Raw genomic sequence first — 222760 nt, 5'->3', positions numbered from 1 at the left:
CGGGCAGTATTCCAGGTGAGGCGGGTAGTACCCGGGTACTACTGTGGCCCGCATGAGCTACGTGATCCGTTCCGTCCGCGCCGACGAGTGGCCCGCCGCGAAGGAGTTGCGGCTCGCGGCTCTTCAGGACCCGGTCGCGCCGCTCGCGTTCCTGGAGACCTATGCGGAGGCCGTCGCGCGGCCCGACTCCTACTGGCGGGAGCGGACGGCCGGCGGTGCCGAGGGGGCGGACGGGGCCCAGACGATCATCGCCGAGGCGCCGGACGGCCGGTGGGTCGCGACGGTGACGGTGCTGCTGGAGGAGCCCGGGACCACCGACTGGGCCGGGTTTGCGGTCGAGCGGAAGCAGGGGCATCTCGTCGGGGTGTTCGTGCGGCCCGAGGAGCGCGGCAGCGGGCTCACCGATGTGCTGTTCGACGCCGCCGTGGAGTGGGCATGGGCGCACGGGGCGGAGCGGGTGCGGCTCATCGTGCACGAGGACAACGGGCGGGCGCAGCGTTTCTACCGCAAGGTGGGGTTCGAGCCCACGGGGGTGCTGGTGCCGCTGGCGGCGGCCGACGGGGAGTCGGAGCTGGAGTTCGCGCTGGAACGCGACTGACGGGTGCGGTCCGTGAGGGATCATGAAGCATGCGTCCGGACGACTGGCACCTGACCGAAGACATCGACGAGTTCCTCGCCCGGGCCGGGGAGTTCCTGCGCTCGCGCCCCGTCCCGCACATCATGCAGCTGACCTGGACCGCGAGACTTCGCGCCCGTGGGGCGGCCGCGTACGACGCCGAGGGTGCCGTGTTCGGTCTGCTGGAGCGGGCGGGTGAGGTCCAGGCCGCCTTCCACCGTCTGTCGCCCCACCGCGGCCTGGGGCTGACCCCGCTCACCGCCGAGCAGGCCGACGCCCTCGCCGCCCGTCTGGTCGCGCTGGGGCATTCCGTGCCCTCCGTCAGCGCGGACGACGCGACCGCCGCCGTCTTCGCCGAGGCATGGCAGCGGCACACCGGGGCGACGTCGAACGTGCGGGTACGGCTGTGTCTGCACCGGCTCGGGACGCTCGTGCCGCCGGAGCCGTACCCGGCGGGGCGTGGCCGGGCCGTGGGTGAGCGGGATCAGGAGCAACTGATCAGCCTGTGCCGCGGGTTCGCCGCCGATGTGGGGGAGGCCGTCACCGTCGACGCCGGCTCCTGGGCCGGCACCCGCTTCTCCGACAAGCGCTACATGTTCTGGGAGACGCCGGACGGCACGCCCGTCTCCATGGCGGGCGCCAACCCGATGGTCGCCGGCCTGGTTCAGGTGGATCCCGTGTACACACCGGCCCACCTGCGCGGTCGTGGGTACGCGGGTGCCGTGACGGTCGAGGTGAGCCGGGCCGCGCTGGCCGCGGGTGCCACGGATGTGGTGCTGTTCACGGACGCGGCCAACCCGATCAGCAACGCCCTCTATTGGCGGCTCGGATATGTGCCGGTCGTCGACTGGGTGGTGTACGACTTCTGAGCGCTGCGCCCTGCACTCCGGCCGCTGAACTACGGCCCTTGGGGGGGCCGGCCTCCGGGCTCTACGCCGGGAGGTCCGCGTCCGGCCAGCGGGTGCGGGCCTGTTCCCGGGACCGGAGCAGGGCCAGGGTCGGTAGCCCCCGGTCCGCTCCGGTGGCCAGCAGCTCCGGGAGCAGGGGAAGCGGAGCCACGGCTGCGACGTCGTCCAGGACGAGCGTCAGTGGTGGGTCGAGGCGACCGGAGGATGACCGTTCGGCCATGCGCCGGCCACGCTCGACCACGCTTGAGGTGAGGGCCGTCAGCAGGGGCATCGCGCCCGGGTTGGTCCTGGGGTCCTCGATGGATTCACCCACCACATAAAGCGTGCCCCCTTCGTCGACGAAGGAATCCAAGGCGAGGGCATCATTTCGGTTGGGAGTGCATGCCTCGCGGATGTTGACCGTGAAGAGTGCGGAGAGCGCTCTGGTGGTCAACTCCTGGGCGATGTCCCGGCGTTCCGGGTGCGCGGTGAGAGCGGCCTCGAGTTCGCCCGCGGCGCCGGGGGCCGCCTTCGGGTGGGTGCGGAGGGTCCTGACGGCGTCCTGTACCTGGGTGCCCTGGCACCAGCGGTGGACGTGGCGGATGGTGCGGGTCTCTATGGCCGCCGCGTGGAGGTAGCTGCGCAGGAGCGTTTCGGCTACGTCGGCGACGGCCTGGTCGATCCTGGCGGTGGGGCGGACGGGGGCGAGGAGGGCCGCGGCTCTCGCTTTGGCCGTTTCCTTGGTCTCGCAGCCCGTGGTGGGGGACCAGTGGAGGCGGGCCGGGGTGTCGCAGAGGTGGGCGGGGTCGTAGACGTGGACGGGGCCGAGTTTGGCTCGGGCGTCCTTGGTGTCCTGCCAGAGAGCGGGGTTCGAGGTGACCACGAGGGCGGGGCCGTCCGCGTCTCTGATGGCCTGGGTGGCGCTGGTGTGGCGGGTTGCCGGCGGGGCGTAGAGGATCGGACCTTCGGCACGCGATGTCTCCCATGCGCCCACCCGTTCGCCCTTGGGCGGAGAAGCGGGCAGCGCGGCGGCGCCGGAGAGGGGGGCCGTGGCCGGCTGCGGCTCGGGTGTCGGTCTCGGGATCGGCACCTCGTGGGTCGGTACCTCGTGGGCCGGAGCCTCCTGGGCCGCCGGCACCTCGTGCACCGGCATCTCCTGGACCGGCATCTCCTGGACCGGTTCCGGGGCCCTGCGCCTTTCCCGGGCCGCCAGTTTCTCCGCTCTCGTCCTCGCGCGTACGGCTCTCCAGCGGGCCAGAGTCCCCATCACGAAGATCGTGAGGACGACCAGGATCAGGAGCTGGCCGATGAACAGGCCCCAGACCAGGCCGTAGCCGGAGAGTTGGTCGGCCGGGGTGTCGGGCCAGGCGCCGGGGATGTCCTGGGGGTGGCCGATGAGGTGGCGCATGGCCAGGGGGGTGCGGGAGAAGGTGACGCCCCGGGGCCAGTCGCCGTGGGCGAACAGGCCCGCGAGGCCCGTGGCCGTCCAGACCAGCAGGGTCATGCCGAGGAGGAAGGCGAGTATGCCGACCAGCAGGCCGTCCGGGACGCCTCCTTGGGCTCCCCGAGCGTCCTGCCGGCGGTCGTCCGGTCTCACCACTGCCCGCCTCCTACGCCACCGTCGACTCGGAGTCGCCCATGTGCTGTTCCACGAAGGCCGCCGCCCGCTCCTCCGCCTCCAGTTCGGCGGCGCGCAGGGCGTCGTCGGCCAGGTCGCGGTCCGCGGAGGACTCCGTCATCGCGCGGTCGGTGAAGACCAGGGGGCGTTCGGTCTCGGTGACCAGGTGTTTGACCACCTGGACATTGCCGTTGACGTCCCACACGGCGATACCGGGAGTGAGGGAGGGGATGATCTCCACGGCCCAGCGGGGCAGGCCGAGGACCCGGCCCGTGGCGCGTGCCTCGTCGGCCTTCTGTGCGTAGATCGTCCTCGTCGAGGCCATCTTCAGGATCGCGGCCGCTTCCTTGGCCGCCGCTCCGTCCACCACGTCGGACAGGTGGTGGACCACCGCCACGAAGGACAGACCGAGCCGGCGGCCGAACTTCAGCAGGCGCTGGAAGAGCTGGGCCACGAACGGGCTGTTGATGATGTGCCAGGCTTCCTCGACCAGGAAGATGCGCTTCTTGCGGTCGGGGCGGATCCAGGTGTGTTCCAGCCAAACACCGACGATCGCCATGAGGATGGGCATGGCGATGGAGTTGCGGTCGATGTGGGACAAATCGAAGACGATCAGCGGCGCGTCCAGATCGATGCCGACCGTGGTCGGGCCGTCGAACATGCCTCGCAGGTCACCGTCGACCAGGCGGTCCAGCACGAGGGCCACGTCCAGGCCCCATGCCCGTACGTCCTCTATGTCGACGTTCATCGCCTCGGCGGACTCGGGCTCGGGGTGCCGTAGCTGCTCCACGATGTCCGTGAGGATCGGCTGGCGTTCGACGATCGTCTCGTTGACGTAGGCGTGCGCGACCTTGAGGGCGAAGCCGGAGCGCTCGTCGAGGCCGTGGCCCATCGCGACCTCGATGATGGTGCGCAGCAGGGCGAGCTGGCCCGTGGTGGTGATCGCCGGGTCCAGGGGGTTGAGGCGGATGCCCTGGTCCAGGGCCGCCATCGGGTCGAGCCGGATGGGAGTTATCCCCAGCTCCTGCGCGATGAGGTTCCACTCGCCGGCGCCGTCCTCGCCCTGGGCGTCCAGGACGACGACCTGGCGGTCGCGGAAGCGCAACTGGCGCAGGACGTAGGTCTTCTCCAGCGCCGACTTGCCGTTGCCGGACTCGCCGAGGACCAGCCAGTGCGGGGCGGGGAGCTGCTGGCCGTAGAGCTGGAAGGGGTCGTAGATGTAGCCCTTGCCGGAGTACACCTCGCGGCCGATGATCACGCCCGAGTCGCCGAGGCCCGGCGCGGCGGTCGGGAGGTAGACCGCCTGCGCCTGGCCGGTGGAGGTGCGGACCGGCAGGCGGGTCGTCTCGACCTTTCCGAAGAGGAAGGACGTGAAGGCGTCGGTGAGGACGGACAGCGGATCCCGCATGCTTGGTCCCCTACTTTCGGATGCCGGTGGCGAACGGAAGCGTGTTCACGAAGGCGCGATGGTGCTCGCGGTCGCACCACTCCAGTTTCAGATACGACTTTCCGGCCGAGGCCCGGATGGTCCGCTTGTCGCGGGCCAGGGCCTCGGGGGAGCGGGAGGAGACGGTGATGTAGCCGACCAGGTTGACCCCGGCCGCGCCGCTCGCGAGATCCTCGCCGCGCTGGTCCAGGCGGGAGTGGGCGGCCACGTCACGGGGGTCGATCGTGCGGTTCATCTTGGCCGCGCGGGACGCCTCCGCCTCGTCGTTGGTCTTCTCGGTCAGCATGCGCTCGATGGCGATCTCGGTGGGTTCGAGGTCCATCGTGACGGCGACCGTGCGGATGACGTCCGGGGTGTGGACGAGCAGCGGCGCCAGGAAGTTCACGCCGACGGGGGTCATCGGCCACTCCTTGACCCAGGCGGTGGCGTGGCACCAGGGCGCGCGGGTGGAGGACTCCCTCGTCTTCGCCTGCAGGAACGTCGGTTCCATGGCGTCGAGTTCGGCCGGCCAGGCGTTGCGCTTGGTCATCGCCTGGATGTGGTCGATGGGGTGGTCCGGGTCGTACATGGAGTGGATCAGCGAGGCCAGCCGGCCCTGCCCGAGGGGCTGGCGCACCCGGATGTCGGCCTCCTGGAGGCGCGAGCAGATGTCGGTCAGCTCGCGGGCCATGACGACCGCGAGACCGGCGTCCTTGTCCAGCCTGCGGCCGGACCGGGGGCTGGCGGCGCGCGCCATCGCGTGGGCCTCGGAGGCCAGTTCACGGGTGTAGTGCATACAGGCGACGAGGTACGCCCGGTGCTGCTCGCTGCTGGTGGACACCATCGACTGGAGCTGGTCGTACGAGGTCTGCAGCCAGGGCAGTGCCTTGTCGTCCCCGCGCACGGCGACGTCCTTGGCGTGGGCGTCCGGGTCGGCGGGGAGGGTGCGGGCGAGCATCTGGAGGCGGGTGACGAAGCCGTCGCCGTTGGCCACGTGCTTGAGGAGCGTGCCGAAGCGGTCGACGAGGGCTTCCTGGTCCTCGGAGTCGCGCAGGCCGACGCCGGGGCCCTCGATCTCGATGGCGGCGGTGACGGTACGGCGGTCCGCGTGGAGCAGTACGGCGATCTCGTCGGGCCCGAACGGGGCGGCGAGCCAGTTGATCCGGCCGATGCCGGGGGGCGGGCCGACCTCGACCTCGCGGCCGTCGACGTGGGTGCCGGCCTCCATCACGGAGGAGCGGTAGGTGGTGCCCTGGCGCAGGGTGCGCTTGTAACTGCGGTTGATCTCGAACCACTTGTAGAAGGTGCGGCGCTTGTACGGCACGTAGACCGCGGCCAGCGCGAGCAGCGGGAAGCCCATCAGCAGGACGATGCGCAGGGAGAGCACCGGGACGAGGAGCCCGCACATCATGCCGAGGAACGCGCCCGCGATGATGAGCGTGATCTCGCCCGACTCGCGGTTGCGGCCGACGATCGCGTTCGGCCGGGCGCGGCCGATCAGATATGTACGGCGGGGCGTGACCGTATGCGACACGTGGGACTCGGTCGTCAACGCCCGTCACCTCCTGTGCTGTTGCTACTGCCATTGCGGGTGTTGCTGGCGTGCGGGGTGTTCACCGGGTTGCCCGCGCGGGGGGCGGGAGCGGCGGAGGGGACAGATCCGCCGCCTCCGTTCGGGGTGCGCGAGCTGTGGGCGGCGACTCCGCCGGACGCCGGGTTGCTCGGGCGGGCGCCCGAGCCTCCGGAGGCCTGACCGTTGTTGTCGGCCCGGGAGCTGTGGGTCTTGATGCCCTGGGCGACCAGGGTGGCCGGGGAGCTGATGACCGCGGCGGCCTTGCCCTCGGCGTTCTGCATGATGCGGTTGTTGCGGGAGCCGGCGATCTCGTCGCCGAAGCCGGGGACGAAGCGGTAGATCATCGCGCTGGCGAAGATGGCGAGCAGGATGATCGCGAGGCCGGAGACGACGGCGGAGAAGGCGTCGGGGCCGTCGTCGGAGGAGAGCGCGCCCGCGAGGCCGAGGACGATGACGATCACCGGTTTGACCAGGATGACCGCGATCATGATGCCGGCCCAGCGGCGGACGTGGCCCCAGAGGTTCTTGTCGACGAGGCCGGCGTAGACGACGGTGCCGAGGAGGGCGCCGACGTAGAGGAGGGCGGCGCGGATGACGAGCTCCAGCCAGAGGACTCCGGCGGCGAGGATGCTGACCAGGGAGACGACGATCAGCATGATGGGGCCGCCGCCGATGTCGTTGCCCTTCTCCAGGGCGCCGGAGAAGGTGCCGAAGAAGGTGTCGGTCTGGTCGCCGGTGGCTTTCGCGAGGACCTCTGAGACGCCGTCCGTGGCGGAGACGACGGTGTAGAGGATGAGGGGGGTGAAGGCGGACGCGAGGACGGTCAGCCAGAGGAACCCGATCGCTTCACTGATGGCGGTGGTGAGGGGGACGCCTCGGACCGCGCGCTTGGCGACTGCCAGCAGCCACAGGAGGAGGGTGAGGATGGTCGACGCGGCGAAGACGACGGCGTACTGCTGGAGGAACTTCTGGTTGGTGAAGTCGACGTTCGCAGTGTCCTTCACGGCCTCGCTGAGCTTGCCGATGGTCCAGGCGGCGGCTTTGGCGCAGCTGTTGGCGAGGGAGGACATGGGGTCGAGGGTGGAGGTGAGACCCGGGGTGGTGGTGCCTCCGGACCCGGAGCCGCTCTCGCAGTACTCCTTGGCGGGGCCGACGATGAGGTCGCAGTTGTCGTTGGACGCTGTCGGGGATGGCGTCGGAGACGGTGTGGGTGCGGCGGCGGCCCGGGTGGCCAGCAGCAGCACTGCGGACTGCACGGTGGTCAGGGCGGCGGCGACCTTGAGGACGCGGCGCGGGCTACCGGGCATACGTGAACCCTCCGTATTCCTCGACGGCTTTGGCCATGTCGTCGGCGCTGGACGCCTTGTCGTCGCCGGGAACCGGCGCGGGTCCGTCCTTCTGGGAGAAGCTGTCGACCTTCCAGTCGCCGGCGGTCCAGCGCAGCCGGAGGGTCATGGTGAACCAGTCGCTGGTCACCGGATCGGTCGAGTCGGCGCCGGCGGTGCCGTACAGGCCGGTGCACCAGACCTCGACGGCCGCCGTGGTCTCCGACGAGCTCGTGACCTTGGTTCCGATCGGGACGGTGCGTGACACGTAGGTGTGGCCCGCGGCCGCGTTGCCGTTCTGGTCGAGGCCGAGTTTGTTGAGGAACGCCGCGGAGTAGGCCTGGTTGAACTTGTCGGTCAGAGCGGCCTGCTTGTCGCTGACGAAGACCTGCTGGACGATCTCGGCTCGTCGGGTCGGCTTGAGGATGTCGGCGGAAACCAGCACCGTCGCGTAGTTGGCGGCAGCGCTCTGAGCACCCTGCGTGGTGTGGGCGAAACCTGACGGGATCCCGGCCGACTGTGTCGCTACGGGCTGGTCCCCGCTGGCCGCCGTGGAGGACGCTTTCGGCTGCCCCCCCGCCCCCTCCGCCGAAGACGAGGAATCGTCGCCCCCCCGGTTCGCGAAGGCGATTGCTGCGATCAGGAGGACGATGACGCCGACCACCGTGACCAGGCTTCTGGAGGAGGAGCGGGGGGAGCGGCGGGCGCCGCCGTAGACGTCGGCGGGGCGGTCGGGGTAGCGGGTGCGGGTCTGGCCCGCGCCGCCGTAGCCCTCCTGGTCGTCTCCGAGACTCATGCCGCTCACGCCCCCTCGACGTCGTACGAGAACCCGTAGGAGTACGACGGTAGCCGCGCTGGTTCCCGCGCGGGTGCGGTGTGGTGACTCGACATCAGGGAACGCAACCTCAGCCGGTGGGCACTGCGGACGGGTGGGGTAGAGGGGGTACCGGGGCGCGCCCGGCCGGAGCGGAGGTGCGTCGACCGGACGCGGTGGCTATACGGCCATGCCGTACACGATGGTGAAGAGCGTGCCCAGGGAGCCGATGATGAAGACTCCCGTCAGCCCCGCGATGATGAGGCCCTTGCCCTGTTCCGCGCTGAAGGTGTCGCGCAGTGCGGTGGCGCCGATGCGCTGTTTGGCGGCACCCCAGATGGCGATGCCGAGGCAGAGCAGGATGGCGACCGCCATGACGACCTGGATCATCGTCTTCGCCTCGGTCCCCAGTGCCCCGAAGGGGCCCCAGTCCGGAGCGATCCCGCCGATGATGGTGTTGATGTCTCCCTTGTCGGCCGCAAAGAGCATGTAAGTCACCGCCCCTGGTGGGTAGTTCCGTCTCCCCTGCATGGGCGCAGAGGTCAGGCCTCATTGTCGCCGACAATTCCGCCGTCGTATGTCGACTTGGCGGCATTGGTTGGCGGGTTTCGTACGAATGACTGTCTGGTCACTCTGTGTATCACGGCAGGTAACGCCGGGCAATGAGGCCTGAGCGGAACCTGGCGTGTGGTTCCGTCGTTGACCCCTCTTACGACCTGCGGCGCTTCTGGCACCGATGTTCTGCGGGTGAAGGCTAACCCGGAGGGCCACCGGTATGACGAACGGGCCGCGGTAGGGGAGTCCGCGGCCCGTTCGTTGACGGAGAGTCAGCCGGTGAAGGCGGTCACTCCCTCCGGGGTGCCCCAGCCGGTCGGTCCGTCGTAGCCCGACCGGGCGGTGCAGAAGTAGCTCGTCGAGCAGCTGCCGTTGTTGCCCGAGGTCACGTCGTTGAGGGATGACGTGTGCTCGTAGGGGTACTGCGCCGGGTAGTCGCTGCTGCCCGGGGTGCCGGCGAGGGCGTAGACGGACGCGATGATGGGGGCCGAGGCGCTGGTGCCGCCGAAGGTGTACCAGCCGGCGGTGACGCCGTAGGAGTCGTAGACGGAGACTCCGGTGGCCGGGTCGGCGACCGCGGAGACGTCGGCGATCATGCGCTTGGTGCAGCTCGCGTCGGTCTGCCAGCTCGGCTTGGCGTCGTACGAGGAGCAGCCCGACCCGGTGCCCTCCGTCGAGCTCGTCTTCCAGACCGTCTCCGTCCAGCCGCGGCTGTTGGAGGCGGCCGAGAGGGCGGTGCCGCCGACCGAGGTCACGTACTTGGAGGCGGCCGGGTACTCGGCGCCGTAGCCCTCGTCGCCGGCGGAGACGGTGATGGCGACGCCGGGGTGGTTGAAGTAGGACGAGTCGTAGGAGGTGTCCGAGGAGGACTCGGAGCCGCCGTAGGAGTTGGAGACGAACTTGGCGCCCAGCTTGACGGCCTCGTTCACCGCGGTGCCGAGGTTGGCCATGGAGGCGGACTTGGCCTCGACGAGGAGGATCTTGGCGTTGGGGGCGATGGCGGAGACCATGTCGAGGTCGAGGGACATCTCCTCGGACCAGCCGCTGTCGCTGGAGGGCAGCGAGGTGGTGGAGCCGGTCTGGGAGACCTTCTTGAAGCAGCCGTTGGCGGTGGTGCAGGCCGGCAGGCCGTAGTACGAGCGGTACTTGGCGAGGTCGGCCTCGGCGTTGGGGTCGTTGTAGGCGTCGACGATGGCGACGGTCTCGCCGGAGCCTTGGGAGGCGGCCGCGGCGGTCAGGCCGTACGCGGACTGGAGGTCGCTCGGGCCGTAGCCGGAGGGGGTGGCCGCGTCGGCGGCCTTCGGGGTGATGCCCCGGGCCTTCTGGAAGGCGGTGGTGCCGCCGGTGACGCGCAGGGAGTTGCAGGCGAGTTCGCCGGCCTTCTTGGGGGTGGCGCAGGGGGTCGCGGTCCAGGTGACCCTGGTGGAGCTCGTGGCGTCCGCGTGGGCGGCGGTGCCGAGGCCGGCGAGGACGAGGGCGGCGGTGGCGGCCACGGCGGAGCCGGCGCGGTGCCATCTCAGGCGGGTGTGGGGGAAGTTGGTACGCAAGGTGCAGCCTCCTGATGGTGGTGGAACAGGGGCGGTGCGGGTGCGTGCCGTCGGTGCGGTGTCCCCGGCGGCGGGCGGCGGCCTGCGAAGACGGTCCACCTTGTTCCGTACGCGACAACAGAGATTGGCTGGAATTCTGACCTCCGCCATACCGAAAGTTGTCCCGGGCTTACTCGTGCATGGCGGCTCGATGGACTGCGGGCGATGGTCACTTGACCCGGGCGGACACGGCGAACGGGCCGCGACCGGATGTCGCGGCCCGTTGCCGTTGTGCCGCCGAGGGGACCCCACGTCCCCCTCTCAAGGGCGGCGCCCCCGTTGACCCGACGGGGACACTCAAGGGCCGGATCAGCCGGTGAAGGCGCCCAGGCCTGCCGGGGTACCCAGGCCGGTCGGGCCGTCGTAGCCCGACTTGGCGGTGCAGTAGTAGCTGACGGAGCAGCTGCCGTTGTTGCCGGAGGTCACGTCGTTGAGGGCGGAGGTGTCGGCGTAGGGGTACGCGGCCGGGTAGTCGCTGCTGCCCGGGGTGCCCGCGAGGGCGTACACCGACGCGATGATCGGGGCGGAGGCGCTGGTGCCGCCGTAGGTGTTCCAGCCCGTGCCGTCGGAGCCGTAGGAGTCGTAGACGGAGACTCCGGTGGCCGGGTCGGCGACCGCGGAGACGTCGGCGATCATGCGCTTGGTGCAGCTCGCGTCGGTCTGCCAGGTCGGCTTGGCGTCGTAGGCGGAGCAGCCGGAGCCGGTGCCCTCGGTGGAGCTGGTCTTCCAGACGCTCTCGGTCCAGCCGCGGGTGGTGGAGGAGGCGGACAGCTTGGTGCCGCCGACCGCGGTGACGTACTTGGAGGCGGCCGGGTACTCGGCGCCGTAGCCCTCGTCGCCGGCGGAGACGGTGATGGCGACGCCGGGGTGGTTGAAGTACGAGGAGTCGTAGGAGGTGTCCGAGGACGACTCGGAGCCGCCGTAGGAGTTGGAGACGAACTTGGCGCCCAGTGAGACGGCCTCGTTCACCGCCTTGCCCAGGTTGGCCATGCTCGACGAACTCGCCTCGACCAGCAGGATCTTGGCGTTCGGGGCGATGGCGGAGACCATGTCGAGGTCGAGGGAGATCTCACCGGCCCAGCCGCTGTCGGCGGTGGGCAGCGAGGTCGTGGAGCCGGTCTGGGAGACCTTCTTGAAGCAGCCGTTGGCGACGGTGCACGCCGGCAGGCCGTAGTAGCTGCGGTAGGTGGCCAGGTCCGCCGCGGCGTTGGGGTCGTCGTAGGCGTCCACGATGGCGATGGTCTCGCCGGAGCCGTTGTTCGCGGAGGCGTCGGTCAGGCCGTAGGCGTCCTGGAGGTCGCTGGGGCCGTAACCGGTCGGGGTGGCGGCGGTGGCGTTCGGCTTGAGCGTCTTGGCGGTCACGCCCTTGAGCGCGGCCTGCTTCTCCATGTACGCGGTGGTGCCGGCGGTGACGCGCAGGGCGTTGCAGGCGGCGTAGCCCTTCTTGGGGGTGGCGTCACACGCGCTCTCGTACTGCACGTGCGCCTTGGCGACCGCGGTGGCGACGGCCTTGGCGCTCACGTGGTGGGGGGTGAGCGCGGTGGCGTGGGCGGCGGTGCCGAGGCCGGCGAACACGAGGGCGCCGGTGGCCACGGCGGTGGAGCCGATCCGACGCCATCTGCCGGATATGTGGGGGGAGTTGGAAGTACGCAACGTACAGCCTCCTGAGAGTGGTTGCAGAGGCCTGCAGTGGGGGACCACCGGTGAGGTTCCCGGTGGGGGCGGCGACCCGCGTAGACCATCGCCTTGTTGAGTACGTGACAACAAGACGGGTTCCGGAATCCTGACTCCCGCCTTACCGAAGGGCGTTGGGGGATTGCTGATCAATGGCGGGCGGATGGGCGGGGGATGGTCACGGCTTGACCATCTACACGCGTCGCACACAACTCGCTCAGAGCGGCCGGGCCGGTTCTCCGCCGTTCCTCCAGAAGGCGCGCAGGGCGGCGACGAGTGCCTCGGGGGGCCTCCTCCGCCATGTGGTGGCCGGAGTCGACGGGCCCGCCCTCCAGCCGGTCGCCCGCCCAGTCGCGCCACACGCCGAGGACGTCGTGACCGGCCGCGGCCGGCAGCGGGGCGACACGATGCCAGGTGGCGTGGGTACGGGATGTCCGTGCAGGAGCAGCACGGCGGGGCCGCTGCCGCCGTGCCGCACACGCAGCCGGACGCCGTCCTCGCCCTCGCACCGCGTCAGCTCGAAACCGTCGAACACGGCAGCCTCCCGGGCTCGGTCGTCGGGACTCGGCTGCCCGGGGCGGCGGGATCCAGGCGTACCCGGCCAGGTGTACCCGGCCGTCGCGTGCCCGCCCGCCGTGTGCGCGCCCGTTGACGGTTCTCTCACCTTCGTGCGGAATGCTGCCCTCCGTGAAGCGCACGCCACGTATCGCTCTCCACGCCGCCGCCGTCCTGCTCACCGTCACCTCGGCCTCCGAAGCGGCCGCCGACGACGGGGCGGGGCCCTTCGGGGTGACGGCGGTGGCCGTGGCGACCCGGCAGAACGCCCGCGTGGGCGCCCTGTTCGACGGCAAGCAGCACGTCTGCACCGCCTCCGTCGTCCGCAGCCCGCACCGGGACCTGATCGTCACCGCCGCGCACTGTCTCGACGACAGCGACGACCTCGTGTTCGTGCCCGGATACCGGGCCGGCGCGGCGCCGTACGGGAGATGGAAGGTGAGGAAGCGGTATCTGCCCGAGGGGTGGTCCACAGGGCAGAGCGAGGACAGTGACGTCGCCTTCGCCACGGTCGCGGGGGACGTCCAGGACGTCGTCGGCGCGAACCTGTTCGCCACCGGCACCGCCACCGGGGCCACTGCCGTCACCGTCACCGGGTACCCCTCCTCCCGTGACGTGCCGATCAGCTGCACCAACAAGCCGACCGCGCACAGCCGTACGCAGCAGCGGATCGAGTGCCCCGGCTTCACGGGGGGTACGAGCGGCAGCCCGTGGGTGAACGGCGACGGGCGGGTCGTGGGGGTGCTGGGCGGGCACGAGCAGGGCGGGGTGACGGCCGATGTGTCGTACAGCGTGGTCCTCGGGGCGGAGGCCGCTGCGCTCTACCGGGACACGGTCTGCTGATCTTTGTGCCGACCCCGCCGAGTACCCCGGTTTTCGACGGGGAAGCTCCTAGACTGACGCGGGCGGACTCCCGGCGGGCGAGGGGCGGTTGACGGTGCGTAAGGCGTGGCTCGTGGCGGGCGCCGTTCTCGGGACGGGGCTCACCTTCGTGATGCTGCTCGTCGTGGGGGTCTACGTCGTCGCCGGGAACCTCGCGAACGGCGTGGGCGGGGCGACGAAGGCCCTGGCCAAGGGGGCCGTGCCGGCCGCGTACCAGAACCTCGTGCAGAAGTGGGGCAATCTGTGCCCCGCCATCAATCCCGCCCTGCTCGCCGCCCAGCTCTACCAGGAGAGCGGATTCAACCCGAAGGCCCAGAGCGCCGCGGCGGCGCAGGGAATAGCGCAGTTCATTCCCGGGACCTGGGCCACGCACGGGATCGACGGGGACGGCGACGGCGACAAGGACGTATGGGATCCGAATGACGCGATTCCCTCGGCGGCTTCGTACGACTGCTCGCTCGCGTCCTATGTGAAGGACGTTCCGGGGAACATCACCGCGAACATGCTCGCGTCCTACAACGCGGGCGCCTACGCGGTCATCAAGTACGGGGGCGTGCCGCCGTACAAGGAAACCCAGAACTACGTGAAGACCATCACGACCCTGGAGGAGAGCTTCGCGGCCCCCACGACCCGAGTCGATCCCTCCAAGCAGGCCGCCGGCGCCATCTACTACGCGCAGAAGAAGCTCGGGACCCCTTATCTGTGGGGCGGGACCGGTACCGCCGAGCAGGGTGGGCGCTTCGACTGTTCGGGGCTGACGCAGGCCTCGTACAAGAGCGTGGGAATCACGCTGCCGCGTGTCGCCAACGATCAGTACAACGCGGGCCCGCATCCGGCCAGAAGTGAACTGTTGCCGGGGGACCTGGTGTTCTTCTCCAAGGACCTGACAAATTCGCGCGCCATCCACCATGTAGGGATTTATGTGGGCGGCGGATACATGATCGACGCACCGAGAACAGGTGCTGTGATCCGGTTCGACCCGATCGACACTTCTGAGTACTTCGGCGCCACCCGGGTCACCGAAGATGGCGCGAAAGCATTGCCCACCACGGTGTGACCGAGCGTGAAACCCACCCCCTGAGCTGCGGCGATGTGTCTCTCTTCGATAACGTCTGCGTGATCATTCAGTGGAGTGTGGAACGTATTAACGGGAGCCGTGCGTTCCTGAGGGCGTAGCCGAGCGCACATGGGTACGCCGGGAAAGACGACGAAGGGGCCGCAGCACGATGGCTGTTCTCGCCGAGTCCGGGTCGAACCCCGACGTCGACCTGCTCTACGACATCAACGGCCTGGCCAAGGACGCCCCGCACTGGTTCGACCGGGTCATGGAGTACGTCGGGGAGTACGGGATCCTGCTGGGCATGGTCCTGCTCATCCTCGGGTGCTGGTGGTCCGTGCGCCGGCGTGGGGGTGAGGACGCGGCCTCCTCCGTGGCCGCGCTGGTGTGGGCGCCGCTCGCCGCGGCGCTGGCCGTGCTGGTGAACGTGCCCATAAGGGGATTCGTCGAGCGGCCCAGGCCCTTCCGGACGCACGAGGGGCTCGAGGTCCTGGTCTCCGGCAAGACCGACTACTCGTTCGTGAGCGACCACGCCACGATCACCATGGCGATGGCGGTCGGACTGTTCGTGGCCAACCGGAAGTTCGGGCTCTTCGGTATCGCCCTCGCCCTGCTCGAAGGGTTCTGCCGGGTGTACATGGGCGTGCACTACCCGACGGACGTGATCGGCGGGTTCGCCCTCGGCACGGCGGTGGCCCTGTTGTTGTCGCCGCTCGCGATGGCTCTTCTCACGCCGGTGGCCAAGGCGGTCGAGGGGTCCTCGAAGGGGGCGTGGATCGTCCGCGCGCGAGGAGCGGGGCAGGGGGCCTCGGTGATTCCCGGGGCCCGGCAGGAGGCCCCTGCCTCCGAGCGGGACCTCGCCGCGTAGCTGCCGGACCTCCTGGGACCTACAGCGCCTGCGGGAAGCTGAAGAACCCCTGCGGGTCGTACTCCTTCTTCACCTTGGCGAGCTTGGTCGCCGCGTCGCCGTAGTACGCCGTGCGCCAGTCCCGCAGCGTCGGGTCCGTGTAGTTCTGGTAGGCCGCCCCCGAGGCGTACGGCCTCATCGCGTTGTGGGCTCCCGTCAGCCAGGACTGGGCCGTCGTGCCCGTCGTTCCCGCCCTCCAGGACGCGATGTACTGGGCGAGCATGCGGGAGTGGCGGTGCACGAAGGCCGTGGCGGTGGGGGAGACCCGGTTGACCGCGCCGCCGAGGGCCGTCAGCGCGATGCTGCCCGAACCGCCCCGGACCGAGGCGACCTGCCTCAGCAGGGTCTGGATGCCGGCCGCCGGGATCGAGCGGTCGAAGAAGTCCGAGTGGGCCGCGTAGGTCTCCCGGCCGAGGGCGCCCCGGGGCGAGCGGCCCGGGGTGGAGCCGGGCAGGTGGCACTTGGCGTCGGTGGAGAAGGACGAGCAGCCCGCGTACGCCTCCATCGCGCTCTCGTAGGAGTGCCGCCGGAGCGTCACGCTGCGGGCCGGTGAGCCCACCCGGTCGGCCAGGCGGTCGAGGGCGTTCTGGAGCTCGCCGTAGGTGCCCAGGGAGAACGCCGCGACCGCCACCGAGGGCGAGCCGCCGTTCTCCAGGTGGCAGGAGGACCAGATCTCGTCGGGCTGCACCGGGCCCCACTCCTGCCAGGCCCGCACCACGGCGGCCGCCTTCGACCACGGCCAGGTCGCGTACGCGGTCACGCCCTGCGGGGCCGGGTGGGTCTTGAAGTGCAGCTCGGTCACCACGCCGAAGTTGCCGTTGCCCGCCCCGCGCAGGGCCCAGAAGAGGTCCTTGTCGGTGGTGGCGTTCGCGGTGATCTGCTTGCCGTCGGCCGTGATCAGGGTGGCCTGGGTGAGGCTGTCGCAGGTGAGCCCGTAGGCCCGGGAGGCCACGCCGTGCCCGCCGCCCAGGGTCAGTCCGGAGACACCGACGGTCGGGCAGGAGCCCGCCGGGATCGTGACGCCCTTGGCGGTGAGGGCCCGGTAGACGTCGATCAGCTTGGCGCCGGCGCCGACCACGGCGGTGCCGCCCGAGGCGCGGATGCGGTTCAGCCTGGAGACATCGACGATCAGCCGGTTGTTTCCCGAGGACCAGCCGGCGTAGGAGTGGCCGCCGTTGCGGATCGCCACCCGGACGCCGTGGGCGCGGGCGTAGGCGAGCGTGGTGCGGATGTCGTCCGGGTTCGCCACGTACGCCACCGCCGCGGGCTTCAGCGAGTCGAAGCGGGTGTTGTAGAGCTGCCGGGCCGTCGCCCAGTTCGCCTCGCCGGGGCGGACCAGGGTGCCGTCCAGATCGCGGGCGAGGGCGTTCCAGTTCGCGGAGGTCGCGGGCGTACGGGAGGATGGAGACCTGCCGACGGTGCTCTGCGTGGCGTCGGCGCTGCTGCTGCTGCCGTCGCACGCGGTCGTGGCCACTGCCGTGATCGCGGCCGCGCCGGCCCCGATGAACGTACGCCGTTCCATGCGTCCTTGCCTTTCGTCGGCCTCGTCGGCTTCCGTGGAACGAGACGGGACTGTGGGGGGGAGGGTTCCCGGGTGGGTTCCGGAATCACACTGTGCCCTCGACGTAAGCGTTCCGTGACCTCACCGCACCTTCTGCAGGGGTTCACCCCCCGTTCACTTCCGGCCATAAACGCCTTCACCTGATCTGCCTAATTTCGGCCTTACGCGATGCGTGGTGCGTCTCGAATGCGCATCCGTGTCACCCAGACTTCGCGCACGCCGCCGGATTCAGGACGGCGGCTCCCGGAAGGAACTCAAGTGAAGCTTCAGCGCAAGAACCGGCGGGCCCTCGCCTTCGGTGCTCTCGCCGTCTCCGGCGCCCTGGCCCTCACGGCGTGCGGCTCCGACGACACGAGCGGCGGCAGCGGCAGCAGCGCGTCCGCCACCGCGGCCGCCGGCAACATCAAGTGCGACGATGCCAAGGGTCAGCTGCTCGCCGACGGCTCCTCCGCGCAGAAGAACGCGATCGACGCCTGGGTCAAGCAGTTCACGCAGGCCTGTGGCGTGCAGATCAACTACAAGGGCGGCGGCTCCGGCGCCGGTGTGACCGCGTTCAACAACGGCCAGGTCGCCTTCGCCGGTTCCGACTCCGCGCTGAAGCCCGAAGAGGTCACGGCCTCCAAGAAGGTCTGCTCCGGCGGCCAGGGCATCGACCTCCCGATGGTCGGCGGCCCGATCGCCCTCGGTATCAACATCTCCGGCGTCGACAAGCTCACGCTGGACGCGCCGACCATCGCCAAGATCTTCAACGCCAAGATCAGCAAGTGGAACGACCCGGCGATCACCAAGCTGAACCCGGGCGTGAAGCTGCCGGACCTCAAGATCCAGGCGTTCCACCGCTCGGACGACTCCGGTACCACGGACAACTTCACCAAGTACCTGATCGCCACCGCCAAGAGCGACTGGCCCTACGAGCACGGCAAGACCTGGGTGGCCAAGGGCGGCCAGTCCGCCGCGCAGTCCTCCGGTGTCGCCCAGCAGGTGAAGCAGACCAACGGCGCCATCGGCTACTTCGAGCTCTCGTACGCCAAGGACGGCATCACGCCGGTCAGCATCAACACCGGCGCCTCCGCCCCGGTCGAGCCGACCGTCGACAACGCCACCAAGGCCATCGCCGACGCCAAGGTCGTCGGCACCGGCTCGGACCTCGCGCTGGAGCTCAACTACGGGACCAAGGCCGAGGGTGCCTACCCGATGGTCCTGGTCACCTACGAGATCGTCTGCGACAAGGGCAACAAGGCCGACACCCTGGCCGCCACCAAGGCGTTCCTGCGCTACACCGCCTCCGAGGACGGCCAGAAGGTCCTCGCGGACAACGACTACGCGCCGATCCCCGAGGACATCATCGCCAAGGTTCGCACCACCATCGAGAGCCTGAGTTGACCTGAGTGTGCGGTCCGGCCCGGACCCCGAACCGAGGGGCCCGGTCCGGACCGCACCGTCCGGTGCACCGCCGCCAGGAGCCGCACCACAGATGCGGCTCAGCAGACCGGAGAACCCGATGGACACCACACAGATAACAGACGCACCACCCCCCGTACCCCAACCCCCCACGGTCGAGCAGAAGCGCGCGGCCCGTGGCGCCACCCGCCCCGGTGACCGGATCTTCCTCGGTCTCTCCCGCGGCTCCGGCATCCTGCTGCTGGTGATCATGGCCGCCATCGCCGGCTTCCTCACCTACCGCGCCTCGATCGCGATCAGCAAGGACGAGGCCAACTTCTTCACCGCGTTCGAGTGGAACACCCAGCTCATCCCGCCGAAGTTCGGTATCGCGGTGCTGGTCTTCGGCACGATCGTCTCCTCGATCATCGCCATGGCCATCGCTGTCCCGATCGCCGTCGCCATCGCGCTGTTCCTCACGCACTACGCCCCGCGCAAGCTGAGCGGCCCGATCGCCTACGTGATCGACCTGCTCGCCGCCGTGCCGTCCATCGTGTACGGCCTCTGGGGCGCCCTGATCCTCGTCCCGCACATGAACGGCCTCTACGGCTGGCTCAACGACTACCTCGGCTGGACCGGCATCTTCTCCTGGCAGGGCGGGGCACCCCGCTCGATGCTCACCGTCGGCATCCTGCTCGCCATCATGATCCTGCCGATCATCACCAACGTGAGCCGCGAGGTCTTCCGCCAGGTCCCGCAGATGCACGAGGAGGCGGCCCTGGCGCTCGGCGCCACCCGCTGGGAGGTCATCCGCATGGCGGTGATCCCCTTCGGCCGCTCCGGTGTGATCTCCGCGTCGATGCTCGGTCTCGGCCGCGCGCTCGGCGAGACGATGGCCGTGGCCACCGTGCTCTCGCCGTCCTTCGACATTCAGGCCAGCCTGCTCGACCCGGGCGGCGGCACCTTCGCCCAGAACATCGCCAGCAAGTTCGGTGAGGCCAGCGAGCTGGGCCGGGACGCGCTGATCGCCTCCGGTCTGGTCCTGTTCGTCATCACCCTGCTGGTCAACGGCGCGGCCCGCATGATCATCGCCCGCCGCAAGGAGTACTCGGGGGCCAACGCATGAGCACCGCAGCCACCGTCAGCACCCTGAAGGGTGCCCGCCTCCCGAAGTGGGCGCCGTACGCGATCGCCGCGGGCTCCGTCGCCCTCGGCGTCGGCATCAGCTTCGCCGCCGGCCTGAACAGCAGCATCCAGTGGGCGTTGATCGCCGGGCTGCTGTTCGTCCTCGGCACGTATGTCATCGCCGCCCGTGTGGAGGGCCGCCGTCAGGCCAAGGACCGGATCGCCACCTCGCTGGTCTGGGTCGCCTTCCTGCTGGCCGTCGTGCCGCTGGTCTCCCTGGTGTGGTCGACCGTCTCGCGCGGTGTGAAGGTCCTCGACTTCTACTTCCTGACCCACTCGATGGGCCTGGTCGCCGACGACGAGCCGGGCGGCGGCATCTACCACGCCATCCTCGGCAGCCTGGAGCAGGTCGCCCTCGCCACCCTGATCGCGGCGCCGATCGGTGTGCTCACCGCGATCTACCTGGTCGAGTACGGGCGCGGGAAGCTCGCCAAGGCCGTCACGTTCTTCGTCGACGTCATGACGGGCATCCCGTCGATCGTCGCGGGTCTGTTCATCCTCTCGATCATGCTGATGTTCGACATGGAGCCCTTCGGGTTCGCCGGGTCGCTCGCCCTGGCCATCCTGATGATGCCGGTCGTCGTCCGCTCCACGGAGGAGATGCTCAAGCTCGTCCCGAACGAGCTGCGCGAGGCGTCCCTGGCGCTGGGCATCCCGAAGTGGCGGACCATCCTGAAGGTGGTCATCCCGACCTCCATCGGCGGCATCACCACCGGCATCATGCTGGCGGTGGCCCGTATCGCGGGCGAGACCGCGCCGGTGCTGCTCCTGGTCTGGGGCAACTCGCTCATCAACGCCAACCCCTTCGAGGGTGCGCAGCAGTCGCTTCCGCTGTACATCTATCAGCAGTACGCGAACAGCGCGGGCGCCGGTGCGGCGTACGACCGTGCGTGGGCGGCGTCCCTGACGCTGATCGCCTTCGTGATGATCCTGAACCTGGTGGCTCGCGGCATCGCCCGCTGGAAGGCCCCGAAGACCGGTCGCTGACGCGGCCACACAGCGACCGAGATCTGGAAGTGAAGCAATCATGGCCAAGCGAATCGACGTAAGTGGGCTCACCGCCTACTACGGCTCCCACAAGGCGATCGAAGACATCTCGATGACGGTCGAGCCCCGCTCGGTGACGGCCTTCATCGGCCCTTCCGGCTGCGGCAAGTCGACGTTCCTGCGCACGCTCAACCGGATGCACGAGGTCACCTCGGGCGGCCGGGTCGAGGGCAAGGTGCTCCTCGACGACGAGGACCTGTACGGCCAGGGCATAGATCCCGTGTCCGTCCGCCGCGAGGTCGGCATGGTCTTCCAGCGCCCGAACCCGTTCCCGACGATGTCGATCTTCGACAATGTGGCGGCGGGCCTGCGCCTGAACGGCTCGTACAAGAAGTCGGAACTGTCGGACGTCGTCGAGAAGTCCCTCAAGGGCGCGAACCTCTGGAACGAGGTCAAGGACCGTCTGAACAAGCCGGGTTCGGGTCTCTCCGGTGGTCAGCAGCAGCGTCTGTGCATCGCCCGCGCGATCGCGGTGGAGCCCAAGGTCCTGCTGATGGACGAGCCCTGCTCGGCCCTCGACCCGATCTCCACGCTCGCCATCGAGGACCTGATCGGTGAGCTGAAGGAGCGCTTCACGATCGTCATCGTGACGCACAACATGCAGCAGGCGGCCCGGGTCTCCGACCGGACGGCCTTCTTCAACCTGGCCGCGGTCGGGCAGCCCGGCAAGCTGATCGAGATCGACGAGACGGAGCGGATCTTCTCCAACCCGTCGGTCCAGGCCACGGAGGACTACATCTCGGGCCGCTTCGGCTGAGCCGAGCCCCTCGAAGACCCCTCGCGGTGCTGCATGGCGGTGCCACCGCGAGGACACAGAGGGCCCGCCCCCGGATTCCGGGGGCGGGCCCGTTGTCGTACACCCCGCTCGGTTCCTACAGGAACGCCAGGTTCACGATGCCGTAGGCGCAGGCGGCCACGATCGCCGCCGCCGGCATGGTGATGAACCAGCCGAGGATGATGTTCTTGGCGACGCCCCAGCGGACCGCGTTGACGCGCTTGGTGGCGCCGACACCCATGATCGCCGAGGTGATGACGTGGGTCGTGGAGACCGGCGCCTTGAAGAGGTAGGCGGTGGTGAACATGATCGCCGCGCCGGTCGTCTCGGCGGCGAACCCCTGCGGCGGATCCAGCTCGATGATCTTCCGGCCCAGGGTGCGCATGATGCGCCAGCCGCCCGCGTACGTGCCCAGCGACAGCATCACCGCGCAGACGATCTTCACCCAGACCGGAATGGGGTCGCCGTAGGTCTCGTGGCCGGAGATCACCAGGGCCATCACCACGACACCCATGGTCTTCTGCGCGTCCTGGAGGCCGTGCCCGAGGGCCATGCCGGCCGCGGACACGGTCTGCGCGATCCGGAAACCCCGCTTGGCCTTGTGCGGGTTGGCCCGCCGGAAGATCCACATGATCGCGGTCATCACCAGGTAACCGGCGACCAGACCGACGACCGGCGAGATGAACATCGGGATGACGACCTTGTCGAGCACACCGTTCCAGAGCACCTCGGTGCCGCCCGCGAGCGCGGCGCCCACCATGCCGCCGAAGAGCGCGTGCGAGGACGAGGAGGGCAGTCCGAAGTACCAGGTGACGAGGTTCCACACGATCGCGCCGACCAGTGCCGCGAAGAGGATTCCCATCCCCTTGGAGCCCTCCGGCGTCTCGATCAGGCCCTCACTGACGGTCTTGGCGACCCCGGAGCCCAGAAAGGCTCCTGCCAGGTTCATGACCGCCGCCATGGCGAGCGCGGCCCGGGGGGTCAGTGCCCGTGTCGACACCGAGGTCGCGATCGCGTTCGCCGAGTCGTGGAAGCCGTTCGTGTACGTGAAGAAGAGCGCGACCAGGATGGTCACGACCAGAGCAAAGGTGTCCATGGAAGGGCTCAGGACTCCTTGACGGCGATGGTCTCCACCGTGTTCGCCACGTGCTCGAACGCATCCGCGGCCTCTTCGAGGACGTCCACGATCTGCTTGAGCTTGAGGACCTCGATGGCCTCGTACTTGCCGTTGAAGAGCATGGCGAGCAGCTTGCGGTGGATCTGGTCGGCCTGGTTCTCCAGCCGGTTGACCTCGATCCAGTACTCGGTGAGGTTGTCCATGGTCCGCAGGTTCGGCATGGCCTCGGCGGTGAGCTCGGCGGCCCGCGCGAGCACCTCGATCTGCTGCTCGACGCCCTTGGGGAGTTCCTCGACGTTGTAGAGGACGACCAGGTCGACGGCCTCCTCCATGAAGTCCATGATGTCGTCGAGGGAGGACGCCAGGTTGTAGATGTCCTCGCGGTCGAAGGGTGTGATGAACGACGAGTTCAACTGATGGAAGATCGCGTGGGTGGCGTCGTCACCGGCGTGTTCCGCGGCCCGCATACGCTCTGCGATCTCGGCCCGGCCGGCGGTGTCCGCCCCGAGCAGTTCCATCAGGAGCTTCGAGCCCGTGACGATGTTGTCCGCGGAGGCGGCGAACATGTCGTAGAAGCTCGTCTCCCTGGGGGTCAGACGAAAGCGCACAAGGGGTCCTCGGGGTGCATCGGTTTCGGTCAGGGTGATGCTAAGTGCATCATCCGGCCACGGCTAATGGGCCGTCCCCCAGTGTCGCCCATCAGGCACAGTGGTTGGCACGGGGGCCGTCCGCAGGCCCTATACCCGGGAAACTTCGGTACGATATACCCAGGAGGGGTATGTGATTCCCTCAGGGTGTGGCCGTGATGTGGAGGACGCGATGACGACGACCGAGGCCGGCGCCAAGGCGCCCTCCGAGACAGTGGCGGAAAACAGCCCCCACGAGACCCACGAGCCCGCCACCCACGGCTACCACAAGCAGAAGGACGAGCACCTCAAGCGCCTGCGCCGGATCGAGGGCCAGATCCGCGGCCTGCAGCGCATGGTCGACGAGGACGTCTACTGCATCGACATACTCACGCAGGTGTCCGCCTCCACCAAGGCCCTGCAGTCCTTCGCCCTGCAGCTCCTGGAGGAACACCTGCGGCACTGCGTCGCGGACGCGGCCGTCAAGGGCGGCACGGAGATCGACGCGAAGGTCGAGGAGGCCACGAAGGCGATCGGCCGCCTGCTGCGGACCTGATCCCTCTCCGCCCACGACGGGACGGGCGCCCCCGGCTCATTCGCCGGGGGCGCTCGCACGTTCTTCGGCCACTTTCAGCACCTCGTCGATGCTCTCCAGGCTGAGCCGGTCGTCCGCGGCCGACGCCGCGATGATCAACTCTCCGCACAGCTCGATCTCGGCGAGGGCCACGTGGTCCTGAACCGCCGTACCGCCGACCGGAGCCACGCGCATCACCTCTTCTCTGCCGTTACCGACTTCCTAGAGTAGGGAGCGCCCTACACACCGCGCATGGCACGGACGGGCTAGTTCTTGACGCCCGTCACGACTGCTCACCCCTCGGCGATCTTGCCGGCGTAGATGTCCCGGGCGGCCGGCAGACGTACGTCCGCCGGGACCCCGAAGTCGTACAGCAGGGTCGTGGAGGCGACCGCGACGGTGCCGGGCTGCCCGCCGTTGACGAAGCTGAAGCGGTGCCGGATCTTGCGGATGCGGCCCTGGTCGTCGAGGTAGACGTCGAAGGGCACCGCGGCCGTGGCGAAGCCTTTCGCCGCCGCCGCCAGGACACCCTTGTTGGCTTCGGCACTCCTCGCGGCGGCGGCGAGGTCCGCCGTGCCCCGGTAGTGCCGCACCTCGGTCCCCGCGAGCTCGGTCGCGCCCACATAGGTCGCCGTCCGGGTCCCGCGCAGCACCTCGGCGGCGGCGAGCGGATCGGTGGCCCCGCCGGTGACGAGGTTGCCGTCGGACAGGGCCGTGGTGTCGACGCGCACCCACTTGTCGGCGGGCACACCCGCACCCCGGTTCTTCATGAACAGGGCGCCGGGGGCGAGGAGTTCGGTGATCGGCCGGTGCTCGCTGGTGCCGGCCGGGTCCTGCGGCAGCAGCACCCGCAGTCGGCCGAGGCGCTCGCGGTAGTCGTACACGCCCTCGCCCCGGATGGTGACCCGGGTGCCGCCGGTGGCCATCTCCATCGACGTACGCGCCTTCGAACTGCCCGCGTCCACCAGGGTGTCGGCGGCCCGGCGCAGGGTGCCGACGGGGTCGGCCGAGCGTGCGTCGTCCAGGGCGGCGCCGGTGCCCGAACACCCGCCGGCGCAGGCCATGAGCACCGCCGCGACGACGACCGACCCGCCGGCCTGCTTCTGCTGCCGCTCCGCCATCGCCGCCTACCCCCAGCCGATACGTCCCGTCGGGGACCCGTGTCGTCTCGACTAACGACGGCTGGGCGGGAGCCGTCACGCGTACACCGGCGCCGCTGTGCCGGGCAGTCGATTGGCACGGCCCCCGGGGTGGGTAACGTTGTCGGTGTGGCGCAGCAGGACAGGATCCCCCCACCTCCTTCCGACTCCAGTACCCACCGGACGCAGATGGTCGAACAGGGCCGTTTCTGTCTGGCCCGGTGCACCTGCGGCTGGCGCGGGCCGGCACGCAGAGCCCGCAGCCAGGCGCGGGCGGACGCCGAGGGGCACGCCGTCCCGGGCTAGAGCGGCAGCAGCTCGTCGATCAGGGTGCGGTCGCGGTACTGCGTCAGGCGGCTGCGGGCCGCGGCGGGGGAGAGCCACAGGATGCGGTCCACCTCGTCGTTCGGGGTGAAGTGGCCCCCGGTGGCCTCGGCCGCCCAGTAACGGACCCGTTTGGGGCGGCCGTTGGCCATGTAGCGGACGGAGGGCAGCTCGGTCCCGGGATCGGCGGTGTAGCCCGTCTCCTCCTCGACCTCGCGCAGCGCGCCGGTGAGGGCGTCCTCCGCGCGCTTCAACTTGCCCTTGGGGTGCGACCAGTCGTCGTACTTCGGCCTGTGGACCAGGCAGATCTCAAGGTCGCCGTCGACCGGGGAGCGGCGCCACAGGACGCAGCCGGCCGCCTGGACGACGGGGTCGTTGCCGTCACCGGGATGGGTCATGTGCTCACCGCCTGTTTCTGCCAGCACTGCTGGAACGCGAAGCGAGCCGCCTCCACCTCGTGGCGCTGGTCGGCGTGCAGCACACCGAGGGCGTAGGCGGTGGCCGGGGCGATGCGGGGGGTGCGGGCCGCGGCGGCCGCCGCGGCCGCCGCTTCCGAGGCGTCCCGGTGCCGGTCCAGGGCCTGGCCCGCCGTCAGGAGCCGCAGGTCCACCGGGGGGTCGGAGCCGCAGAGGACCTCTCGCGCGTATCGGTGCAGGCGCAGCAGGAGGCGGACCTGGTGCCAGGGGGCGTCCTGGGGGTGGGGGGAGGGGTCGGGGGACAGACCGTGGACGAGGGCCTCGGCGTTGTAGGGGTGGCCCGCGGTGACCAGGGGAAGGGCGGTCGCGGCGTCCTCCAGGCGCTCCTGGGCGGCGGTGGCCAGGGGGTGGAGGTCGGTGGTGACGGCCGTCTTCGTCAGGGGGACCTCGCTGGCCAGTACGGCGATGCTGTCGGCGACGGCGTGGAAGCGGGAGGAGCCGAGGGCCTGGAGGGCGGTGCTGTGGGACCGGGTGCGGGCGAGGGTGAGCTGGCGGTCGAGGAGGGCGCCCGCCTTGGCCGCGCCCACGGTGAGGTTGCCGCGGTCGGGGGAGGCCGCCGGGTGGGTCGCGGAGCCCGCCCCCTGGACGGGGAACACCGCGCCCGACAGCCTCTGCAGCGCCAGCAACAGCCGTTCCAGGCGGGACTCGTACGCGTGCTCCATGCCCAACGTGCCGGAGAGCCAGGCCAGTTCCGGGCGGAGGGACTCCGACCAGTCGGCGTCCAGGAGCGGGCGGAACGTGTGGAGGCTGGCGCTGATGCGGCGGACCGAGCGGCGCAGGGCCCGGGCCGCGTCGACGGGATCCTCCGCGCCCGCCGCCGCACCGCCCGATTCGCGGTGCTGGCGCAGGGCGCGGAGGAACTCCGTGGCCTGGGAACGCAGGTAGCCCGCGAGGGCGTCCCCGGTGGGGGTCCCTGCCGCTCGGGCGGAGCCGAGAGCGGGGGACGGCCCGACGTGCCCGGACACGGATTCCGTCGGTTCAAGGTGTTGCTGTGCCACGCCGGCGCCTCCGGGCGTCTATGAGCATCTCCTGGACGTTGCGCAAGGGCTGGCCGTCCGCGTCCGTGGCGTGCCGGGTCCATTCGCCGTCCGGGCCGAGATGCCAGGACGCGGTGGTGTCGGACATGCCGGTCTCCAGCAACCGGTTGAGGGCGGCCCGGTGGGCCGGGTCGGTGACCCGGACCAGTGCCTCTATCCGGCGGTCGAGGTTGCGGTGCATCATGTCGGCGCTGCCGATCCACACCTCGGGCTCGCCGCCGTTGCCGAAGGCGAAGACCCGGGAGTGCTCGAGGAACCGGCCGAGGATCGAGCGGACCCGGATGTTCTCGGACATGCCCGCGACGCCCGGGCGGATCGCGCAGATGCCGCGCACCCAGACGTCGACCGGCACGCCCGCCTGGGACGCCCGGTAGAGCGAGTCGATGAGCGCCTCGTCCACCATCGAGTTGACCTTGATGCGGATGAAGGCCGGGCGCCCTGCGCGGTGGTGCTGGACTTCCTTGTTGACACGGGAGATCAGTCCGTCGCGAAGGGACTTGGGCGCCACCAGCAGACGGCGGTAGGTCTCGCGGCGGGAGTAGCCGGACAGCCGGTTGAAGAGGTCGGAGAGGTCCGCGCCCACCTGCGGGTCGGCGGTGAGCAGGCCCAGGTCCTCGTACAGCCGGGCCGTCTTCGGGTGGTAGTTGCCGGTGCCGACGTGGCTGTACCGCCGTAGCGTGTCGCCTTCCTGACGGACCACCAGGGACAGCTTGCAGTGGGTCTTCAGGCCGACGAGACCGTAGACCACATGGCAGCCCGCCTCCTCCAGCTTGCGCGCCCACTTGATGTTGGCGTGCTCGTCGAAGCGGGCCTTGATCTCGACCAGGACGAGGACCTGCTTGCCGGCCTCGGCGGCGTCGATGAGGGCGTCGACGATGGGGGAGTCGCCCGAAGTGCGGTACAGGGTCTGCTTGATGGCGAGGACGTCCGGGTCGTCGGCCGCCTGCTGGAGGAAGGCCTGGACGGACGTCGAGAAGCTGTCGTAGGGGTGGTGCAGCAGGACGTCACGGGTGCGCAGGGCGGCGAAGATGTCCGGCGCGGACGCCGACTCGACCTCGGCCAGGTCGCGGTGGACGCCGGCGACGAACTTGCGGTACTTCAGCTCGGGACGGTCCAGACCGGCGATGCGGAAGAGACCGGTGAGGTCGAGCGGGCCGGGCAGCGGGTAGACCTCCGCCTCGGAGATCTTCAGCTCGCGCACCAGCAGGTCGAGCACCTCGCGGTCGATGGACTCCTCGACCTCCAGACGCACCGGCGGCCCGAAGCGGCGCCGCATGAGCTCCTTCTCCAGGGCCTGGAGGAGGTTCTCGGCGTCGTCCTCCTCGACCTCCAGGTCCTCGTTGCGGGTGACCCGGAAGGTGTGGTGCTCCAGCACCTCCATGCCCGGGAACAGCTCCTCCAGGTGGGCGGCGATGACGTCCTCGATGGGGACGTAGCGGCCGGGGGAGGACTCCAGGAAGCGGGACAGCAGCGGCGGGACCTTGACCCGGGCGAAGTGGCGGTTGCCGTTGACCGGGTTGCGCACGATGACGGCCAGGTTCAGCGACAGGCCGGAGATGTACGGGAAGGGGTGCGCCGGGTCGACCGCGAGGGGGGTCAGGACCGGGAAGATCTGGTGCCGGAACAGGGTGAAGAGGCGGGCCTGCTCCTTCTCCTGGAGTTCGTTCCAGCGGACCAGGTGGATGCCCTCCTCCGCGAGTGCGGGGGCGACGTCCTCGTGGTAGCAGGCGGCGTGCCGGGCCATCAGCTCGCGGGAGCGGGCCCAGATCATCTCCAGGACCTCGCGCGGCTGAAGGCCGGAGGCGGAGCGGGTGGCGACGCCCGTGGCGATACGGCGTTTCAGTCCGGCCACCCGGACCATGAAGAACTCGTCCAGGTTGCTGGCGAAGATCGCGAGGAAGTTCGCACGCTCCAGCATGGGCGTGTTCGGGTCCTCGGCGAGTTCCAGGACGCGTTCGTTGAACGCGAGCCAGCTGCGCTCCCGGTCGAGGAAACGACCCTGGGGGAGCTGGGCGGCGCCGTCGACCGGGATCTCCTCGTACGCGTCGAGATCGGCGTCGAGGTCGGGTTCCAGATCGGAGACGGTGGCCGACACGGTGTGCGGGCGGTGCGCGGCTATGGAGCCCACGGAGGGCTGCACGTGCTGGACCTCTGCCTGGGTGTTCGACTGGCTCATGGACCCATTCTTCCGCGCCAGGAGCGAAACGGGCGCGTCGGATGCAGCGAGCGGGAGCACGACGGCGACCTTTGGGACGGCCGGGGCGTCCTCGTTCCCCGTGGACCCCTCGGGCGGCGGCGCGGGCTCTGGCACGGCGGGCTTCATTCGGTGAGCGTCGCAAGCCCGTCTGAACCAATGGTTACGGCGACATGGCGTTCGGGATATCGCGGAACGGCTCCCGGGCGTCCACCGCCGCGGTCCGGGGGCCGGTGCGCAGGCGACCCGGGCCGCACGCCCTCTCCTGCCGAGGGGCGTGCGGCCCGTCAGACGGTGCGGTGGCGCAGTACCCGGAAGGCCGCGGCGCAGGCGAGGGCGGCGGCCGTGAGGACGACGGCGGTCTCCGTGAGGTGCGCGGACCAGAAGCCGGAGGCGGGCAGTGAGTCGGGGCGGCGGGCTTCCAGGAACTGGTTCAGGACCGTCATCACGGCCACGGAGATCGCCAGGGCGGGCAGCGGGCGGCCCAGCAGCAGGCCGGTGAGGGCGCCGACCATGAGCGCGCACAGGCCGTAGGACACCACCAGGGGGCCGTGGTCGGCGAACACGTCGTTGAAGAGCAGGCTGTCGCCCCGCAGGTCCCGGTGCGCCGACCAGGCCCAGCGGTAGACCGCCACGAACACGGCGCCGCCGAGGACGAGCGCGGCCGCGGGCAGGGCGAGCTTGGCGGTGAGCCAGCGGGCCGGGGAGACCGACTGCGACCAGGCGAGCCGGGCCGTGCCGCTCTCCAGCTCGCGGCCGGTGAGCGCGCCGCCCGCCCAGGCGGCCACGGCCCAGAAGCTGTAGTACATGAACGTACTGATCCAGCCCATGGGCTCGGAATAGTCGCGCCAGGCCCCGATGCCGCACAGGCCCGGGCCGTCGTCGCGGCAGGCGGCCAGAGTCGCGTGGACCGAGTCGGCGGTGACCTCGGTCAGCCAGACCAGGCAGCCGACCGAGGCGAGGACGAAGACGCCCCACACGATCAGCGCCGTGCGGTGCAGCCGCAGCACGGTCCGGGTGAGCCCCCAGGGCAGCACGGCCGGCGCGCTCATCCGGCGGCCCGCCTGCGCAGGACCCCGAACGCGAGGGCGACGGCCAGGGCGGTGAGGGCGAGCAGGACACCGGTCTCCAGGAGCTGGCGGGGCCAGTAGTCGGAGGACGGCAGGTACTCGCGGGAGAAGCGGACGATGTCGTGCTGCGCGATGCAGGCCTTGTCGTCGTAGCAGCCCGGGTCCTGGATCCTGGCGCCGCCGGAGGTGATGGCCCAGCTGCGGGAGTGCAGCTCGGGCTGCTGGTAGCGGCCTTGGAAGGGCCAGTGGTTGCCGCGGAAGGCGTAGACCAGGAAGTACGCGAAGCCGCTGAAGGCGAGCGCGGGCAGGGTGCGGCGGACGGCGAGGCCGACGAGGACGCCGAGGGCGAGGCCGAGCAGCGGCGCGGCCACGGTGGCCGGGCCGAGGGAGAAGTAGAGGGAGCGCGGTCCGATGCCGGCGATCAGCAGATTGCTGTGGGCGGACCACAGCTGCCGGTACACCGCGGTGAGCAGGCAGGTGCCGAGGACGATGAAGGCCGCGGGCACGGCGAGCTTGGCGGCGAGCCAGCGGGCCGGGGAGACCGACTGGGTCCAGGCGAGCTGTGCGGTGCCGCTCTCCAGTTCGCGGGCGATCAGCGGGCCGCCGGCGAACAGGGCGATGGCGAAGGAGCCCAGGGTGAGCAGGGTGTCGGGGTAGTAGAACCAGCTGCTGTACTCGTCCGCCGAGCCCCTGGCCATGATGAGCCCGGAGTAGCCGTAGGTGTCGAGCGCGCGCTGTGCGACGTCGGCGCCGGGGCCGTGCAGCCAGAGCAGCAGACCCGTGGTGCCGGCCACGAAGGTGAGCCAGATCCACAGGGCGGTGCGGTGCAGGCGCAGGACGGTGGGGACCGGGCCGCGCGGGGTCCGTCGGACGGCCGCCCGCGGTGCCTTTTCGAGGGTCGTGGTGCTCATGCCGTCACCGCCTCGGGGGCCGCGGTGGTGCCCGGGGTGAGCAGGGCGGGGGCGTCGGGGGCGCGCAGGTGGGCCAGCAGCAGCTCTTCCAGCGAGGGCTCCTCGGTCGCCCAGCCCTCGCCGACGGGGCCGTCGCGGCGGATCAGGGCGGTCAGGCCGCGGCCCGCGGTGCGGGACTCGACCACCGTGTGCGGGGCCAGGTCGGCGGGGGTGCCGCGGCCGGTCACCAGGGTGTGCGCGGCGAGCAGGTCGTCGATGCCGCCGCCGAGCCGGACCCGGCCGCCGCCCAGGAGCAGCAGGTGGTCACAGGCGTCGGCGAGCTCGGCGACGATGTGCGAGGAGATCAGCACCGTGGTGCCGCGTTCGGCGGTGTCCGCCATCAGGGTGCCCATCAGCTCGTGCCGGGCGAGCGGGTCGAGGTCGGCCATCGGCTCGTCGAGGAGCATCAGATCGGGGCGCTTGCCGAGCGCCAGGGCGAGGGCGACGCGGGTGCGCTGGCCGCCGGAGAGGCCGCGGATGCGGGCCTTCGGGTCAAGGCCGCCCTGCTCCACGATCCGTGAGGCGCGGTCGGCGTCCCAGCGGGCCGGGTTGAGCTCGGCGCCCATGCGCAGGGTCTCGGTGATGGTCAGCTGGGGGTACAGCGGCTTGTTCTGGGCGAGGTAGGCGATCCGGTCGCGGGCCTCGCCCGGCCCCTGGCCGAGGACGGTGAGCGTGCCGGAGGTGGGTCGCAGCAGTCCCGCGGCTATCGCGAGGAGGGTGGACTTTCCGGCGCCGTTGGGGCCGACCAGCGCGCTGATGCGGCCCGCGGGCAGCCGGAAGGAGCAGCCGTCGAGGGCCGCGGCCCGCCTGCCGTACCGCTTGCCCAGGCCGGACGCCTCCAGGGCGACGGCCGGGGTGGTGCTGGTGGAACTCACTGGTCCCCCTTCGGGAAATGCTCGTCGAGTACGGCGGTGAAGAACGCGTCGACGTCCTCGCGCCCCAGGCCCGCGGACCGGGCGCGTGCGGCCCAGTCCTCGAGCTCGGCACGCAGGGGGGTGTCGGCGGCCTGGACGGCGGTGCCGAGCGTCCTGCGGACGAAGGTGCCGAGGCCGCGGCGGGCCTCGACCAGGCCCTCCCGCTCCAGTTCGCGGTACGCCTTGAGCACGGTGTTCGGATTGATGGCGGTGGCCTCCACGACCTCGCGGGCCGTGGGGAGCTTGTCGCCGGGTTCGATGAGGCCCAGCCGGAGGGCCTGCTTGGTCTGCTGGACGATCTGCATGTAGGTGGCGACGCCGGAGCGCCGGTCGATGCGGTACTCGACCACGCGGACAACCACCCTTTCACTAATTGAGTAGTGAAAGGGTGATGGAAGGGGGTCCGGAAAGTCAAGCGTGATTTCTTTGTCGCTGGATGAACCGGTCGGCCGGGCTCGTTCGATGAGGGAGCGTGAGGGAAACGAGAAGCGACGGAGATCTGCTGCGGGCCATCGCCGCGGACGGGGACCGGCGCGCCTTCGAGGAGCTGTACCGGCGGTACGCGCCCTGGCTGTCGGCCCGGCTGCGCGGCCGGTGCGCGGATCCGGGCCTGGTCGACGACGTCGTGCAGGAGACGTTCCTCGCGGTGTGGCGGGGCACCGCGCGCTATCGCGAGGAAGGTGACGTGGCCGGGTGGCTGTGGCGGATCGGTTCGCGGCGGCTGATCGACGCGCTGCGCGGTGACGGGGCGCGGGGGCGGCTCAGGCAGGCCCTGTCCCGGCTGCGGCACCGGGACGAGGCGTCCGCGGAGGAACGCGTGCTCGCGGGGGTGGAGCACGGGGACCTCGCGGGCGCCCTCGTCCGGCTGTCGCCGGAACTGCGGGCGGTCCTCCAGGCCACGGTCATCGACGGCCTGACCACCCGCGAGGCCGCCGTCCTGCTGGGCATCCCGCCCGGCACGGTCAAGACCCGCGCGATGCGCGCCCGCAAGCAGCTGAGGGAGGCCCTCGCATGAATCCGAACGAACGACAGGGTCAGACCGCGGCGCGAGCGTCGGCGGGAGAGGGAGGTCCAGCCCACCGGGACGGCCGGACGCGGGGCTGCCCACAGGGCGGCCGGACGTCGGACCGGCTGAAGAGCGGGGCGCTGGACGGATCGCAGGACGGATCGAGGGACGGGTCGCGTCGCCGGGGGCGGAGTCGCCCGCGGGGTGGATCGCTGGATCGGCTGCGGGGCTGGACGTCGTACGGATCGCCCGACCGGTTGCGAGACCGATCGCCGGGCGGATCGCAGGACCGGCCGCAGGGCGCTCCGCAAAGCGGGTGGCAGGACCGTCGCCAGGACCGTCCGCAAAGCCGGTCGCAGGGCGGATCGCAGGACCGACAGCAATGCCGGTCGCAGGACCGACAGCTGAGCCGGTCGCAGGGTCGACCCCTGAGCTGTCCGCAGAGTCGGGCGCAACGTGTGGTGTGGGTGCGAGTGGAGGAGGTGGCGGCATGACGTGGCATGTGGCCGAAGAGGATCTGCGGGCTTATGCCCGGGGCGAGTTGGCCGCCCCCCTGCTCTGGTCCGCCGACACCCATCTCGCCGCCTGCGCCGAGTGCCGGGGGCTGCTGGCCGGTGTCACCGACCCGGTGGCGCTGGACGCCGCCTGGGAGCGGTTGGACGCGGAGCTGGACGCGCCCCGGCCGGGGTGGTTCGAGTCGCTGCTGACCCGGGTCGGGATCGCCGACCACACCGCGCGGCTGCTCGCGGCCACGCCGGTGCTCAGGCGCTCCTGGCTGGCGTCCGTGGTGTTCCTGCTGCTGGCGACCGTCGGCGCGGTGCACACCACCGAGTCGCCGACCCTGTTCCTCGCCCTCGCCCCGCTGCTGCCCCTGGCCGGCGTGGCACTGTCCTACGGCCCGGCGCTGGACCCGACGTACGAGATGGCCGTCGTCGCGCCCACCCACGGCTTCCGGCTGCTGATGATCCGCACGATCGCCGTGCTGGTCGCGGGCCTCGGCCTCAACGGGCTCGCCACCCTCGCCCTGCCCGGCTACGGCCTGCGCGCCCTGGCCTGGCTGCTGCCCGCGCTCGCCCTCACCGGGACCGGCCTCGCCCTGACCCCGCGACTCGGACCGGTCCTCGGACCGTCCCTGGTCGGCGGCGCCTGGGTCGCCGTACTGCTGGCCGCGCAGACCGTGCAGCACACGGCCGCCGACCCGCTCGCGCCGTTCACCGCGGCCGGGCAGGGCATCGCCGGAGCCGTCGCCGCGCTCGCCACCGGGCTGCTCTTCCTCCTCCGTGACCGCTTCGACCTCTTCAACGGGAGCGCCGCATGACCGCCGCCGTCCTCGCCTCCGGGCTCCATCTCCGCTATGGCGGCACCCGCGCCCTCGACGACGTGTCGCTGCGGCTGACGCCGGGCGTGACCGGGCTGCTCGGGCCCAACGGGGCCGGAAAGACCACCCTGCTCAGGGTGCTCGCCACCGCCGTGCCCGCCGACCGGGGCACCTTCACCGTCCTCGGCCACGACCCGGGCACCTCGCGCGGCCGCCAGGAGGTCCGCCGCTCGCTCGGCTATCTGCCGCAGACCCCGGGCTTCCACCCGGACTTCAGCGCCTTCGAGTTCGTCGACTACGTGGCGATCCTCAAGGAGCTCACCGACCGCACCGCCCGGCACCGCGAGGTGCGGCGCGTGCTGGAGGAGGTCGACCTCGGGGACGTACGCGCCAGGCGCATCAAGAAGCTGTCCGGCGGGATGCGGCAGCGGGTCGCACTGGCCGCCGCCCTCGTCGGCGACCCCGGGTTCCTCGTCCTCGACGAGCCGACCGTCGGCCTCGACCCCGAACAGCGCATGCGCTTCCGGGAGTTGATCGCGCAGGCCGGAGAGGGCCGGACCGTGCTGCTGTCCACCCACCAGACCGAGGACGTGGCGATGCTCTGTCACCGCGTGCTCGTCATGGCCCGCGGCCGCATCCTCTTCGAGGGCACCCCCGCCGAGCTCATGGCCCGCGCGGCCGGCCGGGTCTGGAGCAGCACGGAACGCGCCCCCGGCGCCAAGGCGGGCTGGCGCACCGGCACCGGCTCCTTCCGCAACGTCGGCGACCCGCCCGCCGGTGCCGAACTCCTCGAACCCACCCTGGAGGACGGCTACCTGCTCACCCTGGACGGCGTGGACGCGAAGGCGGCAGCGGCATGAGCCTGACCACACAGACGGTGGCCGAGTCCGCCGCCGTGCACGAGGACGCACCACGGCGGTCGTGGGCCGCCGTGTTCGCCCTCGCCCGCTTCGAGGCACGCGACCTGCTGCGGTACATCCCGGTGCTGGTGACTCTCGTGCTGTACGTCGGCTACACCGCCTGGACGCTGTTCGACTCGAAGGAGGGCATGGACGCCTTCCCGGCCCTCCAGAACGCCGACCGCCACACCCAGAGCGGGCCCCTGCTGCTGGGGGTCGCCCTGTTCGTGTGCGTCAACCGCTGCACGCTGCGCTCCCGCAAGCGCGGTACCGACCGGCAGTTCGACGTGCTGGTCATGGAGCCGTGGCGGCGGACGGTCGCCCATGTGCTGTCGGTGGTGCCCTTCGCCGTCGTCACCACGCTGGTCGTGCTCGGCGAGTTCACCTGGCAGGCCCTCAGGCCCGGCGCGGTGGGCCACGGCTCACTCGCCGAACTGGCCGTCGGCCCCCTGTACGTGCTGCTGTGCGGTTCGCTCGGGGTGCTGCTCGCCCGGCTGGTCCCGTCCACGTTCGCGGCACCGTTCGGCGTGATCGCGCTCTTCGTCCTCAGCGTGTTCATCTCCGCGGGCACCGCCGACGCGCAGTGGTCGCGGTGGCTGTCGCCGGTCGTGGAGGAGACCAGCAACAACACGGTGCTCCCCTCGGACCTCATCGGCCGCCCGGCGGCCTGGCACGCGCTGTATCTGACGGGTCTGATCCTGCTCCTGGCGCTCGGCGCGGTGCTGGTGAGCGGTGGCCGCACGCTGTACCTGAGGGCCGGGACCGCGGGCGCGCTGGCGCTGACCCTGACCGGCGCGGTGGGCCAGTCCGGGGGTGTGTCACCGGAGTTGACGGCCGCGCGCGAGCGGGCCACGGTCTCCCCGCAGCAGGAACAGTCGTGCGTGCGGCGCGGGGGCTCGACGTACTGCGCCTTCCCCGAGTGGACCGGCCGGGCGGGCGAGTGGGCCGGCGTCGTGGACCGCGTCCGGGCCCTGGCCGGCGGTACGGCCGCCGGGCAGTCCCTGCTCGTACGGCAGCGGATCGATGCCCGTTACGGGCTGGACGGTGACGCGGCGATCGAACCGCTCACCGCGCCCAACCAGGTGACCGTCGGCTCCCGCTGGGGCGGCAACCGGGTCCCCGAGTTCGCGGTCGCCGTCGCCTATGTGCTGGTCGCCGGTGACGAGTCGAAGGGCAGCGAACTGTGCGACGGGCGGGTGGTCACCGCGATGTGGCTGGCCCTGGGCCGGGACCCCGACCCGATGGCCGACCTCGCCAACGTCCGCCTCGACGACAGCGTGACCGGGTCGGCGTACGTCCTCGCCCCGACCAGCGGGCTGTCGATGTCGGCCGGACAGACCGATGTCGTAAGGGAGTTGCTGCAACGGCCGCGCGCCGAGGTGACGGCGTCGGTCAAGCGGCACTGGACCGAGCTGACCGCGTCGGGGGTCTCGACGGCCCAGGTGGCGCGGGTGCTGGGGACCGAGGTGCCGAAGGGGGCGAAGGACTGTGCGGACGAGTGACGGGGACACCGGGGCGGGGCACGGCAGGCCGCGGGTGCCGGGCGTGAGCGGGGCGTTGGTGGTGGCCGTGGCACGGACCCTGCCCTGGCGGGCGGTCGGCGCCGGGGCGGCCGTGGGACTGCTGGTGGCGGGTCTGCCGCGGCTGCTGTCCGTGACGGTGGACGCGTGGCTCGGTCTCGCCCTGCTCCGGGGGGCCGCGCTCGTCTTCGCCCTGGGCCTGGCCTTCCTCCTGGACGACCCGGCCCGGCAGCTCACCACCCCCGTCCCCACCCGGCGCTGGGTCCGGACGGGACTGCGGGTCGCGCTGGTGGCGCCGGTCGCCGCGCTGTGGTGGACGGCCGCGCTGCACCTCCTGCCGGCCGGGGCCCGCCCCCCGGTGGGTGCGATCACCCTGGAGGCCGCGGCCACGGCCGCCCTCGGCCTGGCCGCCGCGACGCTCGCGGTGCGCTGCACCGACGAGCCGCAGCCCGGCCCGTCGGTGGCGGCGGCCCTGCTCACCGTCGCCCTCCTCGCCCCCCTCCTGCTCCCTGCCCGCTGGGACCTGTTCGTCCAGGTCGGAGACCCCGCCTGGGAGGCGGCCCACCAGCGCTGGACCGCGGTACTGGTCGGCGCGCTCCTGCTGGCGGCGGCCTGCGCGCTGGAACCGGTGCGGAGTCTCAGGCCACGACCGGCGCCCTGACGGGCGGCGCGGGCGGCGCGGGGGCTCGACGTACTGTGCCCTCCCCGAGTGGACCGGCGGCCCGGGCGGTACGGCGTCCCGGGCTACGGCCCGCCGTGGGGCCGTACGGTCTCGCCGTACCGGCCCACCGGGCAGGACCACGGGCCGCCCGCCGGGTCCGTCCAGAGCGCGACCCCGTCCACCACGTCCGCCCGGGCGGGGCGCCGGGTGCCGGGGACGAGGGGCAGGCCGACGGCGTACAACTCGACGAAGGCGTCCGGGATCCGGTCGGCGAGCGCGCACAGCACGTCGGCCTCGGACCGGTCCGGCTGGACCCCGAAGCCGACCCCCATGCCGTCGTCGTCCGTGAGGAGCACCTCGACCATGCCCTCGTCGAGGGGGGAGTACGACACCGTCGGCCTCGCGGAGGTTCCGGCCGACAGGTCGGCGAGGACCAGCGCGACGAGTGCGCTCAGGTTCACCGGTCTCACGTCTCCGTGCGGTACATCAGATCCGTCTCGTACGTCGTGAAGCCGAGCCGTTCGTAGACCGACACCGCCGCCTTGTTGTCGGCGTCGACGTAGAGCATGGCCGTCGGCAGACCCTGTGCGGCGAGGTGGCGCAGACCGATCGTCGTCAGGGCCTTGCCGAGGCCGCCGCCCTGGGTGCCGGGGCGGACGCCGAGGACGTAGACCTCGCCGAGCTGTTCCTCCGCGTGCACCTTGGTCCAGTGGAAGCCGACCAACTCGCCCTCCCGGAAGGCCAGGAAGAAGCCCGCCGGGTCGAACCAGGGCTGGGCCTTGCGGTCGTCCAGGTCGCGCTGGGTCAGCGAGCCCTGCTCGGGGTGGTGGGCGAAGGCGGCCGCGTTCACCGCGAGCCAGTCGGCGTCGTCCTCGCCGGGGACGAAGGTGCGGACCGTGATGTCCGCGGGGAGCACCGGGTCGGGCAGCTCAAGGCCGGACAGGGGGCGCCGCATCTGCCGTAGCTCACGGAAGAGGGTGAGGCCGAGGACCTGGGCGAGATGGCGGGCGGCGCTGTGGCCGCCGTGGGCCCACACCCGCAGCCGCTTGCCGGAGGCGGCCAGGAGCGCCGAACCCAGGGCCCGGCCGTGGCCGTGTCCGCGGTGGGCGGGGTGGACGACCAGCTCCGCCGCCGGTGCCTCCACCGGGTCGGTGTCCTCCAGCTGGGCGTAGCCCACCAGTTCGTCCGCCACGGAAAGGAGCAGGTGGGAGACGCCCTCGCGGGCACCGCCCCGCAGCTGCAACCGGCCCTGTTCGGACACTGCCTGCCGGCCGTCCTCGCGCGCGGCCTCGGTGAGGAGTCCGAGGACGGCCTCGGTCTGGTCCGGTGAGAGCGCCGAAAGGGTCTCGAGGGAGCGGGAGATGCCGGGGCGTGCGCTGTCGTCGCTGGTCATGGCTACGAGGGTAAGGGGAGGTCCCGGCAAAGCGGCGGCAAAGAAGCAACCAGGATGTAACCACGAAACCCCTGTCGCGCTACGCGCGTTGACCCTAGGCTGCGCCGGAACGGGGGCCACTCTCACATCCGGAACACAGGGGGGCGTATGCCAGCCATATCCCAGTCGGACCAGGCGTACCGGTCGGACGCCGGCCGTCGCAGACGTCGTACGTACCGTCTGGTCGCGGCCGCCGCCGGTCTCGCCACCGTCGGAGCCCTCGCCGCCGCACTGCCCGCCGGCGCGCACGACAACAAGCACGGCAAGCCGCTGCCGAGCCGCTACCAGGACGTCCAGCTGCTGTCCTTCAACGACCTGCACGGCAACCTGGAGCCGCCGTCCGGCTCCTCCGGCCGGGTCACCGAGCTCCAGGCCGACGGGACGACGAAGACCATCGACGCGGGGGGCGTCGAGTACCTCGCCACCCATCTGCGTGAGGCCCGCAAGGGCAACGCCTACTCCGTCACCGCCGCCGGTGGTGACATGGTCGGCGCCTCCCCGCTCATCTCGGGTCTCTTCCACGACGAGCCCACCATCGAGGCGCTCAACAAGCTCGACCTGGACGTCACGTCCGTCGGCAACCACGAGTTCGACGAGGGCGCGAAGGAACTGGCCCGGCTGCAGAACGGCGGCTGTCACCCCACCGCCGGCTGCTACACCGACCAGAAGTTCACGGGCGCCGACTTCCCCTACCTCGCCGCCAACGTCCTGGACGAGAAGACCGGCAGGCCGATCCTCAAGCCCTACTGGGTGTGGAAGAAGAAGGACGTCAAGGTCGGCTTCATCGGCGTCACCCTGGAGGACACCCCGGGTGTCGTCTCCGCCGAGGGCGTCAAGGGCCTGAAGTTCAAGGACGAGGTCGAGACGATCAACAAGTACGCCCGGGTGCTCCAGAAGCAGGGCGTGAAGTCGATCGTGGCCCTCATCCACGAGGGCGGCCAGCCCGCCTCCGGCTCCTACAACTACAACTGCGACTCCCCGGGCGCCGGTGACGGCATCTCCGGCCCGATCGTGGACATCGCGAAGAACATCTCCCCGTCGGTCGACGCACTGGTCACCGGCCACACGCACGCCGCGTACGTCTGCACGATCCCCGACCCCTCGGGCAAGCCCCGCATGGTCACCTCGGCCGCCTCCTTCGGCCGCCTCTACACGGACACGACGCTGACGTACGACCGCTTCACCGGCGACATCGCCCGCACGGCCGTGAAGTCGGCGAACCACGTGGTCACCCGGACCGTCCCCAAGGCGCCCGACATGACCGAGCTGATCAGCAAGTGGAACACCCTCGCGGCGCCCATCGGCAACCGTCCGGTCGGCTGGATCTCCGCCGACGTCCCGAGCACCGGCACCGAGTCGCCGATGGGCGACCTGATCGCCGACGCCCAACTCGCCTACGGCAAGGGGCTCGACCCCGACACCGACCTCGCGCTGATGAACCCGGGCGGAGTCCGGGCGGGCCTGACCTACGCGGCCAAGGGGACCGAGGGCGACGGCGTGGTCACCTACGCCGAGGGCTTCACCGTGCAGCCCTTCTCCAACACCGTGAACCTCCAGAACTTCACCGGGGCCCAGCTGCTCAAGGTGCTCCAGGAGCAGGTGAGCGGGTCGAACACGGCCTCGCCGAAGATCCTGCAGCCGTCGGCGAACCTCACCTACACGCTGGACCTGACGAAGACCGGCGCGGAGCGGATCGTCCTCGACTCCGTGAAGCTGAACGGCACGGCCGTCGACCCGGCGGCCACCTACCGCGTCGCGACCAACAGCTTCCTCGCGGGCGGCGGCGACGGCTTCACCACCCTGGGCCAGGGCACGAACGACCTCGTCGGCGGCGACGACCTCGCCGCGCTGGTGGCGTACCTGACGGCCAACTCGTCGGCGGCCGCCCCGATCGCGCCGCCGGTGGCGAACCGGATCACGATCGTTCAGTAGACCGTGAGCTGAGTCGCAGAGTCCCTGCACGGGTTGCGGGTGGGGGGCGTACGCATGATCGGATGGATCGATGCGTTCCCCCCATCCCATACCTGCGCATCCCCACCCGTACTCCTACGAAGAGCCTGAACAGCCGGCCCCGCCGAACCACCGCCGCAGTCGCCGGCGCCCTCGGCGGGGCCGTCTCGCGCTGAGGACGGTCGCCGCGCTGCTGACGCTCGCCGCCTTCCTCACCCTCGCCGACCGCTGGGCCGTCCTCTACGCCGAGCACAGGGCCGCGGACACCCTCAAGGACCGGCTTCGGCTGAGCGCGGCGCCCGAGGTGGAGATCGGCGGCTTCCCCTTCCTCCCCCAACTCGTGGGCAGGCACCTGGAGTCGGTGAAGGTGACCGTCCCGGACGTGGCCGCCGACCGGGTCACCCTGGCCGCGGTCTCGGCGACAGCTCATGACATACGGCTCGACGGTGACGGGCCGACCTCCGTGCGCGGGGCCCGCGTTCCCGAGCTGCACGGTGACGTCCTGCTCTCCTTCGCCGACATGAACCGTGAACTCGGCGCGTCCCAGGTGACGTTCAGGGGAGCCGGCCGTGACCGGGTCGCCGTGCGCGGCACCCTCCCGGTCGCCGGGCACGATCTGCGGCTGCGGGCCGACGTACGCGTGGCACGCGACGGCGAACGGGGTGTCGACACCCGGATCGGCGGGATGCGCCTGGACATCGGGGACCTGGCGACCTACCGGCCGGGCACGCGTGCCTCGGAGGGCCTGCATCTGACCCGGGAGTCCGCCGCCGCCCTCTCGCGCGAGACGCGCAAGGCCCGGGCCGTGCTGGCGGTGCCGTCCGTCGTGCGCGCGCTGGGCGTGCCCGACGCCACCGTGCGCGAGGCGCAGCGGTCCGACACCGCGCTGTCCCGGCTGACCGGCCGCCCGGAGTTCGTCCGGCAGGCCATGCGCCTGAACCTTCTCGACCTCGCCCTGGCCCACCCCGAACTCCTGGACCGTCTGGGCCTGGACCCGGCGCTGCTCGGCGCGCTCTCCCGCCTGACCCGCCCGGTCCTCGCCGACCGGCTCTCCCTCGGCTTCCAGTTGCCCGAGCCGCCCAGCGGCGAACTGCGCCTGCGGGACGTGCGCGTGGCGAAGGACGGCATCAGGGTGCGCGTCGAGGGCTCCGGACTGGCGGTCGGTCCGTAGATGTCCGCCCTTAAATTCTGTGTCAGCCTTTCGATTCTCAGGTTATGCACATCCAGTCTTATTGAGGTCTAAGGCGGAATGGCTTTTTTGACCGCAGGAGTGCCGTAGTGTTTTCCATGTCGAAAGCGAACGACACAAACGCAAAGGAGAGCACGATGAGCTTCCACAAGATCGCCCCCGTCAAGAAGGCCCCCAAGCCCGCCTTGGAGCCGCACAAGAAGCCCGCGAAGAAGGCTGCTCCGAAGCGTCGCCCGATCGCCCACAAGGGCTGATGTTCAATTCCCTTAAGTAAAGCCAGGTAATTCAAATGGTATTGCAGCAGATCGGTAGAGGAACTGTTGCAGAACCAGGACGGAGAAGGATGCAGACATGAGCTTCCACAAGATCGCCCCGGTGAAGAAGACCCGTAAGCCCGCTCCGGCGCCCAAGAAGGCCCCGCCGAAGAAGCACGCGCCGAAGCGCCGCCCGGTCGCCCACCAGGGCTGAGACGGCACGCCACGAGGCGGGGTCACCGGCCGGCGAGCACGTCTCGCGCCGGGGGCCCCGCCTCGGCCGTCCCCGCCGCCCGGGACCGCCGTACCCGAAGGAGTCGTCATGAGGGAAGTCCGCGAGGCCTTCCGCCGTTTCTGGCCGCTGACCCGCGGCGACCGCAGGTGGCTGGCGGCGATCGTCGCGTGCGTGGTGGTGTCCGCGCTGGCCGAGACCGCCGCGATCCTGCTGTTCGCGGAACTCACCGACACCGCCCTGAAGGCCGGTTCGCTCTCCGCCTTCTGGGGCCCGGCCGGCGCCTGGCTCGCCGTGGCCGCACTCGGCGCGCTCGTCGGCTACTTCGGCAACTCGCTCGCGACCTGGACCGCGGAGAGATTCGTCCTCAGACTGCGCGCGAAGGTCTTCCGGCACATCCAGGACCTGCCCCCGCACTTCTTCCAGCAGCACCGCCAGGGCGACCTGGTCGAACGCCTCACCGGTGACGTCGAGGCGATCGAGCAGATGGTCGTGTCCGGTGTCGTCGGCACGGTCGCCGCCGCGTTCTCGGCCGTCTTCTACTCGGCGGCCGCCCTGTACCTGCGCTGGGACCTGGCCCTGGCCACCTTCGTCCTCGCACCCCTGTTCCTGTTCGCCGCCCGACGCTTCTCCGGCCGCATCAAGGAGGCCTCCCGGGACGAGCGGGTCGCGGACGGCGCGATCACCTCCGTGGTGGAGGAGTCGCTGGGCAATGTCGTGCTGACCCAGGCGTACAACCGCCGTCGCGACGAGGAGAGGCGCCTGGACCGCGAGGCCCGCGCCTGGATGAGGGCCAGTGTCCGGGGCGCCCGGCTGAGTGAGATGTACGAGCAGTTCGTCGAGGTCGTCGAGACGCTCTGCGTCCTCGCCGTGATCGGTCTGGGCGTGTGGGAGATCTCGGCCGACCGCATGACCCTCGGTCAGCTCCTCGCCTTCGCCGCCTTCATCGGCTACCTGTACCCGCCGGTCCGCAACCTCGGCCGGCTCGGCCTGACCCTCACGGCGGCCACCGCGGGCGCCCAGCGCCTGAACGAGATCCTGGACGCGAAACCGTCGGTCGGCGACCCGGCCGAACCCGTCCCGGTCTGGCCGGTCCGCGGCTGGGTCGGCTTCCACGGCGTGCACTTCCGCTACCCGAACGCCCTCAGGGACTCCCTCACCGACGTCTCCTTCTCGGCCGCCCCCGGCGAACTGGTGATCATCACGGGCCCGAGCGGCGCCGGCAAGTCGACCCTGTCCAAGCTCCTCACGCGCTTCTACGACCCCGCCGCGGGCGTGATCACCCTGGACGGCGTCCCGCTCCCGCACATGGGCCTGGAGTTCCTGCGCGAGCAGATCGCCCTGCTGCCCCAGGAGACGCTGATCCTCAACGGCACGATCCGCGAGAACATCGGGACCGGCCGGCCGGGCGCGAGCGACGGGGAGATCGAGCAGGCGGCCCGCGCGGCCGCGGCCCACGACTTCATCGAGGCCCTCCCCGAGGGCTACGACACCGAGATCGCCCCCGGCGCGGCGGCCCTGTCGGGCGGCCAGCTCAAGCGGATCACCATCGCCCGCGCGATGCTGCGGGCCGCGCCCGTCCTCGTCCTCGACGAACCCACCGCAGGCCTCGACTCGGTCGCCGCGCGCCAGGTGGTGCAGCCCCTGCGCCGCCTGATGTCGGGCCGTACGACCATCATGATCACCCACGATCTGAGCCTGGCCCCGGACGCGGACCGGATCCTGGTCGTGGACGGCGGACGCCTGGTGGAGGCGGGTACACACGCCGAACTGGTGGCCCGCCGGGGCTCCTACGCCCGCCTGCTGGGCCCGCTCCCGGAGGACACGATGATCCTGCGGAAACTGCCGGACGACACGATGACCCTGCGCCGCTGAGCGGTGCCGTCGCCGGGGCTCTCCACCGAGAGCGCGCCGAGATACTCGACGAACTCCTGGGCGATCAGCCACCACTCCCACGCCGTCACCGGGCCGGCCTTGGACATGGAGTGGACCTGCGAACCGATCCTGTTCGCGAAGTCCTTCCGCACCGCCGAAACGGCCGCCTCGCCGACCCGATGCCTTTCGATACGCACCATTGCTCCGCTCCCCCGTCCGACTCTTGATCTACGGAACCAGCCGGGATCGAGGGTCTGACACAGGACCGGAGGGTCGAGGAAACGGCAGGTCAGGAGGTGCTCGGAGTCCAGTCGCCCAGCCAGTCGGCGACCTCCTGACCGGTGGCCTGCGCGTCGCTGAGCTGCGGTCGGTCGGCCGAGGCCGCGCCCGCGCCCGCGCCGCTGTTCTTGTACTCCGCGAACCGGTCGTCCTTCCAGGAGAAGCCGCTCATGTCGGTCCACGGCGCGGACTTGACGGCCGCGCTCAACGACGTGTTCCGGACGGTCGCCTGCGGGTCGAGACTCGCGTCACCGCCCGCGTGCCAGGGGCGCCCCAGGTAGAAGCTCGCGGACGAGACGTCCCCGTTCACCGTCGAGTTGGCGATGAGGATGCCCTTGCGGTTCGCGGCGGTGCTCGGCGCGGTGATGTAGCCGGCCGAGGAGCCGTCCCAGCGCTTCTTCAGCGTGATGACGGACTTGTCGATCACCGCGGTGGCCCGGCCGAAGATGAAGTCGACGTTGCCGATGACGTAGGAGTTCCTCGTATAGACCCGGCCCAGCCTGTCCTTGGACGCGGTGTCCACGAGCAGTGTGTCCTGGTCGCCGCTGACGATGATCGAGTCGAGGAACACCTTGTCGGCGGCGGTGCGCAGGGCGACGGCCTGCTGGGCGATGTTCTGGTGGGCCTTCTCGTCGAAGTCGTTGGAGATCGTCAGATTGCGGGCCTGGAAGTCGTCGGCCTCCACGGCGACGGTGGCGCTGCCGCCGGTGCCGTAGGTGCCCGAGCCGTCGGGCTTGGGCGTGCCGGACGCGTTGTTGTAGACGATCACCGTGTCGTTCCGGCTGGAGCCCGAACCCTGGATGGTCACGTGCGGCTTGTTGGACGGCACCTTGACGAGCTCGCGGTAGGTCCCCGGCTTCACCGAGATCACCACGCGGGAGGTGTTGCCCGCCGGTACGGCGTTCACCGCGGCCTGCACGGTCGAGTACTGCCCGCTGCCGTCCTTGGCGACGGTGAGCGTGGTGGCCGCCGCCTTGGTCGTGGCCGTCGTCGTACCGATCGAACTGCGCGGCCCCGCGCCGGACTTGAGCAGGGCGGGCACGTCGGTGGTCCTGTCGAGCGTGTAGGCGTAGTACGTCCTCGGGTCGAAGGCGGTGCCCCCGCTCTCGTTCCTGCCGCTCGTCCCGACGAAGGTGTTGCCCTTCTGGACGATGCTCGCGGTGCTGTCCTTGATGACCGGGTTCCTGAAGCCCTGGAACCAGGAGTTCTCCAGGACCATCCTGGTCGCGCCGCGCGCGTAGTTGCCGTAGGAGGAGTTGATGTCCGTCCCGGCCACGTCCTCCAGGAAGTTGTTGTAGAGGTGCGCGTGGGCGGCGTTGTCGGTTGAGGGGTTGCGCTGCTCGGTCTCGCGGATCCAGTTGTGGTGGACGGTGATGTCGGTGACGACGTTCTCCGTCCAGCCGATGCCGAACGCCTTGTTGTCCTGGCTGAGTTTGTTCCAGGAGACGGTCACGTAGGTGCTGTCCTTGCGGACGTCGATGAGCCCGTCGGCCATGTGCCGCAGGTCGTTGTGGTCGATCCACACATGGTGGGCGCCGTCCATCTGGACGGCGTCGAAGTCGTGGTCCTTGTCGTTCCACACGCCCTGGTAGGCGTCCCGGATGGTCAGGTTGCGGATGATGACGTTGTGCACTCCGGGGCCGAGGAAGAAGCCGCCTCCGACGATCTGCCCGGAAGTCCCGGACCCGACGATGGTCTTGTCCGACGCGACCTTGATCTCTTTCCCGACCGGGTTCATGGTGATGGTCGCCGCGACGACGATGACGTACGGCTCGCTCGCGGTCGCGTACCTCTCCAGGTCGGCGAGCGTCCTCACGGTGACGATCTGTCCGTCCCGGCCGCCGTAAGTCCCGTTCTGGCCCAGTGCGTCGACCGAGGCGAAGCCGTCCGCGGCGGCGGTCGCCCAGGCCGGCGCGGCGGTGGTCGCGGCGGAGGCCCTGGGCTGGGCCCCGGGGAGGAAGCCGTGGGCGAGCCCTCCGGCGGCCGTCAGGGCGAGCGGAACACCGAGGGCGAGGGCGGTGGTTCGGCGTCGACGATGCTGGGCCATGAGGTCATCCGTTCCGTGCGGGGGTAGGGACCGCAGTGCAGTCGCCGCCCCCGCACGGATGGTTGCCGCCCGAACTCGCCTACTTGGCGCAGGACTTCGGGTCGAGATTCTCCTGCCACTTGTCCTCACGGCCGTCCGGCTGGCCGTTGGGCAGGAGCTTGTCGGAGATGCCGTCGATGTAGTAGCCGTACGAGTAGATCGTCTTCCAGCTCGCGTCCCGGCCACGCCAGGTGTGCGCGGTGACCTCGCCGTCGCCCTTGTTCCACTGGTAGTCCTCGACGTAGAACACCGGGTTCACCCGGACCACCCGCTGGTACGGCGTCCAGGTGGTCGCCACCTGGGTGCACGGCGGTATCGACTTCTCGCTGCGCCGCTCGAAGGACGAGGTCTTCTCCCAGCCCCACTCGTAGCCGGCGCTGCCGCCCACGGTGCCGGAGAAGATGCTCTTGGCCAGCGAGAGGCTGATGTTGGCGCCGACGCTCTTCTTGGCGAAGGTCTTGGTGCTGTACCCGCTGACGAAGGTCACCTTGTCCTCGGTCGTGCCGTGGTTGCCGGTCCACTCGGAGGTGCGGACGGGCTCGCCCTTCACCGACCAGGTGGAGGCCTGTGCGTACCCGCACCAGCCGCGGAACAGCTCCCACGGCCCGGCGGGCACCCACAGCCCGACGACGTCCCGCAGGTACTCGTCCTGCGTCTTGAACTCGCCGGTGTCGACGTTGAGCGCGCCGTAGACACCGGTCAGGCTGCCCTCCTGGGCGCACAGCCGGTCCAGCATGACGTCGGTGTTCCCGGGGTCCACGCCCCGGACGTTCTGGGCCCCGCCGGGACCGGCGGCCTGCGCGGCCCCCGAGCCGGCCAGCACACCGGCCAGCGCGAGGGCGGTGGAGGCGGCAACGAGGGCTGTTTTTCTCAGAGTTGACGTACGGATGAGTCGCATGGGGGTTGGCTCACTCCCGAGTGCTGAGCACAGATGCGTGGGGCACCTGTCTGACAGCCCTGGAAGATTGCAGAGAACCCGCGAGTAGGGTCGAAATCGCGTGAGGGATGACAGGACATTGACAGAAAGCGGTGTCCTGTTGTCAGTCTTTGCCCGTTCTACGGCGTCGGTGTCTCCGGCGGCGGAGTCGGCGCCCCCGGCAGTCGTACCGTCGCGACGGTGCCGCCGCCCTCCGCGTGGCCGAGGGCGACCTCGCCGCCGGCCTGCTGGACCGTACGGGCCACGATGGACAGGCCGAGACCGGAGCCGGGCAGGGCGCGGGCGCCGGGGGAGCGCCAGAAGCGGTCGAAGACGTACGGGAGTTCCTCGGCGGGGATACCGGGGCCGTGGTCCCGGACGGTCAGCACACCGCCGCTGAGCCGCACCTCGACGGTGCCGCCTTCGGGGCTGAACTTCACTGCGTTGTCGAGGATGTTGACCACGGCGCGCTCCAGAGCGGCCGGTTCCCCGCGGGTGTACCAGGGCTCCAGCGAGGCGTCGATGGTCAGCTCCGGGCCCCGCAGCCGGGCCCGGCGCAGGGCCGACTGCACGGTGTCCTCCAGGGACACCACCTGCACCCGCTCCCCGCGCTGGCCCTCCGACCGCGACAGCTCCTGCAAGTCGCCGATGAGAGCGGCCAGTTCGGTCATCTGCGCCTTCACGGAGGCGAGCAGTGCCTTGCGGTCGGCCTCGGGGATGGGGCGGCCGGTCTCCTCGCTCCGGGTGAGGAGCTCGATGTTCGTGCGGAGGGAGGTGAGGGGGGTGCGCAGCTCGTGCCCCGCGTCCGCGATCAGCTGCTGCTGGAGCTCGCGGGAGTTGGCGAGGGAGGAGGTCATCGAGTTGAACGACCGGGACAGCCGGGCCACCTCGTCCTCGGCGTCCTCCTCGACGGGGATGCGGATGCCGAGGTCCTCGGTGCGCGCGACATGCTCGACGGCCTCGGTGAGCTTGTCGACGGGCCGCAGCCCCGCCCGGGCGACGGCGAGCCCGGCGGCCCCGGCACCGAGGACGCCTACGCCGGAGACCAGGAGCAGGATGAGGGCGAGATCGTTCAGTGTGGACTGGGTGCCCTTGAGGGAGACGGCGATGCTGAGGGCGGTGGCGGGGTACATCTGGGGCGGACTGTTCGGGCCCTGGACGAGCAGGGGCATGGTGAGCACGCGCACGGCCTGGCCGTCGCCGTCGGTGCCGTTGCGGATGATGCTCTCGCCGGTGAGGGAGGCGTTCTTGATGACCTCCTTGTCGGCGCCGGTGACCTTCACCGTTCCCGCCGAGGTCGCCGAGACACAGGCCTTGCCGTTCGACTTGACCAGCTGGATGTAGGCGTTCCTGGTCCCGAGGTCATTGGTGCCGGCCCGGTAGGTCCGGTCGGTCTGGGGGGCCTGAGGGCAGCTGCTGAGGAGTCCCACGACCTGGTCGTACCGCTGTGGCTGCTGCATCCCCTTGAGATCGGCGTCGACCTGGTCGTACAGCTTCCCCTGCACGATGAACCAGCACGTCACCGAGACTGCCGCCACCGCGAAGGCCACGGCCGCCGCGACCAGCATCGACAGCCGCGCCCGGATGGAGAGCGTGCGGAACCGCCGTACGACCCTGTTCACTCCGCCCCGCCCTGCCGGAGCACATACCCCACGCCCCGCACCGTGTGCACGAGCCGCGGCTCGCCGCCCGCCTCCGTCTTGCGGCGCAGGTACATGACGTAGACGTCCAGGGAGTTGGAGGAGGGCTCGAAGTCGAAGCCCCACACCGCCTTCAGGATCTGCTCGCGGGTGAGGACCTGGCGCGGGTGGGCCATGAACATCTCGAGGAGCGTGAACTCGGTACGGGTCAGCTCCACCGGCCGCCCCGCCCGGGTCACCTCCCGTGTCGCGAGATCCATCCGCAGGTCCGCGAAGGTGAGCGCCTCGTCGTCCACGGCGGCCGCCGCCCCGGCCGCCGCCGCGTACGAGCTGCGCCGCAGCAGCGCACGCACCCGGGCGAACAGCTCGTCCAGCTCGAACGGCTTGACCAGGTAGTCGTCGGCGCCCGCGTCGAGCCCGGTGACCCGGTCGCCGACCGTGTCGCGGGCGGTCAGCATGAGGATGGGCGTGGTGTCACCGGCGCCCCGGATCCGGCGGGCGGCCGTGAGTCCGTCCATGCGGGGCATCTGGATGTCGAGGACGACCAGGTCCGGCTGGTAGGCGGTCGCCTTGTCGAGTGCGTCGGCGCCGTCCACGGCGACCTCCGTGTCGTAGCCCTCGAAGGCGAGACTGCGCTGGAGTGCTTCGCGCACCGCCGGCTCGTCGTCGACGATCAGAATGCGCTGGGGGTCACGGTCGCCTTCGGCGGGGCTCATGGCTGCTGATTCCTCGGGTGCGATGGGAACGACACGGGACTGAGGGTAGTGAACGCTTTCAGCCTCGCACGGTTCCCTGCCGGCGCTGAAGGTCGTGCTCAGGGCGTCAGCCGCGTACGGTACGGCGGCGGCTGCGGGCGGCGCCGGCCCCGCGGCGGGCCACCGCCGTGGACGCCACCTCGGGCGCCCGGGGCACCGGGGCGTGCAGTGCGTACGCCACCTCAAGGGCCAGGGCGAACCCGGCCGGGTCGGTACCGGCCACCGTGTGCGAAACCTGCTCGATCATGGCGTACTCCTTACGACGGTCCGGGAGGTGTCAGTTGTCGGCGCCGCCGGCCCGCAGGGTGGCCAGGTCCGACTTGACGGTGTTGATCGGGATGGAGAAGCCGAGGCCCGCGCTGCCGGCCGTCGAGGAGTCCGAACTGGCCGAGTACATCGCCGAGTTGATGCCGATGATGTTGCCGTTCATGTCGATCAGCGCGCCGCCGGAGTTGCCCGGGTTCAAGGACGCGTCCGTCTGGATCGCCTTGTACGTCGTCGTGGACGAGCCGGTGTCGCCGTTGAACTGCTGGCCGCCGAACTCGAACGGCCACTGTCCGCCGCCACCCTGTCCCTGCCCTTGTCCCTGGCTCTCGTCCGTCGAGACGGTGACGTCACGGTTGAGGGCGGAGACGATGCCGCTGGTGACGGTGCCGGTCAGGCCCTCGGGGGAGCCGATCGCCACGACCTGGTCGCCGACCTGGACGCCGTCGGAGTTGCCGAGGGTGGCCACGCTGAGGCCGGAGGCGTTCTCCAGCTTGATCAGGGCGAGGTCCTTCTTGCTGTCGGTGCCGACGACCTTCGCGGTGTAGGTCTTGCCGTCGCTGGTGCTCACCTTGATGGAGTCGGCGCCGGAGATGACGTGGTTGTTGGTGATGATCTCGCCGTCACTGGTGATGATCACGCCGGAACCGGTGGACTCCCCGGCGTTGGAGGTGGCGTTGATCTCCACGATGCTCGGGCTCACCGCCTTGGCGACCCCGGCGACCGTGCCCTTGGCGGAGGACGGCACCACGTTGGTGCTGGTGCTGCTGGAGGCGACCGTGTCGTTGCCGGCCAGCTCCTGGATGCCGTAGGCGGTGCCGCCTCCTATCGCCGCGGCGACGATCGCGACGGCGGCGAGGAGGGCGAGGGGGCCGCGGGTGCGCCTCTTCGGAGCCGGCGCGGGCGCTCCGGGCTCCACGGGGGGCGCGGTGAGGAGAGCGGTTCCGCCGCCCCCGTCACCGCCGTACGAACCGGCGCCGCCGGAGGCGAAGGGGGTGGGCTGAGCCTGCTGCTGCCCCGGCCACCCGGCGTGGGGCTCGGCGGCCGGCTGCTGGACCGGTGTCACGGGCGGCTGGGCCGGCGGGGGCGGCCACTCGGGGTTCACGGGCGACGAAGCGTGCTGCTGCTGGGCGCCCTGGTGGGGGTTGTCGTACTGCTCGTACTCGCCGTCGCGGCGGAAGCTCTCGGTCATGACACTCAGCTTGTCCCGCGACCATGAGAGCTCCCTGAGTGCTTCCTGAGAAGCCCGGCAGAACCTCGTATGCCCGATATAAGGCCGTCGCTGGGTGTGGTCCCGGCGCTCTCAGGAGTTCTTCAGAGAACTCACTCGCACCCGCAGGACCGCCGTACGACCAGGCGGGACGGGAACACCTTCAGGCGCTCGCGGCGGGACCCGGCGACCCGGAGTCCGTCGTCCAGGACCAGGTCCACCGCGGCCCTGGCCATCGCCGACCGGTCCGAGGCGATGGTCGTCATCGGCGGATCCGCGAGCGCGGCTTCCTTGATGTCGTCGAACCCGATGACCGCCAGCTCGCCCGGCACGTCGATACGCAGCTCGCGCGCGGCCCGCAGCAGGCCGATCGCCTGGTCGTCGGTGGAGCAGAACACGGCCGGCGGGCGATCGGGTCCGGCGAGCAGCCCGAGCGCCACCTGATACGCGTCGTAGCGGTTGTACGGCGCCTCGAAGAGCCGTCCCTCGGTGGGCAGCCCGGCCTCCCGCATGGCCTGGCGCCAGCCCTCGACATGGTCGGAGACCGGGTCGCCGACGGAGGGGGTGTCGGCCGTGCCGCCCATACAGGCGACGTAGGGGTAGCCGTGCCCCAGCAGGTGTTCCACGGCGATCTTCGCGCCGGTGACGTCGTCGAGGACGACGGCGACGTCGTCGATGGCCTCCGGCCGCTCGTGCAGCAGCACGACCCGGGCGTCCCATGCGTCGATCTCGGCGGCGGCGTTGTCGTTCAGCGCGTGCGAGACCAGGATCAGCCCGGAGACCCGCATTCCGAGGAACGCCCGCAGATAGTGGACCTCGCGCTCGCCGATGTAGTCGGAGTTCCCGACGAGCACCATCTTCCCGCGCTCGGACGCGGCCTGTTCGACCGCGTGCGCCATCTCCGCGAAGAACGGCTGGCGCGCGTCCGGCACGATCAGGCCTATGAGATCCGTGCGCCGGGACGCCATCGCCTGGGCGACCCGGTCGGGCCGGTACCCCAGCTCCTTGATCGCGGCGAGGACACGCTCGCGCGTGGCCGGGGCAACCGGCCGGGGTCCGTTGTTGATGACATAGCTGACTACGGCGGTGGACGTTCCCGCCAGCCGCGCCACGTCATCCCTGGTTACCTTGGCCACGCGCGGAGTCTACGCGGATGGACCCGCCCTGGGCAGGGCGTGAAGCAGGTCCCGGTACCCCCGCCGAGGGGCTGGCGGGCGTGCGTCGGTGCCGGAGCTCTGCCCATGCGCGGGACCCGCTACGCCTCTACGTCCTCGAGAGCGGCGCTCTCGTCCGCATCCTCCGGCTTTGCCCGGTCCGCCGCGACCTTCGCCTCGTCGCCGACCCGGTCGCCCTTCTCGGGCGTAACGAATCGATAACCGACGTTCCGGACGGTCCCGATCAGCGACTCGTGCTCGGGTCCGAGCTTCGCGCGCAGCCGTCGTACGTGCACGTCCACGGTCCGGGTGCCGCCGAAGTAGTCGTAGCCCCAGACCTCCTGCAGCAGCTGCGCGCGCGTGAAGACGCGGCCCGGGTGCTGGGCGAGGTACTTGAGGAGCTCGAACTCCTTGAAGGTGAGGTCGAGGACCCGGCCCTTGAGCTTCGCGGAGTAGGTCGCCTCGTCGACCGACAGGTCGCCGTTGCGGATCTCCATGGGGGAGTCGTCGGCGACGATCTGCTGGCGGCCCATGGCGAGGCGCAGCCGCGCCTCCACCTCGGCGGGGCCCGCCGTGTCGAGCAGGACGTCGTCGATGCCCCAGTCGGCGGTGACGGCGGCAAGGCCGCCCTCGGTCACGACGAGGATGAGCGGACAGCCGGGCCCGGTCGAGCGCAGCAGCTGGCACAGGCTGCGGACCTGGGGCAGGTCACGGCGTCCGTCGATGAGGATGACGTCGGCACCGGGGGTGTCGACGAGGGCGGGGCCTTCCGCCGGTGCCACGCGCACGTTGTGCAGCAGCAGGCCAAGGGCCGGCAGCACCTCCGTCGACGGCTGGAGGGCGTTGGTCAGGAGCAGCAGAGAACTCATACGTCTGGTTCCTCCTCGGTCCCGCGAGGTCACGGCTTTCGTATACGGGGGTATCCGAAAGCACGAAAGGACCCGGGGGCTGCGTCGCCCGAGTCCTCTTCCCAGGAGAATAGCCCACATGGGCATTGATCCGGCAGGTCGTGTGGTGCGTTCCACCGTAAGTCCGCACTCTGAGACACACAGACATGCACCTATACGGACGTTTCTGCACACCGACGACGGTGTGACGATCGATTCCGTATACGATCCGCCCTCCTTCGTATACGACGCCTCCCGGCCATCCGCGCGTGACCTGGTGTTCGTGATCGCGCACGGTTTCACCGGCGATGTGGATCGCCCACATGTTCGCCGGGTGGTGAAGGCGTTCACGCAGTACGGCGGCGTGGTCACGTTCTCCTTCCGCGGGCACGGAGCCTCCGGCGGACGCTCCACGGTCGGCGACCGCGAGGTGCTCGATCTGGCCGCCGCGGTGGCGTGGGCGCGTGGACTCGGCCACGCGCGCGTGGTGACCGTCGGCTTCTCCATGGGCGGTTCGGTGGTGTTGCGGCACGCGGCGCTGTACCGCGCGGACGGGGGTCCGGACGGACAGGGGCGCGAAGGGCGCACAGGCGCGCACGCGGACGTGGTGGCCTCGGTCAGTGCACCGGCTCGCTGGTACTACCGGGGCACGGCCCCTATGCGAAGACTCCACTGGCTGGTAACCCGTCCCGCGGGCCGCGTGGTGGGCCGCTACGGATTCCGCACCCGCATCCACCACCGCGAGTGGGATCCCGTGCCCCTCTCCCCGGTCGAGGCGGTACCGGGGATCGCCCCCACCCCCCTGCTGATCGTGCACGGCGACCGCGACGGCTACTTCCCGCTCGACCACCCGCGGATGCTCGCGGAGGCTTCCGGCGGCCACGCCGAGCTGTGGATCGAGCCCATGGGTCACGCCGAGCACGCGGCCGGCGACGAGCTGCTGGCCCGTATCGGGGACTGGGCTGTCGCAGCGGGCGGCTAGCCTGGCCCCGTACACCACCGATCGATTGAGGAAGCGGATGCCAAAGGTCACGGTGCGCTACTGGGCCGCCGCGAAGGCCGCGGCCGGGATCGCCGAGGAGCCGTTCGACGCGGCCACGCTCGCCGAGGCGCTGGACGCGGCACGCGAGCGACACCCCGGCGAACTCGTGCGCGTCCTGCAGCGATGCTCGTTCCTCGTCGACGGTGACCCCGTGGGCACCCGCGGACATGAGACGGTACGGCTGGCCGACGGCGGCACGGTCGAGGTGCTCCCGCCGTTCGCAGGAGGGTGACGATGACGAACCAGCCGTACGAGGGCTACGAGGAGTACCCGCAGCAGGGCTGGCCCGCCCACGCCCAGCAGGGCCACGACGACCCGCAGGCCCCCCAGCACCACACCCAGCAGTGGCAGGGCCAGACCTGGGACACCCAGGTCCGGACCCCGGTGGTGGGCGCCGCGGAGACGGCGTACCTGCCCCAGCAGCAGCACGACGCGGGGGCGCAGGGGTACGGGTCGCAGGGCTACGGCGGTGAGCAGCAGGGCTTCGGCGGGGAGTCCCGGAACTTCGGCGGTGAGCAGCAGGGCTTCGGCGCGGAGCCCCAGAGCTACCGCGCGGGACAGCAGGCGCCCACCGCTGCCGGACAGGGGCCGGCCTCCTACGGCTCCGCGCCGACGCCTTCCGGCCCTGCGGCCTACGGTTCCACGCCGCCCGCCCCTGCTCCCGGTCCCTCGGCCTACGGTTCCGCGGCCGGGACGCCCGGGCCGGATGCGTACGGCTCCGCGTCGGCGGCCGGTCCGGCCGCTCACGGTCCCGTCGGTCACGGGTCCGCCCCGGTGGGCGGGGGCGCCGTCCAGGGGGCTCCCGGTGCCGCCGGTTCCTCCTCCGGCTACGGCCCCGCCACTCTCGCCGGGAACACCCGGGTCACCGACGCCCAGCGGGCCCGGCTCGAAGGCCGGTCCCCGATCATCGAGCCCGGCATCCAGCCCGCCGCGCTCACCGCGCTGCTCGGCCTGCTGCTCTCCGGCACGGCCGCGGTCGGGTCGTACGCCCTCCTCGTGCCCCTCGTCGTCCTCCAGGCCGTCACCGCGGCCGGCTGGTTCCGGCTGAACGGCATGTGGCCCGCCCGGCAGGGCATCGCGCTGGCGTTCCTCGGCGCGCTGGTGGCGGACGCGGCACTGCTGACCGCCGGCCGGGAGAACGCGCCCGCCGCGATCCTCGGCACCCTCGGCGTCTGGGTCCTGCTCAGCCTGGTGATGCAGCTCCGCTCGCACGCCGACCCCGACGAGCGGATGTACGGCCTGATGGCCACCGTCGCCTCGGCGGCCCTGGCGATCATGGCGACCGGCCACCTCGCGGCGGACCCCGACGCGGTGACGGTCGGCGCGGCCGCGGTGGCCGTGGCGGTCCTGGCCCGCGCGCTGCCCCTGCCGACCCCGGCCTCCGTGGTCGTCTCCCTGCTCGCCGCGGCCGGTGCGGGCATCGCCGTCGGCGGGATGACGGGCCTCGGCGCGAAGGGCGCCCTGCTCGGCGCGGGTGCCGCGGTGTGCGCGCTGATCGGCCACCGGGTCGCGAGCTACGACTACCCGTCCCGCTTCGTGCACTTCACGGCGGGCGTGGCCCTGCCGCTGGCCGCGGCCGCTCCGGCGGTGTACGTGCTGGGCCGGGCGATCAGCTAGGCGTCTCGACCCAGAGGCAGAAAGGGTGCCCGGACGGGTCGTAGAGCACCCGTACGTCGTCCTGCGGCTGGTACTCGGCGAGCCGCGCCCCTTCCGCCAGGGCCCGCGCGGTCTCGGTCTCCAGGCCGTCCGGGCCGCCGTCGACCTCGATGTCCAGGTGCAGCATCATCTGCTGGTCGCCGGGCTTGCGCGTGGGCCAGACCGGCGGGACGTACTCGGGTTCGGTCTCGAAGGCGAGGGACGTGCCCTCGGTGCCGGGCGGCGGGCCGATGAGCACCCAGTGCGGCTCCTCGGCGCGCACCACGTACCCGAGCAGGCGCTGGTAGAAGGCGGCGAGCTCATGGGCGTCGTGGGCGTCGAGGACGACGGTGGACAGCCTCGCGGAAGGGGACATGAGCGCCTTCCTACTGCCGCCGCTTCTTCCCGTCCAGCTCGTCCCACCATTCGTCGGACTTCGGGTCGCCGGAGGGGTCGTCCCACCAGCGGTCGTCGGGCCCGCGCCGGTTGGCGACCATCGCGGCGAGCGGGGGGATCACCATGGCGACCACGCACATCCCCACGGCCACCGGGATCGACCAGAGCCGCACCACTGCCCAGGCCAGGACGAACAGACCGATGCACGTGCCCATCATGGCGAAGTAGACACGCCGTCGTCGCGCCAACATGCCTCCAGCGTAGGCCCGCACAGGCCGAAGGGCCGCACCCCAGGGGGTACGGCCCTTCCGCTGCTCAACTGCCTCAGACCGCGATCGCGACCTCCGCCAGTCCGCCCTGCTGGGCGACGACCGTGCGGTCGGCGGTGGCGCCCGGAACCAGGGCGCGGACGGTCCAGGTGCCCTCGGCCGCGTAGAAGCGGAACTGGCCCGTCGCGGAGGTGGGGACCTCCGCCGTGAACTCGCCGGTCGAGTCCAGGAGGCGGACGTAGCCCACGACAGGCTCGCCGTCACGCGTCACCTGGCCCTGGATCGTGGTCTCACCGGGCTTGATCGTCGAGGCGTCGGGGCCGCCGGCCTTCGCTCCACACATGTCTTTCTCCAGATTCAGAAGGGTCTGACCGGAAGGAAGGCCGGTCGGGTCGAACGGGGTGTCTTACTTGTTGGCGCCGAGCTCGATCGGAACGCCGACCAGGGAGCCGTACTCGGTCCAGGAACCGTCGTAGTTCTTGACGTTCTCGACACCGAGCAGCTCGTGCAGCACGAACCAGGTCAGGGCCGAGCGCTCACCGATACGGCAGTACGCGATGGTGTCCTTGGCGAGGTCGACCTGCTCCTCGGCGTAGAGCTCCTTGAGCTCCTCGTCCGACTTGAAGGTGCCGTCGTCGTTGGCGTTCTTCGACCACGGGATGTTGCGCGCGGACGGGACGTGACCGGGACGCTGGGACTGCTCCTGCGGCAGGTGGGCCGGGGCGAGCAGCTTGCCGGAGAACTCGTCGGGGGAGCGCACGTCGACCAGGTTCTGCGAACCGATGGCCGCCACCACGTCGTCGCGGAAGGCGCGGATGGCCGTGTTCTGGGCCTTGGCCTTGTAGTCGGTCGTCGGGCGCTCGGGCACGTCCTCGACCAGCTCGCGGGCGTCCAGCTCCCACTTCTTGCGGCCGCCGTCGAGCAGCTTGACGTTCTCGTGGCCGTACAGCTTGAAGTACCAGTAGGCGTAGGACGCGAACCAGTTGTTGTTGCCGCCGTAGAGGATCACCAGGGTGTCGTTGGCGATGCCCTTCGCCGAGAGGAGCTTCTCGAAGCCCTCCTGGTCGACGAAGTCACGGCGGACCGGGTCCTGAAGGTCCTTGGTCCAGTCGATCCGAATGGCATTGCGGATGTGGTTCTTCTCGTAGGCGGACGTGTCCTCGTCCACCTCCACGATCGCGATGTTCGGGTTGTCGAGGTTGGCCTCGACCCAGTCGGCGTCGACCAGGACGTCGCTGCGGCTCATGCTCGTTCTCCTCCGGGGCAGTTGCGGCGGGGCGTGCGGAAGGGTGCGCGGGGCGCACGGGTGCCTGAGAGTCCAGGGCAGGGGGATGCGGAGGTCGGTGCCGTCCGCTCAGAAGGGGCGACAGAGCATGGCGGCGACGCGGCACAGGTCTACTGCCCGCCGCTTCGTGAGATCCGCCTGTCGCTTCATAGTGGTCGATCGTAGGGACGGACATACCGGCATGTCACCGGTGTGTCGCATGCTGAGATGCGATCGTCCGGGATGTGAGACCAGAAAGCCGCCCGGGCCGTGGTCCCACGGTTCCCGGGCGGCTGTAGCCGTCATCACATCTACGGTACGGACGTCGCCGTCTCGCCTGTCGGACGTAGGGCGCCCGGTCCGAGGCTCGTCCTACCCGGCGAGCTTGACGTCCGAACCCTTCACCGCGATCTCCACACCGTTCGCACCTGCTTCGACCCGGTCGAGCTTGATACCGCCCGGCAGACCCTCGATCTTCTGGTCGAAGTCGGCGATCGAACGGAAGTCGGAATCGGCGAGGGTGAGGCTGCCGAAGCTGGGGATCGAGTCGGCGTGCACCCGCACCGTGTCGCCGTCCACGACGCTGACCGTGCTGAGCACGGAGACGGGCTCCTTCAGGGCGCTGATCTCGATGTCGACCTTGATCTTGCCGTTCCCGCCGTCGGAGAGGCCCGTGACCCTGGCGGTGACGCCCAACGGGAGTTGGGCCTCCTGGGACTTGGCCGCCTTCAGCAGCTGGTCGTAGGCGATGGTCGCGCTCCCGGCGGCCGTGCTGGCGGTGGCGGAGCTGTAGTCGCCGGAGAAGGCGACGCCCTTCATGGCGGCGTTCAGGTCGTCGATGCGGATCGTGCCCCCGCTGGTCCCGGTGTCCGCGTCGTAGTCCTTCATCCCGACCTCGACGTCGTCGAGCTCACCGCCGGCCACCTGGGTCAGGAACGGGAACCCCTTGATGTCCACGCTCGGCGTCGTGGTCAGCCCCTCCTGCGTCTTCAGCCGGTCCGCGACCTCGCCCTCCGCGAAGTGGACCGCCAGACGGTCGGCGGCGACGAACAGCCCACCGAGAATCACGGTGATGATCAGAAGTATTCGCAGGGCGCGCATGCGGTGGATCCCCCAGAGCGGCGGTGGTGTCGACGGACGAGTGGCCGTCGAGCGTGAGACTAACCCCGCCGGGTAAGGCGCCCGTTGAATTGTCGACCACCTGTGACAGGCGCCGCGGGTCCACTCGGTCCGCTCAGTAGACGAGCGCCTGCGTCCCGTCGGCCAGCGCCTCCTGGACGAACACCTGCGCCCCCGCGATCCGTACGCCCTCGATGACGTCCTTCTCCGTGATGTCCCGGCGGGCCGCACACTGCGTGCACAGGGTGAGCCGCCCGCCCGCGAGGATCGAGTCCAGCAGGTCGGGCAGCGGCGCCGCGTGCGGCAGCTCGAACTCCGCGGCCCGTCCCGGCAGCGCGAACCACGCCGACTCCCCGGTCAGCCACAGCGACACGTCCACCCCACTGGCCACGGCCACCGCCGCCACGGTGAACGCCTGTGAGCACCGCTCGGGTGCGTCGGCCCCGGCGGTCACCTTGATCACGAGCTTCTTCGCCATGCGGGCAGCGTAGTGCGTACGGGGGCCCGGGGCGCGTGGCCGGATCGTGATGGCCGACTCTGCAACTCCGGGCGCCGACCAGGGGTCTCCTGGGGGACGCGCACGCGGAAGGCGTGCCTCGTGCTCTGTGGGAGACGCAGTGGAAGTACCCGACGAAGAGTCCGCCGACGCGCGGGCCGGGACGGTGGAGCCGGCTCCGCCCCGCCGGTTCCGTACGACCTCGCTGGTCGCCGTCGCGGCCGTGCTCGGTGTCCTCGCCGGGACGGGTGCCGGATACCTGGTCCAGTCCGGCCGGGAGCCGCGGATGCCCGCGCTCGGCGGGCCGGAGCTCCCCCGCGCCCACGGCCCGCAGCCGGAGCCGCTCTCCGCCGAGCGGGACCGCAAGGTCAGGAACGACGGTGACCTGCGCGAGCTGCTGCTGCGGAAGCCGGGCGGTGCGAGCACGCCGGACTGGGTGGAGCCCCAGGGCTGGATGGACCTCGCCACCTACGCCGAGATGCGCGAGGACCCCGAGAGCGCCTACGACAGGCTCGAGGAGCAGGAGTTTCTCCGGGCGGCGGTCACGGGCTGGAGCGCCGACGGCGACGACGTGGAGATCTGGCTGGCCCAGTTCGAGCAGCGGGAGGCCGCGACGGGACCCGCCGACGACAGCGGCAGCGCCCGCTACTGGGCCGAGACGGACCCGGACGTGCGGACCCGGCCGATCCCCGGCACCGGCGAGGGCAAGGCGTACGTCCACCCGAAGCCGGTCCGCGAAGCCGGCGGCGCCCCCTTCTACACCGCGGAGGCCCACGCGTCCCGCGGCGACCTCTCCCTGCACGTCTGGGTCTACGGCGACGACCCGATCCCCTGGAGAACGATCATGGATCTGGCCGAACGGCAGATGGAGCGGCTGTGAGCGCGACGAAGAGCGGTGGGACAGGGACACCGGAGCACGAGGACGCGGTGCCGGAGTCGCGGGGGGAGGCCGGGGTGCCGGCTTCGCAGGGCGAGGGCGCGGTGCCGGAGTCGCGGGGGGAGGACGCGGTGCCGGAGTCGCGGGGGGAGGCCGGGGTGCCGGCTTCGCAGGGCGAGGGCGCGGTGCCGGAGTCGCGGGAGGAGGTCGGCGTGCCGGAGTCACAGGGGGACGGGGACGCCGGGGCGCCGGCGTCACGTGGACGTCTTCCGCGGGCCGCCTCCGCCCTGCGCTGGATCGTCGCGGTCGCCGTCCTCGCCGTGGCTGGGACGGCGACCGCGTACGGGATCACCCGGCTGGACCGGGAGGACGTCCCCGGACTTCCGGCGGAGGCGGACGGGCTGTGGGAGTTCCCGCCCCTGACCGCTGCGCCGCTGCCCTCCGACAGCCCGGCCCCCTTCGCCGACGAGGACGACCCGGGCGTCCACCACGCGGATCCGCGGGCCCTGGTACTGCCCGCGCCCGAGGGAGCGGTGGAGGACCGGGCCCTGCGCGGCCGGGACGGCTGGTCGGCCACGGACGACTTCCTGTCCGAGTACGCCGAGCCGGACCGGGCCACCCTCGGGCAGCTGCTCGTCGACACCGGACTGCGCCACATCACCGCCCGCGGCTGGACCACGGGGGACGGCACCCGCACCCGGGTCTACCTGCTGCGCTTCGGCACGGCCGCGGTCGTGGACGACCTCTTCCACCAGCACATGGCGCCGCGCGACGCCCCCGGCCACCGAGTGCGCGGGGCGGAACGGTCCGTCCCGGACGAGGACCTCCCCGACGTCTCCGGCATCGCGGAGATCCGCCGCGCCGTGTACGACGAGCCGCGGCCGTACGGCACCGAGCACGTCCGGCAGGCCTACCTGTCCGCCGGTGACGTCCTCGCCGTGGTGCTCCAGTCCCGCGCGGGCACGGTGGCCACCGTGCCCTTCGCCCAGACAGTGGCCCTCCAGAGCCGCCTCCTGGCCTGATCCGGCGCGCGGGACGAGCTTCGGACCGTGTTCCTCGTCCCTGTGTCCGGATCGTGATCACCTGCCGCACAACTCGGGGTGCTGACCGGAAGTCACCTGTGAAGCGCGCATACGGAATGCGCGCTTCACGTCTTGTGGGAGACGCGTTGGAAGTACCCGAAGAGAGATCCGGTGGGCGCCGCCGGGGCCGTACGACATTGCTGATCGCCGCCGCGGCCGCACTCGGTGTCGTCGCCGGGACGTGCACGGGATACCTGATCCAGGCCGACCGCGCCCCGACGAAGCTGCCCCCGCTCTCGCAGCCTGAACTCGCCCAGGCCAAGGGCCCGGCCCCCGAACCCCTGTCCGCCTCCGAGGACCGCCGGGTGAAGACGGACGGTGACCTGCGCAAGCTGCTGCTGAAGAAGCCGGCCGGGGCGAAGGACGGTGACTGGACGGGCGACGACAACTGGATGACGGCGGCCGATCTCGCGCGGCTGGCCGACCACCCGGCCGAGGCGTTCAGCGACCTGGTCTCCGAGGAGTTCCGCCGCGCGGCCGACACGGGCTGGGAGCTCGGCAGCGGCTCCGGCGTCGAGATCCGCCTTGTCCAGTACCGGCAGGAGGAGACGCTCCAGGCCGCCGACATGGCCGACGGCAAGAACGGCTACGAGGACTCCGTGTCCGGCAGCAAGAGCTGGCCGGTGCCGGGGAGCGACAACGCCAGGGTGTACATCCACACCAAGCCGGACACCAAGCCGGGCTATCTGCCCCAGTACAACGCCGGGGCCGTCGCCTGGCGCGGGGACATTCTCATGCTGGTCTTCGTCTGGGACACCAAGCCCGTCCCGAAGGCGAAGATCATGGATCTGGCCGAGCGGCAGGTGAAGAAGCTGTGAGCGAGAGCGAGAGCGAGAGCCGGCAGGCGGGCAAGGCCGGTCCCGCCGAACTCACGGCCTCCACCGAGCCGGTCGCGTCCGTGAGGCGGCCCGCACGTCGGGGTCGTGTCGCCGCGGTGATCGGGTCCGTGGTGCTGGCCGGGGCGGTCGTCGCGGGGGTCGCCTGCACGGTGGTCACCGTCGAAGGCGCGGACGTCGACGCGGGCGCTCCGGTGTGGAAGTTCCCCAAGGAACGGGCCGGCAAGGAGAAGGCCGCCCCCGCGAAGGGGCTGTCGGCGATGCTCGTCCCGTACGGCGCCGACGGCTGGAGCCGGGGGCCCGACATCGGCGAGTACGGGGCCGACGCGCAGCTCAGCGGTGCCCAGGCCACCGCGCTGCGCAAGGAGTCGTTGAGCGGGCTGCCGCGGAGCCGGCGCAAGGCGCTGGAGAAGCAGATCGACGAGCAGCGCCTCACGGGTGTCGCAATGCGCAGCTACGTGAGCACCGACGAGCTCTCGTCCGTCTACACGGACCAGGCCTCCACGGTGACCATCGCGCTGGTGCAGCTGGACAACAAGGCGGCCGCGCGGTCGATCACCCGGTTCCAGAACGGGTTCTACGACGCGCTCGGCGACTTCCTGCGCGAGGGGCCCCGGATCGAGGGTCACAAGGACGCCCGTTGCTTCCTGGCCCCGGAGGACAAGGACGAGAAGCTCGACTCGATGTACTGCTCGGCCCGGCAGGGCAACGTCCTGGTCAGTCTCACCGCGGACAGCGCGAAGCCCATGCAGCAGCACGGTGTCGCCATGCTTCTGCGGGAACAGCTCGACCGCATCGCGGAACCGGGGGAGTCGGTATGACGGAACAGACGGAAGAGAAGCCGACCCGGCCCGTGGCTCCGGCCGCCGATCGTGACAAGTCCGAGCTGCCGGACCCGGGCGTGGAGACCGCTCGGGCCGAGGCGGCGGTACCGGTCCACGAGGCCGGGCAGGTCGGGACGCCGGATCAGACCGGGGCGACCGACCGGGCCGACGGGGTTCAGGACGCAGACCAGCCCGACCGGAGCGATCCGCAGGCCCGGGTGCAGCCGCCCCGGCCCGCCGAACCCCCGGCCACCACGACCACATCCCGGCCCGAGCCGGCGAGGACGCCTGAGTCCGCGGCGGCGCCAGCGCCGGTGGCCGAGCCCGCGCCGGCTCCGGTGTCAGGGCTCGTGGCGGAGCCCACGCGTGTGCCTGAGTCCGCGGCGGCGCCCGAGGGGGTGGCCGAGCCCGTGCCAGCCCCGGTGTCGGGGCTCGTGGCGGAGCCCACGCGTGAGGTCGCAGCGCAGCTCGCGGCCGTGCCCGAGCCCGGATCGGCACCCGTGTCCGAGCCCGGATCGGCACCCGTGCCCGCGTCAGGATCGGCACCCGTGTCCGAGCCCGGATCGGTATCCGCGTCCGATTCCGGCCCGGCGCCCGCGGCCGATCCCGCCCTCGCTCCGGACCCCGCCCCCAAGAACCGCCGTGTCCTGCGGGCAACGCTCCGCTGGACCGCTGCCGTCCTCGCCTTCGCCGCGTTCGGGGCCGGGACCGCGTACGGGATCGCCGGGATGGAGCGGACGGACGTGCCGGGGCTGGGGACGGTGTCGGACGGGCGGTGGGTCTATCCGACGTTGACGAAGGCGCCGTTGCCCTCCGGGAGCCCGGGGCCGCTCGACGCGGAGAACAAGGCAGGCAGCCACTACGCCGATCTGAGGGCGCTCGTGCTGCCCGCGCCCCAGGGGGCGACCGTCGACAAGGCGCTCAGCGGGACCGACGGTTGGCTGGCGACGAAGGACCTGCTCTCCGAGTACGCCGAGAAGGAGGACCGTGAGGAGCTCGGGAAGCAGTTGTCCGAGAGCGGCCTGCGGCACATCGCGGCCCGCGGCTGGAGCACCCCCGACGGCACGCACACCCGGATCTACCTGCTCCAGTTCGACACCGCGGCCGTCGCGGACGACCTCTTCGGCAGGGTCCTCGCCCCCTACGGCAGCCCTCACCACGCACTGCGCGACGCCCCCGACTCCGTCTCCGACGAGCACTTCCCGGACGCGGCCCGCATCCAGGACATCACCGCCTCCGTCTACGTCGAGTCGAAGCCGTACGGCGGGGAACAGACCCGCCACGCCTACATCAGCGCCGGAGACGTCCTCGCCCTCGTCGTCCAGTCCCGCAAGGGCGCCGCGAACCCCGTCCCGTTCCAGCAGACCGTGACCCTGCAGAGCCAGCTCCTGGGCTGAGCCCCGGTAAGGGAACCTCGCACCGGCCCCCGGGCCCCGGCCGCGTAAGCTGGGGCCCGGCCCGTGTACATGCACCGCACCACGCTCATCCGAGGAGCACCCCGTGGAGATCTTCTTCGAAGCCCTGCTGGTCCTGGTCTGCGTCGGCGTTCTCGCCTTCGCCGGACTGACCGTGAAGAAGCTGTACCAGGGCCAGCGCTGACCCCCTCTAGGAACCGCCACTCATGATCGAGATCCCGTCCGACCTCCACAAGGGCCTCGTCCCGCTCGCCTTCCTGCTCGGCAACTGGGCCGGCGCGGGCGTGCACGACTTCCCGGGCTCGGAGAAGTGCAACTTCGGCCAGGAGGTGACCTTCAGCCACGACGGCCGGGACTTCCTGGAGTACCACTCCCACACCTGGGTCCTGGACAACGACGGCAACAAGGTCCGCCCGCTGGAGACCGAGCACGGCTTCTGGCGCATCGACGCCGACCGCAAGGTCGAGGTGACGATGGTCCGCGACGACGGAGTCGTCGAGATCTGGTACGGCGAGATGGCCGACCAGAAGCCGCAGATCGACCTGGTGACCGACGCCGTCGCGCGTACGGCCGCCTCGGGCCCGTACAGCGGCGGCAAGCGGCTCTACGGCTACGTCAAGAGCGACCTCATGTGGGTCGGCGAGAAGCAGACCCCCGAGGTCGAGCTGCGCCCCTACATGTCGGCCCACCTGAAGAAGGTCGTCACCCCGGAAGACGTCGAACGCTGGGCCAAGGCCCTCCCGGACGACATGCCGGACGACGGCATCGCCTTCTTCAAGTAGGCCCCGCCCGATTCAGGCGGCCCCCGCGCCGGGAGGTCCTAGACTTCCAGTGTGGTGAGCACCGACTGGAAGAGCGACCTCAGGCAGCGCGGCTACCGGCTGACGCCGCAGCGCCAGCTTGTCCTCGAAGCCGTGGACACCCTGGAGCACGCGACCCCCGACGACATCCTCACGGAAGTGAAGAAGACGGCGTCGGGGGTCAACATTTCCACGGTGTACCGGACCCTGGAGCTCCTGGAGGAGCTCGGTCTGGTCAGCCACGCCCACCTCGGGCACGGGGCGCCGACGTACCACCTCGCCGACCGCCATCACCACATCCACCTGGTCTGCCGCGACTGCGAGAACGTCATCGAGGCCGACATCAAGGTGGCCGCCGAGTTCACGGCCAAGCTGCGCGACACCTTCGGCTTCGAGACCGACATGAAGCACTTCGCGATCTTCGGCCGCTGCAAGGACTGTTCTCTCAAGGCTTCAACTACCGAGTCGTAGGCTTAGGCATATGAAGAGCCCTCTGCTGTCCCTGCCCGGCGCCGTCCCCGCCGAGGGCGTGGACGAAGGCGTAGCCGCGCACTACGGCGATCTGTTCCGCGAACAGCGCGCCCTCGCCGACGGCATCGGCTTCGTCGACCTCTCGCACCGCGGGGTGATCTCCGTCACCGGCGACGACCGCCTCAGCTGGCTGCACCTGCTGCTCACCCAGCACGTCAGCGACCTGCCGGAGGGGCAGGCCACCGAGGCCCTCATCCTCTCCGCGCACGGCCACATCGAGCACGCCCTGTATCTCGTCGACGACGGCACGACCGTCTGGGCGCACGTCGAACCCGACACCCAGGGCGCGCTGATCGCCTACCTGGAGTCGATGAAGTTCTTCTACCGGGTCGATGTCGCCGACCGCACCGACGAGTTCGCGATCGTCCACCTCCCCGCCGGTTCCATCGCCGAGGTGCCGGAGGGGGTCGTCGTACGCGAGACGCCGTACGGCCGCGATCTGTTCCTGCCGCGCGCGGACCTGGAGTCGTACGCCGAGAAGTCCGGGCCCGCGGCCGGTCTGCTCGCCTACGAGGCGCTGCGCGTCGAGCACCACCGCCCCCGTCTCGGCTTCGAGACCGACCACCGCACCATCCCGCACGAGTTGGGCTGGATCGGTACGGCCGTGCACCTGCAGAAGGGCTGCTACCGGGGGCAGGAGACCGTCGCCCGGGTGCAGAACCTGGGCAAGCCCCCGCGGCGTCTGGTCTTCCTGCACCTGGACGGCAGCGAGGTGCACCTGCCGCCCGCCGGCACCGACATCCGGCTGGCGGACGAGGGGCCCGACGGCCGCAAGATCGGTTTCGTGACGACGTCCGTACGGCACCACGAACTCGGCCCGGTCGCCCTCGCCCTGATCAAGCGGAACGTACCCCTGGACGCGCGGCTCGTCGCCGACACTACGGCCGCGGCGCAGGAAGTCGTCGTGGAGCCGTAGGCCCTCGCCAAGTACAGCCCCTCGGCCGGTACAGCCCCTCGGCCGGTTCGGAGTCCTGGCCGGTGCGCGCCCTCAGCCGGTGGCGCAGTTCTCGCCACCTCGGTCGAGGGTCACCCACACCGACGTCTGGTGGGCCGTGTCGGTGCCCGGCGGCAGCCGGTCGCTGACCAGGCCCGCCACGCCCGCGCCCGCTTTCGCCGGGACCAGCCGGCCGCCGGTGTAGGTCGTGGCACCGAGCAGGTAGTCGGAGACGTCGTCCGGGACCAGCGCCGCGACGATCTCGAAGCTCGCCCCCCGCTGTGCCGGGAAGTCGCCGATCTGCGGACAGGCGTCCCAGCTCGACGGACCGGTCCGCCCGGTGCCCTGCTTGACGATGTGCGCCCGGCCCAGCAGGTACAGGGCGCTCTCGCCCTTCTTGTGGCTCGCCAGCCACAGGCTGTGGTGCGGCGGGATCACCGCGACGCCGTAGACCTTCTGGTGGTGCCGTACCGGGGCCGCCTGCTGCGGGTACTGGATGCGGACCATGGCCGTGCCGGTGGTCGTGGCCGGTGAGGGCGGCGCGGCCCCCTGCTGCTCCTCGCCGCCCCCGCCCAGCCCGGTGAGCGCCGAGACCACCGCGGCGATGCCGGTCAGCCCGCCCAGCGCGGTGATCAGGAACCCGGTCAGCAGGACGGCACGCGGGATGCTCTGCGGGCCCGACTGCGGCTCCCGGTCCTCGTCGGAGCGTCCGTCCCGCGCCCGGGGCTCCCCGCCCCTGATGTGTGTGCTCATGGCATGCCCTGACTTTCCCCCGTCGTGAGCGCCCCGCCCCCCGCGCGGGGCGCTCTCCACCTCCAGAGTGAGTCAGGCTGGAAACACAGGGCGCGATATGCCGTTGACAACCCATAATTTGGCAACGGGCAGCGACGGTACGGGCACAGGGAGCGAGTGTTCGGCGAACGAGCCGGCGACATGCCGGGCCCCGGGGGAGGCGCCATGACACCGGAAGAGGAATTCGCCGAGGCCCTGCGCCTGCGCAGAAAGGCGGCGGGGCTCTCGCTCGGCGGCCTGTCACGCCTCGTCAACTACAGCAAGAGCTATCTGAGCAGGGTGGAGAACGGCAGCCGGACGGCCGGCCCGGCCCTGGCCCGCGAGTGCGACACGGCCCTGCACGCGGAGGGGGAGCTGCTGGGCCTCCTGCCCGACCGGACGGCGGCACCCGAGGGGCCCCGGCGGTCCGGACGGTCCGGGCAGTCCGGACAACGGCGGAGCGGTCCCGTCCCCGGGGCACGGGCCCGGCGAGCCGCCCCCGACGGAACCGACGGGGGCGGGGTCGCGGGCGCTTCAGCAGCCTCGGTTGCCTCGGGCGGCACGGCCGTCTCGGCCGGCTCGGCTTCAGGCCCGGCTGCCGGCCCGGGTTCCGCAGGCGCTCTCACCGCCTTCAACACCTTCGGCGCCGAGTTCGACCAGCTGATCCGGCGCGGTGACGCCCGCCATCTCCTCGGCGACATGTACGAGGCGGGGCGTCTCTACCTCGCGGCCTACCGGGCCGCCGAGGGCGACGACCTGGCGCGGGCCTACGCGATCGTCCGCTGCGCCCGCCGCTGGTCCGACCCCGGCCAGGTCGACCGGGACCTCATCGCACGGATCGACGAATGCCTGAGGATGCTGGCCGGCCGCGAGGACCTCACGGCGGTGGAGCTGCGGCTGCGCCTGACCGCGCACCGCGCGAAGAAGCTCACCATGGGCGTCGGCGACGACACCGCCGTCCCCGGCGCCGAGCCCGGCACCAGCGTCGACCGCGCCCGGGGAGCGCTGCGCGAACTGCGGGGCCGCCTGCCGGGCATCACCGCGGAGACCCACTGCGAGGTGCTCACCGAATGCCGCTGGGCCCTCTACGACTTCGCCCCCGCCGGTGAACTCCTCGCGCTGTCCACCGAGTTGCGGGACGTCGCCACCCGCTCCCGCTCGATGTACTTCATCGGCGAGGCCCTCGTCGCCCTCGCCATCGACCAGTTACGCGTGGGCCGCGTGACCGCCGCGGACGCGACCGTACGACGCCACCGCGAGCACGCGGCCCACCGGCACAGCACCCTCGCCCGCTGGCAACAGGGCACGCTGGACGCCCTGATGAACCTGTGGCAGGGCGAGTTCGCCGCCGCCGAGGAGTGGATCCTCGGCGAGTCCAGGACGATCGCCGAGGCCATGGAGGAGAACCTGTCGGTACCCGCCGACACCCTGAGCCAGACCTGTCTGGGCCAGGCCTACTGGCTGCGCCACGAACAGGGCCGGATGGCCGACCTGTTCGGCTCCCCGCTCATGACCGGCGTCCGGCGCCGCGACTACTTCCCGGTGTGGCGGGCGGGCCTGGCACTCGCCCTGTGCGAGACCGGCCGCCACGAGCAGGCGGCCGACCAGGTGCTCGCCTTCGCCGCGGACACCGGCGGCTTCACCGGGTTCCCGCCGAACGGCTGGGCGCTGCCCACGGCCGCTGTACTCGCCCAGGCCTGCGCCGAGTTGGCCGCACGGGACGTACGCGTCGAGGAATGGCTGCCGTACGTCCCACCCCTGCGCGCCCTCCTCGACGCGCACCCCGGCGACCTGGTCCTCGCCGGCTGGCCGACCGTCCTGCTGGGCCCCGCGGCGCGCTTCAGCGGACTGCTGGCGCTGGTCGCGGGGGAGCCGGAGACCGCGCTCGGGCATCTGCGCCGGGCGGTGCGGCCGGCCCAGCACTCGCCGGCCCAGATGGCCCGGCTGCGCCTGGACGAGGCCCGCGCACGGTCGAGCTCGCGCAGTCCCGCGGTGCGGGCCAAAGCCGGTGACCTGGCCCGCACCGCGCTCACCACGGCCGAGGAACTCGGTATGGCCGCCGTGGCCCGGGACTGCCGGGAGTTCCTGCGCGTTTCGCCGGTCCGACCGTGAGGGATCACGGCAGGGCCGGGACGGGTCACATCTCCAGCAGGACCGTGAACGGGCCGTCGTTCGTCAGGGACACCCGCATCCGTGCGCCGAAGCGGCCGGTGGCCACCGTCGCGCCCAGGGCGCGGAGCTGAGCGACGACCTCGTCGACGAGGGGCTCGGCGATGTCGCCGGGGGCGGCGGCGTTCCAGGTGGGGCGGCGGCCCTTGCGGGCGTCGCCGTACAGGGTGAACTGGCTGATCACGAGCAGCGGGGCGTCGATGTCACTGCACGACTTCTCGTCGTGCAGCATCCGCACCGACCAGAGTTTGCGGGCGAGTTGGGCCGCCTTCTCCTTGGTGTCCTCGTGGGTGACCCCGACGAGGACGCACAGGCCCTCGCCGCTGATCTCCCCGACCGTCTCACCGTCGACGACGACGCTCGCGCCGTCCACCCTCTGCACCACTGCACGCATGCGCCCATCATGCCGGTCCGGTGAAAAGGGGCCGTGTTCGGGTTTGTTTTTGATCCTTAACCCCCCATCTGGGGCCGTTCGGGGGCACTCGGTCACATAGCGGCCACTTGGGGTGGCACGATGCTTCCACACGCGGTCGAGGGGACGGTAGAGGCGCATGAGCACACCGAGTACCGGGCGGCTGGACAGTCGGCGGCCGCCCGCACAGCGAACGGACAGCCCCCTGCTGCCCCCGGAGCCGCCCGAGCACGATCTCGGCGTCCTGAGCCTGCCCGAACTGCGCACCCTGCGCCGGGACGCCCAGCGCGACGAGGCGGATCTCAGCTATGTCCGACGGCTGTTGCAGGGCCGTATCGACATCCTCCGCGCGGAACTGGCCCGCCGGTCCCCGACGGGCTCGCTGCCGGACCGGCTCCCGGAGGCCTCGGTGGTCGAGCGGCTCCCGGAGATCCTCACCGACGCCCCGGCCCGCCACCGCTCCTCGGCCCGCCATGTCACGCTGGGCACCCCGCAGAGCGAGGAGTACCGGCTGCTGGCCGCCGAGATGCTCGCCGAGGTCGAACTCTCGGACCTCTCCGCGCGGACCGACCTGGAACTGAGCACCGCGATGGGCCGCCTCGTGCGGTACGAGCAGCAGGTGTCGGGCCGCCGCCAGCGCCTGCAGCGGACGGCGGACGAGTCCAGCGGGGAGATCGCACGGCGGTACCGGGAGGGGGAGGCACAGGTGGAGGACCTGCTGACCTAGGAACCGTACGGCCGGGCCGGGCGCCGAAATCGACGAGACACCCACTTTCCCGCCCGCCTACCGTGGCCCCATGAGCGCCCCAGCCGACATAGACGTCCGTCCGATCACCGAGGCCGAGTATCCCGAGTGGCTGCGGGCGGTGCATGCCGGGTTCCTGCGGGAGCCGGCCGTGAGCGAGGCGGAGCTGGATGCACGACGGAGTCAGTTCGAGCCGGGGCGCTTCGTCGGGGCCTTCGACGGGGACCGCTGCGTGGCGACCTTCCGGTCCTTCGCACAGGAGGTGACGGCGGTCGGCGGTCAGCCCGTGGCCGCCGACGGGATCACCGCCGTCACCGTGACCGCCACCCACCGCCGGCGCGGTCTGCTCACCCGGATGATGCGGCAGGACCTCGCGGAGGCGAAGGAGCGCGGCGACGTCGTGGCCACGCTGATCGCCGCCGAGTACCGGATCTACGGCCGCTACGGCTTCGGCCCCGCGACCACCGCCGCCGAGTGGACCGTCGACGTCCCGCGCACCGGCCTCGACCCCCGCGGCCCGGGCCTGTCCGACGGCGGCCGTATCGACCTGGTGGACCCCGAGGACGTACGCAAGCTCGGCCCCGAACTGCACGACCGGGTCCGCCGCGCCACGCCGGGCGCCGTGAGCCGCGGTGATTGGCTGTGGCAGCTCAAGACGGGCGCCGTACGCGTCGACCCGAAGTGGACCGAACCGTTCTTCGCGGTGTACCGGGCGGGCGACGGCACCGTCGAGGGCCTGCTGGCGTACGAGGTCGACGACAAGTGGGGCGACGCAAAGCAGCCGCTGAACACGGCGAGCGTACGGTCGATGTTCGCCTCCACCCCGTCCGCCGAGCGCGCCCTGTGGCACTACCTCTGCTCGATCGACTGGGTCAACCAGGTCAGGAGCGGCCCCCGCGCCCCCGACGACCTGCTCCCGCACCTCCTGCCGGACCCGCGCGCCGCCCGGATCACCACCCAGGCCGACTGGCTGTGGGTGCGGATCCTGGATGTCGTACGGGCCCTGGAGGCGCGGACGTACGACGGCGAGGGTGCCCTGGTGCTGGAGGTGGTGGACGCCGCAGGACTGGCCGGCGGCCGCTACCGGCTGGAGGCCTCACCCGAGGGCGCCTCCTGTACGACGACCTCCGCGAGCCCCGATCTCACGCTGGACGTGCGCGAGTTGGCGGCGCTGTGGCTCGGTGACGAGTCGGTGGAGCGGCTCGCGGCGCTGGGGCGGGTGCGGGAAGAACGAGCGGGCGCCGGCCGGGGGGCCGACGCCCTGCTGCGGACGTCCAGGCGACCTTGGTGCCCGGACATGTTCTGAACTCTCCCTTCCGGCGGCTGTGTTCCTGACCGTGCTGTGCTTTTGCTGTGTTCTCGCATCCGTAGCGAAGTGTTCAGTTGTGGCTGTGCGGGTGCTCCCCCATGGAGCTGTTCAGTTGTGACTGTGCTGGTCCTGACGGTGTTCAGTTGTGGCTGTGCAGACCGACCGGGCTCCCGGCTCCCCTCCAGGAGGGAGCCCGGTCAGCCGGATCCTGGGCCCGGCGGGCGGGCGTCATCCGGACTGGGCGAGCAGCATCACGAGGATGACCGCTCCGATGCCACCGATCGCGAGGTTCTTGGACTTCACGCCGACGGTCAGGGCGACGAACGCGACGATGCCCATCGCACCCCACTTCCACTGGACGAGTGCCTCGAAGCCGACGGCGAGGGCGGCGATGGCGACTGCGATGAACGGCATGACGGTCCCCCCTTCGGGACGGTGGCCCCTGTCGGCCGCTGAGTTGGCCAACCCTGTGAAGTTTTGACCATGTTTCTCAAGGTTGCCCAAGTTGGCGACCAACTTCACTGTACTTATCTCCGCTTGGAAGCGGCTCATAACCACCTTCCGGTGAACTGCCAAAAGATGGCGGGAAGTTGTAGTGTTTGGTTGTGGACCCGAAACACGCCTCCGTCAATGGACGGAAGAGGTCACAGCGGCCACAGAAGTCCCATCGTGAGGTGGCCGACGAGCTCCGCGCCCGGATCCGGTCCGGCACGCTGCGGGCAGGTCAGCGCATGCCGACCCAGGCGCGGCTGGCCGACGAGTTCGGCGTCGAGCGCGGAGTCGTACGGCAGGCGCTGCACCTGCTGCAGACGGAACACCTGCTCACCAACGTCTCCAAGGGAAGCCCGGCGACCGTCGCCCCCGACCTGGGGCTCAGCGGGGCGCACACCGGCCCCGCGGCCGCGCCGCAGCCCACGATGGTCGCCCTCGGCCCCCGGATCGCCGCCGCTCTCGCGGCACCGCACGTCGAGATAGACGCCCTGTGCCTGACGTCGGTGTCCCTCAACCTCGCCCTCGGGGAGGGGCTGCGCCAGATTCACGCCGGACGACTGAATCCGGCCAAGATCGACGTCCGTGTCCTGCTGCCGGGCCGGAACATCGACCTCGCCTTCCCGGTCCCGGTCGTGGACCGCGGTGACGACGACGCGGTCCACGAGCGCTGGCTGGCCCAGCGCAACGCGCAGGGGCAGGTCCTGCAGCACAACCTCCTGGCCCTGCGGGCCACGCACGGCATCGACGTCCGCGTCACCTTACGGGCCCTGCCCTTCACGCCCCCGGTGAAGCTGTACCTGCTCAACGGCGCGGAGGCGCTTTTCGCGTACTACACGCTGGCCCGCCGCAAGGAGGAGATCGACGACGAGCACCTGGAGCTGTACGACTCCGAGGGCACCCAGTCGATGCTGTTCGCCTTCGAGCAGGGTGCCGGCCTGCGGGACACGACGTTCGTGGAGCAGTCCCACCTGTGGTTCAACGCACTGTGGGAGACCATCAGTTCGGAGCTGGTGCTCACGAGCTGAGGTCTCCCACGGGGGTGGACCGGATGCTCCTGTCCCTCACAGGGCGGGTCCCGCGACCAGCAGAGCGAGGACGACCGCCCCCGTCGAACTGATGGCGGGGTTCTTGGCCTTGATGCCGATCGTCAGCAGCAGCATCCCGATGATGCCGCTGGCGCCGTACTTCCACTGCAGGGTCTGCTCGACGCCGACGACGAAGACGGCGGAGAGGAGGGCGAGGGCCGGCATGGTGGTTCCCCCTTCGAGCTTCTGGGCGGACGAGGCGGAGTGGAGGCAAAACTTCCACCAACTCAAAGAAGTTGGCAACCAACTCTACTTATGTTGTCCCCACTTGGTTGGGGTTGATAAACAACTTCAGAACAACTCCCCATAGATGGATTGGAGTTGTAACGTTTGGTCGTGACCCAGGAGAACGTGGCAGTGAACGGCAGCAGAAGGCTCTCGCCCCAGGAAATCGCCGACACCCTGCGGGAACGCATCCGCACGGGCGACCTCAAGGCCGGCGACCGCCTGCCCACCCAGGCCGAGCTCGCGGAGGAGTTCGGCGTGGAACGGGGCACGGTCCGCCAGGCGCTGCGCGCTCTGCAGGAGGACGGGTTGCTCAGCAATGTGAGCAAGGGGAGTCCGCCGCGGATCGCGGAGCGGGTGCCGGGGCTGTCGGGGGAGCCCCAGCCGACGATGGTCGGCCTGGCCCCCCGCCTCACGGAGGCCTTCTCCACCCCGCACGTCCGTATCGACGCGGCCTGTCTGACCGCGGAGACCCTGATGGTGGCCCTGAGCGAGCCGGTCCGCCACATCCACGAGGGCCGGATACGCCCCGAGTCCATCGACGTCCGCATCCTGCTCCCCTCCCGGGACATCAACCTGGCCTTCCCGGTCCCGGTGGAGACCCCCGACGACGACAACCCGGTCCACCAGCGCTGGCTGGAGATGCGCAACGCCCAGGGTCACGTCCTGCGCCACAACCTCCGCGCCCTGCGCTCCTCGCACGGCATCGACGTCAACGTCAGATTCCGGGCACTGCCGTTCACGCCGCCGGTGAAGCTGTACGTGCTCAACGACACGGAGGCTCTCATCGCGTACTACATGGTCACGCGGCGGGAGGAACTCTCCGACAGCGGAATGCTCGACATGTACGACGTCCTCGGCACCGAGTCGCTCCTCTTCTCCTTCGAGAAGGGCGCCGGAGAACGTGACGCCGCGTTCGTCGATCAATCGCAGAAGTGGTTCAACGCCCTCTGGGAAACCATCACGACGGACCTGACACTCTCCTAGTGACTCCTGAGACGACGCACACTGAACCGGTGACAGCAGAGACAGCACGACTCGCATCACTGGTCGCCTCCGCTCGCTACGTGCTCTGGGACATGGACGGACCGATCTGCCGGCTGTTCGCCGGATATCCGGCGCACGAGATAGCCGGTCAACTGGTCGCCATGATCGACGGGTTGGGCATGGGGGCCCTGCTGACCCAGCAGGAACGATCCGGCGACGATCCGCATGTGGCACTCCGTGGCGTCCATGAGCGGCATCGCGGAAGCGATCTGGTCCTCGCGCTGGAGGAGTGGCTGACCCGGCGTGAACTGGAGGCCGTTCCGAAGGCAATGCCCACCCCCCACGCCGACCCGCTGATCCGGACGTGGTCGGCGCGCGGTGCCAGGTTCGCGATCACCACCAACAACGCCGCCGTCGCGGCAATGGCCTACGTCGAGAGCCGTGGGCTGGCGGACTGCTTCCCCTTCGTCTACGGCCGCACGCCCAACCTCGACCTCATGAAGCCGCACCCGCACTGTCTGGAGCAGGCCATCAAGGCCATGGGAGCAGTCCCGTCGGCGACCTTGATGATCGGAGACGCGGCCACCGACCTGCAAGCGGCGCAACAGGCCGGGGTCGAGTTCCTGGGCTACGCGCGTAACGACGACAAGGCGCGGGTCCTGAGGGACGCGGGCGCCGAGGTCGTGGTGGGCTCGCTGGAGCAGGTGCTCGACGTCCTGCCGAGCTTTCCCTGAGGAAGCGACTGCACGGTGTCGTACCTGTAACCGGTCCACCTTGAGTCCCTCCCCCGTCCACTTCATCGAGGCTGATCAACTTGCGGTCCAATTGGACTGATCTCCTCGAAAGTGGTTGTGCCCTGACTGGTTGATCGACTAACCAACCGCTAAAAACTGGTCAGTTGACTGCCTTGAAATGACTGCTGGTGGACCGAAACCGGTTTGGGTGGCCGGTGGCGGAGGTACGGTCGCGATGTGAGCGAAGAACGCGGCAAGGGAACAGCCATCCTGGCCACGCTGCGGTCCCGGATCTCCGGCGGCGAGTACCGGCCGGGTCACAACCTGCCCGCTCAACGCGCCCTCGCCACGGAGTTCGGTGTCTCACGCGACACCATCCAGCGGGTTCTGGAGGAGCTGAAGACCGAAGGCTGGATCGAATCCCGTCAGGGGAGCGGTTCGAAGGTCAGGGCGACGCTACCCATCCATGTGACAACCCAGCCGAAGGTGCCCCCGGGTCGCATCGCACTGGGGCCCTTCGTCGCCCGCGCCTTCGAGCAGCCCGTCGTGGAACTGGACGTCTTCACGTTCACCTCCGAGAGCCTCGACACCCATATGCGGGTACAGGCCGAGGCGATTCGGAACGGACAGATCCGCGCCCCCGAGCGCATCGCCCTGCGGATACTGCTGCCCTCCGAGGAGGTCGAGTTGCCGTATCCGCGTGCCAGGGCGCCGCAGAACTCCCGTACCACCGAAGAACTGGACCGGGTCCTCCAGGCCCGGACTCGCGAGATCCTCAGACGTCACACCTCGTCGCTGCGCAATGCCCTGCGCAACCTCAAGACGGACGGCCTGGTGCCGGACGTGGAGGTGGCGGTCCGGGAAGTGCCGCTCGTGCCGACCCACAAGCTCTACCTGCGACGCGGGGTCGAAGGACTGATCGGCCCCTACAAGATCGTGGAGCGCACGATCCTGATGGACGATGACACCGAGATCGACGCCTGGGACGTGTTGGGGCTGGGCTCGACCTTGATACGACTCGTCCATGACGGAGGCGACCCCAACGCCATTGGCTCCGTATTCATGCAGAGTTGGCAGGATTGGTTCAACTCCTGTTGGCGCCGCTATGACACGAAGTGACCGTCATCCTCGTTCGTCCACAGTCCGCGAACGAAGTGAAGCCAAGGAGTGAAACTTGGCAGAGCTGGGTAGTTAGTTCCGAATAACCCGCGTGTCGCGACCGCTTGGGCGTTACAGTGTCGTCCCTCTCTTGCTGCGCATGAAAATCGGAGGCGCTGCATAGTTGCTCAGGAGTGCCCGTGGGTGGTCCGACTGGGCCCGTTGCCGCGTTCGCGGGGCGGGCGGCCCGCGAGGCGCTGGGTGAGCTGGTGTCCCACGCCAAGTCGGAGGGGCGACTCACACGCGGACATCACAACCTGAACTACATCGTTCCGACCCCGAACTGGCTAGACCCGCAGGCGGACCACAAGTTCGTCATGGTGCGTGAGCGTCAACGTGCCGCGTTGCCCGTCGTGATCCGCACCTGGCAGGACGAGGCGGAGATCCTCAGGGCGATCGGCAGTTCCCTGCCGCATGTCCCGCGATGCCTGCTGAAGTACGGCGACATCACGGTCATGAGCTACGTGGACGGTGTACCTCTATCGAGTGTCTGCCCCAATGGCAAGGCGGTGGATCAGCATCTGGTCCGGGCCCTCGCCGAACTGCTGGCGGACATGACCCAGGTGGGGCGCAAGGAGCTGCCGTCGCTGCCGCAGTTCTGGCCGCGGTCCAGCAGAGACAGCCGGGCCTTTCTGCGCACGCTGGCACTGGCCACGGAGACGCTGGTCCGTCAGCGCAACTGGCAGAAGTTCGGGGGCCTGTTCGCCACCCTCGGCATTCCCGAGGACGCCATGGTCCGCTTCGCGGAACGCGTACCCGCCATGATCAGCCGTCCGTTCGGCCTGCTCCACACGGACCTGCATCGCGACAACGTGATCGTTTCGTACGAGGCCGGCCCACCGTTGATCTGTGTGGACTGGGAACTTGCCACCTACGGTGACCCGTTGCACGATCTCGCCACCCATCTGGTGCGCATGGGCTACCCCGACAGCCAGTGGGACGAGGCGGTCGAGGCCTGGCGCTCGGCGATGATGTCGAGGCGCCCCAAGGCTGTCAACGGGCTGGAACGCGACTTGCGTCACTACGTCGCCTTCGAGCGCGCCCAGTCGGTCTACCCGGACGTCATGCGTGCCGCGACATCCCTGGGCGAATCCTTCGACCAGAAGGATCTGGAGGCCGCGACCGAAGCCGTGTACTGGGCGTTGCATGCGGCGGAGGAGCCGCTGCGGCTGAAGAACGTTCCGGACGAGAAGGCCATCGAGCGCATTCTCTTCCGTTGGAACGTGTCCCACGGCAAGCGTCACAGCCGCGATCGTGCGGTGTCGTCGATCTCCTGGGAGAGGGACGAGAGGGTCCCCGAACATCGGGAGTTCTCCGGGGCGGCCGTGCAGGAAGCGCTCTTCGAGGAGGGGGCGGCCTCGGCCGACCGGGTGTTCAAGGGGACGGCACATCTCAGTACCGCGGTGCGGGTGGCGGGCGTGCCGTACCCGGTGATGGTGCGGCGAAAGGTGGGTGCCGGCGATTTGCGTGAGCGCCGGTTCCTGAACGAGCACGCCGTCCTGCGGGCAATCGAGGACTCGCATGTGGCGGTACACGCACCGCGCGTGCTGGCGCTGGGAACAAGTGAACTCGGCGACGAGTTCACCATCCATTCCTTTGAAGGGGCGTCGGGAGAGATCAGGCCTCCCGACCACCCTGAGGGCGGCCTTCTGCCACACGAGGCGGATGATCTCGTGAACCAGCTCAATGCCCTCACACGGGTCGACTGCGCGAAACTGAGAACGGACTCGCGCGTCCCCTTCACTGGATTTCACGAGCAACTGTGCGAGGAACTGATCCGGATGGTGTCGGTTCTTCCGAAGGAAACTCTTCAACTGGCAGGGCAACTCGGCCTTCCCACCAGTATTTCCCGCCTCCGGCAGATTCTTGGCCGCCACCGGGTGGCCTCTCGACGTGCCGTACTCCTCCACGGCGACCTCAACCCGTGGAACATGATCCGACGCGAGGACGGCACGGGGCTGATTCTGATCGACTGGGAAATGGCCGTGGTGGGTGATCCCCTGTACGACCTGGTCCGTCACATCCATCTGACGCCGACGCTCCCCGAGATCCGAAACCGCCTGTTCGACCGCTGGTCGCAGCTGCTGCCGGAGGACTGCACCCGAGGTTGGCGTCGCGATTGGCGTGTATACCGCTGGATCGAGACCGTGCGCTCCGCCTACGTGGATCTGGACCGGCTGGTGACCAGGGACAGCCTCGAAGCGCCCAATGTCAGCCGGGCGGTGGACACGTACGCGATGACTCTGACGGCGGCGACCGCAACCCTGGGGCTGAGCGCCAAGACGACGGCCAACCCCTATCTCGCGCTGGCGCTACCGGATGCGCACCGGGAGAAGGCGTCGGCCGGAAACTGTTCAGCGACGTGAAAGATCGGACGACGGACAGGTCTGTTTTCCGCATCCACCAAGAACGACTCCGAACACGTTAGTTCAGGCCGTAGGCGCGTGGTTCGACTCGGTGTGGTGGCTCCTCGTGACGTAACGAAGCGGGCTCGCGGACGTTAAGAAACCCGGCGTATCCCGGAGGGCCCCTCGTATCTCGCTCCAAAGAGCGTATCGAGGCCGTGCGACGGGGCGCGCACCGCTATGGTGTGCATCAATTTTCTGGGCGCATCGCTTGCGATGTGGTGAAACTAGCGTTTACGGGAGCCTAGTTGGCCATCGGGCCTTGGTCTGACCGTGGTGACGAAGTCCGGGCAAAGGTCCTCAGGGCCTTCCGTCGGAACGGATATATCAGTGAGATCTCCGCAGGAGTGCCGGGAGCCTCTCACGGGCCGGGGGCCGACGTGCTGGCCAGGACATGCCCAGCCGGCAAACCCGTCGACCCCTTGGTCGTCGGCGCACTGGCCAAGTTGTCCACCCAACTGGCCCTCGTGCGCAAGCAGGCCCTGCCTGAACTGTCGGTCGAATGGCCCCGGAACGAGAAGGACAGCAGGGCCTACCTGGACATGCTCGTACGCGGGGCGAGGCAGCGGATGTTCGACCCCGACAGAACGGCGATGAGCGGGCTGTTCGCCGTGCTCGGTGTGCCCGGCGACACACTGACCCGGTTCACCGACCGACTTCCATCGATGGTCCGCCGTCCCTACGGACTCCTGCTCACGAACCTCACCCGGGACAATGTGATCGTCCTGGAGGGCCCCAGGCTCTCGTTGGCCCGTCTTGACTGGACCTCCGCGTCGTACGGTGACCCTCTGCACGGTCTTGCCAGCCACGTCGTGCGGATGCGTTATCCCGAGCACCAGGTGGACGACGTCGTCCACCAGTGGCAGTCCGAGACCGAGCGCACGAGGCCCCTGGCTGACAGAGGTCTCGACCGGGACCTTCGGTACTACGTCGAATTCGAGCGCATCGACGCCGCCTATGACGAAGTGACCCGGGTGGCGAAGTCGCTCGGTGACTCCTGCGACGAACAGCGGCTGATGGCGGCGGCCCGGGACATCAGGACCTCCCTGGAGAGCGCAGCCGCTCTGCTCGGTATGGCCGAAATCCCTTCCGAGCAAGAGACGGCTGACGCGGTGTTCCGATGGCAGGCGGCACGTGTCGCGAGGGAGGCCCAGCGGTTACCGGCCACGTTGTTCCAGTGGCGGCGCGACGAACGTGTTCCGGAGCGGACGGACTTCTCAACGGAGTTGGTGCGCCATGCGCTGGCTGCGGAGGGCCTCGCCCCGGCCGGCCGCGTCTTCCGCGGGACCGCCCATCTCAACACGGTGGTCCATCTGGAGCGTTGTTCACAGCCTGTGGTGATCCGTCGCCAGATCGCGGGAACTCCTCGCCGCGAGCAGGGGCCCTTCGCTGAACACGCTGTCCTCCAGGCGATCGAGCGGTCCGGTGCACTGGTCCGGGCGTCGCGCATCCTGGCGCTGGGGTACGACGATCGCGGGCGCCACTTCGCGATCCACACGTACGAGGGCTCCGAGGACCGAGCCCCGCAACATCCCGTGCTCGGGCTGCTGCCCGCCGAGGCGGATGAACTCGTCGACGAACTCGCCGCGCTTGCGCAGGTGGACCACTCGTCCCTGCCGTATGACCAGCCAAAGGAGAGTTTCTACCACTGGTTGGTCGGACGTCTCGTCGACTTCGTCGAGGAACTCCCCGCAGAGACCGCGGCGGCCGCCGCGCAACGGGGCCTGCCCGACGGTGATGTGCTCCGCCAGGTCCTCGGCCGCTACGAGGTGACCGAGCGCACTCCCGTTCTGCTGCACGGCGATCTCAATCCCTGGAACCTGGTGCGTGCCGGACGCCAGGGAGGACTGACGATCATCGACTGGGAGATGGGGATGATCGGCGATCCCCTGTACGACCTCGTACGTCATCTGCATCTGACGCCGACCCGCTCCGAGATGCGGACGCGCATGTTCGAGCGCTGGAGCAGGAAGCTCCCCTCCGGGTGTGTCACCGGATGGGAGCAGGACTGGCGTGTCTACCGCTGGATCGAGCAGATTCGCTCGGCTTACGTCGACCTGGACCGGATCACCACAGGGGTCGCGCTGGACGCTCCGAATGTGCGGCGAACTGTCGAGGGGTATGAGATGACGCTGTCCGTCGCCTTGGGCTTTCTGGGGCTGCGGAGGCGGGGGGCACCGAAACCGCCCGCCCTGCTCAAGGCGTCGTGATTCCGTACGCTCGGCCCCATGACCGAAACGCCCCACCCCGGCCTGCGTGAGCGCAAGAAGCGGCGGATGTACGAGACCCTCTCCGAGGTCGCCATCCGGCTGTTTCTCGAGAAGGGGTTCGACGCTGTCTCCGTGGCTGAGATCGCCGCCGCGGCCGAGGTCTCGAAGCCGACCCTGTTCCGGTACTTCCCGGCGAAGGAGGATCTCGTCCTGTACCGGATCGCCGATCATGAGGACGAGGCGGCGCGGGTGGTGGCCGGGTCCGACGAGCCTCCCCTCGTCGCCCTGCGGCGGCATTTCCTGGACGGGCTGGAGCGGGGCGATCCCGTCACCGGGCTCAGTGATCATCCCCAGGTTCTCGCCTTTCACAGGCTTCTCTACGGCACTCCCTCCCTCGTCGCCCGTGCTCACGGTCACATCGAGCGGCAGGAGGCCGCGCTCGCCGTGGCGCTCGGGGGTGATCTCGATGCGCGGCTGGCCGCCGGGCAGATCATCGCCGTGCGGCGGATTCTCGCGATGGAGAACTGGCGGCGGATCGCCAAGGGAGAGGCGGTGGAAGACGTGCGGCGGGATGCCGTCGTCGCGGCCGAGCGGGCGTTCGGCGTGCTGGCGGACGGGTTGCCCTGGCTCCGCTGAACGAGACATGAGCGACAGTAAAATATTTAACCCGGTTACGTTTTCTCGCGTACGCTCGTCCCCATGACGTCAGCCGACCCCGATCTCTCCGACGCTCCCTCCGCCCTTCCCGCCCTGAAAGAGTCCCTGCATCGCGAGCGCGCCCACCACGACCGCTGCCGGACCGCCCTCGCCGCCATGGTCGAGGGTGCTCAGGAGCAGGTCGTCGTCGGTGAGGACGTCTCCGCCTCCGGGGCGGACGCCGAAGTCCTCGGGTGCCAGCTGCGCAGTCAGGCCAAGGAGATGCGGGAGCTGCCCGAAGGGCCCCTGTTCTTCGGCAAGTTGGAGTTCGGCAAGGGGGAGCATGCCGGGCAGGCGTATCACCTCGGCCGGCTGCGGATCACCGAGCATCCCGCCGCCCCGCCCCTCGTCGTCGACTGGCGTGCGCCCGTCTCCCGAGCCTTCTACCAGGCGAGCGCCCGTGATCCGCAGGGCGTCGCCGTGCGGCGGCGGTTCGGGTGGGCTCCGGGGAGCCAGGGCGACTCCGCCGACCTCACCGCACTGGAGGACGAGTCCCTGGGCGACGGGGAGACTCCGCAGGTCAGCGATATCGTCACCCGGGAGATCGAACGGCCCCGCGTCGGACCCATGCGGGACATCGCCGCCACCATCCAGCCCGAGCAGGACGATCTCGTACGGGGCGACCTCGCCCTCTCCGTGTGCGTCCAGGGGGCTCCCGGGACGGGCAAGACCGCCGTGGGGCTGCACCGGGCCGCCTACCTGCTGTACACCTACCCGCAGCGGATGCGACGCGGGGGACTGCTGGTCCTCGGGCCCAACCGGACCTTTCTCTCCTACATCTCCCAGGTGCTGCCCGCGCTCGGCGAGAGCGGCGTGCGGCAGTCCACGCTCCAGGACGAGATCGCCCGCCATCCCGTCACCGGCACCGACTCCCGCGCCACCGCCGCCCTCAAGCACGATCCACGGATGGCGGAGGTGCTGCGCCGGGCGCTGTACGCGCGGGTGTCGACCGCACGGGTCGACTCCGTCGAGATCAAGGACGGTTCGTACCACTGGAGGGTCGGCGCCGGTGAACTCGCGCGGATCGTGACGGACGTACGGCAGGAGGAACCGCCGTACCTGACCGGGCGGGAGCGGGTGCGCAGCCGGGTGGTGCGCAGTGTGCAGATGCAGGCCGAACGGCGGGCCGGGCCGCAGAACGGCGCCTGGGTGCAACGGGTGTCGAGGGCAAGGGCGCTCAAGGAGTTCCTCGACGCCGTGTGGCCCAAGGTGCGGCCCGAGGAGGTCGTTGCCGAACTGCTCTCTGATCGCGCGGAGTTGGCATCCGCCGCCGACGGGATCCTCGAAGTCGAGGAGCAGGAGCGCCTGTTGTGGGCCAAGCCGCCGCGGTCGTGGAAGTCGGCACGCTGGTCGGCCGCCGATCTGGTGCTGCTCGACGAGGTCGCCGGGCTGATGGAGCACCCCGAGGGGTACGGCCATCTCGTCGTCGACGAGGCGCAGGACCTGTCCCCGATGGAGTGCCGGGCCATCGCACGCCGGGCGCGTTTCGGGTCGGTCACCGTGCTCGGCGACCTGGCGCAGGGGACCACACCCTGGGCGGCCCGCTCGTGGCACACCGTCCTGCGGCACCTCGGCAAGCCGGACGCGGCCGTGGTACCGCTGACCCTCGGGTTCCGGGTGCCGCAGGCCGTCGTAGCGCTCGCCAACCGGCTGCTCGACCGGCTGGACGTGCGGGTGCCGGAGGGGCGGTCCCTGCGCGGGGACGGAGAGTTGAGCATCAGGGCGGCGGACGCGGACGATCCGACGGGCGCGGTCGTGGATGCCGTACGGGAGTCGCTCGGCCATGAGGGGTCCGTGGGGGTCGTCGCGGCCGACGCCGACGTGGAACGCGTACGGCGGGCACTCGACGCGGCCGGGATCGCCAACGCCGGACCGGACGAGCTCGGTGCCCGGGTGAGCGTCGTACCGGCCAGTGCGGTCAAGGGACTTGAGTACGACCATGTCGTGGCCGTCGAGCCCGCCGCGATCGCGGAGGCGGAGGAACGGGGGCTGCACCGGCTGTACGTCGTGCTGACCCGGGCGGTGTCACGGCTGGTGGTGGTGCACGGGCGGCCGCTGCCGTTCTAGCGCGGGGCGGCCGCCCGCGGGTGGGTCAGGGGCGGCCGCCCCGCGGGTGGAAACGGGGCGGCCGCCCGCAGGTGGATCAGACGCGGTCGAGGAGCGGGAGCAACTGCTCCTCCTCGTACGTCAGATGGGCCTCCAGATCGGTCGTGAGGCGGGTGACCTCCGAGCGCACGGAGGCGGGGTCGCTGTCGGCGAGTGCCTTGCGCAACTCCTCGACCAGCGCCGCGATGTGCTCGTGCTCGGCGCGCAGACGCGCGAGGGCCGGCGCGGCCTCCGGGTGGCGCTCGGCCAGGAACGGGAACATCGCCTGGTCCTCGCCGGAGTGGTGGTTGTGCAGGCCCTGGCAGAGCGTCAGGCAGTTGACGCGGAGCTGGGCGCCCAAGGTCGAGCCGCCTGTCGCCATCTCCTCGCGGATCAGGGCGAGTTCGCGGCGGAAGACGTCATGGACGAGCCTGATGGCCTCGCCCGGGGAGGAGGCGTTGATGTTCGGCGGGCCGGGTCGGGCGATCTCGTGCAGGGCGACCACGGGGATGACGCGCTCCGTCTTCTCCTGGTACGCCGCCCAGCCGCGGTCCGACTCCACGGCCCGCGCGAACGCCCGGTCCCGTTCCTCGCCCACCAGGACGACCGCCCGCGCCTCGTAGGTGAACACTCCGCTCTCCACGGTCACTTGAGGGTGCGCGACGAGATTGCGGTACCAGTCGGGGTGGCGGGGCGAGCCGCCGGCCGAGGCGATCACGAGGATGCGGTCGCCGCCGTCGGGGAGGTAGCCGACGGGGGTGGTGTGCGGGGTGCCGGTGCGGGCGCCGGTGGTGGTGAGGAGGATCAGTCGTCCGCCCTCGAAGGGGCCGCCGACGCGGCCGTGGTTCGCGCGGAACTCGTCGATGATCCGTTGGTTGAAGTCCTGGAAGGGGTTGGGCACTCTCTCTTCTTTCTCTCACTGGTCTTCGCTGGTCTTGATGGAGACGAAGGCGGAGAGAAAGGGGCGGGCTCCTGGCCCGCCCGGGCCTCATTCAGAGGCCGGGCACCCAACTCGCTCACGGCACAAGGCCGACCCGGCAGTCATGCACGCACGGTAACGTCCCGGGCGTGATCGAGACCACCGAGTTTGCGGACATTCCCACGACCACCCTGGCCGATCTGCTCGGCCGTGACCAGGTCATGGACATCGGGATCCGGCCGCTGTGGGGGCCGGTGCCGAGGGTCGCGGGGCCGGCCTTCACCGTACGGTGCCCTCCCGGCGACAACCTCATGCTGCACGCGGCGATCCACCGGGCGCCGGCCGGCTCGGTGATCGTGGTCGAGTCCGGGGACCTCGACTACGCCCTGGCCGGCGGGAACGTGTGCGCGGTCGCGCAGCGGCGGGGAATCGCCGGGTTCGTCCTCGACGGGCTGATCCGCGACCTCGCCGAGGTGCGGGAGGCTGGGTTCCCGGTGTTCGCCCGGGGGGTCATCCCGATCCCGGGCGCGAAGCGGGCCGTGGCGCCGCTGGGCGGGCGGGTGCGGTGCGGTGGGGTGCCGGTCGAGGCCGGGGACGTGATGGTCGCCGACGAGGAGGGCGTCGTGTCCGTCCCCGCCGCCCGCCGGTCCGACATCCTCGCGGCCGCCCGCGCCAAGCTGGCGAAGGAGGCGGCGGAGTCCCTCGACGCGTGGGAGGCGGCACATCGGGCTCGCATCGACGAACTCCTCGCGGAGGGCGGCTTTGAGGGCTGAGGTGCTTCTCTTTCTGGATGTCGACGGGACGGTGGTGCCGTTCGGGGCGGCGGGGCCGTATCCGCTGTACGAGCCGGCCTTTCCGCTGCCCGGGACGGTCGCCGACCATCCGCTGCTGAGCCGGGTCGATCCCGTGCTCGGCGCGCGTCTGACGTCGCTGGGCTGTGCGCTGGTGTGGGCCACGACCTGGGGGGACGACGCCAACTCTGATCTGGCGCCGTGGCTCGGGCTGCCCCGCCTGCCGCTCGTGGACTGGCCGGACTCGGACGACGAGGAGGTGGAGGCGGGCCTGCACTGGAAGACCCGCCCCCTCGTCTCCTGGGCGGCCGGGCGGGCGTTCGTCTGGGTTGATGACGAGATCACCGACGTCGACCGGGCCTGGGTGGCGGACCGGCATCCCGGGCGGGCGCTTCTGCACCGAGTGCACCACCAAGTCGGCCTCACCGAAGGGGACTTCGCGGTGCTGGAGCGGTGGATCGCGGGGGAGGCGGCAGGTGATATCGAGTGGTCGCCCGAGACCCGCTCCCCCTACGGTCGCCCGCATGGCTGACGAAGGCTTCACGCATCCGCGGCTCGCCGCGATCTACGACGCGCTCGATCCCGATCGCGGGGACCTCGTCGCGTACCTCCGCATGGTGGAGGAGTTCGGGGCGCGGCGGGTGCTGGACGTCGGCTGTGGGACAGGGGTGTTCGCGCTGCTGCTGGCCGGTCGGGGCGTCGAGGTCGTCGGCGTCGATCCCGCCCTGGCGTCGCTCGACGTGGCCCGGGGGAAGCCGGGGAGCGAGCGGGTGCGCTGGATCCATGGGGACGCGTCCGGACTCCCGCCGCTGTGTGTCGACCTGGTGACCATGACGGCCAACGTCGCCCAGCAGATCGTAGGAGCGGACGCGTGGCGCACGACGCTGCGGGGCGCGTACGCGGCGCTGCGGCGAGGTGGGCGCCTGGTGTTCGAGACGCGGGACCCGGCGCGGCGGGCCTGGGAGGAGTGGAACCGGGAGTCGTCGTACGCCGTGACGGACGTGCCCGGTGCCGGGGTGGTGGAGAGCTGGGTCGACGTCACCGGTGTGGACGGGCAGTTGGTGACCTTCCGGTGGACGTATGTGTTCGCCTCGGACGGGCGGACGCTGACCTCGGACTCGACCCTGCGCTTTCGGGAGCGGGCGGAGATCGAGGCGGAGCTGGGCGCGCGGGGGTTCGTGGTGGAGGACGTACGGGGGGCGCCGGACCGGCCGGGCAGGGAGCTGGTTTTCGTGGCGCGGCGGCCGTAGCGGGTTAGCGGGCCAGTGGGCTACCTGGCCGAGTGGGCCGCGCAGCCCGTGCCGCTCCCGGTGGTCTCGCGGTCAGCGTTGAAGCCGCGTCGGCAGGGGGACCCAGCGGCGCGCGGTCTCGCCGTCGGCCACGTCGCGCCCGTCGCTGATCCGCAGACCGGCCGCGGCGCAGCAGTAGGCGAGGACGTCGGCGTCGTGGGGGAACGCGTGCTTGCGCTGCCAGAAACGGAACGTCCAGTAGGCGTCCGGGTCCGAGTCGTGCGGCCCGATGTGGATCTCGTCGCTCGCGACGATCTCGCCGTCGCGGGCCAGGGTGCCGAAGGTGCCGCCCTTGGCGTTGAAGTACACCCCGTAGGCGCTGGTGCCCGCCGATATCGCCCGCATCACGGCACCGTCGCTCGGCATGTATCCGCTCTGTGTGATCACACAGCCGCCGGGGGCACCCTCGACGCCTCTGACGCCGACGTAGCGCAGGGACTCGTCGTAGTCGAACGGGTCGAAGGGCGCGTCGTCGGGATCGGCGAGCGGGCACTGCTCGGGATCGGCACCGAGCCGTCGTATCAACTCGTCCTCGTCCAGATCCCGTACGAAGCACACGCCGAGCCCCTCGGTCCAGATCGGCTCCGTACCGAAGGCCGCGATGAGCGCGTCCGCGGCCTGCTGGGCGGCTACCTCCCCGGCCGGCAGCTCGACCGCTCCCGGCAGGTGCCGGACGAGCGGAGCGAGCGCGGTGGTCAGGAGCAGCCGACCCGGGGACCAGTGTTCGGCCTGCGGTGTCCACACGTCCGCGCCGGCCTCGATCAGTGCGCGCACTGTGGCCTCGTCCATGCTGTGGACCGCGTACCAGAGGGGGGTGTGGTCGTCGTCGTCGCGTACGTCGACGTCCGCGACATGGGGCAGGAGCGCGGCCACCGCGTCCGCCGCGCCCTGTTCCGCCGTGAGGTGCAGCGGGGTGGCGCCGTGCCATCCGGCGCGGGCGTCGGGCGGGGCGCCCGCCGCCAACCGGGCCCTGACCAGGGCCGCGTCGCCCCAGTCGCGGTAGCCCATGCGCTGCCAGTCGGCCTGCGGTACGTAGCGCTGCCGGGCCTCCTCCGCACGCCTCAACTCCTCGCGCTGCCACCGGTCGAGGGGAGGTGCCAGCAGCGCCGGGGGGCCGCTGATCTCCATCGTCGCGATGGCTCCCGACAGCCCCTCCTGCTCGGGCTCCTCGAGTCCGGGCCAGATCTCGACCGCCCGCTGCGAGGCGGCACGGAGCGCGTCCGCGTCCACCGCGGTGCGGGTCTCGGGCACCCTCTCGTCGGGCCACTCGACCACCAACTGCGCCTGCCCGGGCGGGGGGAGCTCCGGCAGATACAGGTCGACGTCCGTCTTGAACAGGGATCTGCGGCTGTGGTGCAGGCCCGGATCCAGGGGGATCAGGCCGATCGCCTGCTCGGTCGCCGCCTCCCGTGCCTCACCCTGCGGCCCGGTGAAGGGGATCCTCAGCGTCACGGTGCCGTCCAGCGAGGTGACCCGGCGGCCGTCGGAGAACAGCAGCCCCACCCGCAGTCCGGACTGCCGTCGCTGGTCCCCGCCCTGTGTGCGGGTCCTGCGGTACACCGACAGATGCAGGGTGACCGAGCGCGGCCACACGGACCACCCCGTCACCAGGATCCGCGTCCCGGTCCCCGCACCGGCCACTTCCAGCTGCGGCAACAGCGCGGGCGCGAACCGGTCGACGGGCGGTGCGTACCGTCCCTCGTCGTCCCCAGGCGGTCGTAACCGCACCAACACGGCCTGCTCGACGGCCGGTTCCTCAGCAAGCACCAGATCGTCAAAGAACCCCATGCGCCGAGCGTCGCACACGCCACTGACAATGCCCCGGTGGTGCTGCGGGCGCCCGGACGGAGCTCAGGACGGAGCCAGTACGCAGAACTCGTGGCCCTCCGGGTCGGACAGGCACGTCCACGGGACGTCGCCCTGGCCGAGGTCGAGGTCGGTGGCGCCCAGGGCACGCAGCCGGGCCACCTCCACGGCCTTGTCGTCACCGGCGCACGGCAGCAGGTCGAGATGGACGCGGTCCGGCACGGTCTTCACGTCGGGCGTGCGGAGGAACTCGAGATACGGGCCGACACCCGCGCCGGAGCGCAACCTGGCCTGCTCGTCGGTCACTTCGTGCAGGGTCCAGTCCAACGCCTCTCCCCAGAACCGGGCCATGGCCCGCGGATCCACGCTGTCGACCACGACGGCGGCGATCGGCCCGGTGTCCCGGTAGACGTCCCTGGGCTCCAGCACGCAGAACTCGTTGCCCTCTGGGTCGGCGAGCACGGTCCACGGCACCTCGCCCTGGCCCACGTCGACGGGCATCGCGCCGAGCGCCGTCAGCCGCGCCACCAACTCCGCCTGATGGGCCGCGGAGGTGGTGGCGAGATCGAGGTGCACGCGGTTCTTCGTCGCCCTCTTGCCCTCCGGGACGGGAACGACGTCGAGACCGAGAAAGACCGGGTCCGGCCACACAAGTCCGCCCGCGGGGCCGACGTAGGTGGTCACGCCGGGGCTGTAGGCACTCCACCCGAGCGCCTCCGCCCAGAACCGTCCGACCGCCGCTCCGTCGAGAGCCTTGATGTTCACGTGCACAGGTCGCAGCGCCATGCCGGCGATCCTATGCACCGTCCCGCGCGGGTTCGGACGGTCGCCCCAGGGGCGTCGGCCCGGGCCGCCCGATCTTGCCGGAGGGGCGGCCATAGACTCCCGCGCCATGGAAGAGATCTTCGAACTCGGTGACATCAGCTGCCCGTCCGGGATCCTGGTCGTCATCGACGGCGGTCATCTGGGCCTGTGGAGCGGCGAGCGGTCGCCGGCGGAGATCGACCCCGCTCTTCTCGGCATCGACGACGCGGCTGTGGCTGACGACGTCCTCGGCGCGGTCGACTTCGCGGTGGTCGGCCCGGACGCGGCCGCGGCGACGGTCGGCTTCGGTCGCCGGCCGGGCGTGTTTCTCCATGACATCCCGGCCTCCCGGGCGACGGAGCTCGGGGCCCGGTTCGAAGCGCACTGTCTGGCCGCCGGGTTGGACGCACACCTGGAAGCGTTGCCGGGGCGCGAACCGCACGCCCACCGTGTTCGCCGCACCGCTGCTGGAGGCGGCGGTGGCTTCCTGATGTTCGGGGTGCCCGTCGTCGCGGTCGGCGGCGTGCCTCGCGACCGGTATCTGCCGGTGTCGGCTTCGCGGGTCGACTTCGGTGACGGGACGGGGCCGCGCTGGTCGGAGATGTCGGTCCGGATGAGCAACGCCCCGGTCGAGTCGTCCGTACCGCTCGGTGACGTCGGAGTCGACTGGGCCCGGCTCCTCTTCGGTGATGCCGACGCCCTGAACGCCTGGCAGCACGAGGAGCCCGTGGACGGCCTGGCCGACGTCGCGTTCTGGGGTGCCGCCGCGGACACCGCCGCCACGGTGTTCGGGGCTTCCGAACTGGGCGAACCCGGTGAGGAGGGCGTCCGTGGGTGGAGCGGGCTCGCCGTACCGGAGGCGATGGAGAAGGCCCGCACTCTGCTGAGGTGGAAGGAGGAGAGCGGTAGCCGCATGGCTGTGGACTTCCGGCCGCACTCCCACCACTGGCAGGTGATGCGCCAGGTCCGCGCCTCGGACGTGGAAGCCGGCACCGTGGACGTCGGTGGTGCCCGGCTTCTCTGCGCGATGACGAGCTGGGGCGACGGCTGCTTCCCGGTGTTCGCCGACCTCGATCCGTCAGGTGCGCTCGTCGCCGTGCGGGTGCGGTTCTCCGAGCTGCCCCGGTAGCCGCACGAGGAAGGCAGTGGTCCCACCGCTGGCGGGCTCGGGCGGCCGCTCTGAGCTGCCGGGGCGGGATGCGTGCGCCGTGCCCGGGTGTGCCACTCCCCGCGCCCGCCTTCGGCAAGGGACGGGCGTCACGCCGGCGGCCGGACGCCCGCTCCCCGCACCCGCCTTCGGCAAGGGCGTCACGCCGGCGGCCGGACGAGTTTTGCGGATACGGCGTCGAGGACCCAGTCCAGCCCGGTCGCGAAGGATGTCTCGGCGTCCACGTCCGTGCCGTCGTGCACGGCCTTGGCCAGCGCCGGGAAACGGCCCGTGGCCAGCATCCTCGTCACATGCGGACCGTGGGCGCGCTGCCAGTCGCGCTTGGACAGTCCCGTGGCGCGCTCGGCCCGCAGGTTCGCGATCTCGCGCCTGATCGCGCCGGTGAAGTAGGCGCTGACGGTCTCCACGGCCCGCATGACGGTGTCGATGTCGGCGTGGCCGTCGAGGGCGGTCAGCGTGGCCTCGGTGACGGCGAGGCCGTTCGGGCCCAGGCTCGGGCGGCCGCCGAGCAGGTCGGCCAGCCACTCGTGACGCAGGGCGGCCTGTCTGGTGCGGTGGGCGAGGACGCGCAGGGCCTCCCGCCAGTCGCCCGGCTGCTCCTCGGGCAGGATCTCGGCCTGGACCTCGTCCACCATGAGGTCGAACAGCTCCTCCTTGGTGGAGATGTATCCGTACAGCCGCATCGGGCCGGCGTTCAGCCTCGCGGCGACCTTGCGCAACGACACCGCATCCAGGCCGCCCTCGTCGGCCAGCGCGACGGCGGCGGCGACGATGCGTTCCCGGTCGAGCGGCACGGGGCGAGTCGGCGGCTCCGGCCGGTCCCACACAGTCATGGACACATCGTACTGTTGCGATACGCCGTATTGCAGCAATACAGTGTATCGACATGAGACAACGCATCGCAGTGGTCGGGGGCGGCCCTGCCGGCCTCACGTTCGCCCGTGTCCTGCACCGTCATGGCTGCCCCGTCACCGTGCTCGAACGCGATCCCGCGCCCGACGCGCGCCCCCCGGGCGGCACGCTGGACCTCCACGAAGGGCTGGGCCAGCTCGCGCTGGAGAAGGCGGGGCTGTCGGCGGAGTTCCGGAAGCTGTCGCGTCCCGAGGGGCAGGCCATGCGCATCCTGGACCCGGACGGGACGGTCCTGCGGGACTGGCCGGCCCGACCGGACGAGCGGGCCAATCCCGAGATCGACCGCGGGCACCTGCGTGACCTGCTGCTCGGCCCCCTCGACGTCCAATGGGGACGGGACGTGACGCGGGTGGTGCCGGGGGAGGGCCGGGGCGGTGGCGCACTGATCCGGTTCGCGGACGGGCGACAGGAGACCTTCGACCTCGTGGTCGGCGCGGACGGCGCCTGGTCCCGGACCCGCCCGGCGGTCTCCCCCGTGACGCCGCACTACACCGGCGTCACCGCTGTCGAGACCTCCCTCGACGACGTCGACAACCGCCACCCCGACCTCGCCCGCGTGATCGGCGACGGCTCCGTGGCGGCGTACGGCGTGAACCGGTCTCTCGTCGCCCAGCGCAACAGCGGCGGCCACGTCAAGGTGTACGCCCGGTTCCGCGCACCGCTGGACTGGCACACGGACCTGGAGCCGGGCGACGCCGAGGCCGTCCGGTCGAGTCTGCTGGCCCTGTTCGACGGCTGGGCCGCTCCCGTTCTCGACCTTCTGCGCCATGGCACGGCGTTCGTCCACCGTCCCCTCCACGTGCTGCCGGTGTCCCACACCTGGGCCCACGTGCCCGGGGTGACGCTGATGGGCGACGCCGCCCACCTGATGCCTCCCCTGGGGGCGGGCGCGAACCTCGCGATGCTGGAAGGCGCCGAACTCGCCGAGTCCCTCGCCGCCTGCCCCGAAGATCCGGACGGGACCGTCCGCGCCTTCGAGGAACGGATGTGGGCACGGGCCTCGAAGTGGGCGCAGATCACGACGGCCGGGCTGGAACGCCTGGTGAGCCCGGACCCCACCGAGGCCCTCGCCGTCTTCGACCAGGTCCACTGACCGCGAGGCGCGAGAGAACCGGCGTCGTCAACCAGCACCATCCGGTCCGGCCTTCCGCACGGGCCGCTGCGCCCTGTCCCGCCCACGGGGAGCCGGGTCAGCCTCGGCGAGCCAGGATCTGGATTCCCTTCGACGCGTGTCCGTTCATGGTCGCGACGGTGATGCGGCGGGTGTCGGCGATCTCGAAGTCGGCGAGCAGCGAGGTGAACCAGTCGCTCGGGTGGTGGCGGCAGACTGCCCCGTCGCCGGTCTCGAAGACTCCGTAGGTTCCGTAGGGTTCCGCGAACCTCGCATAGCGGTCACGGTTGCGTTCGTCGTCCTGCAGCAGCAGATCGCTGAGGTAGAGCAGCCCGCCCGGTTCGAGGACGCGGCGCAGCTCGCCGACCAGCCGTCGCTGGGCGTCGTCGCCGGGTATGCAGGTCAGCACCGCGAAGAGGACCACCACGTCGAGGCTTGCGTCCGGATGGGCCGATGCCGGCGGTGCGTCCAGCACGGCGAAGGGCATCGTCGGACGCAGGGCGCGTGCCCGGGAGATCATCCCCGGCGAGGCGTCGACGCCGGTGAGGTTCGTGAAGCCCTGCTGTTCGAGGGCGTGCAGGACCCGGCCGTAACCGCAGCCGTAGTCCAGGATCGCGGCACGCTCGTCGACGTCGTCCAGCCACGGCATGTGCAGCGGATGCGTGAACGTCTTGGTCGTCGCCGCGGCGTCCCAGTAAGGGGTCTGGCTGTCGAGGTCGGGCATCGCGGGCACCTCCGTCGTGCTCCGGAACGGCGATCGCGCTGCCATGATCCCGGATTCTGCGACCTGCCCCGACGTGTCCCGCCGTCTCCGGCCGCCCTGCCGCGCAAGAGTGGAGACCTCCCGGCACAGGGCCCGCCCGCCTCCGTCCGAGTGGCGTGGCACACTATTGCAAGCATCCGCTTGCAATAGTTAGCACGGGTGGTGCACAGTGGAGGCATGGCATCGCTCAACGTCGGCAATCTCGGTGAGTATCTGCGTGAACAGCGGCGCACCGCGCAGCTGTCGCTCAGGCAGCTCGCCGATGCCGCCGGGGTGTCCAATCCGTATCTGAGCCAGATCGAGCGCGGGCTGCGCAAGCCGAGCGCGGAGGTGCTGCAGCAGGTCGCCAAGGCCCTGCGGATCTCCGCCGAGACGCTGTACGTGCGAGCCGGCATCCTCGACGCCGAGCGCGACCGGGACGACGTGGAGACACGTGCGGTCATCCTCGCCGATCCGACGCTCAACGAGCGGCAGAAGCAGGTGCTGCTCCAGATCTACGAGTCCTTCCGCAAGGAGAACGGCTTCGAGATCGCCCCTGCGGACGCGGCTCCCGCGCCGGGCGACGGAGCGGTGGAACCCCAGGGCGAGGTCCAGGACGGCGTCGGCGACGTGGCCGCGCCCGACGACGACACCGCCGCACAGACGGTCGTACGCGACACCCGCAAGCCGCGCAGGACCCGTAAGAAGACCGACGGCAGCGACGCCGACCCGCAGCAGACGGCCAGTTGAGCCCGGCACCACCCGACCTGGCTCGACCCGCGCCGACAGGCACCGCGGGACCCAAAACCCTCATCAGAATGCGACCCGGGAGGACCATCACCATGGCCATCACCGACGACATCCGCAAGGCCGTTACGGACCCGACCCCGCTCTACTTCCTCGCCGGCGCCGGTGACCTGGCCCTCCAGGAGGCCAAGAAGGTGCCCGGTCTGGTGGAGCAGCTGCGCGCCGAGGCCCCGGCCCGTATCGAGGCCGTGCGCGGCACCGACCCCAAGGCGGTCCAGGAGAAGGCCCAGGCCCGTGCCAAGGAGGCCGGCGCCAAGGTCAAGGAGACGCAGGAGACCCTGCAGACCAAGGTCGGCGAGTTCATCAGCACCCTCGACGGCGACCTGAAGAAGCTCGGCAGCACGATCGACGCGGACCTGAAGAAGCTCGGCGAGTCCGCCCAGGACATCGCCCTGCGCGGTGTCGGCGTCGCCGCCGAGTACGCCGTGAAGGCCCGTGAGACCTACGAGAAGGTCGCCGAGCACGGCGAGCAGGCCGTCAAGACCTGGCGTGGCGAGGCCGCCGAGGAGATCGAGGAACTGGCCATCGCCGTCGAGCCGAACGCCGAGCCGGGCGAGATCAAGGTCGCCACCCCGGACACGGCCGCGAAGCCGGCCCCCGCGGCTGCTGCCCCGGCCCCGGCCGCGGCCAAGAAGCCGGCCCCCGCCGCCAAGAAGAGCACGCCGCGCAAGACCACGACGGCGAAGAAGACCCCGCCCGCCAAGTAAGGCACCGCGGGACACCTCGGAAGTCAGGGCCGGGCACTTACCGAGTGCCCGGCCCGTTCTGCGGGTAGCGGACTCACGGGAGCGGGTACGGTGACCGCGTAATCGCGAAATGACGAGCCGAGTCAGGTGGTGGACGTTGTGCTGATGCAGGGGTTCGCAGGCTTCATGTGGCTGCTGAGCATGGCCCTGATCGTTTTCAGCGGCTTTGCGCTGTTCGACGCCGCCATCCGCCGCGAGGACGCCTACCGCGCGGCCGACAAGAAGACCAAGCCCTTCTGGCTGATCATCCTCGGGCTCGCCTTCGTGGTGAACCTGATCTTCAACATCCTGTCGTTCCTGCCGATCATCGGTCTCATCGCGACGATCGTCTACATGGTCGACGTCCGCCCGGCGATCCGCGCGCTCCCGGGCGGCGGCCGCAGCGGGCGGGGCAGGGGTTCGAGCAGCGACGGCCCTTACGGCCCGTACAACGGCGGCCGCTAGAGACGCGCCCCGTCAGGGGCGCGGGCTGCGGACCAGTAGTGAACGCGAGCCCCGGCTCGCGCCGGTCACCCGTCCCGGTCGAGCAGCAGTACCGCCACGTCGTCCGCCAGCTCGCCGCCGTTCAGCGATCGGACCTCGTTGACCGCGGCCCGCAGCAACGCCTCTCCTCGCAGGCCCTCGGACAGCTGGCGACGGATCATGGACACCATCCCGTCCTGCCCCAGCCGTTCCCCGCCCTGCCCGACACGACCTTCGATCAGCCCGTCGGTGTAGAGCATCAGACTCCACTCGGCCCCCAGATCCACCTGCATCCGCGGCCACCGGGCCCCCGGCAGCAGGCCCAGCGCGGGCCCGTTGTTCTCGTACGGCAGCAGGCGGGCGGGCCGCCCCGGGCGGGCCACCAGCGGTGACGGATGCCCGGCGAGGCACAGCCCCGCGCGCCGCCCGTCCGGAGCTATGTCGACCGTGCACAGCGTCGCGAAGATCTCGTCGTCGGAGCGCTCGTGCTCCAGCACCTCCTGCAGCGTGCCGAGCAGCTGGTCCCCGCACAGCCCCGCCAGGGTGAGCGCACGCCACGCGATCCGCAGCTCCACGCCGAGCGCCGCCTCGTCGGGGCCGTGCCCGCAGACGTCGCCGATCATCGCGTGCACGGTCCCGTCGGGAGTCCGTACGACGTCGTAGAAGTCCCCGCCGAGCAGTGCCCGGGAGCGGCCGGGCCGGTACCGCGCGGCGAACCGCAGCGACGAACCCTCCAGCAGCGGCGTGGGCAGCAGCCCGCGCTCCAGGCGCCGGTTCTCCTGCGCGCGCACCCGTCCCTCGGCCAGCCTGCGCTCCGCCGTGTCGGAACGTTTCCGCTCGACCGCGTAGCGGATCGCCCGGCTCAACAGCCGTCCGTCCAGTTCGTCCCGGAAGAGGTAGTCCTGGGCGCCTACCCGCACCGCTTCCGCGCCGCGCTCGGCGTCACCGGACGCGGTGAGCGCGAGGACGGCGTGCCGGGGTGCGAGCTCCAGGACATGGCGCAGTACGGCGAGCTCGTCGTCGTCATCCAGCCGGCCGGGCGCGGGCAGCGCGAGGTCGAGCAGGATGCAGTGCACGTCGTCCGTGAGCAGCCGCTCCGCCTCGGTGAGGTTGCGGGCGGTGCGGACGCGGATCGGCTTGCCGGTCGAGTCCCGGAGTTCGGGGACGACCGTGGACCCGCCGGGATCGTCCTCGATCACCAGCAGGCTCAGTTGGGTGGCGGCGTTGTTGTCGACCGTGGCTTCCTTGCGCGGGGCTTCTTCCTTGGAGGGGTCGTCCTTGGGTACGGCCGGCGCCTGACCACTCTCCACGGCCGGGATCGCTCGCTGCCGCGGTATGGGTACGGGCATGGTCTCGGATTCCTTCCCTCCCCCCGAGGGCATGGTGGAGCGAGGGACCTCGATCCACCGACGGGGACCATAGCGGGTGCCGGGCCGGGAAAGGAATGGCGTGAGACACGCTGCTTGGCCGGTGGCCACTGTCATATGCCGCGTTATCCACCGCAGTTGGACAAGCGGCGGGTGTCGCAGGGATGACGAACGTCACGTTCACGTCAGGTTTGCGGGACGTTGATGCGTGCCCCGCATCACATGACCTGGATCTCACTCACGGGTCCACCGGCGAGGGCTTATCCAGCCGCCCCGCGAGGCTCATCCGGTCGACCGGCGGCGCTCATACGGTCACCGGCAACGCTCATCCGGTCGCCCCGCGATGCTCACGCGTCCGGCCGCACCACTCCGAGTATCGGCATCGACCCTGCCCCGGCGATCGTCACCGTCCGTCCGGGCCGCGGCGCGTGCACGATCGCGCCGTCGCCCAGGTACATCGCCACATGGCTGGCGTCGTCGAAGTAGATGATCAGGTCGCCGGGCCGCATGTCCTTGACGTCGATGTGCTTGAGCTGCCGCCACTGCTCCTGCGAGGTGCGCGGAATGGGCTTGCCGGCGCTCGCCCAGGCCTGTGAGGTCAGTCCGGAGCAGTCGTACGAGTCCGGGCCCTCGGCGCCCCATTCGTACGGCTTGTTGATCTGGTCGGTCGCGTAGGCGACGGCGGTCTTGCCGGCCGCGCTCGCCTTGCCGTTGATCTCCTCGAGGATGCCGGAGTCCAGCCAGGCGGTCTGTGCCTGGTGGGCGGCCTGTTCCTCCAGCTCGGCGAGGCGCTTCTTCTCCTTCTCCTCCAGCTGGGACTCGAGCTTCTCGGCCGCCGCGATCTGCTGCTCGACCTTCTTCTTGGCCGCCGCCCTCGCCTTGCGGTTCGCCTCCAGCTTGGTCCACTGCGCGGAGGCGTCGTCGGCGTACTGCTTCAAGTCCTGCTGGGTCCGGGTCAGTTCGGCGATCAGCGCCTTCGTGGCGCGCTGGCCCTGCAGTACGCGGCCGGTGGCGTCCAGGAACTCCTGCGGATCGTCGCTCAGCATCAGCTGGGCCTCGTCGGGCAGGCCGTTGGCGCGGTACTGGGCGGCCGCCGCGGCGCCCGCACGGGCCTTCAGCTTCGCCAGCTTCTCCTGGCCCTTGACGATCTTCCGGGCCAGGGCGACGATCTGCGCCGACTGCTGCTCGGACTTCTCCTCGGCGGCGTTGTAGGCGTCGGTGGCGACGGCGGCGTCGTGGTAAAGCGCGTCCAGCTGTTTGCGTACGGCCTCGATGTCCTTGTTGGTCACGGCGGTCGGCGAGGCCGTGGGGGAGGGGGTCGGACTCGGGGCGGCGAAGGCGGTGCCCGGTGCCGCCAGTACGGCCACCGCGCCGATCACGGTCACGGCCGTAGCGATCAGACCGCGCTTGCCCGTCCCCATACACGTGCCCCCAAAGCTGATTTACCGTCAGTAACTTACGGTGCTCGGGGGATCGTGCCACGTCATGGCCGAAAGTGACAGAGGCAGGCCTTCCCGGCGAACCCCTTCACCAACCGGCGCTTCCCGGTGCCTCCCCCGCTCCCCGCCCCCCGAAGACGATCTCCCCGCCTTTGTGACGAACGACTCACACAGATCGTTCCCAGCAGGTCACGCCCCGCGACGGGTTCACCCACGAGGGGGACCGGAGCCGCATGCCGACCACGCCAACGGCCTGCACGGACTCACGCGGGGCCACGTCCCAGGCGGCACCCCGGAGTTCACGCGAGGTGTATACCGAAGTTCCCGCAGGCCGCGTCCTGTGACCCGTACGGGAGTCGGTCCGGCCGCACCCGGCGATCCGTACCGGAGTCGGTGGCGGTCCCGCCGGAGTCATGCAGACTGCATCCTGTGACCCGTACGGGAGTCGGTCCGGCCGCACCCGGCGATCCGTACCGGAGTCGGTGGCGGTCCCGCCGGAGTCACGCAGGCTGCACCCCGCACCCCGCGACCCGCACCGGAGTCACCTCGCTCGCACCCCCGCCCCCCGCCGGCGTCACGGCGCCCGCACCCCCGCCCCGCCGTACCGGAGTTCACCCCACCCCGACCCCGCGCGGCGCCAACGCCCCCCACGTCACCGTCACTTCCCCCTGTCGCCACCGGGAGGGCCCGTCCGTCACCGGCCAGTCGGTCGTCAGGGCCCGTACCGTGCGGATCCACCGCTGGCGGGCGCCGTACGACGCGTAGGGCGCGGCGGCCGCCCACGCGCGGTCGAAGTCGCGCAGGAAGGAGTGCACCGGCTCGCCCGGGACGTTGCGGTGGATCAACGCCTTGGGCAGCCGCTCGGCGAGGTCGGAGGGGCGCTCCAGGGAACCCAGCCGGGTCGCGAAGGTGACCGTCCGCGGGCCCTCGGGGCCGAGCGCGACCCACACGTGCCGACGCCCGATCTCGTCGCAGGTCCCCTCGACGAGCAGCCCACCACGGGACCCGTCCGAGGCCGGCGCGAGCCGCGCGCACAGTCGCTCCCACACGGCGGCCACCTCGGCCTCGTCGTACTGGCGCAGCACGTTGGCCGCCCTGATGAGCAGCGGGCGCTCGCGGACCGGGATCTCGAACCCGCCGTGCCGGAAGACGAGCCCGTCCCGCTCGTACGGCTTCGCCGCCGCGACCCGCGCCGGTTCGATCTCGACGCCGACCACGCGCGTGCGTGGAGCCGCCTCACGGAGCCGGGCGAGCAGTTCGACGGCGGTCCAGGGCGCCGCGCCGTATCCGAGGTCGACGGCGACCGGATCGGCGGCGCCGCGCAGTTCGGTGCCGTGCGTGGCCGCGATCCAGCGGTCCATGCGGCGCAGCCGGTTGGGGTTGGTCGTCCCGCGCGTGACCGTGCCCACAGGGCGGGAGGCGGCGCGGGATGTCATGCCTACGAGGGTATGCGGAGGTCGTGGGACGGACGTGCGAGCCGTCCCCGCAGCGCACCCGGGGCACTCAGGACACACCCTGGGCGCTCAAGGTGCCCAAGACACCGCAACGCACCCAAGGCACTCGACGCACCCCACCCTCGAACGGTTGAGCGACCCCCGGTAATACCTCGGCAAAAACCGCCCCGCCCGGAATGGGAATGCAACCCTCCGGTGTTGCCTCCCTCGGAGGGTCCCCACGGCCCCCGTCCGGCATGCCCGCAGCAAGGAGGAACGCAACGTGAGCCAGTACGTCAGCAGGCTCCAGCGTCGCTCCCAGGCCGCACCCCATCGGTTGCGCCTGCACCGCCGCCCCCGCCGCGTCGCCATGCTCTCGGTGCACACCTCCCCGCTCCACCAGCCCGGCACCGGCGACGCGGGCGGCATGAACGTATACATCGTGGAGCTCGCCCAGCGCCTCGCCGCGATCAACATCGAGGTCGAGATCTTCACGCGCGCGACGACGGGCGGTCTGCCGCCGGTCGTCGAGATGGCCCCCGGCGTCCTGGTCCGCCACATCGACGCGGGCCCTTACGAGGGCCTCAACAAGGAGGACCTGCCCGCCCAGCTGTGCGCCTTCACGCACGGTGTGATGCAGGCCTGGGCCGGCCACCGCCCCGGCTACTACGACCTGGTCCACTCGCACTACTGGCTCTCCGGCCATGTCGGCTGGCTCGCCGCCCAGCGCTGGGGCACCCCCCTCGTGCACGCCATGCACACCATGGCCAAGGTCAAGAACGCCAACCTCGCCGACGGCGACACCCCCGAGCCCGCCGCCCGCGTGATCGGCGAGACCCAGATCGTCGCCGCCGCCGACCGCCTCATCGCGAACACCGCCGAGGAGCGCGAGGAGCTCGTACGGCACTACGCCGCCGACCCCGCCAAGGTCGCCGTGGTTCACCCCGGCGTGAACCTCGACCGCTTCCGCCCGGCGGACGGCCGGGCGGCGGCCCGGGACCGTCTCGGTCTGCCCCAGGACGCCCTGATCCCCCTCTTCGCGGGTCGCATCCAGCCCCTGAAGGCCCCGGACGTCCTCCTGCGCGCCGTGGCGGTCCTGCTCGACCAGCGCCCCGACCTGCGCTCCCGCATCCTCGTCCCGGTCGTCGGCGGCCTCAGCGGCAGCGGCCTCGCCAAGCCGGAGGGCCTGCAGAAGCTGGCCTCCCGCCTGGGCATCGCGGATGTCGTACGGTTCCACCCGCCCGTCGGCCAGGAGCAGCTCGCCGACTGGTTCCGGGCCGCGTCAGTGCTGGTCATGCCCTCCTACAGCGAGTCCTTCGGCCTGGTCGCCATAGAGGCCCAGGCGGCAGGCACCCCGGTGCTCGCGGCGGCGGTCGGCGGGCTGCCGGTGGCCGTGGCCGACGAACGGACCGGTTTCCTCGTACGGGGACACGATCCGGCCGCCTACGCGCGCGTGCTGCGCGACTTCGCCGACAACCCCGACCTCTCGCCCCGCATGGGCGCGGCGGCCGCCCGGCACGCCCAGTCCTTCGGCTGGGACACCGCGGCCGCGGCGACGGCGGACGTGTACGTGGCCGCGGCACAGTCGTACCGGCGTCACGTACGCTCGCTCCATGGCTGAGGCAGAGAAGGCGGCGCAGGTCATCGAGGGCGTGCTGAAGGACGCCGAGGTCGAGTGGGAGAGCCCCGCGCCCGGCAACTACGTCGTGCAACTCCCCGGCACCCGCAAGCTGAAGACGACCGTCTCGCTCCTGGTCGGCCGCCACTCCCTCTCCCTGAACGCCTTCGTCATCCGTCACCCCGACGAGAACGAACCCGGCGTCCACCGCTGGCTCCTGGAGCGCAACCTCAAGCTGTACGGCGTGAGTTACGCCGTCGACCGGCTCGGCGACGTCTACGTCACCGGCAAGCTCCCCCTCGCCGCGATCACCGCCGACGAGGTCGACCGCCTCCTGGGCCAGGTCCTGGAGGCGGCCGACGGCAGCTTCAACACCCTGCTGGAGCTGGGGTTCGCCACCGCGATCCGCAAGGAGTACGAGTGGCGCACGGCCCGCGGCGAGTCGACGCGCAACCTGGACGCGTTCGCGCATCTGACCCAGCGCTCGCAGGACTGACTCCGGGCTTCGGAGGCGCCCTAGTGGGGCGGAAGCGAGCTGGACGGCTGGGGCTCGCTGGTCGGCTCGTGGCTCGGGCCGGGGTTCTCGGGACCGGCCGGCTTGTCCAACTGGTCGGCGAAGGCCCGCAGCGCGTCGGCGAGTTCCTTCTTGGTGGGCAGCTCGTCGACCTTCCTGTCGAGCTCGGCGATACGCCGGTTGAGCTCCTCCAGCTCGCTCGGGGTGGAGGGCTGCCCGGAGGGTTCCTCGGTGGGTTCCTCCGTGGGTTCGTCGGGGGACGTGGGGGAGGGGCTGGGGTCCACCCCGCCGACGGTGCCGCCTCCGGAATCCCCGCCGGTGCCTCCGCTGCCGCCGACCGTGCCGCCGTCGGTCCCGCTCTCGTCCGACGGGACGGTGCTCGACGCACTCGGCTCGGCACCGGGCCCGTCGTCCGAACTCGCGGCGATGGCACCGCCCACGCTCACCGCGACCAGGACCGCCGCCCCCGCGACGGCGACGGAGAGACGTCCGAACGGTAAGGACTTCTGCCGACCGTCCTGGTTCTGTCCGTCACCCGTGCTCTGCCTGTCACCCGTGCTCTGCCGGTCACCCGTGCTCTGTCTGTCTCCCGTGCTCTGTCTGTCATCCATCCCGCGACGCTAACCGCCGACGATCACCGGACGGACGCCTTCCGTCGATCTGCTCGTGCTGGCCCGGTACCGCCCCGGCGTCACCCCCACCAACCGCTTGAAATGCCGGGTGAGATGGGCCTGGTCGTGAAACCCGGTGAGCGCGGCGACCTCGGCGGGACCGCGCCCCGCGAGCAGCAGCCGCCGGGCCCGGTCGACGCGGCGCGAGGTCAGGTACTGGTGCGGCGCGATGCCGTAGGCGCCGCTGAACGCCCGTACGAGATGCGCCGGATGGGCCTGGACGGCCTCCGCGGCCGCCTCCAGCGACAGCCCTTCCACGACCCGCTCGTCGAGGAGTTCGCGCAGCCGGCGGGCGAGGGCGGGGTCGCGGCGCGCGGGCCCGTCGTGCAGCGGCGGCCGCAGGAGCGTCCGGAGCCGGTCGCCGATGAGCGTCAGCCTGCTCTCCGCCTCGAACTCCTCGCCGGGCCTGGTCAGCGCCGTGTGCAGCTGCCCGACCCGCCGCCGCAGCAGGGGGTCGCGCAGATCGGGACCGTCCACGGCGGGCCCGATGAGCTCGTCGCCGAGGTGGGTGTGGTCGAGGTAGAGGACCCGCTTGCGGAAGCCGCCGGGCGTGGCGGGCGAGCCGTTGTGCGGGACGTGCGGCGGCAGCAGCGACACGGTGTCGTCCGGCGTGCCGTGCTCATGCCGGTCGAGGTCGTACCGTACGGCCCCGTCGTCCACGATGAGCAGCGTCCACGCCTCGTGCACATGCATCGGATACGCGTACTCGGTGAAATGGGCGTGGAAGACCTCGGTGACGCCCGGGACGGCGGGGCGCCACGCGGTGACTTCCTGCGCGGGCATGGTGGGGGCCGCCATGCAAAGAACGTACAAGACGAGGTCGTACGAGTCCCGCCAGTCTCGTGGCATGAGTACTGAACCCATCCGCTTCGACACCAAGATCGCCGTCCTGCTGCGCGAGGACCTGGAGACCTGGCAGCGCCTGAACGTCACCGCGTTCCTCGTCAGCGGCCTCGGCAGCCAGGCCCCCGAGGTGGTCGGCGAGCCGTACGAGGACGCCGACGGCGTGCCCTACCTGCCGATGTTCCGCCAGCCGGTGCTGGTCTTCGAGGGCACCAAGGAGCTGCTGAAGACGGCCCACGCGCGCGTGCTGTCCCGTTCGCTCCCGCGCGCCCTCTTCACGAGCGACCTCTTCGCGACCGGCAACGACCGGGACAACCGCGCGGCCGTACGCGCGGTGGCGACAGCGGAGCTCGACCTGGTGGGGCTCGCGGTGTACGGGCCGCGCAACGCCGTGGACAAGGTGCTCAAGGGTGCGCGGATGCATCCGTGACGTGGTCGGACGAGGGCGGTGGCCAGGACGGGGGTGGTGGTCAGGCGGGGGCGGCGGTCAGGCGGGGGCGGCGGTCAGCCGGGGGTGATGGTCAGACCGGGGTGGCCTTGCCGGCCTCCGTGGCGGCGGACTTCGCCGGTACGGCGACCTCGGCGGCCGTCTCCCCGGACAGGTGCCGCATCAGAGCCGCGTACCCCACCGCCGCCACCGTCCCGACGACCGCGCACAGCCCCCACAGCCACTCCGCCCCGAACCGGTCGATGACGAAACCGGACATCAGGGGTGCCACGAGGGCGGCGACGGACCAGGACAGCGTGTACATGCCCTGGTAGCGGCCGCGACCGTGGGTGGGGGAGAGGCGGACGACGAGACCGGTCTGGGTGGGGGCGTTGATCATCTCGCCCAGGGTCCACACGCACACGGTGAGGGCGAAGAGGCCGACGGACCCGGCGAAGGCGGTGAGTCCGAAGCCGTATCCCGCGAGCAGGGACGAGACGACGAGCAGCCGCTGCGGGTCCCGGTCCTGGATGAACCGGGTCACCGGGATCTGCAGCGCGACGATCAGGACGCCGTTGAGGGCGATGGCCAGTCCGTAGTCGGCGGGTGTGAACCCGGCCTCGCCCATCGCGACCGGCAGCCCGATCGAACCCTGCTGGAAGATCACGGCGACCAGGAAGGACAGCCCGACCACGCTCATGAACCGCCCGTCGCGCAGGACGGTGCCGAGGCGGACGTCGTCGGTCTGCTTCTCCGTGTGCGGGGTCCCGGGCCGGGACTCGGGCAGCTTGAGGAAGACGACGACGGCGCAGACGGCGGTCATCCCGGCCTCGATCAGGAAGCCCGCGAGGTAGCTGTACTCGGCGATGAACCCGGCGGCCATGGAGGAGACGGCGAATCCGAGGTTGATGGCCCAGTAGTTGAGCGAGAAGGCCCGGACCCGGTCCTCGGGGCGCACGATGTCGGCCATCATCGCCTGCACGGCCGGCCGGGACGCGTTCGAGGTCATGCCGACGAGGAAGGCCACGGCGGCGATGGCGACGGGGTGGTGCATGAAGCCGAGCAGCGCGACGGAGGCGGCGGTCGACGCCTGGGCCACGAGCAGGGTGGGCCGCCGCCCGAGCCGGTCGGTCATGACCCCGGCGCCGATCGACGAGACGACCCCGCCCAGGCCGTGCAGGGAGGCGACGAGACCGGCGTAGGAGGCGGAGTAGCCGCGGTCGAGCGTGAGGTAGAGGGCCATGAAGGTGGCGACGAAGGCGCCCAGGCGGTTGACGAGGGTGCTGGTCCACAGCCACCAGAACTCGCGGGGGAGCCCGGAGACGGTCTCACGGGTGGCGCGTCTCAGGGCGGCGAGTGGCATGACGGTTCCCCCACGGTGGCTCTTCGTACGTAAGTGGCTCAGACGGCAGGCACAACTTACGAAGGCGGGGCTGGGGCGGGCCACTCAATTAACAGATCCCGTCAACCGTCCGTCTGTCGAGCGGGCATTACCCGGACCGAAGGTGTGGATTACGCTCATACGCATGGCCGACGCACCGTACAAGCTGATCCTCCTCCGCCACGGCGAGAGCGAATGGAACGCGAAGAACCTGTTCACCGGCTGGGTGGACGTCAACCTCAACGAGAAGGGCGAGAAGGAGGCAGTCCGCGGCGGCGAACTCCTGAAGGACGCCGACCTCCTCCCCGACGTGGTCCACACGTCCCTCCAGAAGCGCGCGATCCGCACGGCCCAGCTGGCCCTCGAATCCGCCGACCGCCACTGGATCCCGGTCCACCGCTCCTGGCGCCTGAACGAGCGCCACTACGGCGCCCTCCAGGGCAAGGACAAGGCCCAGACCCTCGCGGAGTTCGGCGAGGAGCAGTTCATGCTGTGGCGCCGCTCGTACGACACCCCGCCCCCGCCCCTCGAGGACGGCACGGAGTTCTCCCAGTCCGCCGACCCGCGCTACGCCTCCATCCCCCCGGAGCTGCGCCCCCGCACGGAGTGCCTGAAGGACGTCGTCGTCCGCATGCTCCCGTACTGGTACGACGGCATCGTCCCGGACCTCCTGGCAGGCCGCACGGTCCTGGTCGCGGCCCACGGCAACTCGCTCCGCGCCCTCGTCAAGCACCTGGACGGCATCTCCGACGCCGACATCGCGGGCCTCAACATCCCGACGGGCATCCCCCTCTACTACGAACTCGACGCGTCCTTCACCCCGGTGACCCCGGGCGGCAAGTACCTCGACCCGGAGGCGGCCGCGGCGGCGATCGAGGCGGTCAAGAACCAGGGCAAGAAGAAGTAAGCGCCCACGAACAAGCCCCCTGCCTGCGGTTTCTCCGCCGGGAGGGGGCTTTTCGCCGTCTCCGGGCCAGTCTCCGGGCCGTCAGGGGGAGGGGGCCGTGCGCTCTCCGGGCTCCGGTTCCTGTCTCCACTCCGCTCGGGCGCGGGCGCTCAAAAGCACGGCGACAGCGGACTGGGCCCTGTACGCAGACAGACCCCCAAGGAGGGTGACGGGCGCTTGGCGTGCAAGGACCCGGCTGTGCCACAAGCTCTGCCCGGTCACCTTGCGCACAGCGACGGCTTCTCGAGTGCGCTCCTGGCTGGACGGCATCAGGTGCGCGTACACGCGGACGGCCAGACCCGGGTCCGAGTGGCCGGCTTGCCGCCCTTCGGCGGTGCGAAGACGGCGGGCCCGGCGCTGGTGATTACTCGACGCTGTATCGGGCGGGTGCCGTCCGGTCGGAGTCGGCAGCGCGGAGGACTTCGCGAAGCAGCAGGTCGAGGTCGCTCTCACTGGTGCGGTAGTTGCACAGGCAGGCACGCAGGACCGTGCGGTCGTGGACGCTGACGGTGGCGAGGTAGGCACGTCCGCCGGTCTGTACGTGGTGAGCGACACGAGTGTGGAGGGTGTCGAGGTCCGATGCGCCGGTGTCGGTGAGGCGGAAGCAGGCGACCGGCCAGGGGCCGCCGGCCACCAGTTCCAGGCGGGGGCTGGCGGTGATCTTCTCGCGGAGCCGGTCGGCGAGCGTCAGGTAGTGCTGGAGCAGGGCGGTGACACCGTCGCGGCCGAGGTGGTGCAGCGTCGCCCACAGGGCGAGAGCCCGGGTGCCGGGGCGGGTGAGTTCGATGGTGGCGTGGGAGAGCCAGGGAAGTGTGTCGGGTTCGCCGGGGGTGAGATAGGAGGCACGGTGGGCGAACGCGGTGTGCAGGTGCTCGGAGTCTCTGATGAGGAGTGCGCCGCAGCCGACCGGCACGCTGAGGGTCTTGTGCGGGTCCACGGTCATCGAGTCGACGTCGGCGACGCCCTGGTAGAGGGGTGCCAGAGCAGGCACCATCGCGCCGAGCCCGCCCCAGGCCCCGTCGGCGTGGTGCCACATCCCGATGCTTCGGCACAAGGCAGTGACCGGTTCGAGTGGGTCGATCGCGCCGGTGGCGGTGGTGCCCAGCGTGGTGACGGTGCAGAACGGCAGCAGCCCGGCGGCCTGGTCCACGGCCACGGCGGCGCGCAGCGCGGCGGGGTCGAGGCGGTGCTCGGCGTCGCTGGGAATGGGACGTAGCCGGTGGGCGGGGATGCCGATGCAGGCTGCGGCCTTGACCACGGACATGTGGGCCTGGTCGTTGTAGTAGAGGGTCAGGCGCGCATGATCACGGTCGTAGGCGGGGCCGTCCGCGGACCCGCGGCGGGTGAGGAACCAGGTACGGGCGGTGGCCAGGGCGAGCAGGTTGGCCATGGAGCCGCCGCTGGTCAGCACCCCACCGGTGGTGGCGGGGAGTCCGGCCAGGTCCGCGAGGATGCGTAGGGTGCCGCGTTCCAGGTCCATGAGGGCGTTGTCGCCCATGCCGCAGGTCGCGTTGACGGCGGCAGCGAGGAGTTCGGCGATCAGGCCGGCGGGTGCGGGCGGGGAGTTGATCCAGGCGAAGAAGGCCGGGTGTCCGTTCCCGGTGGGGAACGGCGCGATCTCCTCGCACACGAAGTCCAGGATCCGGCTCAGCTCGCCACCGGTACGGCCGAGCGAGGCGTCACGCAGCCCGGCGCGCTGACGCGGGGGCATGGGACGGCTCACCGGGGCATCAGGAAGGTGGCTCAGGTACTGACAGACCCACTCCGCTGCCGCGATGAGTTCGTCCCGCAGCATTTTGGGATGCACGGCCGGTGGCACTGGCACCTCGTCCCATGCCGGCGTCTCGTCGTCAAAGCTGGCCAGGATGTGGTCGTGCGAGGGGCGGGCCATGGCGGCGCGTCGAGCCTTTCGTCGTCATAAGGCCCAGGTCAGCGCTGGGCCGTGATCGTAACGAGCGGCACAGCCCGTCGTCACGCTCATCCGTGGAACTCGCCCCGGGGGCCGACTCGTGCGGGCCGCTGTCGGTTGCCCCCGCCCCCGGCCCGCGCCTACGACCGGCTTCTCTGGGCGGCCTCCCAGGACTGCTGTTGCCAGAACAGGGTGAGGAAGAGGGCCAGGAGGAGGTCGGGGGACAGTTGGGCCGTCTCGCCGGGGAGGTGGGCGCGGATGGGGCGGCTGCCGAGGCGGTCGTAGGAGATCTCGAGCGGGCCGAGGGTGCGGACGCGGCTGCCGCCCCTGTCGTGGCTCAGCTCATAGGGGCCGAGGCGCAGCATGCGGCTGCCGAATCTGCTGTGTTCGCAGTTCCACTGGCCGACACTGAGCGGCAGGGCCGTCCATCTGCGGTAGGTGATCTGAATGCCGGCCACGGACCGCAGCATCGTGCTGAACCGCTGGTACTCCAGCGGCCAGGCACCCAGGGCGCGCGGCGTGCTGTCCAGCCATTCCCGTGGGCCGTACGACACTTGCACCCCGCCGATGCTGCGCAGCAGCCCTCTTCTGTACGTCAGCTCGATGTCCATGCCGTACCTCGAGTCGGCGTGACGGGGACGGCGGCGTCCCCGTCCGTCGAGCCTGTCTGTCGAGCGGTGCCCTCGGGTTCGGCCCGTCCCTGTCGGCAGACCGGAAGCCGCGCCCCGACCACTGTGCCGACAGCCCCGCCGAACAGGCCGTAAGCCGTGGCAGCCGCCCTCAGACCGACAACGGCACCGGATGGATCTCGTCCGCCTTGTGCCCCGTCCGTTCGTGGATCCGCTGGACCGCCTCCGGTGACGGCGCCTCCGAGAGGCAGTACACGACGCCGGACTCGGGGTCCGCCCAGGCGCGCTCGAAGTGCACGCCCTCCTCCCCTTCTATCGCCAGGTCGGCCTGGTGGGCCTCCATCAGCTGGTCGGCCGTGATGCCCTGCATCCCGTGGTGTACGTCCATGAAGCGAGCCATGGCTCCGCCTTCCTGCCGTCCCCGAGTGGAACAGTTCCCCTGCGCCCCCGCCCTCTCATGCTCCCCCTCCCCACCCGTCCGGTCGACCCGAACACTCCCGCCCCCCACCGGGCACCGGCACACCACCACCGACCCCCGACACGACGAAGGGCCCCGGTATCACCCGGGGCCCCTCACCGTCGTACAAGAAGTCTCAGCCGCACTGGCACGGATTGCCCGACTGGCACCCGCACCCGCACCCCGACCCGCAGCCGCAGGCGCCGATGACCGTCAGGGTCCTGATCGCGGTGGGCTGCTCGGTCGGGCGTTCCTGCGTGGGGTCGGGCTGGGGAGTGCTGGGGGATTCGGCCATGGGTCCCTCCTCGAGGCGAGAGCCAGAACATGCCGACCGCCGGACCGACCGTCGGATCGGGCACCGACCGCCGCGCCGGGCCCTGCACCCATTGCATGCCCGCCCCCCTGGGCGCATCAACGGCGCACAGAGGCTCGCACACGCCCCGGACAGCCCCGAACAGCCCCGAAGGCGCCGGTTCAGGCCCCTTCGACGCCCGTCACCGGCTGGATCTCCTGCTGGAGCTCGTCCGCGTGCTCACCCGTCACCAGGTACACCACGCGCTTGGCCACCGACACCGCGTGGTCGGCGAACCGCTCGTAGTAGCGGCCGAGGAGGGTGACGTCCACCGCCGTCTCGATGCCGTGCTTCCACTTGTCGTCCAGCAGGTGCTGGAAGAGCGTGCGGTGCAGCAGGTCCATCTCGTCGTCGTCCTGCTCCAGCTGGAGCGCCAGGTCGACGTCCTTGGTGATGATGACCTCCGCCGCCTTGGCCATCAGGCGCTGGGCGAGCTGGCCCATCTCCAGGATGGTCGCGTGCAGGTCGTGCGGGATGGCCTTCTCGGGGAAGCGCAGGCGGGCCAGCTTGGCCACGTGCTGGGCCAGGTCGCCGGAACGCTCCAGGTCGGCCGACATGCGCAGGGAGGTCACGACGATCCGCAGGTCCGTCGCCACCGGCTGCTGGCGGGCGAGCAGTGCTATCGCCCGGGCCTCCAGGTCGTGCTGGAGGTCGTCCACCTTCTGGTCGGCCTCGATGACGCTCTCGGCCAGCTTCAGGTCGGAGTCGAGGATGGCCGTGGTGGCGCGTCCGATCGCCGAGCCGACCAGGCGGGCCATCTCCACCAGACCGTCCCCGATCGAATCAAGTTCCTCGTGGTACGCGTCCCGCATCTTCGGTTCCCTCTCGTACGTCATTCCTGTGGGTTCCAGGGGCCAAAACCGGCCGCGAAACCGGTGCTGCGTACCCCACGCTCCCACGTTCGACCCTGTACGCGTCCGTTTCCGCCCTCCCAAATGAACCAATACTGGCTCCAAGGTGAACTCTGGGCGACGAGTGTTCGAGCTCGCACTCGGACGGCTGTGGCCAGGACGGATCCCATGCCTAACCTGGAGGCATGGACGTGAACGCGGCGGTCGCCGCAGCGGCAGCGATCGCCGGTGTGCTCACCGGCGTCATCGCCGTGCTGGCGTTCCGCTGGAGCGAGCGGGAGCAGAAGCGCCCCACCCGCACCTCCCTGCACACCGATCCGGTGCTTCCGCCGGGCGTGGACACCGTCCTCTCCGTGCTCCGCTCCTCGGCCGTCGTCCTCGACGAGGCCGACGCGGTCGTCAAGGCCAGCTCCGCCGCGTACGCCCTCGGGCTGGTCCGCGGCGGCAAGCTCTCCGTGGAGCCCATGCTCCAGATGGCCCGGGACACCAGGAGGGACGGGGAGATACGCCAGGTCGAGCTGGACCTGCCCCGGCGGGGGACCGGCCGCGGGGAGGCCCTCGCGGTCTCCGCCCGGGTCGCGCCCCTCGGCTCCCGGCTGGTGCTGCTCCTCGTGGAGGACCTCACCGAGGCCCGGCGGATAGAAGCGGTGCGACGGGACTTCGTCGCGAACGTCAGCCATGAGCTCAAGACACCGGTCGGCGCGCTCTCCCTCCTCTCCGAGGCCGTCATGGACGCGTCCGAGGACCCGGAGGCCGTGGAGCGGTTCGCCGGCCGTATGCAGATCGAGGCGACCCGGCTGACCAGCCTGGTCCAGGAGCTCATCGACCTCTCCCGGGTGCAGAACGACGACCCGCTGGAGGACGCCGAGCCGGTCCGCGTGGACGAACTGGTCGCCGAGGCCATCGACCGCTGCCGCCACCAGGCCGGCACCAAGCAGATCACCATGGCCGCCGCCGGCGCGGCCGAGCTGCGGGTCTGGGGCAACCGCGGCCAGCTCGCCGCCGCTCTCGGCAACCTCGTCGAGAACGCCGTCAACTACTCACCCGCCCGCACCCGTGTCGGCATAGCCGCCCGCCGGGTGTCCGTGCCGGGCGGCGACCTGATCGAGGTCGCCGTCACCGACCAGGGCATCGGTATCTCCGACAAGGACAAGGAGCGCATCTTCGAGCGCTTCTACCGCGTCGACCCGGCCCGTTCCCGCCAGACCGGCGGCACGGGCCTCGGTCTCGCGATCGTCAAGCACGTGGCCGCCTCGCACGGCGGGGAGGTCACGGTGTGGAGCTCGGAGGGACAGGGCTCCACGTTCACCCTCAGGCTGCCGGAGGCGGGCGCGGCCCGCGACCGCGCGCTCCAGCACCCCGACCTCGACGACGAGGACGGGCCCACTCCCGAGTCGGCTTCTTACGACCCGCTTCCCGCCCCGGAGGTCCTTCCGTGACCCGAGTGCTCGTCGTCGAGGACGAGGAGTCCTTCTCCGACGCCCTGTCGTACATGCTTCGCAAGGAGGGCTTCGAGGTCGCGATCGCGACCACCGGCCCCGACGGACTCGACGAGTTCGAGCGCAACGGCGCCGATCTCGTCCTCCTCGACCTGATGCTGCCGGGCCTGCCCGGCACGGAGGTCTGCCGCCAGCTGCGCGGCCGCTCCAACGTCCCCGTCATCATGGTGACCGCCAAGGACAGCGAGATCGACAAGGTCGTCGGCCTGGAAATAGGAGCCGACGACTATGTCACCAAGCCGTTCTCCTCGCGCGAGCTCGTGGCCCGCATCCGCGCCGTCCTGCGCCGCCGCGGCGAGCCCGAGGAGGTCACCCCGGCCGCGCTGGAGGCCGGTCCGGTCCGCATGGACGTGGACCGCCACGTGGTCACGGTCTCCGGCTCCAAGGTCGACCTGCCCCTCAAGGAGTTCGACCTGCTGGAGATGCTGCTGCGCAACGCGGGCCGCGTCCTGACCCGCATGCAGCTCATCGACCGTGTCTGGGGTGCCGACTACGTCGGCGACACCAAGACCCTCGACGTCCACGTCAAGCGCCTGCGCGCCAAGATCGAGCCGGACCCGGGCGCCCCCCGGTACCTGGTGACGGTGCGCGGTCTCGGCTACAAGTTCGAGCCGTAAAGAGAACTGCTGCACGCCGAAGGGCGGGACCTCCTCGGAGGTCCCGCCCTTCGTGTCGTACGACGGCTACGACCGTCTCGTACGGCTGCTCAGCGGGTCGCGGCCGACTCCGTGGCCGTGGCGCTCGCCGAAGCGGCGTCGGTCGGCGTGGCGGAGCCGCTCGGCGTGGCCGAACCGGTCGGGGTCGCGGAGCCGGTCGGCTTCGCCGAGGTCTGGGGCGCCGACGGGATCGCGCTCGGCCCCCACTTGCTGAAGTAGCTGTCGGCCGGGACCACGAAGGCGCGCAGGCTCACCTCACCGGTCGTGCTGAAGGTGAAGGTGACCTTCTGGGCGTTGCCGTTCTTGACGCTCTCGCCGATCTCGCTCACCGCGGCGGAGGCGTTGCCCCGGCCGCCGAGGATGACGGAACCGTGGGCCGGGACCGTCACATTGCCCTTGCCCTTCGCGGGCTTGATCTCGGCGCTGCCGCCGCCCTCGACGCTCACGGAGTCCAGGGTCTGGGCCTTGTCCCCGGCGTTGAAGAGGGTCGCGGAGATCACGGCCGGGCCCTTGGTCTCCCCGGAGGCCTCGGCGGTCGGCTGGGTGATCACCAGGACGTTCTGGAGCTTGATGTCGCCGACGCTCGTCTCGGCGTTGTCGGGCTTGACCTCCAGGGTCTGGGCGTTGTTGCCGGCCGCGCACGCGGAGAGCGAGGCGATCGAGAACGCGAGGGCGGAGGCGGCGAGGGCGCCGCGTCGAAGGCTGCTGCTCACGGCGGCGGCAACTCCTTGACTTGAGCGGGGCGGCCCGTAAAGCCGCGCTAAGTGTCTGTCAGCGGCCTTAGGTTACCGAGCCGTTCCCGCCGGTCCGCACCCGACCCTCCCCAAGAGGCGTGTCATCCCGGTTCACAAGTGACCCGTGGGTCACTTGTACCCCGCACTCCGGCGCTCGTCCGGCATTCACATAAGAGTGTTCGCGCCCGGTGGCAAAACTTCCGTGAAGGAATGCGTGATCGCCTCCGGAATTGATCACCACCTGATCCACCGGCCTCGCGTGATCAATTCCGGATTCGGCGCGGAAGTGACTCCGGCCACCGAACGGAGTAGCGGAACTCGCACACTTGGAAACGGACATTTGTGGACGTTAGCCCGCTCGGAGGAGCCTCCGGATGTGTGTAACGTACGCGTTTCACCTCCCCCGGAGAGCCGCTCCGACCTGCGAATACCTTCTTCCGCTCGGCCTCCGCAGCACGTTCCTGTTGCTGTTGTCAAGCCCCGAGATATGCCCTGACCTGCGAAAACGCCATTCAGAACCCGCAGTTTCCGTGTTACCCTGGATAGCCACGGAAGGGGTACCTGTCACATGACGTTCAAGGTTGGCGACACCGTGGTCTATCCCCATCACGGGGCCGCGCTGATCGAGGCCATCGAAACTCGCCAGATCAAAGGCGTGGACAAGACCTACTTGGTGCTGAAGGTCGCCCAGGGTGACCTGACGGTACGTGTGCCAGCGGACAATGCGGAGTTCGTCGGCGTGCGTGATGTGGTCGGTCAGGACGGGCTGGACCGGGTCTTCGAGGTGCTGCGCGCGCCGTACGCCGAGGAGCCCACTAACTGGTCCCGTCGTTACAAGGCAAACCTGGAGAAGCTCGCCTCCGGCGATGTCATCAAGGTCGCGGAAGTCGTGCGTGACCTGTGGCGTCGTGAGCGCGAGCGTGGACTCTCCGCAGGTGAGAAGCGCATGCTCGCCAAGGCTCGGCAGATCCTGGTGAGTGAGCTCGCTCTCGCGGAGAACACCAACGAGGACAAGGCCGAGGCGCTGCTCGACGAGGTTCTCGCGTCCTGAGCGCCCCTGTGCAGGCACCTCGCCCGCTCAGCTCAGAACACCACTGAATCCTTGCAATAGAAGTGCCGCACTGAAATGCCGCGGTGCCCGATGACGCAACAGCTGTCGCCGGGCGCTGCGGCATGTCTGTCTCCGGAAACCGGAGCCCCAGCGGAAACCGGAGTCACAGATGCCGGAACGGATTTCCGGATCCACGGCACTCCGGATTGCCGTGTGCATGTTCCTCTCGGAGAAAGATCCCCCGATACTTGGCGTGCCGGGCCCGGGCAGCAGGCTCGACCGGTGTCACGGAAGGGTCCGGTCAAGGCGTCGCGCCCGGCACGCTGTCTCCGTACCCACGTTGGCCGAGCACACAAACCTGACAGGAACCGATGTCTGACGTTTCGCGCCCTTCGCCCGCCGAAGCACGTGTGGAGGCCCGCACCGCGGTGGTGATTCCGGCCGCCGGAAGGGGCGTACGCCTTGGTCCGGGCGCCCCCAAAGCGCTTCGCGCGCTGAACGGCACCCCCATGCTGATCCACGCGGTCCGCGCGATGGCCGCCTCCCGTGCCGTCTCCCTGGTCGTCGTCGTGGCCCCGCCCGACGGCGCCGGCGAGGTCAAGTCGCTCCTCGACGCGCACGCGCTGCCCGAGCGGACGGACTTCCTCGTCGTCCCCGGCGGCGACTCCCGCCAGGAATCGGTCAGGCTCGGCCTGGACGCCCTGCCCTCCGACTTCGACATCGTCCTGGTCCACGACGCGGCCCGCCCGCTCGTCCCGGTCGACACCGTCGACGCGGTCATCGAGGCCGTACGGGACGGCGCGCCCGCCGTCGTCCCGGCGCTGCCCCTCGCGGACACCGTGAAGGAGGTCGAGCCGGCCACCACCGCGGGTGAGCCGGAGCCGGTGGTGGCCACCCCGGTCCGGGCCCGCCTGCGGGCCGTGCAGACACCGCAGGGCTTCGACCGGGCGACCCTGATCCGCGCCCACGAGACGGTCACCGAGGACGTCACCGACGACGCGAGCATGGTCGAACAGCTCGGGCTCACCGTCGTGGTCGTGCCCGGTCACGAGGAGGCATTCAAGGTGACCCGCCCGCTGGACCTGGTCCTCGCGGAGGCGGTCCTGGCCCGCAGGAGGCTCAACGATGGCTTCTGACCAGCCCGTGATCCTGCCCCAGGTCGGCATCGGCACCGACATCCACGCCTTCGAGGAGGGCCGCGAGCTGTGGTGCGCGGGCCTGAAGTGGGAGGGCGAGGGCACTGGCCTGGCCGGCCACTCCGACGCGGACGTCGTCGCCCACGCCGCCTGCAACGCCCTCTTCTCCGCAGCCGGGCTCGGTGACCTCGGCCGGCACTTCGGCACCGGACGCCCCGAGTGGTCGGGTGCATCCGGAGTCACGCTGTTGACGGAGGCCGCCCGGATCGTGCGCGAGGCGGGCTTCCGGATCGGCAACATCGCCGTACAGGTGGTGGGTCCGCGGCCGAAGATCGGCAAGCGCCGGGACGAGGCCCAGAAAATCCTGTCGGAGGCGGCGGGCGCCCCGGTCTCGGTGTCGGGGGCGACCACGGACGGCCTCGGCTTCCCGGGCCGCGACGAGGGCCTGATGGCCGTGGCGACGGCCCTGGTCGTAAGAGAAGGGTGACAACCGGCCGTAAGAGAAGGGTGACAAAAGGACTGCTCCACGCACCCCCTTCGGCCCACTACCCTAGGTCCCGTGACTATTCGCCTGTACGACACCAGCGCCCGGCAGATCCGTGACTTCGCCCCGCTCACGCCGGGTTGTGTCTCGATCTACCTGTGTGGCGCCACCGTGCAGGCGGCCCCGCACATCGGGCACATCCGCTCCGGCCTGAACTTCGACATCATGCGCCGCTGGTTCGAGTACCGCGGCTACGACGTCACGTTCATCCGCAACGTCACCGACATCGACGACAAGATCATCGCCAAGGCGGCCGAGCAGAACCGCCCCTGGTGGTCGATCGGGTACGAGAACGAGCGCGCGTTCAACGACGGCTACACCGCCCTCGGCTGCCTCCCGCCGACGTACGAACCGCGGGCCACCGGCCATGTCACCGAGATGGTCGAGATGATGCGCGGCCTCATCGAGCGCGGCCACGCGTACGAGGCCGACGGCAGCGTCTACTTCGACGTGCGCTCCTACCCCGGTTATCTGTCGCTGTCCAACCAGGACATCGACGACCTGCGCCAGCCCGACGAGGGCGTCTCCGGCAAGCGCGACCCCCGTGACTTCGCCATGTGGAAGGCCACCAAGCCCGGCGAGCCCGACTGGGAGACCCCGTGGGGCCGCGGCCGCCCCGGCTGGCACCTGGAGTGCTCGGCGATGGCCCACAAGTACCTGGGCTCCGCCTTCGACATCCACGGCGGCGGCCTGGACCTGATCTTCCCGCACCACGAGAACGAGATCGCCCAGGCCAAGGCCTTCGGCGACGACTTCGCCCGGTACTGGGTGCACAACGCCTGGGTCACCATGAGCGGCGAGAAGATGTCCAAGTCGCTCGGCAACAGCGTCCTGGTCTCCGAGATGGTCAAGCAGTGGCGCCCCATCGTGCTGCGCTACTACCTGGGTACCCCGCACTACCGCTCGATGATCGAGTACAGCGAGGACGCCCTGCGCGAGGCCGAGTCGGCGTTCGCGCGGATCGAGGGCTTCGTGCAGCGGGTGGTCGAGAAGGCCGGCCCCGTCGAGCCGTCCGCCGAGGTGCCGCCCGCCTTCGCCGAGGCCATGGACGACGACTTCGGGGCCCCGCAGGCGCTCGCCGTCGTGCACACCACGGTCCGTCAGGGCAACAGCGCGCTCGCGGCCGACGACAAGGAAGCAGCCGTCGCCCGCCTCGCCGAGGTGCGCGCCATGCTCGGCGTCCTCGGCCTCGACCCGCTCGACGCCCACTGGTCCGGTGAGTCCGACCGGGGTGAGGACCTCGCCGGAGTGGTCGACAGCCTCGTACGCCTCGTCCTCGACCAGCGGGAGGCGGCCCGCACCCGCAAGGACTGGGCCACCGCGGACGCCATCCGCGACCAGCTCGGCCAGTCGGGGCTGACCATCGAGGACGGTCCGCAGGGGCCACGCTGGACGCTGGGTCCGCGCTAGTCCGGCCCCTCTTTTCTTGATCGATTGTGCCGCCCGGGCCTCCGGGCGGCACACTGCATAGACGTACGAACGTTTCACCGACGTAGACACCCACGCAGAACAGGTAGGTCATGGCAGCCAACAACCGCCGCATGTCCGGCAAGAAGGGCGCGCAGGTCGGCAGTGGCGGCCAGCGGCGCAAGGGCCTGGAGGGCAGGGGGCCGACCCCGCCCGCCGAGATGCGCAAGGGCCACAAGAAGAACCGAATCGCCAACGCCAAGGCCAAGCAGTCGGTGCGCCGTCCTGCGCCGCGCGGCCGGGGCGGCAAGGGCACCTCGGAGATGGTCGTCGGGCGCAACCCCGTCGTCGAGGCGCTGCGCGAGGGCGTGCCCGCGGTGACGCTCTACGTCCAGCAGTTCATCGACAACGACGAGCGGGTGCGCGAGGCTCTCCAGCTCGTCGCCGACCGGGGCGGCGTCCACCTCATGGAGGCCCCCCGTCCCGAGCTCGACCGGATGACCAACGGGCTCAACCACCAGGGTCTGGTCCTCCAGGTCCCGCCGTACGAGTACGCGCACCCCGAGGACCTCGCCGCGGCCGCCTACGACGACGGCGAGGACCCGCTGATCGTCGCGCTCGACGGCGTGACCGACCCGCGCAACCTCGGCGCGGTCGTCCGCTCGGTCTCCGCCTTCGGCGGCCACGGCGTCGTCGTACCGGAGCGGCGCGCGGCCGGCATGACCGCCGGTGCGTGGAAGACGTCCGCGGGTACGGCGGCCCGCACCCCGGTCGCCCGTGCCACGAACCTGACGCGCGCCCTGGAGGCCTACAAGAAGCAGGGCATCGTGGTCGTCGGCCTCGCCGCCGACGGTGAGCACGAGATCGGTGACCTGGAGGCCCTCGGCGGCCCGGTCGTCATCGTCGTGGGCAGTGAGGGCAAGGGCCTGTCCCGCCTGGTCGGCGAGACCTGCGACTACCGGGTGCGGATCCCGATGCCGGGTGGCGCCGAGTCGCTGAACGCCGGTGTGGCGGCGGGCATCGTGCTGTACGAGGCGGCTCACCGGCGGGACTGAACGGCCGTTCGACCTCGTCACTCACATGGGGTATTCCTGGCGTACGGGGCAAGCTTGACGGGGTCCGGACAGATCCGGCGAGTCAAAGCAGTGTCCTAAACACACGTCACTCGGTTAGATGAGTGTGGACACCAGAACACCCCGCACACCCACGGGGGACGGCCCGTCGGGCTTCGACGACGCTCCCGCGCTGAGCATGGTGAAGGTGCCGAGCGATCCGGCGCAGATCATCGTCAATCATGCGAGCTTCCGCGTGCAGTTGGGCGCGTCGACGAGACGCGCCCAATCCCCGCGGATCGCACGGCACTTGATCGCCGCCGAGGACACCGCCCGGATGCCGGCCGTCGGAGCCGCGGGGCGCCGCCGGCCCGTCGTGTGGAGCGGCAGGTCCGCCCCCGACGACACCGGCGCCCACCGCCTGCTGCAGGCCGTGCGGGGCGGCAGCGTCGGCCATGCCGAGCCGCCCGCCGCCGACGCCGGAGCCACCCAGGTCATCCCCCGTATCGACGTCGAGCACGGTTACCAGGCCGACTACGACGGCGAGTTGGCGCAGACCATGGAGACCCCGGTCGTCGGCGCCCAGCGCACGCCCGACGGCGACGGCACCCGACTCCTGCCCGACATGCGCCCGGTCGGCAGCGCGTACGACGAACCCGCTTACGCGGGCGAGGAGTTCGACGACGGCTTCGACGAGGCCCGCGCCGACCGCGCCACCAGGCGACAGGGCGACGAGGCCGCGCGGCACGCGTACTACCCGGGCCGCCGGATGAACCTCGGTGTCGTCCTCCTCCCGCTCCGGATCTTCCTCGGCTTCATCTCCATCTACGCCGGCATGGGCAAGCTCTGCGACCCCGTCTACTTCGACGGCGGCAAACGCGGCTCCATGGTCAAGTGGCTCAACACCCTGCACCCGTGGGAAGTCGCCGAGCCGCTGCGCCAGTTCGCCCTCCAGCACCCCGTCGGCTCCGGCCTCGTCATCGCCTTCCTCCAGGTCATCGTGGGCGTCCTCACGATCCTGGGCTGCTGGCAGCGGGTCGCCGCGGTCGTCGGCGCCGGCCTCTCCGCCGCGCTCCTCGTCACCGTCAGCTGGAAGAGCGTTCCCGCCTACGACACCCCCGACATCATCTACCTCGCCGCCTGGTCCCCGCTGATCATCGCCGGCGCCCCCGTCTACTCCATCGACGGCCGCCTCGCGGGCGCCGCCTGGCGCCGTCTCGGGCCCCGCTCCGACATCTGGGAGCTGCGCCGCTACGTCCTGCGCCGCGGCGCCCTCATCACGGCCATCGTCACCGGCCTCACCCTCCTGATCGGCTCCGTCCTCGGCGGTGCCGTCCGGGACGCCGACCGGGTCATCGTCCCCGGCCCCGGCGAGGCCCCCCGCAACGAACTGCCCGGCTCCCCGCTCCCGCAGGACTCCGCCAAGGCCCGCAAGAAGAGCCCCTCGGCGTCCACCCGGCCCAGCCAGGGCGCCACCAGCGGCCCGTCCGCCGGCACCTCGGCCGCCCCCGGCGCCACCCGCGACACCGGCACCGGCACCGGCGGCTCGCCCAGCCAGACCCAGGGCACCACGGGCCGGACCTCACCCCAGCAGTCCTCGCCGGTCCAGCAGGCCCCCAGCACCACGTCCGGCCCCACCGGCGGCACCAGCAGCTCCGGCGGTTCGACAGGCGGCTCCGGCACAGGAGGCTCCTCCTCCGGTGAACCGGGCCTGGTGGGCGGCCTGTTGGGGTAGGCGGGCCGGTGGGCGACGTACTGGGCAACCCCACCGGCTGAGAGAGACGCCCGCACGACAAGAAGTCCCGCACGACAAGAAGTCCCGCACGACGAGAAGTCCCGTACGACGAGAAGTCCCGCACGGAGGATCGTGCGGGACTTCTTGATGCAGGGGAGCCGCGGCGCTGTCAGGGGCGCGGGGCTACCGACCGAGCGCTGCCAGTTCCCTCGCCGCCTCGGTCAGATCCTTCGCGGTGTCGATGGCGCGCCAGTACGCCCCCTGGGGGATGGGGAACCCGGCAAGGCGCAGCTCACGCGCGAGCGTCGGGAACGTGGTGCGCTCATGGTCCCCGCGCTCCGGCAGCAACCCGGCGAACGCGGGCGAGAAGACGTACACACCGGCGTTGATCTCGAACGTCGACGGCGGCGCCTCGATGAAGTCCGTGATGTGCCCGAAGCCGTCGGTCTGCACGGCCCCCCACGGAATCCGCGGCCGCGCCAGCGCGAGCGTCGCGACCGCGTCGCGCTCGGTGTGGAAGTCCGCCATGTCGCGCAGCGAGAACCGGGTCCAGATGTCACCGTTCGTCGCGTACCAGGCGCGGTCGGGGTGCGGCAGATGGGCCGCCGCGTACTTCAGTCCGCCGCCCCTGCCGAGCGGCTCCGCCTCGATGACGGTCTTGACGCGCACCGGGAGGTCGGCCGTCCGCAGCCAGTCCTGGAGCACCTCGGCGAGATGCCCGCAGCTGACCACCACGTCGGTCACGCCTTCCTCGGCGAGCCAGACGAGCTGATGGCCGATGATCGGAGTTCCCGTACCGGGGATCTCGACCATCGGCTTGGGCCGGTCGTCGGTGTAGGGACGCAGCCGGGAGCCCTGGCCGCCGGCCAGGATCACGGCCTGGGTCGGACGGGACGCGGCGTTCGGATCGGTCATGACCGGAACTGTACGGCGCGCCCCTTTCCCGACCTCGGTCGGCGTCCTCTCTCGCGGAGGTCAGCTGTGCGCCGCCGCCACACCCGTCGCGAAGGACGTGTCGCAGACGGGGCGGGCGTAGGACTGCGCGCGCGTGGGGCCGTACACACGGACCGCGGCGCGGCCCAGGGCCCTCGCGATGGACACGCAGTGCCTGGCGAGCGACGGTCGCTCGTTCACGGCCTCCTGGAGGTGCGTGAGGGCGGTGCCCGGGTTCTTCTCCTGGAGCTCGGTCAGGAGCTGCTCCCGCAGGACGTCCTGCGGGGCGAGGCGTGCGCCGCGCGGCTTGCTGTCCGAGACGGTCGCGTCCGACGCGGTGAGCACCGAGGAGCTCGAGGGATCCCCCGACCAGTTGACTCGGGTGACCGCGAGGGTCCCGGAGAGCACCAGGACGACCGGCAGGACAAGGGCGAGGGAGCGGCCGATACGGCGGGCGGGGCCCCGGCCGCGTCGCGTCTGTTGGTAAGTGGAGTGCTTCACGCGTGTGAGGGTAGCGTGCGGTAATGATTTGGCGACATTTAGTCACCGGTTCGGGGGATGAGATGGTGCCGTTCTTTGGGTAGGGCGTTGACGCACACTGCTCGAAATGACCGGTGTGCCGGGGTATTTGTCGACAACCTCCGGCGGGCTCCGGGCGCGAGAAGGGCCCCGCGGATGCTCCGCGGGGCCCTTCTCGTCAACCTGGGTGAATTGTCGCCGTTCGTCCTCAGTCGGAGAGGCGCTCGCCCGTGGAGGTCGAGAACACGTGGGTCTCGCCCGGACGCGGCACGACGTGCAGCGTGGCGCCCTTCTCCGGGACCGCGCGGCCGCTGACGCGGACGACCAGGTCCTTCAGCTCGCCGTCGACCTTGGCGGAGCCGTAGACGTAGCCGTCGGCGCCGAGCTCCTCGACGACGTTCACGGAGACCGCGAGACCGGCCGGGGCGTCCTCGGTGTCCTTGGAGAGGGCCGAGGCGGCGGCGCCGTTGTGCTCGACGATGTCGAAGTGCTCGGGGCGGACACCGACGGTGACCGTGGTGTCACCCTTGTCGGAGGCTGCCTTGAGGGCCTCGCGGTTGACGGGCACCACGCTGTTGCCGAACTTCACGCCGCCGTCGGTGATCGGAACCTCGACGAGGTTCATCGCCGGGGAGCCGATGAAGCCGGCCACGAAGAGGTTCGCCGGGCGGTCGTACATGTTGCGCGGGGAGTCGACCTGCTGAAGCAGACCGTCCTTGAGCACGGCCACGCGGTCGCCCATCGTCATGGCCTCGACCTGGTCGTGGGTGACGTAGACGGTGGTGATGCCGAGGCGGCGCTGCAGCGAGGCGATCTGCGTACGGGTGGAGACGCGGAGCTTGGCGTCCAGGTTGGACAGCGGCTCGTCCATGAGGAAGACCTGGGGCTCACGCACGATGGCGCGACCCATGGCGACACGCTGGCGCTGACCGCCGGAGAGGGCCTTCGGCTTGCGGTCCAGGTACTCGGTGAGGTCGAGGATCTTCGCGGCCTCCTCGACCTTCTGCCGGATCTCCGCCTTGTTGATGCCGGCGATCTTGAGCGCGAAGCCCATGTTGTCGGCTACCGTCATGTGCGGGTACAGCGCGTAGTTCTGGAACACCATGGCGATGTCCCGGTCCTTCGGCGGCAGGTGCGTGACGTCGCGGTCACCGATGCGGATGGCGCCGCCGTTGACGTCCTCGAGCCCCGCCAGCATGCGGAGCGAGGTGGACTTGCCACAGCCGGACGGACCGACCAGGACGAGGAACTCGCCGTCCTCGATGTGGATGTCGAGACCGTCGACGGCGGGCTTGGTCGACCCCGGGTAGATCCGAGTCGCCTTGTCGAACGAAACAGTGGCCATGGCTCTGAGGCCCCCTTCTACCGGCAGGAACGTGCCGGACGATCCGTTGTAGGAAGGTGGTGGTCCAGTCCACACAGGTGGACTGGGTCAGGACGGTACCCGGCGTTCATCGGTATGTCAGTACCTGAGCGACTGTGAACTTCGCGGAAATTTTCGACAGGGCCCCACGGCGACCTGGGTACACTGCTCGGGCGCCCGGTTCCGGTAACCGCGCACGCCTCCTTAGCTCAGATGGCCAGAGCAACGCACTTGTAATGCGTAGGTCGTCGGTTCGAATCCGACAGGGGGCTCTGGCGAAGCCCAGGTCGGATCACTTCTGACCTGGGCTTTTGTTGTGCGTGGGTGGGGTTGCCCTCGGTAGTTCCACGCTGATGTGCAGGCCGCCCGTGGGGCGGGGGGTGAGGGTCAGGGTGCCGTCGTGGGCGTGGGTGATGGTCTTGACGATGGCGAGGCCCAGGCCGACGCCCGCGTGGTCGGTGTGGATGCGCTCGGTGCCGCGCTGGAAGGCTTCCGTGAGGGTCGGGATCAGTTCCGGGGCGAGCCGCTCGCCGGTGTTCTCGACGGTGAGCGCCACCGTGCCGGGGCGGACGTGGGTGGTGATCCACACCGTGCCCCGGTCGGGCAGGTTGTGGACGATCGCGTTGTGCACGAGGTTCGTGGTGAGCTGGAGCAGGAGCGCCTGGGAGCCGGTCGTCGGGGCGATGTCGCCGTGGGTCTCGAGGGTGACGCCGTGCTTCTCCGCGAGGGGGAGGAGGGTTTCGGTGGCCTCCTCCGCCGTGAGGGACAGGTCGACGGGCTCTCGGGTGAAGGACCGCTGTTCGGTGCGGCTGACCAGGAGCAGGGCCTCGGTGAGGTCGATCGCCCGGGTGTTGACGGTGTGGAGGCGGTCGAGGACCTCGCCGGTGTCCTGGTCGGGGTCGGTGCGGGCCACGTCGATGAGGGCCTTGGAGATCGCGAGCGGGGTGCGCAGTTCGTGAGAGGCGTTGGCCGCGAATCTGCGCTGTTCGGTGACGTGGGCCTCGAGGCGGGTGAGCATCGCGTCGAAGGCGTCGGCGAGCTCGCGGAACTCGTCCTTGCGGCCCGGCAGCCGGATCCGGTGGGAGAGGGAGCCGGTCGTGGCGGTGCGGGTGGCGTCCGTGATGCGGTTGAGGGGGGCGAGCATGCGGCCGGCGAGGATCCAGCCGCCCAGGAGGCCGAACACCAGCAGGAACGCCATGACCGCGGCCGCCGTCGGGGCGAAGCCCTTCAGGAAGAAGGTGCCCGGGGTCGCCTGCACCGCCCCGGATTCGTTGTATCCGAGCTGTCCGTTCCGCAGGAGGTACACGCCCACGGCGGCGATGGCCAGGACGCTCGCGAGCATGAGGAACCCGGCGTAGCTGAGGGCCAGTTTGAGGCGGACGCTCAGACCGGGCGCCCTATCCATGGTCCGCTCCCTGGTCCCGGGGCCCCGGCTCGGTGTCGATGCGGTAGCCGACGCCCGGCACGGTGGCGATGATCCAGGGTTCGCCCAGGCGCTTGCGCAGGGCCGAGACGGTGATGCGCACGGCGTTGGTGAACGGGTCGGCGTTCTCGTCCCACGCGCGTTCGAGCAGTTCCTCGGCGCTGACGACACCGCCCTCGGCGCCGACGAGCACTTCGAGGACGGCGAACTGCTTCCGGGTCAGCGCGATGTAGCGGCCGTCCCGGTAGACCTCCCTGCGGAAGGGGTCCAGTCGCAGACCCGCGATCTCCCGCACGGGGGGCCTGCTGTGCGCCCGTCTGCGGTCCAGTGCCCTGAGCCGGAGAGCGAGTTCCTGGAGCTCGAAGGGCTTGGTGAGATAGTCGTCGGCGCCCAGTCCGAAGCCGGAGGCCTTGTCGTCGAGGCGGTCGGCCGCGGTGAGCATGAGGATCGGCATGCCGCTGCCGGAGGCGACGATGCGTTTGGCGATCTCGTCGCCGGAGGGACCCGGCACGTCCCGGTCCAGGACGGCGATGTCGTAGGTGTTGATGCTCAGCAGTTCCAGAGCGGTGTCGCCGTCGCCCGCGATGTCGGCCGCGATCGCTTCCAGGCGCAGACCGTCGCGGATGGCTTCCGCTAGGTAGGGCTCGTCCTCGACGATCAGCACACGCATGTCATCGATGCTACGAGCGGTCGCGTATCGCGGGCGTATCGAAAACCGCATACGGGCCGGCAACACCGTGCCGCCTTGACTGGCCGTATGACGCACACCTCGCCCGCGCCCGCGCCCGCACCCTCGCCCGCGCCCGCGCCCGCACCCTCGCCCGCGCCCGCGCCCGCGCCCTCGACCCCGACCTCGCCAAGCACAGCGGACCCGACGATCGAGGCCACCCGGGCCACCCGGGCCACCCTCTCCGGCGTGCGGCGCACGGGCGTCCGCCGCATGATCCACCTCTGCTCCCGCCCCGGCCCCTGGAAGCGCGGCCCGGTACTCGTGGTCCTGGCGCTGCTGCTGGGCCTGCTCCTGCTGCTGCACGCGCGGATCACGGACCACGGCGGTCTCGGCAGCCTGGTGGAGACGTTCCTGCCGTGGTTCGGACTGGGTGTGCCGGTGCTGCTGGCCGGGGCGTTGTGGCGCCGCTCCGCCGCCGCGGTGCTCGCACTGCTGCTGCCGGTGACGGTGTGGCTGGGCCTGTTCGGGGGGCAGCTGGGCGACAGGTCCCGTGCGGGCGGCGACCTGCTCGTGGTCGGCCACAACGTCGGCGCGGACAACCCCGACCCCGTCGGCACCGCCCGTGCCCTGGTCGCCTCCGGCGCGGACGTGCTGGGTCTGGAGGAGATCACCCCGCAGGCGAGGCCGGTGTACGAGAGGGCGCTGGCGAAGGCGTACCCCTATCACACGGTGCTGGGCACGGTCGGGCTGTGGAGCAGGCTGCCGCTGTCGGACATGCGGGCGGTGGACACCGCGATGGACTACGGGCCGCTGGGGGCCACCAAGTCGGCCGCCGAGAAGTTGCCCGGGAACCGGGCGCTGCGGGCCACCGTGGCCACCGAGCGGGGGCCGCTCGCGGTGTACGTGGCCCATCTGGGGTCCGTGCGCGTGCTGCCCAGGACCGGTTTCTGGACGGACAGCCGGGACCGCAACGCGAACGCGCTCGCCAAGGCCGTCGCCGCCGAGCCGAACGGGCGGGTGGTGCTGCTCGGCGACCTGAACGGCACCACGGACGACCGCGCCCTGGCCGGTCTCACCTCGCGGCTGCGCTCGGTCCAGGACGCGGCCGGGGACGGCTTCGGCTTCACCTGGCCGGCGAGGTTCCCGGTGGCGCGGATCGACCAGATCCTGGTGCGCGGGGTGGAACCGGTCGGTTCCCGGGTGCTGCCGGCCACCGGCAGCGACCACCGGCCGGTGGCGGCCACCGTCAACTGGTGAGCACGACGGCCACGTGCGGGGCTTTCCGCCGGTCTCCTCAGCGCGCGCCCGCGGCCTTCACCAGGGCCTCGTCGGTCAGGCGGTACACCGTCCACTCGTCCTGGGGGCGGGCGCCGAGGGCCTCGTAGAAGTCGATCGCGGGGGTGTTCCAGTTCAGGACGGACCACTCCAGGCGCTGGTAGCCGCGCTCGACGCAGATGCGGGCGAGTTCGGTGAGCAGGGCCTTGCCGTGGCCGCCGCCGCGGGCCGTGGGACGGACGTAGAGGTCCTCCAGGTAGATGCCGTGGACACCGCGCCAGGTGGAGAAGTTGAGGAACCAGACCGCGTAGCCGACCACCGCACCGGCGGGGTCGGTCGCCACGTGGGCGTAGGCGGCGGGACGGTGGCCGAAGAGGGCCTCGTGGAGTTGTTCCTGGGTCGCCCTCGCCTCCTCCAGGGCCTTTTCGTAGTCGGCGAGTTCGCGGATCAGGGTGTGGATCGCGGGGATGTCGGCGGGGGTGGCGGGGCGGATCACGGCTGTCGGCTCCGGTGGGTGCGCAGGCGGTGGGCGATCTCGAACTGGCGGGGTTCCAGGGGGCGGCCGTCCTCGATGTCCCAGAGGGCGTTCTGGAGGAGCCGTCCCATCGTCCAGGCACGCGCGCGTGCGCGGTCCAGGCCGAGGATGTCGGTCATGGCGTCGAAGCGCCAGATGATCTCGTCGGCGTCGAAGCGGTTGTCGAGGGCGGGCCAGAGCTCGAACCCGGGATCGCCGGCGAGGGGTTTGGGGTCGATGGCGAGCCAGGGCGCGCGGTCGCAGGCGAGGACGTTCTCGTCGTGCAGGTCCCAGTGCAGAAGCCGGTCGCCGGGCTCGTCGACGACCTCGCGTACGGCGGCCGCGCAGTCGGCGACGGTACGGCGCATCCGCGGGTCGGGGATGTGTTCGAGGGCCTCGGGGGTCTCGTCCAGCATGGTCTGCGCGATGTCGCCGAGCCGGCGCAACCCGGCGGGGGCGGGTGTCGCGGTCAGACGGGCCAGCAGTTCGGCGATGACGACGACAGCGTCCCGGGTGCCGGGCAGGGTGGAGAGCATGCGGGTGGAGTCGAGGCGCTCCAGGAGCATGGTGTGGGTGACCGGGTCGTGGTCGAGGAGGCGGACGGCCCCGTCGCCGTCCCACAGGCGCAGGGCGACGGGCTCGCCGGCGCTCTCCTCGTCGAGGAGCTGGAACTTCAGCACGGCCGGGGCGTACGGGTCGGCGCGGACGACCGGCAGGACCAGCGCGGTGACGCCGTGCATGGGCGTGCCGTCCGGTCTGAGCTGCCAGCGCTCCAGGAACTCCTCGACCAGGGCGGGCAGTGCGGCGATGAACTCCCGTCCCCTGTCGCCGTTGTAAAGCTCCTGTGTCGCTGCCAGTTCCTCCGGGATGTCGATCACGTGCCGGACCCTACCGGCGTGGGTGAATCGCCTCATGCGAATTAACCGGGGTGTCCACAGGGTGTGGGCGTACGTCCGCAGCGCCCCCGGCACCTATGTGTGGCTGGCCGTTCTCTTCGTGACGACGGTGGCGCTGCACCACATGTCGCCGGAGTTCGAGGAGGAGTTCCTGCGGCAGCGCTCGACCAACATCCATGAGCTGTCGAGCAATCCGGTGCGGGTCCTGGTCTCCAGTGCCATGTGGATCGACGGCGGGCACTGGCTGCCGTACGTCGTCCTCTACTCGGTGTTCCACGCGCAGACCGAGCGGTGGCTGGGCACGGCGCGCTGGCTGGCGGTGTGCGCGGCGGCTCATGTGCTGGCCACGCTGATCAGCGAGGGGGCGCTGCTGTGGGGGATCCGGCACGGGATGGCGCCGGCGTCGGCGGTGAACACGCTGGACATCGGGGTGAGTTACGCGCTGGCCGGGGTGGTCGGGGTGCTGGTGTACCGGGTCCCGGAGCCGTGGCGGTACGTCTACGGGTTCGCGGTTCTCGTCGTGTACGCGGTGCCCCTGGTGACCGGGCGGACCTTTACGGACCTGGGGCACTTCACCTCCGTACTGATCGGATTCGGGTGTCTTCCGCTGGTCCGCGGGCGGGAAAAAGCACGGAATCCGAAGGAGACAGCAGGTGTGCCGGCGGGTTAACGTCCCAGGCCATGAGCAGCACGGTCGTGAACGGCGGCATCTCCTTCTGGTACGCGGACGACGGCTTCCCCGAGGCGCGGGAGCCGCTCGGCGGTGACGCCTCGGCGGACGTGGTGATCGTCGGCGGCGGGTACACGGGTCTGTGGACGGCGTACTACCTGAAGAAGGCCGTGCCCTTTCTGCGGATCACCGTCCTGGAGCAGAAGTTCTGCGGCTACGGCGCCTCCGGGCGCAACGGCGGCTGGCTCTACAACGGCATCGCGGGCCGCGACCGGTACGCGCGGCTGCACGGCCACGAAGCCGCCGTACGGCTGCAGAAGGCCATGAACGACACCGTCGACGAGGTGATCCGGGCGGTCGCCGAGGAGGGCTTCGACGCCGGGCTGCACAAGGGAGGCGTGCTCGAAGTCGCGCGTACGCCCGCGCAGTTGGCGCGGCTGCGGGCCTTCCACGAGCACGAGCTGTCGTACGGCGAGAAGGACCGTGAGCTGTACGGCGCCCGGGAGACGGCGGAGCGGATCCGGGTCGCGGACGCGGTCGGGTCGTCGTGGACGCCGCACGGGGCGCGGGTGCATCCGGTGAAGCTGGTGAAGGGGCTCGCGGCGGCCGTCGAGGCGCTGGGTGTGGTCGTCCACGAGCAGACGCCGGTGACGGAGATTCGGCCCAAGCACGCGGTGACGCCGTACGGAACCGTCCGCGCGCCCTATGTGCTGCGCTGCACCGAGGGCTTCACCGCCGCGCTGAAGGGGCAGCGGCGGACCTGGCTGCCGATGAACTCCTCGATGATCGCCACCGAGCCGCTCACCGACGAGCAGTGGGCGGCGATCGGCTGGGAGGGGCTGCAGACGCTGGGGGACATGGCGCACGCGTACATGTACGCGCAGCGCACCGCCGACGGGCGGATCGCGCTGGGCGGGCGCGGGGTGCCGTACCGCTTCGGCTCGCGCACCGACAACGACGGGCGCACGCAGGGCGAGACGGTCCAGGCGCTGCGGGACATCCTCGTGGGCTTCTTCCCGATGCTGGCCGGGACGCGGATCGAGCATGCCTGGTCGGGGGTGCTGGGGGTGCCGCGCGACTGGTGCGCGTCGGTGACGCTGGACCGTTCGACGGGCATCGGCTGGGCGGGCGGTTACGTCGGCTCGGGCGTCGCCACCGCCAACCTGGCCGCCCGGACCCTGCGGGACCTCGTCCAGCAGGACTCCGGACAGGGCGGCCGGACCGAGCTCACCGAACTCCCGTGGGTCGGCCACAAGGTGCGCAAGTGGGAACCGGAGCCGTTGCGGTGGCTGGGTGTGCAGGGCATGTACGCCACGTACCACACCGCGGACCGTCGGGAGTCGACGAGCCACCGCGCTCAGTCCTCGCGACTGGCCCGGTGGGCGGACCGGATCGCCGGGCGGCATTGACCGGACAACGCTTTCCGGGAAGGCCGACGGCAGGGCGATCGGCGGGGCCACGGCGAGCACCTGCACCGTGGCCGCGTCGGTGGCGGGCAAGCAGCTCAGCGTGACCGTCACCGCGGTCAGGAGCGGCTGGAAGAGCGGGACGGCGGCCTCGTACGCCTACCAGTGGTACGCCGACGGCAGGGCGATCGGCGGGATCATCAAGTCCTCGCTGGTGCTCAAGTCCGCCCGGACGGCCGGTGGGGAGGGGCGGTCCCGGTGTTCCGGGGGCGCCCCTTCCTCATGCCACGGACTCGGGCACCGGTGCCTGCGCGGGTGCCCCCTGCTTCGGCGGCTTGGCCGTGACCATCAGGCCCGCGATCAGGCCGGCCAGGAGCATGATGCCGGCGGCCCACCAGATGGCGACGGTGTAGCCGTGCACGACGCCCTCCTTGACGATCAGCGCCCTCTTCGACGGGTCGGTCAGGTGGGCGGTGACGTAGGCGGTGCTGCTGGTGGTGGCGATCGTGTTGAGCAGGGCCGTGCCGATGGAACCGCCCACCTGCTGCGAGGTGTTGACGGTCGCCGAGGTCACTCCTGAGTCCTGCGGGGCGACGCCCGCGGTGGCCGTGGAGAACACCGGCATGAAGGTGAGGCCCATGCCCAGGCCCATCAGGAGCAGCGCGGGCAGGATCTCGGTGGTGTACGAGCTGTCCACGGTCATCCGGGTCAGGATCAGCATGCCGCTCGCCGCGAGCACCATGCCGGGCACCATGAGCACGCGCGGTGCGACATGGTTCATCAGGCGGGCCGAGATCTGGGTCGAGCCGACGATGATCGCCGCGGTCATCGGCAGGAAGGCAAGCCCGGTCCGCACGGGGGAGTAGGCCAGCACGACCTGCAGGTAGTAGGTCATGAACAGGAACAGGCCGAACATGCCGATGACGGCGAGCCCCATGGTCAGGAAGCAGCCCGCGCGGTTGCGGTCCTTGACGATGTGCAGCGGGAGCAGGGGGTAGGGGGCCCGGGCCTGCCACCACACGAAGGCCACCAGCAGCAGGACGCCACCCGCGATCAGGGTCACCACCAGGGGGTCGCTCCAGCCCCGTGGCTGTGCCTCGCTGAAGCCGTAGACGATCGCGACCAGGCCGCCGCAGCCGAGCAGCACACCGGGCACGTCGAGGCGGGCGCCCGCGTGGCCGGGACGGTCGTGCAGCAGGACGAGGGCGCCGAAGACGGCGATCACCGCGATGGGCACGTTGACGTAGAGGCACCAGCGCCAGTTCAGGTACTCGGTGAGCAGCCCGCCGACGATGAACCCGATCGCCGAACCGGAGCCCGCGAGCGCGCCGTAGATCCCGAAGGCCTTCCCGCGTTCCTTGGGGTCGGTGAAGGTCGTGGTCAGCAGGGACAGTGCGGAAGGGGCGAGCACGGCGGCGAACACGCCCTGCAGGGCGCGGGCGGCGAAGAGCATGCCGGAGCCGGTGGCGGCGCCGCCGAGCGCGGAGGCGGCGGCGAAGCCGACCAGGCCGATCACGAAGGTGCGTTTGCGGCCCACCAGGTCGGCGATGCGGCCGCCGAGCAGGAGCAGACCGCCGAAGGCCAGCGTGTAGGCGGTGATCACCCATTGCCGGTTGCCGTCGGACATGCCGAGGTCCTGCTGCGCGGAAGGGAGCGCGATGTTCACGATGGTCGCGTCGAGGACAACCATCAGCTGCGCGAGGGCGATGACCACCAGGCCCCACCAGCGACGGGGATCTTCACCTGTTCGGGTGACATTCACCTGGTCAGAAGACCATGAATCGGGATGAGTCGCATCTGGGCGTGTCATGGCTCCAGGACTACCTTTCCGGTTGTGCCGCGGGTCTCCAGCGCTCGGTGCGCGGCGGCCGCCTCGGCGAGCGGGAAACGCTGTACGGCAGGGGTGAGACGACCCGCTGCGGCCTCGGTGAGGGCACGTAGTTCGAGGGTGCGGATGGGGTCGGGGCCGCCGGCCTTCCGGGCCATGACGGGCCCGAGGACCTGTTCGGAGACCCCTTCGACGAGGTAGGGCCCGCCGTCGTGGATGCCCTCGCCGGACCAGCCGAAGACGATGTGCCGGCCGTTCCCGTCCAGCAGACCGACGCTCTCGCGGGCGACCTCCCCGCCCACGCCGTCGAAGACCACGGTGGCGGGCCGGCCGCCGAGGAAGGCGCGGACCTTCCCGGGCCACGCGGAGTCCCGGTAGTCGACGGCGAGGTCGGCGCCGTTGGCCTGCACCCGGGCCGTTTTCGACGGTCCGCCCGCGAGTCCGACGACGGTGGCCCCGGCGTTCTTCGCGTACTGCACGAGCAGGGTGCCGATGCCTCCGGCGGCCGCCGGGACCACGACCACGGAGTCGGGGCCGAGCTCGGCGAACTGGACGATCCCCATCGCCGTACGGCCCGTGCCGATCATGGCGACGGCCTGGGCGAAGTCGAGGTTCTCGGGGATCTCGTGGACGCGGTCGACCTCGGTGACGGCGAGTTCGGCGTAGCCTCCGGGCGCGAACCCGAGGTGGGCGACCACGCGCTTGCCGAGCCACAGTCCGGCGACCCCCTCGCCGAGGGACTCGACCGTGCCGGCGACCTCGCGGCCGGGGACGGTGGGCAGCTCGGTCGGCCGGGGCAGCGGCCCCTGGTGGCCCTCGCGCAGGGCGGTGTCCAGGAGGTGGACTCCTGCTGCCCGTACGGCGATACGGACCTGGCCGGGGCCCGGTACCGGATCCTCGGTCTCCTCGTAGGTGAGGTTCTCGGCGGGGCCGAAGGCGTGCAGGCGGATGGCGTGCATGGAAGGAACTCCCTCAGTGGACGGGCTTCTGCGGCAGGACACCCACCCTCCGACCTCAAGCATGCTTGAGGTCAAGGGCGTGCCGGCCGAGCGCCAGCGACACGGCGGTGAGCGCGCTGTTGAACGACACCTCCGAGAGCACCCCGGGCGCCGCGACCTGGTCGCCCGCCAGATAGACGCCGTCGCCGCGGTCCACGGCGGGCCGGTCGCGCCAGCTGGTGCCGGGCAGGTCGACGGCTCCCGTACGGCCGTTCGCGACGGACTCGCGCCGCCAGGTGACGCGTTCGCGCCAGCCGTCGAAGGCGAGATCGAGCAGCTGCTCCGCGCGCGCGACCCCGTCGGCCTTGGACTCGTGCGGGGCGATCGGGATCTGACCCTGGAGGAGCTGCTCACCCGCGGGCGCGAGTGTGCGGTCCTGGGCGGTGAACCGCTCGATCCAGCCGGGGGAGTCGAGGTCGGAGACGGCGAAGGCGTCGCCGCGCCGGGTGCGCAGGGCGAGGTCGATCAGTGTCGTACGGCCGCTCGGCCAGGTCAGCGAGTCGTCGCCGAGGAGACGGCGGGCCGCGTCCAGGGAGGTGGCGACCACGACGGGGGAGTCGGTGGGCAGTGCGTCGACGCGGGACAGGGTCTCCATCCGCACGCCCAGGTTCCAGGCGCGGGCGGCCATCCGGTCCACGACGGCCGCCCAGCCGCCGCGCGGGTAGTGCGCCTCGGGCGGCAGCTTGGTGGCACGCCGCAGCCGTTCCTGCACGAACGCGGCGGACAGGGTGCCGGGGTCGTGGTGGAAGAGGGCGACGGCGGAGTAGTGGGCGGCGGCACGGGCGCCCTCCTCGCCGGCCTGTCCGGTGGCCCAGGACAGGAAGTCGACGTCGACGGGGGCCTGTCGGGAGCTGTGGCGCAGCAGCTTGAGCATCGCGAAGGGCGGGGTGCGGCGCAGCACGCCCTTGTGCCGCAGGCGCAGCCGGGCCGCCTCCAGGGGCGGGAGCGGGGCCAGCGGCCCGATGAGGTCGCGCTGCCGGAGCCAGGACCAGTGCGGGCCGCCGTTGTAGAGGGCGTGCGGGCCGTCGTTCGTCCGGTACGGCGCCTCGGCGGTCCTGGCCCGGCCGCCGAGGGTGTGATGGGCCTCGTACACGGTGACCTTGGCGCCCGCCTCAGCGGCGGTGATCGCCGCGGTGAGCCCGGCGAGGCCGCCGCCGATGACGGTGATGCGGTGCATGGCTGGGGATCTCCCTCTGCTCGGGGCCGGTTCCGGGCCGGTCCTTCGCCGGTCCGTCTGCCATATGACGGAGCAGGGGCACCGGAATGTGACATGGAGGGCTGTCGGCGCAGGTCAGGGGGGATTGTCAGTGGCGGCGTGCAGGATGGGGGCATGGTGAGGCGAGCGGCGGGTGCGAGCGGTGCGAGCAGGGTGAAGGGGGCGCGGCGGCCGGAGGTGCGGCTGCCGCCGCTGGAGCCGTCCGGCCAGGCGGAGCTGGAGCCGGACGGGGACTACGACGGCCTGGAGTTCCTGGAGCGCGACCTCGCGGGCCAGGACGGGGCGGGGGCCCGTTTCATGGACTGTGCGCTGAGAGGCTGCGCGCTGGACGAGACCCGGCTCCACCACGCCCGCTTCCTCGACTCGGTCCTCACCGGCATCCGGGGTGTGGGCACCGACCTCGCGGAGTCGACCCTGCGGGACGTCGAGCTGATCGACGCCCGCCTGGGCGGGGTGCAGTTGCACGGCGCCGCTCTGGAGCGGGTCGTGATCCGGGGCGGCAAGATCGACTACCTGAACCTGCGCACGGCGGTGCTGAAGGACGTCGTCTTCGAGAGCTGCGTCCTGGTGGAGCCGGACTTCGGGGGCGCCCGCCTGGAGCGCGTGGAGTTCGTCGACTGCGCGCTCAAGGGCGTGGACCTCACGGCGGCGACCCTGAAGGACGTCGACCTGAGAGGCGTCGCGGCACTGGAGATCGCCCGCGGTGTCGACCGCCTCGCGGGAGCGGTGGTCAGCCCGTCCCAACTCCTGGACCTGGCACCGGTGCTGGCGGCGGAGCTGGGGATTCGGGTGGAGGGCTGACCGGGGCCGCCCCCGGTGATCACTTCACTCTCGGGAAGCGCGCCTGGAGCGTCCAGATCGCCGGGTTCTCGCCCAGGTCCTCGTGCAGGTCGGTCAGGTCGGCGATCAGGTCGTGCAGGAAGTCGCGGGCCTCGCGGCGCAGATCCGTGTGGGAGAAGGTGAGCGGCGGCTCCTCGGCCCGCATCCAGTCGGCCTCGATGTCCACCCACCCGAAGCGGCGCTCGAACAGCATGCGGTCGGTGGACTCGGTGAAGTCGAGCTCCGCGTGCTGGGGGCGGGAGGCGCGGGAGCCCGCCGGGTCGCGGTCCAGTCGCTCCACGATGTCGCACAGCGCCCACGCGAAGTCGAGCACCGGCACCCATCCCCAGGCTGTGGACAGTTCCCGGTCCTCCTTGGTGTCCGCGAGGTACACGTCCCCGCAGAACAGGTCGTGCCGCAGCGCGTGGACGTCCGCGCGGCGGTAGTCGGTCTGCGGCGGGTCCGGGAAGCGGTTGGAGAGGGCATAGCCGATGTCGAGCACGTACGCGATGGTGTCACGCGGCCTCTCATAGGATCACCGCGTGCCCCGATCCGCGCCGCCCGTCCCTGTCGCCCTGCGCATCCCCACCGCCCTGCTCGTGGCGGGAGCCCTCGCCCTGACCGCGTGCGACGGCGGGGTGCACGGCACCCCCGGCGGCTCGGGCCTGCGCGACCCGTACTTCCCGAAGGCCGGCAACGGCGGCTACGACGTGACCCACTACGACCTCGACCTCGCCTTCGACCCGGACACCGAGAAGCTGTCCGGCACCGCGACCCTCACCGCCCGCGCCACCCAGGACCTGTCCGCCTTCGACCTCGACCTCGACGGCCTGGACGTCGAGAAGGTCACCGTCGGCGGCGAGACGGCCCGCTGGAACCGCACCGGCCAGGAGCTGACCGTGCGCCCGCCCGACGACCTCGACGAGGGCCGCATCTTCCGCGTGACCGTCGACTACTCCGGCACCCCCGCCACGCTCACCGACCCGGACGGCTCGGAGGAGGGCTGGCTGCCCACCGGGACCGGCGCGGTGGCCCTCGGCGAACCGACCGGCTCGATGACCTGGTTCCCCGGCAACCACCACCCCTCCGACAAGGCGTCCTACGACCTCACGATCACCGTGCCCGAGGGCCTCCAGGCCGTCTCCAACGGCGAGTTGACGGCGAGCCGGACCAGCGGCGGCCGTACCACCACGACCTGGCACACCGCCGAACCCATGGCGAGCTATGTCGCCACGCTCGCGATCGGCGACTACGACGTCCACCGCACCACCACCCCCGAAGGGCTGCCCGTCCACACCGCCGTCGACCCGGCTGAGGCGGAGGCGAGCCGGAAGGTGCTGGCACGGATCCCGGCCGTGATCGCCTGGGCCGAGGACAACTTCGGGCCCTACCCCTTCTCCTCCACCGGGGCGATCGTCGGCCGCGAGGGCGACGCCGGGTACGCGCTGGAGACGCAGAACCGCCCCTTCTTCCCCGGCGCCCCCGACATCGGGACCCTCGTCCACGAACTCGCCCACCAGTGGTACGGCGACTCGGTCACGCCGAAGACCTGGCGGGACATGTGGCTCAACGAGGGCTTCGCGACCTACGCCGAGTGGCTGTGGGACGAGGACCACGGCGGGGACAGCGCCCAGGAGACCTTCGACGCGCTGTACGCCCATGGCGAGGACGACTACGAGGACCTCTGGTCCTTCCCGCCCGGCAAGCCGTCGAGCGCGGCGCACATCTCCGACAGCCCCGTCTACCAGCGCGGCGCGATGGTCCTCCACCAGATCCGCCGCCGGCTCGGCGACACCGCCTTCTTCGCCCTCCTCCGCGACTGGCCAACGACCCACCGCCACGGCACCGCCGACACCGAGGACTTCACGTCGTACGTCGAGGACCTCGCCCCCGACGAGGACTTCGGCCCGGTCTGGGACGACTGGCTGTACGGCGAGGGAAAGCCCGCGCGCCCCGGCCCGTGACGCCCTCAGCCCTGTGTGCCGTCCCCGTCGGCGGACAGCGCCTTGCGGAGCACGGAGCAGGGGCGGCCGTGTTCGCGGTCCGGCCGGTGGTCGACGACCTCGTAGCCGAGGGTGGTCCAGAAGCCGAGGGCGCGCGTGTTGCCGTCGAGGACGGCGAGGCGTACGGCGGTGCGGCCCTCCGCGCGGAGGCGGTCCTCGACGAGCCGCGCCAGCCGCTGCCCGTGGCCCTGCCGGTGCACGCCCGCATCGATCATCAGCAGCCCGATCCACGGGTCCGGGTCGGCCGGGTCGGGGTGGTGGGCGAGGGTGATCGCGATGCCGACCAGCAGGCCCTCGCTGCGCGCCAGCAGTACTTCCGCGTCCGGATGCGCGAGCTCCTCGGCCAGCGCCGCCGCCACCTGCTCCGGCCGGATGTCGTCCGGGTCCGGGAAGTCACCGCTGAGCGCGAAGAACTCGTGGTTGGCGGCGTAGAGGGCGGTGAGCTCGGTCAGGAGCGGAGCCGGGATGTCGTGGTCGGGCGTGAGGTCGAGGGGGGTGAGGAGCATGGCGGGCAGAGTAGTTGCTCCCTGCCGCATGCCGGTCAGTCCTTGTAGCGCGGCAGGTCGTCCGTCGAGATCGTCCAGTCTCCGATGGTGACGTCCTCGCCGTAGACGAAGTCCTTGCGGGTCGCGTATCGGGGGCCGCCGGGGGTGGAGTGGATGTCGGTGAGGACGGCGCCGGTGGCGGTGCGGGGGTCGAAGATCGCGTAGACGGGGATGCCGATCAGGGGGTAGTCGCGGACCTTGCCGACCCAGTCGTTGTCGGGGTTGGAGCGGGAGACGACCTCGATGGCGGCGCGAACCGTATGAGGATCGAAGGTTCCCTCGGTCTCCATGTCGACCTCGGCGATCACCATTACGTCGGGACGTCGCATGATGCCTTCGGACTGGCCCTCCACATCCGGCTCGCCTGTGTGCGCCACGATTTCTTCCGGCATCACCTTCTCCAGACGCTTCCTGAGGCGCAGCACTGTGAGTTCGTGCGGCCCAATGGGCGAGATCATGTCGTGGACGATCCCTTCCTGGGTGATCTCGAACTTGCCAGGGATGGTGTCGCCCATGGACTGAACGAGATCTCGCATCGCCCGGTAGATGTGGGAGCCGCTCCGTTGCGCGTCGTCCGGTGCGATGGTCATGGCGCTCGCTCCTCGTCTGTGCCCAGGGGCCAGGATCGTCCCGTCCATGCTAGGCGGCCCCCGGGAGATCGCCTCGGCAGTCGCGGCAGCGGCCGGGGTCGGGGGCGCGGAAGGCGCGGTTGCAGCCGTCGCAGTTCTGGAGCGGGTGCACGATCTCCCGGGGCGGAGCCGGGGGCCGGATCGGGGGCAGGGGTGGCAGCTGGGCGGTGAGGCGGTGGGCCAGAAGGGCTGCCGGGCGGTGCAGGGGTTCCATGGGGAGGCGCGCTGTCAGGGCGTCCCGTACGGCGGTGGGGGTCAGGTCCCGTTCCAGCCACGCGGCGACTCCGGGCGCCAGGTGTTCCGTGTCCGTGGCCGACAGGAGCAGGCGGGGGTCGTGGCGGCGGAGGGTGCTGAGCAGGTCGATCGCCCGCTGGATGAGTGCGGGGGCCGGGTAGCCCGGCTGCGGTACGGCGGGCAGGAGCTTCTTGCGGGGCGGTTGCCGCTTCTTCGGCGGTCCGGGGGCCTGGTCCTCTCCGGTCCGGCCGCGGTGGCCCGGCCGGTTGCAGGAGACCGTGCGGGTGACGATACGGCCGCCGGGGATGCGTTCGCGGGTGCGGCGCAGGTAGCCGTGGGTCTCCAGGTCCCGCAGGGCGGCGGCGATACGGTCCCGGCCCTCGGGGAAGCGGGACGCGAGGGTCTTGATGTCCACGGAAGCACCGGCGGGAAGGGACTGGATGTACAGGGCCAGCCCTCTCGCCACGAGCGAGAGCTCCGGGTGCTGGGCGAGGTGGTTGCCGATCACCGTGAAGCGCTCGGTGTGACGGGCGTTCTCGTGCACGAGGCCACCCGCGTGAGAGTGGTTTTTGCCCGCTGCACGGGACTGGGGGCGCGGCGGCGCGCTAGGGTTTTGCATGTCCATCGGGAAGCTCTTTTCTTCCTTGGTGGGCGCCACCGGGAAGGGGCTTTCTTCCTTGGTGGTCAGGCCCTCGCATAGGGATGCCAGTCCCAGCGAGGGCCGTTGTATGTCCGCGGCAGGTCTGCGGTTGTGTCGCGCTGAGCGTAGAGCAAGCAACCGGGCCGAAATCCAGCTGAGTTGGCAATGTTCACTCGGGCGAGTGAGGCGAGTGAGCTGCGACTTCGCGGCGGGAGGATGGGTGGGGCTTGGTGGGGTTTCTTTCAGCCCGGAGTTCTTTGGGAAAGGCCGCCTGCGCCTCCGAAGTACGGGTTCTCGGGACGCGGTGAGACATCGATTTCCGCCCACACCGTCTTGCGGGGACGGGGCCCCGGCGCGACACCCCAGCGGTCGGCGAACGCGTCCACGAGTGCCAGTCCCCGGCCCGACTCGGCCCCCGGCACCGGGGGTTGGACACGCGGTAGACGGTCGCCCCGGGTGTCCGTGACCTCGATGCGCAGGATGTCCCCGACGACGTACAGCGTCACCCGGAAGTCGCGTCCCGGGACCCGGCCGTGCGTGGCCGCGTTCACCGCCAGCTCCGCCACGATGTGCTCCGCGGGGTGCAACGGGAGGTCCCACTCGCGGAGTTGCTCGACCGCCAGCAGTCGGGCCAGGCGGGCCCCGCGTGGTGTGGGGGAGAGCAGGACGCTGAAGTTCCTGATGACGGCGGTTTCTTGATTCACGTCACTCAGCGTGGTGGCGCTCGCTTACCGTGAACAGTGACTGAGTCGATGCGTACGGTGACTGTCCGGAGTCTGTCCGGTCGTGTCCGGGCTGTCGGGGACGGAGGGGTGTGGGATGAGTGTGGACGCGGCGGTCGAACCCGGGTGGGAGGTCGATCCCGACGACGAGTGGGGTGTCGCGGTCATCGCCACGGTCGGGCGGCAGTTGAAGCTGCGGCGCGAGGCCGTGGGGATGCGGGCCGCCGAGTTCGGGGAGGCGGTCGGGTACGGGGAGGACCTCGTCTACAAGATCGAGGGCGGCAAGCGGATTCCCCGGCAGGAGTATCTGGACAGAGCGGACGAGGTGTTGGGGGCCGGTGGGCTCCTCTCCGCGGCTTGGGAGGACGTCAAGAAGGTCCGGTACCCGAAGAAGGTGCGGGAGCTGGCCAAGTTGGAGGGGCAGGCTGTCGAGATCGGGGTCTACGAGTCCAACAGCATCCATGGGTTGTTGCAGACGCCAGAGCACGCTCGGGCACTGTTCGAAGCAGCCCAGCCGCCGTACTCGCGGGACGACGTGGAGCGGATGGTGGTTGCCCGCCTGGCCCGGCAGTCCGTCTTCGATCGTGACCCGGCTCCGTCCATCCACTTCGTGTTGGAGGAGTCGGTCGTACGTCGGCCGGTCGGAGGCACAATGGTGTGGCGACAGCAGCTCGAACGTCTGCTGGAGGTGGGAATGTTGCGCAGCGCCAGGCTTCAGATCATGCCGACCAACAGCGACGCCCACCCGGGTCTGGACGGCAAGATCGAGCTGCTGAAGTTTCCGGACGGGACGGCGGTGGGACGTTCGGACGGTGCCTTCAATGGCCGCCCCATCACCGACCCGAAACAACTCCGCATCCTTGATCTGCGGTATGGCACCATCCGGGCTCAGGCCCTCCCGCCACGGGAGTCGCTGACCTTCATCGATCAACTGCTGGGAGAGACATGATCCGCAAGTCCGCTGCCGGGGAAGCCTCCGAGCTGGTGTGGTTCAAGAGCAGCTACAGCAGCGGCACGGACGGCAACTCCTGCGTAGAGATCGCGGCAGCGCCCCGCACGGTCCACGTCCGTGACTCCAAGCACGACACCACCGGCCCCCGCCTGGCCTTCACCCCGGCCAGCTGGGCCGCGTTCGTGTCACAGACCTGACGCCGGAGCCCCCGGCCGGTACGACCAGGGGCTCCCGCTCAGCGCAGCGAATCGCAGTGACTAGACGTTGACGCCGAAGTCCTGCGCGATGCCGACCAGGCCGGACGCGTAGCCCTGGCCCACCGCGCGGAACTTCCACTCCGCGCCGTTGCGGTACAGCTCGCCGAAGACCATCGCCGTCTCCGTGGCCGCGTCCTCGGAGAGGTCGTAGCGGGCGATCTCGGCGCCGCCGGCCTGGTTGACGATGCGGATGTAGGCGTTGCGGACCTGGCCGAAGTTCTGCGAGCGGTTCTCCGCGTCGTAGATCGAGACCGGGAAGACGATCTTGTCGATGTCGGCCGGGAGACCGGCCAGGTTGACGTTGATCGCCTCGTCGTCGCCGGCGCCCTCGCCGGTGCGGTTGTCACCGGTGTGGACGATGGTGCTGTCCGGGGTCTGCTTGTTGTTGAAGAACACGAAGTGGGCGTCGGAGTAGACCTTGCCCTGCGTGTTGACCGCGATCGCCGAGGCGTCGAGGTCGAAGTCCGTGCCGGTGGTGGTGCGGACGTCCCAGCCGAGGCCCACGGTGACGGCGGTCAGGCCCGGAGCCTCCTTGGTGAGCGAGACGTTGCCACCCTTGGACAGGCTTACAGCCATTGTTGGGAGTCCCTTCCCTCGTTAAGTAACGGGCACGAAGCTACAGCTACCTCTATGAACGCCGCGACTGGTGTCGAAGGTTCCCCGCTTCTTTACTTTCTTTACCCAAGCGGAAGCGTGCGGCGGACGGGGGATATTGGGGTGACGTGGACCGGTCACGGGCGGGAACATGGACCCCATGTCCGGTCCCTACGTCATCCGCGGCTCCGTCTCCCTTCCCGAGGCCGAGCTCATGTGGCGTTTCTCGCGCTCCTCCGGCCCCGGCGGCCAGCACGTCAACACCAGTGACTCCCAGGTGGAGCTGCGCTTCGACCTGGCCCGCACCGAGTCGCTGCCCGACGTGTGGAAGCAGCGGGCGCTGGCCAAGCTGGCCGGACGGCTCGTCGACGGGGTCGTCACCGTCCGCTCCTCCGAGCACCGCTCGCAGTGGCGCAACCGCGAGACCGCGGCCGTGCGCCTCGCGGCGCTGCTCGCCGAGGCCACCGCGCCCCCGCCCAAGCCCCGCCGGCCGACCCGCATCCCGCGCGGGATCAACGAACGCAGGCTGCGGGAGAAGAAGCAGCGCTCGGACACCAAGCGGGGCCGGCAGGGCAGGGACTGGGGGTAGCACCCGCCCGTCGACCCACCCGCGCGTGTCACAACTCCCCCGTGCGGACCGTCAACTCATCGACGGCCGACCACGACGAGAGCGGTGACCCATGGACGACGACGACAGCCTCCTCGCCGACTCGGTCGGCAAAGCCCTCCTCGTCGCCCTCGGCACCCTCACCCCGGCCGAACGACTGGCGTTCGTCCTCCACGACCTCTTCGCCGTCCCCTACGACGGGATCGCCGACGTCATCGGCACCTCACCGGCAGCCACCCGACGGCTCGTCGGCAGGGCCCGGCGACGGGTGCGGGGCGCGCGGGAGGCGGACCCCGCACCCGTCTCACCCGCCCGTCGGCGCGAACTGGTCGACGCCTTCCTCATGACCACACGTGCAGGGGACCGCGAGGGGCTGCCGGCCCTCCTCGACCCGGATGTCGTGGTGCGCACGGAGGCCGGGGTGACCACGGGGGCCCTCGCCGTGGCCAGGGGAGCGGCCGACTGCTCGCGGCACCTCTCCGGCATCGCCGTACCGGCTCTCGTCGAGGGCCGTACCGGCATCGCGCTCCTGCGGGACGGCCGGGTCGAGCGGACGCTCGCGTTCACGTTCGTACACGACCGGATCGCCGTGATCGACATCACCACGGACCCGGCGAGGGCGGCACAACTGGACGTAACGCTGCTCTAGGCGAGGTCCAGGACCCCCACCGTCTCGCTGCCGCTGAGCTCCCCGGTCCGGCGGAAGCCGAGCCGCAGGTAGAACTCCGCCGGGCCGTCCTCGCCCTCGTGCCAGGTGACGTACAACTCCTTCGTCTCCCGGCGGCGCAGCTCCGCGGCGACGGACTCGACGGCGAAACGGCCGTAGCCCCTGCCCTGGGCGTCGGCCGCGATGTTCAGCCGCCACAGGCCGGAGCGGCGCACGCTGCCGCCGTCGGCGCGCCAGTCGATGTCCAGGAAGGCCATCAGGAAGCCGACCGTGCGGTCACCGTCGACGATCAGGCGGGGCCAGGCGACGCCCGGGGGATGGATGTAGGCCTCGGCGAGGGACTGCATCACCGGGGAGACCGCGAATTCCTGCTCGGGGTGGACGCGTATGCCGGTGGCGGTTTCGAAATTCCCGGGTGTGATCTCTTCGAGGCGCGGTGCGAATGTCATGCGCGGACCTTAGGACGAGCCGGCGGCGCGCTGCCACGGAATTCATCCCAACTGCCGGTACCGGCCCCGGAAATAGGCCAGCGGACCGCCGTCGGCGCTCGGCACGTCGGCCGTCAGGACGCGGGCGATCACCAGGGTGTGGTCGCCGGCCGCCACCCGCTGTTCGGTGCGGCACTCCAGGGTGGCGAGGGCGCCGCCCACCAGAACGGCGCCGGTCGCCGCGCCCCGGACGTACGGAATGTCCTCGAACAGCAGCCGGTCGCTGATGCGGCCCTTCATGGCGAAGCGGCCGGCGATGTGCCGCTGGCTCTCCGACAGGACGGAGACCGCCCACAGCGGCTGCTCGTCGAGAAGGTCGTCCATACGGGAGCCCGTACGCAGGCTGACCAGCACCAACGGCGGGTCCAGGGAGACCGAGAGGAACGCCGTGGCCGTCATGCCGACGTCCTCGCCCTTGGGGCCCTCGGCGTCGAGCGGGGGCTCGAACGCGGTCACCAGGACCACGCCCGCGGCCAGCCGGGACATGGCGGCGCGGAACTCGTCGTTGCTCACCCCCACAGCATGCCCGGAAGCGGGCGGAGGGATCATCGGGACGGTGGGGGCGGGAGTGTTCGACACGTCGGAAACGCTAGTCTCGGCGCCGCGCCCGCCGCATCGGGCCTTCGCCCGAGACGGGACCTAGGTCTCCCGACGGGCCGCCTGCCGGAACCTGTATAAACGCCCAAAATTTGTGTGCGCTAAACGCACAGGAAAAACACAGAAACCCCGCTCAATTGCTCATCTTTCGCTGTGACTTGAGTCACAAGAGGTGCCAATTGTTGACCCTGTGTACCGAGCGGGCAGCGCGCTGTGATTCAGTGGCGGGACAGATGACCCTTGATTCGCTGCGAGGTCTCGGGGGGAGGGCAGGCAATGGAGAGCGAGTCGGAGCCGTACGTCCGTCTTGCGTCCCTGCGACAGCTGCACCAGGTCATGGCCGACATGAACACGGCCCGCAGCCTGGCCGACACACTGCAGACCGTCGCGAACGGCGTGGTCACCGCACTCGGCTACGAACTGGCGTGCGTCAATCTCGTGCGCCCCGACGGCGACCTCGTGGTCGCCGCCTTCTCCGGGAACCAGGCCGCCGAGGCCCTGATCACCGGCCGGGTGGGCTCCCGCGAGTCCTGGGAGCGCCGGCTGAGCATGGGTGAGACCTGGGGCGACCTGGTCTTCATACCGCACACCGAGGGCTGGGTCCTCGACGACGACGACGTCCCGCAGTGGTACACCGACGGGCCCGCGCCCCGCTTCGAGGACGAGTGGCACCCCTCCGACCGGCTGTTCGCGCCGATGTACACGCCGGGCGTGCCCGGCGGCAACTGCGGCGAACTGATCGGCGTGCTCTCCGTGGACCGGCCGCGCAACGGCCGCAGGCCCGGAGCCTGGGGTCGCGAAGCGCTCCAGATGTACGCGTTCCAGGCCGCCATCGCGATCAGCAACGCGCGTCTACGCGCGAACATGCAGCGCGCACTGGTCAGGCTCGAAAGGGAGCAGCAGGCCCTCAGAGCCAGTGAAGAGAGCTTTCGGCAGGCGTTCGAGTACGCCCCCTCCGGCATGGCCATCGCCGAGATGGGCGGCGACCAGCACGGCCGCATCCTGCGCACCAACGACGCCCTGTGCCGGCTCCTCGGCCGCCCCGCGTCCGCGATGCGCCGCTACTCCTTCTCCGACCTGGTCCACCCCGAGGACATAGGCACCCTGCTGCGCACCTCGGCGGAGGGCGGCCGGGCCGAGCTCCGCCTCGGGCGCCGGGACGGCACCTACGTCTGGGTGTCCCTGCGCAACTCGGTGGTCGCCGACGCCGCCGACGGCCCGCGCTTCCTGCTCACCCACGTCGAGGACATAGAGGAGCGCAAGCGCCGCGAGCTCCAGCTCGCCCACCGCGCCTCCCACGACTCCCTCACCGGCCTGCCGAACTCCGCCGAGCTGCGCTCGCGGCTGTCCTCCCGGCTCTGCCAGCGCCCCACCCACACCGGCGCCCTGGAGCCCGTCGACGCGGCCTTCGGCCACCCGGCCTTCGACGCGAACGGCCACGGCTTCGACTTCCGGCAGGGCGGCGTCGAGGCGTACGACGCCTTCGACCACCATGTGCACACCGTCGCCCCCGAGGGGGAGCGCGACGACGGCACCAAGGGGCTCGCGGTGCTCTTCTGCGACCTCGACGGCTTCAAGTCCATCAACGACCGGTTCGGGCACAACGCGGGCGACGCGGTCCTCATCGAGGTGGCCCGGCGACTGTCCCAGTGCGTGCGCGACGGCGACACCGTGGCCCGGCTGGGCGGCGACGAGTTCGTGATCCTCGCCGACGGGCTCGGCAAGGCCGACGCGGCCGACCTCGCGGTGCGTCTGCGCAACGAGATCATCCAGCCCATCCGCGCCGAGGGACGGGCCGTGCGGGTCGGTGCCAGCTTCGGTATCGGCTGGGCGCACTGCGGCATGACGGCGGACGAAGTGTTGAAGTCAGCCGACGAGCGGATGTACGTCGAGAAACGATCTCGTCCCAAACAACACCGACGCGCGGGCTGAGCCCCAGGTCAGTGAGCTGATGCGATCCGAGTCACCCGTTTGGGCCATCAGAAGCGGGTAGGCTCGCCATTCTGACTCCACGTATCGCATCCGATCCGCACCTGTTTGAGGAGTACCAAGGGATGACGTCCGGCAACAACGGCGCGAGCACGCCCGAGGACGACGACCCGTTCGGCTACCTCTACGCCGACGGCCAGGCCAACGGGGCCCAACCGCCCTCCGGCGGCTACGGCTACCCGAACTCCGTCAACAGAGTCCGCGCGGTCGGCCAGCGCCAGTACGGCCAGCAGCAGGCGCCCACCGCGCCGACCGCGCCGTACGGCCAGGTCCCGCAGCAGCAGGCCCAGGGCGGCTACGGCCAGCCCAGCGCGCACTACGCCGCCCCCGAGACCCTGCCGGGCGGCGCCGCCACCACGCAGCAGTCCATGCCCGGCCGCAGCGGCGGCGGCCGCAGTGGCGGCCCCAACACCAAGGGGCTGCTGATCGGTGCGATTGCGGTGGTCGCCGCGGTGGTCATCGGCATCGGCGTGGCGATGGCGAACGGCGGCGACAAGAAGGAAGACGCAGGCGGCAAGTCCTCGACGACCCCGAGCACGTCGCAGAGCTCGGAGCCGAGTCCGTCCGCGTCGTCGTCGGAGGCCGCCGAGCTTCCGAAGGCCGACGCGAAGACGATGCGGCTCGAGGGCGGCACCACCCTCGCGTCCGACGTGAAGGGCGCCAAGTCCGACGGCGGCGTCTACGTCCAGGGCTTCAACCAGGTCGGCGCCTCGGTCACCTGGACGGTCAACGGCATCAAGAAGGCCGGCACCTATCGGGTCTACGTCCGCTACAGCCTGCCCGCCGAGGACGCCAACGGGACGATGACGGTCAACGGGAAGGCTGCTTCCCGGCCGCTGAACATGAAGAACTTCGGTGGGCTTCCCGCCAACGAATGGCAGGAGACCTGGGCCCAGGTCTCCCTGACCAAGGGCACCAACACGATTCAGCTCTCGTGCCAGCAGGGCAACCAGTGCAACGCCCTGCTCGACCAGTTCACCGTCACGGAGAACGTCGACCATTAGTAGTCACGCCGCGCTGACCTCCCCCGTGACCGTGACCCGGGGCAGCAGGTTCTCGTAGGTCGTGTGGTCGAACTCGCCTGCCGTCGGGGCCAGTACGGTCGCGGTGGCCAGGGCGGCCGCCCGGGACAGGCGGGCCGGCCACGGGAGGTGCTCCACCAGGGCCGACAGCAGGCCCGCGACCACCGCGTCGCCCGCGCCCGTCGGGTTGCCGTGGCTGTGGGCCGGCGGGACGGCGCGCCAGCGGCCCTCGGGGGTCGTCGCGAGGAGGCCCTCCCTGCCGAGGGAGGCGACCACCGCCCGGGCGCCCCGGCGACGCGCGTCCTGGGTCGCGCGCAGCGGGTCGTGGGAGCCCGTCAGTTCGGACAGTTCCTCGGTGTTCGGCTTGAGGATGTCGGGGCGGGCGGCGACCCCGCGGCGCAGGGCCTCTCCACTCGTGTCGAGGAGGACCGGAACCCCGGCCGCCTTCGCCGTGCGGATCAGGCCCGCGTACGCCCCCACCGGCACCCCCGGCGGCAGACTCCCGCACAGGGCCACCGCCGAGACGGACGCGAGGAGATCCTCGTACGCCTCCTGGAAGGCCGACCACTCGGCGGGCGTCACCGTCGGACCCGGTTCGTTGAGCTGGGTGGTGTCGCCGGACTGCTCGTCCACGACGGCGATCGTGCGCCGGGTCGCGCCGGTCACCGGGACGAGCGCGTCCACCAGGCCCGGTACGGCGGTGAGGGCGTCCTGGACCATGCGGCCCGTGGCACCGCCCGTGAAGCCGGTGACCGTCACCTCATGGCCGAGCGCGGCCAGCACCCGGGCCACGTTCACCCCCTTGCCGCCGGGGCGCTCGGTGACCTCGGTGACCCGGTGACTGGTGTGCGGCCGCAGCGACCGTACGCGATACGTGAGGTCGAGCGCGGTGTTCAGCGTGACCGTGAGGATCACCCGGGCCGACCTCCCCCGAAGACGGAAATGTGCCCGGCCATTCTCCCAGGACGTCCCCGGCCTCAACAGCGTGACACATCACCCCAGTTGGGGATCGATCACCCATTCACCCCGGCGCATGACGCCCTTGAGGTCGAATTGATGGTCGAGGAGGACCAGGTCGGCGTCCTTGCCCGGCTCCAGCGAGCCGATGCGGTCGGACATGCCCAGCAGCCGGGCCGGGTTGGCGGAGATCGCCGCGACCACGTCCGCGACCGGCAGCCGGTCGACGGTCACCGCCCGCTTGAAGGCACGGTCCAGTGTGAGCGTCGAGCCCGCGATCGAACCGCCCTCCACGAGCCGGGCGACTCCCTCGCTGACCTCCACCTCCAGGGGGCCGAGCATGTAACGGCCGTCGCCGAAACCGGCTGCGTCCATGGCGTCGGTGATGAACGCGACCCTGGCGGAACGCGCGTGATGGAACGCCAGTTGCAGTGCGGCCGGGTGCAGATGCGTGCCGTCGTTGATCAGCTCGACCGTGATCCGCTCGTCCTCCAGGAGGGCGGCGATGGGGCCCGGGGCGCGATGGCCCAGGGGCGGCATCGCGTTGAAGAGATGCGTGGCCACCGTGGCGCCCGCGTCGATGGCCTCGAGGGTCTGCTCGTACGTCGCGTCCGTGTGCCCGACCGCCGCGATGACGCCGTGCTCGGCGAGGAGCCGTACGGAGTCGATGCCGCCGGGGAGTTCGGTGGCCAGCGTGACCATCCTCGCCTGCCCGCGCGCCGCGTCGATCAGCTTGCGGACCTCCGCCGGGTCGGGGTCGCGCAGCAGCTCCTCGGAGTGCGCGCCCTTGCGGCAGGGGGAGATGAACGGGCCCTCGAAGTGGATGCCGGCGATGTCGCCCTGTTCGGCGAGCTCGCTCAGCAGGCCGGCCCGGTGGGCGAGGAAGTCCATCTCGCCCGTGACGGTGGAGGCGACGAGGGTGGTGGTGCCGTGGTTCAGGTGGGTGCGGATGCCCTTGAGGATGTCGTCCGTGGTGCCCGAGGTGAAGGAGGCTCCGCCGCCGCCGTGGTTGTGGAGGTCGACGAAGCCGGGGACCAGCCAGTTTCCGGTGACGTCGACGACCTGGGCGTTCTCGGGGGCGGTGCTGGTGATTCGCGTGCCCTCGACGACCACTTGGCCGTTCTCGACCGTTCCCGTGGGCAGGACCACGTTGGCGCCGGAGAGCACCAGGGGGGTTCCGGCCGGCGCGGGGTGCGGGTTCGTCGTGGCTGGTCGCGCAGTTCCCCGCGCCCCTAGCGGCGTTGCCATCAGGGAATTACCTCCGTACGGTCCGTTGTCTCGAGGAGATCCCAGGCCAGCAGGCCGGCACCCAGGCAGCCCGCCGTGTCGCCCAGGGCGGCCGGGACGATCGTCGGGAGCTTCTGGAAGGTGATCCGGCTGCGGACCGCCTCCCTCAGCGGTGTGAACAAGGTTTCCCCCGCCTCGGCCAGGCCGCCACCGATGATCAGGGTGCGGGGGTCCAGGAGGGTGAGGGCGGTGACCAGGCCGTCGGCCAGGGCGTCCACGGCGTGCTGCCAGACCTCCCGGGCCCTCGCGTCCTCGGCCTCCACCGCCTTCGCGCAGTCCGCCGCGTCCGCCTCGGGATTCCCGGTGACCGCGGCCCAGGCCTCGCTGACCGCCGCCGCCGAGGCGTATCGCTCGAGGCAGCCGCGCAGGCCGCACGGACAGGCGGTGCCCCCCGGCCGTACGACGATGTGGCCGATCTCGCCCGCGAAGCCGTGGGCGCCCGCCTCCACCCGGCCCGCGATGCCGATCGCGCCCGCGATGCCGGTGCCCAGGGCGACGAAGAGGAAGCGGTCGGTGCCCTGGCCCGCTCCGATGCGGCCCTCGGCGAGACCGCCGGTGCGGACGTCGTGGCCGAGGGCGACCGGGACACCGCCGAGCCGCTCGGCGAGCAGCGCGCGCAGCGGGACGTCCCGCCAGCCCAGGTTGGCCGAGTAGGCCGCGATGCCCCGCTCCTCGTCGACGATGCCGGGGACGGCGACACCGGCCGCGACCGCGGGGGCGCCGAGGTGCTCGGTGCCGTACGCGCGCAGCTCGGCGGCGAAGTCGAGGATGCCGTCGACGACCGCGTCCGGTCCGCGCTCGCGGCCGGTCGCCCGGCGGGCCCGGTGCAGGAGCTCGCCGCCCGCGCCGACCAAGGCCGCCTTCATCCCGGTGCCGCCCACGTCGAGGGCGATGACATGTCTCACGGGGGACAGTGTGACCCTTGGACCCGCAAGAGGTCTAGTCCACTCACGTGGTGTAGACCTTAGTTCCAAGATATGTATGACTTTTCGAAAGCTTTCGAACGTGAGTGTGGGGCGGTTGTCGGTGCGGCGGCGAAGGACGGGAACGATCGCGGCGGTGTCCGCACTGGGTATGACGGCGGTCCTCGGCGGCTGCGGGCTCGGCGGAGGATCGGGTGAGGTGACGCTGAAGCTGGTCGCCGCCGACTACGGCGACAGCTCGGCCGACAGCTCCCAGAAGTACTGGGACAAGCTCGTCAAGGAGTACGAGGCCCAGCACCCCGGCGTGAAGATCGACGTCAGCGTGTACTCCTGGACCGACGTCGACCGCAAGGTCAAGGAGCTGGTCGACGCGGGGCAGGCGCCCGACATGGCGCAGATCGGCGCCTACGCCGACTACGCGGACAAGGGGCTGCTGTACAAGGCCGACGACCTGCTCGGCATCCGGGAGCAGGCCGACTTCGTGTCGCAGCTCGCCTCCGCCGGGCGGATCAACGGGATGCAGTACGGGATGCCGTTCGCCGCGTCGACCCGGCTGCTCTTCTACAACAAGACCCTCTTCGCCGACGCCGGCCTCACCCCGCCGACGACGTGGAAGCAGCTGGCCGCCGACGCCGAGGCCCTCAAGGCGGACGGGGTGAAGTACCCGTACGCGCTGCCGCTCGGCCCCGAGGAGGCACAGGCCGAGACCATGCAGTGGCTGCTGAGCGGGGGCGGCGGCTACGTCGACTCCATGGGCACGTACGGCATCGACTCCGAGGAGAACGTCACGACGCTGAACTGGCTCAAGGACGACCTCGTCGGCAAGGGACTGACCGGCCCCGTCGCGCCCGAGAACCTGAACCGGGCCGCCGCGTTCGCGGCCTTCGCCGCCGGGGACGTCGGCATGCTCAACGGGCACCCCTCGCTGATGAAGATGGCCGCCGCGAAGGGGGTGAAGTTCGGGATGGTGCCCATGCCCGGCGCCGAGGGCAGGACCAAGAACTCCATGGGCGTCGCCGATTGGATGATGAGCTTCCGGCAGAACGGGCACGCCGAACAGGTGGGCGACTTCCTCGACTTCGTCTACAGCGAGAAGAACGTGCTCGCGTTCTCGCGGGAGTACGACCTGCTGCCGGTGACCAACTCCGCGTCCGAGGCCATGAGCGGGGACTCCCAGGACGCCGACCTCAAGCCCTTCCTGAACGCGCTGCCCAGCTCGGAGCTGCCGCCCGTGGGCAAGACGTCCTGGGCCTCGGTCAGCGCGGCCGTGAAGAAGCGGATCGGATCGGCGGTGAGTACGAACGGGAGCCCCGCGGACGTGCTGCGCGGGCTGCAGCTGACCGCGCAGAAGGCGGAGTAGGCGCGGAAGCGGCCGCGGCAGCCGCCGTGGCCGCTTGTCAGTGGGGGGCGTTACGGTCGGGGCATGGAGCATGCGGAACTCGACCGCCGGGAGCGGGACGTGCTCGCGCTGGAGCGCCGCGGATTCGCCGGGCCCGGCGCGAAGGAGCGTGCGATACGGGAGGAACTGGGCCTGGCCCCGGTCCGCTACTACCAGCTCCTCAACGCCCTCCTCGACGACGAACGTGCCCTGGCCTTCGACCCGGTCACGGTGAACCGGCTGCGCAGGGTGCGGGAGGCCCGGCGGTCGGAGCGCTGAGCGTCAGCCGAGCCGCTCCGCCAGCGTCCGCAGCAGCCCCACCACGCCCTGCGGGCCGTCCACCACCAGGTCGGCCCGCGTGCGCAGTTCCGTCACCTCGTCGCTGCCGCTGCACACCAGGAGCCCGGGGGTGCCGCCGGTGCGCAGTTCGTCGACCGCGGAGTACGCGGGCAGATCGCCCAGGTCGTCGCCGGCGAACAGCACGGACCGGGCGGAGACCTCGCGCACGTGCTTCAGGAGGGCCACCCCCTTGTCCATGCCGGGCGGGCGGAGCTCCAGGACGAGGCGGCCGGGTTCCACGATCAGACCGTTGCGGACGGCCAGGTCGGTGAGGGGTCCCTGGAGGGCGTCGAAGGCGGCCTGGGGGTCGGCGGCCCGGCGGGTGTGGACGGCCACCGCCCGGCCGCCCTTCTCCTCGAGCCACGCGCCGGTCCCGGCCAGGAGCTCCGGCAGCTCGGCCCGGACCGCGGCCACTCCCGGGTGCGGGGCGGGGGCCGTGACCTCGCCCGTCGCCGCGTCCCAGCGCTCGGCGCCGTAGTGGCCGAGCACGGTCAGGTGCTCGAGGCCCGGCACCTCGGCGAAACCGCCGTTGCGGACCGCGACCGCGGCCGGGCGGCCGGTGATCACCGCCACGGACGCCACCTTCGGCGCGAGCGCCGCGAGCGCCGGCACCGCCTCGGGGTGGGCGAACGCCTTCTCCGGGTCCGCCACGATCGGCGCGAGCGTCCCGTCGAAGTCCAGGCCGATCACCGCCCGGTGCGGCTCCGCGAGGATCGCCCGCAGGCCGTCCCGCCCGGCGGAGTTGAGGGGCACAGGAAGGTTCATGCTCACCCGTTCAGCGCGGTCAGCGCGGTCAGCTGGTCCAGGAACCACTGGGCCGGGGGGAGCGCCGTCGCCGCCGCGGCCAGCCGCTTCGCGCGTTCGGCCCGTTCGTGCGCCGGCATCGTCAGGGCCTCGTGCAGGGCCGCCGCCGTCTGCTCCACGTCGAAGGGGTTCACCACGATCGACTCGTCACCGAGCTCCTCGTACGCCCCGGCCTCCCGCGACAGCACCAGCGCGCACGCCTCGTCGGAGACCACCGGCACCTCCTTGGCGACCAGGTTCATGCCGTCCCGGATGGGGTTGACCAGCGCCACGTCGGCCAGCCGGTAGGCGGCGAGGGAGCGCGCGAAGTCGTCCTTCAGATTCAGCAGGACCGGGGTCCAGCCAGGGGTGCCGAAGGTGTCGTTGATCTCCTCCGCCTGCCGCTGCACCTCGGCGGTGTACTCCCGGTACACCGCCAGGTCCTGCCGAGACGGGTACGCGAACGCCACGTGCACCACCCGCTCCCGCCACTCGGGCCGCGACTCCAGCAGCCTTCGGTAGGCGAGCAGCCCGCGCACGATGTTCTTGGACAGCTCGGTCCGGTCCACCCGCACGATGGTCTTCCGGCCCTCGCCGATCTCCTCGCGCAGGGCGACGATCCGCTCCTCGACGTCGGCCTCGTGGGAGCGGGCGCGCAGGAAGTCCGCGTCCGCGCCAAGGCCGTGCACCCCGATCCGCGTCCGTCCGAGCCCGTCCACGAGCGCCGTGCAGCAGGCCGTGAAGGCGTCCGCCCAGCGGTGGGTGAGGAAGCCGAGCCGGTCGGCGCCGAGCATGCCGCGCAGCAACTGCTCCGCGATGTCGTCCGGCAGCATCCGGAAGTACTCCACCGGCGCCCACGGCGTGTGCGAGAAGTGGGCGATGCGCAGGTCGGGGCGGAGTTCGCGGAGCATCCCCGGCACCAGGCACAGGTGGTAGTCCTGCACCAGGACCGCCGCCCCCTCGGCCGCCTCCTCCGCGAGCGCCTCCGCGAAGGCGCGGTTGTACGTCTCGTACGACGCCCACTGCCGCCGGAACTCCGCGTCGAAGGTCGGCTCCAGCGGGGTCTGGTAGAGGAGATGGTGTACGAACCAGAGGACCGAGTTCGCGATGCCGTTGTACGCGTCCGCGTGCACGTCGGCGGGGATCGCGAGCATCCGGACGCCGTCCTCGCCGACCCCCTGCCGCACCGCCTCGCGGTCGCCGTCGGACAGGGCCGAGCACACCCACAGCGCGTCGGACTCCGGCCCGATCGCCGACAGGCCGGAGACGAGGCCGCCGCCGCCGCGCCTGGCTCGCAGCGAGCCGTCGTCGCCCACGTCGTACGAGACGGGACCTCGATTGGACGCGACCAGGACGCGGGCGTTGTGCGAAGAAGCCATGCCTCGAAACCTAGCCCGGCACCCAACCGCTCAAACGTTCCCGTCCGCTGCGGCCGGACCTTCGGCCGCGGGACGGTGGCGGCCGGTCGCGCAGTTCCCCCGGTCTCCGGGCGGGACTACGCGACCCTTCTTTTCATGTACTCCGTGATCTCCCGCATCGGCGGCCGTTCCTCCGTGTCCACCGAGTACGTGCGCGGCTCGAAGCCCGTCTCGCCCCGCTCGAACTGGGTCAGGGCCGGGCGGATCATGTGGCCGCGGGCCAGCCGGAGCTGCGCGGTGCGGTAGATCGCGGCGGACATCCGGCCCAGGGCCTGCCCGTCCTGGTGACGGTGCTTGCGCACCCCCACGTCGACCTGGGCGAGCGCGTCGAGACCCACCAGGTGCAGGGCGTCGACCAGCATGCCGAGCTCCACGCCGTAGCCGACGGGGAACGGGAGCTGCTCCAGCAACGAGCGCCGGGCCGCGTACTCGCCGCCCAGCGGCTGCACGAAACCGGCCAGCTGCGGCCAGTGCATGTTCAGCAGCGGGCGCGCCATGAGCTCGGTGACCCGGCCGCCCTGTCCGGCGGCGCCGCCCAGGGGACGGTCGTACATGCCCTTGACCAGGTCGACCTCGGGGTCGGTGAGCAGGGGGCCGACGATGCCGGAGACGAAGTCCGAGGAGAACTCCTTCAGGTCGGCGTCGATGAAGCAGACGATGTCCCCGGTGGTGACCAGCAGGGAGCGCCACAGGACCTCGCCCTTGCCGGGCAGGGCGGGCAGCCGGGGCAGGATCTCGTCGCGGTGCACCACCGTGGCACCGGCCGCGGCGGCCACCTGCGAGGTGCGGTCGGTCGACCCCGAGTCGACGACGACGATCTCGTCGACCAGCGGAACCTGACGCACCAGGTCGTGACGTATCACGGAGACGATGTCACCGACCGTCTCCTCCTCGTTGAGCGCGGGCAGCACGACACTGACCCGCTGTCCGGTGCGCTGCTTGGCGGCCATGATCCGGTGCAGCGGCCGGTCGGTCAGCGACCAGGAGCGGGTGCTCAGCCAGCGCTCGACTTCTTCCAGCACGTAGGCGGCTCCTCACTTGTGATCCATCTCGCGGTTCGGACGACTCTCTCAACTGTCCTGGTCGTCGGTTACAGTCTTGAACAACGCGGATGACCATCGCATGTCCAGGGTGGCCCGCCGTTCACAACTTCATACCGCTCATCCAGAGGGGCAGAGGGATACGGCCCGATGAAGCCCCGGCAACCCTCCAGTCGGTTCTCGTAGTGATCACTGACGATCGTCTCCGCGAGGCTCCCGGCTCGGGAAGGTGCCAAATCCGTCTCACGGCGAAGTGCGTCGTGAGGAAGATGAGGAGAAAGGGCCTCGCCTCCATGGCTGCGCAGACTGTTGCAAGCACCACCGACTCCACGACCGTCGACCTCGGTCCCGCCGCGGCGCTGAGCTGCCGCGAATGCGGTCACCGCGTCCCGCTCGGCCCGGTCTTCGCGTGCGAGGAGTGTTTCGGCCCGCTCGAGATCGCCTACGACTTCTCGGCCTACGACACCGAGGAGCTCCGCAAGCAGATCGAGGCGGGACCCGCGAACATCTGGCGATACGCCCCGCTGCTGCCCGTCCCCGCGGACGTGGCGGACAAGCCCAACATCAACCCCGGCTGGACCCAGCTCGTCAAGGCCGACAACCTCGCCCGCGAGCTCGGCGTGACCGGCGGTCTGTACATCAAGGACGACTCCGGCAACCCCACGCACTCCTTCAAGGACCGCGTGGTGGCGCAGGCCCTGGAGGCGGCGCGCGCCTTCGGCTTCACCACCCTCTCCTGCTCCTCGACCGGCAACCTGGCCGGCGCGGTGGGTGCCGCGGCCGCCCGGGCCGGCTTCCGCTCCTGCGTGTTCATCCCGCACGACCTGGAGCAGGGCAAGGTCGTCATGGCCGCGATCTACGGCGGCGAGCTCGTCGGCATCGAGGGCAACTACGACGACGTGAACCGCTTCTGCTCCGAGCTGATCGGCGACCCGGCCGGTGAGGGCTGGGGCTTCGTCAACGTCAACCTGCGGCCGTACTACGCGGAGGGGTCCAAGACCCTGGCGTACGAGATCTGCGAGCAGCTGGGCTGGAAGCTCCCCGACCAGCTGGTGGTGCCGATCGCCTCCGGCTCGCAGCTCACGAAGATCGACAAGGGTCTGCAGGAGCTGATCAAGCTCGGGCTCGTCGAGGACAGGCCGTACAAGATCTTCGGTGCGCAGGCGGAGGGGTGCTCGCCGGTGTCGGTCGCGTACAAGGCGGGCCATGACGTGGTCCGGCCCCAGAAGCCGAACACCATCGCCAAGTCGCTGGCCATCGGCAACCCCGCGGACGGCCCGTACGTGCTGGACATCGCCCGTCGCACCGGCGGTGCGGTGGAGGACGTGAACGACGAGCAGGTCGTGGACGCGATCAAGCTGCTCGCCCGTACGGAGGGCATCTTCGCGGAGACCGCGGGTGGCGTGACCGTGGGCGTGACCCGCAAGCTGATCGAGAACGGGGTGCTGGACCCCTCGCTGACGACCGTTGTGCTGAACACCGGGGACGGTCTGAAGACGCTGGACGCGGTGGCGGGTACGGGACTGACCGCGACCATCCGCCCCAACCTCGACTCGTTCCGCGAGGCCGGCCTCGCGTAGTCGTCTGTCCGCGGGCCGGTGGGGGCAGGTCGCGCAGCTCCCCGAGCCCCCTGAAAGCCTTATCCGACCGGAGGTCTGAACATGAGCGTTTCCGTCCGTATCCCCACCATCCTGCGCACCTACACCGGCGGCCAGGCCGAGGTGCAGGCCGAGGGCGGGACCCTCGCCGAGGTCATCGCGGACCTGGAGAAGAACCACACCGGTATCGCCGCCCGCGTTCTCGACGACCAGGGCAAGCTGCGGCGGTTCGTGAATGTGTACGTGAACGACGACGATGTGCGGTTCGAGCAGGGGCTGGAGACGGCGACGCCCGACGGGGCCGGCGTCTCCATCATCCCGGCGGTCGCCGGCGGGTGACCGTATGACTGGTCATTACCTTCGGTAACAGTAATTACCGAGTGTTCATCCGATTGCCCTCTCCGCGAGAGAAGCGGAGGGGGCAATTCTCTATGGTTGAGCGCGGTACAGTTGGGGAAGCTGCTGCTTCCTTCATGCCGGGCGCATATGAGTGCCGACTTCGGATGCGACGAGAAGTAGCCAAAGTGTGTGGGTTCTTTGCGTCTTATGCTCCTTTTGTGGGGCCCGACTTGCCCCGAATTCGGGCGAATTCTCGCTACATTCCGGACCCCTTCCGTCCAGAATTCTCGTCCGATTGACCTGTTGCAGACGGCAGTTGGACAGATACATTCAGCCGCGGTCGACGCGTTCCGGCGCACGCCCCCAACCATGTGGGGGGTGAGGTCTGACCCGGATCCACGAAGTGTGGATCCGTGCAAGGGCCAGTAATAGGGGAGTTAGGCATGGCTCAGGGCACCGTCAAGTGGTTCAACGCGGAGAAGGGGTACGGCTTCATCGCGGTCGACGGTGGTGCGGATGTATTCGTCCACTACAGCGCGATTCAGATGGACGGCTACCGCACCCTTGAAGAGGGCCAGCGGGTCGAGTTCGAGATCTCGCAGGGTCAGAAGGGGCCGCAGGCGGACATGGTCCGTCTCGCGACTGGCTGAAGCACGCGCCGGGTAACAACAGCGTCGTTCTTCGTTCTTCTTCGAAGGGCTCGTACCCCATGGGGAGTCATGGGTACGGGCCCTTCGGCATGTCCCGGGGCCCCGCCGGGACCCCTGCCACACCCCTCGCACACCCCTCGCACCCCCTGTCGTTCCTGGCCGTTCCCTGAGAGGCGCTTGCACTCGACCATGCCGAGTGCTAATCATTGGCGTTAGCACTCTGAAGGTGAGAGTGACAACGAAGGACCGGGTCGGTGAGGCCCGCAGGCCAGGTGGGGAAGGAACCCACGAGGTGTGCGAGCCGTCCGTCGCGGGCGCGGGCGCGGTCCGAAGGAATCACCCCCAGTCCTGGAGGGACCACTTCACATGGCCAAGATCATCGCGTTCGACGAGGAGGCGCGGCGCGGCCTCGAGCGCGGCATGAACCAGCTCGCGGACGCCGTCAAGGTGACGCTCGGCCCCAAGGGTCGCAACGTCGTCCTCGAGAAGAAGTGGGGCGCCCCCACGATCACCAACGATGGTGTTTCCATCGCCAAGGAGATCGAGCTCGAGGACCCGTACGAGAAGATCGGCGCCGAGCTGGTCAAGGAAGTCGCCAAGAAGACGGACGACGTCGCCGGTGACGGTACGACCACCGCGACCGTTCTGGCGCAGGCGCTGGTCCGCGAGGGCCTGCGCAACGTAGCCGCCGGCGCCAACCCGATGGCCCTCAAGCGCGGTATCGAGAGGGCTGTCGAGGCCGTCTCCGCCGCCCTGCTCGAGCAGGCCAAGGATGTCGAGACCAAGGAGCAGATCGCTTCCACGGCCTCCATCTCCGCCGCCGACACCCAGATCGGCGAGCTCATCGCCGAGGCGATGGACAAGGTCGGCAAGGAAGGCGTCATCACCGTCGAGGAGTCCCAGACCTTCGGTCTGGAGCTGGAGCTCACCGAGGGTATGCGCTTCGACAAGGGCTACATCTCGGCGTACTTCGCCACCGACATGGAGCGCATGGAGGCGTCGCTCGACGACCCCTACATCCTCATCGCCAACTCCAAGATCGGCTCCGTCAAGGACCTGCTCCCGCTCCTGGAGAAGGTCATGCAGTCGGGCAAGCCGCTGCTGATCATCGCCGAGGACGTCGAGGGCGAGGCCCTGTCGACCCTGGTCGTCAACAAGATCCGCGGCACCTTCAAGTCCGTCGCCGTCAAGGCCCCGGGCTTCGGTGACCGCCGCAAGGCCATGCTCGGCGACATCGCCATCCTCACGGGCGGCGAGGTCATCTCCGAGGAGGTCGGCCTCAAGCTGGAGAACGCGACCCTGGACCTCCTGGGCCGCGCCCGCAAGGTCGTCATCACCAAGGACGAGACCACCATCGTCGACGGTGCCGGTTCGTCCGACCAGGTCAACGGTCGCGTCAACCAGATCCGCGCCGAGATCGAGAACAGCGACTCGGACTACGACCGCGAGAAGCTCCAGGAGCGCCTGGCCAAGCTCGCCGGTGGCGTCGCCGTCATCAAGGCCGGTGCCGCGACCGAGGTCGAGCTCAAGGAGCGCAAGCACCGCATCGAGGACGCCGTTCGCAACGCGAAGGCGGCCGTCGAGGAGGGCATCGTCGCCGGTGGTGGCGTGGCCCTCATCCAGGCCTCCTCGGTCTTCGAGAAGCTGGACCTGGAGGGTGACGAGCTGACCGGCGCCAACGCCGTGAAGCTGGCCCTGGAGGCCCCGCTCAAGCAGATCGCCGTCAACGGTGGTCTCGAGGGTGGCGTCATCGTCGAGAAGGTGCGCAACCTGCCCGTCGGCCACGGCCTGAACGCCGCGACCGGTGAGTACGTCGACATGATCGCCGAAGGCATCATCGACCCGGCGAAGGTGACCCGCTCTGCCCTGCAGAACGCCGCCTCCATCGCCGCGCTCTTCCTCACCACCGAGGCCGTCATCGCCGACAAGCCGGAGAAGGCCGCCGCGCCTGCCGGTGGCGGCATGCCGGGCGGTGACATGGACTTCTGATCGACCTGAGGGTTGATCAACGTCCTTGCCGAGGGCGGCACTTCCCGGAAGCGGGGTGTGCCGCCCGCGGTTTTTTCTGCGCTATGATTGATCACGAGCCGGTCGACGTGAAGCTCCGTCGGTCGACTACGCGTTGGTGGTCCAAGGAAAGACGCCCCGCTTCCTGCGGGGAAATGCAGGTGCAAGGCCTGCCCGGCGCTCCGCGAGAAGCCCGTCCCACGACAGTGGGGCGGGCTTTCCTCATGTGTGCGCTGGATCACGGACCGGTCGGAAATGCCGTGCCGTGCGTGGCGGTTGAGGTAGGGGAACTGTCTATGCGCATGCACATACCGAGGAGTACCCCCACGTGACCGCCCCCGCCACCCCTCCGGCCACCTCCCGCGCCGCCGAGATCCTCTCCCGCCCGGCCCACATCAACGGCCTGACCGTCCCGAACCGCATCGCGATGGCGCCCATGACCCGCATGTTCTCCCCGGGCGGCATCCCCGGCGAGGACGTGGCGTCGTACTACGCCCGCCGCGCGGCCGCCGGAGTCGGCCTGATCGTCACCGAGGGCACCTACGTCGGCCACGAGTCGGCCGGGAACAGCGGCAGCGTCCCGCGGTTCCACGGTGAGGAGCAGCTGGCGGGCTGGGCGAAGGTCGCCGAGCAGGTGCACGCGGCGGGCGGCACCATCGTCCCGCAGCTGTGGCACATCGGCATGGTCCGCGAGCAGGGGCAGCAGCCCTACGCCGACGCCCCCGCCGTCGGCCCCTCCGGCATCCGCATCGGCGCCGACGAGCCCACCGGCAAGGCGATGACCCAGCGCGACCTGGACGACGTCATCGGCGCGTTCGCCGAGGCGGCGGCCGCGGCCGAGCGCATCGGCTTCGACGGCGTGGAGCTGCACGGCGCCCACGGCTACCTCCTCGACCAGTTCCTGTGGGCGGGCACCAACCGCCGCACCGACGCCTACGGCGGTGACCCGGTCGCCCGCACCAAGTTCGCGGCGGAGATCGTGGCGGCCGTACGCGAGACGGTATCGCCCGAGTTCCCGATCATCTTCCGGTACTCGCAGTGGAAGCAGGAGGCCTACAAGGCGCGCCTCGCCGAGACGCCCGAGGAGCTGGAGGCGATCCTCGCCCCGCTCGCCGCGGCCGGTGTCGACGCCTTCCACGCCTCCACGCGCCGCTACTGGCTCCCCGAGTTCGACGGCTCCGACCTCAACCTCGCCGGCTGGACCAAGAAGCTCACCGGCAGGACCACCATCACCGTCGGCTCGGTCGGCCTCGACGGCGACTTCATCCGCGGCTTCATGGGCGAGGGCTCCCCGGTCAAGGCCATCGACGACCTGCTCGACGCCCTGGAGCGCGAGGAGTACGACATGGTCGCCGTCGGCCGGGCGCTGCTCCAGGACCCCGAGTGGGCCGCGAAGGTGCTCGCCGGCCGTTTCGACGAGCTCCAGCCGTACGACGCGTCCGCGCTGAAGTCGTTGAGCTGACGGTATGAGGTGGGTGTGGGCCGGCGTCCCGCTCCCGGAGCGGGCCGACAATGGCGGCATGGCCCACACCCCCGCCCGTACCGCCACCCCCTCCGACGTCGACTCCCTCGTCTCCGTCTTCACCAGCGCCTTCCTGCACGACCCCGTCTGGGGAGCGGCCGCCTTCCCCGACGAGGGGCGACGGGCCGAGCAGGCCGCCGTCATGTGGCGGGTCTACGCCGCCTCCGCGGTCCGGTACCCGTGGACCCTGGTGACGCCCGGCGTCGAGGCCGCCGCCGTGTGGATCCCGCCGGACGGGACCGAGCTCACGGCGGAGGAGGCGGCCGGGCTGGAGGGGCGGCTGGCGGCGGCCACGGATCCCGCCACCGCTCGCGCGATCATGGCGGTGGGGGAGCGGTTCGAGGAGGCCCGTCCCACCGAGCCGTTCTTCTGCCTCACCATTCTCGGCACCCACGCGGACCATCGCGGCAAGGGGCTCGGCATGGGGCTGGTCGCCGAGGGTCTCCGTCGCATCGACGAACTCGGCGCGCCCGCCTACCTGGAGTCGACCAACCCCGCCAACCTGGGGTGCTACGAGAGCGTCGGTTTCGGTGTGCGGGACGAGATCGTCCTCGCGGGCGGGCAGGTGGTCACGACCATGTGGAGGCCCCCGCGCCGACTTGGTTGACTCAGGCAAGGGAAGTGGGCTGGAGTGAAGCCGGCAGCCCCTACCTGTGAGGAGTCGGACGATGACGTCAGCCGAGGAACTCGACGTGCGCACCGCGGCCGGTGCCGTGCGCGGGCGCGCCGAGGACGGACTGGTGGTCTTCCGCGGGATCCCGTTCGCCGAACCCCCGGTCGGAACGGCCCGGTTCCAGGCGCCACGGCCCGTCAGGAGCTGGGAGGGGACCCGGGAGGCGGATGCCTTCGGACCTCCGCCCCCGCAGGAGTCCGCTTTCGGGAGCCGGGCCGACGCGCCTGCGACGCCCGCCGGCGACGACTGGCTCACGGTCAACGTCTGGACCCCCACGACGGACCCGCAGGCCCGCCGGCCCGTGATGGTGTGGATCTACGGCGGTGCCTACAAACTCGGTCACGCCGGCAGCCCCGGCTACGACGCCCAGCACCTCGCGCGCGCCGGTGACATGGTCGTCGTGACCCTCAACTACCGCGTCGGCATCGAGGGGTTCGCCCTGCTGGCGGGGGCGCCCCCGAACCGGGGGCTGCTGGACCAGGTCGCGGCGCTGGAATGGGTGCGGGACAACATCACGGCGTTCGGCGGGGACCCCGGCCGGGTCACGGTCTTCGGGGAGTCGGCGGGGGCGGGGTCGGTGGCCTCGCTGTTGGCGATGCCCGCCGCCCGGGGGCTGTTCGGGCGGGCCGTCACGCAGAGCGTGCCCGGTACGTACTTCTCCGCCGAACTCGCCGGGGACATCGCGGTGGAGCTCGGCAAGGAGGCGGGACTCGCCGCGACGGCGGCCGCGCTGTCCGCCGTGGACCCGCGTGAACTGCCCGTGGTGGGGGAGCGGTTGAGCCTGCGGATGCGCGAGTACGGCGACCGCTGGGGGCAGGTCGCACCCACCGCCACCCCCTTCGCTCCCGTCGTCGACGGCGAGGTGCTGCCGTGCACGCCCTGGGAGGCGCTGGCGGCGGGCGCGGGACGGGACGTGGAGCTGCTCGTCGGGCACAACCGGGACGAGTACCGGCTCTTCCTCGCCCTGGGCGATCGGCTCGGCAGGATCACCGAGGAACAGGCGGCCGCGGCGCTGCGGAGGTACGCGCCGGGCCCGGGCGGAGAGCACTCCTACCGCGCGGCCCACCCGGACGCCACACCGACCGAGCTGTACGAGCGCGTCCAGACGGACTGGCTGTTCGCCATGCCGTCACTGCGGCTGGCGGAGGCGCAGGGCACCGGCGGCGGCCGGGCCCACCTGTACGAACTGACCTGGTCCGCACCGGCGTTCGGCGGGGCGCTCGGCGCGTGCCACGGGCTGGACATTCCGCTGCTGTTCGGCACGTACGACGCCGATCTCGGGAGTCTGCTGTTCGCGGGGACCGGGGTGCCGGACGAGGCCAGGGCGCTGACCTCGCACTTCCAGTCGGCATGGACCGGGTTCGCGCGGACCGGGGACCCCGGGTGGCCGGCGTACGACGGCGAGGGCCGCCCGACGCGGGTCCTGGACGTCGCACCGGAGGTGCGGCCGTACCCGGAGGAGGTCTCGCGGCGGCTGTGGGAGGGGTACGACTTCCGGGCGCTGCCCCTGCTGAAACAGGGCGCCGGGGCTCTGGGGCTCTAGAGGTTGCCGAGCGGCTCGATGTCCACCCGCACCGGGGTGCCCCATACGCGCAGCACCTCGTAGTCGGTGAACTCGTGGACGAGCCGGTACGCCATCGCGGCGCGCGGGGCACGGCGCTGGGCGTGGATGTAGAGCTCCGCCTCGTGCCGGTCCCGCCTCGGCGTCCCGCACAGCTGCCACTCCTGGCCGGTCCACTGCTCCGGCAGCCAGCGCTGCTGGGGCTGCGGCCGGTCCTCCCGCACCCCGTACCGGGAGGGGGCGGGTCCGGCGGTCCTCGGGCGCGCGCCGGGCCCGTTGATCTCGGCACGGCGGGCCGCCCGGCGCCGGGTCTCGCACAGCAGGCACAGGTCGGGGGCGTTCTCGTCAACCGGCCCGTTCGGGTGCTCGGCGCAGCGGGTGGTGGGGGCGGCGGCGGTGACGCTGTCCTCCAGGAGGTCCAGGGCCCGCTTGAGATCGGCCTTCATCTCGTGCAGCTTGGCGTCCGGGGTGTCACCGGCGAGAGCGTCGCCGTGCTCGCCGAGGAGACGCAGGGCACGGCCTAGGGCGGTGAGCTGGGCGTGGTTCATGGTGTCAGTCTGCGCAGTCCTCGAGATTTTCGGTATCCGGGGTGACGCCGGCGGACGCCGGGCGGTGCCGGGGTCGTGGTGGCGCCTCCTCCCCCCATGGTGCCCCGGGACGAAGGCCTGTGGAATGAGCCCATGCCCCTCCTGGACACCCTTGCCTGCTTCAACGACGCCCACCCGTGGAGCCACAACGCCCACTTCCACCCGTGGATCATGCGCCGGCTGCCCCGTCGCTTCGGCCGTGCCCTCGACGTCGGCTGCGGTTCCGGTGAGCTGGCCCGGCTGCTGGCGACCCGGGCCGGCCAGGTGCACGGCATCGACAGCGACGAGCGGATCATCGGCGAGGCGAGGGAGGCGACCGGTCCCGGCCTCCCCGTCGTCTATGCCGTCGCGGACGGGCGGTCGTACGACCGAGGCGCCCCCTACGACGTCATCACCTGCGTCGCCGTGCTCCACCACCTCCCCCTGACCGAGACCCTCGACCACTTCCGGCGGCAACTGGCCCCCGGTGGAACCCTGGTGATCGTCGGCTGTGCCGAGGAGGACACCCGTGCCCAGCAGTTGCTGGGTCTCGTTTCCGTCCCGCTCAACCTGATCTCCGGCTGGATCAAGAACCGGGGGCGAAAGGCTCCTCTCCCCGTCGCGATGACCGCCGTGACCCGCCGGCCCGACGTCCCGTACACGGAGCTGGTCCGCGAGGCCCGCCGCGTTCTCCCCGGGGCCCGGCTCAGGCGGCGGCTCTTCTGGCGCTACACCCTCGTCTGGAAGAAATTGCGGGAGGATGTCGATCCGGGCAGGCTTCGAACGACGCCAAGGTGAGAGCACGACATCACACGAGAGGCGAAGACCATGCCGAAGGTCCGGGTACACAACGTGACGATCTCCCTCGACGGCTTCATGGCCGGGCCGAACCAGCGGCTGGACGCTCCGTTCGGTGACGGCGTCGGCTGGGGCGACGACCTGCACAGCTGGTTCATGTCCGCGTCCCAGGACGCGGCCGCGGGGAAGTCCGGGATCGACGTCGACCACTTCGTCCGCGGCGACGAGAACATCGGCGCCACGATCATGGGACGGAACATGTTCGGCCCCCAGCGCGGGCCGTGGGAGGACGAGTCCTGGCAGGGCTGGTGGGGCGAGAACCCGCCCTACCACCACGACGTCTTCGTCCACACCCACCATCTGCGCCCGGCACTGGAGATGGCCGGCGGAACCACCTTCCACTTCACCGACGAGACACCCGAGGCCGTGCTGCGGCGCGCCTTCGACGCCGCGGACGGCAAGGACGTACGGATCGGCGGCGGGGCGGCGGTCATCCGGCAGTATCTGCGCGCCGGGCTCATCGACGAACTCCACCTGGTGATCGCGCCGCTCCTCATCGGGCGCGGTGAGCGGCTGCTCGACGACCTGGGCGAGGGGATCGACGGCTACCGGGTGTCCGAGCTGGTCAGCTCACCGAACGTCACCCACGCGCTGCTGGTCCGCCGCTGAGGAACACCGGGGAAGGTCCGGTCAGTGGAGGCCGGCCGCCAGCGCGGTCCGCAAGTGGCCCCCCGACTCCTGCAGCAGGCGGGCCGCCGTGGGCCCGTCGACGTCGGCCAGGATCGTCAGGATCGCGTTCTTGACCTCGCCGTCCGCGGCGGCCAGGGCCTGCTCGATCTCCTCGTCGTCGGCGCCGGTGGCGAGGGCGACGATGCGGCGGGAGCGGGCGCGCAGCTTGTCGTTGGAGGCGCGGACGTCGACCATCAGGTTCCCGTACGTCTTGCCGAGGCGGATCATCGTGATCGTCGACAGCATGTTGAGGACGAGCTTCTGCGCGGTCCCCGCCTTGAGCCGGGTGGAGCCGGTGAGCAGCTCGGGACCCACGACCACCTCGATGCCGTGCTCGGCGGCCGCGGCGAGCGCGCTGTCCGCGTTGCAGGACAGACCGACGGTCAACGCGCCCTGCGCGCGGGCGTGTTCCACCGCGCCCACGGCATACGGGGTACGGCCGGACGCGGACACCCCGACCACCGTGTCCACGGCCGTCACCGCGAGCGCGTCCAGGTCGGCCCGGGCCAGCTCCGCGGAGTCCTCGGCCCCCTCGATGGACGTGACCAGCGCCTGCGGGCCACCGGCGATCAGGCCCACGACCCGCGCCGGGTCGGTGTTGAAGGTCGGGGGGCACTCGGAGGCGTCCAGCACGCCCAGGCGCCCGGCGGTCCCGGCACCGGCGTAGATCAGCCGGCCGCCGCGGGCCATGCGCTCGGCTACGGCGTCGATGGCGGCGGCGATCCGCGGCAGCTGCCCGGACACGGCCGCCGGCACGGAGGCGTCCTCGCCGTTCATCAGCCGGGCGAGGTCGAGGGTGGGCAACTGATCGATGTCGGCGAGCTCGGGCCGGAAGGCCTCGGTGGTCAGCGACTCCAACTGGGCTTGCAGATCACGGGGGTCGGAGGTGGAGGTCATGGAGGAGCGGCTCTTTCTTCGAACGTCTGCCGGGTGACTCTTTTCTAGCGACGATGCCGGTGCGCCAGCGCCTCGTAGGACGCGGCCAGCGCCGGTGCCGCCGTCTCGTAGGTCCGCTGCGCCACACCCACGAACAGACAGTCCACCACCAGCAGCTGGCTGGTCCGGGACGACATGGCGGCGGGCCGCAGCTCGCTCTCCCGGGCCGTGGACGTCGTCAGCACATGGTCGGCGTACTGGGCCACCGCCCCGCCCGGCCGCCCGGTGATGGCGACGGTCGTGGCCCCGCGCTCGAAGGCGACCCGCAGGGGCTCGATGACGTCGCCGGTGGACCCCGAGTGCGTGATCGCGATGGCGACGTCCCCCGACCGCAGCTGCACCGCGTTCGTCACCGCGAGATGCGGATCGCTGTGCGCCTGCGCTATCAGCCCTATGCGCAGCAGCTTCTGCGTGAGGTCCTGCGCGACGAGACCGGACGCCCCCACCCCGTACACATCGATCCGCCGTGCGGAGGCCGTCGCGGCGACCGCCGCGCCCAGCTGCGCGGTGTCCAGCCCGGCCGCGGTGTCCGCGAGGGTCTGCTGCTCGTCGTAGGCGAGCTTGGCGACCACGTCGGCGATCGGATCGTCCACCGCGATGTCCGTGGTGATGGCGGGTGCCCGCCCGGACTGCTGCTGCGCGGCCAGCCCGGCGAGGGCGAGCCGCAGGTCGCGGTAGCCGGGATATCCCAGCAGCCGAGCCGTCCGCACGACGGTCGCCTCGCTCGTCCCGGTCAGTTCCGCGAGGCCCGTGACGGTGAGCGCCGCGCACCCCGCCGGGTCGTTGGCCACGGCCTCGGCGACCCGCTGCATGGAACGGGTCATGGACGGACCCAGCGTGCGCACCTTCGCGGCGAGAGCGCTGCCGAAAATTTCCTTCACTTCCTGGGGCACGTATGAAAGATATTTTCGGCTCGGTGTCGTGGTCAAGAGCCCGCACAATGGCTGCATGGAGTCCATCGGTCCACTTGAGCAGACCCTGCACACGGCACGCGCCCTCGTCCTCGCCGACCTGGCAGCGAGCGCGGTCGCCGCCGCGGACGTGGTGTCGATGGTCGAGGACTCCGTCGTGCAGCGGCGCTGGTGGGTGGAGCAGTGGCCCGAGGGCGCCGAGTTCGTGGCGGGGCTGGTCGCCCAGGACGTCCAGGACGCGCTGCTGGAGGCGTACGGCCGCTGGCCCCTGTGCCCGGTGTGCGGCTCCGGTGACCCGCACGCCCTGGAGGTCGAGCCGGAACTCGGCCCCGACCCGCACTGGGTGTGCCACAAGGCGGGTGTGAGGGTCGCGCCGGTCGGCTCGCTCGGGACCGCGACGGGCGGGGTCTCCTCGCCGTGACCGTCTACATCGACCCGCCCGACTGGCCGGGACACGGCCGCATGTGGTCCCACCTCATCAGCGACGTCTCCTTCGACGAACTGCACGCGTTCGCCGACGGCCTGGGCGTCCCGAGACGCGCCTTCGAGCGCGACCACTACGACATCCCGTCCCACCGCTACGCGGACGTGGTGGCGGCGGGGGCGACGGAGGTGAGCAGCCGGGAGGTGGTGCGGTTGCTGACGGGGGCGGGACTGCGGCGGCCCAAGGGTCGTTAGCCGGCCCGGCCGGGGAGGACGTACAGCCGCAGGCCCGGTTCCGCTTCGCCGTACGCCTGCTCCTCCTCCACCGTCGCGCGGGCGAAGCCGGCGCGGGCGACCACGCGTTGGGAGTCGGCGTTGTCGGGCTCGATGGTGGCGCAGAGACTGTGGACGTCGTCGCGGGCCAGGGCCCAGTCGCTCAGGGCGCGCAGGGCCTCCGTGGCGTAGCCGTGGCCGCGGGCGGAGGGGGCGAGATCGTAGCCGACCTCGGCGCGGCCGTCCTCGTCGGGGGCGCCGTGGAAGCCCATGCCGCCGATCGCGCGGCCGTCCTCCCGCCGTACGAGGGCGAAGAGGCCGAACTCCGGGCGGTGGACGCCGGCCTCATAGGCCTTGAGGGTCATTCCGGCGGCCTCGCGGGTGCCGTCGAAGGGGCCGTCCTCGACCCACTCGAAGTCACCGTCGCCGCCCGCGGCCAGTTCGGCGGCGGAGGCGGGGGTGACGCCCTGCAGGGTGAGGCGTTCGGTGGGCAGGACCAGGTTGTTGCTCCAGCGCCACTGCGTGCGCGGCGCTCGGCCGGGCAGGTCGCCGCGGCCGGTGGCCCACAGCAGGGTGCGCCAGGGGTCGGGTCCCGGCTGGACCTCGGGGAAGATCCGGGTCAGGACGTACTCGGGCAGGTGGGCGGGCGGCTCGTACGTCAGGCCCAGGCCCTCCGCGATGTCGTACGAGTGCAGCAGGACCTCGGCGACGCCCATCGCGGCGAAGCCCACGCGGTTCGCGCTGCGGAAGGGGTACGGGTGGAAGGCGCGGACCTCGCGCGGGGTCGTGCGGAGCGTCGCGGCGAACAGCGTGCCGGCCGTCTCGATCACCTGGAGGGCGCCCTCGGCGTCCGTGCCGTCCTCCAGGAGGATCTCGAAGGGGACGTACCTCTCCTGGGCCCGGCCCGCCAACTGCCCCGCGTACGCGATGAGATCGCTCGCGATGTGCTCGGCCGCCTTCAGACAGCTCCACTCCAGCCGGCCGGCCGGTACCTGTGCCCAGTCCCGGTCCACCGCCGTCCGCAACGCAGCCACCGCGTCCGCGACGGCCTCCGTCACCTGTTCCGCACCCATGTCTGCCATGCGGGCAGGCTAAGGCGCCGGGGGTCTCAGAGCGACAGCATTTCCAGCTCCGAGGTGAGGTTGTAGCGGGCCGTGGCCTCCCATTCCCGCTCCCCGTACGGCGTCCTGAACAGCCGTGGCAGAGCGAGCAGTTGCCGCAGGATCTCGGACCGGCCCGCCCGGAAGGCGTCGGTCGGCACGAAGCCGTACTCCTCGCGTACGGCGGCCGTGTAGGCGGCGTACCCGGAGGGCGGGGCGGCGAGGATCGCGAGATCGGCGTCGCACAGGACCTGGCCGTTGCGGTCGTCGTCGGCGGGGGCGTGGGTGGTGGTGAGGCGGACCAGTCGGGCGACCTCGGCCGTTTTCTCGTCCGGGACTCCGGCCTCGGGGAGGGCGCGTTCGGCCAGGCGGGCGGAGCGGTCCTCGTTCTCCGAGCGGTCCGGGAGGTAGACCGCGTCGTGGAACCAGGCGGCGAGGCGCACCAGGTGGGGGTCGTCCGCGTACTCCTCCAGTACGTCGACGTGGTCGAGGACCGACCCGAGATGAGCGAGCGTGTGGTACCGCCGCTGCGGTTCCTGCCAGCGGGCGAGGAGGTTGTCGGCGTACGGCAGCGGGTCGGGGCCGCCGGTGCCCCTCGCTCCGTCCAGGGCGGCGGCGAAACGGGCGCGGAGGTCGTCGAGATCGGCCATGGCCTCATTGTCCCCCCTCACGCCACGGCCGGTGGAGGGGCGGAGGCGGAGGCGCTGACCGTCTTCGGCCGAGACGCACTGGTGAGGAGGAACCCGTAGCGGCGTATTCTTGGAATTGGACTAGACCTGTAGCCGCCCGAGATCGTCGACGAATGGGGTCCCATGAGCAAGCGTGCAGTCCTGGAGGTGATCGCCCTCGACGTCGAGGACGCGGTCGCCGCCCAGGCCGGAGGCGCGGACCGGCTGGAACTGGTGACCGACATGGCGGCGGACGGTCTGACGCCGACGGTCGCCACGGTCGCCGGGATCCGGGGGGCCGTGGACATCTCGGTGCGGGTGATGCTGCGGCTGTCGGGCGGGTTCGCGGCGGGGGACGTCTCGCGGGTGGCCGAGGCGGCCCGGGAGCTGCGGGGCGCCGGCGCCGAGGAGTTCGTGCTGGGGTTCCTGGACGTGGACGGAGCGGTGGACCTGGCCGCCGTGGAGCGGGTCGTCGAGGTGCTGGACGGGTGCCGCTGGACCTTCCACCGGGCGATCGACCACGCCGCCGACCGGGACGCCCTGCGCAAGCAGCTGGCCGACCTTCCGGGCCTGGACACCTACCTCACGGCGGGCTCGGCGGCGGGCGTCGACGAGGGGCTCGCGGTACTGCTCGCCGAGGCGGCGCGCGCGGGGGAGCCGGGATACGGGCAGCAGCTCCTGGTCGGCGGAGGACTGCGGCTGGAACACGTACCGGGGCTCCGGGCGGCCGGGATCGACGCCTTCCACATCGGCGGGGCGGCGAGACCGGGCGGCTGGGAGACACCGGTCTCGGCGAAGGCGGTACGGGAGTGGCGGGACGTGTTGGACGAGGGGTGAGCGGGGCATTCGCGGAGGGGCCGGGGGCTGAAGGTTCAGGCCCGGGGGCCTGCCTGGGTGCGGGGACTGTGGGTACAGCTCCCGGGGCCCGGTCGGGGCTGCGGGGGCCCGGGCGGGTACGGGCGCTTGAATGAGCGGAAGGGCCCTGCCCCTGTTACGACCTGGACGGGGCGTGAGCAGGGGTTCACCCGGAGCAGAGCCGGCGGGGCCGCGCGAGTCGCCACCGTGCCCCCCGGCCCGCCCCCCGGGCCAGGGGTGAGCAGGGCCCCTCGGAGGCGCGGGGAACCGTGCGGTCGGCCCCCCGCGCATCCGCGCTCGGCGGACGACGGGACGCGGTGACCTATCCGGCGAGTGCCGTGGGCAGCGGGGACGCGTGGGTCACGATCAGGCCCGACACCGCTCGGGTCAGCGCCACGTACAGGCGGCGCAGGCCGGTGCGTTCGTCCGGTTCGCCGTCCACCACCGCCTGCGGCTCGTCCAGGACGACGTAGTCGTACTCGAGACCCTTGGCGAGGGAGGCGGGGACCAGAGTCAGCCGGGTGTCGGCCGTCGTCTCCTCGCCGGGCGCGAGATACGGGATCCCCGCCGACGTCAGGGCCTTTGCCACCTCCGGGATCCGGGCGTCCGCCGCGATCAGGCCGGTCGAGCCCTCGTTGCGCAGCAACTCCTCGCACGCGGCGACCACTTCGGCCGTACCGGAGGCCTCGCGCAGGTCGAAGAAGCCCGGGTTCTCACGGACCGACGCGACCGGGGTCAGGCCCGGCGCGATGTGCGGGAGGAGCCGGGAGGCGTACGTGATGACGTCCGTCGGCACCCGGAAACCGGCCGTCAGCTCCTCGATCACGCCGTCGGACTTGCCGAGGTGGGCCAGCGCCTCGTCCCAACTCCGCGTCGCCCAGGGCGTGGTGCCCTGCGCGAGATCGCCGAGGACGGTCGCCGAACCGGTGGAGCAGCGGCGGCCGACCGCGCGGTACTGCATGGGCGAGAGGTCCTGCGCCTCGTCGAGCACCACATGCCCCAGCGAGTGCGTGCGCTCCACGATGTCCCTCGCCTCGTCGACCAGCACCGCGTCCGCGGCGGACCACTTGGCCGACTTCACCGACCGGACCGGCTTCGCCCACAGGATCGTCTTCTGCTCGTCCTCGTCGAGGATCCCCTCCGCGTGCACGGCGAGGAAGTCCGCGTCCGTGAGCAGACGCAGGACGAGTTTCGCCGGGTCGACGGGCGGCCAGATCGCCTTGACCGCCGCCTTCACCGCCGCATTGCGGGCCACCGCGTCCTGCACCCGGTCGTCGGGCGCCTCCCCCGACCGCTCCATCTGCACCAGCACGGCGTGCGCGATGCGCTGCGGAAGGGCCTCGCGGGCGGCGCCGTACCGGATGCCCCGGTCCAGCAACTCCCGGACGATCTCCTCGATCTCGTACGCCGGGACCCGCCATCTGCGCGAGCCGCGCACGACCATCACCGGCTCGGTGGGCAGGGTCACATGCGCGTACACCGCCCGCCTGAGCACCTCCGCCATCCGCGCGTCGCCCTTGAGGACCGCGGCGGGCGCCTCGTCGGTGCCGCGCACCTCGACGTGCGCCACCAGGTCGTCGACGGTCGCCTGCTTCACCGTCAACTCGCCCAGGGCGGGCAGCACTTGCTCGATGTAGTGCAGGAAGGACCGGTTCGGTCCGATGACGAGGGTGCCGGTGCGGGCGAGGCGCTCGCGGTGGGCGTAGAGGAGATAGGCGACCCGGTGCAGGCCGACGGCGGTCTTCCCGGTGCCGGGACCGCCCTGGACGCAGACGGTGCCGCCGAGACCGGACCGTACGATCTCGTCCTGCTCGGGCTGGATGGTCGCCACGATGTCGCGCATCGGGCCGACGCGCGGGCGCTCGATCTCCTGCTGGAGCAGCTTGCTGGTGGTCGCGGCCTCGGCGGGGTCGGAGAGGTGCTCGTCCTCGTACGCGGTGATGTCCCCGCGCGTGTAGCCGAAGCGGCGGCGCAGCCCGACGTCCATCGGGTCCTTCTTGGACGCCCGGTAGAACGGCTGCGAGACCGGCGCCCGCCAGTCGATGACCATCGGGTCGCCGTCGTGGTCGTGAACGTGCCGACGGCCGATGTAGAAGCGCTCGCCCTCCGCGCCCTCCGCCCGGTCGGCGCCGGGGGAGTGCAGGTAGTCGAGGCGGCCGAAGAACAGCGGGGTGTCGCTGAGGTCGGCCAGCGCCTTGATGCGCTCGTCGATCTGGCGGGCCAGCACCTCGGCGTTGACCCAGTTCGCGGTGACGTCCTTGATGTCCAGCGACTCCACGTCCTCGCGCATGGCGCGCAGTGCGGCTCGGGAGCCGGCGAGGTGGGAGCGTTCGCGGGCGAGGGGGTCGTCGGCTGCGGGCACGGGTGTGGACGGCCTGGACAAGGGGGTGCCTCCGAAGGTGCTGCGGGGTGGGCGGCTGCCGGGTGGGTGGCAGCGAGGTGCCGACCGGTTTCCGTCCGGTCGGCGGCGCTCCGGGAGGGAGGCGGGCAAGAGCGGAGATTTTAGAGGAGGAGCAGGGCAGGCCGCCAACCGTTTTTTCCGTCCCCTAGGGGATGCTCCCTCAGTCCGCTGGGGGAGCCTCCACCCGCAGGTTGTACTCAGGTAGCACGGGAAAGGGGGACCTGGGACCGATGCCCTCTTTATGCCTGGTCAGCCACTATGGATACATGAGTGCAGCGACCTTCACCCCAGCCCCCGGTCGCCCGTCCGGCGCGACCCCTGTATCGGGCGGCCACACCACCCACCGCCTCGGCGACGCCCTGCGCGCCGTCCGTGTCTTCGCCGGTGCCGCCTTCGACGTCGTCATACTCGGCGAGTACGGCGAGGAAGCCGGCGTCCGCCGAAAGTAGCCGCCGGCAGCCGCGACCCGCCCCCGGTCAGCTCTCCGCGAGCAGCTCGTCCGCGTCCACGATCCGGTAGGCGTACCCCTGCTCCGCCAGGAACCGCTGCCGGTGCGCGGCGAAGTCCTGGTCGATGGTGTCGCGGGCGACCACGGAGTAGAAGTGCGCCTGGTGACCGTCCGCCTTCGGGCGCAGAACCCGCCCGAGGCGCTGAGCCTCCTCCTGCCGTGACCCGAACGTCCCCGAGACCTGGATGGCGACGGTCGCCTCCGGCAGGTCGATCGAGAAGTTCGCGACCTTGGACACCACCAGCACGCTGATCTCGCCCTGCCGGAAGGCCTCGAAGAGCTTCTCGCGCTGGGCGTTGGACGTCTCGCCCTTGATGACGGGGGCGTTCAGATGCTCACCGAGCTCGTCGAGCTGGTCGATGTACTGGCCGATCACCAGGATCTGCTGCCCCTCGAAGCGCTTGACGAGCGCCTCCGTGACCTTGCGCTTGGTCGCGGTCGTGGCACAGAAGCGGTACTTCTCCTCCTGCTCGGCCGTCGCGTAGGCGAGCCGCTCGGAGTCGGTGAGGTTCACCCGGACCTCGACACAGTCGGCGGGCGCGATGTAGCCCTGCGCCTCGATCTCCTTCCACGGCGCGTCGAAGCGCTTGGGCCCGATGAGCGAGAAGACGTCCGACTCCCGCCCGTCCTCGCGCACCAGGGTCGCGGTCAGCCCGAGTCGGCGCCGGGCCTGCAGGTCGGCGGTGAACTTGAAGACGGGCGCGGGCAGCAGATGCACCTCGTCGTAGACGATGAGCCCCCAGTCCCGGGAGTCGAAGAGCTCCAGGTGCGGGTAGACGCCCTTCCGCCGGGTGGTGAGCACCTGGTAGGTGGCGATGGTGACGGGCCGGATCTCCTTGCGGGTCCCGCTGTACTCGCCGATCTCCTCCTCGGTCAGCGAGGTCCGCTTCACCAGCTCGTGCTTCCACTGCCGGGCGGAGACGGTGTTGGTGACGAGGATGAGCGTGGTCGACTTGGCCTGCGCCATGGACCCGGCCCCGACGAGGGTCTTCCCGGCACCGCAGGGCAGCACCACGACCCCGCTGCCGCCGTGCCAGAAGTTCTCCACGGCCTGCTTCTGGTAGGGCCGCAGGGCCCACCCGTCCTCGGCCAGCTCGATCGGGTGCGCCTCGCCGTCCACGTACCCGGCGAGGTCCTCGGCGGGCCAGCCCAGCTTCAGCAGCGTCTGCTTGATCTGCCCGCGCTCGGAGGGGTGCACGACCACGGTGTCCGGGTCGAGCCGCGCCCCGACCAGCGGGGTGATCCGCTTCGAGCGCAGGATCTCCTCGAGGACCGGGCGGTCGGTGGTGGTGAGCACGAGTCCGTGCGCCGGGTGCTTGCTGAGGGTGAGCCGCCCGTAGCGGTCCATCGTCTCGGCCACGTCGACGAGCAGGGCGTGCGGCACGGGATACCGGCTGTACTGCACCAGCGCGTCGACCACCTGCTCGGCGTCGTGCCCGGCCGCGCGCGCGTTCCACAGGCCCAGCGGGGTCACCCGGTAGGTGTGGATGTGCTCGGGCGCCCGCTCCAGCTCGGCGAACGGCGCGATGGCCCGCCGACAGGCGTCGGCCTGCTCGTGGTCGACCTCGAGCAGCAGGGTCTTGTCGGACTGGACGATGAGAGGACCGTTCACGTACATGCATCCTTCCGCACGGGCCAAACGTCCAGTGTGCCGTATGCGACCGGGAACGGGCGTGGACGATCAGAAGGTGAGGGGTGCGGAGTCCCACCAGGCGTACAGCAGGTCGGCGTCGGGATGGCCGACGTCGACGACGATCAACTCCTCGTCGAAGGACCAGGTCATCCAGTACTGGTCGTCGATGGGGCCACAGGCGAGGTCGCCGATCGCCACCTCGTCGTGGGACCAGCGCCCCCTCCAGGTGCCCCCCGCTTCGCACGTGGTGCCGTCGGGCTCCCCGTAGAGGGTGAGTTCATCGGTCATCCAGCTGTCGAGGTCGGACTTCGAGGCGAAGGAGTACACCTGGACCGGGCCCGGGCTGTTCTGCCCGGTGGTGTCGCAGGAGACGGCCGCGAGGGGCTGGTCGTCGAGGTTGATGGACTCCTCGCAGCCGGTCAGCGTGCTCTCGCCGGTGGCGATCAGGCCGATCAGTGCCTGCGTCCGCGCGTCCTCGTCCGTGGTGGGGGCGTCCGGGGTGCCGGTGAGTTCGTCGGGCGGCTCGGACGTGTCCGTCGGTCGCTCGGTCGGGGTCCGGGTGGACACGGCCACCGCCGTGGACCGTGCGGGCGGCTCGCCGGCGTCCTCGGACCGGGCGACGAGCACAGGCACCAGGGGGCCGGCCACCGCGGCGAGCAGACCTATCACGGCGATCCAGAGTCCCGTTCTGCCCGGTCCGTGAGAGGTGTGCGGGCTTTGTGGGCCGGTCTGCCCGGACGCGGAATCGTCGCTCATCGAGGTCCCCCTCCTCGTTCCCCCGTGCGGAGCTGAGTCAGGGATAGCACAGCCAAGATGATCGATATAGGGCATTTATGAACATAGTGTTTTCAGTGTCAACAAGATGCGCGAGATGGGTGTGAGGGAGGCGGTGCTTCGCCCGGGTCCTGTGCAACCTTGACCGCTTTTCGGCTGTCTTGACGGGCGGGGAGAGTCGAGGGGAGGGCGCATGGCCATGGCGGTGGTCAGGTACGCGGTCGGTGGGGGAGCGGTCGTGGTGCTGGTCGCGACGGCGGTGTGGGCACGCCCGTCGGCGACGGTCGACGCGGATCTGTGGAGCCGGGTGCGGCCGGTCATCGAGGCGCGGCTCGTGGAGCAGTCGCGCGGCGGTGGGTACGGGGAGAGCGAACCCGGGCTCGGGGCGCGCTGGTTCTGCCGGGCGGAGGCGGTGGACCTCGACGAGCGGGACGGGCTCGTGCGGGCCGGTGTCAGCACCCTGTGCATGGAGTACGGGGTCCGGGCGGGCGACCTGGTGGAGTGCGGTGGCGCCGAGACCCCGCAGGTGCTGCGGCTGCGGCGGGAGACCGACGGCCACTACGCGGTCGTGTCGCAGGAGGAGCCGCCCGACGGCGCGGGCAACGCGGAGTGGCTGACGGCCCACTTCGGCCGCGCCACCCCCGCCGTCTTTGACACCGCCGTGCCCGCCGCCCCGCTGGAATCCGCGGCCCGGTCGCACTTCGGCCTGTCTGCGGACGCCCCGGTCACGGAGTGCTGACGCGCCCCTACTCCTCCGCCAGCTCCGCCACCCCCGTCACCCGGTGCAGCGGATACGTCCGGACCTCGTCCGCCGTGTGGTCGTAGGCCGTCACGAAGCCGCCCTCGACGCGGATGGGGGCGATGACGCGTTGGCTGGCGGCTCCCTCGGCGTTGACGTAGCCGATCCAGAGGGCCTCGCCGGTGAGGACGGCGGCCTGCATGGTGGCGAGGGTCTCGGCGGAGCCGGTGCGGGGGAGTTCGCCGGTGGCTCGCGGGGGAGCGTCGGTCTGTTTGCGAGGGGTCGTCGAGGCCAGGTCGCCGGCTCGGACGGCTCGGATCGCCGCCGAGAGGAGGGTCGCGTCGGGGACCGGGGGGCCGTCCGGGACGGGCTCGGGGGCGGTGCGCGGCGGGGTGCGGTGGGCGTGCGCGCGGGTGATCAGGACGTCGCCCTCCGCGGACTCGGCGGCCGGCGCGAAGCCCATCGCGCGCAGGCCCTCCAGCAGGGACGCCGGGTCGGCCTGCGCGGCCAGCACCGTCGGGGCCAGACGGCGCAGCCGCAGGCCTGCGGCCCGCTTGTCGGCGAGGATCTCGTTCAGCAGGGCGTCGTCGTCGCAGCGGACGTACGCGGAGGCCGCGCCCACCCGCAGGTGGCCGTGTCTGCGCGCCACGTCGTCGATCAGATACGTCAGCGGCTGCGGCACCGGCGTGCGCGCGTGTGCGGCGAGGAAGGCGTGCAGGTCGGAGGCCGACTGTCCGGCGTCCAGGGCACGGCGTACCGACGCGGGGGTGAAGCGGTAGACCGTCGCCCCGCCCTTCGACTCCACGTCGGCCAGGACGTCCAGCACCTCGGCCAGCGACCGCTGCAAGGGGCCGGGGGCCACGGCCGTCAGGTCGGCCTGGAGCAGGACGTGGTCCAGCGGCTCGGGCAGCAGCGGCGCGAGCAGCCGGGCGGCCGCCGCGGAAGCGGTGGCCTGCTCGGCCGGGGACAGGGGCTCCGCGACGGGGAGCCGGTGGTGGTGCACGGGGAGCTTGTCACCGGGGCCATGCCGCATCCCGTCCGGCGTTCCCGACGGGGACGTGGGCCCGCTCCCGCCCGTCCTGGCCGCACCCGACCTCGGCCCGCTCCCGCCCGTCCTGGCCGCACCCGACCTCGGCCCGCTCCCGCCCGTCCTGGCCGCACCCGACCTCGGCCCGCTCCCGCCCGCCCTCGCACCCAGCAACGCCCGCCCGTGCCCCGACAGCGCCCCCCGCCCCGTCACTCCCAGCAGTTCGCTCTCCGCCAGCGTCCACTCGGCGAGCCGGGACCGCAGATCGTCCTCGCGCTGCGGCCCCCGCAGCGGACGCTCCCAGCGCAGCCGGGCCAGCACCGACTCCCTCGACGGTGCCGCCCCCTCCGGCAGGCCCTCCAGCAGGGTCAGCACCCGGTGCCGTACCTCCGGCGCCGCGCCGCGGTCGAGTCCGGGGCCCAGCGTGGAGAGGGTGCGGTCCTTCGCGTCCCGGCCGCCCACCAGGCCTGACACCCGCGTCGCCGGCAGCCACGCCTCCACCAGCCGGGTCCAGCGCTGTGCCGCGGGCTGCTCCAGCCACTCGTCGTACGCCGGGGTCGCCGCGTACCGCTCGTCGGCCTCGCCGTCGGAGGCCAGCAGGCCCGCCGCGTACGCCAGCTCGACCCAGAACGCGGCGACCGGTTCCGCCACGTCCAGGGCGACGGCCGTGCGCTTGAGGTCGCGCACGCTCAGGCCGCCCGCCCGCAGCACCGCGGGCCCGCCCTCGTCCCAGTCCTTCAGCAGCTCCTCGACGGTCGCGAGCGCCGTGTAGGCCTGCCCGGCCGCCGTGGCGTCCACAACCTGTGGACGGTGGGTCGCGGCGGGCTCCACGACCGGCGCCACCGGCTCCACCTCCCGGTGCGCACGGCCCCCGCGCAGGTGCAGCGCCACCTCCCGCGGCAGTACGACCGTCCCGGGCGCCGTCGGCACCAGCAGCCCCAGGTCCAGCAGGCGCCGCAGACGGGCCGCCGGGTCGGCGGTGACCTGGCCGTACGGCGGCCCCCACACCAGCCGCGCCAGCACCTCCCGCGACTCCTCCGGGAGCCCGTCGAGCAGAGCCGACATCCGCTTGCGGTCGGTGAACAGGGCCGTCAGCGACGCCACCGCGGAGACCGCGTCGTGGGTCGAGCCGAGGCCCGCCGCCGTGACGATGTCCTGGATGCGGTTCGGCGACATCCCCGCCGTGGCCTCCTGCACGGTCGGGCCGAGCCCGGTCGGCGAGGGGTGCTGCGGTGAGGGCGCGAGCAGCTCACGGGCCGTGCGGACCAGCCGCAGCCGGTCGTCGTCGCCCCACACCAGGGCCTGCTCCCGCAGGGTGGCGAGGGCACGCGGGAGCGCCGCCGAGACCGCCGGATCGCCGCCGTCACCGGTCAGCAGGGCCCGCAGTTCCTCGAGCGGCGCCGGGTCCGCCGCCACCGCCAGCGCCTCCGCCGTCTGGAGCGCGAACCGGTCCAGCCGCTCCAGCGCCCGCACCACCGACGCCCGTGTCCCGGCCCGGGTGGCGAGCTGGGTGAGGTCCGTGGGCACGGGCGTGATGAGGTCGGGGCGGGCACGCAGAAGCGCTGCCAGGGAGACGTCGTCCCTGGACCGGAGCGCTTCCGCGAGGGAGCGCGGCGGTACGGCCGGGTTGCTCATCCGACCAACGGTAGCGGGTCGCCCGCGGCGGCCGGGCCGAGCAGGGGCGCGCCCGGGGACCGACCGGATATCGCTGACCTGCGTTCCTCCCCTGTGGACCGGATGGACCCCACCTGCGCTAGTTTCGTCCCACGGGGTATCCAACGCACCCGCCCCGGAGGGGACTTCGTGGGTATCGAGAGCGACCAGGTCGTCTACGAGTATCTGAGCCGCGTCGGCGATGTCGCGCAGCAGCGGCAGTTGCCGTCGTCCACCCGTATGCGGCTCGTCTCCGAACTGCGCAACGAGATCGACCGGCGGCGCGCCAAGGTCACCGTGGACTCGCCCGCCGCCGTCCGCCGGATCATCGCCAGGCTGGGCAGCCCCGACGAGGTGGTCACCGCGGCCGGAGGCACGGCGGGCAGCGCCCCGCAGGCGCCGGTCGTCGCCATGCCCGTCCAGCGGGACCGGGAACCGGAGGAGACCGAGCGGCCCAAGGGGCTGCGCAAGGTCGTCCCCCGGCAGCGCCCCGACACCCCGCCGCCCGCTCCCGACCGCGACCTGTCCCACGGGCCGCACCTGGCCGGCCTGGACGAGCTCGGCGACAGCGCGGCACAGCCCGACTGGTGGCGGGTGGACAGCAGCCCCTTCGGGGTCGGCGACAGCGTGCCGGGCTTCGTCGGCGGAGTGGAGATCCCGGAGCTGCTGAAGCCTCCGCCGCCCAAGGAGGAGCGGAAGCCCGAGCCCGCGCCCACCGTGGAGCAGGCGGCGCAGGTGCCGGTGGTGAAGGCACGTACGGCCTGGTGGAAGCCGAGGACGGCCGGCGGGGCCAAGGCCGCGGAGCCGGTCGTCGAGGCCGCCCCGGCCCGCCGGCGCCCCTTTGCCGGTGCCGGGAGCTGGAGCAACCCCCTGCTGCTGCTCGCCGCCGCGCTTCTCGTCGCCGGTGCCGTGCTCGGCAACCTCCTCGTCCTCGTCGTCGGCTGGCTCATCGCGTGGGCCTCGCGCCGGCTGACCGACGCCGAGACCAAGTGGGCCGTGGTGTTCCTGCCGGCCCTCTCGCTGACCGCGGGGCTCGTCTGGCTGTGGGGGCGCAACGAGGGCCGCTGGGGCGAGCCCATCGCCCAGGGCCACATGAACGACGCGGTCGCCGAGACCTGGCCGTGGGTCGTGCGGGGCGCGGCCGTGGCGTCGGCGCTGTTCCTGGTGTGGCGCTCGCAGCGGCGGCGGTAGGGCACGGGAAATCGCTGTCCGACCGTCGTACCGCTTGGGCACAATGGCTCATATGGCTTCTACAGGCATCTCCGCCCCGACCGTCGGCTTCGACCTCGACATGACGCTCATCGACTCCCGCCCCGGCATCCACGCCTGCTGGGTGGAGTTGTCCGGGCGAACGGGGACGTACGTCGACGCCGACCTGGTGGTGACGCGGCTCGGGCCGCCGCTGGAGGAGGAGATGGCGTACTGGTTCCCGGCGGACCGCATCCCCGCCATGGCGGACCTCTACCGCGAGCTCTACCCGACGTACGCCATCACCGGCACCCTGGCGATGCCGGGCGCCCGCGAGGCCATCGGCGCCGTTCAGGAGGCCGGCGGGCGGGCGATCGTCGTGACGGCCAAGTGGGAGCCCAACGCCAAGCTGCACATGAAGCACCTGGGCCTGGCGCCCGACGCGGTGATCGGCAACCTGTGGGCCGAGCGGAAGGGCGAGGCGCTGCGCGAGCACGGTGCGAGCGTGTACGTCGGCGACCACACGGGCGATGTGCGCGGGGCGCGGATCGCCGAGGCGCTGTCGGTCGCGGTGCCCACCGGTCCGTGCACCGCCGAGGAACTGGCCTCGGCCGGAGCCGATGTCGTCCTCGGCGATCTCACTGAGTTCCCGGGGTGGTTTTCGGACTACCGTCCGGCCCGCGCCTGACGCCTTCCCGCCGCGACCGATTGCAGGACTCCGGCACCGGCCACCACGAATCCGACGGCCATGAGCATGCTCAATCCGAACATGTATGTCGGAAATGGCGTCGTTCCGAGCAGGAACGGGGCCACGGTGACCAGAGTGGCCACCGCACCGATGAAGAACACGATGGCTCCGGCACGGATCAGTCGGTCACCGGGAGCGGCGGAATTCGTTTGGGTTTTGTCACGCACCGGACCAGGGTAGTTCCCTGCCCGAAGGAACAACCGGGCGACGTCTTGTCACCGGCCTGAAGACCATTAGCCTTGGTACCGGCGGGTCCCGACGACCCGCCCCAGTGCTATCAAGGGCCCTTTCAGAAGCAGTTTTCCGACGAGTACGAGGACGAGGACAGACGTGCCTACCGGCAAGGTCAAGTGGTTCAACAGCGAGAAGGGCTTCGGCTTTCTCTCCCGCGACGACGGCGGTGACGTCTTCGTCCATTCCTCGGTCCTCCCCGCCGGAGTCGAGACGCTGAAGCCCGGACAGAAGGTGGAGTTCGGAGTGGTCGCCGGGCAGCGCGGTGACCAGGCCCTTTCGGTGACCGTCCTCGACCCGACTCCCTCGGTCGCGGCGGCGACGCGCAAGAAGCCCGACGAACTGGCCTCCATCGTCCAGGATTTGACGACCCTCCTGGAAAACATCACCCCGATGCTGGAGCGCGGCCGCTACCCCGACAAGACGGCGGGCAAGAAGATCGCCGGTCTCCTGCGAGCGGTCGCCGACCAACTCGACGTGTAGTGAGCGAGATACGGGCCGAGGCGCCGTCCCCGGACCTGCTGGAGCAGGTCCGGCGGCAGCGGCGCCACACGCTGGAACTGCTGACCGTGTGCGCCGTGGGCCTGGTCCCCTGGACGGTGCTGCTGGCGTTCACGCTGCCCAGCGGCTACACGGTCCGTCAGTGGCGCACCACCTGGGTCGGTTTCGACGTCCTGCTCCTCCTCGCGATGGCCGCCACCGCCCTGCTCGGCTGGCGGCGCCGCCGCGGGGTCGTGGTGGCGGCCGTGGCGACGGGTGCCCTGCTGGTCTGCGACGCCTGGTTCGACGTCTCGCTGGCCCTGGGCACCCCGGACGTCTGGTGGTCCGCCGCATTGGCGGTGTGCGTGGAACTCCCGCTCGCGGGTTTCCTGATCCACCGGGTCCTGGGAATGTTGAAACTGGCCCAATGGCCGTACGACCCAAAGGCGCGCGTCAGATAAACGACAACGCGTCCGGCCCCAGAGCGGGTACGAGTCCTTCCGCGGCCGCCCGGGTCAACAGCCCTCGAATCGCCGCATATCCGTCCTCGCCGAGGTTCGCGGTGAACTCGTTGACGTACAGACCAATGTGCTGATCGGCGACGGCGGGATCCATCTCCTGCGCATGGGCCATGACATAAGGCCGGGAAACCTCGGGCTCTTCCCAGGCGGCCCGCACGGACGTGCGGATCGACTCGGCGAGCAGTGACAGCCGCTCCGCACCCAGCGACCGCTTCGCGATGATCGCACCCAGCGGAATCGGCAGCCCGGTCGTCGACTCCCAGTGCTCGCCCATGTCCGCGAGCTTGTGCAGACCGTAGTTCTGGTAGGTGAACCGGGCCTCGTGGATCACGAGCCCCGCGTCGACCTTCCCGTCCCGCACGGCCGGCATGATCTCGTGGAACGGCAGCACCACGATCTCCCCGACACCGCCCGTCAGGACGTCGGCCGCCCACAGCCGGAACAGCAGATACGCCGTCGACCTCTCGGACGGGACGGCGACGGTACGGCCGGTCAGGTCCACGCCGGCCTCCCGCGTCAGCACCAGCGGCCCGCACCCGCGCCCCAGCGCGCCCCCGCACGGCAGCAGCGTGTACTCGTCGAGGACGTACGGCAGCACGGCGTACGACACCTTCAGCACATCGAGCTCGCCGCGCTCCGCCATCCCGTTGGTGATGTCGATGTCGGCGAAGGTCACGTCCAGCGCGGGCGCGCCGGGGACGCGGCCGTGGGCGAGGGCGTCGAAGACGAACGTGTCGTTGGGGCAGGGTGAGTACGCGATTTTCAGCGCTGCGGTGGTCTGCTCGGTCGTCGGCTCAGTCGTCATGGTCTTTCCAACCCTCCAGTACGGGCCTCAGCTTCCCGAACCCCTCCGTCAGGGCCGCGAGCGCGTCGCCGATGCGCCAGGCGGCCCGGTCGCGCGGGCCGACCGGGTTGGACACGGCCCGGATCTCCAGCACGGGCACCCCGTGCAGCCGGGCCGCCTCGGCGACCCCGAAGCCCTCCATGGCCTCGGCGAGTGCGCTGGGATGGCGTTCGCGCAGCGCGTCCGCACGGGCGGCCGTACCGGTCACCGCGGAGACGGTGAGCACGGCTCCGGCGCGTCCCCCGGTCGCGGCCGCGGCGGCGCGCACGAGTGCTGCGGGCGGACGGTGGGTGACGGCCCCGAACCCCAGCTCGGTCACCGGCACGAACCCGTCGGCGGTCTCGGCCCCGAGGTCGGCCGCGGTGATCTCGTCGGCGACGACGAGCGAGCCGACCGGGGCGTGCGGCAGGAACCCGCCGCCGATCCCGGCGCTGACCACGAGGCCGTAGCCGGAGCCCTCCTGGGCGGCCCGGGTGAGCGCGGTGGCGGTGGCGGCGGCGGCGAGTGCGGGCCCGACCCCCACCGCGAGGACGTCGACGGCCGGTGCCGGGCCCGTGAACGCACGGGCCACCGCGTCCCGTTCGACCGGGACCGCGGTGGCCACGAGGATGCGCATTCGGATGCGGCGGATCAGTAGTCCGAGTTCTCCAGCTTGAAGTTCCACACGCCCTTGTACGCCTTGCTCTCGCCGGAGGACTGCTTGTCCTGCTCGACGATGCTGATGTACAGCGTCTTCTGCGGGGCCTGGCCCTGCTGCTGGGCGAAGAGGTCGACGCCGTCGAAGGAGTAGTACGTCTTCTTGTAGGCGTACGTCATCTGCTGGCCGTTGATCCACAGCGCCCAGCCGGTGTCCGCGACCTCGGGGTCGACGCCGACGCGCAGGGTCTCGCTCTGCTTGACCTTGATCGTCTTGACGTCCGACTTCTCCAGGGCGCACTTGGCGGCCTTGGCCTTGCCGAGGTCATTGCCGTCGTCGTAGCAGACGGCCTCGGAGCTCACCGAGGTCGAACCGACCGTGACGGTGACGCGCGGCGTCGGCTTGTCGCAGGCCGACAGGACGAGCAGTCCGGCGGAAACGAGGCCGGCGGCGGCGACGGCGCGGCGGCGTCGCACATCGGATTGCAGCGTGGTCATGGCGGAAGGCTATCGGGCGGGTGCAACAGTCCCTTTATGCGGGGTGCGGCGTGCCGCCCGCCGGGGGCGGGTTACGCCACCCGAGCCTTGGCCGAGCCACCGTGCCGTGCCGAGCTCAGCAGCCCCCTCGCGGTGCTCAGCCAGCCCACCGCGACGACGGCTGCGGCCACGGAGAGACCGAGGTAGCCGTTGAGGGGCATCACGATGCCGACCGCCCCGCCGAACACCCACGACACCTGGAGCAGGGTCTCGGAGCGGGCGAAGGCGGAGGTGCGGACCAGTTCGGGCACGTCCCGCTGGATCAGCGCGTCCAGGGACAGCTTGGACAGCGCCTGCGCGAACCCGGCGACCGCCGCCAGACAGGCCACCAGGAACGCCCCGAAGAAGATCGCCGCCGTGATCGCGGCACCCAGCACGAACGCCACCACGGTCAGGATGATGATCTCCGGCGACCTCGACCTGAGCCAGGCCCCGACCGCCGTACCGAGCGCGTTGCCCGCGCCCGCCGACACGGCCACCAACCCCAGCGAGACCGCCGCGCTCTCCCCGGTCAGCGGATGCTCGCGCAGCAGGAAGGCGAGGAAGAAGGTGAGGAAGCCGGACAGCCAGCGCAGGGTGGCGTTCGCGCCGAGGGCGTGGGTGACGGCGATGCCGACCGTGCGCAGCCCGGGCCGCTTGACCGGCTTGAGGTGCGGCCCGTGCAGGTGTTCCTCGTCGGCGGCGAGCAGGGCCACGTCCTCGCCCTTGGCCGAGTCGACCTTCGGCGGCAGCGAGAAGGACAGGAACGTGCCCGCGATGAAGATCACGAAGGCGCCGTAGAGCGGCCAGCGCGGTCCGATGGCCTGCAGTCCCGCGCCGATGGGGGCCGCGATGCCGGTGGCGAGCAGGCCGCCGAGGGTGACGCGGGAGTTCGCCTTGACGAGGGAGAAGCGGGGCGGGAGCAGGCGGGGTACCACCGCGCTTCTGACCACGCCGTACGCCTTGGAGGCCACCAGTACGCCCAGGGCCGCCGGATACAGCTCCAGGCTGCCTGTGGCGACCGCCCCGGCGATGATCAGCGCGAGCATCGCGCGGGCGAGCATGGCACCCGCCATGGCGGCCCGGCGGCCGTGCGGAAGACGGTCGAGGAGGGGACCGATCACCGGTGCGAGGACCGTGAAGGGCGCCATCGTGATGGCGAGGTACAGGGCGACGCGCCCGCGGGCCTCGTCGGTCGGCACGGAGAAGAACACCGTCGTCGCGAGGGCGACGGTGATCATCACGTCCCCCGCGCCGTTGACGGCGTGCAGTTCGATCAGCTTGCCGAGGCCGGACTCGCCCGCACCGTGCGCGTGGGTCGCCTTGCGGATGCCGCGGGCCGTACCGGTGAACGGAAAGTGCAGGGCACGGCCGACGGCGCGCACGGACCCTGACATCCGGCCCGCACCGCCACCGATTCCGGTGGCTCCCTGGGGTGTCCTCGTGGCTGCCACCCCGTCATAGTGCCCCGAGAAAGCTGTGAGTAGTGCGGTTACCGCGCGTATGAACGCATATGAAGCGCCTCCGGAGCACCTCCGGAAAACCTCTGGAGCACCTCTGGAGGCAACGAACCATCACGTCGGTGTAGGCCGAGCGGCGCCGAACAGGTAGCGTGCGTAGCGCGCCGTGGCGAACGTTCTCGGCCGCGCGCCTCTCTGACATCCCGCAGAATGGATGGGAGCAGGTGCGCCCGAGCGCGATCGGGCGCGGACGTCGACGCGGTCCTCCGGTCCGCTCCGTCCGCATCCGCCGCCTTCAGGCCGGCGCACCCGAGTGACGGCGTAGGAGAGAAGCGATACCTGTGAGCGCAGCGACAACGCGAAGCCGCACCCCCGACCGCCTGTGCGCCGAGGCCGTCGACCTCGCCCGCACGGCCGCCGAGGAGGCCGCCGCGCCCGGCGTGGTGGGTGAGCACGCGGGCCTGGTCTCCGAGGGCGATCGTGTCGTCACGCACTACTTCGAGTGCAAGGAGCTCGGGTACCGGGGCTGGCGCTGGGCCGTGACGGTGGCGCGCGCCTCCCGCGCGAAGCTGGTGACGCTGGACGAGGTCGTCCTGCTGCCCGGCCCGGACGCGCTGCTGGCCCCGGAGTGGGTGCCGTGGAGCGAACGCCTGCGCCCCGGCGACATGGGCCCCGGCGATCTCCTCCCCACCGACGCCGAGGACCTGCGTCTGGAGCCCGGGTACACCGGCGAGGACGAGCCCCTGCCGAGCGCGCCGGTCTCCGAGGAGATGGCCGAGCTGGTCGAGGCGGAGGACGCGGACCTCACCGCGGGCACCCCCTCCCACCTCCCGGTGGTCCCGACCCGCGGCTCGATCGCCGCGGTCGCCGAGGAACTGGGCATGCGCCGGGCCCGCGTCCTGTCCCGCTACGGCCTCCATGTCGCCGCCGACCGCTGGGAGGAGTCCTTCGGCGCGAAGACGCCGATGGCCCAGGCGGCCCCGGCGCCCTGCGTCAGCTGCGGCTTCCTGGTCCCGCTCGGGGGCTCGCTGGGCCAGGCCTTCGGCCTGTGCGCCAACGAGTTCGCCCCGGCGGACGGCCGGGTCGTGTCGTTGTCGTACGGCTGCGGCGGCCACTCGGAGGCCGCGGTCATGCCGAAGCCCCCGCAGCCGGCCGAGCCGGTGATCGACGAGACCAGAGTGGACCCGTTCCCGCTGCGCCCCGCCCGGGACTCCGGCTCGGTGCCGGAGACCACGGACGAGGCGTCGGCGGAGCTGGGCCACTCGTAGGGCTCAGGGCCCTACGGCTCACGGGCGCTGGAACACCCGGTCCACCACGCCGCTGGCGACGACGTACTGCGACTGGTCGTAGACCTTCGTCGTCAGCTTCGCCGTGGTCCGCTCACGCAACCCCAGGTACCGGTACGTCTTCGCGTCGAAGAGCAGCGTTCGCCCGCCGTCCTTCCAGGAGGTGCCGGGCGGGCCGATGACGTACTGGACGCCGAGGGCCGTGTGTCCGTTGAACTCGGTTCGGCCCGGCAGCACCTTGACGCCGGGGGCTGCGGCGAGCGCCTCGAACGCCGCGGAGCGCAGCCCCTTGGGCAGGACGGAGTGGCGGAGCAGTCCGGAGAGGAAGATCTCGACCATCGGCCACTCGTCGGCCCTGGTCGGCCGGCCGTAGTCCGGCTTGCCGCCCATGTCGCGCAGGGTGGCTGTCAGTTTCCCCGGGTCGGTGGGCAGTTCCTTCAGCTCGGACCACTTGGTCGGCGGCCAGGTGCCCTGACCCGGCTTGAACGCCGGCACCCACTGCTTGTAGCCCAGCTCGCTGACGTAGCCCTTCTTGGACCCGTCGACCGAGCTCCAACTCTCGTCGACCCACTTCTTCACGGGGCCGCCGGAGACCGGCCTGCGCTCGATGACCTCCTTGGTGTAGATGAACTGGTCGTCGCGCGGGGCGACGGGCTTCTCGGTGCGCAGGGCCTCGGCGGCCGCCCCCCGCAGCACGGTGGTCGCGCTGACCGTCTGGGTGCGTGGGGCCTGCTCCCCGGTGTTCTGGGCGACCACCACGGTCGCGGTGACGGCCGCCGCGGCGACGCCGGCCACGGCGATCCGCAGCAGCGGACGGCGGCCGACGCCGGGCACGGCGACGGGGGCGGTGGGTCCCTGCATCGCCTGGTGGAGGCGGAAGCGGGCGCGGGCGCGGGCGGCGTCCGAGAGCGGGGGCGCGTCCGCGTCCCACTCCCTCAGGAGCTCGATCTCATTCATCGTCGGATTCCTCTCGAAGAGCGGTCGGATCGGATCCGCCCAATGCCTCACGAAGTTTTCTGCGAGCCCTGTGCAGCCGTGACCGGACCGTCCCCACCGGCACACCGAGGGCGGCCGCGACCTCCTCGTAGCCGAGGTCGGCCCAGGCGACCAGCAGCAGCACGTCCCGGTGCCGGGCGGGCAAGCGGCCGAGGGCACGGGCGAGTTCGCCGCGTACCGCCTGGGCGCTGACCCGTGCCGCCACCCGGTCCGCGACCGTCTCCTCGGCCTGCCCGCCGGAGGCCGCCGGGGGCAGCCGGCCGAGCGTCTTCAGCCGCCGGGCCTCGGCACGCCGGTGGCGGCCGACGAGGTTGGTCGCGATGCCGAACAGCCAGGGGCGGGCGTCGGCCGCTTCCGTGCGGTACCGGAAGCGCTGCTGGAACGCGGTGGTGAAGGTCTCCGCCATGACGTCCTCGGCGGCTTCCGCACCGAGCCGGCGGGCCGCGTAGCGGTGCACCGAGTCGGCGTGGCGGTCGAAGAGCACGGCGAACGCCTCGGGCTCTTCCCACGACCGTTCGATCACCGCGGCGTCGCTGTCCTGTCCCACGCTGACGCCCGGTTCGACGGTCATCGGGGCTCCTTTCGTCGCTGTAACGCTCTGAAGCTCGGGCTTTCACCCGTACTTCGCCGCTCGCCGGAATCCGGTTCCCCCGGGGCCGGGGTGCGAGGGCCGCGAGGGGCGGAGTCACCGTCCTCGCCCGTCGCGGTACCTTCATCGTCACGCCGATGAGGAGAGTCAACGTGAGCAAGTTCGTGCGGCCCGCAGCCGAGGGTGCCGACCCGTTCGGGACCGCCCGGCTCAGGCGAGGGGTCCTGGACGCCTGGGCCACCAGCCCCGCCCGGTTCCGGGAGGACGCCAACGCCGAGGAGGACCTCGTCCTCGGCGGGTACCGGGACCGACTGGTCGTCGAACTCGCACAGAACGCAGCCGACGCGGCGGCCCGGGCGGGCGTGCCCGGACGGCTCCGGCTCACCCTTCGCGAGGGCGTCCTGTTCGCCGCCAACACCGGTGCCCCGCTGGACGCGGCCGGTGTCGAATCCCTCTCCACGCTGCGCGCCTCCGCCAAGCGCGACAACACCGACGGCTCGGTCGGCCGCTTCGGTGTCGGCTTCGCCGCCGTGCTCGCCGTCACCGACGAGCCCGCCGTCGTCGGCCGCCACGGCGGAGTCCGCTGGTCACTGGCCGAGGCCCGCGACCACGCCGCCGACACCGCCCGCCACAGCCCCGGCCTCGGCGACGAGATCCGCCGCCGCGACGGCCATGTCCCGCTGCTGCGGCTCCCGTTCGCCGCCGAGGGCAGCGCACCCGACCCCTACGACACCGTCGTCATCCTCCCGCTGCGCGACACCGCGGCCGCCGACCTCGCCGAGCGCCTCCTGAACGCCGTCGACGACGCGCTCCTCCTCGCCCTCCCCGGGCTGGAGGAGGTCGTCATCGAGACGGACACCACCCGCACCCTCAGCCGCCGCACCGAGGACGGCCTGACCGTCGTGGAGGACTCGCGCGACGGTACGACCCGGTGGCGTACCGCGTCCGCGCACGGCCCGCTCACCCCCGAACTCCTCGCAGGCCGGCCCGTCGAGGAGCGGCTGCGACCGCACTGGTCCCTCACCTGGGCCGTGCCGGCCGACCCCGACGGCACCCCGGCCCACCCCCGGACCAGCCCCGTCGTGCACGCCCCGACGCCCAGCGACGAACCGCTCGGCGTGCCCGCGCTGCTCATCGCGTCCTTCCCGCTGGACACCACCCGCCGGCACGCGTCGCCCGGACCGCTCACCGACTTCCTCGTCCAGCGCGCGGCGGACGTGTACGCCGAACTCCTCGCCGGCTGGCGCCCGGTGAGCGAGGGGATCATCGCCCTGGTGCCCGGCCCGCTGGGCAAGGGCGAGCTGGACGGGGCGCTGCGGCAGGCGATCCTCGACCGCCTCCCGCGAACCGCGTTCCTCCCACCCGCCCTCCCGGCTCTCCCACCCGCTCCTCCGGCTCTCCACGCGCCCGCACTCGAGCCCGGCGACGACTCGGAACTGCCCGAGGCCCTGCGTCCCCGCGAGGCCGAGGTCGTCGAGGGCGCCGGTGCCGACACCGTGCGGGTGCTCGCCGAGGTCCTGCCCACCCTTCTGCCCGCCGGTCTCGAACGACGCGTGGAACTGCGCACCCTGGGCGTCGCCCGGGTCCCGCTGACCGACGCGATCGACCGGCTCGCGGGCCTGGAGAAGGAGCCGGAGTGGTGGCAGCGGCTCTACGACAGCCTCGCCGGCGTCGACCCCGACCGGCTGACCGGTCTGCCCGTGCCGCTGGCTGGGGGCACCTCCCAGGCTTTCGGCACTGGGGGAGGCCGTACGACCATCGGGCCCCGGCAGGTGCTGCTGCCCACCTCGGACGGGTCCCTGACCGACCCCGAGATCCTCGCCCGGCTCGGCCTCAAGGTCGCCCACCCGGCCGCCGCCCACCCGCTGCTGGAGAAGCTGGGCGCGCTGCCCGCGACACCGCGCGCGGTGCTCACCACGCCCCAGGTGCGGGCCGCGGTGGCCGCCTCCCTGGACGACGACGGCGGGATGAGCTGGGAGGAGGACACCCCGGACGCCGAGGAGCTGGCCGACACGGTCCTCGCGCTCGTCCGGGACGCGGGCCTGGAGCCCGGCGAGGAGCCGTGGCTGGGGGCGCTCGCCCTGCCCGACGAGGAGGGGGAACTGGCCCCCGCCGGTGAACTCGTCCTGCCCGGCAGCCCGTTCGCGCAGATCATGCGCGAGGGCGAACTCGCCTTCGTGGACGCCGAACTGGCCGCCAAGTGGGGCGAACAGCCCCTGGCGGCCTGCGGTGTGCTCGCCGGCTTCGCCCTGGTGCGGGCCACGGACGTGGTGCTGGACCCGGACGAACTGGAGCCGCGCGAGGGCGACTTCGCCGAACCGGACGACGCCGGGCTCCTCGACGCGGTGGACGTGTGGTGCGAGGACATCCTCGACCGCTTCCCGGACACACCGGTACCGCCGGTCGCCACCGAGCTGATCGCCGTACGCGATCTCGACCTGGTCGACGAGGACAAGTGGCCCGAGGCACTGGCCCTGCTGGCCCAGCCGCCGCTGAGGGACGCCCTCACCCAGCCGGTCCGCATCCTGCTGCCGGACGGCACGCACGAGGTCGTACGGCCGTACACCGCCTGGTGGCTGCGCGGGCATCCGGTGCTCGACGGCCGCCGCCCCGCCGGTCTGCTGGCGGCCGGGGGAGACCCCCTGCTGCGCGGTCTGTACGAGGAGGCGGACGCGACCGGGTTCGACGACGAGCAGGTCCTGCGGGCGCTGGGCGTACGGACGTCGGTGGCCGCGCTGCTGGAGGAGCCCGGCGGCGCGGCCGAACTCCTGGACCGCCTCGCCGACCCCGACCGCCCGGTGACAGGCGCCCAACTGCACGCCCTCTACAGCGCGTTGGCCGACCTGGACCCCGAGCAGGTGACCCTGCCCGACGAGCTGCGCGCGGTGACCGACGGCCGGGTCGGGGTCGTGGACGCCACCGACGCGGTGGTCGTCGACTCCCCGGACCTGCTGCCCTTCACGGAGGGCGTCCCCCTGCTGCCGGTCCGCCCGTCCCGGGCCGCCGAACTGGCCGAACTCTTCCAGGTCCGCCGCCTGAGTGAGTCGGTGACGGGTTCGGTGGACTCCGAGGGCACCGAGCACGACGTCCCGGAGCCGGTCGGGGTGCTGCTGGGTGCCCGTACCCCGTCGACCTACGTCGAGCACGACGAACTCGTCGTCGACGGCGTGGAGATCGACTGGCGCCTCACCACCGACGGCGTCCTGCACGCCTCCACCCTGGAGGGCGTGGCCGCGGGACTGGCCTGGGCTGCGGGGCAGTGGCCGCGGCGCTTCGAGGTGGCGGCCCTCCTGGAGGACCCGACCCGCACGGAGGAACTGGCACGGGACCGCTGGTTCGACTGAGCGAGGACGCTCACACAAATTTCTTACCAGGTCTGCAACGAGTCGGCCGCGGCTCGCATCTGACCCCACGAGCCGCCAGGCTCCACGACCAGTCCCTGGGGGAACGCATGCGCATCCGCACCACCGTGGCCGCCGTCTCCGGCGGTCTCGTCCTCGCCGCCCTCGCCGTCCCGGTCGCTCAGGCCGACGGCGGGGGCCTGCACAAACCCACGGCCGCGGAGCGTTTCGGCGTGTCCAGAGCCGCGATGAGCGCTGCCGACGACGACGCGGAACCGCCGGTCGTCTCCAACGTGAAGGTCAACGGCGGCAAGGCCATCGTGGCCGGTTACACGGGCGTCAAGACCTACACCGTGTCGCTGACCGCCAGCCACTCCGCCGGTATCGAGGACGCGTACATCGACCTGTGGCACGGCAGGGACCGCGCCCACGTCGACGGCGTGTTCGGGCCGAACGAGCAGACCGCCACCTGCACCGCGGTCAGCACCACCACCTCGACCTGCAAGCTGACCATCACGATCGACGCCGGCCGGTACCTGTACATGAACTCGCTCGCCGGCACCTGGCATGTGACGGCCGCCGCGATCGCCGCCGACGAGGCCGGCAGCGACTACTGGAACGACTTCTACGGCACCCACAGGATCCAGCGCCTGTCGAAGCTCACCGCCAACGCCTCCCCCGAGCCGGTGAAGAAGGGCAAGACCATCACGGTCACCGGCAAGCTGACCCGGGCCAACTGGGAGACCCGCAAGTACGCCGGTTACTCGACCCAGCCGGTGAAGCTGCAGTTCCGCAAGAAGGACTCCGACACCTACACCACCGTGAAGACCGTCAAGACCAACAACAAGGGAGACCTGAAGACCACGGTCAAGGCCACGGTCGACGGCTTCTTCCGCTGGAGCTTCGCGGGCACCTCCACCACCCCGGCGGTCAACGCCGCGGGTGACTTCATCGACGTCAAGTAGGTCGGCCCGAGGCAAAGCGTTGCGCATGTGCGGCCAAAATCATGCCCCAGCCGTACAACCAGTCCCCTGAGTCACGGATCTAGGGAGTGAGTCAGCAGACTCCGAGATCCTTCTCTCCTCATGGGGAACGCACATGCGCATACGCGCCCTCGTCCTCGCCGCCTCCGGCGCCGTGGCACTCTCCGCCCTCGCCGTGCCGTCCGCCCAGGCCGCCACGGCCGGGCCCGCGGTCACCTTCTCCAACCTGAAGGTCAACAGCGGCAAGAACATCGTGGTCGGCACGACGTCGACGGTCACCGTCTCGGCGACCTACACCGTGACCAAGCCCGCGAACCTGAGCGCGAGCTCCTTCCAGACCGGGCCCGTGCTCTACCGCGGTGCCACCCTCGGACTGAACTCCGACGACCTGCTCGGCGGGGACGAACCCGGTACCTGCACGACATCCTCCTCGACGGTCCTGAAGTGCACCGCGAAGATCCAGTTCCGCCCCAAGGGCTCCGACGAGGACGGCGACCTGATCAGCAGCGAGGCCGGCACCTGGAAGCTGGGCGCGCTCGCGGTCGACGGCGACGGCGGCATGACCTGGCAGGGCGGCCTCGGCAGCACCCACCTCCAGCGCAGGGCCACCCTCACCACCGACGCCTCCCCGGAGCCGGTGAAGAAGGGCAGGACGATCACCGTCACGGGCAAGCTCGCTCGCGCGAACTGGGACACCAACAAGTACGCGGGTTACTCGACCCAGCCGGTGAAGCTGCAGTTCCGCAAGAAGGGCAGCAGCACCTACACGACCCTCAAGACCATCAAGACGTCGTCCACGGGCACGCTGAAGACGACGACCACGGCGACGGCCGACGGCTACTACCGGTACAGCTTCGCGGGCACGACGACCACGTCGTCCGTGAGCGCGACGGGCGACTTCGTCGACGTCCAGTAGCACGGCTAAGCGGAACCGCGGCGGTCCACCCACCTCCACAGGAGCTCCAGGGTGGCCGCCGCCACCACCGAGATGCCGACCGCGATCCACGGCATCGTCACGCCGACCAGCTTCAGCGCGAAGAAGTGCTGGAGCCAGGGCACGGCGAGGACCAGGACGAAGCCGAGGCCCATCGCCGCGACCAGGGCGATCCGCCACCAGGTGTACGGGCGGGCGATGATCGCGAGGACCCACATCGAGATCAGGAACAGGGTCAGGGTCGCCGCGCTGGTCTCCGCGTCCAACGCGCCCTCGCCCGTGTAGTGGTGACGGGCGATCAGATACGTCACGAAGGTCGCGACCGCCGCCACCACCCCGCCGGGGATCGAGTACCGCATCACCCGCCGCACGAAGTGCGGTTTCGCGCGTTCCTTGTTGGGCGCGAGGGCCAGGAAGAAGGCCGGGACGCCGATCGTCAGCGTCGACAGCAGGGTCAGGTGCCGTGGCAGGAAGGGGTACTCGACCTGCCAGCACACCACGAGGATCGCCAGCAGCACCGAGTACACGGTCTTCACCAGGAACAGCGTCGCGACCCGGGTGATGTTGCCGATGACCCGGCGCCCCTCGGCGACGACGGACGGCAGGGTCGCGAAGCTGTTGTCGAGCAGCACGATCTGCGCGACCGCCCGCGTGGCCTCCGACCCGGAGCCCATCGCCACCCCGATGTCGGCGTCCTTGAGGGCGAGCACGTCGTTGACCCCGTCGCCGGTCATCGCGACCGTGTGCCCGCGTGACTGGAGCGCCCCGACCATGTCGCGCTTCTGCTGCGGGGTGACCCGGCCGAACACCGTGCCCTCGTCGAGCTCCTTCGCCATGCCGTCCCGGTCGGTGGGCAGCCGCCGGGCGTCCACCGTGCTGCCGGTGAGCCCGAGTTTGGCCGCCACCGCCCCCACCGACACCGCGTTGTCCCCGGAGATGACCTTGGCGCGCACGTCCTGTTCGGCGAAGTACCGCAGGGTGTCGGCAGCGTCGGGCCGCAGCCGCTGTTCCAGGACGACGAGGGCGGTCGGCCGCGCTCCCCGGGCGACCTCGGGGTCGTCGAGGTCGCGGGAGGCGCGGGCCAGCAACAGCACCCGCAGACCCTGCTCGTTGAGCCGCCCGGTCTCGGCGAGGGCGGGATCGTCGGGGGGCAGGAGCACGTCCGGCGCCCCGAGGAGCCAGGTACTGGACTCGCCGTCGCCCTCGCTGAAGGTGGCGCCGCTGTACTTGCGGGCGGAGGAGAAGGGCAGCGACTCGGTGCAGCGCCACTCCTCGGCGTCCGGGTAGACGTCGATGATCGCCTGGAGGGAGGCGTTCGGCCGCGGGTCGGACTCGCCGAGGGCGCCGAGGACCTTGCGCACGTACGACTCGTCGGCACCCTGGAGCGGCCTGAGCTCGGTGACGTCCATGCCGCCCTCGGTGAGGGTGCCGGTCTTGTCGAGGCAGACGGTGTCGACGCGGGCGAGGCCCTCGATGGCCGGGAGTTCCTGGACGAGCGCCTGTTTCCGGCCGAGTCGGATGACGCCGATGGCGAAGGCGACGGAGGTCAGCAGGACCAGCCCCTCCGGGACCATGGGCACGATCCCGCCGACCGTGCGGGCGATGGAGTCCTTGAGGTCGTTGTCCTTCACGAACAGCTGGCTGATGACCAGGCCGATCGCGGTCGGGACCATCATCCACGTCACGTACTTGAGGATCGTGGAGATGCCGGAGCGCAGTTCGGAGTGGACCAGTGTGAAGCGGGAGGCCTCCTCGGCGAGCTGGGCGGCGTAGGCCTCGCGGCCGACCTTGGTCGCCGTGAAGGCGCCGCCGCCGGCGACCACGAAGCTCCCGGACATCACCTGGTCGCCGGGCCGCTTCACGACCGGGTCGGCCTCGCCGGTCAGCAGTGACTCGTCGATCTCCAGGCCGTCGGCCTCGACGACCACCCCGTCGACCACGGCCTTGTCGCCGGGCCCGATCTCGATGACGTCGTCCAGGACGATCTCCGAGGTGCTGACCTGGGACGCGGTCCCGTCCCGCCGTACGGTCGGCCGGGCCTCGCCGATCACCGCGAGCGAGTCGAGGGTCTTCTTCGCCCGCCACTCCTGGATGATGCCGATCCCGGTGTTGGCGAGGATGACGTACCCGAACAGGCTGTCCTGGAACGGCGCGACGAACAGCATGACCAGCCAGAGCACACCGATGATCGCGTTGAACCGGGTGAAGACGTTCGCCCGGACGATCTCCGCCAGGGACCGGCTGCTGCGCACCGGCACGTCGTTGACCTGGCCCCGCCGCACGCGCTCGGCGACCTCGGACGCGGTCAGACCGCCCGCCGCCGGTGCCGGGAGTGTCGTGGGATGCACAGGGTCGAGTTCGGCGCCCGCGTCGGTGTGCGTCATGCATTCGACGGTACGTGCGGTTTTGCGGCTTCACCCGCCGAGTGACCGGAAGTTCCGACCTGGGGAGGAGACGGGAACGGGCGAATGATGCCGTGGTACTAGGGAGTGCTCGTCACTCGGCAGCAGGCTCCGCGGCCGCCGCCCGCTTGATCGCGGCCTCGCGCTTGCGGACGAACCAGATGCCGTACAGCCCGAGCCCGCCCCCGGCCAGGCAGGTCCACAGCCACCAGGTGTGCCCGTGGTCCGCGAACCAGCCGTAGAAGGGAAGCTGCACGAGGAAGAGCACGAACCAGAGGATCGTGCCACCGGTGACGGTGGCGACGACGGGGCCCTCCAGGGGCTCCGGCGCCTCGTGCTTGATGGGTCCCGAGAAGAAGCCGGCCATGGACCCAGCTTACGAGGCGATCACATCTACGCGCGGAGATGGTCACCCCGGCCTTATACGTTCATACTGAAACGGTTTGTGTCTGTCCACTTCTGCTCGTAGGAACATCCAATGCCGACCGCCCTCGACCGCTACTTCAAGATCTCCGAGAGGGGCAGCAGCCTGCCCCGGGAGGTCCGGGGCGGCTTCGCCACGTTCTTCGCGATGGCCTACATCATCGTGCTGAACCCGATCATCCTCGGCAGCGCCAAGGACATGTACGGCCATCACCTGGACAACGGCCAGCTGGTCACCGCGACCGCCGTGACCGCCGCCTTCACCACGCTCCTCATGGGCGTGGTCGGCAACGTCCCGATCGCGCTGGCCGCGGGTCTCGGCGTGAACTCGGTCGTCGCGCTCCAGCTCGCGCCCCGGATGTCCTGGCCGGACGCGATGGGCATGGTGGTCCTGGCGGGCTTCATCGTGATGCTGCTGGTCGCCACGGGTCTGCGCGAGCGGGTGATGAACGCGGTGCCCTTCGGGCTGCGCAAGGCGATCTCCATCGGTATCGGCCTGTTCATCATGCTGATCGGCCTCGTGGACTCCGGCTTCGTCTCCCGTATCCCGGACGCCGCCCAGACCACCGTCCCGCTCCAGCTCGGCGCCGACGGTCACCTCAACGGCTGGCCGGTCCTGGTCTTCGTCCTGGGCGTCCTGCTCACCCTCGCCCTCATCGTCCGCAAGGTCCCCGGCGCGATCCTGATCTCGATCGTCACGATGACGGTCCTCGCGGTGATCATCGAGGCCGTCGCCAAGGTCCCGTCCTGGGGCCTCACGATCCCGAAGTGGCCCGGCAACCCCGTCGCCACCCCGGACTTCGGCCTGCTCGGCAAGGTGAGCCTCTTCGGCGGCTTCGACAAGGTCGGCGTACTGACCGGTGTCCTCTTCGTCTTCACGGTCCTGCTGTCGTGCTTCTTCGACGCGATGGGCACGATCATGGGCGTCTCCGACGAGGCCAAGCTCACCGACGCCCAGGGCCAGATGCCCGGCATCAACAAGGTCCTCTTCGTCGACGGCCTCGCGGTCGCCGCGGGCGGTGCGAGTTCGTCGTCGGCGACCACGGCGTTCGTCGAGTCGACCGCGGGTGTCGGCGAGGGCGCCCGCACCGGTTTCGCGAACGTGGTGACCGGCGGTCTCTTCGCGATCGCGCTGTTCCTCACGCCCGTCGCCACGATGGTCCCGTCCCAGGCGGCCACCCCCGCTCTTCTCGCGGTGGGCTTCATGATCCTGGCGAACTCGGTCACGGACATCGACTGGGCCGACTACACCATCGCGATCCCGGCCTTCATCACCATGGTGATGATGCCGTTCACCTACTCGATCACCAACGGCATCGGCATGGGCTTCATCGCCTTCGTGGTGCTGCGCCTGGCGGCGGGACGGGGCCGGGAGATCCCGGTGGCGATGTACGTGGTCTCCGCCGTCTTCGCCTTCTACTACCTGATGCCGGCACTGGGTCTCACGTGACCCCGTAGAACTTCTCGGTCTCGTCGACGGCGGTCTGGAACCGCTCGTCGAAGTCGTCTCGAATGAGCGTCCGGATCACATAGTCCTGGACGCTCATTCCCCTTTTCGCCGCATGGTCCCGGAGCCGTTCGAGCAGCTCCCCGTCTATCCGCAGGCTGAGCACGCTGGTCCCCATGAACACGAGGGTCGCCGCCGACGGGGAGCGGCGTTCACTTTCCGCTGTCGACTCACTCGTATGGGTGAAGATCGGGTTTCAGTGGCCTGGGTCACGGGAATCCCGGCCCCCGCCAGCTTGTTTAGCCAGAGTAATGAGTTACGCTAAAGAGATGCCGGACCTTACCCATGGCGACGACGCTGCCGCCGTGAACTCCCTGCGATCAGCCGTGATGCGACTGTCCCGTCGGCTCAAGCACCAGCGCGTCGACGAGTCGCTGAGCCCCACCGAGATGTCGGTCCTGGGCACCCTCACCATCTGCGGCAAGGCCACCCCGGGCGAGCTCGCCCGCAAGGAGCACGTCCAGCCGCCGTCGATGACCCGCATCGTGGCACTGCTGGAGGCCAAGGGACTCGTCCGGCTGGAGCCGCACCCCGAGGACCGGCGCCAGAAGGTCGTCACGAAGACCGAGCAGGCCGAGGCCATGCTCGCGGAGAGCCGCGCCAAGCGGAACGCCTTCCTGGCCACCCTGGTCGACGGCCTCGACGAGGACGAGTGGGCGAAACTGCGTGCCGCCGCCCCCGTGCTGGAGAAACTCGCACATCTGTAAGCCGCAACGAGGAGGCGACTGCACTTTGAGTACGGGACCCGGAGCACCTTCCGCCCCCGCACCGATCCCTTCTACCTCTGTCTCCCGCAAGTCATCCATGTTCAGCTCCCTGAAGGTCAGGAACTACCGCCTGTTCTTCATGGGCCAGGTCGTCTCCAACATCGGCACCTGGATGCAGCGCATCGCGCAGGACTGGCTGGTGCTCAGCCTCACCGGCTCCGCCACCGCCGTCGGCGTCACGACCGCCCTGCAGTTCCTGCCGATGCTGCTCTTCGGCCTCTACGGCGGTGTCCTCGTCGACCGGCTGCCCAAGCGCCGCGCGCTGCTGTTCACGCAGTCCGCGATGGGCGCCACCGGTATCGCGCTCGCCGTCCTCACCCTGACCGGCCAGGTCCAGGTCTGGCACGTCTACCTCGCCGCCTTCGCCGTGGGCCTCGCGACGGTCGTGGACAACCCGGCCCGCCAGTCCTTCGTCTCCGAGATGGTCGGCCCCGACCAGCTCCAGAACGCGGTCAGCCTGAACTCCGCGAACTTCCAGTCGGCCCGCCTGATCGGCCCCGCCGTCGCCGGCGTCATGATCACCGGTGTGGGCACCGGCTGGGCGTTCCTCGCCAACGGACTGTCCTTCGTCGCCCCGCTCGTCGGGCTGCTGATGATGCGGGCACGTGAGCTGTACGTCGTCGAGCGCGCCCCGCGCGGCAAGGGACAGCTGCGGGAGGGCCTGCAGTACGTGGCCAAGCGGCCGGAGCTGATCTGGACCATCGTCCTGGTCGGGTTCGTGTCCACCTTCGGCTTCAACTTCCCCGTCTACCTCTCGGCCTTCGCCGACGACGTCTTCCACGCGGGCGCCGGCTCCTACAGCCTCTTCAACACGGTGATGGCGGTCGGCTCCCTGGCCGGCGCGCTGCTCGCGGCCCGGCGCGGCACCGCCCGCATGCGGGTGCTGGTCGTGGGCGCGGTGGCCTTCGGCACCCTGGAGATGGTGGCCGCCCTGGCCCCCTCCCTGTGGCTGTTCGCCCTGCTCATGGCCCCGATCGGGATGTTCGGCATGACGGTCAACGTCACAGCGAACACCAGCGTCCAGATGGCCACCGACCCGGCCATGCGGGGCCGCGTGATGGCCCTCTACATGATGGTGTTCATGGGCGGCTCCCCGATCGGCGCGCCGATCGCCGGCTGGATCACCGACGCGTACGGCGTCCGCGCCGGCCTCGCGGTGGGCGGCGCGATCGCCGCCGTGGCGGCCGTGACGATCGGTCTGGTCCTGGCCCGCGTCGGCAACCTGCGGCTGTCCGTCGGCTGGAACCGCGGCCACCCGCAGGTCCGGTTCGTGCCGCGCGAGACGCAGGAGCAGCTGGCCGCGGCGGCCTGAGCCCTACGGCCGCACGCGCCTGGCCAGCACCTGGCCCGGCCAGTCGTGGTTCACCCCGGCGGTGTACGTCTCCGTCGGGGTGAAGCCGTTGGCCTCGTAGTAGGCGACCAGCTTGCGGTCGTCACCGGCGTAGCAGTCCACCCGCAGCAGGTCGACGCCCGCGCGCCGGGTCGCCTCGGCGGCGTGCGCGAGGAGGGCGCTGCCCACGCCGTGGCCCTTGAAGCGGCGGTCGGAGGCCAGCCAGTGGATGTACCGCTCGGGCTCGCCGGGCGGCGGGAGATGGGCCAGGTAGGCGCCCGGCGAGTCGGTGATCGTGAGAGTCGCGGCCGGCACGCCGTCGGCCTCGGCGATGAACACGCTGCCCTCGTCGACGTACCGGGCGACGGACTCCACCGTCCTGGGGCTCCCGGACAGCGGCTCGGTCCCCCACTGGCCGGGGCGTCCCTGCGCGACCAGCCACTCCACGCAGCTGTCGAGCATGCCGAGGATCACGGGTATGTCGTCGCGGCCGCCGTCCCTGATGCTGATCTCCATGCGCCCATGGTGACAGGCTTGCCCTCATGAGACTCTTCGCCGCGGTGCTGCCCCCGCAGGACGTGTCCGACGAACTCGCCCTGAAAGTGGCCGAGTTGAGGCGGCTTCCCGGAGCGTCCGGGCTGCGCTGGACCGGCGTTGCCGGCTGGCACTTCACGCTCGCCTTCTACGGCGAGGTCGACGAGGACGTCGTACCGGACCTGTCGGAGCGGCTGGAGCGGGCGGCCCGGCGGACGCCCGCCTTCTCGCTGGCCGTGCGCGGGGGCGGGCAGTTCGGGCACGGGCGGGCGCTGTGGGCGGGGGCGGACGGGGAGCTGCCGGTGCTGCGGCTGCTCGCCGAGCGCGCGGAGGCGGCGGCGCGCAAGGCCGGGGTGGAGATGGGGGAGCACCGGCGGTACAAGGCGCATCTGACCGTGGCGCGCAGTCGGGAGGCGGTGGACGTACGGCCGTGTCTGGACGTGCTCGACGGGTTCACCAGCCGCACCTGGACCGTCGACGAGCTGGCGCTGGTGCGGAGCAATCTGCCGAAGGCCGGGGTGCCGGGGGAGCAGCCCCGGTACGAGGTGGTCGGGCGCTGGGCGCTGGGCGGGGCCGGTTAGGCTCGACGCGTGGACCCGAAGACACGGAACCGGATCATGGCCGGTGTACTGGTGATGATGTTCGTCGTTGTTGTCCTGGCCGCGGCGCTCGGGCGGTAGCGCCGGGGAACTGCGGCCGGTCCTCCGGCTGCCGCGCCGTCGTGGCCGGTCGCGCAGTTCCCCGCACCCCTGCAGGGGCGCCACCGCTTCCGTGCGCTACCAGGCGAAGGCCTCCGGGGACGGGCCCGGGCCCGGGAAGATCTCGTCCAGGCCCGCCAGGACCTCCTCGCTCAGCTCCAGCTCGACCGCCCTGATCGCCGACTCGAGCTGCTCCGCCGTGCGCGGGCCGACGATCGGGCCCGTGACGCCGGGGCGGGTCAGCAGCCACGCCAGGGCCGCCTCGCCGGGCTCCAGGCCGTGCTTCTCCAGCAGGTCCTCGTAGGACTGGATCTGGGCGCGCTTGGCCGGGTCGGCGAGGGTGTCGGCGGCGCGGCCCGAGGCGCGGCGGCCGCCCTCGACCTCCTTCTTGATGACCCCGCCGAGCAGACCGCCGTGCAGCGGGGACCAGGGGATCACGCCGAGGCCGTACTCCTGGGCGGCCGGGATGACCTCCATCTCGGCACGCCGCTCGGCGAGGTTGTACAGGCACTGCTCGCTGACCAGTCCGATGGTGCCGCCTCGCCGCGCGGCGATCTCGTTGGCCTGGGCGATCTTGTAGCCGGGGAAGTTGGAGGACCCGGCGTACAGGATCTTGCCCTGCTGGACGAGGGTGTCGATCGCCTGCCAGATCTCCTCGAAGGGAGTGGCGCGGTCGACGTGGTGGAACTGGTAGATGTCGATGTAGTCGGTCCGGAGCCGCTTGAGCGAGGCGTCCACGGCACGGCGGATGTTCAGGGCCGACAGCTTGTCGTGGTTCGGCCATGCCTCGCCGTCCGCGGCCATGTTGCCGTAGACCTTGGTGGCGAGGACCGTCCTGTCGCGGTTGGCGGCGCTCTTCGCGAACCAGTTGCCGATGATCTCCTCGGTACGGCCCTTGTTCTCGCCCCAGCCGTACACGTTGGCGGTGTCGAAGTAGTTGATTCCCGCGTCGAGAGCCGAATCCATGATCGCGTGGGAGTCGGTCTCGTCGGTCTGCGGGCCGAAGTTCATGGTGCCGAGGACGAGTCGGCTGACCTTGAGTCCGGTGCGTCCGAGCTGCGTGTACTTCATGACCCCTCAGCCAACGCCTTCGAGTGCGCTCAAGGCAAGCATGTCCTTCCGGGGGATTGCTCCCCTGCGGAACCGGGGGGCAGCCGGAGGGAGTTGGGACGGTTTCGTCTCTAACGTGCAGTGCATGACACACACGGAGGGAATCCGCGCCACCCGGCGGAGCGTGCTGGCGCTCGGCACCGCGGCGGCGGCCACGCCCTGGCTGGGCACGGCCCCGGCCCGGGCCGACACCGGGGGCGGGGAGTTCGACGAGCTGGGCATCACCGAGCTGCGCGCCCTGATGGACCGGGGACGGCTCGACGCCGAGCGGCTCACCCGCCACTACCTGGAGCGGATCGAGCGCATCGATCCGCTCCTGCACGCCGTGATCGAGGTCAACCCCGACGCGCTGCGGGAGGCACGGCGGCTGGACGCGGGCGGCCGACCCCGTGGCCCGCTGCACGGCATGCCCGTCGTCCTGAAGGACCTGGTCGAGACCGCTGACCGGATGCACACCACGGCCGGCTCCCTCGCCCTGGAAGGGCTCCGGCCCACGCGGGACGCCACGGTCGCCGCCCGGCTCCGGGCCGCCGGTGCCGTCATCCTCGGCAAGACCAACCTCAGCGAGTGGGCCGGTGGCCTCTCGCTCACCCACCACGCCGGCTGGAGCGCGCGCGGCGGCCAGACCCGCAACCCGTACAAGCTGGACCGCTCGCCCAACGAGTCCAGCTCCGGCACGGGCGTCGCCGTCGCGGCCAACCTGTGCGTCGCCGGCATCGGCACCGAGACCAACGGCTCGATCATCGACCCGTCGTCGGCGAACTGCGTCGTCGGGGTCAAACCGACCGTCGGACTGGTCGGCCGCGGCGGGGTGATCCCCGGAGTGCCCAGCCAGGACAGCGTCGGTCCGATGGCCCGCACGGTCCGGGACGCGGCGATCATGCTCGGCACGCTCGTCGGCGTCGACGCGAGGGACCCGGCGACGGCGGCGAGCCGGGGACACTCCCACCGCGACTACACCCGCTTCCTGGACGCGGACGGACTGCGCGGGGCCCGGATCGGCGTCCCGCGGACCGTGTACTTCGGCTACAGCGACCACGCCGACGAGATCGCGGAACGGGCGATCGCGGTGATGCGCGCGGCCGGTGCCGTCGTCGTCGACCCGGCGGACATCCCCACGGCCGAGCAACTGGAGGACCTGCCCGGCTCGATGGTCGTCCAGGCCTACGAGTTCAAGCGCGCCCTGAACACCTACCTGGCCGCAGCCGGCGGTGAACACCCGCGCGACCTGAGGGAGTTGATCGCCTTCAACCGCGCGCACGCCGACCGTGAGCTGCGCTACGCACGGCAGGACGGCCTGGAGACGGTGGAGCGGCTGGACTTCTCGCAGCGGGAGTACGAGGAGGCGCTGGCCGTGAACCGTCGGCTGTCCCGGGCGGAGGGCATCGACGCGGTACTGCGCCGACACCGCCTCGACGCCCTCGTCATGCCGACGTCCGGTCCCCCGGCCAAGATCGACCTGATCCGGGGCGACACCTACGGCGGCGGCGCGTCCACGCCCGCCGCCCTCGCCGGCTACCCCGCGGTGAGTGTGCCGGCGGGGTTCGCTTTCGGCCTGCCTGTCGGGGTGACGTTCATGGGGACGGCGTGGAGCGAGCCGGTGCTGCTGCGGCTCGCGTACGCGTACGAGCGGGCGAGCAGGGTGCGGCGGGCGCCGACGTACCGGGCGGCGGACGTGGGGTTCTGACCCCGGTCGGCGACGGTCAGCCCCGGGGGCGGCCCGCCCGGACCTCCCGGTCGACGGCCCACGCGTCCGCCACCGGGCCCAGGTGCCGCAGCTTGTCGGGGTTGATCACCGTGCGGATCGTCCGGACGCGGCCGTCGAGGATGTCCAGGGCCAGGGTGTGCAGGACCCTGCCGTCACGGTCGCGGAAGACCGCGCCCGGCTGGCCGTTCAGCTCGTGCGGCTCGAAGGTCACCTCGGCGCGGGCCATCCGGGGGAAGACCGAGCCGAGCAGCCGGGCCACGTTCTGCGCGCCGGTGATCGCCCTGGCGAGCTGCGGTGCCTTGCCGCCGCCGTCACCGACCATGGACACGTCGGCGGCGAGAAGCCCCCGGAGTCCGGCCATGTCGCCCTCGCGGAGGGCGTCGAAGAAGCGGGACGCCAGCTCCTCGCGTTCCGCGCGGTCCGCCGCGAAGCGGGGGCGGCCCGCCGCCATGTGGCGCCGGGCCCGGGAAGCGAGCTGGCGGCAGGCCTGCTCGGAGCGGCCCACCGCCGACGCGACCTCGGGGAAGCCGAAGTCGAAGACCTCCCTCAGGACGAACACCGCGCGCTCCAGTGGGCTGAGCCGCTCCAGGAGCAGCAGCGCCGCCATCGACACCGAGTCGGCCAGTTCCGCCGCCCGCGCGGGATCGTCGTAGGGGTCGTCGAGGAGTGGTTCGGGCAGCCAGTCCCCGACGTACTGCTCGCGGCGGACCCGCGCCGAGCGCAGTACGTCGATCGCGATCCGGGTCACCGTGGTCGAGAGGTAGGCCTTCACGGACCTGGGCTCGGTCGGGGTGGCCTCGTAACGCAGCCAGGTCTCCTGGACCGCGTCCTCGGCCTCGCCGACGCTGCCGAGGATCCGGTAGGCGATCGAGAACAGCAGCGGTTGCAGCGCCTGGAACTCCTCGGTCCTGCTCATCACGGTTCCTCGGTCGTCGTGGGTCAGCCGGTGAAGGACTCGGGGCCGAAGCGGCCCCACGCGATGAACACCGCGAGGGCCAGATACGCCAGGTTCAGTGCGACGAGCCCCGACTCGCCCCGGCGGCCGTGCGTGATCATCGCACCGGCCATCAGCAGGACCCAGCAGACGGCGGTCACGGGGACGAGAACCGGTGCGATGTCGAGCGCGGCGGTCAGGACCAGGCCCGCCGCGGCCAGGATCTCGAGGATGCCGAGCAGCTTGACGAAGGCCGGGCCGACGTCTCCCGTCCACCCTCCGCCGTGCGCCGCGGCCAGCTTCTCCCGGGGCACGAAGGTCTTGGTGACACCACCGGTCAGGGCCACGGCGGCCAGCAGTCCTGCGGCGATCCACAGCGCGAGGTTCATCGTCCACTCCTTGGTCGAGGCGTGCCTTCACCTCTCGGGACGAGACAGCCTCCGCCGCTGTGACACGGCCGGTGTCAGGGGGTGCGCAGGCTCACGAAGACGGCTCGGGCACGGGTGCCGTCCGGTGCGTCCCAGACCCCGGAGACCTGGCCGGTCGCGCCCTCGGGGGCGGTGGGCCGCGGGCGCCGGTGCAGGCGGACGGCCGTGCCGTCCGGGAGGGCGAACCCGGTGCCGTCCTGGTCCTCGGTGACCTCGACGGGGCCCTCGGGGACAGGGAGACCGGAGACCGTGCAGGCGTGGGTGATCTCGTGGTCGGGGGTGTCGCTGATGCTCTGGGCCATCGCCTGGGCGCGGCCCTCGAACAGGGCCAGGAGTTCGGTGCGCAGTACCGGGTCGTGGAAGCCGTCGTAGGCCCAGCGGGGGCCCAGTACGCCGTGTTCCATGGTGCCGACGAGGGCGTGGTCGGCGCCGGGGAGCGGGGCGGCGCGGTAGGTGAGGGGGCCAGATAGGCGACGGGTTCGGGGCCTGAGGAGTCGACGGCCACCATGAACTCGATGCCGACCTCGCCCTCCGGGTCGTCCAGCCGGAAGCCGCCGGCCTTGGCCAACTCCGGTGTGCCGGTGCCGGTGTACCACGGACGGGTGGGCAGCCAGGCGGTGAGCAGTTCCAGCTTGGTGGGCTCGAGGGTGGTGTTGTGGATGATCGCCATGCGGCGGATTCTGTCAGCCGACCGCGGGGGAACTCATCCGTTTTGAGGGCGAGGCCGACGCTCAGTTGTCGCTGTCCGCGGGGCTCTCCGACTCGTCCGAGGGGTTCTCCGGTGCGTCCGAGGGTGTCTCCGGTTTTGTGTGCAGGACCTCGCGGGCCTGGTCCGCGGCGCGGGTGATGCTCTCGGAGACGAAGTCGAGGAAGCGGGCGATGTTCTCCAGGCGGGTGGCGGCCGGGGTGCCCGGGCCGAGGACCCCCACACCCTGCCGGGCGGTCTCGGCGAGCATGATGGTGCCGCGGGCGCTGGCGATCATGGACTGGTACCAGACGTCGTCGTCGGCGACATAGCGCTCACGGCGCCGGTCGTCGCGTTCCCGGCGGACCAGGCCCTGGTTCTCCAGGTAGCTGATGGCCTTGGAGATGGAGGCCGGGCTGACCTGGAGGCGCTGGACGAGCTCGGCGGCCGTCAGGCTGCCGGTGTCGCTGGTGTAGAGGCAGGTCAGCACCCTCGACATCATCTTGGGCGCGCCCGTCTGCATGAGGACGGTGGTGAACGTCTCCTCGTACTCGCGCACCGCCTCGGGGTCGCGCCCGTGGGCCTGCTGGGGGGCCTGCGGCCCGCGGGGTGCCGCCTGCCGCCGGCGGTGGGCGCGGCGTTCGGTGGCGCGGTGGGCGAGGTCGGCGCGGTAGGCGGTGGGACCGCCGTTGCGCATGACCTCGCGGGTGATGGTCGAGGTGGGGCGATCGAGGCGGCGGGCGATCTCCGCGTAGGCGAGGCCGTCGGCCACTCCCAGGGCGATCTCCTGGCGTTCCTGCTGGGTGAGCCTGCCTCCCGGCATCGCGGTCTCCTTCGTGGTTCCTGGTGTCCGCAGCATAGCGTTCACTGCCACTCTATTGCAACGAGCGCATGGCGGGCGTTGCGTTACTTTCAGAATCGTTGCAATGAAATTGCTGCTCTAACCTGCGGTGATTAGGGACGTGCGCAACAAGTGCGTTGCCTAATCCGTGAACGCAACGTAGCTTTTCGTTCATCGGAAACAGCGACGAGTGCAGGAGCACCTCATGCAGAAGTTCGACACCACCACCCCCGTCACCACCGTCATCGACCTCCCCGCCGGACGCCTCCAGGTCATCGCCGCCGACCGCGCCGACACCACCGTCGAGATCCGGCCCACCGACCCCGCCAGGAAGCGCGACACCAAGGCCGCCGAACAGTTCGAGGTCGACCACCGCGACGGCGTCCTGCGGATCAGCGCCCCGGCCGCCAGGAACCAGTACTTCGGCCCCTCCGGCTCCGTCGAGATCACGGTTCAACTGCCCGCCGGCTCCCACGTCCGGGCCAAGGCCGCCGCCGCCGAGTTCCGGGCCGTGGGGCGCCTCGGTGACATCGCCTTCGAAGGCGCCCACGGCCCGGTCAAGATCGACGAGGCCGCGAGCCTGCGCCTGACCGCGGCCGACGGCCACATCACCGTCGGCCGGCTGACCGGATCCGGCGAGATCAGCACCCAGCGCGGCGACATCACCGTCAACGAGGCCGTCACCGGCGAGGTCGTCCTCAGCACCCAGTCGGGCGACATCACCGTCGGCGCCTCGGCCTCGGCCTCACTGGACGCCGGCACCTCCTACGGCCGCGTCCACAACACCCTCAAGAACGCCGAAGGCGCCGAGGCCGGCCTCACCATCCGCGCCACGACCTCCCAGGGCGACATCACCGCCCGCAGCCTCTGACCCGCAGCCCCCACAAGGAGCATTCACCATGACCGACCTGGCCATCGCCACGAACGGACTGCGCAAGTCCTACGGGGACAAGACCGTCCTCGACGGCATCGACATCCGGGTGCCGACGGGCACGATCTTCTCCCTGCTCGGGCCGAACGGGGCGGGCAAGACGACCGCCGTGAAGATTCTGTCCACGCTGATCGGTGCCGACGGCGGTCGGGCCCAGGTCGCGGGACACGATCTGGCAGGCGATCCGCAGGCCGTGCGGGCCGCGATCGGGGTCACCGGCCAGTTCTCCGCGGTGGACGGGCTGATCACCGGCGAGGAGAACATGCTCCTGATGGCGGACCTGCACCACCTGCCCAAGAGCGAGGGGCGTCGGGTGGCGGCCGAACTGCTGGAGCGCTTCGACCTGACGGACGCGGCGAAGAAGCCGGCCTCCACCTACTCCGGCGGGATGAAGCGCCGTCTGGACATCGCCATGACGCTGGTGGGCGGTCCGCGGATCATCTTCCTCGACGAGCCGACCACCGGCCTGGACCCGCGGGCCCGCCACAACATGTGGCAGATCATCCGCGAGCTGGTCTCCGACGGGGTGACCGTCTTCCTGACCACCCAGTACCTGGAGGAGGCGGACGAACTCGCGGACCGTATCGCGGTGCTGAACGACGGCAGGATCGTCGCCGAGGGCAGCGCCGAGGAACTGAAGCGGCTCATCCCCGGCGGTCATGTCCGGCTCCGCTTCACCGACCCGGCCGCCTACCGCAGCGCCGCCTCCGCCCTGGGCGAGGCCGTCGGCGACGACGAGGCGCTCACCCTCCAACTCCCCAGCGACGGCAGCCAACGCGAACTGCGCACCGTACTGGACCGGCTCGACACCGCCGGTATCGAGGCCGACGAACTGTCCCTGCACACCCCCGATCTGGACGACGTGTTCTTCGCCCTGACCGGGACCGACCAGCCCAAGGAGACCGTCCGATGAGCACCTCTCCGGCCCCCGCCCGCCCGTCACGGCTCTCCCTCGCCGTGCGCGACTCGTCCACGATGCTGCGCCGCAACCTCCTGCACGCCCGGCGCTACCCCTCGCTGACCCTGAACCTGCTGCTCACACCGATCATGCTGTTGCTGCTCTTCGTCTACGTCTTCGGCGGCACCATGAGCGCGGGCATCGGCGGCGGCGACCGCTCCGACTACATCGCCTATCTCGTCCCCGGCCTGCTCCTGATGACCATCGGCTCCACCACGATCGGCACGGCCGTCTCCGTCTCCAACGACATGACCGAGGGCATCATCGCCCGCTTCCGCACCATGGCGATCCACCGCGGTTCGGTGCTGGTCGGGCACGTCGTCGGCAGCGTGCTCCAGTCCGTCATCAGCGTGGTCCTCGTCGGCGCGGTCGGCGTGGCCATCGGCTTCCGCTCCACCGACGCCACCGCCCTGGAATGGCTCGCGGCCTTCGGACTGCTCGTGCTCTTCGCCACGGCGCTCACCTGGATCGCGGTCGGCATGGGCCTGATCAGCCCCAACGCCGAGGCCGCCAGCAACAACGCGATGCCGCTGATCTTCCTGCCGCTCATCTCCAGCGCGTTCGTGCCGGTCGACGCGATGCCGGGCTGGTTCCAGCCGATCGCCGAGTACCAGCCCTTCACCCCGGCCATCGAGACCCTGCGCGGTCTGCTCCTCGGCACGGAGATCGGCGCCAACGGCTGGCTCGCCGTCGCCTGGTGCCTCGGCCTCGCGGTACTCGGCTACCGCTGGTCGACCGCGAAGTTCAACGCAGACCCGAAGTGACCGGCAGGGTGCGGGGCGCGGGCCAACTCCCGCGCCCCGCATGCAGGTTGAGCGGTCCGGCGCCGACCAAGAACAGTTCATCCCCTGCCCATGAAACGGCAACGCCCGTCCATGAAAGGGCAATCCGAAGGGAAAGGGATCGGTTCGGACGTACGTTCCCCTGCGTGAACTCTGATCACGAACCCCACACAACCGCGCGGCGCGCCCTCCTGCGCGCCGCGCTCACCGGTACCGCGGCCCTCGGCACCGGCCTCGCCGCAGGCGTCCCGGCCGCCGTCGCCGCGCCCTCGATGCCCGCCGCGCCTGCTCCGCGCAAGCGGCCCACCACCGCCGAGGAGGCCCTGCACGAGCTGGCCGAGGGCAACCGGCGCTGGCGCGCCTACCGCGAGCGGCACCCCGACGAGACACCCGCCGTCCGGCAGTCGCTGACGACCGCTCAGCACCCCTTCGCCCTGGTGCTCGGCTGCATCGACTCCCGGGTGGCGCCGGAACTGGTCTTCGACCAGGGCCTCGGAGATCTGATGACCGTGCGCACCGCGGGCCAGGTACTCGACGAGGCCGTGCTCGGCAGCCTCGCCTACGGGGTGCTCGAACTGGGGATCCCGCTGCTGATGGTGCTCGGCCACCAGTCGTGCGGGGCCGTGAAGGCGACGGTCCAGGCGGACGAGTCGGGTGCCCGACTACCCGCCCACATCCAGTACCTGGCCGATCAGATCAGTCCGGCGATCGACCGTACGAAGTCCGGGGACGCCCGCGTCGACTCGACGGTCGACGCCAACATACGGCTCGTGCGGGCACGGCTCGCGGCGGAACCCGATCTCGCCGCCAAGGTCGACTCGGGCGAACTGGCCGTGGTGGGCGCCCGCTACGAGCTGACCACCCAGCGGGTGCACCGCCTCGGCTGAGCCGTCGGGAGGGGCCGGCCCCTCAGCCGGCCTCGTAGGGCTCGCCCAGGTCCCACGCCTGGTGCATGGCCGCCGCGAAGGCCGCCGCGATCTTGTGCTCGCCGCTCGCGTTCGGGTGGGTGCCGTCGTAGGTGTCGTGGTTGATGTCGTACGACGACGGAGGCGAGGCGGGCAGCAGGGGGGAGCGGGGCTCGTCCAGGTCCGCGATCGCCTTGGCCAGAAGCTCGTTGAAGCGGGTGACCTCCGCGGCGAAGGGAGGGTCCGACTCGGCCCGGACGTTCGGGATCACCGGGAGGACGGCCATGCGGATCCGGGGGTTCGCCCGGCGGGCCTCGGCGACGAAGGCACGGACGTTCTCGGAGGTCTGTTCCGCGTTCGTGTAGAAGCCCAGGTCGATCAGGCCGAGCGACACCAGGAGCACATCCGCCCGGTGTGCGCGCACGGCGTCGCCGATCAACGGGGCCATGTGCAGCCAGCCCTCGCCCCAGCCGGCCAGGTGGGCCCGGGGGAAGTCGGGATCGGCGTACTCGTACGACGTCGGGGCGTCGGCCGCCTTGTCGTACAGCGTCTCGCGCGGGCCCACGAGGGCGAAGGGCCCGCCGTAGGTGCCTCGCAGGTGCTGCCACATCCGGTACCGCCAGGTGTGCTCACCCGCGCTCCCGATCGTCATCGAATCGCCGACCGGCATGAATCTGAGCATCCGCTCATGATGGATCATCGACGGCCACGGTGGCATGTGAGCCCGACCACGCCGACGCCGACGCCCACGACCACGGCCGCGCTGCCGGGCATCAGCCGCCGGTGCCTCCCCCGCGACGGTGCTCTCGGGGCGGCGCTCGCGCCCGCGCCCCCGCGGTCCGGCCTCTTACCCCTCGCGTCCGCGCCTCTTGGGGTCCGGCCTGCCACCGCGCCCCCCGGGTCCGGCCTCGCACCCTCGCGTCCGCGCCCCCGCCTCCCACCGCGCCCCCGACCCGGCCCCTCCACCCACGCCCGACGCAGCCTCCCCCCTCCCCCTCCCCGCCCCTTCGATCGCCCGCCGGGATGGCAGGCTTGGGGCATGCGTCGACGCCTTGGTCTGATCGTCGGGATCCTGCTCATGGGCGGCCTCGGCCTGCCCGCCGCCGCCGTGCCCGCCTCCGCTGCCGGCGGGGACGGGAAGGGGGACGAGGGGTTCACCATCAGCGACCCCCGGATCACCGAGTCCAGCGGGCTCGCCGCCTCGCGGCGGCACCCCGGCATCTACTGGACCCACAACGACCAGGACACCGGCGCCTACCTGTACGCCGTCGACAGCGCCACCGGCAGGACCGTCGCCCGGATCACCATGACCGGCGTGGGCACCCCGCGGGACGTCGAGGCCATCTCCATGGGGCCCGACAACCAGATCTGGGTCGGCGACATCGGTGACAACGACGGGGTCACCTGGCCCTACGTGTGGATCTACAAGCTGCCCGAACCGAAGGAACTGAAGGACCAGTCCGTCAAGGCCACCCAGTACGTCGTGAAGTACACCGACGGCTCGCGCGACGCCGAGTCGATGGTCGTCCATCCCAGGACCGGACGCGTCTACATCATCGACAAGCAGGAAAACGGCGGGCATCTCTACGCGGGCCCCGCCACCCTCTCCCCCAAGGGCACGAACGTCTTCAAGCCCGTCAAGGCCGTCGACCTGTGGGCCACCGACGCCGCCTTCTCACCCGACGGCGAACGGCTCGTCGTACGCGGCTACTTCGGCGGCATCTGGTACGACTGGAACGGCGGCGACCTCGAGAAGAAGGGGCGGATCAGCGTGCCCCTCGGGCAGGGCGAGTCTGTCTCCTACTCCCCGGACGGAACCAAGATCCTGCTCGGCATGGAGGGCGCCGACAGCGAGGTGGAGGCACAGGACGCGCCCGGTGGCGGCGGGTCCGACTCGCCCTCCGGGAGCGGGAGTTCCGCGGCCTCCGGAAGCGACGGCGGCGGGAACTCCGACGGCACCATCAAGATCGGCGCCCTCGCCCTGGGAGCTGTCGCCGCCCTCTTCGGTCTCCGCCGGCTATTCCGCCGTTCCTGAGCCCTCGCGCCGGCCGGACACGAACACCTCCAGGCCGTCCAGGATCCGCTGCAGCCCGAACTCGAAGTGGTCGAACGCCGGGCTCCAGGTGTCCTCGGCGACGGACTCGAGAACGGGGTAGCGGCCGGTGGTCATGACCTTCTCGAGGAACGGGGCCTGGGCGGCGAAGAAGTCGGCGGTCGTCATGCCCGTCGTCCGCTCCGCCTCCCGCTGGTAGACCTGCGTGCGCGCGGCCCCGACGACGTACCCGTCGACCATGATGACCGCCGACACCAGCTCCGGATCGGTCAGCCCCATCGGGCGGATCCGGCCGAGGATCTTCTCCATGCCGTCCAGCGCGCTCGGGCCGAGCAGCGGCCGGGCCTGGTTGACGCCGAGCAGCCAGGGGTGGCGGGTGTAGAGAGCGAGCGTGGCGCGGGCCATGGCCTCCAGGGCGGCACGCCAGGTGCCGTCGCCGAGGTCGGCCGGGTTCTCGGACGGGCGCTGGACGCGGTCGAGCATCAGGTCGAGCAGCTCGGCCTTGCCGGGGACGTACCGGTACAGCGACATCGCGCCGGTGCCGAGCTCGGTGGCGATCCGCCGCATCGAGACCGCGCCCAACCCCTCCTCGTCCGCGATCCGGACGGCTGCTTCCACGATCCGGTCCAGCGTCAGACCGGGCTTCGGGCCCCGGCTGGGCCGCGGTCCGCCGTCCCACAGCAGTTCGAGCGTGCGGACGATGTCCCCGGCGCCACTGGTTTCCCCGCTGCTCGTCATGGGGGCAGCTTAGTTCCGGCAAAAAACTGAGTACAGTGTACGCGTAATCGGGTACGGTGTACTCAGTTGAGAAGGAGAAGGGGGACCCCATGACCGACGACGGGTACGCCGTCCACGCCGAGGGCCTGCAGAAGCGCTACGGCGAGAAGCACGCCCTCGACGGCTTCGACCTCGCCGTCCGCGAGGGCACCGTGCACGGCCTGCTCGGGCCGAACGGCGCGGGCAAGACCACGGCGGTCCGCATCCTGTCCACGCTGATCCGGCTGGACGGCGGCCGGGCCACCGTCGCGGGGCTGGACGTGGTCCGGCAGGCGCACGAGGTGCGCTCGAGGATCGGCCTCACCGGCCAGTACGCCGCCGTGGACGAGGTCCTGACCGGCCGGCAGAACCTGGAGATGTTCGGGCGGCTGTTCCACCTCGGCGGAAAGCGGGCCAAGCGGCGGGCCGCCGAGCTGCTGGAGCAGTTCGACCTCACCGACGCCGCCGACAAGGGCGTGGGCAAGTACAGCGGCGGCATGCGGCGCCGCCTCGACCTCGCCGCGTCCATGATCCTCGCGCCCGCCGTGCTCTTCCTCGACGAGCCGACCACGGGCCTGGACCCCCGCAGCCGCGGCGAGGTCTGGGAGTCGGTGCGGGCGTTGGTGGCGAGCGGCACCACCGTGCTGCTGACCACGCAGTACCTGGAGGAGGCCGACAAACTCGCCTCCCGCATCACCGTCATCGATCAGGGCCGGGCCATCGCCGACGACACACCGGACGGACTCAAGGACCGGGTCGGCGGTGACCGTATCGAGGTCGTGGTCGCCGAACGGTCGGAGATCCCGCGCGTGGTGAAGGTCGTCTCCCGGGTCAGTGACGGCGAACCCGAGTCGGAGGAAGGGGAGTTGCGGGTGCACGCTCCCGTCGTCGACCGCGTCTCGGCGCTCACCGAGGTGGCCCGCACCCTCCAGGACGAGGGGGTGAGGGTCGAGGACATCGGACTGCGCAGGCCGAGCCTCGACGACGTGTTCCTGCGCCTGACCGGACACCGCACGGAGAAGGAGTCAGCGGCATGAGCACACCGGAGGCCGTCCACGGCCGCACCTACTGGGTCCTCGCCGACGTCTGGAACATCGTCCGCCGCGGACTCACCCACTACCAGCGCCAACCCGTCAACATCGCCTGGCAGCTGGGCTTCCCCATCCTCTCCGTCCTGCTCTACGGCTATGTCTTCGGCAGCGCCATGCAGGTGCCCGGCGGCGGGGACTACAAGGACTTCCTGATGCCGGGCATGTTCGTGATGACGATGGCCTTCGGCTTCATCAACACCGCGACCCTGGTGGTGTACGACGCCACGAAGGGCGTGATCGACCGGTTCCGCTCGATGCCGATGGCCTCGGCCGCGGTCGTCGCGGGGCGCGGGGTGACCGATCTCCTCGTCGCCTGCGCCGAGCTGGCCATCATGATGCTCACCGCGGTGGCGATGGGCTGGCGTCCGGACGGCGGGTTCGGTTTCCTCGCCGCCTTCGGGCTGCTGCTGTGGCTCAGGTTCGCGCTGATCTGGATCGGAGTGTGGCTGGGGCTCATGGTCCCCAACCCGGAGGCGGCGGGCGGGCTGTTCGCGGTCGCCTTCCCGCTCACGATGATCTCCAGCATCTTCGTCGCGCCCCAGCTGATGCCCGACTGGCTCGGCGCGGTGGCCGCGTGGAACCCGATCTCCTCGACGGCGGCGGCCACCCGTGATCTGTTCGGGACGCCGGTGGGCGGCGGGGACTCCTGGGTCGAGCAGCATGCGCTGCTCATGGCCGGGGTGTGGCCGGTGGTGCTCACGGCGGTGTTCCTGCCGCTGGCGGTGCGGAGGTTCCAGAAGCTCAGTAGGTGACGTCCAGCGTCTTGACGTGTCCATGTGACCTGACTTCCATGGGAGGTGCAGGGTGGTGGGAGCGCTCCCACCGTTCCGGGCCCGCGCCTCCCGAGAGGAAGCAGCGAACATGTTCCGCAGCTTGCGAAGAGTGCTGTGCGCGGTGGCGGCGGCGCTCCTGTTGCCGCTGGGTGCCGCCGGTCTCCAACCGGCCCACGCCGCGGAGTCGGCCGGCGCCGGCTACTGGCACACCAGCGGCCGCCAGATCCTGGACGCGTCCGGGCAGCCGGTCCGCATCGCCGGGATCAACTGGTTCGGCTTCGAGACCGGCAACAACGTGGTCCACGGCCTCTGGTCCCGCGACTACAAGTCCATGATCGACCAGATGAAGTCGCTCGGCTACAACACGATCCGCATCCCGTTCAGCGACGACATCTTCAAGTCGGGCACCGTCCCCAACAGCATCGACTTCTCCGGCGGCAAGAACGCCGGCCTCCAGGGCCTCAACTCCCTCGGCGTCCTGGACAGGATCGTCTCGTACGCCGGCCAGGACGGTCTCAAGGTCATTCTCGACCGGCACCGCCCGGACTCCGGCGGCCAGTCGGCGCTCTGGTACACCGCCGCGGTCCCGGAGTCGACGTGGATCGCCAACCTCAAGGCCCTGGCGACGCGTTACAAGGGTCAGGACACGGTCGTGGGCATCGACCTGCACAACGAACCGCACGATCCGGCCTGTTGGGGCTGCGGGGACACCGCCACGGACTGGCGCCTCGCCGCCCAGCGGGCCGGGAACGCGGTGCTGGGCATCAACCCCGACCTGCTGATCTTCGTCGAGGGCGTGCAGACCTTCAACGGCGTCTCCGGCTGGTGGGGCGGCAACCTGATGGGTGTCGCGCAGTACCCGGTGCAGCTGAACGTGGCCAACCGGGTCGTCTACTCCGCCCACGACTACGCGACCAGCGTGGCCCAGCAGAGCTGGTTCAGCGATCCCTCGTTCCCCGCCAACATGCCGGGGATCTGGGACAAGTACTGGGGCTACATCTTCAAGCAGAACATCGCGCCGGTGTGGGTGGGCGAGTTCGGCACCACCCTCCAGTCGACCGTGGACCAGAAGTGGCTGGCCGCGCTGGTCTCGTATCTGCGGCCGACCTCGACCTACGGCGCCGACGCCTTCCACTGGACCTTCTGGTCGTGGAACCCCAACTCCGGTGACACGGGAGGCATCCTGAAGGACGACTGGCAGACCGTGGACACCGTGAAGGACGGGTACCTGGCGAGCGTCAAGGCGCCGGGCTTCCCGGGCTCGGGCGGCGGGGGCGACCCCGGTGACCCGGGTGGCGGCACGGCGGCCTGCACCGCCTCCTACTCGGTCAGCAGCGACTGGGGGAGCGGCTTCAACGCCGAGGTCAAGGTCACCAACTCCGGCTCCACCGCGCTGAGTTCCTGGAAGGTGACCTGGACCTGGCCGGGCGCGCAGAAGGTCACCTCCATGTGGAACGCGTCGTACACCCAGAGCGGATCCACCGTGACCGCCACGAACGCCTCGCACAACGGGGCGGTCGCCGTGGGCGGTTCGGCGAGCTTCGGGTTCGGGGGCGCGCCCGGGGGCGGGGGTGTGCCGAGTGTGAGCTGCACGGCTGCGTGAGGGCGGATGGGCGCCGTGTGACGGAGGTGCTTGGTGTGTGCCAAGCGCCTCCGGATCAAAGGAGTTTCAAATCTTTCGCTCAGAGGTTTCTCATCCGAAGATTTCTTCGACAGGATGCGGCTTCATGAGAAGAAGCGCAGTTGTGCTGTGTGGTGCGACCGTCGTCCTGGCGGGAGCCGTCACGGCCGTCCCCGCCGAGGCCGGTACCTCCGGTACCGCGGTCACCGCCCTGTCGGCGAAGGTCAGTTGGAAGAAGTGCGGCACCGAGAACTACCCGACCCTGCAGTGCGGGTCGGTGAAGGTGCCGCTGGACTACGCCCACCCCAAGGGGCGCCAGATAACCCTGGCCCTGTCCCGGGTCCCGCACACCGCGAAGAAGTACCAGGGCCCGCTGCTGGTCAACCCGGGCGGCCCCGGCGGCAGCGGTCTGACGCTCGCCGGCTTCGTCGCCTCGGCCCTGCCCAAGGCGGTCGCGGCCCAGTACGACGTCATCGGCTTCGACCCGCGCGGGGTGGGCAAGAGCTCGCCCGCCCTCGACTGCAAGCCGGGCCACTTCAACCCGGTCCGCCCCGCGAGCGTCCCGAACACGCCCGCGATCGAGAAGGCGAACCTGGAGCGCGCCAAGTCCTTCGCCGCCGCCTGCGGCCGCAAGTACGCGAGCGTGCTGCCGTACATCAACACGATCAACGCCGTGAAGGACATGGACTCGATCCGCAAGTCCCTCGGCGCGAAGAAGATCAACTACTTCGGCTACTCGTACGGCACCTACCTGGGCCAGGTCTACGCGAAGCTCTTCCCGGGCAACGTGCGCCGGCTGGTGCTCGACTCGATCGTCGACCCCGACGGGGTCTGGTACGACGCCAACATCTCGCAGGACTACGCCTTCGACGCCCGCCAGAAGGCCCTGATGGCATGGATCGCGAAGTACAACTCCACGTACGAGCTCGGTACCGACCCGGCCAAGATCGAGGCCAAGTGGTACGCGATGCAGGCCGAGTTGACGAAGAATCCGGCGGGCGGCAAGGTGGGCGCGGCCGAGCTGGAGGACACCTTCATCCCGGGCGGCTACTACAACGGCTACTGGCCCGACCTGGCCAAGGCGTTCGCCGCGTACGTGAACGACAAGAACGCCGCCCCGCTGGTCGAGGCGTACGAGAACCTCGCCGCGATCGACGCCTCCGGTGACAACGGCTACAGCGTCTACACCGCCGTGCAGTGCCGTGACGCCTCCTGGCCGCGCGACTGGAAGCAGTGGCAGAAGGACAACTGGGCCGTGTACAAGAAGGCTCCCTTCATGGCCTGGAGCAACGCCTGGTACAACGCGCCGTGCGCGTTCTGGCCCACGAAGACGCTGAAGCCGGTGAACGTCGCCAACTCCAAGCTCCCGCCGGTGCTGCTGTTCCAGGCGACGAACGACGCGGCCACCCCGTACCAGGGCGGTGTCACCGTCCACCGTCTGCTCAAGCACTCCAGCCTGGTCGTCGAGCAGGGCGGCGGCAACCACGGCATCTCGCTGAGCGGCAACGCCTGCCTGGACAAGTACCTCGCGAAGTACCTGACCGACGGCACGGTCCCCCGCGGCCACGGCACCGCCGACGCGGTCTGCAAGAAGCTCCCCGACCCGACGCCGGCGGCGGCCCAGCCGGCCACGGCGTCGGCCCTGACCGGCGCCTCCACGCCGGCCACGGCGGCCACCGGCGGTGACGAGCTGCACCAGCTGCTCGGCTTCCGCGGCTGACCGCGAGCCGACGTACGAAGAGGGGCGCCCGGTGCTCGCCGGGCGCCCCTCGTCGTCGTAATCCTGGATACGGCTACAGCTTCTCGATCACGTGGTCGATGCACTTCGTCAGGGCCTCGACGTCGGCCGGGTCGATCGCCGGGAACATCGCCACGCGCAGCTGGTTGCGGCCCAGCTTGCGGTAGGGCTCGGTGTCGACGATGCCGTTGGCGCGCAGGACCTTGGCGACCGCGGCGGCGTCGATCTCGTCCGAGAAGTCGATCGTGCCGATGACTTGCGAGCGCTTGGCCGGGTCCGTGACGAACGGGGTCGCGTGCTTGGACTCCTCCGCCCAGGTGTACAGGCGGGTCGAGGAGTCCTTCGTGCGGGCCGTCGACCAGGCCAGACCGCCCTGGCCGTTGATCCACTCCAGCTGCTCGTTCAGCAGGAAGAGGGTGGCCAGCGCCGGGGTGTTGTACGTCTGGTTCTTGCGGGAGTTGTCGATCGCCGTGGGGAGCGAGAAGAACTCCGGGATGTGACGGCCCGACGCGTGGATCCGCTCGGCGCGCTCGATCGCGGCCGGGGAGAACACGCCGATCCACAGGCCGCCGTCGGAGGCGAAGGACTTCTGCGGGGCGAAGTAGTAGACGTCCGTCTCGGTGATGTCGACCGGCAGGCCGCCGGCGCCGCTCGTCGCGTCGACCAGGACCAGGGACCCCTCGTCCGCGCCCGCCACCCTCTTGATCGGGGCCGCGACACCCGTCGAGGTCTCGTTGTGGGTGAAGGCGTACACGTCGACGCCCGCCTCGGCCCGCGGCTCCGGGTGCGTGCCGGGGTCGGAGGAGACGACGGTCGGCTCCGCCAGCCAGGGGGCCAGCTTGGACGCCTTCGCGAACTTCGAGGAGAACTCGCCGAAGGTCAGGTGCTGCGACTTGTTCTCGATCAGGCCGTGCGTCGCCACGTCCCAGAACGCGGTCGAGCCGCCGTTGCCGAGGACGACCTCGTAGCCCTCGGGAAGGGAGAACAACTCACTGATGCCCTCGCGCACCTTGCCGACCAGGTTCTTCACCGGGGCCTGGCGGTGGGAGGTACCGAGCAGAGACGTACCGGTTGCGGCCAGCGCGTCCAGCGCTTCCGTCCGCACCTTGGAGGGGCCCGCGCCGAATCGACCGTCGGCGGGCTTGATGTCAGCGGGAATCTGGATCTCAGCCACGGTGTGAGGTTAGCGGGTGGGGAAACCTGGTCGAAACGTAGTCCGTCGGGTGAGACGGCGGTGTTGACCGGACTGGTTTGCTGGAGTCATGACGGATCTTGAGGCCGATCTCCGCAAGGCCGTCCGCGGTGAGGTCGCCTTCGACGTCACCTCCCGGGCCCTGGTCACCATGGACGCCTCCAACTACCGGCGCGTCCCCCTCGGGGTCGTCGCCCCGCGGGACGCCGACGACGTGGCCGCCGTGCTGGAGGTCTGCCGCGCGCACGGCGTACCCGTCGTCCCCCGCGGCGGCGGCACCTCCATCGCCGGACAGGCCACCGGTACCGGAGTCGTGCTCGACTTCACCCGGCACATGAACCGGCTGGTCTCCCTGGACCCCGAGGCCCGTACCGCCGTCGTCCAGCCCGGGCTCGTGCTCGACCGGCTCCAGGAGGCCGCCGCCCCGCACGGACTGCGCTTCGGCCCCGACCCGTCCACCCACAGCCGCTGCACGCTCGGCGGGATGATCGGCAACAACTCCTGCGGCTCGCACTCGGTGGCGTGGGGCACCACCGCGGACAGCGTGAGCGAGCTCGACGTCGTCACCGCGCGCGGTGAGCGGCTGCGACTCGGACAGGGGTGGGCCGGGGCGCCCGCGGGGCTGCGGGAGCTGGTCGACGGGGAGCTCGCGCGGCTGCGGACCGGCTTCCCCGAGCTGCCCCGCCGCATCTCCGGATACGCCCTGGACGCCCTGCTGCCGGAGCACCGGGCCGATGTGGCCCGGGCCTTCTGCGGCAGCGAGGGCACCCTCGGCGTCCTCACCGAAGCGGTCGTACGACTCGTCGAGGCGCCCCACGCGACCGCGCTCGCGGTGCTGGGGTACGCGGGCGAGGGCGCGGCCGCCGAGGCCGCCGCCGGGCTGCTGACGCACCGCCCCCTGACGGTGGAGGGCATGGCGGCCGACCTGGTGCCCTCGGCGGCCTCGCTGCCCAGAGGCGGCGCCTGGCTGTTCGTGGAGACGGGCGGTGCCACGGCGGCCGAGGCACGCGCGCGTGCGGAGCGGATCGTGCGCGCGGCCGACGTCCTCGACGCGCTGGTGGTGACCGACCCGGCCGGACAGCGGGCGCTGTGGCGGATCCGCGAGGACGCGAGCGGTACGGCGACCCGGATGCCGGACGGCTCGGAGGCCTGGCCCGGCTGGGAGGACTGCGCGGTGCCGCCGCATCGGCTGGGCGCGTACCTGCGGGACTTCCGGGAGCTGCTGGGCGCGCACGGGCTGCGCGGGACGCCGTACGGCCATTTCGGCGACGGGTGCATCCACGTCCGCATCGACTTCGACCTGCTGACCGAGGCCGGCGTGGGACGTTTCCGTCGCTTCTCCGAGGAACTCGCCGACCTGGTCGCGGCGCACGGCGGGTCGCTGTCCGGGGAGCACGGGGACGGACAGGCGCGCGCCGAACTGCTGCCCCGGATGTACGGCGCCGAGTTGGTGGCCCTGTTCGAGCGGGCCAAGGCGGTGTGGGACCCGGACGACCTCCTCAACCCCGGGATGCTGGTCCGCCCGGCGCCCCTCGACACCAACCTCCGCTTCTCCGTCCTGCCCCGGAAGCCGGTCGACGTGGCCTTCGGCTACCCGGCCGACGGCGGTGACTTCTCGGCGGCCGTACGACGCTGCGTCGGGGTCGCGAAATGCCGTACGACGTCGGTGACCGGGCCCGCCGTCATGTGCCCGTCGTTCCGGGCCACCGGCGAGGAGGAGCACTCCACGCGCGGTCGTGCCCGGCTGCTGCACGAGATGCTGGCGGGCGAGTCGGGCGGCCCGGTGACCGACGGCTGGCGATCGACCGAGGTGCGCGACGCCCTCGACCTGTGCCTGTCCTGCAAGGGCTGCCGGAGCGACTGCCCGGTCGGGGTCGACATGGCCACGTACAAGGCGGAGTTCCTGCACCACCACTACGCGGGACGACGGCGCCCGGCGTCCCACCACAGCATGGGCCGGCTACCGGAGTGGCTGCGCTGGGTGGACGGACTGCGGCTGGCCCCGCTGGTCAACTCCCTCGTCTCCGTAAGGCCGTTGGCCGCCGTCGCGAAACGGCTCGGCGGAATCGCGGCCGAGCGGCCGATCCCGAGGGTGGCGGCGCGGACGTTCAGCCGGTGGTGGGACGGGCGCACCGCCCGCGGCACCGGTGACCTGGTCGTCCTGTGGCCGGACACGTTCACCGAGCACTTCTCGCCGGCCGTGGGGCAGGCGGCCGTACGGGTGCTGGAGGCGGCGGGGCTGCGGGTGGCGCTACCGCCCACCGTGCACCTGGAGAAGGCACCGGTGGGCGACGGCAGAACGGTCGCCCTCGA

General features: G+C 71.0%; 219 protein-coding genes, 1 tRNA gene, 3 pseudogenes and 1 riboswitch (1 of these 224 only partly in view). Of the genes and pseudogenes, 111 read left to right on the top strand and 112 right to left on the bottom strand.

Translation table 11 applies throughout. The features are described 5' to 3' along the window. Nucleotides 1-52 precede the first annotated feature (52 nt). Both IOD14_RS42435 and IOD14_RS42430 read left to right on the top strand, forming a co-directional pair. Nucleotides 53-598 (top strand): GNAT family N-acetyltransferase, encoded by a 546-nt coding sequence (locus IOD14_RS42435; protein WP_123990200.1) that lies wholly within the window; start codon nt 53-55, stop codon nt 596-598. Nucleotides 599-627: 29 nt separating this feature from the next. Further along, nucleotides 628-1485, top strand: coding sequence for a GNAT family N-acetyltransferase (locus tag IOD14_RS42430; RefSeq protein ID WP_212673027.1), 858 nt, complete (start codon nt 628-630; stop codon nt 1483-1485). Between the two features lie 61 nt (nt 1486-1546). On the opposite strand, the gene IOD14_RS42425 is transcribed toward IOD14_RS42430, so the two are convergent. From IOD14_RS42425 to IOD14_RS44685, 9 genes and pseudogenes are all read right to left on the bottom strand, one after another. Further along, the gene (locus IOD14_RS42425) at nt 1547-3100 is read right to left on the bottom strand and encodes a type VI secretion protein (protein ID WP_212673026.1); all 1554 of its coding nucleotides are present in this window, start codon (nt 3098-3100) and stop codon (nt 1547-1549) included. Between the two features lie 13 nt (nt 3101-3113). Next, entirely contained in the window at nt 3114-4529 is a 1416-nt protein-coding gene (locus tag IOD14_RS42420; protein ID WP_123990197.1) for an ATP-binding protein, read from the bottom strand. Nucleotides 4530-4539: 10 nt separating this feature from the next. Then, complete coding sequence (locus tag IOD14_RS42415) at nt 4540-6099, bottom strand: SCO6880 family protein (protein WP_123990196.1); 1560 nt, start codon at nt 6097-6099, stop codon at nt 4540-4542. Beyond that, a complete protein-coding gene (locus tag IOD14_RS42410; RefSeq protein ID WP_212673025.1) occupies nt 6096-7427 on the bottom strand; it encodes a hypothetical protein in 1332 nt (443 codons plus the stop codon). The genes IOD14_RS42415 and IOD14_RS42410 overlap by 4 nt, the downstream gene beginning before the upstream one ends. Next, nucleotides 7417-8241, bottom strand: coding sequence for a hypothetical protein (locus IOD14_RS42405; protein WP_212673024.1), 825 nt, complete (start codon nt 8239-8241; stop codon nt 7417-7419). The genes IOD14_RS42410 and IOD14_RS42405 overlap by 11 nt, the downstream gene beginning before the upstream one ends. Before the next feature lie 198 nt (nt 8242-8439). Beyond that, nucleotides 8440-8748, bottom strand: coding sequence for a hypothetical protein (locus tag IOD14_RS42400; protein WP_007383036.1), 309 nt, complete (start codon nt 8746-8748; stop codon nt 8440-8442). A gap of 338 nt (nt 8749-9086) precedes the next feature. Beyond that, nucleotides 9087-10361, bottom strand: coding sequence for a S53 family peptidase (locus IOD14_RS42395; protein WP_123990193.1), 1275 nt, complete (start codon nt 10359-10361; stop codon nt 9087-9089). Between the two features lie 348 nt (nt 10362-10709). Next, nucleotides 10710-12053 carry a S53 family peptidase gene (locus IOD14_RS42390; RefSeq protein WP_123990192.1) on the bottom strand — a complete coding sequence of 448 codons (1344 nt, stop codon included), beginning with the start codon at nt 12051-12053 and terminating at the stop codon, nt 10710-10712. A gap of 389 nt (nt 12054-12442) precedes the next feature. Continuing rightward, nucleotides 12443-12609, bottom strand: a pseudogene (locus IOD14_RS44685) (alpha/beta hydrolase); the annotation flags it as partial. 140 nt (nt 12610-12749) lie between these two features. Between IOD14_RS44685 and IOD14_RS42385 the strand changes: the two are divergent. The 3 genes from IOD14_RS42385 (at nt 12750) to IOD14_RS42375 (ending at nt 15436) form a co-directional block, all read left to right on the top strand. Beyond that, nucleotides 12750-13472, top strand: a complete 723-nt coding sequence (locus tag IOD14_RS42385) for a serine protease (protein ID WP_123990191.1) — start codon at nt 12750-12752, stop codon at nt 13470-13472. 88 nt (nt 13473-13560) lie between these two features. Then, complete coding sequence (locus IOD14_RS42380; protein ID WP_249126211.1) at nt 13561-14568, top strand: bifunctional lytic transglycosylase/C40 family peptidase; 1008 nt, start codon at nt 13561-13563, stop codon at nt 14566-14568. Between the two features lie 169 nt (nt 14569-14737). Next, entirely contained in the window at nt 14738-15436 is a 699-nt protein-coding gene (locus IOD14_RS42375; RefSeq protein ID WP_123990189.1) for a phosphatase PAP2 family protein, read from the top strand. A gap of 19 nt (nt 15437-15455) precedes the next feature. On the opposite strand, the gene IOD14_RS42370 is transcribed toward IOD14_RS42375, so the two are convergent. After that, nucleotides 15456-16997: an FAD-binding oxidoreductase gene (locus IOD14_RS42370; RefSeq protein WP_212673023.1), complete on the bottom strand. Its 1542-nt coding sequence runs from the start codon at nt 16995-16997 to the stop codon at nt 15456-15458. 297 nt (nt 16998-17294) lie between these two features. Here IOD14_RS42370 and pstS point away from each other — a divergent pair, with 297 nt between their 5' ends. The 4 genes from pstS (at nt 17295) to pstB (ending at nt 21405) form a co-directional block, all read left to right on the top strand. Further along, a complete protein-coding gene (pstS, locus tag IOD14_RS42365) occupies nt 17295-18419 on the top strand; it encodes a phosphate ABC transporter substrate-binding protein PstS (RefSeq protein ID WP_123990187.1) in 1125 nt (374 codons plus the stop codon). Between the two features lie 118 nt (nt 18420-18537). Beyond that, entirely contained in the window at nt 18538-19542 is a 1005-nt protein-coding gene (gene pstC / locus IOD14_RS42360; RefSeq protein ID WP_123992727.1) for a phosphate ABC transporter permease subunit PstC, read from the top strand. Then, nucleotides 19539-20588, top strand: a complete 1050-nt coding sequence (gene pstA / locus IOD14_RS42355; protein WP_212673022.1) for a phosphate ABC transporter permease PstA — start codon at nt 19539-19541, stop codon at nt 20586-20588. Before pstC ends, pstA begins: the two co-directional genes overlap by 4 nt. 40 nt (nt 20589-20628) lie before the next feature. Continuing rightward, entirely contained in the window at nt 20629-21405 is a 777-nt protein-coding gene (gene pstB, locus IOD14_RS42350) for a phosphate ABC transporter ATP-binding protein PstB (RefSeq protein WP_007383025.1), read from the top strand. A 115-nt stretch (nt 21406-21520) separates the two neighbouring features. Here the strand turns inward: pstB and IOD14_RS42345 are convergent, their stop codons facing one another. Together IOD14_RS42345 and IOD14_RS42340 are read right to left on the bottom strand one after the other, a co-directional pair. Continuing rightward, nucleotides 21521-22519, bottom strand: coding sequence for an inorganic phosphate transporter (locus IOD14_RS42345; RefSeq protein WP_123990185.1), 999 nt, complete (start codon nt 22517-22519; stop codon nt 21521-21523). 8 nt (nt 22520-22527) lie between these two features. Beyond that, nucleotides 22528-23148, bottom strand: a complete 621-nt coding sequence (locus IOD14_RS42340) for a DUF47 family protein (RefSeq protein WP_030043659.1) — start codon at nt 23146-23148, stop codon at nt 22528-22530. A gap of 211 nt (nt 23149-23359) precedes the next feature. On the opposite strand from IOD14_RS42340, the gene IOD14_RS42335 reads away from it, so the two are divergent. Beyond that, nucleotides 23360-23722 carry a metal-sensitive transcriptional regulator gene (locus IOD14_RS42335; protein WP_123990184.1) on the top strand — a complete coding sequence of 121 codons (363 nt, stop codon included), beginning with the start codon at nt 23360-23362 and terminating at the stop codon, nt 23720-23722. Nucleotides 23723-23758: 36 nt separating this feature from the next. Here IOD14_RS42335 and IOD14_RS42330 read toward each other — a convergent pair whose 3' ends face one another. The 9 genes from IOD14_RS42330 to IOD14_RS42290 all read right to left on the bottom strand — a co-directional run bounded on the left by IOD14_RS42330 (nt 23759) and on the right by IOD14_RS42290 (nt 32194). Further along, nucleotides 23759-23935 carry a hypothetical protein gene (locus IOD14_RS42330; protein WP_174269170.1) on the bottom strand — a complete coding sequence of 59 codons (177 nt, stop codon included), beginning with the start codon at nt 23933-23935 and terminating at the stop codon, nt 23759-23761. 98 nt (nt 23936-24033) lie between these two features. Further along, nucleotides 24034-24861 carry a hypothetical protein gene (locus tag IOD14_RS42325; protein WP_212673021.1) on the bottom strand — a complete coding sequence of 276 codons (828 nt, stop codon included), beginning with the start codon at nt 24859-24861 and terminating at the stop codon, nt 24034-24036. A 320-nt stretch (nt 24862-25181) separates the two neighbouring features. Beyond that, nucleotides 25182-25601 carry an NUDIX hydrolase gene (locus IOD14_RS42320; protein ID WP_212673020.1) on the bottom strand — a complete coding sequence of 140 codons (420 nt, stop codon included), beginning with the start codon at nt 25599-25601 and terminating at the stop codon, nt 25182-25184. After that, nucleotides 25598-26644: a CHAD domain-containing protein gene (locus IOD14_RS42315; protein ID WP_212673019.1), complete on the bottom strand. Its 1047-nt coding sequence runs from the start codon at nt 26642-26644 to the stop codon at nt 25598-25600. Before IOD14_RS42315 ends, IOD14_RS42320 begins: the two co-directional genes overlap by 4 nt. Nucleotides 26645-26657: 13 nt before the next feature. Then, nucleotides 26658-28892, bottom strand: coding sequence for an RNA degradosome polyphosphate kinase (locus IOD14_RS42310; protein WP_123990180.1), 2235 nt, complete (start codon nt 28890-28892; stop codon nt 26658-26660). 305 nt (nt 28893-29197) lie between these two features. Beyond that, nucleotides 29198-29962, bottom strand: coding sequence for a hypothetical protein (locus IOD14_RS42305; RefSeq protein WP_123990179.1), 765 nt, complete (start codon nt 29960-29962; stop codon nt 29198-29200). Further along, on the bottom strand, nt 29959-30891 hold the full coding sequence (locus IOD14_RS42300) for a hypothetical protein (protein ID WP_212673018.1): 933 nt from the start codon (nt 30889-30891) through the stop codon (nt 29959-29961). Before IOD14_RS42300 ends, IOD14_RS42305 begins: the two co-directional genes overlap by 4 nt. Next, entirely contained in the window at nt 30888-31805 is a 918-nt protein-coding gene (locus IOD14_RS42295) for an ABC transporter ATP-binding protein (RefSeq protein ID WP_123990177.1), read from the bottom strand. Before IOD14_RS42295 ends, IOD14_RS42300 begins: the two co-directional genes overlap by 4 nt. Next, nucleotides 31802-32194 (bottom strand): GntR family transcriptional regulator, encoded by a 393-nt coding sequence (locus IOD14_RS42290; RefSeq protein WP_123990176.1) that lies wholly within the window; start codon nt 32192-32194, stop codon nt 31802-31804. Before IOD14_RS42290 ends, IOD14_RS42295 begins: the two co-directional genes overlap by 4 nt. Before the next feature lie 122 nt (nt 32195-32316). Between IOD14_RS42290 and IOD14_RS42285 the strand changes: the two genes are divergently transcribed. From IOD14_RS42285 to IOD14_RS42265, 5 genes are all read left to right on the top strand, one after another. Continuing rightward, nucleotides 32317-32859 carry an RNA polymerase sigma factor gene (locus IOD14_RS42285; protein ID WP_123990175.1) on the top strand — a complete coding sequence of 181 codons (543 nt, stop codon included), beginning with the start codon at nt 32317-32319 and terminating at the stop codon, nt 32857-32859. Nucleotides 32860-33340: 481 nt separating this feature from the next. Continuing rightward, entirely contained in the window at nt 33341-34168 is an 828-nt protein-coding gene (locus tag IOD14_RS42280; RefSeq protein WP_123990174.1) for a zf-HC2 domain-containing protein, read from the top strand. After that, nucleotides 34165-35028, top strand: a complete 864-nt coding sequence (locus IOD14_RS42275) for an ABC transporter ATP-binding protein (RefSeq protein WP_123990173.1) — start codon at nt 34165-34167, stop codon at nt 35026-35028. The genes IOD14_RS42280 and IOD14_RS42275 overlap by 4 nt, the downstream gene beginning before the upstream one ends. Next, on the top strand, nt 35025-36569 hold the full coding sequence (locus tag IOD14_RS42270) for an ABC transporter permease (protein WP_212673017.1): 1545 nt from the start codon (nt 35025-35027) through the stop codon (nt 36567-36569). The genes IOD14_RS42275 and IOD14_RS42270 overlap by 4 nt, the downstream gene beginning before the upstream one ends. A 43-nt stretch (nt 36570-36612) precedes the next feature. Then, complete coding sequence (locus IOD14_RS42265) at nt 36613-37248, top strand: ABC transporter (protein WP_249126210.1); 636 nt, start codon at nt 36613-36615, stop codon at nt 37246-37248. Between the two features lie 83 nt (nt 37249-37331). Here IOD14_RS42265 and IOD14_RS42260 read toward each other — a convergent pair whose 3' ends face one another. After that, complete coding sequence (locus IOD14_RS42260; RefSeq protein WP_249126209.1) at nt 37332-37718, bottom strand: hypothetical protein; 387 nt, start codon at nt 37716-37718, stop codon at nt 37332-37334. After that, nucleotides 37715-38641, bottom strand: coding sequence for a mycothiol synthase (mshD, locus tag IOD14_RS42255; RefSeq protein ID WP_212673016.1), 927 nt, complete (start codon nt 38639-38641; stop codon nt 37715-37717). Before mshD ends, IOD14_RS42260 begins: the two co-directional genes overlap by 4 nt. 147 nt (nt 38642-38788) lie before the next feature. On the opposite strand from mshD, the gene IOD14_RS42250 reads away from it, so the two are divergent. The 3 genes from IOD14_RS42250 (at nt 38789) to IOD14_RS42240 (ending at nt 44180) form a co-directional block, all read left to right on the top strand. Then, a complete protein-coding gene (locus IOD14_RS42250) occupies nt 38789-40612 on the top strand; it encodes a bifunctional metallophosphatase/5'-nucleotidase (protein ID WP_123990170.1) in 1824 nt (607 codons plus the stop codon). Between the two features lie 70 nt (nt 40613-40682). Continuing rightward, nucleotides 40683-41801 carry a DUF2993 domain-containing protein gene (locus IOD14_RS42245; protein WP_123990169.1) on the top strand — a complete coding sequence of 373 codons (1119 nt, stop codon included), beginning with the start codon at nt 40683-40685 and terminating at the stop codon, nt 41799-41801. Nucleotides 41802-42395: 594 nt separating this feature from the next. Beyond that, nucleotides 42396-44180 (top strand): ABC transporter ATP-binding protein, encoded by a 1785-nt coding sequence (locus IOD14_RS42240; RefSeq protein WP_212673015.1) that lies wholly within the window; start codon nt 42396-42398, stop codon nt 44178-44180. Here IOD14_RS42240 and IOD14_RS42235 read toward each other — a convergent pair. From IOD14_RS42235 to IOD14_RS42195, 9 genes are all read right to left on the bottom strand, one after another. After that, on the bottom strand, nt 44096-44380 hold the full coding sequence (locus IOD14_RS42235; protein ID WP_249126208.1) for a hypothetical protein: 285 nt from the start codon (nt 44378-44380) through the stop codon (nt 44096-44098). The two genes, IOD14_RS42240 and IOD14_RS42235, sit on opposite strands and share 85 nt — an antisense overlap. An 89-nt stretch (nt 44381-44469) precedes the next feature. Continuing rightward, nucleotides 44470-46506: a pectinesterase family protein gene (locus IOD14_RS42230; RefSeq protein ID WP_212673014.1), complete on the bottom strand. Its 2037-nt coding sequence runs from the start codon at nt 46504-46506 to the stop codon at nt 44470-44472. 79 nt (nt 46507-46585) lie between these two features. Then, nucleotides 46586-47443, bottom strand: coding sequence for a hypothetical protein (locus IOD14_RS42225; RefSeq protein WP_123990166.1), 858 nt, complete (start codon nt 47441-47443; stop codon nt 46586-46588). A 158-nt stretch (nt 47444-47601) separates the two neighbouring features. Next, the gene (locus tag IOD14_RS42220) at nt 47602-49083 is read right to left on the bottom strand and encodes a HAMP domain-containing sensor histidine kinase (RefSeq protein ID WP_212673013.1); all 1482 of its coding nucleotides are present in this window, start codon (nt 49081-49083) and stop codon (nt 47602-47604) included. Then, nucleotides 49080-49817 carry a response regulator transcription factor gene (locus tag IOD14_RS42215; RefSeq protein WP_123990164.1) on the bottom strand — a complete coding sequence of 246 codons (738 nt, stop codon included), beginning with the start codon at nt 49815-49817 and terminating at the stop codon, nt 49080-49082. Before IOD14_RS42215 ends, IOD14_RS42220 begins: the two co-directional genes overlap by 4 nt. Nucleotides 49818-49923: 106 nt before the next feature. Then, complete coding sequence (locus tag IOD14_RS42210; protein ID WP_123990163.1) at nt 49924-50103, bottom strand: hypothetical protein; 180 nt, start codon at nt 50101-50103, stop codon at nt 49924-49926. A gap of 30 nt (nt 50104-50133) precedes the next feature. Beyond that, nucleotides 50134-51312 carry a trypsin-like peptidase domain-containing protein gene (locus tag IOD14_RS42205; RefSeq protein WP_212673012.1) on the bottom strand — a complete coding sequence of 393 codons (1179 nt, stop codon included), beginning with the start codon at nt 51310-51312 and terminating at the stop codon, nt 50134-50136. A gap of 131 nt (nt 51313-51443) precedes the next feature. Beyond that, entirely contained in the window at nt 51444-52466 is a 1023-nt protein-coding gene (locus IOD14_RS42200; RefSeq protein ID WP_123990161.1) for a LacI family DNA-binding transcriptional regulator, read from the bottom strand. A gap of 119 nt (nt 52467-52585) precedes the next feature. Continuing rightward, nucleotides 52586-53353, bottom strand: coding sequence for a response regulator transcription factor (locus IOD14_RS42195; protein ID WP_123990160.1), 768 nt, complete (start codon nt 53351-53353; stop codon nt 52586-52588). Between the two features lie 118 nt (nt 53354-53471). On the opposite strand from IOD14_RS42195, the gene IOD14_RS42190 reads away from it, so the two are divergent. Genes IOD14_RS42190 through IOD14_RS42180 form a run of 3 tightly spaced genes read left to right on the top strand, consistent with a single transcriptional unit; the run spans nt 53472 to nt 56030 of the window. Continuing rightward, entirely contained in the window at nt 53472-54353 is an 882-nt protein-coding gene (locus IOD14_RS42190) for an alpha/beta fold hydrolase (RefSeq protein ID WP_212673011.1), read from the top strand. 37 nt (nt 54354-54390) lie between these two features. Continuing rightward, nucleotides 54391-54645, top strand: a complete 255-nt coding sequence (locus IOD14_RS42185; protein ID WP_123990158.1) for a MoaD/ThiS family protein — start codon at nt 54391-54393, stop codon at nt 54643-54645. A gap of 2 nt (nt 54646-54647) precedes the next feature. Then, entirely contained in the window at nt 54648-56030 is a 1383-nt protein-coding gene (locus IOD14_RS42180; RefSeq protein WP_212673010.1) for a hypothetical protein, read from the top strand. Here the strand turns inward: IOD14_RS42180 and IOD14_RS42175 are convergent. The 6 genes from IOD14_RS42175 to IOD14_RS42150 all read right to left on the bottom strand — a co-directional run bounded on the left by IOD14_RS42175 (nt 56023) and on the right by IOD14_RS42150 (nt 59574). After that, complete coding sequence (locus IOD14_RS42175; RefSeq protein ID WP_123990156.1) at nt 56023-56424, bottom strand: VOC family protein; 402 nt, start codon at nt 56422-56424, stop codon at nt 56023-56025. The two genes, IOD14_RS42180 and IOD14_RS42175, sit on opposite strands and share 8 nt — an antisense overlap. Nucleotides 56425-56434: 10 nt before the next feature. Continuing rightward, nucleotides 56435-56695, bottom strand: a complete 261-nt coding sequence (locus IOD14_RS42170) for a DUF3099 domain-containing protein (RefSeq protein WP_123990155.1) — start codon at nt 56693-56695, stop codon at nt 56435-56437. Nucleotides 56696-56768: 73 nt separating this feature from the next. Continuing rightward, nucleotides 56769-57056, bottom strand: coding sequence for a DUF1416 domain-containing protein (locus IOD14_RS42165; protein WP_020122955.1), 288 nt, complete (start codon nt 57054-57056; stop codon nt 56769-56771). A gap of 63 nt (nt 57057-57119) precedes the next feature. Next, nucleotides 57120-57959: a sulfurtransferase gene (locus IOD14_RS42160; RefSeq protein WP_123990154.1), complete on the bottom strand. Its 840-nt coding sequence runs from the start codon at nt 57957-57959 to the stop codon at nt 57120-57122. A gap of 390 nt (nt 57960-58349) precedes the next feature. Further along, the gene (locus IOD14_RS42155) at nt 58350-59078 is read right to left on the bottom strand and encodes a DUF2993 domain-containing protein (RefSeq protein ID WP_123990153.1); all 729 of its coding nucleotides are present in this window, start codon (nt 59076-59078) and stop codon (nt 58350-58352) included. A 133-nt stretch (nt 59079-59211) separates the two neighbouring features. Further along, nucleotides 59212-59574 (bottom strand): DsrE family protein, encoded by a 363-nt coding sequence (locus IOD14_RS42150; protein ID WP_123990152.1) that lies wholly within the window; start codon nt 59572-59574, stop codon nt 59212-59214. A gap of 139 nt (nt 59575-59713) precedes the next feature. Here IOD14_RS42150 and IOD14_RS42145 point away from each other — a divergent pair, with 139 nt between their 5' ends. From IOD14_RS42145 to IOD14_RS42110, 8 genes are all read left to right on the top strand, one after another. Further along, on the top strand, nt 59714-60472 hold the full coding sequence (locus IOD14_RS42145; protein ID WP_249126207.1) for a hypothetical protein: 759 nt from the start codon (nt 59714-59716) through the stop codon (nt 60470-60472). Then, nucleotides 60469-61491, top strand: coding sequence for a hypothetical protein (locus IOD14_RS42140; RefSeq protein WP_349252447.1), 1023 nt, complete (start codon nt 60469-60471; stop codon nt 61489-61491). Before IOD14_RS42145 ends, IOD14_RS42140 begins: the two co-directional genes overlap by 4 nt. A 146-nt stretch (nt 61492-61637) precedes the next feature. Continuing rightward, a complete protein-coding gene (locus IOD14_RS42135) occupies nt 61638-62369 on the top strand; it encodes a hypothetical protein (protein WP_249126206.1) in 732 nt (243 codons plus the stop codon). After that, the gene (locus IOD14_RS42130; protein WP_249126205.1) at nt 62366-63208 is read left to right on the top strand and encodes a hypothetical protein; all 843 of its coding nucleotides are present in this window, start codon (nt 62366-62368) and stop codon (nt 63206-63208) included. The genes IOD14_RS42135 and IOD14_RS42130 overlap by 4 nt, the downstream gene beginning before the upstream one ends. A gap of 650 nt (nt 63209-63858) precedes the next feature. Next, on the top strand, nt 63859-64608 hold the full coding sequence (locus IOD14_RS42125; protein WP_249126341.1) for a hypothetical protein: 750 nt from the start codon (nt 63859-63861) through the stop codon (nt 64606-64608). Between the two features lie 224 nt (nt 64609-64832). Then, nucleotides 64833-65408, top strand: coding sequence for an FABP family protein (locus IOD14_RS42120; RefSeq protein WP_123990151.1), 576 nt, complete (start codon nt 64833-64835; stop codon nt 65406-65408). Between the two features lie 51 nt (nt 65409-65459). Next, entirely contained in the window at nt 65460-65897 is a 438-nt protein-coding gene (locus IOD14_RS42115) for a transcriptional repressor (protein WP_123990150.1), read from the top strand. A gap of 10 nt (nt 65898-65907) precedes the next feature. Next, nucleotides 65908-66873, top strand: a complete 966-nt coding sequence (locus IOD14_RS42110) for a folate-binding protein YgfZ (RefSeq protein ID WP_123990149.1) — start codon at nt 65908-65910, stop codon at nt 66871-66873. Between the two features lie 72 nt (nt 66874-66945). Here IOD14_RS42110 and IOD14_RS42105 read toward each other — a convergent pair whose 3' ends face one another. Next, entirely contained in the window at nt 66946-67644 is a 699-nt protein-coding gene (locus IOD14_RS42105) for a hypothetical protein (RefSeq protein WP_212673009.1), read from the bottom strand. Nucleotides 67645-67848: 204 nt separating this feature from the next. On the opposite strand from IOD14_RS42105, the gene IOD14_RS42100 reads away from it, so the two are divergent. After that, nucleotides 67849-69774, top strand: a complete 1926-nt coding sequence (locus IOD14_RS42100; protein WP_212673008.1) for a helix-turn-helix transcriptional regulator — start codon at nt 67849-67851, stop codon at nt 69772-69774. Between the two features lie 25 nt (nt 69775-69799). Here IOD14_RS42100 and dtd read toward each other — a convergent pair whose 3' ends face one another. Beyond that, nucleotides 69800-70225, bottom strand: a complete 426-nt coding sequence (gene dtd / locus IOD14_RS42095; RefSeq protein ID WP_069765012.1) for a D-aminoacyl-tRNA deacylase — start codon at nt 70223-70225, stop codon at nt 69800-69802. A 157-nt stretch (nt 70226-70382) separates the two neighbouring features. Here dtd and IOD14_RS42090 point away from each other — a divergent pair, with 157 nt between their 5' ends. Next, a complete protein-coding gene (locus IOD14_RS42090) occupies nt 70383-70970 on the top strand; it encodes an aerial mycelium formation protein (RefSeq protein WP_123990146.1) in 588 nt (195 codons plus the stop codon). Between the two features lie 70 nt (nt 70971-71040). Further along, complete coding sequence (locus tag IOD14_RS42085) at nt 71041-72294, top strand: GNAT family N-acetyltransferase (protein WP_123990145.1); 1254 nt, start codon at nt 71041-71043, stop codon at nt 72292-72294. A gap of 231 nt (nt 72295-72525) precedes the next feature. On the opposite strand, the gene IOD14_RS42080 is transcribed toward IOD14_RS42085, so the two are convergent. Beyond that, a complete protein-coding gene (locus IOD14_RS42080) occupies nt 72526-72711 on the bottom strand; it encodes a hypothetical protein (RefSeq protein ID WP_123990144.1) in 186 nt (61 codons plus the stop codon). A 185-nt stretch (nt 72712-72896) separates the two neighbouring features. Here IOD14_RS42080 and IOD14_RS42075 point away from each other — a divergent pair, with 185 nt between their 5' ends. After that, nucleotides 72897-73814, top strand: a complete 918-nt coding sequence (locus IOD14_RS42075) for a winged helix-turn-helix domain-containing protein (protein ID WP_123990143.1) — start codon at nt 72897-72899, stop codon at nt 73812-73814. Between the two features lie 36 nt (nt 73815-73850). On the opposite strand, the gene IOD14_RS42070 is transcribed toward IOD14_RS42075, so the two are convergent. Beyond that, nucleotides 73851-74039, bottom strand: a complete 189-nt coding sequence (locus IOD14_RS42070; protein ID WP_053851924.1) for a hypothetical protein — start codon at nt 74037-74039, stop codon at nt 73851-73853. A gap of 165 nt (nt 74040-74204) precedes the next feature. Here IOD14_RS42070 and IOD14_RS42065 point away from each other — a divergent pair, with 165 nt between their 5' ends. The 7 genes from IOD14_RS42065 (at nt 74205) to IOD14_RS42035 (ending at nt 84356) form a co-directional block, all read left to right on the top strand. After that, nucleotides 74205-75086 (top strand): winged helix-turn-helix domain-containing protein, encoded by an 882-nt coding sequence (locus IOD14_RS42065; protein WP_123990142.1) that lies wholly within the window; start codon nt 74205-74207, stop codon nt 75084-75086. Beyond that, the gene (locus IOD14_RS42060) at nt 75035-75820 is read left to right on the top strand and encodes an HAD family hydrolase (protein ID WP_123990141.1); all 786 of its coding nucleotides are present in this window, start codon (nt 75035-75037) and stop codon (nt 75818-75820) included. Before IOD14_RS42065 ends, IOD14_RS42060 begins: the two co-directional genes overlap by 52 nt. A gap of 237 nt (nt 75821-76057) precedes the next feature. Next, complete coding sequence (locus tag IOD14_RS42055) at nt 76058-76939, top strand: GntR family transcriptional regulator (RefSeq protein ID WP_123990140.1); 882 nt, start codon at nt 76058-76060, stop codon at nt 76937-76939. Nucleotides 76940-77118: 179 nt separating this feature from the next. After that, on the top strand, nt 77119-79344 hold the full coding sequence (locus IOD14_RS42050) for an aminoglycoside phosphotransferase family protein (protein WP_123990139.1): 2226 nt from the start codon (nt 77119-77121) through the stop codon (nt 79342-79344). A gap of 287 nt (nt 79345-79631) precedes the next feature. After that, nucleotides 79632-81593: an aminoglycoside phosphotransferase family protein gene (locus tag IOD14_RS42045; protein ID WP_249126204.1), complete on the top strand. Its 1962-nt coding sequence runs from the start codon at nt 79632-79634 to the stop codon at nt 81591-81593. An 18-nt stretch (nt 81594-81611) separates the two neighbouring features. Continuing rightward, nucleotides 81612-82229 carry a TetR family transcriptional regulator gene (locus IOD14_RS42040; protein ID WP_212673007.1) on the top strand — a complete coding sequence of 206 codons (618 nt, stop codon included), beginning with the start codon at nt 81612-81614 and terminating at the stop codon, nt 82227-82229. A 63-nt stretch (nt 82230-82292) separates the two neighbouring features. Further along, complete coding sequence (locus IOD14_RS42035; protein ID WP_212673006.1) at nt 82293-84356, top strand: AAA family ATPase; 2064 nt, start codon at nt 82293-82295, stop codon at nt 84354-84356. A 76-nt stretch (nt 84357-84432) separates the two neighbouring features. Here IOD14_RS42035 and IOD14_RS42030 read toward each other — a convergent pair whose 3' ends face one another. Then, a complete protein-coding gene (locus IOD14_RS42030; RefSeq protein WP_212673005.1) occupies nt 84433-85275 on the bottom strand; it encodes a nitroreductase/quinone reductase family protein in 843 nt (280 codons plus the stop codon). Nucleotides 85276-85442: 167 nt separating this feature from the next. Here IOD14_RS42030 and IOD14_RS42025 point away from each other — a divergent pair, with 167 nt between their 5' ends. The 3 genes from IOD14_RS42025 to IOD14_RS42015 are packed head-to-tail and all read left to right on the top strand — an operon-like array spanning nt 85443 to nt 87334. Next, nucleotides 85443-86066, top strand: a complete 624-nt coding sequence (locus IOD14_RS42025; RefSeq protein ID WP_212673004.1) for an RraA family protein — start codon at nt 85443-85445, stop codon at nt 86064-86066. A gap of 1 nt (nt 86067) precedes the next feature. Then, nucleotides 86068-86616, top strand: a complete 549-nt coding sequence (locus IOD14_RS42020) for an HAD domain-containing protein (protein WP_212673003.1) — start codon at nt 86068-86070, stop codon at nt 86614-86616. After that, on the top strand, nt 86609-87334 hold the full coding sequence (locus IOD14_RS42015) for a class I SAM-dependent methyltransferase (RefSeq protein ID WP_212673002.1): 726 nt from the start codon (nt 86609-86611) through the stop codon (nt 87332-87334). The genes IOD14_RS42020 and IOD14_RS42015 overlap by 8 nt, the downstream gene beginning before the upstream one ends. 72 nt (nt 87335-87406) lie before the next feature. On the opposite strand, the gene IOD14_RS42010 is transcribed toward IOD14_RS42015, so the two are convergent. Both IOD14_RS42010 and IOD14_RS42005 read right to left on the bottom strand, forming a co-directional pair. Then, nucleotides 87407-89161, bottom strand: a complete 1755-nt coding sequence (locus IOD14_RS42010; RefSeq protein WP_212673001.1) for an ankyrin repeat domain-containing protein — start codon at nt 89159-89161, stop codon at nt 87407-87409. A gap of 63 nt (nt 89162-89224) precedes the next feature. Then, nucleotides 89225-89965 (bottom strand): VOC family protein, encoded by a 741-nt coding sequence (locus IOD14_RS42005; protein WP_212673000.1) that lies wholly within the window; start codon nt 89963-89965, stop codon nt 89225-89227. Nucleotides 89966-90071: 106 nt separating this feature from the next. On the opposite strand from IOD14_RS42005, the gene IOD14_RS42000 reads away from it, so the two are divergent. Then, nucleotides 90072-91112 carry a hypothetical protein gene (locus tag IOD14_RS42000; RefSeq protein ID WP_212672999.1) on the top strand — a complete coding sequence of 347 codons (1041 nt, stop codon included), beginning with the start codon at nt 90072-90074 and terminating at the stop codon, nt 91110-91112. Nucleotides 91113-91291: 179 nt separating this feature from the next. Here IOD14_RS42000 and IOD14_RS41995 read toward each other — a convergent pair whose 3' ends face one another. Then, a complete protein-coding gene (locus tag IOD14_RS41995) occupies nt 91292-91984 on the bottom strand; it encodes a TetR/AcrR family transcriptional regulator C-terminal domain-containing protein (RefSeq protein WP_212672998.1) in 693 nt (230 codons plus the stop codon). Between the two features lie 53 nt (nt 91985-92037). Between IOD14_RS41995 and IOD14_RS41990 the strand changes: the two genes are divergently transcribed. Then, nucleotides 92038-93156 carry an NAD(P)/FAD-dependent oxidoreductase gene (locus IOD14_RS41990; protein ID WP_212672997.1) on the top strand — a complete coding sequence of 373 codons (1119 nt, stop codon included), beginning with the start codon at nt 92038-92040 and terminating at the stop codon, nt 93154-93156. A 97-nt stretch (nt 93157-93253) separates the two neighbouring features. On the opposite strand, the gene IOD14_RS41985 is transcribed toward IOD14_RS41990, so the two are convergent. Further along, entirely contained in the window at nt 93254-93943 is a 690-nt protein-coding gene (locus IOD14_RS41985) for a class I SAM-dependent methyltransferase (protein ID WP_212672996.1), read from the bottom strand. A gap of 171 nt (nt 93944-94114) precedes the next feature. Here IOD14_RS41985 and IOD14_RS41980 point away from each other — a divergent pair, with 171 nt between their 5' ends. The 3 genes from IOD14_RS41980 (at nt 94115) to IOD14_RS41970 (ending at nt 95913) form a co-directional block, all read left to right on the top strand. Continuing rightward, complete coding sequence (locus IOD14_RS41980; protein WP_123990128.1) at nt 94115-94666, top strand: helix-turn-helix transcriptional regulator; 552 nt, start codon at nt 94115-94117, stop codon at nt 94664-94666. 92 nt (nt 94667-94758) lie between these two features. Continuing rightward, on the top strand, nt 94759-95430 hold the full coding sequence (locus IOD14_RS41975) for a hypothetical protein (RefSeq protein WP_123990127.1): 672 nt from the start codon (nt 94759-94761) through the stop codon (nt 95428-95430). 144 nt (nt 95431-95574) lie between these two features. After that, nucleotides 95575-95913, top strand: a complete 339-nt coding sequence (locus IOD14_RS41970; protein WP_030318102.1) for a DUF2516 family protein — start codon at nt 95575-95577, stop codon at nt 95911-95913. A gap of 65 nt (nt 95914-95978) precedes the next feature. Here IOD14_RS41970 and IOD14_RS41965 read toward each other — a convergent pair whose 3' ends face one another. The 3 genes from IOD14_RS41965 to IOD14_RS41955 all read right to left on the bottom strand — a co-directional run bounded on the left by IOD14_RS41965 (nt 95979) and on the right by IOD14_RS41955 (nt 100173). After that, nucleotides 95979-97280 carry a response regulator gene (locus tag IOD14_RS41965; protein ID WP_174269167.1) on the bottom strand — a complete coding sequence of 434 codons (1302 nt, stop codon included), beginning with the start codon at nt 97278-97280 and terminating at the stop codon, nt 95979-95981. A 365-nt stretch (nt 97281-97645) separates the two neighbouring features. After that, nucleotides 97646-98719: a C40 family peptidase gene (locus IOD14_RS41960; RefSeq protein WP_123990125.1), complete on the bottom strand. Its 1074-nt coding sequence runs from the start codon at nt 98717-98719 to the stop codon at nt 97646-97648. Between the two features lie 629 nt (nt 98720-99348). Continuing rightward, nucleotides 99349-100173, bottom strand: a complete 825-nt coding sequence (locus tag IOD14_RS41955) for a class I SAM-dependent methyltransferase (protein WP_174269166.1) — start codon at nt 100171-100173, stop codon at nt 99349-99351. Between the two features lie 280 nt (nt 100174-100453). Between IOD14_RS41955 and mshA the strand changes: the two genes are divergently transcribed. Further along, nucleotides 100454-101791, top strand: coding sequence for a D-inositol-3-phosphate glycosyltransferase (gene mshA, locus IOD14_RS41950; RefSeq protein ID WP_123990124.1), 1338 nt, complete (start codon nt 100454-100456; stop codon nt 101789-101791). Beyond that, entirely contained in the window at nt 101784-102284 is a 501-nt protein-coding gene (locus tag IOD14_RS41945; protein WP_123990123.1) for a YbjN domain-containing protein, read from the top strand. Before mshA ends, IOD14_RS41945 begins: the two co-directional genes overlap by 8 nt. Before the next feature lie 20 nt (nt 102285-102304). Here the strand turns inward: IOD14_RS41945 and IOD14_RS41940 are convergent, their stop codons facing one another. Both IOD14_RS41940 and IOD14_RS41935 read right to left on the bottom strand, forming a co-directional pair. Continuing rightward, nucleotides 102305-102913 (bottom strand): hypothetical protein, encoded by a 609-nt coding sequence (locus IOD14_RS41940; protein ID WP_212672995.1) that lies wholly within the window; start codon nt 102911-102913, stop codon nt 102305-102307. Nucleotides 102914-102922: 9 nt separating this feature from the next. Beyond that, nucleotides 102923-103771 (bottom strand): AraC family transcriptional regulator, encoded by an 849-nt coding sequence (locus tag IOD14_RS41935; RefSeq protein WP_212672994.1) that lies wholly within the window; start codon nt 103769-103771, stop codon nt 102923-102925. A 49-nt stretch (nt 103772-103820) separates the two neighbouring features. Between IOD14_RS41935 and IOD14_RS41930 the strand changes: the two genes are divergently transcribed. Further along, a complete protein-coding gene (locus IOD14_RS41930) occupies nt 103821-104246 on the top strand; it encodes a DUF2000 domain-containing protein (RefSeq protein WP_123990121.1) in 426 nt (141 codons plus the stop codon). A 91-nt stretch (nt 104247-104337) separates the two neighbouring features. Here IOD14_RS41930 and IOD14_RS41925 read toward each other — a convergent pair whose 3' ends face one another. Further along, on the bottom strand, nt 104338-105606 hold the full coding sequence (locus tag IOD14_RS41925) for an MFS transporter (protein ID WP_212672993.1): 1269 nt from the start codon (nt 105604-105606) through the stop codon (nt 104338-104340). A 163-nt stretch (nt 105607-105769) separates the two neighbouring features. Here IOD14_RS41925 and IOD14_RS41920 point away from each other — a divergent pair, with 163 nt between their 5' ends. After that, nucleotides 105770-106531, top strand: a complete 762-nt coding sequence (locus IOD14_RS41920) for a phosphoglyceromutase (RefSeq protein ID WP_123990119.1) — start codon at nt 105770-105772, stop codon at nt 106529-106531. A 270-nt stretch (nt 106532-106801) separates the two neighbouring features. Here the strand turns inward: IOD14_RS41920 and IOD14_RS44680 are convergent. From IOD14_RS44680 to phoU, 6 genes and pseudogenes are all read right to left on the bottom strand, one after another. Next, a pseudogene (locus tag IOD14_RS44680) lies at nt 106802-106885 on the bottom strand (integrase); the annotation flags it as partial. Nucleotides 106886-106934: 49 nt separating this feature from the next. After that, the gene (locus tag IOD14_RS41915) at nt 106935-108281 is read right to left on the bottom strand and encodes an aminotransferase class V-fold PLP-dependent enzyme (protein WP_249126203.1); all 1347 of its coding nucleotides are present in this window, start codon (nt 108279-108281) and stop codon (nt 106935-106937) included. Between the two features lie 338 nt (nt 108282-108619). Continuing rightward, nucleotides 108620-109090, bottom strand: coding sequence for a hypothetical protein (locus tag IOD14_RS41910; RefSeq protein ID WP_123990116.1), 471 nt, complete (start codon nt 109088-109090; stop codon nt 108620-108622). Nucleotides 109091-109259: 169 nt separating this feature from the next. Next, complete coding sequence (locus IOD14_RS41905) at nt 109260-109508, bottom strand: SCO4226 family nickel-binding protein (protein WP_123990115.1); 249 nt, start codon at nt 109506-109508, stop codon at nt 109260-109262. A gap of 193 nt (nt 109509-109701) precedes the next feature. Continuing rightward, nucleotides 109702-109860, bottom strand: coding sequence for a hypothetical protein (locus IOD14_RS41900; RefSeq protein WP_174269165.1), 159 nt, complete (start codon nt 109858-109860; stop codon nt 109702-109704). 179 nt (nt 109861-110039) lie between these two features. Then, on the bottom strand, nt 110040-110729 hold the full coding sequence (gene phoU, locus IOD14_RS41895; protein ID WP_053851307.1) for a phosphate signaling complex protein PhoU: 690 nt from the start codon (nt 110727-110729) through the stop codon (nt 110040-110042). A 224-nt stretch (nt 110730-110953) separates the two neighbouring features. Between phoU and IOD14_RS41890 the strand changes: the two genes are divergently transcribed. Further along, on the top strand, nt 110954-112207 hold the full coding sequence (locus IOD14_RS41890) for an ATP-binding protein (RefSeq protein WP_123990114.1): 1254 nt from the start codon (nt 110954-110956) through the stop codon (nt 112205-112207). Further along, nucleotides 112204-112884 carry a response regulator transcription factor gene (locus IOD14_RS41885; protein ID WP_009340348.1) on the top strand — a complete coding sequence of 227 codons (681 nt, stop codon included), beginning with the start codon at nt 112204-112206 and terminating at the stop codon, nt 112882-112884. Before IOD14_RS41890 ends, IOD14_RS41885 begins: the two co-directional genes overlap by 4 nt. Before the next feature lie 89 nt (nt 112885-112973). Here IOD14_RS41885 and IOD14_RS41880 read toward each other — a convergent pair whose 3' ends face one another. Beyond that, nucleotides 112974-113636 carry a DUF461 domain-containing protein gene (locus IOD14_RS41880; RefSeq protein WP_212672991.1) on the bottom strand — a complete coding sequence of 221 codons (663 nt, stop codon included), beginning with the start codon at nt 113634-113636 and terminating at the stop codon, nt 112974-112976. Nucleotides 113637-114225: 589 nt separating this feature from the next. Here IOD14_RS41880 and IOD14_RS41875 point away from each other — a divergent pair. From IOD14_RS41875 to IOD14_RS41850, 6 genes are all read left to right on the top strand, one after another. Continuing rightward, nucleotides 114226-114708, top strand: a complete 483-nt coding sequence (locus tag IOD14_RS41875) for a CarD family transcriptional regulator (protein ID WP_003953493.1) — start codon at nt 114226-114228, stop codon at nt 114706-114708. Nucleotides 114709-115079: 371 nt separating this feature from the next. Then, a complete protein-coding gene (gene ispD / locus IOD14_RS41870; protein ID WP_123990111.1) occupies nt 115080-115844 on the top strand; it encodes a 2-C-methyl-D-erythritol 4-phosphate cytidylyltransferase in 765 nt (254 codons plus the stop codon). Next, on the top strand, nt 115834-116331 hold the full coding sequence (gene ispF, locus IOD14_RS41865) for a 2-C-methyl-D-erythritol 2,4-cyclodiphosphate synthase (protein WP_123990110.1): 498 nt from the start codon (nt 115834-115836) through the stop codon (nt 116329-116331). Before ispD ends, ispF begins: the two co-directional genes overlap by 11 nt. 72 nt (nt 116332-116403) lie before the next feature. Next, on the top strand, nt 116404-117798 hold the full coding sequence (gene cysS, locus IOD14_RS41860; protein ID WP_123990109.1) for a cysteine--tRNA ligase: 1395 nt from the start codon (nt 116404-116406) through the stop codon (nt 117796-117798). Between the two features lie 110 nt (nt 117799-117908). Next, nucleotides 117909-118850: a 23S rRNA (guanosine(2251)-2'-O)-methyltransferase RlmB gene (gene rlmB / locus IOD14_RS41855; RefSeq protein WP_212672990.1), complete on the top strand. Its 942-nt coding sequence runs from the start codon at nt 117909-117911 to the stop codon at nt 118848-118850. A 118-nt stretch (nt 118851-118968) separates the two neighbouring features. Further along, complete coding sequence (locus IOD14_RS41850) at nt 118969-120582, top strand: DoxX family protein (RefSeq protein ID WP_174269164.1); 1614 nt, start codon at nt 118969-118971, stop codon at nt 120580-120582. Between the two features lie 183 nt (nt 120583-120765). Here IOD14_RS41850 and IOD14_RS41845 read toward each other — a convergent pair whose 3' ends face one another. The 3 genes from IOD14_RS41845 to ugpC all read right to left on the bottom strand — a co-directional run bounded on the left by IOD14_RS41845 (nt 120766) and on the right by ugpC (nt 123379). Further along, on the bottom strand, nt 120766-121497 hold the full coding sequence (locus IOD14_RS41845; protein WP_123990107.1) for a nucleotidyltransferase family protein: 732 nt from the start codon (nt 121495-121497) through the stop codon (nt 120766-120768). A gap of 60 nt (nt 121498-121557) precedes the next feature. After that, nucleotides 121558-122016, bottom strand: coding sequence for a hypothetical protein (locus IOD14_RS41840; RefSeq protein ID WP_123990106.1), 459 nt, complete (start codon nt 122014-122016; stop codon nt 121558-121560). A 226-nt stretch (nt 122017-122242) separates the two neighbouring features. Continuing rightward, nucleotides 122243-123379 carry a sn-glycerol-3-phosphate ABC transporter ATP-binding protein UgpC gene (gene ugpC / locus IOD14_RS41835; protein WP_007382936.1) on the bottom strand — a complete coding sequence of 379 codons (1137 nt, stop codon included), beginning with the start codon at nt 123377-123379 and terminating at the stop codon, nt 122243-122245. A gap of 216 nt (nt 123380-123595) precedes the next feature. On the opposite strand from ugpC, the gene IOD14_RS41830 reads away from it, so the two are divergent. Further along, nucleotides 123596-123669: transfer RNA gene (locus tag IOD14_RS41830), tRNA-Thr, on the top strand. A 20-nt stretch (nt 123670-123689) separates the two neighbouring features. Here IOD14_RS41830 and IOD14_RS41825 read toward each other — a convergent pair. Both IOD14_RS41825 and IOD14_RS41820 read right to left on the bottom strand, forming a co-directional pair. Then, the gene (locus IOD14_RS41825) at nt 123690-124802 is read right to left on the bottom strand and encodes a HAMP domain-containing sensor histidine kinase (protein WP_212672989.1); all 1113 of its coding nucleotides are present in this window, start codon (nt 124800-124802) and stop codon (nt 123690-123692) included. Further along, nucleotides 124795-125490: a response regulator transcription factor gene (locus IOD14_RS41820; protein ID WP_123990104.1), complete on the bottom strand. Its 696-nt coding sequence runs from the start codon at nt 125488-125490 to the stop codon at nt 124795-124797. The genes IOD14_RS41825 and IOD14_RS41820 overlap by 8 nt, the downstream gene beginning before the upstream one ends. Nucleotides 125491-125760: 270 nt before the next feature. On the opposite strand from IOD14_RS41820, the gene IOD14_RS41815 reads away from it, so the two are divergent. Further along, nucleotides 125761-126747: an endonuclease/exonuclease/phosphatase family protein gene (locus IOD14_RS41815; protein ID WP_249126340.1), complete on the top strand. Its 987-nt coding sequence runs from the start codon at nt 125761-125763 to the stop codon at nt 126745-126747. A gap of 37 nt (nt 126748-126784) precedes the next feature. On the opposite strand, the gene IOD14_RS41810 is transcribed toward IOD14_RS41815, so the two are convergent. Continuing rightward, the gene (locus IOD14_RS41810) at nt 126785-127261 is read right to left on the bottom strand and encodes a GNAT family N-acetyltransferase (RefSeq protein ID WP_212672987.1); all 477 of its coding nucleotides are present in this window, start codon (nt 127259-127261) and stop codon (nt 126785-126787) included. Further along, nucleotides 127258-128157 carry an aminoglycoside phosphotransferase family protein gene (locus tag IOD14_RS41805; RefSeq protein WP_249126202.1) on the bottom strand — a complete coding sequence of 300 codons (900 nt, stop codon included), beginning with the start codon at nt 128155-128157 and terminating at the stop codon, nt 127258-127260. The genes IOD14_RS41810 and IOD14_RS41805 overlap by 4 nt, the downstream gene beginning before the upstream one ends. A 34-nt stretch (nt 128158-128191) precedes the next feature. Between IOD14_RS41805 and IOD14_RS41800 the strand changes: the two genes are divergently transcribed. Next, complete coding sequence (locus tag IOD14_RS41800; RefSeq protein ID WP_123990100.1) at nt 128192-128845, top strand: rhomboid-like protein; 654 nt, start codon at nt 128192-128194, stop codon at nt 128843-128845. Between the two features lie 11 nt (nt 128846-128856). After that, entirely contained in the window at nt 128857-130254 is a 1398-nt protein-coding gene (locus IOD14_RS41795; protein ID WP_212672985.1) for an FAD-dependent oxidoreductase, read from the top strand. Nucleotides 130255-130531: 277 nt separating this feature from the next. Here IOD14_RS41795 and IOD14_RS41790 read toward each other — a convergent pair whose 3' ends face one another. The 3 genes from IOD14_RS41790 to IOD14_RS41780 are packed head-to-tail and all read right to left on the bottom strand — an operon-like array spanning nt 130532 to nt 134254. Beyond that, the gene (locus IOD14_RS41790) at nt 130532-132013 is read right to left on the bottom strand and encodes an MFS transporter (RefSeq protein WP_123990099.1); all 1482 of its coding nucleotides are present in this window, start codon (nt 132011-132013) and stop codon (nt 130532-130534) included. 44 nt (nt 132014-132057) lie between these two features. Continuing rightward, a complete protein-coding gene (locus IOD14_RS41785; protein WP_123990098.1) occupies nt 132058-133038 on the bottom strand; it encodes a zinc-binding dehydrogenase in 981 nt (326 codons plus the stop codon). Nucleotides 133039-133093: 55 nt separating this feature from the next. Further along, nucleotides 133094-134254 (bottom strand): NAD(P)-binding protein, encoded by a 1161-nt coding sequence (locus tag IOD14_RS41780; protein ID WP_212672984.1) that lies wholly within the window; start codon nt 134252-134254, stop codon nt 133094-133096. Nucleotides 134255-134407: 153 nt separating this feature from the next. Here IOD14_RS41780 and IOD14_RS41775 point away from each other — a divergent pair, with 153 nt between their 5' ends. Continuing rightward, nucleotides 134408-135094 (top strand): pentapeptide repeat-containing protein, encoded by a 687-nt coding sequence (locus tag IOD14_RS41775; RefSeq protein WP_249126201.1) that lies wholly within the window; start codon nt 134408-134410, stop codon nt 135092-135094. Nucleotides 135095-135113: 19 nt separating this feature from the next. Here IOD14_RS41775 and IOD14_RS41770 read toward each other — a convergent pair whose 3' ends face one another. Continuing rightward, nucleotides 135114-135614 carry a hypothetical protein gene (locus IOD14_RS41770; protein WP_123990095.1) on the bottom strand — a complete coding sequence of 167 codons (501 nt, stop codon included), beginning with the start codon at nt 135612-135614 and terminating at the stop codon, nt 135114-135116. 40 nt (nt 135615-135654) lie between these two features. Here IOD14_RS41770 and IOD14_RS41765 point away from each other — a divergent pair, with 40 nt between their 5' ends. Then, entirely contained in the window at nt 135655-137076 is a 1422-nt protein-coding gene (locus IOD14_RS41765) for a M1 family metallopeptidase (protein ID WP_212672982.1), read from the top strand. Between the two features lie 5 nt (nt 137077-137081). Here IOD14_RS41765 and IOD14_RS41760 read toward each other — a convergent pair whose 3' ends face one another. From IOD14_RS41760 to IOD14_RS41745, 4 genes are all read right to left on the bottom strand, one after another. Then, nucleotides 137082-137621 (bottom strand): GNAT family N-acetyltransferase, encoded by a 540-nt coding sequence (locus IOD14_RS41760; protein WP_123990093.1) that lies wholly within the window; start codon nt 137619-137621, stop codon nt 137082-137084. A gap of 35 nt (nt 137622-137656) precedes the next feature. Further along, nucleotides 137657-138250, bottom strand: coding sequence for a Uma2 family endonuclease (locus IOD14_RS41755; protein ID WP_212672981.1), 594 nt, complete (start codon nt 138248-138250; stop codon nt 137657-137659). 49 nt (nt 138251-138299) lie between these two features. Then, nucleotides 138300-139148 (bottom strand): helix-turn-helix domain-containing protein, encoded by an 849-nt coding sequence (locus tag IOD14_RS41750; RefSeq protein ID WP_212672980.1) that lies wholly within the window; start codon nt 139146-139148, stop codon nt 138300-138302. A 257-nt stretch (nt 139149-139405) separates the two neighbouring features. Continuing rightward, nucleotides 139406-139867 (bottom strand): ATP-binding protein, encoded by a 462-nt coding sequence (locus IOD14_RS41745; RefSeq protein WP_212672979.1) that lies wholly within the window; start codon nt 139865-139867, stop codon nt 139406-139408. 115 nt (nt 139868-139982) lie between these two features. Here IOD14_RS41745 and IOD14_RS41740 point away from each other — a divergent pair, with 115 nt between their 5' ends. Together IOD14_RS41740 and IOD14_RS41735 are read left to right on the top strand one after the other, a co-directional pair. Next, nucleotides 139983-140834, top strand: a complete 852-nt coding sequence (locus IOD14_RS41740) for a helix-turn-helix transcriptional regulator (RefSeq protein ID WP_212673511.1) — start codon at nt 139983-139985, stop codon at nt 140832-140834. Beyond that, on the top strand, nt 140831-141034 hold the full coding sequence (locus IOD14_RS41735) for a DUF397 domain-containing protein (protein ID WP_212672978.1): 204 nt from the start codon (nt 140831-140833) through the stop codon (nt 141032-141034). Before IOD14_RS41740 ends, IOD14_RS41735 begins: the two co-directional genes overlap by 4 nt. 60 nt (nt 141035-141094) lie before the next feature. Here the strand turns inward: IOD14_RS41735 and IOD14_RS41730 are convergent, their stop codons facing one another. Beyond that, a complete protein-coding gene (locus tag IOD14_RS41730) occupies nt 141095-141670 on the bottom strand; it encodes a TerD family protein (protein ID WP_037709701.1) in 576 nt (191 codons plus the stop codon). Between the two features lie 169 nt (nt 141671-141839). Between IOD14_RS41730 and arfB the strand changes: the two genes are divergently transcribed. Together arfB and IOD14_RS41720 are read left to right on the top strand one after the other, a co-directional pair. Next, the gene (arfB, locus tag IOD14_RS41725; protein WP_123990087.1) at nt 141840-142277 is read left to right on the top strand and encodes an alternative ribosome rescue aminoacyl-tRNA hydrolase ArfB; all 438 of its coding nucleotides are present in this window, start codon (nt 141840-141842) and stop codon (nt 142275-142277) included. Between the two features lie 91 nt (nt 142278-142368). Next, complete coding sequence (locus tag IOD14_RS41720; RefSeq protein WP_212672977.1) at nt 142369-142944, top strand: sigma factor-like helix-turn-helix DNA-binding protein; 576 nt, start codon at nt 142369-142371, stop codon at nt 142942-142944. Here IOD14_RS41720 and IOD14_RS41715 read toward each other — a convergent pair. Next, entirely contained in the window at nt 142941-143411 is a 471-nt protein-coding gene (locus IOD14_RS41715) for a GNAT family N-acetyltransferase (RefSeq protein ID WP_212672976.1), read from the bottom strand. The two genes, IOD14_RS41720 and IOD14_RS41715, sit on opposite strands and share 4 nt — an antisense overlap. A 42-nt stretch (nt 143412-143453) precedes the next feature. Continuing rightward, complete coding sequence (locus IOD14_RS41710; protein ID WP_123992715.1) at nt 143454-143999, bottom strand: flavin reductase family protein; 546 nt, start codon at nt 143997-143999, stop codon at nt 143454-143456. A 324-nt stretch (nt 144000-144323) separates the two neighbouring features. Between IOD14_RS41710 and cdgB the strand changes: the two genes are divergently transcribed. Both cdgB and IOD14_RS41700 read left to right on the top strand, forming a co-directional pair. Then, a complete protein-coding gene (cdgB, locus tag IOD14_RS41705) occupies nt 144324-145979 on the top strand; it encodes a diguanylate cyclase CdgB (RefSeq protein ID WP_123990084.1) in 1656 nt (551 codons plus the stop codon). A 122-nt stretch (nt 145980-146101) separates the two neighbouring features. Then, a complete protein-coding gene (locus IOD14_RS41700) occupies nt 146102-147040 on the top strand; it encodes a CBM35 domain-containing protein (RefSeq protein WP_212672975.1) in 939 nt (312 codons plus the stop codon). 3 nt (nt 147041-147043) lie between these two features. Here the strand turns inward: IOD14_RS41700 and IOD14_RS41695 are convergent, their stop codons facing one another. The 3 genes from IOD14_RS41695 to IOD14_RS41685 form a co-directional block, all read right to left on the bottom strand. Then, the gene (locus IOD14_RS41695; RefSeq protein WP_123990082.1) at nt 147044-147973 is read right to left on the bottom strand and encodes a 1-phosphofructokinase family hexose kinase; all 930 of its coding nucleotides are present in this window, start codon (nt 147971-147973) and stop codon (nt 147044-147046) included. A gap of 78 nt (nt 147974-148051) precedes the next feature. Further along, on the bottom strand, nt 148052-149263 hold the full coding sequence (gene nagA, locus IOD14_RS41690) for an N-acetylglucosamine-6-phosphate deacetylase (protein WP_249126200.1): 1212 nt from the start codon (nt 149261-149263) through the stop codon (nt 148052-148054). Further along, complete coding sequence (locus IOD14_RS41685) at nt 149263-150207, bottom strand: ROK family protein (protein WP_123990081.1); 945 nt, start codon at nt 150205-150207, stop codon at nt 149263-149265. The genes nagA and IOD14_RS41685 overlap by 1 nt, the downstream gene beginning before the upstream one ends. Nucleotides 150208-150376: 169 nt before the next feature. Here IOD14_RS41685 and IOD14_RS41680 point away from each other — a divergent pair, with 169 nt between their 5' ends. Continuing rightward, a complete protein-coding gene (locus tag IOD14_RS41680; RefSeq protein WP_212673509.1) occupies nt 150377-151585 on the top strand; it encodes an extracellular solute-binding protein in 1209 nt (402 codons plus the stop codon). A 63-nt stretch (nt 151586-151648) separates the two neighbouring features. Beyond that, nucleotides 151649-151882 carry a DUF3263 domain-containing protein gene (locus tag IOD14_RS41675; protein WP_123990080.1) on the top strand — a complete coding sequence of 78 codons (234 nt, stop codon included), beginning with the start codon at nt 151649-151651 and terminating at the stop codon, nt 151880-151882. 3 nt (nt 151883-151885) lie between these two features. Here IOD14_RS41675 and otsB read toward each other — a convergent pair whose 3' ends face one another. The 3 genes from otsB to IOD14_RS41660 all read right to left on the bottom strand — a co-directional run bounded on the left by otsB (nt 151886) and on the right by IOD14_RS41660 (nt 155165). Continuing rightward, complete coding sequence (gene otsB / locus IOD14_RS41670) at nt 151886-152707, bottom strand: trehalose-phosphatase (protein WP_123990079.1); 822 nt, start codon at nt 152705-152707, stop codon at nt 151886-151888. A 2-nt stretch (nt 152708-152709) separates the two neighbouring features. Further along, nucleotides 152710-154104, bottom strand: a complete 1395-nt coding sequence (locus tag IOD14_RS41665) for a trehalose-6-phosphate synthase (RefSeq protein ID WP_123990078.1) — start codon at nt 154102-154104, stop codon at nt 152710-152712. Nucleotides 154105-154220: 116 nt separating this feature from the next. Continuing rightward, on the bottom strand, nt 154221-155165 hold the full coding sequence (locus IOD14_RS41660; RefSeq protein WP_123990077.1) for a glucosyl-3-phosphoglycerate synthase: 945 nt from the start codon (nt 155163-155165) through the stop codon (nt 154221-154223). Between the two features lie 135 nt (nt 155166-155300). Further along, nucleotides 155301-155459, top strand: a riboswitch (SAM riboswitch). Nucleotides 155460-155476: 17 nt separating this feature from the next. On the opposite strand from IOD14_RS41660, the gene thrC reads away from it, so the two are divergent. The 7 genes from thrC (at nt 155477) to IOD14_RS41625 (ending at nt 163515) form a co-directional block, all read left to right on the top strand. Continuing rightward, nucleotides 155477-156763, top strand: coding sequence for a threonine synthase (gene thrC, locus IOD14_RS41655; protein WP_123990076.1), 1287 nt, complete (start codon nt 155477-155479; stop codon nt 156761-156763). An 81-nt stretch (nt 156764-156844) separates the two neighbouring features. Then, the gene (locus IOD14_RS41650; RefSeq protein ID WP_123990075.1) at nt 156845-157120 is read left to right on the top strand and encodes a MoaD/ThiS family protein; all 276 of its coding nucleotides are present in this window, start codon (nt 156845-156847) and stop codon (nt 157118-157120) included. 443 nt (nt 157121-157563) lie between these two features. Further along, complete coding sequence (locus tag IOD14_RS41645) at nt 157564-157770, top strand: cold-shock protein (RefSeq protein ID WP_007382895.1); 207 nt, start codon at nt 157564-157566, stop codon at nt 157768-157770. A gap of 366 nt (nt 157771-158136) precedes the next feature. Next, entirely contained in the window at nt 158137-159759 is a 1623-nt protein-coding gene (groL, locus tag IOD14_RS41640) for a chaperonin GroEL (protein ID WP_123990074.1), read from the top strand. A gap of 346 nt (nt 159760-160105) precedes the next feature. Next, on the top strand, nt 160106-161239 hold the full coding sequence (locus IOD14_RS41635; protein ID WP_212672974.1) for an NADH:flavin oxidoreductase: 1134 nt from the start codon (nt 160106-160108) through the stop codon (nt 161237-161239). Between the two features lie 58 nt (nt 161240-161297). Beyond that, complete coding sequence (locus IOD14_RS41630) at nt 161298-161906, top strand: GNAT family N-acetyltransferase (protein WP_212672973.1); 609 nt, start codon at nt 161298-161300, stop codon at nt 161904-161906. 61 nt (nt 161907-161967) lie between these two features. Continuing rightward, nucleotides 161968-163515 carry a carboxylesterase family protein gene (locus tag IOD14_RS41625; RefSeq protein WP_212672972.1) on the top strand — a complete coding sequence of 516 codons (1548 nt, stop codon included), beginning with the start codon at nt 161968-161970 and terminating at the stop codon, nt 163513-163515. On the opposite strand, the gene IOD14_RS41620 is transcribed toward IOD14_RS41625, so the two are convergent. Next, nucleotides 163512-164081: a hypothetical protein gene (locus IOD14_RS41620; protein ID WP_123990070.1), complete on the bottom strand. Its 570-nt coding sequence runs from the start codon at nt 164079-164081 to the stop codon at nt 163512-163514. The two genes, IOD14_RS41625 and IOD14_RS41620, sit on opposite strands and share 4 nt — an antisense overlap. A 132-nt stretch (nt 164082-164213) precedes the next feature. Here IOD14_RS41620 and IOD14_RS41615 point away from each other — a divergent pair, with 132 nt between their 5' ends. After that, nucleotides 164214-164897: a class I SAM-dependent methyltransferase gene (locus IOD14_RS41615; RefSeq protein WP_212672971.1), complete on the top strand. Its 684-nt coding sequence runs from the start codon at nt 164214-164216 to the stop codon at nt 164895-164897. Nucleotides 164898-164927: 30 nt separating this feature from the next. Continuing rightward, nucleotides 164928-165566 (top strand): dihydrofolate reductase family protein, encoded by a 639-nt coding sequence (locus tag IOD14_RS41610; protein ID WP_123990068.1) that lies wholly within the window; start codon nt 164928-164930, stop codon nt 165564-165566. Between the two features lie 21 nt (nt 165567-165587). Here IOD14_RS41610 and murQ read toward each other — a convergent pair whose 3' ends face one another. Both murQ and IOD14_RS41600 read right to left on the bottom strand, forming a co-directional pair. Continuing rightward, on the bottom strand, nt 165588-166523 hold the full coding sequence (gene murQ, locus IOD14_RS41605; RefSeq protein ID WP_212672970.1) for an N-acetylmuramic acid 6-phosphate etherase: 936 nt from the start codon (nt 166521-166523) through the stop codon (nt 165588-165590). Between the two features lie 44 nt (nt 166524-166567). Beyond that, nucleotides 166568-167386, bottom strand: a complete 819-nt coding sequence (locus tag IOD14_RS41600; RefSeq protein ID WP_249126199.1) for a MurR/RpiR family transcriptional regulator — start codon at nt 167384-167386, stop codon at nt 166568-166570. 124 nt (nt 167387-167510) lie between these two features. Here IOD14_RS41600 and IOD14_RS41595 point away from each other — a divergent pair, with 124 nt between their 5' ends. Further along, a complete protein-coding gene (locus IOD14_RS41595) occupies nt 167511-167894 on the top strand; it encodes a hypothetical protein (protein WP_123990065.1) in 384 nt (127 codons plus the stop codon). Continuing rightward, nucleotides 167891-168151 (top strand): DUF4031 domain-containing protein, encoded by a 261-nt coding sequence (locus tag IOD14_RS41590; protein ID WP_123990064.1) that lies wholly within the window; start codon nt 167891-167893, stop codon nt 168149-168151. The genes IOD14_RS41595 and IOD14_RS41590 overlap by 4 nt, the downstream gene beginning before the upstream one ends. On the opposite strand, the gene IOD14_RS41585 is transcribed toward IOD14_RS41590, so the two are convergent. Beyond that, on the bottom strand, nt 168148-169251 hold the full coding sequence (locus tag IOD14_RS41585) for a GNAT family N-acetyltransferase (protein WP_123990063.1): 1104 nt from the start codon (nt 169249-169251) through the stop codon (nt 168148-168150). The genes IOD14_RS41590 and IOD14_RS41585 overlap by 4 nt on opposite strands. 26 nt (nt 169252-169277) lie before the next feature. Then, on the bottom strand, nt 169278-169919 hold the full coding sequence (locus IOD14_RS41580; protein ID WP_123990062.1) for a hypothetical protein: 642 nt from the start codon (nt 169917-169919) through the stop codon (nt 169278-169280). A gap of 162 nt (nt 169920-170081) precedes the next feature. Here IOD14_RS41580 and IOD14_RS41575 point away from each other — a divergent pair, with 162 nt between their 5' ends. Beyond that, nucleotides 170082-170774: a copper homeostasis protein CutC gene (locus IOD14_RS41575; RefSeq protein WP_123990061.1), complete on the top strand. Its 693-nt coding sequence runs from the start codon at nt 170082-170084 to the stop codon at nt 170772-170774. A 340-nt stretch (nt 170775-171114) separates the two neighbouring features. Here IOD14_RS41575 and IOD14_RS41570 read toward each other — a convergent pair whose 3' ends face one another. Continuing rightward, on the bottom strand, nt 171115-173082 hold the full coding sequence (locus IOD14_RS41570; RefSeq protein WP_249126339.1) for a UvrD-helicase domain-containing protein: 1968 nt from the start codon (nt 173080-173082) through the stop codon (nt 171115-171117). A gap of 377 nt (nt 173083-173459) precedes the next feature. On the opposite strand from IOD14_RS41570, the gene IOD14_RS41565 reads away from it, so the two are divergent. Beyond that, the gene (locus IOD14_RS41565) at nt 173460-173642 is read left to right on the top strand and encodes a hypothetical protein (protein ID WP_174269162.1); all 183 of its coding nucleotides are present in this window, start codon (nt 173460-173462) and stop codon (nt 173640-173642) included. A 27-nt stretch (nt 173643-173669) separates the two neighbouring features. Here IOD14_RS41565 and IOD14_RS41560 read toward each other — a convergent pair whose 3' ends face one another. Next, entirely contained in the window at nt 173670-175313 is a 1644-nt protein-coding gene (locus tag IOD14_RS41560; RefSeq protein WP_123990058.1) for a DNA repair helicase XPB, read from the bottom strand. A gap of 69 nt (nt 175314-175382) precedes the next feature. Next, nucleotides 175383-176090, bottom strand: coding sequence for a hypothetical protein (locus IOD14_RS41555; protein ID WP_212672968.1), 708 nt, complete (start codon nt 176088-176090; stop codon nt 175383-175385). 211 nt (nt 176091-176301) lie between these two features. Between IOD14_RS41555 and IOD14_RS41550 the strand changes: the two genes are divergently transcribed. Next, nucleotides 176302-176847, top strand: a complete 546-nt coding sequence (locus IOD14_RS41550) for a hypothetical protein (RefSeq protein ID WP_249126198.1) — start codon at nt 176302-176304, stop codon at nt 176845-176847. A 7-nt stretch (nt 176848-176854) separates the two neighbouring features. Here the strand turns inward: IOD14_RS41550 and IOD14_RS41545 are convergent, their stop codons facing one another. Next, the gene (locus IOD14_RS41545; RefSeq protein ID WP_212672967.1) at nt 176855-179509 is read right to left on the bottom strand and encodes a helicase C-terminal domain-containing protein; all 2655 of its coding nucleotides are present in this window, start codon (nt 179507-179509) and stop codon (nt 176855-176857) included. A 168-nt stretch (nt 179510-179677) separates the two neighbouring features. Here IOD14_RS41545 and IOD14_RS41540 point away from each other — a divergent pair, with 168 nt between their 5' ends. Together IOD14_RS41540 and IOD14_RS41535 are read left to right on the top strand one after the other, a co-directional pair. Beyond that, the gene (locus tag IOD14_RS41540; protein ID WP_212672966.1) at nt 179678-180718 is read left to right on the top strand and encodes a hypothetical protein; all 1041 of its coding nucleotides are present in this window, start codon (nt 179678-179680) and stop codon (nt 180716-180718) included. 52 nt (nt 180719-180770) lie between these two features. Beyond that, entirely contained in the window at nt 180771-181403 is a 633-nt protein-coding gene (locus IOD14_RS41535) for a haloacid dehalogenase-like hydrolase (protein ID WP_123990055.1), read from the top strand. On the opposite strand, the gene IOD14_RS41530 is transcribed toward IOD14_RS41535, so the two are convergent. Then, nucleotides 181382-181630 (bottom strand): hypothetical protein, encoded by a 249-nt coding sequence (locus tag IOD14_RS41530; RefSeq protein WP_031053162.1) that lies wholly within the window; start codon nt 181628-181630, stop codon nt 181382-181384. The genes IOD14_RS41535 and IOD14_RS41530 overlap by 22 nt on opposite strands. A gap of 163 nt (nt 181631-181793) precedes the next feature. Between IOD14_RS41530 and IOD14_RS44835 the strand changes: the two genes are divergently transcribed. Together IOD14_RS44835 and IOD14_RS41520 are read left to right on the top strand one after the other, a co-directional pair. After that, nucleotides 181794-182177, top strand: a complete 384-nt coding sequence (locus IOD14_RS44835; protein WP_123990054.1) for a cold-shock protein — start codon at nt 181794-181796, stop codon at nt 182175-182177. Then, entirely contained in the window at nt 182177-182635 is a 459-nt protein-coding gene (locus tag IOD14_RS41520; protein WP_123990053.1) for a hypothetical protein, read from the top strand. The genes IOD14_RS44835 and IOD14_RS41520 overlap by 1 nt, the downstream gene beginning before the upstream one ends. On the opposite strand, the gene IOD14_RS41515 is transcribed toward IOD14_RS41520, so the two are convergent. The 4 genes from IOD14_RS41515 to IOD14_RS41500 all read right to left on the bottom strand — a co-directional run bounded on the left by IOD14_RS41515 (nt 182628) and on the right by IOD14_RS41500 (nt 186088). Continuing rightward, nucleotides 182628-183500 (bottom strand): 1,4-dihydroxy-6-naphthoate synthase, encoded by an 873-nt coding sequence (locus tag IOD14_RS41515; RefSeq protein WP_212672965.1) that lies wholly within the window; start codon nt 183498-183500, stop codon nt 182628-182630. The two genes, IOD14_RS41520 and IOD14_RS41515, sit on opposite strands and share 8 nt — an antisense overlap. Next, on the bottom strand, nt 183490-184155 hold the full coding sequence (locus tag IOD14_RS41510; RefSeq protein WP_212672964.1) for a futalosine hydrolase: 666 nt from the start codon (nt 184153-184155) through the stop codon (nt 183490-183492). Before IOD14_RS41510 ends, IOD14_RS41515 begins: the two co-directional genes overlap by 11 nt. Nucleotides 184156-184169: 14 nt before the next feature. Then, complete coding sequence (locus IOD14_RS41505) at nt 184170-184673, bottom strand: hypothetical protein (RefSeq protein WP_123990051.1); 504 nt, start codon at nt 184671-184673, stop codon at nt 184170-184172. Nucleotides 184674-184744: 71 nt separating this feature from the next. Continuing rightward, on the bottom strand, nt 184745-186088 hold the full coding sequence (locus IOD14_RS41500) for an MFS transporter (RefSeq protein WP_123990050.1): 1344 nt from the start codon (nt 186086-186088) through the stop codon (nt 184745-184747). Between the two features lie 404 nt (nt 186089-186492). On the opposite strand from IOD14_RS41500, the gene IOD14_RS41495 reads away from it, so the two are divergent. After that, the gene (locus IOD14_RS41495) at nt 186493-187419 is read left to right on the top strand and encodes a DUF3027 domain-containing protein (protein WP_123990049.1); all 927 of its coding nucleotides are present in this window, start codon (nt 186493-186495) and stop codon (nt 187417-187419) included. An 18-nt stretch (nt 187420-187437) separates the two neighbouring features. Here IOD14_RS41495 and IOD14_RS41490 read toward each other — a convergent pair whose 3' ends face one another. Together IOD14_RS41490 and IOD14_RS41485 are read right to left on the bottom strand one after the other, a co-directional pair. Then, nucleotides 187438-188394: a CU044_5270 family protein gene (locus IOD14_RS41490; protein WP_212672963.1), complete on the bottom strand. Its 957-nt coding sequence runs from the start codon at nt 188392-188394 to the stop codon at nt 187438-187440. Next, nucleotides 188387-189004, bottom strand: coding sequence for an RNA polymerase sigma factor (locus IOD14_RS41485; protein ID WP_212672962.1), 618 nt, complete (start codon nt 189002-189004; stop codon nt 188387-188389). Before IOD14_RS41485 ends, IOD14_RS41490 begins: the two co-directional genes overlap by 8 nt. Before the next feature lie 155 nt (nt 189005-189159). Between IOD14_RS41485 and IOD14_RS41480 the strand changes: the two genes are divergently transcribed. The 3 genes from IOD14_RS41480 to IOD14_RS41470 all read left to right on the top strand — a co-directional run bounded on the left by IOD14_RS41480 (nt 189160) and on the right by IOD14_RS41470 (nt 194262). Continuing rightward, on the top strand, nt 189160-192366 hold the full coding sequence (locus IOD14_RS41480) for a molecular chaperone Hsp90 (RefSeq protein ID WP_212672961.1): 3207 nt from the start codon (nt 189160-189162) through the stop codon (nt 192364-192366). Nucleotides 192367-192473: 107 nt separating this feature from the next. Then, nucleotides 192474-193328 (top strand): calcium-binding protein, encoded by an 855-nt coding sequence (locus IOD14_RS41475; RefSeq protein WP_212672960.1) that lies wholly within the window; start codon nt 192474-192476, stop codon nt 193326-193328. 133 nt (nt 193329-193461) lie between these two features. Next, nucleotides 193462-194262 carry a hypothetical protein gene (locus IOD14_RS41470; protein WP_123990045.1) on the top strand — a complete coding sequence of 267 codons (801 nt, stop codon included), beginning with the start codon at nt 193462-193464 and terminating at the stop codon, nt 194260-194262. 5 nt (nt 194263-194267) lie between these two features. On the opposite strand, the gene IOD14_RS41465 is transcribed toward IOD14_RS41470, so the two are convergent. Both IOD14_RS41465 and IOD14_RS41460 read right to left on the bottom strand, forming a co-directional pair. Next, complete coding sequence (locus IOD14_RS41465; RefSeq protein WP_123990044.1) at nt 194268-196664, bottom strand: cation-translocating P-type ATPase; 2397 nt, start codon at nt 196662-196664, stop codon at nt 194268-194270. A gap of 112 nt (nt 196665-196776) precedes the next feature. After that, nucleotides 196777-197049 (bottom strand): DUF2530 domain-containing protein, encoded by a 273-nt coding sequence (locus IOD14_RS41460; RefSeq protein ID WP_123990043.1) that lies wholly within the window; start codon nt 197047-197049, stop codon nt 196777-196779. A 111-nt stretch (nt 197050-197160) separates the two neighbouring features. Here IOD14_RS41460 and IOD14_RS41455 point away from each other — a divergent pair, with 111 nt between their 5' ends. Next, the gene (locus tag IOD14_RS41455; RefSeq protein ID WP_212672959.1) at nt 197161-198555 is read left to right on the top strand and encodes an NCS2 family permease; all 1395 of its coding nucleotides are present in this window, start codon (nt 197161-197163) and stop codon (nt 198553-198555) included. On the opposite strand, the gene IOD14_RS41450 is transcribed toward IOD14_RS41455, so the two are convergent. After that, nucleotides 198548-198736 carry a hypothetical protein gene (locus IOD14_RS41450; protein WP_020140336.1) on the bottom strand — a complete coding sequence of 63 codons (189 nt, stop codon included), beginning with the start codon at nt 198734-198736 and terminating at the stop codon, nt 198548-198550. The two genes, IOD14_RS41455 and IOD14_RS41450, sit on opposite strands and share 8 nt — an antisense overlap. Nucleotides 198737-198881: 145 nt before the next feature. Here IOD14_RS41450 and IOD14_RS41445 point away from each other — a divergent pair, with 145 nt between their 5' ends. Then, a complete protein-coding gene (locus IOD14_RS41445) occupies nt 198882-199319 on the top strand; it encodes a MarR family transcriptional regulator (protein ID WP_123990041.1) in 438 nt (145 codons plus the stop codon). A gap of 25 nt (nt 199320-199344) precedes the next feature. Beyond that, complete coding sequence (locus IOD14_RS41440; RefSeq protein WP_249126197.1) at nt 199345-200691, top strand: MFS transporter; 1347 nt, start codon at nt 199345-199347, stop codon at nt 200689-200691. A 3-nt stretch (nt 200692-200694) separates the two neighbouring features. Here the strand turns inward: IOD14_RS41440 and IOD14_RS41435 are convergent, their stop codons facing one another. Further along, entirely contained in the window at nt 200695-201225 is a 531-nt protein-coding gene (locus IOD14_RS41435) for a GNAT family N-acetyltransferase (RefSeq protein WP_123990039.1), read from the bottom strand. A 26-nt stretch (nt 201226-201251) separates the two neighbouring features. Between IOD14_RS41435 and thpR the strand changes: the two genes are divergently transcribed. After that, the gene (gene thpR, locus IOD14_RS41430) at nt 201252-201824 is read left to right on the top strand and encodes an RNA 2',3'-cyclic phosphodiesterase (protein WP_212672958.1); all 573 of its coding nucleotides are present in this window, start codon (nt 201252-201254) and stop codon (nt 201822-201824) included. A gap of 195 nt (nt 201825-202019) precedes the next feature. On the opposite strand, the gene IOD14_RS41425 is transcribed toward thpR, so the two are convergent. Beyond that, the gene (locus IOD14_RS41425) at nt 202020-203012 is read right to left on the bottom strand and encodes an aldo/keto reductase (protein WP_123990037.1); all 993 of its coding nucleotides are present in this window, start codon (nt 203010-203012) and stop codon (nt 202020-202022) included. Nucleotides 203013-203136: 124 nt separating this feature from the next. Here IOD14_RS41425 and IOD14_RS41420 point away from each other — a divergent pair, with 124 nt between their 5' ends. After that, nucleotides 203137-204738 carry an amidase gene (locus tag IOD14_RS41420; protein WP_212672957.1) on the top strand — a complete coding sequence of 534 codons (1602 nt, stop codon included), beginning with the start codon at nt 203137-203139 and terminating at the stop codon, nt 204736-204738. 16 nt (nt 204739-204754) lie between these two features. On the opposite strand, the gene IOD14_RS41415 is transcribed toward IOD14_RS41420, so the two are convergent. The 4 genes and pseudogenes from IOD14_RS41415 to IOD14_RS41400 all read right to left on the bottom strand — a co-directional run bounded on the left by IOD14_RS41415 (nt 204755) and on the right by IOD14_RS41400 (nt 207629). Beyond that, on the bottom strand, nt 204755-205675 hold the full coding sequence (locus tag IOD14_RS41415) for an RNA polymerase sigma-70 factor (RefSeq protein ID WP_212672956.1): 921 nt from the start codon (nt 205673-205675) through the stop codon (nt 204755-204757). Between the two features lie 23 nt (nt 205676-205698). Continuing rightward, the gene (locus IOD14_RS41410; protein ID WP_123990034.1) at nt 205699-206082 is read right to left on the bottom strand and encodes a DoxX family protein; all 384 of its coding nucleotides are present in this window, start codon (nt 206080-206082) and stop codon (nt 205699-205701) included. A gap of 74 nt (nt 206083-206156) precedes the next feature. Then, nucleotides 206157-206791 (bottom strand): annotated as a pseudogene (locus tag IOD14_RS41405) (1,4-alpha-glucan branching protein). Nucleotides 206792-206852: 61 nt separating this feature from the next. Then, on the bottom strand, nt 206853-207629 hold the full coding sequence (locus tag IOD14_RS41400) for a helix-turn-helix domain-containing protein (protein WP_123990032.1): 777 nt from the start codon (nt 207627-207629) through the stop codon (nt 206853-206855). A 223-nt stretch (nt 207630-207852) separates the two neighbouring features. Here IOD14_RS41400 and IOD14_RS41395 point away from each other — a divergent pair, with 223 nt between their 5' ends. From IOD14_RS41395 to IOD14_RS41380, 4 genes are all read left to right on the top strand, one after another. Continuing rightward, entirely contained in the window at nt 207853-208518 is a 666-nt protein-coding gene (locus IOD14_RS41395) for a DUF4097 family beta strand repeat-containing protein (RefSeq protein WP_123990031.1), read from the top strand. Between the two features lie 28 nt (nt 208519-208546). After that, entirely contained in the window at nt 208547-209491 is a 945-nt protein-coding gene (locus IOD14_RS41390; protein WP_123990030.1) for an ATP-binding cassette domain-containing protein, read from the top strand. Next, nucleotides 209488-210300, top strand: a complete 813-nt coding sequence (locus IOD14_RS41385; RefSeq protein WP_212672955.1) for an ABC transporter permease — start codon at nt 209488-209490, stop codon at nt 210298-210300. The genes IOD14_RS41390 and IOD14_RS41385 overlap by 4 nt, the downstream gene beginning before the upstream one ends. Nucleotides 210301-210464: 164 nt before the next feature. Beyond that, nucleotides 210465-211205, top strand: coding sequence for a carbonic anhydrase (locus tag IOD14_RS41380; protein ID WP_249126196.1), 741 nt, complete (start codon nt 210465-210467; stop codon nt 211203-211205). Between the two features lie 22 nt (nt 211206-211227). Here the strand turns inward: IOD14_RS41380 and IOD14_RS41375 are convergent, their stop codons facing one another. Then, on the bottom strand, nt 211228-211905 hold the full coding sequence (locus IOD14_RS41375; protein ID WP_123990028.1) for a GDSL-type esterase/lipase family protein: 678 nt from the start codon (nt 211903-211905) through the stop codon (nt 211228-211230). A gap of 357 nt (nt 211906-212262) precedes the next feature. On the opposite strand from IOD14_RS41375, the gene IOD14_RS41370 reads away from it, so the two are divergent. Then, nucleotides 212263-213258, top strand: a complete 996-nt coding sequence (locus IOD14_RS41370; RefSeq protein WP_212672954.1) for a WD40 repeat domain-containing protein — start codon at nt 212263-212265, stop codon at nt 213256-213258. On the opposite strand, the gene IOD14_RS41365 is transcribed toward IOD14_RS41370, so the two are convergent. Continuing rightward, the gene (locus IOD14_RS41365) at nt 213241-214014 is read right to left on the bottom strand and encodes a TetR/AcrR family transcriptional regulator (protein ID WP_212672953.1); all 774 of its coding nucleotides are present in this window, start codon (nt 214012-214014) and stop codon (nt 213241-213243) included. The genes IOD14_RS41370 and IOD14_RS41365 overlap by 18 nt on opposite strands. Nucleotides 214015-214103: 89 nt before the next feature. Here IOD14_RS41365 and IOD14_RS41360 point away from each other — a divergent pair, with 89 nt between their 5' ends. The 4 genes from IOD14_RS41360 (at nt 214104) to IOD14_RS41345 (ending at nt 219237) form a co-directional block, all read left to right on the top strand. Beyond that, nucleotides 214104-215069 carry an ATP-binding cassette domain-containing protein gene (locus IOD14_RS41360; RefSeq protein WP_123990025.1) on the top strand — a complete coding sequence of 322 codons (966 nt, stop codon included), beginning with the start codon at nt 214104-214106 and terminating at the stop codon, nt 215067-215069. Then, nucleotides 215066-215875: an ABC transporter permease gene (locus tag IOD14_RS41355; protein WP_123990024.1), complete on the top strand. Its 810-nt coding sequence runs from the start codon at nt 215066-215068 to the stop codon at nt 215873-215875. Before IOD14_RS41360 ends, IOD14_RS41355 begins: the two co-directional genes overlap by 4 nt. A gap of 109 nt (nt 215876-215984) precedes the next feature. Further along, the gene (locus IOD14_RS41350) at nt 215985-217499 is read left to right on the top strand and encodes a cellulase family glycosylhydrolase (protein ID WP_123990023.1); all 1515 of its coding nucleotides are present in this window, start codon (nt 215985-215987) and stop codon (nt 217497-217499) included. 124 nt (nt 217500-217623) lie between these two features. Next, the gene (locus IOD14_RS41345) at nt 217624-219237 is read left to right on the top strand and encodes an alpha/beta hydrolase (protein WP_212672952.1); all 1614 of its coding nucleotides are present in this window, start codon (nt 217624-217626) and stop codon (nt 219235-219237) included. Nucleotides 219238-219310: 73 nt separating this feature from the next. Here IOD14_RS41345 and serC read toward each other — a convergent pair whose 3' ends face one another. Then, entirely contained in the window at nt 219311-220429 is a 1119-nt protein-coding gene (gene serC, locus IOD14_RS41340; protein ID WP_123990021.1) for a phosphoserine transaminase, read from the bottom strand. Nucleotides 220430-220517: 88 nt separating this feature from the next. Between serC and IOD14_RS41335 the strand changes: the two genes are divergently transcribed. Continuing rightward, on the top strand, nt 220518-222760 hold the 5' portion of the coding sequence (locus IOD14_RS41335) for an FAD-binding and (Fe-S)-binding domain-containing protein (protein WP_212672951.1). It continues 652 nt past the right edge of the window; only the first 2243 of its 2895 coding nucleotides appear in the window; the start codon lies at nt 220518-220520; its stop codon lies beyond the right edge, outside the window.

The sequence above is a fragment of the Streptomyces sp. A2-16 genome (assembly GCF_018128905.1).
Lineage (GTDB): Bacteria > Actinomycetota > Actinomycetes > Streptomycetales > Streptomycetaceae > Streptomyces.
This window is presented reverse-complemented; position numbering and strand designations above follow the sequence as displayed.

Bases quoted from the DNA above. Each gene is read 5' to 3' on its own strand.
- IOD14_RS42435 (WP_123990200.1), top strand. From the start codon at position 53: ATGAGCTACGTGATCCGTTCCGTCCGCGCCGACGAGTGGCCCGCCGCG.
- IOD14_RS42430 (WP_212673027.1), top strand. From the start codon at position 628: ATGCGTCCGGACGACTGGCACCTGACCGAAGACATCGACGAGTTCCTC.
- IOD14_RS42420 (WP_123990197.1), bottom strand. From the start codon at position 4,529: ATGCGGGATCCGCTGTCCGTCCTCACCGACGCCTTCACGTCCTTCCTC.
- IOD14_RS42410 (WP_212673025.1), bottom strand. From the start codon at position 7,427: ATGCCCGGTAGCCCGCGCCGCGTCCTCAAGGTCGCCGCCGCCCTGACC.
- IOD14_RS42405 (WP_212673024.1), bottom strand. From the start codon at position 8,241: ATGAGTCTCGGAGACGACCAGGAGGGCTACGGCGGCGCGGGCCAGACC.
- IOD14_RS42400 (WP_007383036.1), bottom strand. From the start codon at position 8,748: ATGCTCTTTGCGGCCGACAAGGGAGACATCAACACCATCATCGGCGGG.
- IOD14_RS42385 (WP_123990191.1), top strand. From the start codon at position 12,750: ATGCTGCCCTCCGTGAAGCGCACGCCACGTATCGCTCTCCACGCCGCC.
- IOD14_RS42375 (WP_123990189.1), top strand. From the start codon at position 14,738: ATGGCTGTTCTCGCCGAGTCCGGGTCGAACCCCGACGTCGACCTGCTC.
- IOD14_RS42370 (WP_212673023.1), bottom strand. From the start codon at position 16,997: ATGGAACGGCGTACGTTCATCGGGGCCGGCGCGGCCGCGATCACGGCA.
- pstC (WP_123992727.1), top strand. From the start codon at position 18,538: ATGGACACCACACAGATAACAGACGCACCACCCCCCGTACCCCAACCC.
- pstA (WP_212673022.1), top strand. From the start codon at position 19,539: ATGAGCACCGCAGCCACCGTCAGCACCCTGAAGGGTGCCCGCCTCCCG.
- pstB (WP_007383025.1), top strand. From the start codon at position 20,629: ATGGCCAAGCGAATCGACGTAAGTGGGCTCACCGCCTACTACGGCTCC.
- IOD14_RS42345 (WP_123990185.1), bottom strand. From the start codon at position 22,519: ATGGACACCTTTGCTCTGGTCGTGACCATCCTGGTCGCGCTCTTCTTC.
- IOD14_RS42335 (WP_123990184.1), top strand. From the start codon at position 23,360: ATGACGACGACCGAGGCCGGCGCCAAGGCGCCCTCCGAGACAGTGGCG.
- IOD14_RS42330 (WP_174269170.1), bottom strand. From the start codon at position 23,935: ATGCGCGTGGCTCCGGTCGGCGGTACGGCGGTTCAGGACCACGTGGCC.
- IOD14_RS42325 (WP_212673021.1), bottom strand. From the start codon at position 24,861: ATGGCGGAGCGGCAGCAGAAGCAGGCCGGCGGGTCGGTCGTCGTCGCG.
- IOD14_RS42320 (WP_212673020.1), bottom strand. From the start codon at position 25,601: ATGACCCATCCCGGTGACGGCAACGACCCCGTCGTCCAGGCGGCCGGC.
- IOD14_RS42310 (WP_123990180.1), bottom strand. From the start codon at position 28,892: ATGAGCCAGTCGAACACCCAGGCAGAGGTCCAGCACGTGCAGCCCTCC.
- IOD14_RS42305 (WP_123990179.1), bottom strand. From the start codon at position 29,962: ATGAGCGCGCCGGCCGTGCTGCCCTGGGGGCTCACCCGGACCGTGCTG.
- IOD14_RS42300 (WP_212673018.1), bottom strand. From the start codon at position 30,891: ATGAGCACCACGACCCTCGAAAAGGCACCGCGGGCGGCCGTCCGACGG.
- IOD14_RS42280 (WP_123990174.1), top strand. From the start codon at position 33,341: ATGACGTGGCATGTGGCCGAAGAGGATCTGCGGGCTTATGCCCGGGGC.
- IOD14_RS42275 (WP_123990173.1), top strand. From the start codon at position 34,165: ATGACCGCCGCCGTCCTCGCCTCCGGGCTCCATCTCCGCTATGGCGGC.
- IOD14_RS42270 (WP_212673017.1), top strand. From the start codon at position 35,025: ATGAGCCTGACCACACAGACGGTGGCCGAGTCCGCCGCCGTGCACGAG.
- mshD (WP_212673016.1), bottom strand. From the start codon at position 38,641: ATGACCAGCGACGACAGCGCACGCCCCGGCATCTCCCGCTCCCTCGAG.
- IOD14_RS42250 (WP_123990170.1), top strand. From the start codon at position 38,789: ATGCCAGCCATATCCCAGTCGGACCAGGCGTACCGGTCGGACGCCGGC.
- IOD14_RS42245 (WP_123990169.1), top strand. From the start codon at position 40,683: ATGCGTTCCCCCCATCCCATACCTGCGCATCCCCACCCGTACTCCTAC.
- IOD14_RS42240 (WP_212673015.1), top strand. From the start codon at position 42,396: ATGAGGGAAGTCCGCGAGGCCTTCCGCCGTTTCTGGCCGCTGACCCGC.
- IOD14_RS42235 (WP_249126208.1), bottom strand. From the start codon at position 44,380: ATGGTGCGTATCGAAAGGCATCGGGTCGGCGAGGCGGCCGTTTCGGCG.
- IOD14_RS42230 (WP_212673014.1), bottom strand. From the start codon at position 46,506: ATGGCCCAGCATCGTCGACGCCGAACCACCGCCCTCGCCCTCGGTGTT.
- IOD14_RS42225 (WP_123990166.1), bottom strand. From the start codon at position 47,443: ATGCGACTCATCCGTACGTCAACTCTGAGAAAAACAGCCCTCGTTGCC.
- IOD14_RS42215 (WP_123990164.1), bottom strand. From the start codon at position 49,817: ATGAGCCCCGCCGAAGGCGACCGTGACCCCCAGCGCATTCTGATCGTC.
- IOD14_RS42210 (WP_123990163.1), bottom strand. From the start codon at position 50,103: ATGATCGAGCAGGTTTCGCACACGGTGGCCGGTACCGACCCGGCCGGG.
- IOD14_RS42205 (WP_212673012.1), bottom strand. From the start codon at position 51,312: ATGACCGAGAGCTTCCGCCGCGACGGCGAGTACGAGCAGTACGACAAC.
- IOD14_RS42195 (WP_123990160.1), bottom strand. From the start codon at position 53,353: ATGAGTTCTCTGCTGCTCCTGACCAACGCCCTCCAGCCGTCGACGGAG.
- IOD14_RS42190 (WP_212673011.1), top strand. From the start codon at position 53,472: ATGGGCATTGATCCGGCAGGTCGTGTGGTGCGTTCCACCGTAAGTCCG.
- IOD14_RS42185 (WP_123990158.1), top strand. From the start codon at position 54,391: ATGCCAAAGGTCACGGTGCGCTACTGGGCCGCCGCGAAGGCCGCGGCC.
- IOD14_RS42180 (WP_212673010.1), top strand. From the start codon at position 54,648: ATGACGAACCAGCCGTACGAGGGCTACGAGGAGTACCCGCAGCAGGGC.
- IOD14_RS42175 (WP_123990156.1), bottom strand. From the start codon at position 56,424: ATGTCCCCTTCCGCGAGGCTGTCCACCGTCGTCCTCGACGCCCACGAC.
- IOD14_RS42170 (WP_123990155.1), bottom strand. From the start codon at position 56,695: ATGTTGGCGCGACGACGGCGTGTCTACTTCGCCATGATGGGCACGTGC.
- IOD14_RS42165 (WP_020122955.1), bottom strand. From the start codon at position 57,056: ATGTGTGGAGCGAAGGCCGGCGGCCCCGACGCCTCGACGATCAAGCCC.
- IOD14_RS42160 (WP_123990154.1), bottom strand. From the start codon at position 57,959: ATGAGCCGCAGCGACGTCCTGGTCGACGCCGACTGGGTCGAGGCCAAC.
- IOD14_RS42155 (WP_123990153.1), bottom strand. From the start codon at position 59,078: ATGCGCGCCCTGCGAATACTTCTGATCATCACCGTGATTCTCGGTGGG.
- IOD14_RS42150 (WP_123990152.1), bottom strand. From the start codon at position 59,574: ATGGCGAAGAAGCTCGTGATCAAGGTGACCGCCGGGGCCGACGCACCC.
- IOD14_RS42120 (WP_123990151.1), top strand. From the start codon at position 64,833: ATGATCGAGATCCCGTCCGACCTCCACAAGGGCCTCGTCCCGCTCGCC.
- IOD14_RS42110 (WP_123990149.1), top strand. From the start codon at position 65,908: ATGAAGAGCCCTCTGCTGTCCCTGCCCGGCGCCGTCCCCGCCGAGGGC.
- IOD14_RS42105 (WP_212673009.1), bottom strand. From the start codon at position 67,644: ATGAGCACACACATCAGGGGCGGGGAGCCCCGGGCGCGGGACGGACGC.
- IOD14_RS42100 (WP_212673008.1), top strand. From the start codon at position 67,849: ATGACACCGGAAGAGGAATTCGCCGAGGCCCTGCGCCTGCGCAGAAAG.
- dtd (WP_069765012.1), bottom strand. From the start codon at position 70,225: ATGCGTGCAGTGGTGCAGAGGGTGGACGGCGCGAGCGTCGTCGTCGAC.
- IOD14_RS42090 (WP_123990146.1), top strand. From the start codon at position 70,383: ATGAGCACACCGAGTACCGGGCGGCTGGACAGTCGGCGGCCGCCCGCA.
- IOD14_RS42085 (WP_123990145.1), top strand. From the start codon at position 71,041: ATGAGCGCCCCAGCCGACATAGACGTCCGTCCGATCACCGAGGCCGAG.
- IOD14_RS42080 (WP_123990144.1), bottom strand. From the start codon at position 72,711: ATGCCGTTCATCGCAGTCGCCATCGCCGCCCTCGCCGTCGGCTTCGAG.
- IOD14_RS42070 (WP_053851924.1), bottom strand. From the start codon at position 74,039: ATGCCGGCCCTCGCCCTCCTCTCCGCCGTCTTCGTCGTCGGCGTCGAG.
- IOD14_RS42040 (WP_212673007.1), top strand. From the start codon at position 81,612: ATGACCGAAACGCCCCACCCCGGCCTGCGTGAGCGCAAGAAGCGGCGG.
- IOD14_RS42035 (WP_212673006.1), top strand. From the start codon at position 82,293: ATGACGTCAGCCGACCCCGATCTCTCCGACGCTCCCTCCGCCCTTCCC.
- IOD14_RS42015 (WP_212673002.1), top strand. From the start codon at position 86,609: ATGGCTGACGAAGGCTTCACGCATCCGCGGCTCGCCGCGATCTACGAC.
- IOD14_RS42010 (WP_212673001.1), bottom strand. From the start codon at position 89,161: ATGGGGTTCTTTGACGATCTGGTGCTTGCTGAGGAACCGGCCGTCGAG.
- IOD14_RS42005 (WP_212673000.1), bottom strand. From the start codon at position 89,965: ATGGCGCTGCGACCTGTGCACGTGAACATCAAGGCTCTCGACGGAGCG.
- IOD14_RS42000 (WP_212672999.1), top strand. From the start codon at position 90,072: ATGGAAGAGATCTTCGAACTCGGTGACATCAGCTGCCCGTCCGGGATC.
- IOD14_RS41995 (WP_212672998.1), bottom strand. From the start codon at position 91,984: ATGACTGTGTGGGACCGGCCGGAGCCGCCGACTCGCCCCGTGCCGCTC.
- IOD14_RS41990 (WP_212672997.1), top strand. From the start codon at position 92,038: ATGAGACAACGCATCGCAGTGGTCGGGGGCGGCCCTGCCGGCCTCACG.
- IOD14_RS41985 (WP_212672996.1), bottom strand. From the start codon at position 93,943: ATGGCAGCGCGATCGCCGTTCCGGAGCACGACGGAGGTGCCCGCGATG.
- IOD14_RS41980 (WP_123990128.1), top strand. From the start codon at position 94,115: ATGGCATCGCTCAACGTCGGCAATCTCGGTGAGTATCTGCGTGAACAG.
- IOD14_RS41975 (WP_123990127.1), top strand. From the start codon at position 94,759: ATGGCCATCACCGACGACATCCGCAAGGCCGTTACGGACCCGACCCCG.
- IOD14_RS41970 (WP_030318102.1), top strand. From the start codon at position 95,575: ATGCAGGGGTTCGCAGGCTTCATGTGGCTGCTGAGCATGGCCCTGATC.
- IOD14_RS41965 (WP_174269167.1), bottom strand. From the start codon at position 97,280: ATGCCCGTACCCATACCGCGGCAGCGAGCGATCCCGGCCGTGGAGAGT.
- IOD14_RS41960 (WP_123990125.1), bottom strand. From the start codon at position 98,719: ATGGGGACGGGCAAGCGCGGTCTGATCGCTACGGCCGTGACCGTGATC.
- IOD14_RS41955 (WP_174269166.1), bottom strand. From the start codon at position 100,173: ATGACATCCCGCGCCGCCTCCCGCCCTGTGGGCACGGTCACGCGCGGG.
- IOD14_RS41945 (WP_123990123.1), top strand. From the start codon at position 101,784: ATGGCTGAGGCAGAGAAGGCGGCGCAGGTCATCGAGGGCGTGCTGAAG.
- IOD14_RS41940 (WP_212672995.1), bottom strand. From the start codon at position 102,913: ATGGATGACAGACAGAGCACGGGAGACAGACAGAGCACGGGTGACCGG.
- IOD14_RS41935 (WP_212672994.1), bottom strand. From the start codon at position 103,771: ATGGCGGCCCCCACCATGCCCGCGCAGGAAGTCACCGCGTGGCGCCCC.
- IOD14_RS41930 (WP_123990121.1), top strand. From the start codon at position 103,821: ATGAGTACTGAACCCATCCGCTTCGACACCAAGATCGCCGTCCTGCTG.
- IOD14_RS41925 (WP_212672993.1), bottom strand. From the start codon at position 105,606: ATGCCACTCGCCGCCCTGAGACGCGCCACCCGTGAGACCGTCTCCGGG.
- IOD14_RS41920 (WP_123990119.1), top strand. From the start codon at position 105,770: ATGGCCGACGCACCGTACAAGCTGATCCTCCTCCGCCACGGCGAGAGC.
- IOD14_RS41915 (WP_249126203.1), bottom strand. From the start codon at position 108,281: ATGCCCCCGCGTCAGCGCGCCGGGCTGCGTGACGCCTCGCTCGGCCGT.
- IOD14_RS41910 (WP_123990116.1), bottom strand. From the start codon at position 109,090: ATGGACATCGAGCTGACGTACAGAAGAGGGCTGCTGCGCAGCATCGGC.
- IOD14_RS41905 (WP_123990115.1), bottom strand. From the start codon at position 109,508: ATGGCTCGCTTCATGGACGTACACCACGGGATGCAGGGCATCACGGCC.
- IOD14_RS41900 (WP_174269165.1), bottom strand. From the start codon at position 109,860: ATGGCCGAATCCCCCAGCACTCCCCAGCCCGACCCCACGCAGGAACGC.
- phoU (WP_053851307.1), bottom strand. From the start codon at position 110,729: ATGCGGGACGCGTACCACGAGGAACTTGATTCGATCGGGGACGGTCTG.
- IOD14_RS41890 (WP_123990114.1), top strand. From the start codon at position 110,954: ATGGACGTGAACGCGGCGGTCGCCGCAGCGGCAGCGATCGCCGGTGTG.
- IOD14_RS41875 (WP_003953493.1), top strand. From the start codon at position 114,226: ATGACGTTCAAGGTTGGCGACACCGTGGTCTATCCCCATCACGGGGCC.
- ispD (WP_123990111.1), top strand. From the start codon at position 115,080: ATGTCTGACGTTTCGCGCCCTTCGCCCGCCGAAGCACGTGTGGAGGCC.
- ispF (WP_123990110.1), top strand. From the start codon at position 115,834: ATGGCTTCTGACCAGCCCGTGATCCTGCCCCAGGTCGGCATCGGCACC.
- rlmB (WP_212672990.1), top strand. From the start codon at position 117,909: ATGGCAGCCAACAACCGCCGCATGTCCGGCAAGAAGGGCGCGCAGGTC.
- IOD14_RS41850 (WP_174269164.1), top strand. From the start codon at position 118,969: ATGAGTGTGGACACCAGAACACCCCGCACACCCACGGGGGACGGCCCG.
- IOD14_RS41845 (WP_123990107.1), bottom strand. From the start codon at position 121,497: ATGACCGATCCGAACGCCGCGTCCCGTCCGACCCAGGCCGTGATCCTG.
- ugpC (WP_007382936.1), bottom strand. From the start codon at position 123,379: ATGGCCACTGTTTCGTTCGACAAGGCGACTCGGATCTACCCGGGGTCG.
- IOD14_RS41825 (WP_212672989.1), bottom strand. From the start codon at position 124,802: ATGGATAGGGCGCCCGGTCTGAGCGTCCGCCTCAAACTGGCCCTCAGC.
- IOD14_RS41820 (WP_123990104.1), bottom strand. From the start codon at position 125,490: ATGCGTGTGCTGATCGTCGAGGACGAGCCCTACCTAGCGGAAGCCATC.
- IOD14_RS41815 (WP_249126340.1), top strand. From the start codon at position 125,761: ATGATCCACCTCTGCTCCCGCCCCGGCCCCTGGAAGCGCGGCCCGGTA.
- IOD14_RS41800 (WP_123990100.1), top strand. From the start codon at position 128,192: ATGCGAATTAACCGGGGTGTCCACAGGGTGTGGGCGTACGTCCGCAGC.
- IOD14_RS41795 (WP_212672985.1), top strand. From the start codon at position 128,857: ATGAGCAGCACGGTCGTGAACGGCGGCATCTCCTTCTGGTACGCGGAC.
- IOD14_RS41785 (WP_123990098.1), bottom strand. From the start codon at position 133,038: ATGCACGCCATCCGCCTGCACGCCTTCGGCCCCGCCGAGAACCTCACC.
- IOD14_RS41780 (WP_212672984.1), bottom strand. From the start codon at position 134,254: ATGCACCGCATCACCGTCATCGGCGGCGGCCTCGCCGGGCTCACCGCG.
- IOD14_RS41775 (WP_249126201.1), top strand. From the start codon at position 134,408: ATGGTGAGGCGAGCGGCGGGTGCGAGCGGTGCGAGCAGGGTGAAGGGG.
- IOD14_RS41760 (WP_123990093.1), bottom strand. From the start codon at position 137,621: ATGCTCCTCACCCCCCTCGACCTCACGCCCGACCACGACATCCCGGCT.
- IOD14_RS41755 (WP_212672981.1), bottom strand. From the start codon at position 138,250: ATGACCATCGCACCGGACGACGCGCAACGGAGCGGCTCCCACATCTAC.
- IOD14_RS41750 (WP_212672980.1), bottom strand. From the start codon at position 139,148: ATGGACATGCAAAACCCTAGCGCGCCGCCGCGCCCCCAGTCCCGTGCA.
- IOD14_RS41740 (WP_212673511.1), top strand. From the start codon at position 139,983: ATGAGTGTGGACGCGGCGGTCGAACCCGGGTGGGAGGTCGATCCCGAC.
- IOD14_RS41735 (WP_212672978.1), top strand. From the start codon at position 140,831: ATGATCCGCAAGTCCGCTGCCGGGGAAGCCTCCGAGCTGGTGTGGTTC.
- IOD14_RS41730 (WP_037709701.1), bottom strand. From the start codon at position 141,670: ATGGCTGTAAGCCTGTCCAAGGGTGGCAACGTCTCGCTCACCAAGGAG.
- arfB (WP_123990087.1), top strand. From the start codon at position 141,840: ATGGACCCCATGTCCGGTCCCTACGTCATCCGCGGCTCCGTCTCCCTT.
- IOD14_RS41720 (WP_212672977.1), top strand. From the start codon at position 142,369: ATGGACGACGACGACAGCCTCCTCGCCGACTCGGTCGGCAAAGCCCTC.
- IOD14_RS41715 (WP_212672976.1), bottom strand. From the start codon at position 143,411: ATGACATTCGCACCGCGCCTCGAAGAGATCACACCCGGGAATTTCGAA.
- IOD14_RS41710 (WP_123992715.1), bottom strand. From the start codon at position 143,999: ATGATCCCTCCGCCCGCTTCCGGGCATGCTGTGGGGGTGAGCAACGAC.
- cdgB (WP_123990084.1), top strand. From the start codon at position 144,324: ATGGAGAGCGAGTCGGAGCCGTACGTCCGTCTTGCGTCCCTGCGACAG.
- IOD14_RS41700 (WP_212672975.1), top strand. From the start codon at position 146,102: ATGACGTCCGGCAACAACGGCGCGAGCACGCCCGAGGACGACGACCCG.
- nagA (WP_249126200.1), bottom strand. From the start codon at position 149,263: ATGGCAACGCCGCTAGGGGCGCGGGGAACTGCGCGACCAGCCACGACG.
- IOD14_RS41680 (WP_212673509.1), top strand. From the start codon at position 150,377: ATGACGGCGGTCCTCGGCGGCTGCGGGCTCGGCGGAGGATCGGGTGAG.
- IOD14_RS41675 (WP_123990080.1), top strand. From the start codon at position 151,649: ATGGAGCATGCGGAACTCGACCGCCGGGAGCGGGACGTGCTCGCGCTG.
- otsB (WP_123990079.1), bottom strand. From the start codon at position 152,707: ATGAACCTTCCTGTGCCCCTCAACTCCGCCGGGCGGGACGGCCTGCGG.
- IOD14_RS41665 (WP_123990078.1), bottom strand. From the start codon at position 154,104: ATGGCTTCTTCGCACAACGCCCGCGTCCTGGTCGCGTCCAATCGAGGT.
- thrC (WP_123990076.1), top strand. From the start codon at position 155,477: ATGGCTGCGCAGACTGTTGCAAGCACCACCGACTCCACGACCGTCGAC.
- IOD14_RS41650 (WP_123990075.1), top strand. From the start codon at position 156,845: ATGAGCGTTTCCGTCCGTATCCCCACCATCCTGCGCACCTACACCGGC.
- IOD14_RS41645 (WP_007382895.1), top strand. From the start codon at position 157,564: ATGGCTCAGGGCACCGTCAAGTGGTTCAACGCGGAGAAGGGGTACGGC.
- groL (WP_123990074.1), top strand. From the start codon at position 158,137: ATGGCCAAGATCATCGCGTTCGACGAGGAGGCGCGGCGCGGCCTCGAG.
- IOD14_RS41630 (WP_212672973.1), top strand. From the start codon at position 161,298: ATGGCCCACACCCCCGCCCGTACCGCCACCCCCTCCGACGTCGACTCC.
- IOD14_RS41625 (WP_212672972.1), top strand. From the start codon at position 161,968: ATGACGTCAGCCGAGGAACTCGACGTGCGCACCGCGGCCGGTGCCGTG.
- IOD14_RS41620 (WP_123990070.1), bottom strand. From the start codon at position 164,081: ATGAACCACGCCCAGCTCACCGCCCTAGGCCGTGCCCTGCGTCTCCTC.
- IOD14_RS41615 (WP_212672971.1), top strand. From the start codon at position 164,214: ATGCCCCTCCTGGACACCCTTGCCTGCTTCAACGACGCCCACCCGTGG.
- IOD14_RS41610 (WP_123990068.1), top strand. From the start codon at position 164,928: ATGCCGAAGGTCCGGGTACACAACGTGACGATCTCCCTCGACGGCTTC.
- murQ (WP_212672970.1), bottom strand. From the start codon at position 166,523: ATGACCTCCACCTCCGACCCCCGTGATCTGCAAGCCCAGTTGGAGTCG.
- IOD14_RS41600 (WP_249126199.1), bottom strand. From the start codon at position 167,386: ATGACCCGTTCCATGCAGCGGGTCGCCGAGGCCGTGGCCAACGACCCG.
- IOD14_RS41595 (WP_123990065.1), top strand. From the start codon at position 167,511: ATGGAGTCCATCGGTCCACTTGAGCAGACCCTGCACACGGCACGCGCC.
- IOD14_RS41585 (WP_123990063.1), bottom strand. From the start codon at position 169,251: ATGGCAGACATGGGTGCGGAACAGGTGACGGAGGCCGTCGCGGACGCG.
- IOD14_RS41580 (WP_123990062.1), bottom strand. From the start codon at position 169,919: ATGGCCGATCTCGACGACCTCCGCGCCCGTTTCGCCGCCGCCCTGGAC.
- IOD14_RS41575 (WP_123990061.1), top strand. From the start codon at position 170,082: ATGAGCAAGCGTGCAGTCCTGGAGGTGATCGCCCTCGACGTCGAGGAC.
- IOD14_RS41570 (WP_249126339.1), bottom strand. From the start codon at position 173,082: ATGCGCGAGGACGTGGAGTCGCTGGACATCAAGGACGTCACCGCGAAC.
- IOD14_RS41565 (WP_174269162.1), top strand. From the start codon at position 173,460: ATGAGTGCAGCGACCTTCACCCCAGCCCCCGGTCGCCCGTCCGGCGCG.
- IOD14_RS41555 (WP_212672968.1), bottom strand. From the start codon at position 176,090: ATGAGCGACGATTCCGCGTCCGGGCAGACCGGCCCACAAAGCCCGCAC.
- IOD14_RS41550 (WP_249126198.1), top strand. From the start codon at position 176,302: ATGGCCATGGCGGTGGTCAGGTACGCGGTCGGTGGGGGAGCGGTCGTG.
- IOD14_RS41545 (WP_212672967.1), bottom strand. From the start codon at position 179,509: ATGAGCAACCCGGCCGTACCGCCGCGCTCCCTCGCGGAAGCGCTCCGG.
- IOD14_RS41535 (WP_123990055.1), top strand. From the start codon at position 180,771: ATGGCTTCTACAGGCATCTCCGCCCCGACCGTCGGCTTCGACCTCGAC.
- IOD14_RS41515 (WP_212672965.1), bottom strand. From the start codon at position 183,500: ATGACGACTGAGCCGACGACCGAGCAGACCACCGCAGCGCTGAAAATC.
- IOD14_RS41510 (WP_212672964.1), bottom strand. From the start codon at position 184,155: ATGCGCATCCTCGTGGCCACCGCGGTCCCGGTCGAACGGGACGCGGTG.
- IOD14_RS41505 (WP_123990051.1), bottom strand. From the start codon at position 184,673: ATGACCACGCTGCAATCCGATGTGCGACGCCGCCGCGCCGTCGCCGCC.
- IOD14_RS41500 (WP_123990050.1), bottom strand. From the start codon at position 186,088: ATGTCAGGGTCCGTGCGCGCCGTCGGCCGTGCCCTGCACTTTCCGTTC.
- IOD14_RS41490 (WP_212672963.1), bottom strand. From the start codon at position 188,394: ATGAATGAGATCGAGCTCCTGAGGGAGTGGGACGCGGACGCGCCCCCG.
- IOD14_RS41485 (WP_212672962.1), bottom strand. From the start codon at position 189,004: ATGACCGTCGAACCGGGCGTCAGCGTGGGACAGGACAGCGACGCCGCG.
- IOD14_RS41480 (WP_212672961.1), top strand. From the start codon at position 189,160: ATGAGGAGAGTCAACGTGAGCAAGTTCGTGCGGCCCGCAGCCGAGGGT.
- IOD14_RS41475 (WP_212672960.1), top strand. From the start codon at position 192,474: ATGCGCATCCGCACCACCGTGGCCGCCGTCTCCGGCGGTCTCGTCCTC.
- IOD14_RS41470 (WP_123990045.1), top strand. From the start codon at position 193,462: ATGCGCATACGCGCCCTCGTCCTCGCCGCCTCCGGCGCCGTGGCACTC.
- IOD14_RS41465 (WP_123990044.1), bottom strand. From the start codon at position 196,664: ATGACGCACACCGACGCGGGCGCCGAACTCGACCCTGTGCATCCCACG.
- IOD14_RS41460 (WP_123990043.1), bottom strand. From the start codon at position 197,049: ATGGCCGGCTTCTTCTCGGGACCCATCAAGCACGAGGCGCCGGAGCCC.
- IOD14_RS41455 (WP_212672959.1), top strand. From the start codon at position 197,161: ATGCCGACCGCCCTCGACCGCTACTTCAAGATCTCCGAGAGGGGCAGC.
- IOD14_RS41445 (WP_123990041.1), top strand. From the start codon at position 198,882: ATGCCGGACCTTACCCATGGCGACGACGCTGCCGCCGTGAACTCCCTG.
- IOD14_RS41435 (WP_123990039.1), bottom strand. From the start codon at position 201,225: ATGGAGATCAGCATCAGGGACGGCGGCCGCGACGACATACCCGTGATC.
- thpR (WP_212672958.1), top strand. From the start codon at position 201,252: ATGAGACTCTTCGCCGCGGTGCTGCCCCCGCAGGACGTGTCCGACGAA.
- IOD14_RS41425 (WP_123990037.1), bottom strand. From the start codon at position 203,012: ATGAAGTACACGCAGCTCGGACGCACCGGACTCAAGGTCAGCCGACTC.
- IOD14_RS41420 (WP_212672957.1), top strand. From the start codon at position 203,137: ATGACACACACGGAGGGAATCCGCGCCACCCGGCGGAGCGTGCTGGCG.
- IOD14_RS41415 (WP_212672956.1), bottom strand. From the start codon at position 205,675: ATGAGCAGGACCGAGGAGTTCCAGGCGCTGCAACCGCTGCTGTTCTCG.
- IOD14_RS41410 (WP_123990034.1), bottom strand. From the start codon at position 206,082: ATGAACCTCGCGCTGTGGATCGCCGCAGGACTGCTGGCCGCCGTGGCC.
- IOD14_RS41400 (WP_123990032.1), bottom strand. From the start codon at position 207,629: ATGCCGGGAGGCAGGCTCACCCAGCAGGAACGCCAGGAGATCGCCCTG.
- IOD14_RS41395 (WP_123990031.1), top strand. From the start codon at position 207,853: ATGCAGAAGTTCGACACCACCACCCCCGTCACCACCGTCATCGACCTC.
- IOD14_RS41390 (WP_123990030.1), top strand. From the start codon at position 208,547: ATGACCGACCTGGCCATCGCCACGAACGGACTGCGCAAGTCCTACGGG.
- IOD14_RS41385 (WP_212672955.1), top strand. From the start codon at position 209,488: ATGAGCACCTCTCCGGCCCCCGCCCGCCCGTCACGGCTCTCCCTCGCC.
- IOD14_RS41375 (WP_123990028.1), bottom strand. From the start codon at position 211,905: ATGCTCAGATTCATGCCGGTCGGCGATTCGATGACGATCGGGAGCGCG.
- IOD14_RS41370 (WP_212672954.1), top strand. From the start codon at position 212,263: ATGCGTCGACGCCTTGGTCTGATCGTCGGGATCCTGCTCATGGGCGGC.
- IOD14_RS41365 (WP_212672953.1), bottom strand. From the start codon at position 214,014: ATGACGAGCAGCGGGGAAACCAGTGGCGCCGGGGACATCGTCCGCACG.
- IOD14_RS41360 (WP_123990025.1), top strand. From the start codon at position 214,104: ATGACCGACGACGGGTACGCCGTCCACGCCGAGGGCCTGCAGAAGCGC.
- IOD14_RS41355 (WP_123990024.1), top strand. From the start codon at position 215,066: ATGAGCACACCGGAGGCCGTCCACGGCCGCACCTACTGGGTCCTCGCC.
- IOD14_RS41350 (WP_123990023.1), top strand. From the start codon at position 215,985: ATGTTCCGCAGCTTGCGAAGAGTGCTGTGCGCGGTGGCGGCGGCGCTC.
- IOD14_RS41345 (WP_212672952.1), top strand. From the start codon at position 217,624: ATGAGAAGAAGCGCAGTTGTGCTGTGTGGTGCGACCGTCGTCCTGGCG.